This window comes from Oxalobacteraceae sp. CFBP 8761 (genome assembly GCA_014841595.1).
Lineage (GTDB): Bacteria > Pseudomonadota > Gammaproteobacteria > Burkholderiales > Burkholderiaceae_D > Telluria.
In genome coordinates this window covers 1,035,045-1,236,055 of record JACYUE010000002.1, presented here as the reverse complement: position 1 = coordinate 1,236,055, position 201,011 = coordinate 1,035,045, and the positions used below count along the sequence as shown (strand labels likewise).

Sequence of the window (201,011 nt, the reverse complement as noted above, 5' to 3'; positions counted from 1 at the left end):
CGCGCTCCGCCTCGGCATCCACGACAGGTTCCGGGGTGACTGGCATGTCGCTCACCGCCACTTCCTCGGGTGAGTCGACCGGCTCGACAACCGTTGGCGGCGAACCGGCGTCAACCTCGGGCAATGGCACCGCGACCGCAAACTCGGACTCCGGGTTCGCTTCAATGGCAATCACGGGCGTTGCCACGTCGCGCAGAACACGCTTGGGCACAATTGGCGCCGGCCGACGCGCACGTGGCTTCGGCGCCGCTGCAATCTGCGCAACCGGGGGTGGCGACGGTGGGGGTGGCAAATCGACCAGACGCAAACCGCGCGCAGGCGCCGGCGCTGGCGGGACAGCTGCGACGGGCAGCGCAGGCGGCGGCTGGACAGGTGTTGGGACTATTGACGTCGGCAAAGCAGCGACGGTTGGCGCCGGCACAGGCAAGGCCGCTGGCGCGAGCACAACGCTGAGCGGTCCGCCACCGCCGGCATCGCTGCCCGGCACGCCGAACTGCAGCGACAACAGCAAGGCATGTAGCAGCAACGAAATGGCAATGCCACCGACCAGGCGCCGGTTGCTGCGGGCGTGGCCGGCGCGGCGCGTGCTGGCGGTCGCAGGATGCATGGCGTCGTTGGGAGGTATTGTCAGGCTTGCATCTTAGCGTTAACGCGGCCGTATGGCGATCACGCCGCCTTGCCGGGCGTTCGAATATTGGACGTGCCCGGCATGCCGCCAACCAGCGCTGCCAGGCTGGTGCGTGCCTGCCACCATGGCGTGCCTTCCAGTGTCTGCATGCAGCTTGGGCATTCTTCAAGTGGATTGCAATCGTGGTCAAGCGCCACGTAATTCACGCCAACCACCGTCTTCCCTTGGTAGCTGTCCACGCGACCGGAACCCGCCTTGGCGCCAGGCCTGGCTGCACCGCCGGCTGAGGCAGATGCCGAGGTGGATGCAGATGCAGATGCAGCATCGATCCACTTGGCAAACGGCTCGGTGGCGACGCCATCGGCCACATACCAGCGGCGGCGGGTGGGATTCCAGCGGGCGCCGAGCGCCTTGGCGGCGTCCTTTTCGGCGTAGGGGACGGTCAGAAAAACCATGTGCGAAATGCTCCGGGATCGATATGCTTGCGGATGGCTATTCTACCGCGCCGGACTGGTCGCCGGACTGGGCCAGGACTGCCAACCAGCACGATACTCAAGGCTCCTTCTGGCGCCGGGCCCATGCCGCATCGCTGTCGCGCTGCTCGCGCCGATCCTTGCGCCATGTATACAACAGGTTGCCGATGGTGCTCAGCAAGGCGCTGAACATGCCGATCAGCGCGCCGATATCTGTCAGCGTCAAGTCGGTGGCCAGTCCGGCCAGGTTCGCGTCCATCAGACGCTGCAATGTTTCAATGATCATCGTGTCTCCCCTGTGCTTGCGGCGGTACCTGCACCGGCAAGCCCACGCCTACCCTGCGCCACATCAATGCGATGGATGAAAGTATAGGAAAACTATACCACAGCAGTAAAGAAAAGCTATACTTCAATGTATAGATTTCCTTTACCATACGCATATGGACCTACAAACAATGATTGCTAACTGGGTGAAAGAAGCGCGCACCGCCGCCGGCTTGTCGGGCACGGCACTGGGCGCCCGTCTTGCGCTCGAACTCGGTACCGACCGGGGCCATACCAAGGCCAATATCTCGCACTGGGAAAATGAAAAGCACAGCCCCAACCTGAAACAGTTGCTGGCGATCTCCCGCGTCACCGGCTGCCGCCTTCCGGCCGAGATCCTGGCGCCGCTGGGTGGTGGCCCGGCAAATAACAGCAGCGCCCTGCCCGGCCTGCCTGGACTAACCGGGTTACCCGACGCACTGCGCGTGGTGGCCGAAGGCGATGACGATGCCTTCGTGCCCATTCCGATGGTCAAGCTGCGCCTGTCAGCGGGCATCACCGGGTACCGGGCCGAGCCGGAAGCCCGCGACGGCGGCACACTCGGCATGCGCCGCACCTGGCTGGAGCGCAACCAGTACAGTCCGTCGCATCTGATTGCGATCTATGTCAAGGGCGAAAGCATGGAACCATCGCTGTACGCTGGCGACATCGTCGTCATCAACACGCTCGACACCAAGCCAGTCGCCGGCGCCGTGTTCGCGTTCAATTATGAAGGCGAAGCCGTCGTCAAGCGCCTGGCGCGCGAGGCAGCCCAGTGGTGGCTCACCTCCGACAACCCGGACCAGCGCACCTATCACCGCAAGCCATGCCAGGGCGATGAGTGCATCGTGATCGGCCGCGTCGTGCGCAAGGAAAGCGACCGCATCTGACACGCGCCGCCGGCTGTCACGCGAACACCTGCGGCGCCCGTTCCAGGATGCGCCGCAGCGCCGGATGGTGTACCCGGCGCTCGACCGTCACGGCATAGACCTGCTCGACAATGGCGTCGATCACACCCACCGGCGCCAGCCCGTACTGTTCGCACAGCGAGTCCGCGAGCACGGTCGGGGCTGCCATGAAGCCTGCACCCGCGCCGGCAAATGCTCCCAGCAGCGCCCCATCATCGAATTCGCCAACGACGATCGGGCGCAAGCCCTGCGCCTCGAGCCACGCCATCAACTGGCTGTGCAGGGCGGCACCCTGGCCCGGCATCAGGAACGGCGCACCTTTCAGGCGCTGTGGAAAATCGCCGGCCCAGCGCTGGCACACGTCGGGATGCGCCACGACCGTCACGGTGCTCGATCCGAGCAGATGACTGTGGCCGCGCACGGCGCCGCCAGGCGGCAAACCCTGGTCCGAGATCAACAGATCGAGTCGGTGCGCGCTGAGGTCTTCCATCAGGTCGCCAAAACGCCCTTCCCGACAAACCAGGTGCATGGCGAGCCCGGCATCACGGGCCGGCTGCAGCAGCCTGAATGCCATCGTCTTGGCGATCACGTCGCACAGGCCTACCCTCAGTGTCTCGGTCTCGGTGAACAGGCCACGCCGCACTGCCTGCTCCAGTTCATTACCGAGACTGAAGATCTGGTCCGTATAACGCAGCACGGTCTTGCCGGCTTCGGTCAGTACCAGCCCGCGCCCCTTCTTGCGTAGAAGTTCCTCGCCAAACTGGTCTTCCAGGAGCTGCAACTGCGTGCTGATTGCTTGCGCCGAGACGTGCAACTGCTCGGCCGCGCGCACGACGCTGCCCGCCGTGGCGACTGAGTGAAAGTACTGAAGGTGCTTGTAGTTCATTCGCCTTTACCACCAAAAATATTGAGAATTGCTAAAGATTATTCGATTTTACTTTAGCATTGCGCAACCGTATATTGGTGACTCAGTTCACATGAAGCGAGGAAGCAATGAGAAATTACCCAACCGACAGTCCCAAGGCCATGAGCCGCCTGCTGGCCCTGGCGATGATCGCCGACGGCCGCCTGGCGCCCCAGGAGCTCAAGACGCTGCACCGCAGCGGCGTACTCGAGGTGCTGGGCGTGAGCGAAGACACGTTTGACGATGCCGCCGGCGAGCTGACCCAGGATCTGCTGACCCACAGCACGAACCATGCTGCCGGCATGGTCGACATCGAACCGGCGACGATCGACGCGCTGCTGGACGAAGTGCAGGATCCGGCGCTGCGCGCGCTGGTGCTCAAGGGCATGCTCGAGATCGTGCGGGCCGACCAGATGATCGATCACCGCGAGCGTCGCCTGCTGCGCCGCGCGCTGGCGGCCTGGGGTGACGGCACCGAGCCGTTCCCGGCCGCGGCATGATGACCGCACCGCAGCGCGCTTACAAAGCGTAACCATGTCGGCGGATTGGCGGATATGGCCCAGCCTATAATCGGACATCCCAATACCCGAGGCCTGCCATGTCCGCCTACCCCACGCTGGATTTTCTGGATGACCTGACCCGGTCGGAAATGAACTGGGCCTGGCGCCTCGACCTCGATCCCGTGCGGGACCCCGAACTCGGCCAGTTCTACGGCCGCACCGCCCGCTACAGCACGACCGATCCGTATGCGGGCGAGGACGATATCTTCGTGTTCCACGCCACCGCTGGCATGGGTTACACGGTACAAAGCGGCAGCTACCACGATCCCTTCCAGCTGCGCATCTACGACGACGCCGGCAATGCGATTGCCGCCGACGACGGCAGTGGCGCCTACGGCTACGATTACGCAGCGTTCACGGCCGCCTATACCGGCTGGTACTACATCAATGCCTCATGGGATCAGGATTATTACGATACCTATGCCAGCGTGAACGTGTATGAGAGCCGCTTGCCCGCAACCACCCGGATCATCGGCACGGACGCGCACGACACCTTGTACGGCACGCGCACGAATGACATCGTCGATGGCGGCGCCGGCATCGATACCTTCGTGCTGGAAGGCCGACGCAACGAATACACCGTCAGCCTGCGCGATGGCGCGATTACCGTGACCGATCTGGTCGGCTACGACGGCACCGATATCCTGCGCAGCGTCGAGCGCCTGTCGTTCGACGATGGCGCCTTCATCTCGTATGAAACGCAGGGCTTTCCTGCCGAGGCTTACCGCCTGTACCAGGCTGCATTTGATCGCACGCCCGACGCGGGCGGCCTGGGGTATTGGATCGGGCAAATGGGCCAGGGCCAGTCATTGCGGTCAGTGGCGCAGGCATTCGTCGACTCGCCCGAATTCAAGAGCCAATACGGCGCCGCGCCCACGGACGCCGCCCTCGTTACGGCGCTCTACGCAAACGTGCTGGACCGGGCGCCGGACGCCGCCGGCTTCGCGCACTGGCTAGGCGCTCTGGAACGCAATGCGATTACCAAGGCCGACCTGGTCGTGCAATTTAGCGAAAGCGCGGAAAACCAGGCGCAGGTCGTCGGCTCGCTGCAGGCTGGGTATGAGTTCATTGTGACGTGATGGGGGAACGGGTCAAAAAACGTTACCCCGGCCTGCGGGCATTAAAAGCCAAACCTGCAGATCGGAAGACCGATTGCTCCGAAGGCTTTCTGTCCCATTCAATCAAAAGCCTGCAGTCGGCTGATTCGCCGTTGGTCAACTGGTTATGGCCGTAAAAGTGCGCGACTCTGCTAAACCACGACGGCGTCAACAAGCGCACCCCCGTCTTTCGAATACGACTGCTCTTGAATCACAGCACTGGCTTGAACCGCATGACGGGCGCATTGTTCAACGATATAACGGAGGAGCGGTAGACCCGCTTCGCTTAATTTTGGCTTGACGGCGGCATCAAGCATTGGACCTGCCATACTCGCTTCAGGAACAACGAATAGACGTTTGACCACCATCCATGTCGATTCAACAGCTAATGCCAGCTTTTCTCTCGAACTGGAGGTCAACATACGCGTGCTCTATCATAATACACCGCTAGTAATACACCACATGCTGATTGAAGTTGGGCCATACAGCGGCGCCACTTCCGCCTAGCCAGTACCGTCCCCGCGCGACTAGCACCAAGGCATTCTCGACGCCTAGCATTCCTTGATGGCCCCATGATCGGCGGCGCTTAACGTAAGTCATAGCTTCGCAGCTTACGTGACATACAACTTTATATTCTGGATTGGGTCAGCTTTGCCGTACAGGGATTTCTGGAGCAGAGGGGCGCCTGGTTTGCGCATTCAGAACGCGGCTGAGCGGATTCTCGACAACCACGTAGAAGATACAACCGGCCGCCAACGCCATACCTGTAAGAAAAATCCCGGTCAGGTCGTTTTCGTGCGCAGATGCTCCAATGAGTAAATGCTTCCAATGTGCAATTATTGCATGGACCAAGTAAATACTGTAGGAGGCGCTACCTAGGAACAACAATGGCCTCGTCAAATTTCTATTTTCAAATTCAGCGAATAAGAATACGAGCACGATGGCACCTGCAGGAAGGCCCAAACTCAAGACGCGGGGAAGTCCAAACTTCGAGAGGCCCAATGAAACTACGGTGAGCACCAGAGCAGCGCCAAACGCTGTCCAGAAAGAAAAAACTGCGTGCCCATATTTTCGCCACACGAAGTAGCACAAGCACCCTATCACGAAATTAAACAATAAGGTATCTCCTACTATGTACTGGAAATTCGACCACTGAAGACGCTCACCTTTTACGCCTAAAAGGTTAATGAGGGTTACCATTAGCACGATCATGATAATAACAGTGTAAATCGCGCGGTCTTTTGATCTTGACGAAAACATCGCTCCTGCAAACAACATATAAAATAAGAGTTCATAGGTCAGCGTCCAAGCCGGACCTACAAGCATTCGGTACTCCGACCCACCCGAGAATGATGGCGACAAGAGTAGATTCCCGATAATCATTAGGGTGTCTACAGGTGTCGTAACTTGATTAAGGTACTGAATCAAAAAGGGAGTCAATACCAGAAGGTATATCGGGTAGACCCGGAATACACGCTTCTTCAAGAATTCGACACTGTCGCTGGAGGAAATCGGATCTCTCAGCGAATAGCACATGATAAACCCACTGATAACGAAGAAAATATCTACGCCGAGCCCACCAATGCGACTAAATTTAAGGGCCGACGAAATCACTCCAACACTCCACAAATGCGTAACCACAACAAGCATCGCGGCGTAACCCCTGAGGATTTGTATTCCCTCCAATTTATTAGACGACATCTACCTACCCACCCATACGTTAGAAAAGATACAATTTTATTGTCGAAGTGTAAGCTAAATCGCAGCGGTGAGCGACAGACTTACGCCCGTTGTGTTGCTATTTCAGCCGCACCTGAACTATTTGGACCTGAATTCCCACCCAAGTAACGTAAAAGGGCAACAGTTCAACCACCCGTTCCTGCCACACGTCCTGGTCCGCTGCAGTTACTCGGTCGACTGCCGCGCATCGCCCGCTGGCGCGCGATTGAGGAAACTTTCGTTTGTGACTTTGACTGCGGCCTTGAAGTTGCCCATGCGTTACCATCAGGGGCGCAGTCAGCAGACAGAGCTTTCCCATTGCGCAGCTCCCTGGTGAGCGCCAGGACGAGCGGCGTCAGGGTGGATTAAATGTGGTGAACTCGGTGGCTGATGGACAAAACGCGCGGTGTCGCCCTGCACTGTGGCCGGCACCAGTGCCGACTGGCTGCGCATGATGTCTGTGAATGCGTGCCGCATCTCGTCGATCTCGGCTTCATGCGGCCAGCTGTTCATGAACCAGTCGGCAGCAACAAAGACCGCCATTGCCAGCGAAAGGCCAGCACGGCGACCTGAGAGCGAAGTCGGCGAGCGATGCCGAGTCCCTGGCGTACTCCCGCACCCTACTCGCACATGCGGACACGCAGCTCACTCGGCGCGTGTAGTACCGCCATCCTAGCGAGTGAAGTCGGGAAAACCGGGATTTGAATAGCGCAAGGCATATTGAATAGCGTACTGCACAAGTAACAGGCAGCAGGCGAATGCGGCAAGCGTTTGAAAGTATTGAGGAATCTGGCCCGCCCTGAGGGAATCGAACCCCCGACCCACAGCTTAGAAGGCTGTTGCTCTATCCGACTGAGCTAAGGGCGGTGCAAAACGATGAGACGGGAAAACAAAACAGGCCGTCGATGACGGCCTGTTCTGATGAATCTTGCTGGTCGGAGTACAAGGATTCGAACCTTGGACCCCCTGGTCCCAAACCAGGTGCGCTACCGGGCTGCGCTACACTCCGCCGTGGGCAACATTATATGCCAATCATTCGCGAAGCGCCAGCCCTTGTGGGTTCAATTCCAGCGCACCGCTCGCATTATTTATGCCGACAACGTGGCCGCAATCCGGCGTGCCAGGCTGTCGGCAAGTTCCGCTTCTTTCGCCTCGACCATAACCCGGATCAATGGCTCGGTGCCCGATGCGCGGATCAGCACACGACCGTTGTCGCCCAGCTCGCGCTCGACCGCTTCCTTTTCGGCGACCATCGCCGCATCGGCCGTCCAGTCAAAGCCCGGTGCGACTTTCTTGTTGATCAAGGTTTGCGGGAACAACGTCAGTTCGTTGCAGCATTCGGCCAGCGACTTGTTGCCGCGTACCAGCGCCGACAGCACCTGCAGGGCCGAGACGATGCCGTCGCCGGTGGTGTGCTTGTCCAGTGCCAGCAGATGGCCCGAACCCTCTCCGCCGAACAGCCAGCCACGCTCCCTCATGACTTCGAGCACATAGCGGTCGCCCACCTTGGCGCGCGCAAAGCCGATGCCCATTTCCTTGAACGCCACTTCGAGCGCCATATTCGTCATCAGGGTACCCACGGCGCCGGCCACGGGGCCGGTGCTCATGCGGTCGCGCACCATCACGTACAGCAGCTCGTCGCCGTTGTAGACGCGGCCGGTGGCGTCGACCATGATCAGGCGGTCGGCGTCGCCATCGAGCGCGATGCCCAGGTCGGCCTTGTTGGCGACGACGGCTTCCGACAGCGCCTGTGGCGCGGTGGCGCCAAAGCCGGCGTTGATATTGAAGCCGTCCGGCTGGGCACCGATGGAAATGACTTCGGCGCCCAGCTCATGGAACACGTGCGGAGCGATGTTGTAGGCGGCGCCGTGGGCGCTGTCGACGACGATCTTCAGGCCGCGCAGGTCGAGCTCGTTCGGGAACGTGCTCTTGCAGAATTCGATGTAGCGGCCCTGGGCGTCGCGCAGGCGCGATACGCGGCCCAGCTTGTCCGACGACACGCAGCCCATCGGCTGGTCAATGGCGTCTTCGATTTCCAGTTCCACCGCGTCTGGCAGCTTGGTGCCATGGCCGGAGAAGAACTTGATGCCGTTGTCCTGGAACGGGTTGTGCGACGCCGAGATCACGACGCCGGCCTGCAGGCGCAGTGCGCGCGTCAGGTAAGCGATGGCCGGGGTCGGCATCGGGCCAGCCAGCATCACGTCCACACCGGCCGCCGAGAAGCCCGACTCCAGCGCGGCCTCGAGCATATAGCCCGAGATACGCGTGTCTTTGCCGATCAGGACGACGGGCCGGCCGCTGCTAGATTTTTTGCCCTTTGCCAGCACGGTGCCGGCAGCGTAGCCAAGGCGCATGACGAAATCAGGGGTGATTGGTGCTGCGCCCACGAGGCCGCGAATGCCATCGGTGCCGAAATATTTCCGTGCCATCTAGTTCTCTTTTCTCTTATTAAAACGAATTTTTATGGATGCATGGCCGCGTGCCATACCTTCAGCGCATCGACCGTCTCCGCAACATCATGCACACGCACGATTCTAGCGCCCTGCGCTACCGCAGCCAATGCCGCGCCGACACTACCGGCGGTGCGCTGCTCAACCGGACGCCCGGTGACGGCGCCGATCATCGACTTGCGCGACATGCCGGCCAGCACCGGCAAGCCAAGTTCATCCCGGATGCGGCCCAGGCCGCGCAGCAACGCGTAGTTGTGCTCGACCGTCTTGCCAAAGCCAAAGCCCGGGTCGACACAGATACGGCTGCGCTCGATGCCGGCCGCAGTCATCGCGTCAATGCGTGCGCTCAGGAACGCAATCACGTCACCCACGACGTCATCATACCGGGGCGCCTGCTGCATCGTGGCTGGCGTGGCTTGCATGTGCATCACGCACAGGCCGCAGTCGCTGTCCTGCACCGCTTCCAGTGCGCCCGGCGTACGAAAGCCGTTGACGTCGTTGAGCATGTCGGCGCCGGCAATCAGCGCCTCGCGCATCACTTCAGGTTTGGTCGTATCGACCGACAGCGCGACGTCCAGCGTGCGCAGCGCGTACAGGGTCGGCATCACGCGGCGCAGTTCTTCATCGAGAGGCACGCCAGGGGAGCCAGGGCGGGTCGACTCGCCGCCGATGTCGATCATCGTGGCGCCATCGCGGATCATCGCCTCGGCGTGCGTCAGCGCGAATTCCAGGCCCTGATAGCGACCGCCGTCGGAAAAGGAATCCGGCGTGATGTTCAGAATGCCCATCACGACGGGCTCGAGGGACGCGGCGCCATCGAGCGCGAAGCTGAATTGGCCGCATTGCAATGTCTTGTTCATGGTGTCAGTAGTACGGGCGCTGCAGGCTGCTCAGTAAGTCAAAGCAGCAAGCGAACGCCATCATGAAAAAAGGCACCCTTGCGGGTGCCTTCGTGGGGTAGCGCGAGCGTCAGGCTGGTGCAGTGGCGTTTGGCGCCACACCACCAGGGCCGCTGTCACCTGGCGGCGTGCGCTTGGTCAGCACCGTCGTCGGCTTGCGTGGCTCCTGGCCCGCCATGATGTCGTTGATCTGGTCGGCATCGATGGTTTCCCAGTCGAGCAGCGCCTTCGTCATCATCTCGACCTTGTCGCGATTCTCTTCCAGCAGGCGACGCGCCAGGGCGTACTGCGTATCGAGGATCGCGCGGATCTCGGCATCGACCTTTTGCTGGGTCGCTTCCGAAATGGTCTTGGTAGCGCCGCCGAAGAAGCCTTCGTTCTCGCTGTCTTCGTAGACCATGACGCCCATGCTGTCGGACATGCCGAAGCGGGTCACCATCGAGCGCGCCAGCTTGGTTGCACGCGAGAAGTCATTCGACGCGCCGGTAGACATCTGACCGACAAAGATCTCTTCGGCAATACGACCACCGAACAGGATCGAGATTTCCTCGAGCATCTTGTCTTTATAGCCCGACAGTGCATCGTGCTCAGGCAGCTGCCAGGTCAGGCCGAGCGCATAACCACGCGGCATGATCGTGACCTTGTGCACCGGATCGGCCTTTGGCAACAGCTTGGCGATCACCGCGTGGCCCGACTCGTGATAGGCCGTGTTGCGGCGCTCTTCCTCGCGGATGACCATCGACTTGCGCTCCGGGCCCATGAAGATCTTGTCTTTCGCATCTTCAAAATCGATCATCTCGACCAAGCGCTTGCTGCGGCGGGCTGCGAACAGCGCCGCTTCATTGACCAGATTGGCCAGATCAGCGCCCGAGAAACCAGGCGTACCGCGGGCCAGGATGTCGGACTTGACGTCGGTGCCGATCGGCACTTTGCGCATGTGCACGTTCAGGATCTGTTCGCGGCCGCGGATATCCGGCAGGCCCACCATCACCTGGCGGTCGAAACGGCCCGGACGCAGCAGCGCTTTGTCCAGCACATCGGCGCGGTTGGTCGCAGCGATGACGATCACGCCCGATTGCGCTTCAAAGCCATCCATCTCGACCAGCAGCTGGTTCAGCGTTTGTTCACGTTCGTCGTTACCGCCGCCCATGCCGGCGCCGCGATGACGACCGACAGCGTCGATCTCGTCGATGAAGATGATGCATGGCGAATGCTTTTTGGCGTTCTCGAACATGTCGCGCACACGGCTTGCACCGACGCCGACGAACATCTCGACGAAGTCGGAACCCGAAATCGAGAAGAACGGCACTTTGGCTTCGCCAGCGATGGCGCGGGCCAGCAGCGTTTTACCGGTACCTGGAGGACCGACCATCAGCACGCCGCGCGGGATACGGCCGCCCAGTTTCTGGAACTTGGTTGGATCGCGCAGGAAGTCGACGATCTCGGAGACTTCTTCTTTCGCTTCATCGCAACCGGCGACGTCAGAGAAAGTCACGGTGTTGTTGGTTTCGTCGAGCATGCGTGCCTTCGACTTGCCGAAGGAGAACGCGCCGCCCTTGCCGCCGCCCTGCATTTGGCGCATAAAGAACACCCAGACGCCGATCAGCAGAAGCATCGGGAACCACGAAATGAAGACCTGTTGCAGGAACGAAGGCTCTTCTGGTGGCTTGACATCGAAGCGCACGCCGTACTCGCGCAGGTCACCGATCAGGCCACGGTCGAGACCGGTGGCGGTCGCGCGCACCTTGGTGTCATCAGCGCGGGTGGCGGTGATGTTGGTGCCCTCGATCAGCACTTCCTTGATGCGGCGCGACTTCACTTCATCGAGCAACTCGGAATAAGCGATGGTCTTGCTGCCGCCAGCGACGCTGTGGGTGTCAAACTGCTTGAACAGCATGAACAACAGCAGCGCGACGACCACCCAGATGGCGGATTTGGAAAACATATTATTCACGAGCACTCCTCCGATGCGTACGCATCTCTACCGATTTCAGTATTCTGATTTTACCCGCAATAGGCCAACGCTGCCACGCAACTCCAGCCGTAGTGTCGAAATACCATCGAATGACTGTCTTATTCATTCCCGACATCGCCAACTGCCCGAAACGCAGTCGCAATACAAGGGATCACGCGGCAGATGTGGTGGCCGCGCGGCTGAATTTCAAGGGGCGATCTGTCACCACACGCCAATTACGCACTCGGATTTTTCAGACCCCTGCCCAGCAGGAAAATCTCGGACGATTTATCGCGGCTGGCCTTGGGTTTGATTTGCTTCACTGTCGTAAACTCGAGGCGGAATTTCTCCAGAATCTGGGTAAAACCCATGTCCTTGAAACACTTCACCAGCAGCGCGCCACCCGGCTTCAGATGCGCCTGCGAGAATTCGATCGCCAGATCGATCAGATGTTCCATGCGGGCCGCGTCGGCGTGGCCGATACCCGACAGGTTCGGCGCCATGTCCGACAGCACCACGTCGACTTTGCGATCGGCCAGCACGACGTCGAGCTGCGTCAGCACCTCTTCTTCGCGGAAATCGCCCTGGATATATTGAACATCGGCGACCGGCTCCATTGGCAAAATATCCAGACCGATGATGGTGCCGTGGATGCCGCCGCCGTCCTTGCCGGCCAGCTTGCGCCGCGTGTACTGGGCCCAGCTGCCTGGCGTGCAGCCAAGGTCGACAACAACATTGCCCGACTTGATGAGTTTTTCAGCTTCGTCGATTTCTTTCAGTTTGTAGGCGGCACGGGCGCGGTAGCCCTCTTTTTGCGCGAGTTTGACATAGGGATCGTTAATATGGTCGTGTAACCAGTTTTTGTTTAATTTGTTCTTGGCCATTCGCGTAGAATACTGCTTTTATAGGTCCATCAAAAATTTATTATGCTTAAACTCACTCCGGCCGAGCGCAGTGCTCTGCGCGCAGAAGCCCACGGGCTCAATCCTGTTGTCATGATCGGCGCCGACGGCCTGACCGAATCCGTGATGAAGGAAGTCGCCAACAGCCTCGACTCGCACGGCCTGATCAAGGTGCGCGTGTTCGGTGACGACCGCGAAGCGCGCGTTGCCATGTACGACAAGATCAGCGCCGACCTCGACGCGGCCCAGGTCCAGCACATCGGCAAGCTGTTGGTGCTGTACCGTCCGAAGGTCGAGACGGCCAAGGAACGCAGCAGCAAGGCCGGCCCGGGTATGCGCGAAGTCACGATCGTCAAGGCCAGCGCCAGCGGCACCAAGAAGCCGAGCGTCACCAAGGTCATGCTCAAGGGTAACGAACGCGTCACGGCAGGCGGCAACATCAAGCGTGCCAAGCCGCGTCAGACCAGCTCCAAGAAGAGCTCGCTGAACAAGTAAAAAAAACCGGGGCAACCCGGTTTTTTTATATCGGTGGCGCGTACGGCGGGCTAAAAATCACCGCAGCTTGACGAGCAACCATGCCCCCAGCACGCTCTGGATCATGTGAAACACCTGCGACACGCCATGCATGACCGCAAACTGCGTCCAGTACGGCGACGCACGCACCCCGGCCTCACCGGCCAGCACGCGCAGATGTGCCATCCCGGGCTGCAAGCCCACGAAAATCACCAGCGCGCACGCCAGCATCGCGATCACGAGCCAGCCCAGAAAGCGCCGGCGCTGCGGGGCGAGGTCGGTCGAGCGCCACAGCAAGAGCGCCAGCACAACCGCACAGCCGATCGACAACCACGCCTGGCGCGTGAGCAGCACGGCGACCAGATCCCCGGCCTGCCCGCTGCCGAGCACCTTGAAGGCTGTTGGCGCGGCGATATAGCCCAGCGCCCACAGGCTGCCGGTCCACAGCGCCGCCACCAGCAGGCGCGCCGCCGGCAGGCGCCCCGCCCGGCCTGGTGCCTGACCTGCTGCGAGCCCCTGCGCGGCGCTGTCCATCAGATGTAGCGCACTTCCAGGATTTCGTATTCGCGCGGGCCGGACGGCGCCTGCACTTCAACGACGTCACCGGCGTATTTGCCGATCAGCGCGCGCGCGATGGGCGACGTGATCGAGACCTTGTTCATCTTGAGGTCGGCTTCGTCCATGCCGACGATCTGGTATGTGACCTTCTGGCTCGAATCGAGGTCTTCCAGGTCGACGGTGGCGGCGAACACCACGCGGCCTTCGGCGTCGAGCGTGGTCGGGTCGATCACCTGCGAGGTGCTCAGCTTGCTTTCCAGCTCGGCGATACGGCCTTCGACGAACGCCTGGCGCTCCTTGGCGGCGTCGTATTCGGCGTTCTCGGACAGGTCGCCATGCGAACGCGCTTCGGCGATCGCGTCGATCACGCTGCGGCGTTCCTTCGTCTTGAGCTGGTGCAGCTCTTCTTTCAGGAGTTCTGCGCCGAATTTGGTCAGTGGTGTGGTCATGGTTCTCTGCTTGGTTTGTTTGACGGGTCCGCCGGGGCGGATAGTACCAACGCGACAAGAAAGCGAAAACCACAGAGGCACGCGGCGCCAAGGCCGCGCGAGCTCTGTGGTTGACTGGACTTCCAGTGTGACGGGTACTGCGTCTGCTTAGTTTAAGGTTTTATGCAGACCTTGTAAATCATACACACGCAGTTCGTCGATATGCGGCATGCCTTCAATGGCCGCTTCGGCGCCGGCGATCGTCGTGTAGGTCACCACGTGGGCGGCCAGCGCCGACGTGCGGATCGCGCGCGAGTCGACGATGGCACTGCGCTTTTCTTCAACCGTGTTGACGACCATGACGATTTCGCGGTTCTTGATCATGTCGACGACGTGCGGACGGCCTTCCAGCACCTTGTTCACGGCGCGCACCGGAATCCCGGCGGCGGCGATCACGGCGGCCGTGCCCTTGGTTGCGACCAGGTCGAAGCCCAGCGCCACCAGGTCACGTGCCACGCTCGTTGCGCGTGGCTTGTCGGAGGACTTCACCGACAGGAACACGGTGCCCGAGCGCGGCAGCTTGATGCCGGCTGCCAGCTGCGACTTGACGAAGGCTTCGCCGAAGGTCATGCCAACGCCCATCACTTCGCCGGTCGATTTCATCTCCGGGCCCAGGATGGTGTCGACGCCCGGGAATTTCACGAATGGGAACACGACTTCCTTCACGCTGAAGAACGGCGGGATCACTTCCTGCGTGATGCCCTGCTGCGCCAGCGTCTGGCCAACCATGCAGCGCGCGGCGATCTTTGCCAGCTGCAGGCCGGTGGCTTTCGAGACGAACGGCACGGTGCGCGACGCACGCGGGTTCACTTCCAGCACAAAAACAGTATCAACCGTTTGACCGTTTTCTTCCTTCTGCTGGATCGCGAACTGCACGTTCATCAGGCCGACCACGTTCAGGGCCTTGGCCATCAGCGAGGTCTGGCGCTTGAGCTCATCGATCGTCGCTTGCGTCAGCGAATACGGTGGCAGCGAGCAGGCCGAGTCGCCCGAGTGCACGCCAGCCTGTTCGATGTGTTCCATCACGCCGCCGATGAAGGTGGCTTCGCCGTCCGAGATGCAGTCGACGTCGACTTCGATGGCGTCGTTCAGGAAGCGGTCGAGCAGCACCGGCGAATCGTGCGAGACCTTGACCGCTTCGCGCATGTAGCGCTCGAGGTCACGCTGCTCGTGGACGATTTCCATCGCGCGGCCACCCAGCACGTACGATGGACGCACGACCAGCGGATACCCGATTTCTTCGGCCAGCGCCAGCGCGTCGGCTTCGGTGCGGGCGGTGCGGTTTGGCGGCTGGCGCAGGCCCAGCTCTTGCAGCAGCTGCTGGAAGCGCTCGCGGTCTTCGGCGGCGTCGATCATGTCCGGCGAGGTGCCGATGATCGGCACGCCGTTGGCTTCCAGGTCGAGCGCCAGCTTCAACGGAGTCTGGCCGCCGTATTGCACGATGACACCGACCGGCTTTTCGAGCTCGACGATTTCCAGCACGTCTTCCAGCGTCAGCGATTCGAAGTACAGGCGATCCGACGTGTCGTAGTCGGTCGAAACCGTCTCTGGATTGCAGTTGACCATGATGGTCTCGTAGCCGTCTTCGCGCATTGCGAGGGCAGCGTGGACGCAGCAGTAGTCGAACTCGATGCCCTGGCCAATGCGGTTCGGACCGCCGCCCAGCACCATGATCTTCTTCTTATCGGTCGGGTTCGACTCGCACTCTTCGTCGTACGTCGAGTACATGTACGCGGTGTCGGTCGAGAACTCGGCCGCGCAGGTGTCGACGCGCTTGTAGACCGGACGGATATTCAGCGCATGACGGCGCGCGCGCACTTCTTCCGGCTTGACCTTCAGCAGGAAGGCCAGGCGACGGTCAGCAAAACCTTTTTGCTTGAGCTTGTACAGCAGCGGCTTGTCCAGGCTTTCCAGCGTCTGCGTCTCGAGCCACAGCTCGATGTCGACGATTTCCTTGATCTGCACGAGGAACCACGGATCGATCTTGGTCAGGTTGTGCACTTCTTCGAGCGTGAAGCCTTGGGCAAACGCATCGCCCACATACCAGATGCGGTCCGGACCAGGCTCGCCCAGCTCTTCTTCGATCTTTTCGCGGTCGCGCGTTTTTTCGTTCAGGCCATCGACGCCCACTTCGAGGCCGCGCAGCGCTTTCTGGAACGATTCCTGGAAGGTGCGGCCCATGGCCATCACTTCGCCCACCGATTTCATCTGCGTGGTCAGGTGCTTGTCGGCGGTCGGGAATTTCTCGAACGTGAAGCGCGGGATCTTGACGACGACATAGTCGATCGACGGTTCGAACGAGGCTGGCGTGGCGCCGCCCGTGATGTCGTTGCGCAGCTCGTCGAGCGTGTAGCCGACGGCCAACTTGGCCGCGACCTTGGCGATCGGGAAGCCGGTGGCTTTCGAGGCCAGTGCCGACGAACGCGAGACGCGCGGGTTCATCTCGATGACGATCATGCGGCCGTCTTTCGGGTTGATCGCGAACTGCACGTTCGAGCCGCCCGTGTCGACGCCGATTTCACGCAGCACGTCGATCGACGCGTTGCGCAGGATCTGGTATTCCTTGTCGGTCAGGGTCTGCGCCGGTGCGACGGTGATCGAGTCGCCCGTGTGCACGCCCATCGGATCGAGGTTCTCGATCGAGCAGATGATGATGCAGTTGTCGTTCTTGTCGCGCACGACTTCCATCTCGTACTCTTTCCAACCGAGCAGCGACTCTTCGATGAGCAGCTCCGAGGTTGGCGAGGCTTCCAGGCCGCGCTTGCAGATCGCTTCGAATTCTTCTTCGTTGTAAGCGATGCCGCCGCCGCTGCCACCCATCGTGAACGATGGACGGATGATGGTCGGGAAGCCCATCTCGCGCTGGACGACCCACGATTCTTCCATCGTGTGCGCCACGCCCGAGCGTGCCGAACCCAGGCCGATCTTGGTCATCGCGTTTTTGAACTTCAGGCGGTCTTCGGCCTTGTCGATCGCTTCCGGCGTCGCGCCGATCAGCTCGACATTGTATTTTTCGAGCACGCCGTGGCGGTGCAGGTCGAGCGCGCAATTCAGTGCGGTCTGGCCCCCCATCGTTGGCAGGATCGCGTCCGGACGCTCTTTCTCGATGATGCGCTCGACGACCTTCCAGGTGATCGGCTCGATGTACGTCACGTCCGCCGTTTCCGGGTCGGTCATGATCGTGGCCGGGTTCGAGTTCACCAGGATGACCTTGTAACCCTCTTCGCGCAGGGCCTTGCAGGCTTGCGCGCCGGAGTAGTCGAATTCGACGGCCTGGCCGATGACGATCGGACCAGCGCCGATGATCAGGATGCTTTTGATATCACTACGTTTTGGCATATTATTTTTTCTCCGCTGCTTGCATCAGGCCGATGAAGCGGTCAAACAGGTAGGCGACGTCGGTCGGCCCAGGCGAGGCTTCCGGGTGACCCTGGAAGCAGAACGCGGGTTTGTCGGTACGCTCGAAACCCTGCAGCGAGCCGTCGAACAGCGACACGTGCGTGACGCGGCAGTTTGCCGGCAAGGTGGTCGGATCGACCGCAAAGCCGTGGTTCTGCGATGTGATCAAGACCTTCTTGGAATCGAGGTCCTGCACCGGGTGATTCGCGCCGTGGTGGCCGAACTTCATCTTCATGGTCTTGGCGCCGGAGGCCAGCGCCATGATCTGGTGACCGAGGCAGATGCCGAAGGTCGGGATGCCTTTTTCGATCAGCTCGCGCGAGGCGGCGATGGCGTAGTCGCATGGTTCCGGGTCGCCCGGGCCATTGGCCAGGAAGATACCGTCCGGGTTCAGCGCCAGCGCGTCGGCGGCGGTGGACTGCGCCGGCAGCACGGTGACCTTGCAGCCGCGCTCGGCCAGCATGCGCAGGATATTGCGCTTGACGCCGTAGTCGAAGGCGACCACGTGGTACCGGGGATTGGTCTGCTTGCCGAAGCCTTCGCCCAGCTTCCATTCGGTTTCGGTGAACTCGTATGGCGCTTTCACCGAGACGACCTTGGCCAGGTCCATGCCAGCCAGGCCCGGGAACGAGCGCGCCAGTTCGAGCGCTTGCGCGGTCGATGGCTCGGCGCCTTGCGCAGCGGTGAGGATCGCGCCGGCCTGGGCGCCCTTCTCGCGCAGGATGCGGGTCAGCTTGCGGGTATCGATGCCGGCAATCGCGACGACGTTCTCTGCCTTCAGGTAGTCGCCGAGCGACTGGGTCGAGCGGAAGTTGGACGCCAGCAGCGGCAGGTCGCGAATGATGAGGCCAGCGGCGTGCACTTTCGATGCTTCCACGTCGGTCGTGTTGACGCCATAGTTACCGATGTGCGGGTAGGTCAGCGTGACGATCTGACGCGAATAGCTCGGGTCGGTAAGGATTTCCTGGTAGCCGGTCATGGCGGTGTTGAACACCACTTCGCCGGTCGTGTGACCGACGGCGCCGATGGAATAACCTTTGAAGATGGTCCCGTCAGCAAGGGCCAGAATGGCCGGAACAGAGGGGCCGGAAAAGAATGGCGGCAAGGGCAACTCCCGTAAAAGTTGCCGTAGCTGCGCCACGTCAGACCGACATCCAGCTAACCCCGCTGCACTGCTTGCGCCGGGTGTTGGAGGTCATGTTGAATGAGGGTTGGTGGGTATGCGCTACGGCGAAGTTTGAATTAGATAAACTTCCGAATTATAGCGCGTACAACGGCATTCGGCAATGCGGCGTTGCAGCAAATACGGGCGCCGAAGTTGCAAAAATCATGCGCCCGTACGCTCGATTTACTCCGCGCCCAAGGCGGCAATACCGGCTTTGGCGATCTGCACATCCTCGTTCGATTTCACGCCCGACACGCCGACCGCGCCGATCACGTGGCCATCGACGATGACGGGCACGCCGCCCTCGAGCATGCCTTCGAGCTTCGGCGCGCTGAGAAACGACATGCGCCCGCCATTGATCACGTCTTCATACACCTTGGACTCACGGCGGCCGAGCGCGGCCGTGTTGGCCTTGCTGGGCGCGATGTGCGACGAGATCGGCGGCGCGCCGTCCAGGCGCTGCTGCCACAGCAGGTGGCCGCCATCATCGACGATGGCGATCGACACGGCCCAGCCGTTGGCAAGGGCTTCGGCTTCGGCGGCAGCGCCGATCTGTTTGGCGTCCGCCAGGGTCAGGTAAGGTTTGGTGTTCATCGTGGGCTTTCTCAGGGAACTTGCTGTTTGAGTTTCAGTTTGGCCTTGATTTGCGGCATGACGGCGGCGGCGGCCTGCTCGCCCGCCAGGATGGCCAGGTTGCGGCCACCGAAATCGCTCGAGCCCATATTGCCCAGTGCCGGCGTGATGACGATGTCGGCATCCTTGAGCTCGAAGTGATTCAGGCGCTGGCCCATGATCGAGAAGGTCTGCATCAGCACGTCGAGCGAACTGGCCGTGGCTGCGCCCTCGGTCGCGCTCGAGATATTGACCGCGATAATGAAATCGGCGCCCATGTCGCGCACATAGCGCACCGGCACCGGCGCGACCAGGCCACCATCGACGTAGCTCTTGTTGCCGATGACGACTGGCTGGAACACGCTCGGCACGCTGGATGACGCGCGCACGGCCATCCCCGTATTGCCGCGGCTGAACAGGATCGGTTGGCCCGTTTTCAGGTCGGTGGCCACGGCGCCAAAGCGCAGTTTCAACTTCTCGATCGGCACGTTGTTGACGGCCTTGTTCACATAGCTCTGCAGCGCTTCACCCTTGAGCAGGCCCGTCGATTTGCTGAACAGCGGCAGCGCCCAGTCCGAGATGGTGGCCTCGTCCATGGTCATGGCCGTCTTTTGCAGCGCAAAGCCGTTCACGCCCGACGCATACAGCGCGCCGACGACCGAGCCGGCGCTGGTGCCGACGACGATTTCCGGGTAGATACCCTGGGCTTCGAGTGCCTTGATGACGCCGATATGGGCGAACCCGCGCGCGGCGCCGCCACCGAGGGCCAGGCCGATACGAATTTTCTTGGGAGGCAATGGCGCCGCCTTGGGGGCGGCAACGGGAGTGACGGGAGCCGGGGTCGGGGTGCTGCCGCAGGCGGCCAGCAACAGCGCGGCGCAGGCCACGAGGGAAGTACGTCGAGAGAGCATAGAAGAGGCCGATAAGAACGAGGCACGATTGTACATCGGCTGCTTCTTGACGGCATGCCTGGGCAGGCACGACGGCAAGCCGCTTCATCGCCCCGCTGGACGCGGTCGTAAAAATGTTTTGAAATGAGAATGATTCGCATTATAATTCTTGTCGGCATACTGCTCGTCTGATCCGACCAACAACCACAAAGCGCTCACCATGAACAAGATTCTGCTCTCCTCCCTCGTCGCCATGCTGGTCGCCGCGCCTGCTGCACAGGCCCACCAAATCTGGTTCGAGCAGGACGGCAAGGCGGTCAAGCTGCAGTTCGGCGAGTTTGCCCTGAACCAGCGTGAAACCACGCCGGGCCTGCTCGACAAGTTTGGCGCTCCGAGCGCGACGCTGCTGGGCGCCAAGGGCGAACGTACACTCAAGCTGGACAAGACGGCCAAGGGTTACCTGGTCAGCGGCACCACGCCGGCGGCGGGTGACGCGATCGTCGCCGAAGACAATGCCTACCCGAGCTGGGAAACAGATGAGAACGGCAAGAAGCTCAACCACATCTGGGTGCCGGCCGCACGCATGGCCACCAGCTTCGCTGCGCAGCAGCCGACACTGACGCTCGACCTCGTCCCGACGGGCAAGGCCGGCGAATTCAAGGTGTTCTACAAGGGCCAGCCGTTGCCAAAAGCAAAGGTCAATGCGATCGTCCAGAGCGGCTGGGCGAAAGAAGCGGAGTCGGATGACAGCGGCGTCGTCAGGTTCGACATGCCATGGAAAGGCCTGTATGTGCTGGAGACCGAGCACACCGACAAGACGGCGGGCGAGCGTGCCGGCCTGCAATACGCGACGTCGAGCTACACCACGTCGCTGAGCGTCGTGCAGCCAAAAGGCATCGCAGCCGTCGCGGCTGGTCCGGCCATGGCCCCGAGCGCCGATCACTGATCCGCCTGACCGTGTATCCAGTGACGCCATCCGTCGTCTGAAGAAAGGCCCGGCTTCATGACCACGACCACCTGGCGCTACCGTGGCGGCGTCACCGCCCGCGCGGTGGCCGCGATCGGCGGCGGCTACGTGCTCGCCGCGCTTGCCGGCGCACTGATTGCGCTGGCCCTGCCGCTGCCACGCGCCGATGCCGTCACCATCGCCACGCTGCTGGCGTTCGTCATCTATCCCTGCGTCATCCTGTGGGTCTTTGCCACGCGCAGCGCGCTGCACGCCTGCGTCGGGGTGGCTGTGATGTGCGCGAAGCTGTGGATGATTTTGTGGCTGGTCGGAGGAACGGCATGAAGGACGGCTTGCGGCAATCGATGGCATGGGTGCATACGTGGGCTGGCCTGCTCGTGTGCTGGCTGCTGCTTCTGGTGTTCATGGCTGGCACGGCGGCGTATTACCGACACGAGATCACGTTCTGGATGAAGCCCGAGCTGCACGCGGCAGCCGCTGCGCCGGCCACGCTCTCCCCGGCGCAGTCGGCGCAACTGGCCGTGCGCACGTTGCAGGAGCGCGCACCGGGCGCGACGCGCTGGACGATCGACCTTCCCGATGAGCGCAATCCGCTGATCCAGGCCGCCTGGCAGAATCCGCCGAAAAAAGACATGTCGCGCGCAGAGCGCCGCAATGCGCTGCGTGACCAGAACGTCACGCTCGACCCGACGACGGGCCTGCCAACGGCCAAACCGCGCGATACCCGTGGCGGGGACTTCCTGTACCGCCTGCACTTTGATCTGCACTACATGCCGGCGATCTGGGGTCGCTGGATCGTCGGCATCGGCGCGATGTTCATGCTGGTGGCGATTATCAGCGGCGTGATCACGCACAAGCGCATCTTCAAGGACTTCTTCACGTTCCGGCCAAAGAAGGGCCAGCGTTCGTGGCTGGACGCGCACAACGCGACCGCCGTGCTGGCGCTGCCGTTTCACCTGATGATTACCTACACGGGCATTGTCACGCTGATGTTCATTTACATGCCAGCGCCCACCAAGGCGCTGTACGGCGACGAGCAGAACACGATGTTCAGCGACGTATTCGGCAACTTCGAGCGCGGCAAGCCGGCGGACATCGCCGCGCCGCTGGCCGACATCGGGCCGATGCTGCAGCAGGCCGAGCGGGCATGGGGCGTGACGCCGTCGCGTGTGGCGATCAGCCATCCGAACGATGCGGTCGCGCGCGTGGAACTGTATCGGCCATCGGGCCAGCAGTTATCGAATCTCGAGCCGGCGATGACGTTCGATGGCGTCAGTGGCGCTCTGGTGTCGGCAACGCCGCCGTTGAGCACGGCGCTGGCCACGCGCGCCGCCATCTATGGCATGCACCTGGCGCACTTTGCCGATCCGCTGCTGCGCGCACTGTTCTTCGTGTGCGGCCTCGCCGGCAGCGCGATGGTCGCCACCGGCGCGCTGTTGTGGGGCGTGCGGGAGCGTCAGTCGTACGCCAAGATCGTGGCCAACGGCGGACGCGTCGGCTTCGGCGTGCGCCTGGTCGACGCACTGAACATCGGCGCCATTGCCGGCCTGCCGATCGCGTTTGCCGCCTTCTTCTGGGCCAACCGCCTGCTGCCAGTGGACATGGCGCAGCGCGCCAGCGCCGAAGCCAACTGGTTCTTCATCGCCTGGGGCGCCGCCGCCCTCCTTGCCCAGATCCGGCCGACACGCGCGATGTGGCGTTTCCAGCTAACGGTGGGCGCGGTGCTGTTGGCGGGCATCCCTGTGCTGAACGTGTTCACGACCAATTCACACCTGGGCGTGTCGCTGTTCGGCGGGCCGGGCCTGCGGCCAGTGGCGGCGTTCGACATCGTCGTCCTGGTGCTGGGCGCATTGCTGGGCTGGGCCGCCTGGTGGCTGGGGCACAAGGCCAAACAGAAAGCAGCGAAAAAACAGACGGCGGCTGACGCCGGATCAACCTCGACCATGGAGCCCGTATGAGCATGCTATTTCTCAGCAGCGTTTCCCTCGCCTTCAGCGCATTCGCCGCCAAAGGCATCGTGATGGACCGCCACTACGCCGACCTGCACGGCCGCGGCAAGGAGCCGGCGCCAGCGCTGAGAATGCGCATGCGCACACTGGCCTGGCTGGGCCTGGCACTCTCCTTTGCCGCCTGCATCGCCGCCCGCGGCTGGCACGTCGGCCCGGTGCTGTGGTGCGGCGTCCTGTCGGTCGCCGCCTGGACCGTCGCCGCCATGCTCCAATACGCCCCCCGCAAAGTCGCCCAAGGCGCCTGGATCGGCATCCCGTCCGCCGCCCTGACCACCGCCCTCCTCCTGCTGCACTAACAATCAGGAACAATTAGGGTCAGAGTCGAATTGTTGGCCAATTTCCCACTCGCACGACGACGTTTTAACGCCCCTCAATTTCCTAGCCTCAGCTTGCCCAAAAGACAATTAGGGTCAGAGTCGAATTGTTTGACAACTTTCGAAATTGCTCATTAATTCGACTCTGACCCTCATGTTTTTCGGGTCAAAAAAGCCGAAAAAAGTACCTCCATATATTGAGCGATTGCTTTGCTTGCTCGTGCCCATCGTTCTAGTCGAAATCAATTGTTCTTCTCACCAAAACGCCGAAAAAACAATGAGGGTCAGAGTCGAATTGTTTGACAACTTTCGAAGTTGCTCATTAATTCGACTCTGACCCTCATTGTCCCAAACAAACGTTTCCGTACAATTTGTGATCAACCGGACGATCTCCCCGGCATGTCACAAAGTTATCAAACAATTCGACTCTGACCCCAATTGGAAGGCAATTGCTTTTGGTGTTGGAGGGTTACGCTGGTAGCGAGGTGTTCGGGAGCGTGGCGGCGAAGGTGCTGCCTTTGCCGGGTTGCGAGGTGATCGTCAGCTTGCCGCCGTGGCGCAGCAGGACGTGCTTGACAATGGCCAGGCCCAGGCCCGTGCCCTGCGTTTCGCGCGAGCGGCTTTTGTCGACGCGGTAGAAACGCTCGGTCAGCCGCGGGATGTGTTCCGGGTCGATGCCGATGCCGCAGTCGGTTACCGCAAACGCCAGCGCGTCGGGGCCGCGTGACCAGGCCAGGCGGATCGTGCCGCCGTTGGGCGAGTAGCGCACGGCGTTCGACGCCAGATTGGCGAAGGCGCTGCGTAGCTCTTCCATGCTCCCCATCACGTCCGGGCCATCCACCGCCACCTCGATCGTGTGCCGGCCGCCCGACAGCGCGCGTGCTTCAGCGGCGATCGATTCGACCAGAATCTTGATATCCACCCGCTCGCGCTTGAGCGGAAATTCGTCCGACTCCAGCCGCGACAGGGTCAGCATGTCCTGGATCAGCCGCTGCATCCGCTGCGCCTGCTCGGTCATCAGGCTCAGGTGCGCCGTGCGCGTGGCCACGTCCAGGCCCGGATCGGCCATCGCGATTTCGAGGAAGCCCACGATCACCGTCAGCGGCGTGCGCAATTCGTGCGAAGCGTTGGCGATGAAGTCGCGCCGCATCGCTTCGATCCGTTCGGTGTCGGTCGCATCGTGCGTGACCAGGATCTGGCGCCGGTTCTCGAACGGGATGATGCGGCATTCGATCTTGCGGCCTCTGAACGCCAGCGTCAGCGGCTGCTCGTAGCGGCCCAGAATGATGTAGTCGATGAAGTCGGGATGGCGCACCAGATTGGTCACGCGCAGGCCCTTGTCGCGCTCCATCGTCAGGCCCAGATGGCGCTCGAGCGCCGGGTTGCACCACTCCAAAAACAGCACGTCGTCCATGATCGCGACGCCTTCCGGCAGCAGGTGCATCGCCTGGCGGAAGCGGGCCAGCCATTCCGTGAGTTCAGCCTGGTGCTTCTTGTCGTCGCGCCGCAGGTGGTACAGGCGCGCGAACGCTTCGGTCCAGGCGCCCCAGCCATCCGGCAGGCGCGTCTCTTGCGGATGCTCGAGCCATTCGCCCAGCTTCTGCAGATACGACAGCTGGACGATGATGGCCGTGACGGTGGCGGCCAGCGCCAGCGACAGCCCGGCCACCAGCCCCAGCCACCACCAGACGAGGCCCGCAAAGGCAAACAACAGCCCCAGGCGCAACAGCGCCGGGACCCAGAACAGCAATTTGGGATTCATCGCGTCCTTCGACACAGACTATTTTTCGGACAGCATGTAGCCAACGCTGCGCACCGTGCGGATCAGGCCATCGGCCGATTTCAGCGCCTTGCGCAGCCGCAGCACGTGCACGTCGACCGTGCGCTCTTCGATCACCGCATGGTCGCCCCACACCTTGTCGAGCAACTGGGCGCGCGAAAACACGCGCTCGCGGTGCGCCAGCAGGTACTTGAGCAGCTTGTATTCGGCATTACCGATGTCGATCTGCTGGTTATCGACCGTCACGGTGCAGCTGTTCGGATCGAGCGTCACGCTACCGGCGCGCAGCGGCGCCTCGGCCAGGTGCGGGCTCTTGCGGCGCAGCAGCGCGCGCGAACGGGCCAGCAGCTCGCGTGGCGAGAACGGCTTGGTGATGTAGTCGTCGGCGCCGCTGTTCAGGCCCGCCAGCTTGTCTTCTTCCATGCTCTTGGCGGTCAACATGATGACCGGCAGCTCCTGGAAGTCGCGGTCGGCGCGCAGGCGCGACAGCAGGCGCAGGCCGCTCTGGTCGGGCAGCATCCAGTCCAGCAGCAGCAGGTCGGGCTTGCCCCGGCTGATGCTGTCCCAGGCGCCGGCCGCCGTATCGGCCGTGCGGATTTCCCAGCCTGCTTCGCGCAGCGAATAAGTCACCAGCTCGACGATCGCCGGCTCGTCCTCGACCACGAGGACGGAGGTGGTGTCAGCCATGCTCACAGTACCGGCGGCTCGCCGAGCGTCGGCTTGCTGTGGCGGATGTCGCGGCCTTCGACCACGTAGATCACGTACTCGGCGATGTTCTTGGCATGGTCGCCGATACGCTCGATGGCCTTGGCCACCCACAGCGTGTCGAGCGCCGACGAAATCGTGCGCGGGTCTTCCATCATGAACGTGACCATCGTGCGCAGGATGACGCGGAACTCGTGGTCGACCACTTCGTCGCCCGCAATGATCTGCAGGGCCTGCTTGCCGTCCAGGCGCGCGAACGCGTCGAGCGAATCGTGCAGCAGTTCGGACGTCGCCTTGGCGATCGTGCGGATCATGTCGAAATGGGCAAAGCCCGTCGCGCCCCGCTCGTGCAGGCTTTTCGCCGTGCGCGCGACCTTGGTCGCTTCGTCGCCGATGCGCTCGAGGTCGGTGATCACCTTGATGGTGGCCATCACGGTGCGCAGGTCGTTCGCGGTCGGCTGGCGTTTCACGATCAGGTGGCTGCAGGCGTCGTCCAGCGCGACTTCAAGCTGGTTGACAGCCTGGTCTTCGGCCATCACGCGCTCGGCGCGCGCGATGTCGCCGATGCGGAAGCATTCCAGCGCTTCTTCGAACTGGGTTTCCACCATGCCGCCCATCAGCAAGACCTGGGAACGGATCCCTTCGAGTTCCTGGTCGTACTGCTTGGATGAATGCTCGCCTGTCATACAAACTCTCCGTCAATATTCTTGTGAAGCCGGACCAAGTGGGCCGGCCGATAAAGTCTCAGCCTGTTCGATCAACCGAAACGGCCGGTAATATAGTCTTGCGTTTCCTTGCGCGCCGGCTTCATGAAGATCTGGTCGGTCTCGCCGAATTCGACCAGCTCGCCGAGGTACATATAGGCGGTGTAGTCGGAGCAGCGCGCGGCCTGCTGCATATTGTGGGTCACGATCGTGATCGTGTAATCCTGTTTCAGTTCGCTGATCAGTTCTTCGATCTTGGCGGTCGAGATCGGATCCAGGGCCGAGGTCGGCTCATCGAGCAGCAGCACGTCGGGCTTGACCGCCACGCCGCGCGCGATGCACAGGCGCTGTTGCTGGCCGCCCGACAGCGACAGGCCGCTCTTGGACAGCTTGTCCTTGGCTTCTTCCCACAGCGCCGCCTTTTTCAGGGCCCACTCGACGCGCTCGTCCATCTCGCCTTTCGAGAGGTTTTCGTACAGGCGCACGCCGAACGCGATGTTGTCGTAGATCGACATCGGGAACGGGGTCGGCTTCTGGAACACCATGCCGACCTTGGCACGCAGCATGTTCACGTCAACGCCTGCGTCGAGGATATTGCCGCCGCGGTACATGATCTTGCCTTCGGCGCGCTGGCCCGGGTACAGGTCGTACATCCGGTTGAGGGTGCGCAGCAGCGTCGACTTGCCGCAGCCCGATGGGCCGATGAAGGCCGTCACCTGCTTGGCGTGGATGTCGAGGCTGACATTCTTCAGACTCTGCGTTTTACCGTAAAAGAAGTTCAGGCCTTCGATTTCGATCGTCTTGGCTTTGGCCGCAGCCGGGGTCGGAGTCGTATTGAGCATGGCTTGGTTCATCACTTTATCGTTTATCAGAGTGAATTAATTCGGGGTTTTTTGGCTGAACAGCGTACGCGACAGAATGTTCAGCAACAACACGGTCGTGGTCACCAGCAATGCACCGGCCCAGGCCAGCGAGCGCCAGTCGTCATACGGGCTCATGGCGTAGGTGTAGATCACCACCGGCAGGTTCGCCAGCGGCGCATTCATGTCATGGCTGTAGAACTGGTTGTTCAGCGCGGTGAACAGCAGCGGCGCGGTTTCACCCGTGACGCGGGCGACAGCCAGCAGCACGCCGGTCACGACGCCGGCCTTGACAGCGCGCAGGCGCACGGTCAGGGCGACCTTCCAGTGCGGCGCGCCCAGCGCGTAGGCCGCTTCGAGCAGGCTCGGCGGTACCAGGCGCAGCATATTGTCTGTGGTGCGCACGACGACCGGGATGGCGATCAGCGACAGCGCGATCGTACCGGCGTAGCCCGAAAAGTGCTGGACCTTGGCGACGTAGATCGCGTACACGAACAGGCCGATCACGATCGACGGGGCCGACAGCATGATGTCGGTCACGAAGCGCGTGACTTGCGCGAACTTGTTGTTCTCGCCGTATTCAGCCAGATAGATACCGGCCAGGATGCCGACCGGCGTGCTGATGAGCGTCGACAGGCCGACCATCATCACGCTGCCGAGAATGGCATTGCGCAAGCCGCCGCCAGGCGTGCCCGGGGCTGGCGTGTCAGCCGTGAACAGCGTGGCCGACAAGCCGCCCAGGCCGTTGTACAGCAGCGTGAACAGAATCCAGGCCAGGAAGGCCAGACCGATGCCCATCGCGCACACCGACAGCGTGATGCCAATGCGGTGCGCCAGCAGGCGACGGCGATACACCGGGTTCTTGGTAGCAGTGTTCATCTTATTTCGTACCTTCGTTACGGGACATACCGAGCAGCATGATCTTGGCCGCCGACAGCACGATGAACGTGATGCCAAACAGGATCAGTGCCAGCGCAAACAGCGACGACGAATGCAGCGTGCTGGCCGCTTCGGCAAATTCGTTGGCGAGCGTCGACGAAATCGAATTACCCGGCGAGAACAGCGAAGCCGACAGCGAGTGCGCGTTACCGATCACGAACGTCACGGCCATCGTCTCGCCGAGCGCGCGGCCCAGGCCCAGCATGACGCCACCCACCACACCGTTGCGGGTATATGGCAGCACGACCTTGCGCACCACTTCCCAGCGGGTGCAACCGAGGCCATACGCCGATTCCTTCAGCACGGTCGGCACGATCTCGAACACGTCGCGCATCACCGAGGCGATGAACGGGATGATCATGATTGCCAGAATCAGGCCGGCGGTCATGATGCCGATGCCCATCGTCGGGCCCTGGAAGATGACGCCGATGACCGGCAACTGGCCGATGGTTTCCTTCAGCAGCGGCTGCACGTGGTCGGCGAACATCGGCGCGAACACGAACAGGCCCCACATGCCGTAAATGATCGACGGCACGCCGGCGAGCAGTTCGACAGCGGTGCCCAGCGGGCGGCGCAGCCAGGCCGGGCAGATTTCGGTCAGGAACAGCGCGATGCCGAAGCTGATCGGAAACGCGACAGCCAATGCGATGATCGAGGTGGCCAGCGTGCCCCAGATGGCGATCATCGCGCCGAACTCGTCGTTGACCGGATCCCACTCGACGCGGGTGATGAAGCCCGGGCCAAACTGCGAGAACGCCGGCGCGGCGCCGATGGCCAGCGAGATGATGATCCCGATCAGCACCGCCAGGACCGTGGCAGCAAACAGCAGCGTGATTTTGTGGAAGAAGAAGTCCTGGATGCGCTGGTTGCGCATCGTCGTGCGCAGTGCAGCGTAACGGCGGGCGTCTTCGGCTGCTGCCTTTTCAGGCAGGTCCTGCACGGACAAGGATGGGTGGGCGCTCATATGTGTGGAAGACTCGCTATAAGACTCGTAATCAATATCGTTTTGTCAATATTGCTGGCATGCAGAAGGACCGGTCGGGCCGGTCCTTCGATGATGAAAACTAGTGGATTACCAGAGCGCCTTACCGGTGGTGTCTTTCAGATTGGTGCGCCAGGCGTCCTGCACCAGCTTGATGACTGGCGCAGGCATTGGCACGTAGTCGAGTTCAGCAGCCGAGGCGGCGCCGTTCTTGTATGACCAGTCGAAGAACTTCAGCACTTCCTTGCCCTTGGCCGCGTCCTGGGCCTTGTGCACGAGGATGTACGACGCGCCCGTGACTGGCCAGCTGTCCTTGCCTGGCTGGTCGGTCAGGATGACCGCAAAGCCCGGGGTACCCGACCAGTTGGCGCCGGCAGCGGCGGCCTTGAAGGCGTCGTCGCTTGGTTGCAGGAACACGCCATCCTTGTTCTGGAGCTGGGTGTGCGACATCTTGTTCTTCTTGGCGTAGGCCCACTCGACGTAGCCGATGCCGCCCTTAATGCGCTGCACGTTGGCGGCGACGCCTTCGTTGCCCTTGCCGCCCACGCCCACTGCCCACTTGACGGTGGTGCCGGCGCCGACCTTGGTCTTCCACTCCGGGCTCGACTTCGACAGGAAATCGGTCCACAGGAACGACGTGCCCGAGCTGTCGGCGCGGCGCACGACGGTGATCTCGGCGTCCGGCAATTTCACGCCAGGGTTCAGCGCGGCGATCTGCGGCGCATTCCACTTGACGATCTTGCCCATGTAGATGTCGGCGATGACGGCGCCGCTCAGTTTCATCTGGCCCGGGGCGATGCCCGCCAGATTGACGATCGGCACGACGCCGCCCATCACGGCCGGGAACTGGAACAGGCCGGCGGCGTTGAGTTCAGCGGCTGCCAGTGGCATGTCGGACGCGCCGAAGTCGACGGTCTTGGCCTTGATCTGCTTGATGCCGGCGCCGGAACCGACCGACTGGTAGTTCAGGCCATTGCCCGATGCTGCCTTGTACAGCTCGGCCCATTTGGCGTAGATCGGATAAGGGAACGTCGCGCCTGCGCCGGTGATGTTGGCGGCCTGTGCGGTTGCGGTGAATGCCGAAGCGGCAACGGCAATCGAAACGAAGAGATGCTTCATGCGCATATCTGATCCTCTGAAAATAGAACGACGGGACGATCCCGCTGACGATGAAGCGCAGTCTAGCGGGCGAATATGACAAGTTCATGACATATTCTGAAATGTGACACGAACATGACACGGCCGCAAGCATGGCATTGCCGGTGGGGACGCGGCGCGCGGCTGGGCGTGCACCAATATTTTTCCACCTTCGCCAGCCTTGTAAATACCGTGTCAGCTGCTAACCTGAAGTGTCGTCTTCACATGGAGGGAATGCCCAACGGCGTTGATGATTGTATGCTGGACATGATGGTCATGGGGATCCTGGGCGGGCTGGCGGCACTGGTCGCGTTCGAGATCTACCAGGAAGTACGTGGCAGTGCCAGGGAACTCGAAGACCGCTATCACGAATAGCGACAAACCCGCTCAGCGGGTCAGACAGCAAGCGGCGAGGCCTCAGGGCGCTCGCCGCTTGTCGCATGGCGCGTCGATGTCAGCATTACTGTCAGCGCAGGAAGCGCGCCAGCGCGGTCACGGCTGCCAGGTCAAGGCTCTGAAACTGAAACCCCACCTTGTACTCACCGCCGCTGAAAATGCAGTGCAGCGCTTTGGCACGCGTGTCGATCGTCGTGAAGCGACCGTCGATCATCAGGTCGAAACGCAGCTGGCTGGCGAGTCCGACCGGCATCGGGTCGGGGATGTTGACACTGATGCCGTTGGGGCTGACATCGACGCTCTTGCCGATGAATGGCGCCCGACCGTCAATGGCCAGCAAGACTTTGGTACGCAATACTTTGCGCGGGGACTGCCTCTGCTCTTGTAACACGTGTTTCCCATGATGCCTGAAAAGAGACAATATTATAGGAACATCCACAGGATCCGGCACGACATTGTTGCGCCGTGCCGGTTTGCCATGCGCCTAGTCGAGTTCGCGCAGTTTGTTGAACGCTTCTTCGATGCGTTCGACGGCGATGATCGTCATGCCCTCGATTTTCTGCTTCGGCGCATTCGCCTTCGGGATCACGGCAATCGAAAAGCCCAGCTTGGCCGCTTCGCGCAAGCGTTCCTGGCCACGCGGCGCCGGCCGGATTTCACCGGCCAGGCCCACTTCGCCGAATACCACGAGCCCGCGCGGCAACGGTTTGCTGCGCATCGATGAATTGATCGCCAGGAGCACGGCCAGGTCGGCCGCCGGCTCCGTGATCTTCACGCCACCCACTGCGTTGATGAACACGTCCTGGTCGAATGCGGCGATGCCGGCATGGCGGTGCAGCACCGCCAGCAGCATCGCCAGGCGGTTCTGCTCGAGACCAACCGACAGGCGGCGCGCATTGGGCAGGTGGCTCGTGTCGACCAGCGCCTGGATCTCGACCAGCAGCGGGCGCGTGCCTTCCTGCGTGACCATGACGCATGAACCCGGCACCGGCGTGTCGTGCTGCGACAGGAACAGCGCGGATGGATTCGACACGCCTTTCAGGCCTTTTTCGGTCATCGCGAACACACCCAGCTCGTTGACGGCGCCGAAGCGGTTCTTGATCGCCCGCACGAGGCGGAAGCTCGACTGCGTGTCGCCCTCGAAATACAGCACCGTGTCGACGATGTGTTCGAGCACGCGCGGGCCGGCCAGCGCGCCCTCTTTCGTCACGTGGCCGACCAGGATGATCGTCACGCCGGTCTGCTTGGCCACGCGCGTCAGCTGGGCCGCGCATTCGCGCACCTGGGCCACCGAACCGGGCGCGGACGTCAGGGCATCCGAATACACGGTCTGGATCGAATCGATCACCGCAACTTCGGGCTTGAGGTCGGCGATCGTACCGAGGATTTTCTCGAGCTGGATCTCGGCCTGCAGTTTCAGGTCTTGCGCGTCGACCGCGAGCCGGCGCGCACGCAGCGCGATCTGGGCGCCGGATTCTTCACCGCTGACATATAACGTGGAGCGGGTTTTTGACAGGCTGGCCAGCGCCTGCAGCAGCAGCGTGGATTTGCCGATGCCCGGGTCGCCGCCAATGAGCACGACGCCGCCGGCCACCAGGCCGCCGCCCAGCACGCGGTCGAATTCCTCGATGCCGGTGCCAAAACGCGGCACGTCGATCGCCTCGATATCGGCCAGCGACAGCACTGGTGCTGTCTGCGCCAGCGCGCGGTGCGGAGTTTGGGACATGCGGTTCACGCCGGGCGCCTCGACGACGGTTTCAACCATCGTGTTCCAGGCCTTGCAGTCGGCGCACTGGCCCATCCAGCGGGTGGCGATTGCGCCGCATTCGGAGCAGGTGTAATTGGTTTTTGCTTTTGCCATGTTCTCTATCGGTTATCCATCGGTGCCCAGGCGGCCTTCGGCGATGCGCACGCGCGGCGCGACGGCGCACATCAGCTCGTAGCCGATCGTGCCGGCGGCCTGCGCGACGTCGTCGATCGGCAGGCCATCGCCCCACAGCGTGACCTTGCTGCCGATGCGCGCATTGGGTACGGGTGAGAGGTCGACCGTCATCATGTCCATCGAGACGCGGCCGATCAGCCCCGTGCGCACGCCATCGACGATCACCGGCGTGCCATGCGGCGCGCTGCGCGGGTAGCCGTCCGCATAGCCACAGGCGACGACGCCGATCGTCATCGGGCCGTCGGCCACGAAGCGGCTGCCGTAGCCGACCGTGTCGCCACGCTCGATGTGCTGGATGCCGATGATTTCCGAGCGCAGCGTCATGGTCGGGCGCAGGCCGAAATCGCTGGCGCTGCGGCCACCCGGCGTGCCGCCGTACAGCATGATGCCGGGACGGACCCAGTCGTTGGACAGGTGCTCTGCAAGCTCAGCCTGATGCAGCACGCCGCCCGAATTGGACAGGCTGCGCTCGCCGGGCAGGTCGCCGGCGCCGGTCTGGAAGCGGCGCACCTGTTCGGCGATCGTCAGCAACGGATGTTCGAGCTCGTCAGCGTTGGCAAAGTGCGTCATGTGCGTGATGTTGCGCACGTCGGGGATCGCGCGCAGCCGTTTGTAGGCGGCCGCGTATTCGTCCGGGCGCAGGCCCAGGCGGTTCATCCCCGTGTTCATTTTCAGATAGACGTCGATCGGGCGGTAGAGCTGGGTGTATTCGAGCAGCTTGATCTGTTCGACCGAGTGCACGGCTGTGACGATATTGTGTTCGGCCAGCAGGGGCACGTCGGCTGCTTCGAAGAATCCCTCTAATAACAGGATCGGCTTGATCCAGCCGAGTTCGCGCAGGCGGATGGCGTTTTCGAGCTCGATCAGGGCCAGGCCGTCGGCCGTGGCGAAGCCGTGCATCGCGCGTTCCAGGCCGTGGCCGTAGGCATCGGCTTTGACGACCGCCCAGATCTTCGCCATAGGCGCGCAGGTGCGGGCCTGCGACAGATTGTGCTGCATCGAGTCGGGGTGGATGGTGGCAAAGAGTGGGCGCGGCATGGTCGGCGATCGGGATGAAACCGGTACGAAAAGTTGGAGTGGCTATTCTACCGGAGCAGGCCACCGGGCGTTGCCGGTGCAGCCACGGCGCATTGTACGGCTTCGCCACGCCAGCCATTCATGGTATAAAGCAACCCGGACCGAACTTTAGAATTTTAGAATGAACCGTGGTTTTTATACCATCATGGCGGCGCAGTTCTTCTCGTCGCTGGCAGATAACGCGCTCCTGTTTGTCGCGATCAGCCTGCTCGTCGCAATGGACGCCCCGGCATCGCTCACTCCGCTGCTGAAGCTGTCGTTCGTCCTGTTCTATGTGTTGCTGGCCGCCTTCGTCGGCGCCTTCGCCGACGCGCTCAACAAGGGCCGCGTGATGTTCATCGCGAACATCATCAAGGTGTTCGGCTGCGCGCTGATGTTCTTCACGGTGCACCCATTGATTTCGTACGCCGTCGTCGGCTTTGGCGCGGCTGTGTATTCGCCTGCCAAGTACGGCATCCTGACCGAATTGCTGCCGCCAGAAAAACTGGTGCCGGCCAATGGCTGGATCGAAGGCTTGACGGTGATGTCGATCATCCTCGGCACTGTGCTGGGCGGCACGCTGGTCAGCCCGCGCGGCTCGGGCTTTTTGCTCTCGTTCGACCTGCTGCCGAACCTGGGCATCGACACGCCGGCCGAGGCCGCAATGGCCGTCGTCGTCGCAATCTATATCCTGGCCGCCATCTTCAACCTGCGCATCCCAGACACCGGCGCGCGCTACGAGCACCAGGAACGCAATCCGATCAAGCTCATCACCGACTTCGCCAATTGCTCGGCCACGCTGTGGCGTGACAAGCTGGGCCAGATTTCGCTGGCCGTAACAACGCTGTTCTGGGGCGCCGGCGCCACGCTGCAATTCATCGTGCTCAAGTGGGCCGAAGCATCGCTCGGGCTGCCGCTGGACCAGGCGACGAACCTGATCGGCGTGGTTGCGATCGGCGTCGCACTGGGCGCCGCCATGGCCGCCCGCATGATCCCGCTGCGCAAGTCGCTCACGGTGATCCCGATGGGCATCATCATGGGCCTGGTGGTGACCAGCATGGTATTCGTAAAATCGGTCACGCTGGCCTACCCGCTGCTGGCCTTCATCGGCTTCCTGTCGGGCTTCTTCGTGGTCCCGATGAACGCGCTGCTGCAGCACCGCGGCCACGTCCTGATGAGCGCCGGCCACTCCATCGCGGTGCAGAACTTCAACGAGAACCTGTCGATCCTGACGATGCTCGCCGCTTACGCGGTCATGATCACGCTGAACCTCGACCTGAACATCATCATCGTCATCTTCGGCCTGTCCGTCGCCGGCATCATGCTGCTGATCCAACGCCGCCACCTGATGAACCAGCGCGAACACGACTCCCTCGGCCTGATCGGCGAAGGCAAACACTAAACTAGGGTCAGTGTCGAATTGTTTGACAACGTTTCGCCTGACCTCTTTCCGTGAAGATTGCCCTGCCCGGCATATGCCGCAGGCAATAGCTCACCACAGCCACTCTGTCCCTACTTTCTCCGCATTCGCGAGAAATTGCTCAATAATTCGACTCTGACCCTAATTGTTTGGCGGGCCTGATTTTGCCGGGCAATACGCCTTTGTCAGCGCATTCCGAACCGATTCAGTCACCGGCTGAATCTGATGCCGGCAGTCAAACCAAACGAATCCAGCAAGCAAAAAAATAATGGGGGTCAGAGTCGAATTGTTTGACAACTTTGGGGAATTGCCCATTAAATCTACTCTGACCCTAATTTGTTTGGTGGGCTCAACGGCGAGGTTCGAGGCAGGGTCGGGGGCTATTTATTGGGCAATTCGGGAAATTGCTCAATAAATCGACTCTGACCCTCATTGAGGATTAGGGGTGGGCGGTTTGGGCGCGGGTGCGCCAGTCGTTGGGGACGATGAAGCCGCGGTCCGCTTCTTCCAGTGCGTTGTCTTGTGGGCGGACGCGCGCGATCAGCGCTGGGGTGTTTGAGATGGCGAAGCGGTCGGTCAGTTCGGCTGCCAGTTGTGCGCGGGTCATTGTCCAAGTCGGTGAAGCGATGCGCAGTGGCGCCAGCCATTCGAGTTTTGGCAGGATCACGTAGATGTCGTCGGGCAGATTGTCCAGCTCGCTCAGTGCGCACCAGAAGCCGCGGCAATGGCCTTGGGTGATGCCTTGCATTGCCGGCCAGCTGCCGGCGGGGTAGAACAGCCAGCCTTTGACTAAAGCGCCGGCTTTGTCGACGGGACGTGGCAATTGCGCTTGCGCGGCCGGGTGCTGGCCCAGCGCGAGCTGGCGTTCGAAGATCTTGCGCATCTTCAGGCCCAGCGTGTCGGCCAGGTTCGGGCCGACCAATGTGTCGAGGCCCCCTGAGCCGCCTTCGCCCTGCAGATAGAATTTGGTGGCGAACTCGATGTGTTCCAGCGCATCCGGGCCATTTTCGAGCAGGAAGTCGAATTCGCCGACCGTGTCGTTGCGGTTGGCGCGGATTTGCAGGCCGTGCGCCACCAGCCGGCCCTGCTGCGCGAAGTAGAACGCCATCAGCTTTTCGGCGTACAGCCCCAGTCGCGTGTACGGTTTCTCGCCGAGCGCGGCGTTCAGGTCTGCTGGGTCGGCGTCCAACTGCGCCAGCCACGTGGCGACCTCGTCCGTAACCGGGCCCAGCGTGGCCACGCGCCCGGCCCATGCGGGTGCTGCGCCATCGAGCAGGTCGGGCGAATCAAGCAGCCAGGCCAACGCGCGCACCGGCGGCAGCGTCAGGTGCCGCCAGCGCGCGTGGAACGCGGCCTGATAACTAGGTGCGGGGTACAAGCGAACGCGCCCGGCACAGGTCAGCCCAGGCCAGCGCCTTGTCGGCGCCGCGCAGCAGCAATTCGCCTGGATGGAGGGTGGCGACCAGCGGCACTTCGCCCAGCGCATGCACCTGACCACGTACGCCGGCCAGCGGCTCGTTCAGCGCGCGGCCCAGCAGGCCGTTGGCGGCGACCTGCCCCATCGTCAGCACCGTCGTTGCGCCCGTCAGCGCCAGCTCGCGCTCCAGGAACGGCCGGCACGCCGTGATTTCGTCAAGCGTCGGCGCGCGCTCGCCGCCCCTGGCGTTGACCGGGCGGCACTTCACCAGCGGCGTGACATACGCATCGCGCTCGCGCGACAGGCCGACCGCGTGCAACATATTGTCCAGCAGCTTGCCCGGATCACCCGTCAGCGGCTGGCCCGCCTGCTCGTCGAGCGCGCTTGGCGTGCCGGCGGCGATCAGCCAGACCGCCTGGCGCGGCCCGCTGCCATACACGGGCTTGCGCCCTTCTCCGCATGCGCAGTCCTTGCAGCCGGCAATCGCCTGGCGCAAGCCCGCCCAGTCGAGCGTCGACACGTCGGGGGCGGCCGGGGCGGCGGTACTGCCGTCGTCCCACGCAGCGTCAGTGGCGACGGGCGGCGGATTGCGATACGGCGGCGCCGACAGCGGCGTCATCCCGCGCGCGAGCGGGGCAGGATCGGGGACCGGCACCGGTGCAGAAGCCGGAACAACCGCCGGCGCAGAAGCAGTTGCCACCGCCGGCGCAGTGTCGCCAGCGAAATCAACATCGCTGGCGACAACATCGTCACCAGCAGCATCCGCGGAAGGCGCAGCCGTCCGTAACTGCCACAACGGCCCGATCCCCATCTCGTTCAGGAACAGCGCATCGCGCCCGCTCACGGTCTTCATAAATCCAGCCTCATCACGATGGCATCTTCACGGCCCGCGGCGCCGGCCGGATAATAGCCCTTGCGGCGCCCGATATGGACATAGCCATGGCGCCGGTACACGTCCAGCGCGCGCTCGTTCGACGGCCGCACCTCGAGCAGGATCGACGTCATGCCCTGACTGCGCGCGCGCGCCGCGAGCACGGCCAGCAAGCGCCGGCCCAATCCCTGGCGCTGGCGACTCGCCGCCACGGCGACGTCGAGCAGGTGCGCTTCGTCCAGTGCGTACATCAACAGGTAGTAGCCTGCCAGCGCACCCGCGCCATCGCGCACGGTCCAGCAATCGTAGCCGCTGTTGAGCGAGTCGATGAAGTTCCCGCGACTCCAGGGAAACGGAAACACGCTCGCCTCCAGCGCGCACACCTCGCCCACATCGGCCGCCGTCATCGGCGCCAGTTGCAGGCCAAGATCTTGCAGGTCGCTCATGCGGCGGCCTTGGCGGCATTGATCACCAGGCGCTCGGCGGTGGTGAACGCGATCTTGTTGCGCAGGTAAATCGGCTGCGCCTGCGCCGCCGGCACGCCCTGCCCGGCCGCCAGCGCCCCAACGGCAAGGGGCGCCATCTCGCGCGCATGCGGCACGATGTCCGCCATGGCGCCGGCAGCAAATGCCTGTCCGGCGAACGCGTCGGCATACGCCTCGAAGCCGTTGCCGCATGCCTGCAGACCAGCAACCGCCAGCGGCGCCACGGCCTGCGGCGCGCTCAGCGTGGGCGCCACGACTTCGTACCATGCGCCATCGAAGCGGTACTGCGCCCAATAGACTTCGCCCATGCGCGCGTCGAGCACGGTCAATACTTCGGTCGTGCCGCAGCGCGCCCGGCAGCTTTCAGCCATCGCTGCCAGCGTCACCATCGGCAGCACCGGCAGATTGGCGCCGTACGCCAATCCCTGCGCGACGCCGCAGGCAGTGCGCACACCGGTAAACGAGCCGGGACCGGCCCCGAAGGCAATGGCGTCGCAGTCCGCCAGCGCAATGCCTGCTTCGCGCAGCAGTTCCTGCACCATCGGCAGGATCGATTGCGAGTGGCTGCGCACGCCAGCCGTGGCACGGGAAATGACGGCATCGTTGACCAGGAGCGCGCAAGACGCCAGCTCGGCCGAGGTTTCAATGGCAAGAATGGTAGGCATCCCGTATTTTAACCGCTTGGCCGGGCGCCATCCATGCCAGCCGGCCTTCACCCCCACATTGCAGCGCAACACGGAGTAAAATGCGCTCCATGCATAGCCTGACCCTCGATTCCTCGACCCTCAACGCCGCTGTCGCCGCCGTCCATGACGACGCCTGGACGGTCGCCTGTCTGTGCGCCGCCTGGTGCGGCACCTGCGCGACCTACCGCGCCACGTTCGAGAACCTGGCCGCGCGCCACCCGGACAAGCACTTCATCTGGATCGACATCGAAGACCAGGCCGCCCTGGTCGGCGACCTCGATGTCGACAACTTCCCGACGCTGCTGCTGCAGCGCGGCGACACCGTGGCGTTTTTCGGCACGATGGTGCCCGATGGTGGCGTGGCCGATCGGCTGATCCAGGCCCAGGCCGAAATCGCGCCGGCCGAACTGGCGCGCCTGGCCCAATCGAGCGCTGAGCGCCGCGAATGGCAGCGCGACTGCAATCTGCGGCTGCTGCTGGGCGGCGCGGACTAACCCTGCACGCCCCAGCGCGCCAGAATCTCGCCTGCCGCCACCGGCTTCCCATACAGATACCCCTGCGCCAGATTGCACCCGTGGCGCAGCAAAAAGGCCGCCTGATCCGCACGCTCGACACCTTCGGCAATCACCGACAGGTTCATGCTCTTGCCAAGCTGGATGATGGCAACCGCGATGGCCTCGTCGTCCGGTCCCTGCGAGATATCCTTGATGAAGCTGCGGTCGATCTTGAGCGTCTGCACCGGCAACTGCTTCAGGTACGCCAGCGATGAATAGCCGGTGCCGAAATCGTCGATCGCCAGCCCCACGCCGATCGCGTGCAGGTCTTTCACGTACTGCAGCGCATCACCCGTGTTCATGATGATCGACTCGGTCACTTCCAGCTGCAGCCGGTGCGGCGCGAGGCCGGTCGATTCCAGCACCTCGGTCACGATCGCCGCCATGCCGCCGCGCTCGAACTGGCGCACCGACAGGTTCACGGCGATCTTCGGCATGCTCAAGCCCTGCGCTTCCCACGCCACCATCTGGCGGCAGGCTTCCTGCAGCACCCACTGGCCAAGCTGGCCGATAAAACCGGTGTCTTCGGCCAGCGGGATGAACTGGCACGGGCCGATCTGACCCAGCTCGGCACTGTGCCAGCGCACCAGCGCTTCCACGCCGGTCAGGCGGCCAGTGTCCATCTCGACCTGCGGCTGGTACGCCAGATAGATCTCGTTCTTGTCGATCGCGCGGCGCAGCAGGCCTTCCATGCGCAGGCGTTCGACGCCGTCGCCGCTCATCGACGCCGCATAGAACTGGTAGCCGTTGCGCCCGCGCGCCTTGGCCTGGTACATCGCCACGTCGGCGTTGCGGATCAACATGTGCATGTCCTGCGCATCCTGCGGATACAGGCTGATACCGACGCTGCCCGTGACAAAGAGCTCGTAGCCGGACACCATGAACGGCTGCTCGAACATCGCGATCAGCTTGGCCGCCACGCGGGTCGCGCCGGCGACGCCGCCGATATCCTCGAGCAGCACGATGAATTCGTCACCACCCAGGCGCGCCAGCGTGTCGCCTTCGCGCAGGCACCGGGCCAGCGCGCTTGCGGCCTGCTTGAGCAGTTCGTCGCCGACGTGGTGCCCCAGTGTGTCGTTGACGTTCTTGAAGCGATCGAGGTCGATGAACAGCACCGCGAGCTGCTGGCCGTCGCGCTGCGCGCGCGTCATCGCGTGGCGCAGGCGGTCGTGGTACAGCAGGCGGTTGGGCAGCGTGGTCAGGGGATCGTGGTGTGCCAGGTGGTCGAGCTGGTTCTGCGATTCGCGCGCGCGGGTAATGTCGCTGAAGACCGACACGTAATGCGTGACCGCGCCAGCGTCGCCCCGCACCGCCGTGACGGTCAGTGACTCCAGATACGCTTCGCCATCCCGGCGCGTATCCCAGATCTCGCCGCGCCAGAAGCCCGTCTCGTCCAGCTCGCGCCACAGCTTGTGATAGAAGGCGTCGTCCTGGAGCCGGCCGCGCATCATGCTCGACTCGCGCCCCACCGCCTCTTCTTCGCTGTAACCGGTGATGCAGGTGAAAGCCGGGTTGATGGCGACGATCCGGCCCGTCACGTCCAGCACCATCACGCCATCGGCGATGTGTTCGAGCACCGTGGCCGACAGGCGCAGCTTTTCTTCGGCCAGCTTGCGTTCGGTGATGTCGGCGAACACCCAGATGCTGCCTTCGTCCGGGTACGCCGGGTCGAGCGCCGAGCCGCTCACCAGACACCAGAACAGGCTTCCGTCGCGATGGCGAAGCTGGTGTTCCTCGCCCAGGTCCATGCGCCGCGCCAGCAGCGGGTATTGCGTCATGGCGGTCTGCTCGTAATCCTCCCGCGTGGGGTACAGGATCTCGGTCGACTGGCCGACCATCTGGCCCTCGTCGTAGCCGAACAGCGTTTCGCCGCGCCGGTTGCTCGAAACGATGCGGCGCTGGCGCACGAACAGCACGCCGAACATCACGTTGTCGAGGATCGCGCCCTGTTCGGTGAGCAGGGCCTCGATGCGCATCTCGTTGTGCTTGCGCTCACTGATATCCGAGATGATGCCGTCGATCCGCACCGCGCCGTCCAGCGCAGCCGCGCCCGACAATCCCTGCGGCTGGCCGCTTTCCTGCACCCAGCGCTCCACGCCGTGGGCATCGATGATCCGGTATTCCATCTGATACGCGTCACCGACGCGCGCGGCGTGGCGCACCGTGTGGCTGTACCGGCGCCGGTCTTCCGGATGCACGATATCGCTCCAGTCGTCGGTCGTGGCGCGCATCAGGCGCTCTGCCGAGTGGCCGGTGATGTCTTCGATCGCATCGCTCACGAATTCGATGGCCCCGCCGGCGCGCACGCGAAACACGGCGCCGGGGACCTGGTTCACGATGCTGCGAAACTGTTCTTCACGCCGCGCGATGTCGGCGAACAGATCGCGAATGGCCAGGCGCATGCGCTCCATCTGCCGGCCCAGGCGCCCCAGTTCGTCGGCCGCCGACAGCGCGAGCGGCGTATCGAAGTCGGCGCGCGCCAGCCGGTCGGAAAACCGCATCAGGCTGCGCAGCGGCGAGAGCAACCGGCGCCGCAACAGCAGCGCGATCAGCAGCAGCGAAACGGCGACCTGCCCGACAACGACCAGCGCATAATTGCGCTGCTTGCGGCGCAGTTCCTGGCGGCTGAGGTAGTCGTCCATCTCGAGACGCACGGTGCCGATCGTCTCGCCGCGCATCACGACCGGCCGTTCGGCGCTAAGCACCTGGCCCAGCGGCCTCGCCGGCGAGCGTACCCGTAGCGCGACCTCGCCTTCCGGGCCATGCAGCTCGACCATGACGACGGCCGGGTCGCGCAGCATCGCATCGAGCAGCGGCCGCGCCGTTTCCGGATCCAGATTCCAGAGCGGCTCCTGCACGCCGAGCGCGAGGATCTCTGCATTGCGCTGCAGCGATTCGTCGAGCGCCGCGGCAACCGCCGCGCGCTCCTGGACCCCGATCAGAAGATAACTGCCCACGGCGGCCGGTCCCGCCAGTCCGACGAACACCACCAGTAACAAGGCGCGGTACAGCGAGCGGCCATACAGGCTGCCCAGACGCGACAGGATGGTGGGGGTAGTGGATGACGATGTGGACATGGACGTTGGCGCCGCCGGCGCTGGTTTTACTGATTTGATGTAAAAAACGCGATTATGCGCCGTCGCTTGCTAAGCGTCACTAGCTAACGGCCCATAACTACTGGTCGGCAACGCGCGACCAGACTTGCTATGATGGATTGTCATGAACGCGTTTCTAATCGAGGAGAATCTGATGAGTCATTCCCTGTACGCCGCTTCGGTGCCGGTGTTTCGCCAATTGCTCGACGCCCTGGCCGGCGTGCTCGAAAAAGCCGAGGCCCATGCGCTGGAGCGGCGCATCGAACCGGATGCCCTGTTACAGGCCCGCCTGTTCCCCGACATGTTCCCGCTGGCGCGCCAGATCCAGCTCGCCACCGATTTCGCCAAGGGCGCCGGGGCGCGCCTGGCCGGCATCGAATCGCCGCGCTACGAAGATGGCGAGCGCACCTTCACCGAACTGCAGCAGCGCATCACGCGTACGGTCGGCTTCCTGGACAGCCTGGAACAAGCCGACATCGACGCCGGTGCAACCCGCCCGATCACCCATGGCAGCGGCGAACGCGCACGCCATTTCGACACCGGCGCGGTCTACCTGACCCACTTCGCGATGCCGCAGTTTGGCTTCCACGTGACGACCGCGTACGCGATCCTGCGCCACAACGGTGTGCCGATCGGCAAGCGCGACTTTATCGGCAGCTATTAATAACGCTAACTAACAGCGGTCACTTGTTCCGGCGCGGGTAACCCTGCGCCAGGATGCGCTGCCAGACGAGCTCTTTGGCATCGGCGCTCATCGACACCCAGTGAGCAACCTCGGCCACAGTGCGGCCGCAGCCGCGGCAGACTTCGTCGAACGTGGTCGAGCATACCGCCACGCACGGCGTGTCCGGCCGACCGGCCGGGGTTCCGGGTGTTACCGGCGTCACCCGTGCGGGACTGGCCCCGCCCGCTTCACGCTGGTCCGACATGGAGTTTGTCCCAACCGTCGTGTCCCAGCTGTTCCATCGTCTCGATATTCTTTTCGAAGATATCTTCCGCCTGCGGGAAGGCTTCCACGGCGCGCTCGATGCTCTCTTCGCGCAGCAAGTGCAGGATCGGGTATGGCGCGCGGTTCGTGTAATTCGAGATATCGTTGATGTCGGTGTCGGCGAACTGATATAAAGGATGGAAGCTGGCCACCTGCAGCTCACCATCGAGCTGCATGTCCTCGAGCGCGGCATCGGCCACGTCCAGGAACTCGTTGTAATCCTCGAAATCACCCAGCACGAACGGGTGAATGATCAGCGTGGTGTCGATCTTGGCGGCATCGGTATCGGACAAGTGCTGCAGCTCGTCCATTAACGTTTCAAGCAATTGCTCGGGCGTGGTGGCGGTGGCAACGACATAGCGCACCTGCTCCTTGACATACACGGCCTTGGCAAACGGGCACAGATTCAGGCCGATCACCGCGCGTTCAAGCCAGTTGCGGGTCGCCCCGATGATGGCATCATCGTCGGCGTTGAGGTTGGGAGTGCTCATAGAAGACTTTCAATAGCAATGCAGACTGCAAAAGCGGGATTGTACGCACTCTTTGCGTGTGCTCATAGATCGGCCCAGCGCCACGGGTAACGTTTGCTGGACGCCGTCGTATGCGCAGTGGATAGCGGCGCCATATCCCGCTGCTGCTGACTAAAAATACCGGCGGTTCATTAATTTCGATGATCCTGATGGCATCTTCTGTTTTCATGATGTCAACGCGCGCGATTCTAGAGGGCATTTTTATTGTAACGAAGGCGTCATACATCTTGACTCGCTCGACAATCCCTTCGTACACTGCCTCCTGGTCCTCGGTCCGTTCGTTCCAGAACGCAACATTGGAAAGCTATGCACAACACGAAACGTCCTACCTTCGCACTGGCTGCATTGGCCTTCCTGGCCGCGTCACCCCTCAGTTTTGCCATGGACGCAGCCTCACTGCCTACCGTCCAGTCTGCCGCAGTCGGCAGCCGCACCACCGCAGCACCGTCGCAAGTCCAGACCAAACTCGATGAATACCGCGAAACCGACGTCTGGGGCCGCATTCGCAGCGGATACGCGATTCCCGATCTGAACAACGCGCTCGTCACCCGTCATACCCAGGCCTACGCCAATCATCCCGCCACGCTGTCCCGCATCTCCGGCCGCGCTTCCCCTTACCTGTACCACGTGGTGTCCGAGCTCGAAAAGCGCGGCATGCCGACCGAACTGGCGCTGCTGCCGGTGATCGAATCGGCCTTCAACCCGCAAGCCATGTCGAGCGCCAACGCCGCCGGCCTGTGGCAGTTCGTGCCGGGCACGGGCAAGGATTTCGACCTCAAGCAGAACATGTTCAAGGACGAGCGCCGTGGCGTCGTGGCCTCCACCGATGCAGCGCTGAGCTATCTGCAGCGCCTGTACACGATGTTCGGCGACTGGCCGCTGGCCCTGGCTGCGTACAACTGGGGCGAAGGCAATGTGCAGCGCGCCATCAAGAAAAACCAGGCCGAAGGCAAACCGACCGATTTCGAAAGCCTGGCCGACCTGATGCCGGCCGAAACGCGCAACTATGTGCCAAAGCTGCAGGCGGTCAAGAACGTGATCGCCAATCCGGGCAACTATGGCGTCGTGCTGCCAGCGATCGACAACCAGCCCTACTTCACCACGGTCGACAAGACCAGTGACATCGATCTGGCAGTCGCCGCCCAGCTGGCCGAAATGTCGCTCGACGAATTCAAGGCGCTCAATCCGCAGTTCAAGAAGCCGGTCATCATCGGCGGCGCCCAGACGCAGATCCTGCTGCCGAAAGAAAACGCCGAGAAGTTTCACCTGAACCTCGCGCAATGGGGCCATGCCCTGTCCACCTGGACCACGCACAAGATCACCGGTGCGCGCGTGAGCATTGCTTCGCTGGCTTCCAAGTTCGGCACCACGCCGGAAGTCATCCGCCAGGCGAATAACATCCCGGCGCAGTCGCTCCTGAAAGTGGGTTCGACGATCCTGGTGCCGAAAATCTCGACCTCGAGCCACAGCGACATCGCCGAGAACATCATCGACAATGCCGTCGTGGCGTTCGAAGCCGACCGTGGTATCGTCAAGCGCGCCACCAGCCGCTTCAAGACCAAGGCCGGCGTGAGCAAGGACAGCAAGCGCATTTCCCGCAATACGTCGTCCAAGCGCAAGCAGCGCTGATCTCTGGCCAGCATTCCCGCCATGGGGGTGCTGGCAGTCGTTTCGCACGCAGCCAGTTATACGATTTTCAAAGGGTCCGTGCACGAAGGCCGAAAAACCTGTATAGTTCGGTTTGTGCACTGCGACATCGCGCCCTGTTCTGAAAACATTCAGGTCAGGCAGCAGCAAGGCAGTCATCCAAGCAGCACCGCAAACCCCAGGCAGCTCATTAGAGCGCCTTTCTAAAGCCCTCCCGCCCTGTGTGTCGCTTTCAGACACCGTCCCGGCGCAAAGCTTTTGTGCCGAAATTTCTTTCATTCTGAGTCATTTCGTTTGTTGGTTCGCGTTGCATTTTTTCGTTCGCGCCATCCGTGCGAGCGTATTTGATTTATTCCGAAAGTACAGATCACATGAGTTTTGAAGCCCTAGGCCTCCACGCGTCCCTCGTCCAGGCTGTTGCCGATACCGGTTACACCACCCCTACGCCAGTCCAGGCGCAAGCCATTCCTGCCGCTATCGCCGGCCGTGACCTGCTGGTCTCGTCGCAAACCGGTTCGGGCAAGACTGCCGCCTTCATGCTGCCAGCACTGAACAAGCTGGCCAACGCCGAAGAAACGCCAGCCGGCAAGACCGCTGCACAAGAAGCACAGGCTGCCCGTGCCAAAGGCGAGCGCGTCCGTTTCAAGGCTGCTCAGCCAAAAATGCTGGTGCTGACCCCAACCCGCGAACTGGCCCTGCAAGTCTCGGCTGCAACCGAACAGTACACGGCCCACATGCGCCGCCTGCGCTGCGTCTCGATCCTGGGCGGCATGCCATACCCGAAACAGATGCAACTGCTGGCCAAGAACCCTGAAATCCTGGTTGCTACCCCAGGCCGTCTGATTGACCACATGGAGTCGGGCAAGATCGACTTCTCGCAGCTCGAGATCCTCGTGCTCGACGAAGCCGACCGCATGCTGGACATGGGCTTCATCGACGACATCGAGAAAATCGTTGCCGCGACCCCGTCGGCGCGTCAAACCATGCTGTTCTCGGCCACGCTGGATGGCGTCGTCGGCAACATGGCACGCCGCATCACGACCGATCCGATGACGATCCAGATCGCCAGCGCGACCAACCGCCACGAGAACATCTCGCAGCGCGTCCACTTCGTCGACGACCTGTCGCACAAGAATCGCCTGCTGGACCACCTGCTGCGCGACGAATCGATGGACCAGGCCGTGGTCTTCACCGCCACCAAGCGTGACGCCGACACGATCGCCGACCGCCTGAACATCGCCGGTTTCGCTGCTGCCGCATTGCATGGCGACATGCACCAGGGCGCGCGTAACCGCACGCTGGACAGCATGCGTCGTGGCAGCATCAAGGTGCTGGTTGCGACCGACGTCGCCGCACGCGGCATCGACGTGCCAAGCATCACGCACGTCGTCAACTACGACCTGCCGAAGTTCCCGGAAGACTACGTCCACCGCATCGGCCGTACCGGTCGTGCAGGCCGTAACGGTGTCGCCGTCTCGCTGGTGAACCACGCTGAAAGCATGAACGTGCGCCGCATCGAGCGCTTCACGCGCCAGCCGATCCCGGTCGCTGTCGTCGAAGGTTTCGAGCCAAAGCGCGCTGCAGCACCGGCCCGCGCCGGCTGGAAGCCAGGCGATGGCCGCAGCCCGTCGGCCAAGCCGGCATCGCGCGGTTTCTCGAAGCCATCCGGCGCGCGTGAAGGCTACGCCGATCGCGCTGCCAGCGGTTCCCGTGGCGCCCCGTCGGAAAGCCGTTACGCTGACCGTGGTCCGCGTGAAGCCGGTCCGGCACGCGCACCGGGCGCCGCACCACGTGCGCCAAGCGCGCCACGTGACGGCAACCGTTTCAGCGCCCCGCGTGAAGGCCAGCCGGCCCGTCGCGAAGGTGGCTACAAGGGTGCCCACCCACGTTCGGCCGACGGCGTACGTCGTTCGTTTGGTGAGTAATCACCCTGCGTGAATCAAGAAACGGCTGCTTCGGCAGCCGTTTTTTTATGTGCGCCACCTCCATTACTGGCACCCTGCCTGGCACGTCCACGCCACATGGTGGATAATCCAAGACGATCAACGATTACCGGACATCCCATGAGCACCAGCGACCAACCCATCAAACTCACCTCGTTCTCGCACGGCGGCGGCTGCGGCTGCAAGATCGCGCCCGGCGTGCTGGCCGAGATCCTGAAGTCGTCGCATGGCTTCCCCGTGCCGAAGGAACTGATGGTTGGCATCGAGACGGCCGACGATGCCGCGGTCTACAAGCTCAACGATGAACAGGCCCTGATCGCCACCACCGATTTCTTCATGCCGATCGTCGACGACCCGTTCGACTTCGGCCGCATCGCCGCCACCAATGCGATTTCGGACGTGTATGCGATGGGCGGCACGCCGATCATGGCGCTGGCGCTGGTCGGCATGCCGATCAACAAGCTGCCGCTCGACACGATCGGACAAATCCTGCGCGGCGGCGAGTCCATTTGCGCCGAAGCGGGCATTCCGATTGCCGGCGGCCACACGATCGATTCGGTCGAGCCGATCTATGGCTTGGTGGTACTGGGCCTCGTGCATCCGTCGAAAGTCAAACGCAATGCCGACGCCCGCGATGGCGATGTGCTCATCCTCGGAAAGCCGCTGGGCGTGGGCGTGCTCTCGGCTGCGCTCAAGAAAGACAAGCTGGGCGCCGACGGCTACGCGGCCATGATCGCCAACACGACCAAACTGAACAAACCCGGGCGCCTGCTGGCCGACATGCCGGGCGTGCACGCGCTGACCGACGTCACCGGCTTTGGCCTCCTCGGGCACCTGCTCGAACTGTCGCGCGGCGCGAAGCTGCATGCCACGCTGGACATGCCGAATATCCCGCTGCTGCCGGGCGTCCTGCAACTGGCGCAGGATGGCTACTTCACGGGCGCATCGGGCCGCAACTGGGAAGCGTATGGCAAGGACGTGCAGCTCGATGCGGCGATCCTGCCCGAGCAGCGCGCGCTGCTGACCGATCCGCAGACCTCGGGCGGCTTGCTGGTGGCCTGCGACCCTGCGGCTGCCGACGAGGTGCTGGCGCTGTTTGCACGCGAAGGCTTTGCCGACGCCGCGATCATCGGCCGCATGGCTGCCGGCACGCCCGGCGTGAGCGTCAAGCCATAACGGCAGGTATCAAACGAACAGCTTGTCGCGCGCCAGCGTACTGATCGCCACCGTCGCCGGATGACTCATCCGGCGCTCGGTGGTGATTGCATACACCTGCTCCACCACCCCATCGATCTGGCCCAGCGCCACTACCTGGTATTGCTGGCTCACCTGCGCCGCAATCACCGTCGGCACGAAGAACACCCCTGCCCCTGACTGGCCGAATGCATTCATCATCGCGCTGTCGTCGAATTCGCCGACGATGTGCGGATGGACCTCGGCCTGCTCCAGCCAGCGCAACAGGCGCTGGTGGATCGCAAAATCCTCTCCCGGCAACAGCATTGGCGCATTGTGCAGGCAGGCCGGAAACGGCTGATCGAACGTCGCCGCCAGCGCCTGCGTGCACAGCGCCGTCATCGGACTCTGGCCGAGCAAGTGGTTGTACGCCCGTACGCTGAAATGCCCGGGAATCGGCCGGTCGGCAATGACCAGGTCGAGCCGGTGCACGGCGAGGTCACCGATCAGGCTATCCAGCCGCCCTTCGCGGCAGATCAGCCGCACCGGTTCCTTCAGTCTCAACGCCGGCTCCACCAACTGGCAGGCAATGAGCTTCGACACCGAGTCGGCGCAGCCAATACGAAACGACATCGTGGCGAAGCTTTTGTCGCGCACCAGTTCGAGCAATTCGTCGCCAGTGCTGAAGATCGTTTCGGCATAGCTGACGATGCGGCGGCCCGTGTCAGTCAGCTCGAGGCTGCGGCCCGACTTGCGAAACAGCGCCACGCCCAATGCATCGGCGAATTCGGACAATTGCCCTGAGATCGAATGGGGCGTCAGGTTCAGCTGCGAGGCTGCCTTGGCGATGCTGCCGGTCTTGGCCACCATCCAGAAGTAACGCAGATGCTTGTAGTTCAGCGCAGACATTCACTCTCCAATACATCGTTAAATTCGATGTTATATGAAATTATATTCGATTTGTACGATGCTTCGTGCTCCCTTATAGTCAAGTCCTCACCACAAACTATAGGTGCCATACCAATGACACATCCTGTCCACCATTCCTGCGCACGGGCGCAGGACAACCGGCTGCACGAGCTGCGCCATGAAGGGAGCAACCAATGAACGGTCTGGAAACAATTGCAAGCCCCATGATGTGGGCTGGCTTCGTCGGCTTCGTGCTGGTGATGCTGGCGCTCGACCTGTTCGTCTTTGGCGGTAACAAGGCGCACAAGGTCAGCGTCAAGGAAGCGGGTATCTGGTCGCTGGTCTGGGTCAGCATGGCCCTGCTGTTCAATGCCGGCCTCTGGTGGTATCTGAAAGGCAGCGTCGGCTCGGAAATCGCTGACCAGAAAGCGCTGGAGTTCTTCTCCGGTTACCTGATCGAGAAAGCCCTGTCGGTCGATAACGTGTTCGTGTTCCTGCTGATCTTTACCGCATTCCAGGTGCCGCAGCAGTACCAGCGTCGCGTCCTGATCTACGGTGTGCTCGGTGCGATCATCATGCGCGCCATCATGATCAGCGCTGGTGCGTGGGTCGTGAGTGAATTCAGCTGGGTGCTGTACCTGTTCGGTGCGTTCCTGCTGTTCACCGGTATCCGCATGCTGGTGGCCGTCGATGCCGAACCGGACGTGGTCAACAACCCGATCCTGAAGTTCGCCCGCAGGCACCTGAAAGTGTCCGAAGGCGACCACGGCGAGAAGTTCTTCGTGCGAATCAACGGTGTGCGCTTTGTCACCCCGCTGTTCCTGGTGCTGATCCTGATCGAAGTGACCGACCTGGTGTTCGCGGTCGACTCGATTCCGGCGATCTTCGCGATCACGACCGATCCGTTCATCGTGTTCACGTCGAACATGTTTGCGATCCTGGGTCTGCGTGCACTGTACTTCCTGCTGGTGGACGTGGCTGACCGCTTCCACCTGCTCAAGTATGGCCTGGCGATGGTCCTGACCTTCATCGGTGTCAAGATGCTGATCATGCCGTGGTACCACGTGCCAGTGCAGGCTTCGCTGACCGTCGTGGCTGTGCTGATCGCCGGTAGCTGTATCGCCAGCGTGTTCATCACCAAGAAGGACGACAAATAAGCTAGTCGTCTGCACGTAGCGTCCCCAACGGCGCCAGGAGCACCCGGAACTTACCGGGCTGCGTCTGGCGCCGTTGTCATTGGGTCTTGCGCCGCATCGTCGGGCACCAGGCCAACCCGCTCGTACTCCGCGATCACCTGCGCGCCCAGGAGCAGCAGCGTGGCTGCAATCTCGAGCGAAAACATGACGACAATGGCCGTCGTCATCGAGCCATACACCAGGTTCACCTGCGACAGCGTCGAGAAATACCAGACCAGAATGTGGCGCGCCGCTTCCCACAGCAGCGCCGCCGTCACGCCACCGATGGCGGCGTGCCATATCGACAGCCGCCCCACCGGCATCACCAGGTAGATCGACGTGAGCACGAGAATCTCGCCGATCAGCCCCAGCAGATACAGCAGCGCACCCGACACGCCATTCAGCGACCATTCATAGTTGAACAGCCACACGCTTTCGCGCCCCATGACCTGCAGCGCGCCCGCCACGAGCGTGACGACCATGATCCCCACGCCGAGCGCCAGGATGTAGCAATACGGCAGCACGGCCGACACCAGGTAATGCCGGCGCCGGATCGCCACGCGGTGCACGAAAATCACGCTCATCGCGTTTTCCAGCACCGTGAAAGCAAGCGAACTGAAGAACAGCATCGTCACCGCCAGCACCCAGGTGATGAGTTGGCGGTCGTCCAGAAAGTGCGCCACCTCGGCCACGATCGGCGCCGACTGCCCCGGCACCAGCAGTTGCAGGTAGCGGCTGAGCGTTTCCAGCAACTCGGTTGGGTTGATGAAATGCGACAGCACCACCATCACCAGCATCAAAAACGGCACGATCGACAGCAGCGCGTAATAGGCCACGGCGCCCGCCAGCAGCAAGCCCTGGTTGGCGCGGAACCCCTTCAGGACTTGCAGCGTGAACTTGAGCGGATGATTCAGGATATAGACATTGGCGCGCTGATCTTTCAGGCGCGCCGTCCAGTCACGCCGACGACTCATCGGGCGAGGCGAATGCCGGAAAATTGCCAGCGCGCGCCTGTCGGGAAGAAGTTGCGGTAGCTGGGCCGGGCGTGACCGCCCGGCGTGGCGCACGACGAGCCGCGCAAGACATACTGGTTGATCATGAACTTGCCGTTGTATTCGCCGATGGCGCCCGGTGCCGGTGCGAAGCCGGGATACGGTGCATAGCTGCTGCTGGTCCATTGCCAGCAGGCGCCGAACATCTGTTGCAGGCCGGCGCCGCTGGCCGCGTCCGGATGATGGGCCGGGCCGCTGCCCAGGCACGCCTGGCGCGCGGCGAATTCCCATTCGAATTCGGTCGGCAGGCGCGCGCCCGACCAGCGCGCGAATGCATCCGCCTCGTACATCGAGACGTGCGTGACCGGCAACTCGGGGTCGAGCGGTTGCAGGCCGTGCAGCGTGAACTCGTGCCAGCCATCGGCCTCTTCTACCCAGTACAGCGGATGGGTGATCTCGCCACTGCTGACGCGGTCCCAGCCCTCGGCCAGCCAGAGTGCCGGATCGCGGTAACCGCCCGCCTCGATGAACGCGCGGTATTCGCCATTGGTGACCAGGCGCGAGGCCAGTGCAAACGGCGCGACATAGGTGCGGTGGCGCGGCAATTCGTTGTCGAAGCAAAAGCCCTTGCCGCCATAACCAGCTTCGGCCAGGCCGCCTTCGAAATCGAGCCAGGCCAGCGGCTCGGCCGGTGCGGACGGCGCCATGGCGTCCGTCGCATACGCCGGGTACAGCGGATTTTGCGCCAGCAAATGCTTGACGTCGGTGAGCATCAGTTCCTGGTGCTGCTGTTCGTGCTGCAGGCCCAGTTCGATCAGCGTGGCCAGCGTCTCGTCGATGCCCCCCGCCAGCAAATCGGCGATGCGGCGGTCGACGTTCGCGCGGTATTCCCGAACGACACCCATGCCCGGGCGCGTCAGGAGCCCGCGCTGGGCGCGCGGATGCTTGTTGCCCACGCCGTTGTAGTACGAATTGAAGAACACCCGGAACGCCGGATGAAACGGCGCGAAATTGGCTTCGCGCGGTTCGAGGATGAAGGTTTCAAAAAACCACGTCGTGTGCGCCAGATGCCATTTCATCGGGCTCGCGTCCGGCATCGACTGCGCGACGCAGTCTTCGTCGGACAAGCCCTCGGCCAGCTGCAGCGAACGGGTACGTACCTGCGCAAAAGCGCGTGGCAAGCTGTCATCGCGCATCATGTTCATGATGCGATCGCCTGGGCGTGAATGACGGCAAACCAGCGCTGCGGATCGGTCCAGACGCGCGTGGCCTCGAAACCCGACCGCTCGAGCAGCCCGATCGCGTCGGCCTGCTGGTATTTGTAGCTGTTCTCGGTGTGGATGCGTTCGCCCGCTTCGAAGCGGCGCTCGCCACCGCGCCAGTGCACGGTCTGCGCACTGCGCGCCTCCAGGTGCATCTCGATGCGGCCCATGGCTGCGTTGTAGGCGCCCCGGTGCTGCCAGCCCTTGATGTCGAAGTTGGCGTCGATCAGGCGGTTCACATGGCGCAGCAGGTTCAGGTTGAAGGCCGAGGTGACGCCCAGTGCGTCATCGTACGCAGCGTCGAGCGTGGCAGAATCCTTGGCCAGGTCGATGCCGATCAGCACGCCACCATCGTTGCCGCACTGCGCGCGCAGACGCGTCAGAAAACCCTGCGCTTCGTCCGGCGTGAAGTTGCCGATCGACGAGCCCGGATAAAAGAACAGGCGCCGGCCGGTATTGACCTGCGGCGGCAATTCGAAGCTCGATGAGAAATCCATCCCCAGCGCTTCCATCGCGATCTGGGGGAACCGCTGGCGCAGGCGCGCCAGGGCGTCTTGCACGAAGTCGGTGGAAATGTCGATCGCCACGTACTGCGCCGGCTGCAACAGCGGGAACAGCGCCGCTGCCTTGGCGCAGTTACCGGCGCCGAGATCGATCAGCGTCGCGCCAGTGCCTGCGGAACGGGCGATTTCAACGCCATAGCGCTCAAAGATCGACGCTTCGGTGCGCGTTGGGTAATACTCTGGCAATTCGCAGATCGCCTCGAACAATTTCGAGCCGAGCGCGTCATACAGGTATTTGGGGGAGATCCAGGCGGCTGGCGCCTGCAGGCCGGTGTGCAGTTCGTCGGCTTCGTGCGCGCTGTGACGGGGCGCCGCGACGTCTTCAGGTGTACAGGATGTCAGCATAGGGTTTATCATTCGTGCCGCCACGACGCACCATGCGAGATGGCCTGTGAGTTTTGCTTCGCGTAGTTCTGGTATTTCTTTATTTATTTCTCTGTGTATTGCTGTTTTAGCTATCATAGCGGATTCCCCGGATTCGCCTAGTCTGCCTCACGCCAAGCGTGCTGCCCCTCGGGTCAGCCTCGTTTCATTACTTTTTAGACAAGAGCCACCATGACCCTGTCCTTCCGCCGCAACGTTCTCAAAACCCTGTGCGCCGCCGCTGCCGGCACGCTGCTGATCGCGGGCGCCGCCCACGCACAGAGCAACGGTGTCCTGCGCGTCTCGGCCATTCCCGACGAATCGCCGACCGAACTGCAACGCAAGTTCAAGCCGCTGGGCGACTACCTGGCCAAGGCCACGGGTCTGAAGGTGGAGTTCACCCCGGTGACCGACTACGCTGCTTCGGTGGAAGGCCTCGTCAACCGCAAGATCGACATGGTCTGGTTCGGCGGCTTTACCTTTGTCCAGGCGAACGTGCGCAGCAAAGGCCAGGTCACCCCGCTGGTGCAGCGCGTGGAAGATGAAAAATTCCGCTCGGTCTTCATCACCACCGTACCGACCATCACCAAGCTGGAAGACCTGAAGGGCAAGACGCTGGCCTTCGGTTCGGAATCGTCGACCTCGGGCCACCTGATGCCGCGCTCGTTCCTGCTGCAAGCCAAGATCAATCCGGACACCGACCTGAAGCGCATCGCGTTCTCGGGCGCGCATGACGCCACCGTGGCTGCTGTTGCCGGCGGCAAGGTCGATGCGGGCGCGCTGAACATCTCGGTCTGGGAAAAACTGGTCGAGGCGAAAAAAATCGATCCGAAGCAGGTGCGCGTGTTCTACACGACGCCTGGCTACTTCGACTACAACTGGACCGTGCGCACCGACATGGACCCGGCGCTGAAGAAGAAAATCACCGACGCCTTCCTGGCGCTGGACGATTCGACCCCACAGGGCAAGGAAATCCTCGAACTGCAACGCGCTACCAAGTTCGTGACCACCAAGACCGCCAACTACGGCGCGATCGAAGCAGCGGCGAAAAACGCCGGCCTGCTGAAGTAATCGCACGATGGCGACCTTTCGCCTGCGCGGCGTGACCGTGCGCCACCTGACGGGCAGCCGCGCGGCTGCCCTGCACGCGCTCGACCTCACGATCGGCGCCGGTGAACAGGTCGCCCTGATCGGCCCGTCCGGGGCTGGCAAGACCACGCTGCTCGCCACGCTGGCCTGCGCCCACCAACCGGGCGCGGGTGCGCTGGAGATCCTGGGCCAGGAGCCTTGGAATCTGCCGCACGCCGCGCGCCACCGGCTGCGTGCGCGTTTGTTCCTGGCGCCGCAGACACCGCCGCTGCCGGCGCGCCAGCGCGTCGTCACGGCCGTGCTGGCGGCACGCTTGCCGCACTGGACGCTGTGGCAGGCCTTGAAGTCGCTCGTGCGTCCGAACGATCCCGATGCGGCGCACGCTGCGCTGTCGCGCTTTTCGCTGGGCGACAAGCTGTATGCCCGCGTCGACCGGTTATCCGGCGGCGAACGCCAGCGCTGCGGCCTGGCGCGCCTGCTGCTGTCCGATGCCCAAGCTTTGCTGGTCGATGAGCCGATCTCGGCGCTCGACCCGGCGCTCGCGCGCCACACGCTGGCCACGCTGCGCCAGGAAGCCGCCCAGCGCAACGCCACGCTGGTGTGCAGCCTGCACCAGGTGGATCTGGCGCGCGAACAGTTCGGTCGCCTGGTGGGCCTGCGCGACGGGCGCATCGTGTTCGACGCGCCGCGCGAGCAGGTCACCGACACCATGATCGCCGACCTGTACGCCAACGAAAACGTCGAGCCGCACGTGGCCCCGCCACACGACACGCCTGCACAAATCGCCGTCGGCGCCTGTTTCTAGGCATGACGAGCAAGACGGTGCTGCATCCCGATCCGGCCTGGCGCGCGCGCCTGATGGGCGCTGTCGTCTTCGTCCTGCTGCTGTACCCGCTGCTGGTCGCGGCCGAATTCAAACCATGGCTGCTGTTCGACGCGCAAAGCCTGCGCGCGGCCGGCGGCTTCCTGCGTGATTTCCTGACGCCCGAAACCGATCCTGCCTTTCTGGCGATGGTGCTGCGCGAAACCTGGCAGACCGTGGCAATCGCCACCGCGGGCCTGACACTGGCGCTGATCGTCGCCATTCCGGCCACCTTCGTCATCAGCGAGCGCTTGTCGATCTCGCGCCTGGGCACGGGCCGCATCCGTCCGCTGGCGGGCGTCGTGCGCCAGGTGCTGCGCTGGATCCTGATGGTGCTGCGCTCCGTGCCCGAGCTGGTGTGGGCGCTGCTGTTCGTGCGCATCGTGGGCCTGGGCCCGACGGCCGGGGTGCTGGCGATCGCGCTGTCCTATTCGGGCATGCTGGCCAAGGTGTATGCCGAAATCCTCGAATCGTCCGACGCGCATGCGACCGACGTCCTGCTGGCCAATGGTAGCGGGCGCCTGCCGGCCCTGCTGTATGGCGCCCTGCCCGATGCCAGCGCCGAACTCGTGTCGTACACCGTGTACCGCTGGGAGTGCGCGATTCGCGGCTCGGCCGTGATGGGCTTCGTCGGCGCCGGCGGCCTGGGCCAGCGGCTGGATGAATCGACCAAGATGATGGCCGGCGGCGAAGTGGCGACGATGCTCATCATGTTCGTGCTGCTGGTGGCCGGCGCCGACCTGGTCTCGAAACTGCTGCGCCGGAGGATCGGATGAAGGTGGATAACGCCCCGCGCAGCGCGATCCCCGCCCCGCCGCCACGCCAGGCCGGCACCTGGCTCATTCTCGGCGGCCTGCTGGCGCTGATCGTCGCCAGCTTTGCCTCGCTGCCGCTGCAGTGGAGCGCATTCTTCACACGCGAAGCGATCGATTCGGCGTCCGAATTCCTGGCCGGCTTCGCGCCGCCCGACACCGCCCCGGCGTTCCTGGCCAAGACCCTCGTCGCGTTCTGGGAGACCCTGGCCATGTCGGCCATCGGCACCATCCTGGCGGCGCTCGTCGCCATGCCGCTGGCGCTGGCCGGCGCCGGGCGCATGGGCCGCACAGCGCGCGCCGTGACGCGCCTGGTGCTCAATGTGCTGCGCTCGATCCCCGAACTGGTATGGGCGGCGGTGCTGCTGGTGCTGGCGGGCCTGGGGCCGCTGGCCGGCACGCTGGCGCTGGCCGCGCACACGGCCGGTGTGCTGGGGCGCCTGTTTGCCGATGCGCTGGAAAACATCGAACCGCACGCCGAGCAAAGCCTGCGCACGAACGGCGCGCGGCCGCTGGCAGCGTTTTTGTACGCGACGCTGCCCCAGGCGCTTCCGCAGATGCTGTCATACACGCTGTACCGCTGGGAAAACAATATCCGCGCGGCGGCAGTACTGGGTGTGGTGGGCGCCGGGGGCCTGGGCCAGATGCTCAAGTATCACCTGTCGCTGTTCCAGATGCCCAGCGCCGCCACGGTCGTGATTGCGATGCTGGTACTGGTGGCGCTGGTCGATGCCGCCAGTTATGCGCTGCGCCGCGCATTGACGCGTTAACCCTTACTTGCGGACACCTCACCCGATGCTCGAACTCGACCAGCTCACCAAATCGTATGGCGGCCGCACCGTGCTGGCCGAACTCTCGCACGTGTTCAAGGCCGGCGAATTCGTCGCCATCATGGGCGAATCGGGCGTCGGCAAGTCGACGCTGCTGAACCTGATCGCGGGCCTGGACACGCCCGATGGCGGCCGCGTGATCATCGACGGCACGCCGATCTCGAACCTGGACGACGACGCCGCCACGCGGCTGCGCCGCACCCGCATGGGCTTCATCTTCCAGGCCTTCCACGTTCTGCCGCACCTGACGCTGCGCCAGAACGTTGCCCTGCCGCTGCTACTGAACAAGGCGCCGCTCGAGCGCGCCGATGCGATGCTCGATGCGGTCGGGCTGCATGGGCGGGGCGGCGACTTTCCGCGCCAGCTGTCGGGCGGCGAGATGCAGCGCGTGGCGATCGCCCGTGCACTGGTGCACCGCCCGGCCCTGCTGCTGGCCGATGAACCGACCGGCAACCTCGACCCCGAAACTGCCGGCAGCATCCTGCAACTGCTGCGCGACGAGACGCGTGCACATGGCGCCGGCGCGATCATGGTCACCCACTCCCACGCCGCGGCCGCCATGGCCGACAAGGTCCTGCTGCTGACCCACGCCGGACTGAAATTAGCGTAAATTCCGAGAAGAAACGCTCGATTAACGCGAATTTAGTTAAATGACCCGAAACGTGCGCGACGCAATCGTAGTAATATCGCAACGACCTGCCGCAAACAGCTGTCAAAACAGGCAAGGATTATCCAGAACAACCGGTCTGTCCTGAATCATGTATTCATCAGGGAGAATCGACATGACCGTACGCCAGAAAAAACAGGAGTTACTCGAAGCGATGCAGCGAGCGCGCGAGCTTGAGCCGTCGAGCTTCGTGCCCAACAAGCTGCTCGACACACTGATCGAGCGCATGCAGTTGAAGAATGACGCGGAGCTGTGCCGCGTGCTCGAAGTGCAGCCTCCGATCATCAGCAAGATCCGCCATCGCAAGCTCAATGTCGGCGCGACGATTCTATTGCGCATGCACGAGAAGTCGAATATCCCGATCCGCGAGCTCAAGGAACTCAGCAGCGCCGCGGCGCTGCACTGACGGCGCGCGACGGCACCGAAGTCACTCCTGCGCCGGCGGTCGCCCTGTCTTGAGCTGCGGCAGCGCCGCCAGCACGCCTTGCAAGGTCGCCACGTCGAGCTGGCCCAGCAGGGCCACGCCAATGCGCAGCAGCTCGCTTTTCTTGACGTCGACACCGGCGCGCAGGCAGGCCTGCTTCACTTCCAGCAGCACCGCATACTCGTTTTCCGGCATCGTGAAGCTGTCGCGCACCAGTGCCGGACGCGCTTCCACAGCAGGCGCACGTTCGACGATCGGCACGACCGGTGACTTGGCGGCGGCGCGTGGCGCGGCGGGTTTACGGGCCGGGCTGCTGGCCAGCGCCTTGGCGGCCGATTTGACCACCGACTTCACACTGGTTTTTGCGGCGGGCCTGGCCGGCGCCGCTGGTGGCGCGACGGGCTTGGCGACTTTGGCAGTCTTGGCGACGGCCTTCACTGGCTTGGCAGCGCGCGTGGTTTTCGCTGCCGCAGGTGCGGCGCGGGATGCTGATTTGGCGGCAGGTGTGCGGGGCATGAGCCGCTCCTTCGTTGAGAAGGCAAACAATATAAACGATTTGCCAGTATGCTGTCGGACAGGAATGCAGGGTGGGTAAGGACATCCCGCCGGCAACCGAAGCCAATCCGGGTGACAATACAGGCTTCATAGAGCGAGGTTTCCGTTTTTCCGAAGTAAAGCTTCGGCAAACTCCTCTTTTGCAGGAGATACACCTGAATTATCCTGCCAAGGCGACGACTCTGCTGTAAACTTGTCGGCGCCGCGAGCTTCTTCTCGCTGGCCCCTGCGCACCCCAGTAATTTATGAACCCGACCCAGGCCAGTATGCGCACCAAGACTCAATGGATCCTGCCGGTGCTGTTTGCCACCGCGCTGGCCCTGCTGCTCCAGCACTTTCTCGGCTCGATCGCGTGGGCCGGCCTCCTGGCCGTGATCACGTGGCCGCTGCACCAGCGCATGCTGCACCGCGGCTGGCCGCCGCTGGCCAGCGCCACTTTCATGCTCGTGCTGCTGATCGTCAGCTTCGTGGGCCCGTCCGTCCTGCTGTTCCACACGCTCAGCAGCGAACTGGCCAGCCTGCAGCGTTTGCTCATCAGCTTCAACCAGACCGGCGTGCCGGTACCGGCCTGGCTGACCGGCCTGCCGCTGGTGGCCGAACCGGCTGTCACCTGGTGGCTCGAACACCTGGCGGTGCCGGGCGGCCTGAACGCACTCGTGCGCACGACTCTGGGCGACTTCATGCCGCACCTGACCGACACCGCGCGGGTCTGGGGCTCGACCATCCTGGCCAATGCGCTGTACCTGTTCCTGACGCTCCTGACGTTGTTCGTGCTGTACCTGCACGGCGCGGCCGTGATGCATTACATCGACGGCGCCGGCCAGCGCCTGGCGCCTGTCCAGTATGCCAAGCTGCGCCGCGTGCTGCCGCTGTCAGTACGCGGCACGGCGCTCGGCCTGGGCTCGATCGCCATCCTGGAAGGCATCGTGCTGGGCGTGGCTTACTGGATCGCCGGCGCGCCGGCCCCGGTGCTGCTGGGCGTGATCACGGGCTACCTGGCCCTGATCCCGGGCGGCGCGCCGCTGTCGTTCACGATGGTCTCGCTGCTGCTGTTCGGTCAGGGCAACTCGGCCGAGGCGCTGGGCCTGTTCACCTGGGGCGCGGTCGAGCTGTTCCTGGTCGATAAATTCATCCGTCCAAAACTGATCGGCAAGCGCGTGAACCTGCCATTCCTGGCAGTGCTGTTCGGCTTGCTGGGCGGCGTATCGACGCTGGGCGTCATCGGCCTCTTTGTCGGCCCGTTGATGATGGCGATCCTGTTCGGCTGGCTGCGTGACAGCACGCCGGTGACACCGTTGACCGTCGATCCGACAGCCGTTGATGCGTCAGGCGACGTCCATCGGATCGGCTAGCCTGCCAACGAATGCGTCGGCGCGCTGATGCAGGTCCCACAGCGCGCCCACGCGCAGGCCGGCAGCCACCGGCGTGACTGCCGCGATGTCCAGCTCTTCCATCAAGCCATACAGCAACGCCAGCCCGCCGGCCAGTTGCACGCCCTGGCGGGTAGCAATGAAGGCATCGCGCAAACCTGCGAGATCGGCCCGTGTCAGCGGCGTGTCCACATGACTGCCCCGGTGCGCGTGGCCAGCCAGCGCACGCACCGTCCCGCACGCCCCATACGCCATGCCCCAGCCGCGCGCGCCGAACCCCGCTTCGGCAAAGCGGCTGCGGCTCGAACGCACGGCGGCGTCGAAGCCCGCCGCGTCGATCTGCCCGTTCGCGAAAAACGTCAGGCTCTGGCGCACCGCCCCGAGCGCGAACGACTCGATGCGCCGGATCGCGGCGCCCTCCCCGACCACCAGCTCCGTCGAGATGCTGCCGATGTCGAGCACGAGCCGCGGTGCAGGGTCGGCTACCCCCAGCGTATTGGCCACGCCCAGATAGACCAGGCGCCCGGCTTCGTCGCCCGCGATGATGTCGACCGGGTGACCGAGCGCGCGCCCGGCCGCCGGCAGGAATACAGAGGCATTGCGCGCCATGCGCAGGGCCGCAGTAGCCACGACGCGCACGGCGTGCGGCCGCCAGGCGTCGAGCGCGCCCCGGAACTGCCCCAGGCAGGCCAGGGCACGGCGCAGCGCTGCGCTGTCGAGCATGCCGTCTTCGTCGAACGACGCTGACAGCTCGACCTTCTCGCACATGGTCGCGACGAGCTCGAGCCCGCCATCACCGAAACGGCCGATGTGCAGGCGAAAACTGTCCGAGCCAAGCTCGACAGCGGCATAGATGGGTGATTCGTGATCGATGGTCGGCATGGGGCATGAGCATAAGCGGCCACCGTGACGGGCGCGTTACATGACCCTGCGCAACGGGCCCGCGCGCTAGATATCGGCGACCGCTTCGCTGGCAGGCGCCACGCGATTGCGGCCGGCCCGCTTGGCGCGCTGCATGGCCTCGTCGGCGCGCTGGAACAGCGAGGTGGTGCTGTCTTCGGGCCGGATCGTCGTCACGCCAAAACTGGCCGTGAGCTTGATCATCGCCCGCTCGCTCTTGACCGGGGTCGTGTCGATGGCGGCGCGGATGCGTTCGGCCACAAGCACCGCTTCATCGAGGCTGGTGCGCGGCAGCAGGACGGCAAATTCGACGCCCACCACGCGCCCCAGCTGATCGCTGTCGCGCAACTGGCGCCGGCACAGCGCGACCATCTGGTGCAGCACGACGTCGCCGGCCGGATGGCCATAGCTGTCATTGACGCGCTTGAAGCCATCCAGATCGAACACGATCAGCGCCGTCGGCAGGCCGGGCCGGCGCGCCAGCGCCAGCCACGGCGCGAGCAGCTGGAAGAAACCACGCCGGTTCGGCGCGTCGGTCAGAGGATCGACCGTCTCGAGCCGTTCGAGCGTGTCCTGCAGGCGTTCGCGGGTCAAGAGCAGCACGCCGAAGGCATTGCCGAGCAGGAGCAGGTACAGGGCGCCACTGGAGAATTGGCTCAACAGGTCATTCGAGAGCCAGCCCCAGCCTCGTGGCAGCAGCAGCACCGACAAGCCGCGCGCCGCCACCACCAGCGCCAGCGCCGCCGTCGCCAGCGCCAGAAAGCGCTGCAGCAGGCTCGCATCACGCCAGCGCCAGGCGAGCGCCACTGCGCCGGACAGGTAGAACGCGCCCAGCAGGAGCGATGCGGCCACGCTGCGCAAGCCCTCTTCGTCGACCAGATAGCACAGGAAGAACACGAGGACGGCCACGCCGACCAGGATCAGGGTCGGTGTGCGCCAGGCCGGCCGGCGCGCTGCTTCCCACGAGGCGCCCGCTTCGATCGCCACGCCGGCAAACAGCAGCGCGTAGCCGCCAGGGATCGAGATGGGGGCCGGCACCACACCAGAGTCGCCCAGCGCCAGCAGCAGCCAGGCGCCGCCCTGAATCTGTTTCGACAGACTCCAGAACGTCATCGCAGGGGCGCGTACGGGACCGTGATTGAAAAAGGTCAGCAGCGCGCACAGGGTCAGGTTGCCCAGGGCGAGCACCAGCACCATCGTCGACGCATCCAGCATAGGCATGTTATTACTCATGTTCGGCGTTCCGGGTGCCGGCACCAGGCTGGCGGGCCGGAGTGCGGGGTGATTGATTCGCGCCTGGAGGCCGGCAGAAGGCGCACGGGCGGCTGGCGGCCAGCTTATCAGAAAGTGATGCCTTGCAACAAGCCAACCCTGCCACTCAGCCGGCGAAGCGGTTGAATACCTCGCGTACGGCCAGGCCACCACCGCCAATGAGCACGCTGAAATAGATGATGGTCACGACATTGCTGATGTGACCCAGCAGGATGCAGACGCCGTCGCGCTGCAGCAAGCCGATGGCGAGGAACAGGATCGCCACGGCCGGGAACGTGTTGCTGAACGGGATCAGGCCGAACGGCATCATCAGCAGCACCGCACCCAGGATCAGGGCCGCGTTGTTGAAGAACGCGACCGGACCGGCGGCCACCAGCCACTGGATGCGGTTGGGCTTGCTGACACGCTCGAGTTTCTTGAGCCACGACAGTGCCTTGCGCAGAAGTGGACGCAGCTTGCGCGTGCCGATGACACGGTGTTCGAGCTTCGATGGAATCCACAGATCGCGCCCGAACAGGCGGCTGACGCTGATGAGCAGGATCGCGGCGCCGAACACGGTGCTCACGCCCGGAATCGAAATCGGGATCAGGAACACCAGCGTGAGCAACGCCACCAGGATCAGGAGGCCGTCGTTGCCGACGCTACGGATCAGTTCACTGAGGGTGATGCCGGTGCGCGGCATTGAGCGGACCAGCGCGCGCAGACGCTGGGAAACGGGTGGTTCACTGTGCATGATGTGGTCGTGTGGTGCGTTCGGCTAGCCGAACAGGGTGGCTTACTGGCCGACGCAAATGATCCGGGTCTCGTACTCGGCTGCTTTGTCTTTCTTGGTCGTGGCCCAGGCGATGACTTCGTCCGCTTGCGCGATCGTCATGATCGTCGCTTTCTCCTTGTTCTTGATGAAGGAGACGCCCTCGAACTTGCCTTCCTTGCTGCGCATGACCTTCGCGAAGACGGGTGGTTTCTTGCCGTCGTCCGACCGTTTGTCCTGGCGGACGAGATAACGCTGCTCTGCTGGTTCCATAAAAATAATCCGTGCGTGATCGATCAAACCGCTATTTTACGGTGCGCGCATTGCGGACACGTGAAAAGTTCACCGCCCCACGACGCCGATCACTTGTACCAGCACGATCTTGAGCACCGTCATGGACGGAAAAATCATCGCGTAACCGATATCGGGGCGGTCCGTCGGCGCGATCCGGTTGGCAAACGCGAGGATGGCCGGATTGCCCGTGGTGCCGGCCACGATCCCGACCACGCTGTCGAACGGTAGGCGAAACACGAACAGGGCGATGACCATCGTGACGACGACCAGCGTGGCCGCAATCGCGCTGCCCAGCAGCAGGTACAGCAAGCCATCGTTGGCGATCGCGGCGGCAAACGTCGAGCCCGACGAGATACCCACGACCGCCAGGAACAGCGTCAGGCCAAAATTGCGCAAGACCAGGTTGGCCGGAATCGGCATCGCCCACTGGAACATCCCGCTGCGGCGGCGCCAGCCGAGCACCAGCGCGACGAGCAGCAGCCCCGCGAACCCGAACGAGAACTGCCCGATCAGCGGCAACGGCCAGACGATCGCGCCGAACGCCAGCCCCAGCGTCACGCCGACGCCGATGCCGATATAGCTTACCTCCCCCGTGCTGCGCACCGAGTCGCCGAACAGCTTGCGCAGCGCGGGGAAGCTGCTGCGCGGCGCGAGCACGCCGATGCGGTCACCCATTTCGAGCAGCCGCCCCGGGTTCAGGACCAGGTCGGCATCCCCACGCCGCAGGTGCAGAACGCGGGCATTGAGTCCAGTCGGCAGCGCCAGAGCGCTCAGTGGCAGGCCGGCCATGCTGGCACTGGAAATGAAGAAGCGGTCGTAGTCGAGGTCGCTCCGGTCGTGCAGCATGGCGCCCGGGTGCGCCGGGCCGAAGCGCGTGGCGACCTCGTGCAGCACGGTCTGGTCATTGCCGGCGACGAGCAAACGGTCGCCCGGTTCGATGCGCATCGCGCTGTCGGCCACCAGATTGTGCTCGCCGCGCCGCAGCGCAACGATCGCAACGCCGTCCGGCAAGCGCGCCGCAGCCTCAAACAGCGTCATGCCCAGCACGGAGAATTCAGCCACGTCGATTTCTTCCAGATGCAGCGCGGACGATGCCGGCGCCGGGCTGGCCGGCTTGAACACAGCGTTGTACAGGCCAAGCAGCAGGATCGGCACGGCCACGCCGACCGGGTACGCAACCGAATACCCGGTTGCGGCCGACGTGCCGAACACGGCCAGCGCCGCCTGCAGCGCCGCCGTGCTGGTGCCGGCGCCGGCAAAGGCGCCCAGCGCTTCAGGCAGCGCAAAGATCGGGAACAGCCACGCCACGCCAACCGCCAGCGCCAGCGCCGTGATGACGGCCAGCAGCGCCGCCAGATTGGCCTTGATGCCGTCAGGCGTCGTCAAGCCGCGAAAGAACTGGGCGCCATAGGCAATGCCGACGCCGTACAGGAACAGCAGAAGCCCCAGGTTGCCGAGCATGCCGGGCAAGACCAGGTCAGGCACGGCCGCGCCGACGGCCAGGCCGACGAACAGCACCGCGCCGGAGCCGAGCGACAAGCCCTTCACGCTGACCGCCCCCAGCAGGTAGCCCGCAGCGATGGTGAAGAACAGCGCAAACATCGGCTGGTGGCTGAAAAACGTGGTGATGGCGGTCATGGACGTTGCCTGGTTGCATATGTGTGATGCAGTCTACGGCATGGGGAGATGGTTGCCTGGTGTTAATGCGATATAAACCCAGGACGTCATGCCGATGATCGGCGCGGCGTTGAAGCATGGCCGCGTCGACAGGCTGGGTACAGACTTACGCTTGACGCTCGCCGCACTCGGTACAAAACTTTGTGCCTGGCTGCAGCGTCGTCGAGCAGGCGCGACAAGCAACCTGCTGGGCAGTCCGGTGGCCACACTCCGGGCAGAACTTCGCCCCATGGGTTTCGGCCCGGCATTGCGTACACACCAGCTGCATGTTCTGCGTGACGTCCAGGCGTCCACCGCGCGTCTGGCCCTCGGCATTTGCCTTTTCGGACGCGGCCGACACTTCGCCCTGGGCACGTGCCTGCGTGATCTTCACCTTCACATTGGGTGCGCAGTTGAAGCAAAGGCCGTTCGCGTTGTCGAAGCACTGGTTGCAGACGTAGTCGTGACAGTTTCCGCACCGGTTGAAGTGCGTCTTGCCAGCGGCCAGTGCCTCAGTAAAGGCTTCGTCGCGTGCCGAATGCCAGCCCGCCTGGGCCATGCTGTCGATCACGCTGCCTGCATTGCCGAGCAGGCCACCGAACATGCTTGCCCCCTTTTGCAGCCAGCCCGAAGCCTGGGCGCTGCGGTACGGTTTGAAGTGAGTGCGCCAGCGGTCACTGCAGCGCTCGCAGGAGAATTCGAACTGGAACCCTGCATCGACGCCTGTCGAGTTGCTCAGATCATGATAGTTGTTAGCAAACTGCATTTCGGACATAGGCTGCTATTCCCAGGGTTATAAAATGTAGAGTTTATCCGGGCTGAGGAAGCGCAATATCACGCAATCTCACACCAAGCGCTTCCGGACAATCGATTTGCTGGCTGCCTCATTAAAATATCGCCGCCTTTCGTGAAGCCGGCGAACCATCGCGTCGACACTATGCGTCGTTGTCGCAGAACCGGTCACGTCCTGCTGACTTCGCCTGATAGAGACGGCGATCAATCTGGTCGAGGAATGCCTTGGCGTCATCCTGGGCGCCTGGCACGACGGTACCGATACCCATGCTCACGGTAACCAGCTGGCCGACGCCGGAACGGGCGTGCAAAATCGCTTGCGCCGCCAGCAGCTCACGGCAGCGCTCAGCCTTGCTCCACGCCGCCTTCCGGTCCGTGCCAGGCAACAGCAGGACGAATTCCTCGCCACCGAGACGGGCGCACAGCTCGTCCGGATCGGATGCCGCTGCGTCGAACACTTGCGCCACGCGTCGCAGGCACTCGTCACCCTGCATGTGACCATAGTGATCGTTGTACTGCTTGAAGTGATCGATATCGATGATCACGAGAGACAGCGGGTGACCGCTTTCGCGCGCTTTTGCCCATGCCACGGGATAGAGGGTGTCGAACATGCGTCTGTTGGCAACACCCGTGAGGCTGTCGCGGTACGACAGAAGCTCGAGTTCGCGCTGCAATTGAACGATCTTGTCTTCGGCCTCTTTTCGCGCCGAGATGTCAAACATGAAGCCGACCAACGACTCCACACTGCCGTCAGGGCGACGCACGACGTGAACCACATCCCGGATCCAGACATGGTCGCCTTGATGCGTGATGGCGCGGTAGTCAGCCTCGTGATCAACGCCTTTTTGCGATTGCGCCACACAGAACTCGACCGTCCTCTGACGATCTTCCTCATGGATGCGATCGGCCCAGTCGTTCACGGTGAGCCAGCTTGCCTGGCTCCATCCCAGCAGTTCTTCGATCTGCGGCCCAATGTAGGTAAACCGCATCGTCGCCCAGTCTATTCGCCACGGAATTGCCTTGGTGGATTCCAAGAGCGTCCGGTACACGCCGGGATCTTCGCAAACAACGGACGGAGGAATTACAGGTGGCAGCGTCATGAACAAGTGGCCTGAAATGAATGGATATCCTTGAAAGTGGGCCCGTTTCTGACCCGCACGAGGCCCTCATGCCAGCATGATAGGTTGCCGTTATGAAAAAGTCACGTACTGTCAATACTGCGGGCTGCGGGACAGAAGCAACCCTTCAGCTGCCGATGACAGACGTCATGCTGGACTGTGAAGCAGGCTGACGGCGCTGCGCACGCATCACTGCCGGAATCGTACTCAAGGGTATGAACACGTGGATGAGAATCAACCACCACAGACTCTGTGTCCAGGCATATGCAATGGTGAAAAAGAATGCCGAGATGATCGAGCCGATAAGCTGCTTCGGATTTGCATAGCCATGCCCGATACCGTAAGCGAGCGCGGATGCGGCAATCGCCAATGGCAGGCCAATGACAGGCGACAGCACCAGCAGCAAGAACCCACGATAAAGCACCTCCCAGCCGCCCGTCACGATCAGCATACTCGCGGCGAATGCGAACGCTTCAGCCAGGTTACGCGGCCATATGGACGAAGACGCCAGCATCTTGCGTTCGTCCTCCGCACGCGCCTGCAGTGTTTTACGACGTTCGATCATGCTGCCGATCGCCCACAAGCCGCACATCAGCAGAACTGCACATCCCAGGCCCCACGTGCCGGCGCTCGACAGCGGCATGTCGAAGCCGAGCTGTTCCAACGTATACCCGGCCTGCGATGAACCGGCCCACAAGACGCCCAGCAAGGCGAGCGAATGCGCGCTTATCGAACAGTACTGGCGCAGTAGTGAACGCGGCGGCGTGCCACGCTTGGGACGCAGGCTGCGCCAGAGATTCCACGCCGGGAAAATGATAAGCAGGTAGGCTGCAAGTAGATGATTCAGCATATGTGAACAGGTCGAGGCGGGCTACGCGCCGTCCTACGGCTCCCTCAGCAGCTTGAACTGCCTCGCCTGCCGATGATACGTATCCACCGACTGCTTGACATACCGCGTGAGCGCATCCCCAGTCAGCGCGAACGGATACAACCCGGCCTGCGCCCGCATTTCCGCGAACGCGGGCGAGCTCTCGACGCCGTCGAAGGCCTTCACCCAGCGGCGGTAATCCGCTTCGCGCACATCCGGCCCCATCCAGACGCCGCGGATCACCGGCCAGACCACGTCATATCCCTGCTCGCGCGCCGTGCGCACGCCGGCCAGCGCACCCGGCAAACGCCCTTCGGACAGCACGGCCAGCACGCGCACATTGCCGGCTCTCGCCGCCAGCAGCGCCTCGGACGTGTCGCCCGACACCGCCTGCACATGCCCTGCCCCCATCGCGATGAATTGCTCGCCGCCGCCTTCGAGAGCGACAAAGCGCAGCTTGCGCGGGTCCACGCCCGCCATGCGCGCGAGCAGCGCCATCTTGATCCAGTCCTGGCTGCCGACCGTGCCGGACATGCCGATCAGGACCTGCTTCGGATTGCGCTTGATCGCGCCCAGCAGGTCGGACAGTGTCTTGTAAGGGGAATCGGCGCGCACGGCGACCATGCCGTAGTCGGCACCGAAAGCTGCGACCCAGCGCACGTCGTCGACGTCGGCCTTGCCGAATTTGCCCAGCGCGAGATTCAGGACCGAACCGCCCGAAAACGTGACGAGCGTATCGGCTTCGCTGCGGCGCTGCGAGACGACCGAATGCCAGGCCACGGCGCCGACGCCGCCCGGCAGGTAGCTGAGCATGAGTTCAGGCGCGCCCGGTTGATCGTGCAGGGCTTTTTGCGCCAGCTTGCAGGTGAGATCCATGCCGCCGCCGGGTTTCGACGGAATCAGGCATTCAGCGGCGCCGGCGTGCGGCAGGCCGCCGAGCGCCAGCATGGTCAACAGGAGAACGTGCGAGGTTTTCATGGCACCCATGATACCGCCGCACGGTGTAGCAGGGAATCAGAAGCGGTGCTGCATGCCCGCGGTGATGCCGCTCTGGGTCGATCCGAACCCCGGATCGTCGCGCGAGAGGCCAATCAGCTGGCCGTTGTCCGCCTTCGCGTGCGCCAGCGACAAATACAGGTCCGTGCGCTTGGACAGCGCCAGCATGGCGCGTGCGACGAACATCGTCGGGTCAGCGTCCAGGTTGGCAGGCAGGTTCTTCGTGTTGATGTGATAGACCGCGCCCGTCAGCGTGACCGCGTCGATCGTGCGCGTGATGCCGCCCCAGTAGGTGTCGCCGCGCAGGTCGGCCAGGTTGGTCCGGCCCTGCGCCAGCTTGTAGCCACGCTTGCCGGCCGTGTAGCGCCACGGGCCGCTGCGGTAGTCGACCGCCACGTGGTACGCCGTCGTTTCGTCCAATCCATTCGTGGCGGTGCCCTCGATCGGCGTGCCGTCGATCCGCTCCCACGACGCCATCACGCCCAGGCCGTCGCCGAACCACGAGCCGCCCAGCGCCAGCTTGCGCCCTTCGCGCGAGCTGCCCGACCGTTCGCCCAGGCCGACCGTGGCGCCGTACGTGAAGCCGCCCGTGCGCCCCGTGTACTTGATCAGGTTATCGAACTGGGTCGTCATGCCGTAGCGCGATGGCCTGGTGGCGCTGCCGCCCGTGGCCCACGAATAGTTCGGCGCAAAGCCCAGCGGATCGAACTTGATCACCAGTTCGTACACGGTGGTAAACGAGCGGCCGATGACGATCCGGCCCAGGTCGTTCTCCAGTCCCACGTAGGCCTGGCGCTTGAAGATCGCGCCATCGCTGGCGCCCGTGTCGAGCAGGATGCCGCCTTCGAGATTGAAGACGGCTTTCAGGCCGCCGCCCAGGTCTTCGCTGCCGCGAAAACCCCAGCGCGACGTGTTCTTGCCGCCCGAGATGACGCGCACTGCGTTGCCGCCGTCTTCGCCGGCATGGTTGACGAATTCCGCGCCGGCGTCGATCAAGCCATAGACCTGGACGTTGCTCTGGGCGAGGACGGGTGCGGAAAGGGACAGCGCTGCCAGGACGGCAAGCGCGAGGGCCGATTGTTTCATGTGTCTCCGAACGTTGTTATGGTGATGTCTTGCAGCTGATGCGCTGCTTGTGGGCCGACTATAGGGGCGCGCGCCTTTCAGTTCGCTTTCAGTGACGCTTTTCCGAAAAGCCGCTTTGCGTTTACACTGGCGCGATGAGAATCCTGCTCGTTGAAGACCATGTCGAACTGTCCCACTGGGTGTCCAAGGCCCTGCGCGACGCCAAGCTGACCGTCGAATGCGCCGCCACCGGCGCCGATGCCGACGCCCTGCTCCACACCCAGGACTACGCCCTGGTGATCCTGGACCTGACGCTGCCCAAGATGGACGGCCTGGACGTGCTGCGCCGGCTGCGCGCGCGCGGCGGCGCGCGGGGCGGCACGCCGGTGCTGATCCTGACCGCGCGCGGCGGCCTCGAAGACCGCGTGCAGGGCCTGAACCTGGGCGCCGACGACTACCTGCCCAAGCCGTTCGAGCTGGCCGAACTCGAAGCCCGCGTCAAAGCGCTGCTGCGGCGCCGCAGCGGCAACGAAGCGCTAGTGCACGAATGCGGGGGCCTGCGCTTCGACACCGTGTCGCGCATGTTTACCATTTGCGGCGAAGCGCTCGCACTGACGCCGCGCGAGCACGCCGTGCTCGAAGCGCTGATTGCACGCCCGGGCCGCGCGCTGTCGAAAGAAAAGCTGTTCGACGAAGTGTTCGCGCTGGCCGACGACGTCAACCTCGACGCCATCGAGCTGTACATCCACCGCATCCGCAAGAAGCTCGAAAAGTTTCCGGATGCCCGCGCGATGATCGTCACGCTGCGGGGCATCGGCTATCTGATGCAGCAACGGCCCGATTGAGCCGCAGCACGCGATGACCCTGCGCGCCTCCCTGCTCCAGATCACCGCTGGCCGGCCACTGGGCAGCCTGCGCGGACAACTGCTGCGCTGGCTGATCCTGCCGCTCGTGCTGCTGGTCGCGCTCAATGCGGTGTCGCTGTACCGTGATGCCCTGGAGGCGGCCGATGTCGCCTACGACCGCTCGCTGCTGTCGTCCACCCGCGCGCTGGCCGAGCGGGTCTCGGTCCAGGATGGCAAGGTCGTCGCCAACGTGCCCTACGTGGCGCTCGACAGCTTTGAGACCGATACGCTGGGCCGCATCTATTACAAGGTCACGGGTCTGCACGGCGAGACGGTATCGGGCTACGACGACCTGCCGCCGGTGCCAAAGAACGTGCCGCGCACCGACCTGTATCCGGCGCTGGTGCGGTTCTACCACGCCACCTACAACGGGGAGCGGGTGCGCATCGCGGCGCTGCTGCAACCGGTCTATGACGATTCAATGCGCGGCATCGCGCTGATCCAGGTCGGCGAGACGCTCGACGCGCGCCAGGCCCTGTCGCGCGACATCCTCCTGAGCACCCTGCTGCGCCAGGCCCTGCTCGTGCTGGCGGTGGCGGCGATGGTGTGGTTCGCCGTGCGCCTGGTGCTGCGACCCCTGATGCTTCTTAAAAACGAGGTCGAAACGCGCGCGCTGTCCGACCTGTCGAATATCGACCCGGCGCTCGTGCACAAGGAAGTGCGGCCGCTGGTGGCGGCCATGAACGGCGCGATGGCGCGCACGCAGGACCTGATCGCCAGCCAGCGCCGCTTCATCGCTGACGCCTCGCACCAGTTGCGCACCCCGCTGGCGGTGCTCAAGACGCAGGCCGAACTGGCCCTGCGCGAAAACGATCCGGCCGCGATGCGCGCGATCGTCGGCTCGATTGCCGGCACTACCGACGGCGCGATCCACCTGGCCAACCGCCTGCTGACGCTCGCCCGCATCGAGCATGGCAGCGGCAGCACGCCAGACGCGCCGGTCTCGCTGGCAGAGGTGGCGCGCCAGGTCGGACTGGAACTGGCGCTGCCGGCCGTACAGAAAGGGATCGACCTGGCGCTCGAAGCCGATGCCGACGACCTCACAACGGTGCCCGGCCAGGGGTTGCTGCTGCACGAAATGGTGTCGAACCTGGTGGACAATGCGATCCGCTACACGCCGGCCGGCGGCAGCGTGCTGCTGCAGGTCGGGCGCGAAGGCGACCAGGTATCGCTCGCTGTCAGCGACAGCGGACCGGGTATCGCAGCGGCCGACATGGACAAGGTGTTCATGCCGTTTTACCGCGCCCAGGCGACCCTCGAAGCCAATCCGGGCGGCACCGGGCTGGGACTGGCCATCGTGCGCGATATCGCCAACCTGCATGGCGCCGGCATCACGCTGGGCCCATCCGGCGATGGGCCTGGCTTGAGCGTGCGCGTGATATTCCCCGCACCAGCGATCGTTGAAGCGTCAAGTGCACTGAAAGCCAATTGAAAGGCACGCACGCCTATAGTTGGTGCAAACAGCAGCACACCAACGACAACGATCGGAGACAACATGCACAACCCTGCCCCCGCGCACGCCGCCCTGGCCGCGCTTTCCCCCGTTTAAACCGCGCCTGAAAAAAAACGGCGCGCGATCGACCGTGCATCGGCCTGCATGAAGCAGCCGTGCACCACCACACCACGCGCCACCTGCACCAACCCCACGGGCCCCAGCGGCCCACACACCGCGTGCGGCAAGCGCACCGGCAAGGAGAATGATGATGATGTTGACCATCCTGGCGTATTCCATGGTCGTCGTGTTCATGTACCTGATCATGACCAAGCGCCTGCCCGCGCTCGTGGCCCTGATCGTGGTGCCCATCGGCTTCGGCGTGATCGGCGGCTTCGGCCCGCAACTTGGCCCGATGATGCTCGACGGGATCCGCAACCTGGCACCCACCGGCGTCATGCTGATGTTCGCCATCCTGTACTTCGGCATCATGATCGATTCGGGCCTGTTCGATCCGGTCGTGCGCCTCATCCTGAAGCTCGTCGGCGGTGACCCGTTCAAGATCGTCGTCGGCACTGCCGTGCTGGCGATGTTCATCTCGCTCGACGGCGATGGCGCCACGACCTACATGATCACCGTTGCTGCCATGCTGCCGCTGTACGTGCGGCTCGGCATGAGCCGCCTGGTGCTCGCCTGCGTCATCATGCTGGCCGGTGGCGTCTTCAACATCCTGCCATGGGGTGGCCCGACGGCGCGCGCCGCCACCGCCCTCGGCGTGGACGTCAGCGACATCTTCGTGCCGATGATCCTGCCGATGGCTGTCACCTCCCTCTGGGTCGTGTTCGTGGCCTGCGTGCTGGGCATGAAGGAGCGCAAGCGCCTTGGCATCATGACGTTGCCGACGCAGGCTGAAAAAGCGGAACAAGCTGCCAAAGCGGCGCAGAACGTCGCCGTGCTGCAGCCGGCCGTGGCCGCCGCCGAAATGAATGGCACCACCGGCCACTGGAGCCCGAGCGCCGCTGCATCGGCCTACGATGGCAATGTGCACCAGCTGGCGGGCGGCCGGGTCGAATCGACGGTGAGGCCGTCGGCGGAACCGGCGCTGGCCACCGGTGGTGGTGGTGGCCATGGCGGTGGCGATGACAACGACGTCTCGAACGCCGCGATCAAGCGTCCAAAGCTCATCTGGGTGAACCTGGTGATGACCACCCTGTTGATGGGGTTCCTGATCAAGGGCGTGCTGCCACTGCCGGTGCTGTTCATGATCTTCTTCGCCGTCGCGATCATGATCAACTACCCGGGCCTCGAAGAGCAGAAAGAGCGCATTGCGCATCATGCCGCGAACGTGGTCCCGGTGGTGTCGCTGATCTTCGCAGCCGGTATCTTCGTCGGCATCCTGCAGGGCACCAAGATGGTCGATGCCATTGCGCTGTCCGTCATCGCCGGCGTGCCCGACTGGATGGGTCCGTACCTGGCGGTCGTCACGGGCCTGCTCAGCATCCCGTTCACGTTCTTCATCTCGAACGACGCGTTCTACTTCGGCATCGTGCCGGTGCTGGCCAAGGCGGCCGAAGTGTATGGCATCACGGCGGCAGAAATCGGCCGCGCCTCGGTGATCGGCCAGCCGGTTCACCTGCTCAGCCCACTGGTCGCATCGACCTATCTGCTGGTTGGCATGTGCAAGGTGGAGTTTGGCGACCACCAGCGCTTCACGCTGATCTGGTCGATCTCGGCCGCACTCGTCATGCTGGTGGCGGCACTGGTGTTCGGCGTCGTCCCGCTGATGGGCAGCGCTGCATAATCCGGCGGGGCGCGGCGGCATATACTTGCCAGATGCCCGCGCCCCAACATCTTCCTGAACCACCTGCCGCCGCTGCGCCCCTGGTCGTGAGCGACGGCAAGCACCGCACCCTCGCATTCACACCTGGCGATGTGCAAAGCGAGATGCTGCTGGCACGGCCCGACGCCCTCGTCCTCGATTACACCCGCGCCATGATGTGCTTTACGCTGTTCGCGCCGCGCCCGCGCCACATCGTGATGGTGGGCCTGGGCGGCGGCTCGCTAGCCAAGTTCTGCTACCGCCACTTTCCCCAGGCCCGCATCACGGTGCTCGAGATCCGCGCCGACGTGATCGCGCTGCGCGACCTGTTCTGCCTGCCGCCAGATGATGAACGCCTGCGGGTCCTGCATTGCGACGCGGCCGACTACCTGGCGCGCACGCCCGGGGATGCCGATGTGCTGCTGGTGGATGGCTTCGACCGGGGTGGCTTGCCGCCGGCGCTGGCCAGCCGCGCGTTCTACGCAGCCTGCCGCCGTGCGCTGCGTCCCGGCGGTGTGCTGGTGGCCAATATCTTCACCTACGACCCCGACTATGTGTCTTTCTTACAACGGTTGCAGCATGCCTTTGATGGGCGCGTGATCTGGTTCCGGGAGATCGCCGGCAACAACCGGATCCTGTTTGCCGTGCGCCCCGCGACCCCGCCTTTACGCGGAGAACGCCTGTTGGTACGCCTTGCACGGGGCGGCCGGGACTGCAGCGGCATCGGTTTCGGCTGGGTCAACCGGCTGCTCGCGCGCGGCATGGTGGCCTGGCTGGCGCGGCGCCGCGGCTAGGACGGTTTTACCCACGGCGTGCACTTTGTCCCTCACAATACGATAAGTTTGCGGTGCCAGCCCCTTGTATGACACACTGGCGCGCATTCATGCTCGCCGGCAAGAACCGTCGTCGCGTGCGCCCCTGACTCATTTGTACGGATTGACCTGGACCTTTCAATAACATGCCGCGCCGACTGCCTCGTTCACTGACTCTCGCGGCAGCCCTCACGCTCGGGGGCGGCATGGCCGCTTCGTTCGGCCTGTTCATCGGTGTCAGCCACCTCGAATACGACAATATGGCGCTCGCGTTCGGCCAGCGCGCCGACCAGCGCGTGGCGGCGGTGCATCAGGGCATGGGCCAGGCGTTCGAAGTTCTGGCCGTCACCAACCAGCTGTTTTCCAGGGGCGAGCCCGTGAGCCGCGAGCGGTTCGCCGACTTCACGTCCGCCCTGCTCGAGCGCCACCGCTTCATCCAGGCGTTCAATTTCCACCGCGTCGTGCCGGGCAGTGAACGCGCCGTGATCGAGGCCGAGCTGCAGCGCGTACGTCCCGGTACGATCCTGACCGAGATGACAGCCAGCGGCCTGGCGCCGGCGCCGCTGCGCACCGGCTACCACGTCATCGAATACGTCGAACCGATGGCCGGCAACGAAGCGGCCTTCGGCCTGAACCTGTCCCACAACGCCGCCGTCATGGGCGCGCTCGAACTGGCGCGCAGCACGGGCCAGCCAGCCGCCAGCGGCGTGTTCGCGCTGGCCCAGGCGCCGGCGAGCAAGGCCAGCTTCGACCTGGTGCAGCCGGTGTTCGACAAGCAGGGCGTCATGCGTGGCAACACCGCCGTCGTCGTCCGGGGCCAGGAACTCGTGCGCGAATCGCTTGCCGCCGCCGGCCTGCTGGGTGGTGGCGACATCTTCGTGTCGGTGTATGCAAGCGACCATGCCGACCCTGCCGCCCTGCTGTTCTCGAACGGCCCCACGTCGAGCGCATCGCGCCACGAATTTGCCGGCTGGTTGCGTCCCGACCATGGCCTGCACAGCACCGTGCTGCACGCGGGCGGGCGGCCCTGGCGCGTCGAGGTCGCTGCGGCGCCGCGGCCGTTTCTGGCTGACCACCTTGCCTCGCTGTCGCTGCTGTGCGGGGGCATCCTTGTCACGCTGATGGGCGCCGCCTTCGTGCAGTCGGCCGGCGAGCGGGCGCGCAAGGTGCAGCAACTGGTGCGCCAGCGCACGTCGGAACTGCGCCGCAGCAACCGCCAGCTGATCGACGACATGGTCGCGCGCGAGCGCGCCGAAAAAGCGCTGCTGCACAGCGAGCAGCGTTTCCGCCAGCTGGTGTCGATGTCGTCGGACTGGTACTGGGAGCAGGACGCCGAGCTGCGCTTCACGATGATCACCGGCGGCTTCACCGAAAAATCGGGCGTCGCCGTGCAGGGCCTGATCGGCAAGACGCGCTGGGAATACGTGCCGGGCCTCCTCGACAGCGAAAGCGGCCGCACCCACCTGGCCAAGATGCAGGCGCGCGAGGCGTTCAACAATCTTGAATACCAGGTGCTCGACGACAATGGCAACGCGCGCTGGTTCTGCGTCAATGGCGAACCGGTGTTCGACGACGCGGGCGTGCTCACCGGCTACCGCGGTACCGGCAGCGACATCACCGAGCGCAAGCTGACCGAGCAGCGCGTGCACCACGTGGCCCAGCACGACGTGCTCACCGGCCTGCCCAACCGTTCGCTGCTGCAGGACCGCCTGAGCCAGTCGATCGCGTTTGCCAGCCGCAGCGACCGGCCGGTGTGGGTCATGCTGATCGACCTGGACCGCTTCAAGTTCGTCAACGACAGCATGGGCCACAAGGCCGGCGACGTGCTGCTGGTAACGGTGGCGGCGCGCCTGCGCGCGGCGCTGCGCGATGCCGATACCGTGGCGCGCCTGTCGGGCGACGAATTTGTCGTGATCCTCAACGAGCATGCCGACGAGCCGCTCTCGCCTGCCGTCGTGCAGCGGATCATGGACGCCGTCGCCCAGCCGGTCATGCTCGGCAACAAGGAGTTCTTCGTGACCTGCTCGGTCGGCGTGGCCGTGTTCCCGACCGAAGGCACGCTGAGCGAAAACCTGATCGAGCACGCTGACATCGCCATGTACCGCGCCAAGAAGCTGGGGCGCAACAACTTCCAGTTCTTCACGCCGAGCATGAACGACGAGGCGATGGAACGGGTGCGTATCGAAGGCGCGCTGCGCAATGCGCTCGAACGCGACGAATTCGTGCTGCATTACCAGCCGCAGGTGGACATGAAGACGGGTCAGATCGTCGGCATGGAAGCGCTGATCCGCTGGAACCATCCCGAACTGGGCATGGTGCCGCCGGGGCGCTTTGTCGGCGTGGCCGAAGAGACCGGGCTGATCGTGCCGATCGGCGCCTGGGTCATGCGCACCGCCTGTGCCCAGAACAAGGCCTGGCAGGTTGCCGGCTACCCGCGCCTGCGGGTGGCAGTGAACCTGTCGGCCCGCCAGTTCGGCGCGGCCAACTTGATGGCCAGCCTGGAAGCGACGCTGCAGGAGACGGGGCTCGATGCGGCCTGCCTGGAGATCGAGCTGACCGAAAGCCTGTTCATGAGCGACGTCACGCCGGCGGTGGAGTTGCTGCACCGGATGAAGGCGCTCGGGATCAATCTGTCCATCGACGACTTCGGCACCGGGTATTCGAGCTTCTCGTACCTGTCGCGCTTCCCGATCGACGTGCTCAAGATCGACCGCTCCTTTGTGGCCGACATCACGCACGACGCCAATGACGCGGCCATCGTCACGTCGATCATCGCGCTGGCCCACAATCTGAAGCTGGCCGTGATCGCCGAAGGCGTCGAGACACTGGCGCAGCTCGATTACCTGCGCAGCCACGGCTGCGACGAAATGCAGGGCTACTACTTCAGCAAGCCGGTGCCGGCCGACCAGTTCGAAGCGCTGCTGGCCGAAGGCCGCTGCCTGCCGGCGCCAACGCCATCGCCAGCGCCCGAGACGTTACCCGCCTAGCGTACTGTCAGTTGCAGGCCCGCCACGCGTGGCGGTACGAAGCCGTGTCATTACATGGCCGGTAAAACATTTATATAGCTAAATAAACATTATTGGTCGTACAATCATCGGGCCAATGGCACAACCCCGAAACCTGGACACCACAATGAACATGAATGACATGCCCGACATGGCCATGACACCGAATACGACCACAACGCGCCACCAGCGCGTCGATGGCCGCACGTCCGATCTGGTCAACCAGGCGATCGCATCGATTCCGACCCTCGGCCTGCAGCGCGCAGCGGAATTTCTCGCGACGATGAACGTACCGGCCGAAGTTGCGGTGCGGGCGCTGGTGTATCCCAGCCGCCGCCGCGCGCACTAGACAGCCGCAATGCTGCAGCCCGGCTGCAGCTGCGGAATCAGAAAATAGCTGAGAGTTAATACAGCGGCCGTCCGCGATGGACGGCCGGCGCGGTCAGCGGCGCTCTTCGCTCAGGGCGATATCGGCCAGCGATTCGCGGCCCTTGTCGCTCAGGCCATGACCGCCGCCTTCGAGCGGCACGATATGCGACTTGCGGTTCAGGAAGCGCAGCACGTCTTCGTCGAGTGCCACCTGCGGATCTGCCGCGAGCGCGCGCAGGCCCGTCACGCAGCGGCGCAGGAACAGCACTTCTTCACCCTTGTCGGTCAGCGTAAGCCGCTTGTCACGACCATAGGACATCAGCTTGATGCCACACAGGCGCTTCGAATTGCGCCCGACACAGGCGCTGGCCATCTCTTGTTTACCGCCGCGCCGCACCATGTCGAGTGCGTCGTATTCGTCCGTCGTGAGCTTTTCGTTTTTCATTACCGCGTTTCGTTGACCAAAGGGCGCATGGTACGCGTCGCAGCGCGCCGGGGCAACCTTCAGCGCAGCGAACGCAGAATCAGCCAACCGAGCCCGGCGCTGGCCAGTACGCCCAGCACGAGCGCCAGCTGCACGTTACGTGAGCCCAGCAGCGAGCTGCGGCCCAGATAAATCTTGTTGTACAACGTCGAGCCCATGATCTCCTCCTGTTTTTGATGTCATCGATATTATAGAAACCGCATTGTTGCGGTTCTGTGACAGGAAGCACACGTGCTCTGTCGACGGACGAAAAAGCAACAGTTTTCACGACGGTCTGGCGCGCGACATGACAGCACCGGGGCTGTTAGGATCGTACAACATTGATAACGCTATTGGAGCCCAGCATGAATGACACGCCAAACAACGTCGATCCCGAAAACAAGGATCGTGCCATCTTCGATGAAGCCGACATTGGCAGCGGCGAACGCTCGCCGGGTCAGCACGACACCGAACAGATGATTCGCGAGATCCCGGGACTGCCGCCGGCAGGCAGCGATGACAAGCAAGAAGACAAGGAAGGTCAGCGCCAGAAACCCGGCGCCTGATCAGCTCATGTTGGTTTAGTGAGCCCGGATCGGTGGTTCGGGCATGCTCGGCTCTTCGACCGGGGCATTGACGGGATCGGGCACGTCGTCCGGCACCGGTGGCTGTGGCGGCGGCGCCAGTGGATCGTTCGGCGCATCCGGATCGGGCGTCGTGTGCGCATGCAGAATGACCGGTTCGCGCGAGGCGTCGTTGGCATGGAGTTGGTTCATGGTCGCCTTTCGGTAAGTGATGGAGTCAGGGGCAGACTAGCATGGCTGTCACCCCGGGGCCGTACGATTGCCCCGCAATGGCCGCTCGCCGTTGCCGCATGCTGCTGCAGCGTGGCGACTCGGCTATAGTGATGTTTTCACCACGTTCACCGCCCCGCCATGCGCTTTTCCAGCCTGCTGTTTGCCCTCGCGCTTGGCGCCGCCTCGAGCGCCCACGCCGCCCCGATGAAACTCGACGACTACCTGGCCCTGCGCGGCCCTGCCCCGACCACCAAGCTCGCCTATGGCCCCGCGCCGTCGCAATACGCGGAACTGTTCGTGCCGCCCGGCGCCGGCCCGTTCCCCGTGGCGGTGCTCGTGCACGGTGGCTGCTGGAACAGCAAGTTCGGCGGCATCACGCAATTTCGCAATATGGCCGGCGCGCTGGCCGCTCGCGGCATCGCGGTCTGGAACGTCGAATACCGTCGCATCGATGAACCGGGTGGTGGCTACCCTGGCATGTACCTCGACATGCATGCCGCGCTCGACCTGCTGGCAGCGCATGCGCCCGCGCACAAGCTCGACCTCGAACGCATCGTCGCCGTCGGCCACTCGGCTGGCGGCCAGCTGGTGCAATGGATCGCGGGCCGCGCGCGTATCCCGGCCGGCAGCCCGCTGCACCATGCCAATCCACTCAAGATCGACCGTATCGTGAGTCTTGGCGGCCTGGCCGACCTGCGACACGAAGCGGCGCTGATCAAGTCGAGCTGCGACCGCGATCTCGCACAACTGGCCGGCACCCCGAGCGCTGCGCGGCCCGACGTATTGGTCGATACCAATGCCGCCGACCTGATGCCCAATGGCAGCCGCACCTGGCTCGTGACGGGGGCGCTCGACACGATTTCGCCGCCGCGCGTGGCGCACGACTACGCAGCGCGCGCAGCCAAGCTGGGGGATGTGGCAGACGTGGTGATCCTGCCCGAGGCCAGCCATTACGATGAGGTGGCAACGAGTTCGCCGGCGTGGCCGACGGTGCTGAAAGTGATCGAGGGAGCGCTGGGCTTGAGTACAGAAACGCCGTAGGACAGGCGGTGCGCGTCGCCGGGAGGCGACGCGGTAATGCAGGGTCAGGCTGAGCTCATTGCGTGTGCTTTACTGCTGGTTTACTGCGGTCTTTACTGCTGGCGCGACTTTTCTTCTTTCTTGACCTTCTTGGCTTCCTTCTTTTCCTTCATGGTCTTGGCCGGTTCTTTCTTGGTCGTCTTCTTTGCATCCTGACTTTTGCTCATGGTGATACTCCATTCATGGTGGTTGCTGCGGATGTCATGAGAACGTGCCGGACAGCGCGTCGGGCATCATGCGGATAGTACCACCATGCTAATCCCGCCCGGTAGGGACGCGCCGCGCCAGCGGGACGTCCAGCACCAGATCGTCGCGCGCCAGCGCCACGCAGGGCAGGATGTCGCCGTCTCGCCGCTCCTCAGCCGACAGGCCGGGCCACTCGACCGTGTACGCCACCTTGCCGGCGCGCAGGCGGCACAGGCAAGTGCGGCAGGTTCCATTGCGACATGAGCTGGGCAGCTCGATGCCGGCGGCCTCGAGCGCATGCAGCAAGGTCGTGGACGCGCCAACGGCGACAGGGGCGCCCAGTGGCATGACGGTAACAGTGTAAACAGGCTGATCCATAGTGCAATTGTAGCCTCAATGAAACAGTTGACCTGTTGTGAGTACGCTGACGCACAGACCCGGACGATGCATTTCACTACTCTACAGTTTTCCAGAAGCAAACCCGGAGACCGCATGAACAAGATAACCGCCCTGACCCTGATCGCCGCCCTTGGAGGCACGCTGACCCATGCCATCGCGCAACAGCCTGCCCCGCTGCCACCAGCCGCCCAACCGGCGACGACAGCCCAGAACACGACGATGTCGACGGCGGTAACCGCTGCGCCCGGCGCCGTGCAAGACCCGGCGATCGCCGAGCAGGCAGAATTCGAAAAACTGCTGCGCGCCCAGGTGCTGCTGGAGCGCGCCTATCTGTCTCCAGGCGAACTGGACGGTGCCTATGGCTCGAACATGCGCCAGGCCCTGAACACGTTCCAGGCCGTGCGCAAGCTGCCGGTCACCGGCAAGCTCGATGATGCGACCTGGAATGCCCTCGCCACCGACACGACGCCCACCCTGGCCGAGTACGCGCTGATCGCCGAAGACGTCGAAGGCCCGTTCCAGCCAGTACCGGACACGATGATGGAAAAGGCCAAGCTGGCCCAGCTGGGTTACGCCAACGTGCTCGAAGGCCTGGGCGAAAAATTCCACGCCAGCCCGGAACTGCTGCAGCGCCTGAATCCAGGCAAGACCTTTGCCCGCGCGGGCGAACGCATCATGGTGCCGAACGTGAGTGGCAAGGAGCCACTGGCCCAGGCCACCAAGGTCGTCGTGCGCGATGGCGCCAAGACGCTGCAACTGTTTGATGCGTCGGGCCGCCTGCTGGCCCAGTATCCGGCCTCGACCGGCAGCAGCCGTGATCCGCTGCCGATCGGTACCTGGAAGATCGAGGGCGTGCACGCCAATCCGGTCTACAACTACAACCCCAAACTGTTCTGGGACGCCAAGCCGGGCGACAAGGCAACCCCGGTCAAGCCGGGCCCGAACAACCCGGTCGGCGTGATGTGGATCGACCTGTCCAAGCCGCACTACGGCATCCACGGCACGCCAGTGCCGGGCCACGTGGGCAAGACCGAATCGCACGGCTGCATCCGCCTGACCAACTGGAGCGCCGCCGAAGTGGGCGCTGCCGTGTCGGCTGGCACCGAAGTGATCCTGCAAAAATAACGAGCGCCCCAGGCACACACGCGGCGCCCGTGGCGCCGCATGGAGAACAAGATGAAATGGTTGATCACGTTTGTCCTTGGCGTGCTGGTCGGCGCCGCGATCCTGTTCGTGGCATTGCAGGACGTGCCTGAAAAGCCGGCGTCCGACGTTGCCGCCACGATGCCGGCAGCACCCGGCATTCCGGCCTCGCAGATCGAGGGCCAGCTGCCGCCGGCGCCGGTCGTGGTGCCGAACCTGGAAGATGCCGATCTGCCACTGCGCCCGACGCCTGACGCCACTGCCGCAGCAGGTGCTGCTACCCCGACAACGATGCCGGGCAAGCTGCTGGTGCCGGTGCAAGGCATCAAGTCGGCCCAGCTAACCGATACCTTCTACCAGCCGCGCGGTGAACAGCGCCAGCACGAGGCGCTCGACATCATGGCCCCGACCGGCACGCCCGTCGTCGCCGTGGCCGACGGCAAGGTCGCCAAGCTGTTTCACAGCAAGCCGGGCGGCCTGACGGTGTACCAGTTCGATCCAACCGAACAGTTCGCTTATTACTACGCCCACCTGGACCGCTACGCCGACGGCATCGCCGAAGGCATGGAAGTCAAGCGCGGCACGTTGATCGGTTATGTCGGCGTGACCGGCAATTCCGATCCGAACGCACCGCACCTGCACTTCGCCGTCGTCGCCCTGACGCCGGAGAAGCAGTGGTGGAAAGGCACGCCGCTCAATCCGTTTCCACTGATGAGCGATCAGTAATGACTGCAGTGAGCACTGCGGCGGCCGGCCCGGCACCGGGCCCGGTCGCCAGTTCGTCGATGTCGGCCCCGACATTGATTGCCGCATAGGCGCGCGTGACCGCGACGACTTCGCGGCTTCCCGTCCCGTACAACTCCCCCGCCGACTCGATCATCTTCGCCCGCGCATCGGCGTAATTGGTGCTGGCCGTGAACTTGGTCGTGTTCGCACGGAACCAGATCCGGAATGCCTTGTCGATGCCAATGCCCGTCATCGCCACCGGGCGCCGCTTCAGGTATTCGCTCCACGCGTCATTCGTCTTGTCGACCGCTGAACCGCGCGCCAGGAAATAGAACATCCGGTTATTCGGGCCGCTGCTGTAGTGCACGTCCAGCCGCTTGAGGCTTGTACTCCAGGCGTCGCGACTATTGCCATCCTTGCTTGGCTTGATCATCCAGCGCAGCGGCTTGCCGTCGCGGGCGATCTCGCTGCCCAGCATCCAGTCGTTGCCCAGCTCGGGCACGACCTCCCCCTTCCCGCCGGCACGTGCATACGCTTCGACGACTTCGCCTGCGATGTCCGAACTCGATTCGTTCAGCCCGCCTGATTCGCCCGTGTAGACCAGGTTCGATGTGGCTGCCGTGATGCCGTGCCCCATTTCATGACCGACCACGTCGATCGCCGCCAGGTTCGTGAAGAACGTGCCATCGCCGATGAACATGCAGTGGCAGGTGTCGCTGTAGTAGGCGTTGTCGTAGCCGCGGTTGACATGCACGGCGATGTGCGAGGCCGTATCCTGGCCGTCGAGCGCGCGCCAGCCCAGCACGTTCAGGTGCAGGTCATAGGTATTCATCAGGCCCCACATGGCGTTGACGGCCGCGGTCTGGCCATTGGCGCCTGTCGTGCTGCCGCCCTCGACGAACTGCTTGCCGTCGCCCCAGGTGTTGCTGCTGTTGGTGTAGACGCGCCCGCTGGTGGTGGCGTGGTTCGCGTTGGTGATTGCCATCGCGCCGAACGTGCCGCCCTTGCCGCGCTGGGGGTCGAGCAGTTGGTACACGTTGCCATCGAATGACGTACTGAGCGGCACGTTACCGCTGTACTGGCTGCGACCGACGCCTTCCACCGTTTGCAGCGCGTTCCAGCGATCGATGACGTTGCCCGTGCGCGCATCGACGATGACGTCATAGAAGATCGGCTGCTCGCCGCTGCGCATGCGCACGCGCACGTGCCAGGCGAGCGCGTAGCGGTCGACTGTTTCGACCAGGTCGAGCGCATTGAGTTCATTATCGGGCTTGGCCACGGCGCCAGGTGCGCGCTCGTCGCGCATCACGGGATAGATCACGAGTTCGGCAGTAGGAAGCTTGACATTGACGGCGCGGGACGGACTGCCCTTGATGGCGGCGGTGATGGCCGCCTTGCGCTTGATGACCGGCGTGGTGTCGAAGCCGGTGGTGACGGGACTCAGCGCACCCGCCGCGCCGCGCCCAAGCTGCAGGCGGCGGGGCGAGGCGCTTTCGGACACGATCTGCCGGCGCGCATCGAGCACCACCACCGATTCGGAGCCGAAGATGCGCACGCCCTTGTACAGGTGCGCCGCCCGAACCACGTGCGTGCCCTGCACGCCGGGGTGCTGCGCGACGACGCGGTAGCCGTGATCGGCATCAAGGCCGATCGCCGGCCGGCGCGCGGTCAGCTGGGTGATGACCTGCGTCTGCGCCTGCGAGTCCAACTTCAGTGGCGCGCTCATCATCGGCGCGCCGTGGACGCCGGGCGCCAGCGCGATGGCGGCACCCAGCAGAACTGCCCTGAACAACGGTTGAGGAATCATCTCGGCTCCATCCGGTATGCCGGGCCAGGTGGCGCCGGTCATCGACCATGATGGACGTGCAAATAAACGAGTATTTGCTTGAGAACAATGTCTCCTACCTACAGCGCTTCATCAGATACACCGCCGTGCCAACAACGGCCACACCCAGCGCAACCTTCTTCGCCAGACCCGCCTTGTTGTGCTGGAACTCGGCCTTGATGCCCATCTCGGCCAGCACGTTCGGAATCTTGCCGCTGGCAAGATCCTCGCCGATGCCCTCGACCATGTTCACGCGGTCGGCCAGCAGCAACAGCACCCAGTGGCGCACGTCGTTCTCGGTCAGCTTGAAGGCCTGGCGCCGGATCATGCCGGACAGCCCGGATGGCGGCTGGACCGTGCCGAACAGCGGCGTGCGGCCAGGCCGCTCGGTGGAGACGAGCACCTCGACGCGCTCTTCCTGCGGTGCAGGATCCCCGTCAGGAATATTGATGAAGCGCGGCGGCGTGCGTTCCATCGGCACGCCGGGTCGGTCCTTGCGGTCGAGGTCGGCGCCCCAGCCCTGGATGTGCGCCAGTTGCGCGCGGGTAGGCCGGCGTGGCGCGATCGCGCCGTGGACGTGGCCGACGTGGCCATCGTTGTCATGTTCGCCTGGTGCGTGGTCGCCGTCATGCTGGTCGTTGGCGCTCACGATGTCGTTACGTGTCTGCATAATGTGTCCTCGTGGTGATCTGCATGTCGGTTACGCTGCGATGCTGGCCTTGACGGCGCGTACTTCGTTCGCACGCGGCGGAATCAGGATCGTCTTGATGCAGTTATCGAGCTTGCTCGAGAAGATGTGATACGCATCCGATACTTCTTCCAGCGGCACGCGGTGCGTGATGATGGCTTTCGGATCGATGCGGCCGGCACGGATGTGCTCGATCAAGCGCGGCAGATGGCGGCGCACGCTGGCCTGGTTCATGCGCAGTGTCAGCCCCTTGTTCAGCGCATTGCCGATCGGGACCGCATTGAAAGTCGGTCCATACACGCCGACGATCGACACATTGCCGCCCTTGCGCACCGAGTTGATGCACCAGTGAAGTACGGTCGCGGCGCCAGCCTGCATCATCGTGTAGACGCCCGTGATCGTCTGCATCGTGTTGCCCGCCGCTTCGCAGCCGACCGCGTCGATGCAGACGTCGGCGCCCATCCAGTCGGTCATTTTCTTGATGTGCAGCGCCATGTCGCGCACTTCCTTGAAGTTGACCACTTCGCACTGCGCGTAGTTCTTGACGAATTCGAGGCGGTATTCGATCTCGTCGACGACGATCACGCGGCCCGCGCCCATCAACCAGGCCGATTTGGCGGCAAAGATGCCGACCGGCCCGGCGCCAAACACGACGACCGTGTCGCCTTCCTTGATGTCGCCCATTTCGGCCGCCTGGTAGCCGGTAGGCAGCGCGTCGGTAAGCAGCACGGCGTCATCGTCATGGATGTCTTCCGGGATGATCATCGGGCCGACGTCGGCCATCGGTACGCGCACGTACTCGGCCTGGCCACCATCATAGCCACCGGCCGTGTGCGAGTAACCGTAGATCGCCCCTACTGCAGTCGATTGCGCATTCGTATTGTTGCAATTGCCGTATAACTCATGCTGGCAAAAGAAGCAGGAGCCACAAAAGACGTTGAACGGCACCAGCACCTTGTCGCCCACCTTGAGCTTGTGGACATCCGACCCGATTTCTTCGACGATGCCGATGAATTCGTGGCCAAAGGTGTGGCCCACGCGGGTATCGGGCACGAGGCCGTGGTACAGGTGCAGGTCGGAACCGCAGATGCAGGCGCGGGTGACGCGCACGATGGCGTCACCGGGGTGTTCGATCACCGGCTCGGGCTTCTGGTCGGCGCGGACACGGTAGGGCCCGCGGTAGTTCATGGCAAGCATAAGCACTCCTTGGCAAGTTCTATAAGGTGATGTCGGCGCGCCTTGAATAGCGTGCTGATCCGACACCAACTTATGTCAAGTTACCAAGAATTACCATACGCGCACGGTAACGAACACGCATTTTTACGCACTTACCCCAAATTAACGTCCGCCTTTATACCCCACAGGAAACTTTCTCACGCCTTTTATAGATTTTTGGCATCAAAAGTATTGCATGAAGCCACTTCACCACTCTCCAGGCCACGTTCGAACCAGCGAACGCGCTGCGCCGACGTGCCGTGTGTGAACGAGTCTGGCACCACCACGCCGCGTGACTGCTTTTGCAGCGCATCGTCGCCGATGGCGCTCGCGGCGTTCAGGGCAGCTTCGACATCGCCCTGCTCCAGGATCTTCGCACGCTGATCGGTGCGCTTGGCCCAGACACCGGCGAAGCAGTCAGCTTGCAGTTCGAGCTTGACCGACAGGATATTGCCCTGCTTTTCCGACGCGTTCTGCTGAGCCGCATTTACCTTGTCGGACATTCCGAGCAGGTTTTGGACGTGGTGGCCGACCTCGTGCGCGATCACGTACGCCTGCGCAAATTCGCCGCCAGCGTTGAAGCGCTGCTGCATCGTGCGGAAGAAATCGAGGTCGATGTACACCGATGCATCGGCCGGGCAGTAGAACGGCCCGGTCGCACTCTGGCCGACACCGCAGGAGGTGTTGGTGCGGCCGTCGAACAGCACGAGCTTGGCCGGCTGGTATTGCGCATTCTGTTCGGTGAAGATCTGGGTCCATGCATCTTCGGTGTAGGCCAGCGTGGTGCGCACGAACTTGCTTTCGCGATCGTCGGCAGGCGCCGCGCGCGGTTGCGACGATTGCTGCACCTGCGGCGCGCCGCCACCCGACAGCAGGCTCAGGATCGTGGCCGGCGAGACGCCCAAAAAGTAGGAACCCACCAGTGCGATGACGATGGTGCCGATGCCGATCGAGCGCCCGCCAATGCCGAAGCCACCACCACCTCCCCCGCCACTGTCGCCCCGACGGTCTTCGACATTGCTGCTTTCACGGTCACCATCCCAACGCATACCTTCTCCCGGTCGTCCAGTTGTTGATTCAGCGGCTGTTGCGCTTGAGGTTGGAAGTATCGGCGCGCTCGCGCGCGTCCTTGCCGCGCAGGTCGTCGACGGGCGCCAGGCCCGCACGCTGCTCGTCGTTCAGTGCGCGCTCGCGGCGCTCGCGGGCGATTTCGCGGTCCATGCGGCCGCGCGGGACGTCGTCCATGTCAAAGCTTTTCATTGTGCGTGTTCTCTCTCGTGGTCGTTGTCGTTTGACTATGTTGATGAGTATGGTTGGTCGCCGTCATCCGGTATGTTCGAGTGATCACATAATGCATCAAATTCCATTGGCATACGACCCGGTTCGTGCGCGCGGCGCCGCGCGATTCATGCGATGCTTGCGCCATGACATCTACCCAAGCCACTGCCCTGCTCACCCTTGGCACGACCCTGCGCCAGGCCGGTTACCGCTTCATGACGGTCACGCCGTCGACCCACCGGCGCATCAACGGTAGGCCCGGCAACGAACAGGCGCGTGACCTGCGCGACGTGTTCGGCTGGAGCCGGCCGTTTGCCCCCGCCGTATTGCCGCCCGGCATGCTCGAAATGATGGCGGATGCCGGCGTGCTGGCTGGCGAAGGCGACGCGCTGCGCTCGACCGTGCGCGCCTCGACGCTGGACGATCTGCTGCTGTTTCATTCCGCCTTTCCGACGCAGGACGACGATGCGGTGTTCTTCGGGCCGGACACCTACCGCTTCATCGGCGCCATGCGGCGTGCATTCGCGTCGGCCGACCCCGCGCCAATGCGCGCGATCGATGTCGGCTGCGGCAGTGGTGCCGGCGCGCTGACGATCGCGCGTGCCTTCCCGGCTGCCGACGTGATCGGCGCCGATGTCAACACGGTCGCGCTGGCGCTGTCCCGGGTGAACGCACAGCTGAACGACGCGACGAGGTTCACGGCCTGCGAGAGCGATCTGTTCAATGGTGTGGCGGGCGAGGTCGACCTGATCGTGTCGAATCCACCTTTCGTTCTCGATCCGGACGCTCGCCGCTACCGCCACGGCGGCGGCGAACGTGGCGCCGAGCTGTCGCGCCGCATCGTTGAAGAAGGCCTGCCGCGCCTGCGCTCCGGCGGGCGGCTGCTGCTGTACACGGGCGTGGCGATCACGGGGGACAGTGACCATTTCCTTGAGAGCCTGCGCGCACGGCTCGATGCAGAATGCGCATCGTGGTCGTACGAAGAGCTCGATCCCGACATCTTCGGCGGGCAGCTTGGCGAGCCGGGCTATGAAGAAGTCGAGCGCATTGCCGCAGTGTGGCTGCAGGCGCGCAAGCGCTAAAGGCCGTCAGCCCGGATTGTTCCTGCGCCGCCGCCAGAAGCGGTCGAGAATCGGTTTGACGCTCAGGCCATGGGCCAGGATCGACAGCATGATCACGGCAATCGTGATCTGGCTGAGTTGGCTTGCCAGGCCGGACGGCAAATCGTGGTTGATCGCATACATCAGGTAATACAGCGAGCCGATGCCGCGCACGCCGAACCAGGCGATCATCGACGTCACGCGCGGCGAGCGCCCGCAGCCCAGGAGTCCCAGGTAGACACTCAGCGGCCGCGCCACCACGAACAGGAACAGCGCCGTCAACACCGTCTGCCAGGTCCACGTCTGGATCGTCAGCATGCCGCCCAGCAGCAGCACCAGCGTCAGTTCGGACAGGCGCTCGATGTGCTCCTTGAACACCAGCGATTCCGAGCTGACCGACAGCGGCGCCTGGGCTTCCCCTGCCGGGCCGGCAGGTGGCTCGTCCGGCACGAGCAGACCCTGGCGATCCTTGTGCGCGCCCGATGCCGTCAGTTCGGTATGGCGCAGCGCCACGCCTGCGGCGAACACGGCGAGGAATCCCCACGCCATGCACTCGACCGTCACCGCATACACGACGGCGATCAGGCCCAGACCGACCAGGTCGTCCAGCACCTCGTGCTTGGGTTCCCTTCCCCGCAGCATCCAACCCAGGCGCCCGACCGCATAGCCGCCCATGGCACCGATCAGGATCGCCCCGAACGTGGCCCAGATGACTTCCACCGCAAACCAGTGCAGGCCGAAGTCGCCAAGCTCATGCACGCCCAGCAAGCCAAGACCCAGCATCACGAACGGAAACGCGGAGCCATCGTTCATCCCCGCTTCGCAGGTCAGCGTGAAGCGCAATTCGTCGCGGTCGTCGGGATGGCGGACCTGGACATCGGTGGCTAGCACCGGATCGGTCGGGGCCAGGATGGCGCCCAGCAGGATGCCAGCCCCGATCGGCAGCCCAAGAACGTAGTACGCGAAGGCAGCCACGAGCGCGACACTGATCGTCATCGACACCCACGCGAGCCGCAGCGCCGGCACCCAGCGCGGCCAGCGAACCGGCACAGGCATCTTGACGCCGGCCGAAAACAACGACACCAGCACGGCGATCTCGGTGAGCGTTTCCAGCAAATGGGATTGGCCGATGGGATCGAACGAAAACACATGAAAGCCCGCCGGCCCGAGGACGAGTCCGACGCCCAGATAGATGATCGCAGACGTGACGGGCAACCGCGCCAACGTGGACGCCGCAAGCCCGCGCGCCAGCATCAGCATGCCGATCAGGAAAAACCAGTGAGTTGTCGACATGGGATAGCCAGCAAATTGAATCGGGCGATTGTACGGACAATGTCTGTACAGGCCCGTTGTGTAGCCGGCAGGAATGATTGGTGCCCGATATGCGCCAGAACGAAAAGCGAGGAAAAGCGAGGGTCGAAAAGCGAGGGTCAGGTCTGGCATTCGGACACGACCTCGACAGTCGAGTAGTCGGAACTAGCTGGCCCCGCACCATGCCGGTACTGGTTACCACAAGAAAGCGGGGGTCAAGAAAGCGGGGGTCAGGTCTGACATTCGGACACGACCTCAGCCTTACCCGCTTTCAATGCGGTCCTACCAGTATTAGCACAGCCCAGTGCCAGCCAGTTTCGACTACCCGAGCGTTGAGATCGTGTCCGAATGTCAAGTTTTGACTACTCGATTGTTGAGCTCGTGTCCGAATGTCAGACCTGACCCCGGCTTTTCGTTGAGCTCGTGTCCGAATGTCAGACCTGACCCCGGCTGTTTGTGACCCCGGCTGTGTGGCCCCGGCTGTGCCGTACGAATGAAAAAAGCCACCTTGCGGTGGCTTTTTTTTGCTACTTGGCGGAGAGGGTGGGATTCGAACCCACGGTACGCTCGCGCGTACGCCTGATTTCGAGTCAGGTACATTCGACCACTCTGCCACCTCTCCAGATTCGGTCGTCTCGCATCGCTGCGAGAGGCCGCATTATACCGGCAGGCTGGCGAACCTTGCAAGTGATGAGCCGCAACTTTTTTCAATGGCGACGAGGTGGCGTGCTGGTTTGCTCATGCGCGAATGGCCAAGGCGGTGATTGCTAGGCCGTCGAGGCTGAAATCGAAGATGATGCGCGCGGGGCTGCCGGGGAAGTTTCCCGTGACCTCGGCCTGGACGATACAACCGGGCGGTGTCACTTCGCACGATACCGGATGCGCTGTCGCGCCGTAGCGGGCGCTGGTTGCGCGCTTCCATGCGCCGATCGCGTCGCGTCCACGATATACATGCCCCTCGTCGCGCACCTCGGCATCCTGGCTGAAGCACACTGCCACCGCATCGGCATCGTGTGCATTCGCGTGCAGGAAGTAGTCGCTGACCAGGGCGGGCATGGGGATTGTCATGATGTCTCCTGAAGATAAATGTGAGTCCATATCGTGCCAGCCTTGATTACCTCGCGATACCCACAGTTAGCCGATAGACTATCAACTCCAAGTTAATGATCGTCGTGATGAAAACCACCTCCCTGGACGCCATCCGCATCTTTCTCGCCGTTGCCGAGATGAAGAGTTTTACAGCCGCCGCCATCCGCATCGGGGTGACACCTGCCGCCGCCAGCAAGGCCGTGAAACTGCTCGAAGCGCAGCACGGCGTCATTCTCCTGACCCGCAACACGCGCCGTGTCATGCTCACTGAGACGGGCAGCGCGCTGTATGCCGACCTGCTGGCCGCGACCTGCCAGATTGACGATGCCTTTTCGAGCCTGGCGCGCTTTCGGGACCGCCCGGCCGGCACCTTGCGGCTGACTGTCCCGCGCGCATTGGGTGCGCTGGTGCTCAAGACGCTGGCACCGCAGTTCCGACGCGCGCATCCCGACGTGGCGCTCGATATCTCGCTCGACGACGGCGAGGTCGATTTGCTGGAACGGGGGTACGATGCAGGCATCCGTCTTGGCCAGTCGGTCGCGCAAGGCATGGTCGCGGTGCGCCTGACGCCTGAGCTGCGCTGGTCGGTCGTCGGCGCCCCTGCCTACTTCGCCGATGCCGGCCGGCCGCGCATACCGGAAGACCTCGTGCGCCACGCGACGATCCGCTACCGCTTCCACACCTCGACAATGCTGGCGCGCTGGCAGTTCACGCGCGATGGCGCCGCATTCCACGTCGAGACCGGACACACGCTCGTCGTCAACGACACGGGCCTGATCGCCGACTTTGCCCGCTCCGGCATGGGCCTGGCCTATTTGCCCGACATCGAGATCTCACACGACCTCGCCAATGGCCAGCTCGAACGTGTTCTTGCACCGTTCGTGCCAAACACGTCAGGCCTCTACCTGTACTTCGCCGCAAAAGCCCAGGGCCAGCCGAAGCTGCGCGCCTTCATCGACATGGCCACCGCGCTGCGCGACGCCGTCCCCTGATCGTCCGCGGGGCATTCAATGCCACGTTTACACGGCATTGACGGGCGCACCCACCTCTTTTGCCCCATTTTTATGGGCGCGTCGCTACGCTGAGCAGATCGATTTTTTTCAGAAACGCACCCATGATCATCGCCATCGTCAATCAACACAGCAGCCCGGAGCGCACGGTGGTGGCGCGCAACCTGGCGGTGCTGCGCGCGCAAAGCGGCCGCCGCGTGTGCCTGATGACCACTGCCGGGAATGGCGACAGCGACTGGTCCGAGGAACGCAGCGATGCCGGTGTGCAGCCATGGATTGAAACGCATCAGGTGGGCAGCCGTGCGGTCAAGACGCGCCTGGCCGCACTGCGACCGCTGTTCGACGACATCCTGATCGACGCCGGCACGCGCGATACCGACGGCTGCCGCTGCGTGCTGGCCGAGAGCCGGCTGGTGGTGGTGCCGGTGCGGGGCGGCGCGCTCGAGCTCGACCTGCAATACCGCCTGCTGGCGCGTCTGCATGGGGCGCGCACGTTCAATCCCGCCATGCGGGTGCTGTTCGTCGCGGTCAGCGGCGGTGGCGGCCCGGACGTCAGCGAGCGCGCCGCCGTTCTCGCGCACGTGGCGCGGGTCGACGATGCCACGCTGGCCGAGACGGTCCTGCATGCGCCGGCCGCGCGCGACTACGGGCCCGGTCGTTGCGTGTCGGACGCTATTACCTGCGATCCCGATGCGGCCGCCGAACTGCGCGCGCTGTACGACGAGGTGTACCCGCCCGCGGCGCCGCTGGCATTCGCAGTGCAGGCGCAGATGCGTCACCAGGGCTTGTAAACACGCCGGATGTCACCCGAGCGGGGGCAGCGTGCGTGCATTGCTGTGCGTCGAGCGCGACGCCGCGCCGCCACGCTCAAGCGATATCGAGGCGCTCGTGCGGCGCGAACTCGTGATAGATGTCGGGCTGGTGGGTCGGGATGTACACGCTCAGGCGCTTACCGCGATGGAAGACGCCACGCAGGCTGTTGCAGGCCGCCCAGGCGTGCTCGTACGAGTCGGCGATGTGCAGCACGGCCCAGGGGCTGTCAGGCGAACCTTCGCGGATCATGTCCACCTGCGTGATGTGAAAATACGGGGTGAAGCTGTCGATGATGGCGCTTTCGCTGGCATCGGCGTGCAGGCCCGACAGGATGACTTTCATGGGTGTTCTCCAGATTCAGGCAATGGTGGATCGAGCAGTTCACGCAGGTCATACGTATGGCGCGCGATCATCAGTTCTTCGTTGGCGGGCACCAGCCAGACGGCGACCGGGCTTGATGCCAGGCTGATACAGACCGGGCCAGCGGGCGGCGCGGCGTTGGCGGCAGAATCGAGTTCGACCCCGAGCCAGGCCGCATCACGGCATACCGCAGCGCGCAGCCGCGCGCTGTTCTCGCCGATACCACCCGAGAACACCAGCGCGTCCAGTCCGCCCAGGCTGGCTACCAGCGAACCGAGTTCGCGGCCGATCCGGTACGTCAGCAAGTCGATCGCCAGTTGCGCGCGCGGGTCACTGCTCGCCTCCAGCACGCGCATGTCGGACGACACGCCCGACACGCCCAGCAAGCCCGATTCGTTGTACATCATGCGCTGCACGCTCTCCACCGTCATGCCCAGCTCCTCGATCAGGTAGATGACCACGCCCGGATCGAGCGCGCCGCAGCGCGTGCCCATCGGCAGGCCGTCGACCGCCGTGAAGCCCATCGTGCTGGCCATGCTGCGCCCGCCCTGCATCGCGCACATGCTGGCGCCGTTGCCCAGGTGCGCGGCGACCACGCGCGCGCCGGCCAGCGCCGGATCGCACTGCGGCAGCGTGGCCGCGATGTATTCGTAGGACAGCCCGTGGAACCCGTAGCGGCGGATGCCCAGGCTGGTGATCACCTCTGGCAGCGCGAACGCCTGCGCCAGCGCTGGCTGCGCCGTATGGAACGCGGTGTCGAAGCAGCCAACCTGCAGCAGCCCGGGTCGCAGCGCCATCAAGGCGCGCACCGGCGCCAGATTATGCGGCAGATGCAGCGGCGCCAGTGGAATCAGGCCGGCCAGCCGATCGAGTACGGCGTCGTCCAGCTGCACCGGTCCGCTGAAGTCGACCCCGCCGTGCACGATGCGGTGACCGACCGCGCACACGCGGTAGCCATCCAGGTGGCCCTCGGCGAAATCGATCAGGTATTCCATCCCGGCCTGGTGGTCGAGCGGCGTCGTCCAGGCGTGTTCACCGACCGTGTGACCGGCGGCGTCGCGGGCGATGAAACGCGCAGCGCCCCGATACAGCCCATCGATCTTGCCCGTGAAGAGCGGCGCCAGATCAGGCAGCGCATGCAGCGAAAACTTGATGCTCGACGAGCCGGCATTGATGACCGCGATGCAGTCCTGCGTCGCCATCAGCGCCCCGCCACGCTGGCATTGGCGCTGGCGCTGGCCAGCTGATGCCGCGCCAGCAGCACGGCGACGGCGCACGACGCGAGGCGCGCAGCGACCGAATCGGCGCGGCTGGTCAGAATCAAGGGCACGCGCGCGCCGAGGACGATGCCGGCCGCTGCTGCCCCGGCCATGAAGGTCAGGCTCTTGGCCAGCATGTTGCCGGCTTCCAGATCGGGCGCGACGAGCACATTGGCGCGCCCGGCCACGGGCGAGTCAAGCCCCTTGACGGCGGCGGCCTGCGGGTCGATCGCATTGTCCATCGCCAGCGGGCCATCCAGGATCGCGCCGGTGATCTGGCCGCGGTCGGCCATCTTGCACAGCGCCGCTGCGTCGATCGTCGATGGCATCTTGTCGCTCACGGTTTCCACTGCTGCCAGGATCGCCACGCGCACGCCCTCGAAGCGCAGCACGTGCGCCAGGTCGATCGCGTTCTGCACGATGTCGCGTTTTTCGGCCAGCGTCGGGATGATGTTGATGGCGGCATCGGTGATGATGAGCGGTTCGCTGCGCCCCGGCACGTCCATCACGAAGCAGTGGCTCAGGCGCCGCGCCGTGCGCAGGCCGGTCGTGGCGGCGACCACGGCGCCCATCAGTTCATCCGTGTGCAGGCTGCCTTTCATCAATGCAGCGGCCTTCCCTTCGCGCACCAGTTCGACGGCGCGCGCGGCCGAGGCGTGGCTGTGCGCCGTGTCGACCAGGCGCAGCGCGCCGATGTCCAGGCCAGCGGCATCGGCCGCGGCGTGAATGCGCGCCGCCGGCCCCACCAGAATCGGCGTGATCAGGCCGATACGGGCCGCGTCGAGCGCCGCTTCGAGTGCGTAGCGGTCGCACGGGTGCGCCACCGCCACCGTCACCGGGCCATTGGCGCGGCCGGCCTCGATCAGGCGGTCATAGTATGGATGTGCGGTCGCAACTACTGTCATCAATCTCTCCTTGAACGTGGGTACCTCACCAGTACCCGAGCAACTTCCACCACAGGCCGCCGACGACGGCAAACACCACCAGCTCGAACAGGCACATGATGAAGCCGACCTTCCACCACAGCCCCATCGTGACATACCCGCTGCCGAAGATGATCGGCGAGGTGCCGGTGGCGTAGTGGGTCAGCGTCATCATGATGCCAGACGCCGCCGTCATCATCAGCAGGAACAGTACGAGGTACTGGCCCGGCACCAGCGCGGCGCCCACCGACAGGAACGCGAACATCATCGCGCTGATGTGGGCCGTGGTGCTGGCAAACAGGTAGTGCGAGAACACGAAGGCCAGCACCAGCACGCTCGCTGCGGCGCCCCACCCCATGCCGCTGGCGACGATCGCGTCGCGCATGCCGTTCGAGGCCCAGGCGATCACGCCCATCTTGTTGAGTTGCTCGGCCAGCATGACGAGCGCGCCGAACCAGATCAAGGTATCCCACGCGCTTTTCTCGGACAGGATATCGTCCCAGTCGAGCGTGCCCGTGATGATCAGGATGAACAGGCCGACAAAGGCGACCACGGTCGGGTCGAGCGTGAACGCGCTGCCAAACAGCATCGCCGGCACGTTCGCCCACAGCACCAGCAGCAGGCCGAACGTCCCGAGCATCACGCGTTCACTGGCCGACAACGGCCCCATGCGTGCGAGCTCGCCCCGCGCGAAACCGATCGCATCGGGCGTCTGCTTGAGTTCCGGCGGCGCCAGCAGGTAGATAATCAGGGGCATCAGGAACAGGCACACGAGGCCTGGCAGCACCATGCACAACGCCCACGTGGTCCAGCTCAGCTGAAATGTCTGGCCGCTGGCGCGCGCGACGAAGTCCACCACCAGCGGATTGGGCGCGGTGGCGGTGACGAACATCGTCGAGGTGATCGGGTTGGCGTGGTAGTTGACCAGTGCCAGGTACGTGCCCACCTTGCCCTCGGTGCCCTTGGCCGGGTCGGAATCGAACGACGCGGCGATCGATTTCATGATCGGGTGGACGATGCCGCCACCGCGCGCGGTATTACTGGGCGTGAACGGCGCCAGCACCAGCTCGCAAACGGCCAGCCCGTAGCCGATGCCGATCGTGCGCTTGCCGAGCAGCGCGATGAAGTTCAGCCCGATGCGGTTGCCCAGGCCCGTCTTCTTCAGGCCGCGCGAGATCAGCACGGCAACGACGATCAGCCAGATCAGTGGGCTGGAAAAGCTGCCCAGCGCGTCGGCCATCGCGCCCTTCGACGACCCGGACGTCACCTGCGACAACGCCACGATCACGATCGCCATCAGCGCCATGACGCCGATGGGCATGACTTTCAGGATGATGGCAACGATGGTGGTGAGAAAGATCGCCACCAGCGTCCATGCGCCAGAGGTCAAGCCTGCGGGATGCGGAATGGCCAGCAGCGTGAGCAGTACGGCAGTGGTGACCAGAGCAGGAATCAGGCGAAACGGCACGGCCTGATTGAAATAACGAAACGCAGCCTGCAAGCGCAACAGCATGAACTTCCTTCTACTTAACCGACCAGAAACGAAAAGTATTGACTACTGGTCTGGATAGTAACAGGAATATATTGCACCGCATCAATCATCGAGCGGTTTGGTCGGGTATTCACGCAGGCCGTGGTGTAGGGCCCGGCGTGTCTTATGATGGATCTTTACATGGAGTCGCACCCGACGATGACCGCTATCCGCCGCGCAAGCCCGCTTGACGCCGCCCGCCTCTGCGCCATCTACAACCACTACGTCGACGGCACGACCATCTCGTTCGAGGAAGCGCCGGTGACTGCCGACGACATGGCCGCACGCATCGCCGACGTCATCGACGGCGGCATGCCCTGGCTGGTGCTGACGGATGGTGACGCCATCCTCGGCTATGCCTACGCTACCAAATGGCGCGCCCGGCCCGCCTACCGCCATGCGGTCGAGAGCACGATCTATCTCGATGCTGCCCTGGCAGGCCAGGGCCATGGCATGCGCCTGTACGCCCAGCTGCTGGACGCGTTGCGCGCACGCGGCCTGCACACGGTCATTGCCGGCATCGCGCAGCCGAACGCGCGCAGTGTCCGCCTGCACGAGCGCCTGGGTTTTGCCAAGGTCGCGCACTTTGCAGAAGTGGGCTTCAAGCTCGGGATGTGGCTCGATGTCGGCTACTGGCAGATGCGCCTGACGCCAGCCTAGATTTCATCGGCGGGCTCGACCGGCCGCCGCGCGTAGCGGCCCGCAATCACTGCGCAGACGATCAATTGAATCTGGTGGAACAGCATCAGCGGCAGCACCACCATGCTGATGCTGGCGGCAGGAATCAGCACGTGGGCCAGCGGGATGCCGGTGGCCAGGCTTTTCTTCGAGCCGCAAAACACGATGGTGATTTCGTCGGGCTTCGAAAACCCGAAGCGCCGTGCCAGCCACGTCACCACCAGCATGACGACCGCCAGCAGGACGATGCAGACCAGGATCAGATTGCCCAGCATGGCGGGCGGCACGCGTGACCACAACCCTTCCACCACCGCCGCGCTGAACGCGGAAAACACCACCAGCAGGATCGAGCCCTGGTCCACGCCCCTGACCAGGCTCTTGTGGCGATCGACCCAGCCACCGATCCAGCGCCGGGCGATCTGGCCGGCAACGAATGGCAGCAACAGCTGGTAGACGATCATCAGGACCGAATCGAGCGACGCGCCGGCGCCGGACGAGGCCGGCATCGCCACGCTCACCAGCAACGGCGTAAGGAAGATGCCGAGCAGGCTCGACACCGACGCGCTGCAGACCGCGGCCGGCACATTGCCCCGCGCCGCAGCCGTGAAGGCGATCGACGACTGCACGGTCGAGGGCAGCAGGCACAGGAACAGGATGCCGAGATACAGTTCGGGCGTGAGCAGCAGCAGGATGCCGGGCTTGAACAGCAGCGCCAGCACGGGGAACAGCGCAAAGGTGCACAGCAGCACCAGCAGATGCAGGCGCCAGTGGGTCGCACCGGCAATGATCGCAGCGCGCGACAGTTTGGCGCCATGCAGGAAGAACAGCACGCCGATCATCACCATCGTGACGACCTTCAGCACGGCGGCGACGTCGCCCTGCGCCGGGAAGATGCTGGCGGCGGCCACGACGGCCAGCAGCATCAGGGTCATTCGGTCCGGCAGAAATCGGGATGCAAGTCGTGCGAGCATGGGGAAGTCCTGGCAGCGTTCGGGAATGAAAAAAGCCACCTTGCGGTGGCTTGTTCCATGCTACTTGGCGGAGAGGGTGGGATTCGAACCCACGGTACGCTCGCGCGTACGCCTGATTTCGAGTCAGGTACATTCGACCACTCTGCCACCTCTCCTGATTCGGTCGATTCTTGCTGTGAGCTGCAAGAGACCGCCATTATAGCGGATTGATCGGGAAATGGAAGGGAGAAAATGCGCGGTGGCTGATTTCCCCTTCCATCATCCATTTCAAGCCGCCGGGGTCAAGCGCTCCAGCCCACCCATGTACGGGCGCAGCACCTCGGGCACGATCACGCTGCCATCGGCCTGCTGGTAGTTTTCGAGCACGGCCACCAGCGTGCGGCCCACGGCCAGACCCGAGCCATTGAGCGTGTGCACGAGCTCAGGCTTGCCCTGGGCATTGCGGAAGCGGGCCTGCATGCGGCGCGACTGGAACGCTTCGCAGTTCGACAGCGACGAAATCTCGCGGTACGTGTTCTGCGCCGGCAGCCAGACTTCGATGTCGAAGGTCTTGGCGGCCGAGAAGCCCATGTCGCCCGTGCACAGCAGCATGACACGGTACGGCAGGCCGAGCGAAGTCAGGATGAACTCGGCATGGCCGACCATCTCGTCCAGCACCGCGTATGACTGCTCCGGATGCACCACCTGGACCAGCTCGACCTTGTCGAACTGGTGCTGGCGGATCATGCCGCGCGTGTCGCGGCCATAGCTGCCGGCTTCGGAACGGAAGCATGGCGTATGCGCCGTCATCTTCAGCGGCAGTGCATCCAGCGCGAGGATCTCATCGCGCACGACGTTGGTGAGCGACACTTCGGACGTCGGGATCAGGTAGAAGGTCTCGCCCTCGCCTTCGACGCCGCCCTTTTTCACCGAGAACAGGTCGGCTTCGAATTTCGGCAGCTGGCCGGTGCCGCGCAGCGAATCGGCATTGACCATGTACGGGGTGTAGCACTCGGTGTAGCCATGCTGTCCGGTGTGCGTGTCGAGCATGAACTGCGCCAGCGCGCGGTGCAGGCGCGCCATGCCACCCTTCATCATCGAGAAGCGCGAACCGGTGATCTTGGTGGCGGTTTCGAAGTCCAGGCCCAGGCGCTCGCCGATGTCGACGTGGTCGCGCACGGCGAAGTCGAATGCCGGCACATCGCCCACCTTGCGCACTTCGACGTTGCCGCTTTCATCCAGGCCCTGCGGGGCGCTCTCGTGCGGCAGGTTCGGCACGGCCGCCATGAACTGCGCCATGCTTTCCTGCACCTTCGCCAGCGCCGCTTCATTGGCCTTGAGCTCGTCGGCCAGGCCCGCCACTTCCGCCATCACGGCCGTCGTGTCTTCGCCTTTGCCCTTGAGCATGCCGATCTGCTTGGACAGCGCATTGCGCTTGCCCTGCAGTTCTTCGGTGCGCGTCTGAATGGCCTTGCGTTCGGCCTCCAGTGCACTGAAGGCGGACACATCGAGCTGGTACTTGCGGGTCGCCAGGCGGGCGGCAGCGGTGTCGATGTCTTTGCGGAGAAGTTGGATGTCAATCATGTCGGGTTGGACCAGGCTGTGTGTATCGAAACCACAATTGTACCAAGCCGACTGGCATTCTTTGCGAGATTTGGCAGTGACATTGCCGGGCCCTCGCCTGCCCACCGGTCGGCGGCGAGTTACAGCGTGGCGGCCAGGCGCGGCGCGCTCACGACGACGGTCTGGATGCTGGCCATGTCGAGCGCCGGCGCGGTCGCTGCAGCGATCGTGATCGGCCGTTCGTCTGCGGTGACGTAGCTGCCAACCAGGCCCAGTGCAACAACGGCCAGGAACAGGGCTTCGAAGTTTTTGCGGATGTTCATGATGGCTCCTCGGTGGTGGTTTCAGGGTTCGTAGACTTGCTGCGGTATGGTGGTACTGTAGCCACCGATCCCCTGAACCACCATCGACTTGCGACGAAGCGCATGAACTGCGGCGCAGAATGCGCCGCCATGCGACCGACGGCAACGCTGCCCGTCAGTCAGCAGCGGCGCCCCACAGGCTTGGGCCAGAATGCGTTCAGCGCGAGCTTGGCGCCATACAGCACGATGAGCGTGCCGGCCAGATCGCCGGTGAACATGACGACGAAGCCTTTCCACAGATTCTGGCCGCCCATCAGCGCAAACCAGGCATGGTGCATGGCAGGACTCATGACGGAGAACAGCAGCGCGAAGCAGAACAACCGCTGGCCGCTCATGCCGCGCAGCGATGCACCGATCCCTGATGCCAGCAACGCGCGGTACGCAAGATACGGCGCCAGCGACGACAGGATGCCGCCAGCGAACGAGCGCAGCGGATCGTCCGGAAAAAAGTGGAAGAAGCAGATGTACCAAGATGCCAGCAACAGGCCAAATGCACCGGCCTCGGCGAACAGCAAGACGCTCAGCAGGCGTACCCCGGCAGGCAGGTAGATGATGTTGATGCCGGGCACGAACTCAAGGCGCGTAAACAGCATTTCGTTCAGCATAATGGTGGCCAGGAACAGGGTCGCCGTGCACGCCACCATGGCGAATTTAAGCTGCAAATGACGCATGGATGAGAGGCTTTGGTTACAATGCAACGATTACGGAAGGACGCCGGATTATAAACAAGCGGATGTTATCCGACACGCAACAATTTGCTGAGCGTGGCAGCACTGCAACAAGCATTGCCCGAACAGGGCATGGGAACTCGATGAGTCAAGAAAAACCGCCGACACGGCCGGCCGACATTTACCTGCGCTTCCTGAATCTGGTCGACGCACTGCGCACGCTGCCCACTCTGGGGCCGCTGGACGCGCGCGAAGAGCGCGTGCTGGCCGTGGTCGCCCGTGCATTGCAGGCTCACCAGCGCCTCTCCGTGCGCGACCTGATGGCGCAGGAACACCTCGGTGCGCCCGCGACCATCCATGCGCGGGTCACGGCGATGCGCAAGAAAGGCTGGCTCACGCTCACCGACACCGAAGACACCCGGCGCAAGCAGGTTGACCTCACGCCGGCAGCGCTGGCGTACTTCGATGAATTGTCAGGCCTGCTGGTGAAGGCCGCAGAAGGCCGCTAGCGGCGGGCCTCGTCGTCCAGCCCGCGCAGCCACGCCATTTTTTCGGCGATCTTGGTTTCGATCCCGCGCGGCACCGGCTGGTACCAGCCTGGTTCGGGCATGTCGTAGGGCAGATAGGTCTCGCCCGCCGCATACGCATGCGGCTCGTCGTGGGCATACCGGTAATCGTGGCCGTAGCCCAGTTCTTTCATGAGCTTGGTCGGCGCATTGCGCAGATGGACCGGTACTTCGCGCGACTTGTCCTTGCGCACGAACGCCATCGCCGCATTGAAGGCGTTGTAGCCAGCATTGCTCTTGGCGGCAATCGCCAGATAGATCACTGCCTGACCCAGTGCCAGCTCCCCTTCCGGCGAGCCGAGCCGCTCGTAGGTGGCGGCAGCATCGTTGGCCAGCTGGATTGCACGCGGATCTGCGATGCCGATGTCTTCCCAGGCCATGCGCACGATGCGGCGCGACAGATACTTGGCGTCGGCCCCGCCGTCGAGCATGCGACACAGCCAGTACAGCGCAGCGTCCGGGTGCGAGCCGCGTACCGACTTGTGCAGCGCCGATATCTGGTCATAAAAATTGTCGCCGCCCTTGTCGAAGCGGCGCACGTTCAGCGTCAGCGCATTCTCGACGAAGTCGGCCGTGATGTGCGTGATGCCAGCCGTGTCGCTGGACGTCTTTGTTTGCTCGAGCAGGTTCAGGAAGCGGCGCGCGTCGCCGTCGGCGTAGCCGATCAGCGTGTCGATGGCAACCTCGTCGAATTCGAGATGCTGCAGCACCGATTCTTTCGCGCGCGCGAGCAACTGGCGCAGCTCGTCATCGGTCAACGCCTTGAGCGTGTACACCTGCGAGCGCGACAGCAGCGCCGAATTCACCTCGAACGACGGATTCTCGGTTGTTGCGCCGATCAGCGTGACCAGCCCGCTTTCGACGAACGGCAGCAAGGCATCCTGCTGCGATTTGTTGAAACGGTGGATTTCGTCGATGAACAGGATCGTGTGCTTGCCGCGCGCCAGATACTGCTCGGCCTGGTCGATGGACGCGCGGATATCCTTCACGCCCGACAGCACCGCCGACAGCGCGATGAATTCGCAGTCGAACGCATACGCGGTCAGGCGCGCCAGCGTGGTCTTGCCCACGCCCGGCGGGCCCCACAGGATCATCGAATGGGGCTTGCCCGACTTGAAGACCAGGTTCAGCGGCTTGCCGGGGCCCAGCAGATGGCTCTGCCCCACCACCTCGTCGATGGTGCGCGGGCGCAGGGCTTCGGCCAGCGGCGCCGCCGGTTCGGTCTTGAACAGGTCATCCACGGCGCTCTCCGTACGGCTTACTGGTTGACGACGTCGGCGCCCTTGGGCGTCTCGAACTTGAATTGCTGCGCGCCCAGGGCCGGGTTGCGCTGGAAGTTCGTGAAGGTCAGGCGCGAGGTCTGGCCAAACGTGTCTTTCAATTCCATCGCCAGCGGCACACCGCCCTTCAGACCGATGCTGATCTGCTCGAATGACGTGTCCTTGGCTTTCGGTACGGCGTTGAGCCACTCCATGCCGTCGCGCTCGCCCGCTTCGCTGAGCGTGAAGTTTTCTTCCAGCTTGTTGCTGCCAAACAGGATTGCGGCCGGGGATGAGCCCAGCGCGTTACCGAGTTTGCGCACGGTGACCTGGTTCAGGTCCTTGTCGTAGATATACAGCTGGTCGCCATCGGCTTGCAGGACTTGCTCGTACGGCTTCTGGTAGGTCCAGATGAATTTGCCGGGACGGGCAAAGACGAAGCTGCCGCTCGATGCAGGGCTGGCCTTGCCGCTTTTCGATTTGCCCAGCTGTTGCTGGGTGAATTCGCCCTTGGCCGACTTGGTGCTGGCGACGAAGGATTTGAATTGGTCCAGAGCGGCGGCGCTGGCGATGGTCGAGAACGCGAAGGCGCTCGTGGCCAGGAGTGCGGCGATGGTGAATTTGGTTGCTTGCATGCGGAGGTCCTGTTCTTGTTTTTTGGTCTGCCTGGGCAGGTTGAACGCGTGGATGGCGGAGCCGCCTCGCCGGCCGCGTCCACCCTACAGCGGAGAAAGCTTGCAGTCGGCGCTACGCTTATTCCGCGCTGGCCGCCGGCACCAGGATGTCGCGGTTGCCGTTCGACTGCATCGGCGAAACGACGCCGCTGTTTTCCATCTGTTCCAGCAGGCGTGCGGCGCGGTTGTAGCCGATGCGCAGATGACGCTGGACCAGCGAGATCGATGCGCGGCGGTTCTTGAGCACCACCTGCACCGCCTGATCGTACAGCGCGTCGGCCTCGCCGCCGCCCTCGCCTGGCGCAGCCCCGTCTGCGGCGCCGCCTTCTTCCAGCGTGCCACCTTCGAGGATGCCTTCAATATAGTTCGGCTCGCCAAGCGATTGCAGATGTTTTACAACTCGATGCACTTCCTCGTCGGACACGAACGCGCCGTGCACGCGCACCGGCAGGCCGGTACCTGGTGGCATGTACAGCATGTCGCCCATGCCCAGCAGCGCCTCGGCGCCCATCTGGTCGAGAATCGTGCGCGAGTCGATCTTCGACGACACCTGGAAAGCAATGCGGGTCGGGATGTTCGCCTTGATCAGGCCCGTGATGACGTCGACCGATGGACGCTGCGTCGCCAGGATCAGGTGAATGCCGGCCGCGCGCGCCTTTTGCGCGATACGGGCGATCAGCTCTTCGACCTTTTTACCGACGACCATCATCAGGTCGGCCAGCTCGTCGATGATGATGACGATGGTCGGCAGCTTCTCGAGCGGCTCCGGATTGTCCGGCATGATCGAGAACGGATTCGGGATGTGCTCTTCGCGCTTGGTCGCCTCGAGGATCTTGTTGTTATAGCCAGCCAGATTACGCACGCCCAGCTTGCTCATCAGCTTGTAGCGGCGCTCCATCTCGTTGACGGCCCAGTTCAGCGCGTGGCCGGCCTGGCGCATGTCGGTCACGACCGGCGCGAGCAGGTGCGGAATGCCTTCATACACCGACATTTCCAGCATCTTCGGGTCGATCAGGATCAGGCGCACGTCGGCCGGATCGGATTTATACAGCAGCGACAGGATGGTGGCGTTGATGCCGACCGACTTGCCGGAACCCGTCGTACCCGCCACCAGCAGGTGCGGCATCTTGGCCAGGTCGGCCACCACCGGCTTGCCGGCGATGTCCTTGCCCAGCGCCACGGTCAGGCTCGACGCACTGTCGCCATACACCTTGGAGCCGACGATCTCGGACAGGCGCACGATCTGGCGTTTCGGGTTTGGCAGCTCGAGCGCCATGTAATTCTTGCCAGGGATCGTTTCCACGACGCGGATCGACGTCAGCGACAGCGAACGCGCCAGGTCGCGCGCCAGGTTGACGATCTGGCTGCCCTTCACGCCGGTGGCCGGTTCGATCTCGTAGCGCGTGACGACCGGCCCCGGATAGGCGGCCACGACCTTGGCGTCGACGCCGAAGTCGGACAGTTTCTTTTCGATGAGACGGCTGGTGAATTCGAGCGTCTCGACGCTGACCGTTTCGGTCACCGGAGGCGCTTCATCGAGCAGCGCCAGCGGCGGCAGGTCGGTATCGCCCCGGTGATCGGAGAACAATGGCGTCTGGCGTTCTTTTTCGGCGCGTTCAGACTTGGGCACGCTGACCATCTGCGGCTCGATCTTGATCGGCTGCAGCACCGGCTGCGCGCCTGGCGCACCAGTCGACGCGCCGCCGGAGGCCGACGCTGCCGTCGACTTCGCCATGGAGACAGGCGCTGGCGCCATGTCGAGCGACGGCTCGGCCTTAACGACCGGAATCGGCTCGTTCGAATGCTTTTCGGTGAACCTGGCGCGGCCGTGGTCGACGACCTCGTCGCGCTTGACGGCTGCCACTTCGCCCTGCTTGCGGTCTTCGATGTCTTCCATGCGCAGGCGGAACCAGTCGAACGCGTCGTCGAACACGCCGCCGATGCGCTCGGCCACGGCCAGCCACGAGACCTGGAAGAACAGCGAGAAGCCCAGGCCGAACAGCAGCAACAGCAGCAAGGTGGCGCCGGTGGCGCCGAACGTGACCTGGCTTGCGTGCCCGATCAGTTGCCCCAGCACGCCACCAGGGGCACGTGGCAGTTCGACATCCCACGACCACATGCGCAGGTATTCCAGGCCGACGCTGCCGGCGAACATCAGTGCGAAGCCAATCCAGCGGACGTAGATTTCACCATGGTGCACGGGCTCGGCGGCCGCGGCCGTACCGAGCTTGTCGGTCAGGCGCCGCCAGCCGCGCCAGACCTGGCGCAGGAAGATGACGCTCCACCACCAGGCCGAAAAGCCGAAGATGAACAGCAGCAGGTCGGACAGCCAGGCACCGGCAGCACCGCCCAGATTGTCGATGCGGGGCACCGAATTGGCGTGCGACCAGCCGGGATCCCCCTTGCTGTAGCTGAGCAGGATCAGGACGAAATAAAGGAACGCGACGGCGCCGGCGATCCAGCGCGCTTCGGACAGCAGGCGCGACAGGCGGCCTGGCAGCGGCGCGCGGGCCGTTTGCTTGGTGCGGGTATATCCGGAGGTGGCGGCTGGACTATTCTTGCTCATTGCAGGCACTGCGTGGTAACTACGAATCGACGATCCGGTCATTCTAAGCGATATACGGTCACACTGGCCCCACGATTCATGCCCGCGCGCCGCATCGTCTATAATCTGCCCTCTTTCGCACACCCCGACCGGCGCCCGCGTGGGCCTTGATTCTTCTCAAGGTGCCCCCAATTGCCGTGTGTCTATTAACAATCATTGAAGCGCCGCCATGACTACAACTAAACACGCCAAAGTCCTCATTCTCGGTTCCGGTCCTGCCGGCTACAGCGCCGCTGTGTACGCCGCGCGCGCCAACCTCAAGCCGATGCTGGTGACGGGCGTCGAGCAAGGCGGCCAGCTGATGACCACCACCGATGTCGAGAACTGGCCGGGCGATCCGCTGGGCGTGCAGGGTCCGGAGCTGATGCAGCGCCTGCTGCAGCACGCCGAGCGCTTCAATACCGAAATCGTGTTCGACCAGATCCACACGACCTACATGAACGAAAAGCCGATCCGCCTGGTGGGCGACAGCTTCACCTTCACCTGCGACGCCCTGATCATCGCCACCGGCGCCTCGGCCCAGTACCTGGGCCTGCCATCGGAGCAGGCGTTCATGGGCAAGGGCGTGTCGGCCTGCGCCACCTGCGACGGCTTCTTCTACCGTAACCAGGAAGTCGCGGTCATCGGCGGCGGCAATACCGCTGTCGAAGAAGCGCTGTACCTGACCGGCATCGCCTCGAAGGTCACGCTCATCCACCGCCGCGACCGCTTCCGCGCCGAGCCGATCCTGGTCGACCGCCTGATGCACAAGGTCTCCGAAGGCAAGATCGTGCTGGAATATAACCAGACGCTCGACGAAGTCCTGGGCGACAACAGCGGCGTGACGGGCCTGCGCCTGAAATCGACCCAGACGGGTGACTTCAAGGACCTGACCGTGCATGGCCTGTTCGTGGCCATTGGTCACAAGCCGAACACGGGCATCTTCGAAGGCCAGCTCGAGATGCACAGCGGCGGCTATCTGGTGACCAAGTCGGGCCTCGAAGGCATGGCCACCGCCACCAGCGTGCCGGGTGTGTTTGCTGCAGGCGACGTGCAGGATCATATCTATCGTCAGGCGATCACCAGCTCGGGCACCGGCTGCATGGCCGCGCTCGACGCACAGCGCTACCTCGAAGCGCTGGAAGACGATCCACAGTAAATCCTCACCAGGGACCGCATTCGATGGCAGGCATGAAAGACTTCGCTGAGCTCAAGGGCTTGCGCGACCAGCTCAAGGAAAACGAGCGCGTGCGCGCCATCGAACAGGCCGAGCGTGAACAACGCGAACGCCTGGCGCGCGAACGGGCAGTGGAATTTCGCAGCTCGATGCAGGGCGTGCGCAAGCTGCCCGAATCCGATCGCTACGTGCACCGCCCGGTGTACGTGGCCCCGAACCGCCCGATCCAGCGCGGCCCCGTACTCTCTGCCGAAGAAGAAACCGAAGCGGTCCTGCGCGAATCGCTGTCGGACCAGTTCGACGTCGAAGGCATGCTCGACGAAGACCCGGCCCTGAGCTACTCGCGCGACGGCGTCGGCCCCGATGTGGTGCGCAAATTGCGCAAACGCCACTGGCCGATCCAGGACGAACTCGACCTGCATGGCCTGAACCGCGACGCTGCGCGCGACGCCCTCACCGACTTTTTGCACCGCGCCAACCGGCGCGGCGTGCGCTGCGTGCGCATCATCCACGGCATCGGTTACGGCTCACCGGGTGGCGAACCCGTGCTGCGCGGGATCGTGCACAGCTGGCTGGTGCAAAAGAACGAGGTGATTGCCTTTTGCGCGGCCGGCCGGTCCGACGGCGGCCACGGCGCGCTGATCGCCCTGCTGCGCGCTGCACTACTGGAATAACACGCGTCTGTATGGGTAATGCAACATGGTTGTGTAACAATTGCAATGTTCGTGTTTGCAGTTTCCACGCCTTTTGCCGGTTGATTGTAGAATTCCTCTCGGCCGGTCTTTTGCCGGTCATTCGACTAGGGGTGGTGTGATTTGAAGGCAATGCAAGCGGTCATCATGGAGCATGGGCAGCAGGTCGATTTGTCGTCCTGCGCCGACGAGCCGATCCATATCCCCGGCTCGATCCAGCCCCACGGCGCAATCCTGTTCTTTACCGAAGATGCACGTCTGGCCGGCTGGAGCGAAAACGCACCCGCCATGCTGGGTGTCGTCCCGCAACTGGGCCTGGCCCTGGGGGACCTGGCCCTGCCGGTGGCTGCCTTCGACGCCATTTCCGACTGTATCGACACCCTGAACGATGACGACGCCGGCCCGATCGTGGCCGGCCTGTCCATCGGCGCGGCCGAATATGATTGCGTCGTGCACGCCGCCCATGGGCGCGTCACCGCCGAATTCGAACTGCGCGAAGCCTCGACCGAAGAAGTGTCGCAGTTCGCCGTCAAGGCGCACAGCTCGATCGACCGCCTGCGCCGCCAGAAAACCATCGAAGGGCTGCTCAGCGTCGCCGTGGCCCAGGTGCGCGATTTCACCGGGTTCGATCGCGTGATGGCCTACCGTTTCCGCGCCGACGACAGTGGCGACGTGGTGGCCGAAAGCCGCCGCGACGATCTGGTCCCGTACATTGGCCAGCGCTACCCGGCCGGCGACATCCCGGCCCAGGCGCGCCGGCTGTACACGCTCAACACGCTGCGCATGATCGGCGACATGGACTACCAGGCCGTGCCGCTGTGCGGTGCGCCGGGCGCCCCGCCGCTGGACATGAGTTTCGCGGTGCTGCGCAGCGTCTCCCCGGTGCACATCGAGTACCTGAAGAACATGCACGTGATGGCGTCGATGAGCGTGTCCATCGTCATCAACGGCCGCCTGTGGGGCCTGATCGCCTGCCACCACATGTCGAAGAAGCTGGTGCCGTATGCCGTGCGCCTGGCGGCCGACGTGCTGGCACAGGTGATGGCGTCGACCATCCTCAGCATCGAAGCGCGCGCCGACGCCACGCTGGCCGAGCAGTCGGCCCGCGTGCGCACGAGCATCGTCGAATCGCTGCTGCTCGACGACGACCCGATCGACACGCTGGGCGAACATGGCGAGTCACTGATGGCGGCTGCCGGGGCCCAGGCAATGATCGTCGCCCAGCACGGCAAGGTCGTCGTGCATGGCGAATTCGCGCCCGAACTGGCCAAGGCCGTCATTGCGTCGCTGCCGGACAACCAGCACGATTTGCTGGTGCGCGAAGGCAAGCACGAATGGCCGGAGGCGCTACAGGCACAATTGGGGAAGTGGGTCGGCATGCTGGCCCTGCCCTTCGATCCGATGGGCCAGGGCTGGTGCGTGCTGCTGCGCGTCGAGCAGATCGAAACCGTGGCCTGGGGCGGCCGTCCCGAAAAAATTGCCATCTTCGGCCCGCTGGGCGAACGCCTGACGCCACGCGGCTCATTCGATGCCTGGCATGAAACGGTGCGCGGTCGCGCGCACCCGTGGGAACCCACCGTGCTGGGCAATGCCCGCCTGACACTGGCCGAGCTGGTACGCGCCATGAACTCGCACCGCTCGCAGACGGAGGCAACCCGCGCGCAGCTGCTGGCGATGCTGGGGCACGACCTGCGCGATCCGCTGCACTCGATCAATATGGCCGGCATGGTGCTGGAGCGCACCGGCAACGGTGGCGGCAATGGCCAGCCGACGCTGGGCAAGCGCATCCAGTCGTCGACCAACCGCATGCAGCGCATGATCAGCCAGGTGCTGGACATGAGCCGCATCGACAGCGGCATGGGCCTGGGCGTCTCGCTGGTGCCGGTCGATCTGAAGGAATTGCTGATCGACCTGATGGACGAGGCGCGCATGGCGTATCCGTCGATCCCGCTCGACCTGATCTGCGACGACGAGGCCACCGTCAAGGCCGACAGTGGCCGGCTGGGCCAGGTGTTATCCAATCTGATGAGCAATGCGCGCCACCACGGCGAGCCCGGCACGCCAGTGACCGTGTGCCTGCGCGCCAACGAGCGTGATGCATCGGTCGAGGTCGCCAACGCCGGCCAGGCAATCGCGCCCGAAACCGTGGCCACGCTGTTCAATCCGTTCAAGCGCGCGTCGATGAACAACCCGCGCAACCGCACCGGCATGGGCCTGGGCCTGTACATCGCGCAGCAGATCGTGCGCGAGCACCAGGGTGAACTGGCCTACCGGTATGCGGATGGGCGGGTGATCTTTACGCTGCGGCTGCCACTGCTGGCGCGGTAAGCCCCGGGGCGATCGGCACATCGGTCACGTCGTTGGGCGGGTAGTTGAAGTAGCCCCGGCCCACCCAGTCGTTGTCGGTCACGAAGAACGCGCTGAACGGAATCTCGACCGTGCCGATCGCGGGCGGTTTGAGCGTCGTGATGATGGTGCCCTTGAGCGCCAGTGACATCGTCGCCGGGCCGAACCCCATTGCGCGCACCTGGCCGGTGATGTTCGACACCGCCAGTTCGCCGTACGGGGGCGCCAGGGCCTGGCTGATCTCGCCCTTGCCCTGCACGGTGCCATCGGCCTGGTCGATCATCAGCACCATCTTCAGGGTCGGGGCGCCGGGCATGCCGCAGTTGCCGGCGGTCAAGGTGACCACTCTCACAGACTCGAACGTATTCGCCATCATCTACTCCTTCATCTGGGTTGGCTTGCAGGGATTGTCCAGCGCTCGCGCCGCGCGGACCTCACCACTGTAAGCACGCCCGGCCGCAATGACCTTCCGGTTTTCTTCCCTCTCCCAGGCCGGGCGACGCCCATGGCGCAGGGTGCGCATAATTCTCTTATGCAAGCGCTGAGCCCGTGGTAATCTCACAACACCATTCCCTGACCTCTGCTGCATGACGCTCATCAAGTTCATCGAAATCATGGCGATCCTGGTCGGCGCATTTTCCGGCTTCATCGAGGCACGGCGCAAGCGCATGGACCTGGTCGGGGTATTCACTGTGGCGTTCATTACCGCATTCGGCGGCGGCACGCTGCGCGACATCCTGCTCGACAAGCGCCCGCTGTTCTGGGTAACGCACCAGGAATATGCGATCGCGATCTTCGTGCTGGCGCTGGTTGCCTCTCCCCTCATCCGCACGCTGCGTCAGATCGTGTCGGAACGCCTGATCGTGATTGCCGATGCCGTGGGCCTGGGCCTGTTCTCGATCGCGGGCGTATCGGCCGCGCTGGCGGCGGACATGCCGATCTTCATCGCCTCGATGATGGGCGTCATTACCGGGATTTTCGGGGGTGTGCTGCGCGATATCGTCTGTAACGAAGTGCCGATGGTGTTTCGGGACGGCAAACCGTATGCGATCTGCGCCTTCATCGGCAACTGGCTGTTCCTGCTCATGGGCAAGTACGGCGTGCCGCACGATTTTGCGCTGTGGTCGAGCTGCCTGTTCATCAGCGGCCTGCGGCTGCTGACGTGGAAGTTCGATATGCGGATGGGGCGGTAACGACGCACCGCCCCGGCGGGGTCAGATATGCTTGCTTAGACGGCGTCCGGGCCGGTTTCGCCGGTACGGATCCGGATGACCTGCTCGATGTTCTGCACAAAGATCTTGCCGTCACCGATCTTGCCGGTGCGTGCTGCCTTGATGATGGCGTCGACGACGCTATCGGCCATCGGATCGTCCACCACCACTTCGATCTTCACTTTCGGCAGGAAATCCACGACGTATTCGGCGCCGCGATACAGCTCGGTATGCCCTTTCTGACGGCCAAAGCCCTTCACTTCAGTCACGGTCAGGCCGGTAACATTGACCTCGGCCAGCGCTTCACGCACTTCGTCGAGCTTGAACGGTTTGATCACGCAGGTAATCTGTTTCATGGTGGTAGTCCTTTCGATGAGTCGGGGATATTCGCCAGGTCGTCGAGCCAGACGGTGGCCTCGGAATCGGACGGTGCGCGCCAGTCGCCGCGTGGCGAGAGGGAGCCGCCATTACCGACCTTCGGTCCGTTCGGTACGCACGAGCGTTTGAACTGGCTGGTCTTGAAGAAGCGGAACAAAAAGATCGACAGGTTGCGCTTGATGGCGTCCAGGTCGTATTGGTTGCGCGTGCCGGTCTCGTCCGGCCAGCGCCCCGCGGCGCTGTCGTGCCACGCGGAATACGCCATGAACGCGACCTTGCTCGGCTTGAAGCCATAGCGCAGCGTGTAGAACAGGTTGAAGTCTTGCAACTCGTACGGGCCGATACGCTCCTGCGTGCTTTGTGCGGGCTTTGCATCGGTGCCGTGACTGACTGCACCGCCGGGCACCAGCTCGGGGCTGATCTCGGTATCGAGAATGTCGATCAGCACCTGCGACCGGCCCTCGGCCACCACGGTCCCCGTCTCGGCCACCCAGCGCACCAGGTACGAGATCAGCGTCTTGGGCACGCTGGCGTTGACGTTGTAGTGCGACATATGGTCGCCCACGCCGTAGGTGCACCAGCCCAGCGCCAGCTCGGACAAATCGCCCGTGCCGATCACGATCCCGTTGTGGAAGTTCGCCAGCCGGAACAGGTGGTTGGTGCGCTCGCCCGCCTGCACGTTCTCGAACGTGATGTCGTAGTCAGGCGTGCCTTCGCTGTACGGGTGCCCAAGGTCTTTGAGCATCTGGATGCAGCTCGGGCGGATGTCGATCTCTTGCGCGCTGCAGCCCACGGCGGCCATCAGGTCGCGCGCCTGCCTGAGCGTGCGCTCGCTGGTGGCAAAGCCCGGCATCGTGTAGGCCAGGATGTTCGTGCGCGGCAGCTTCAGGCGGTCCATGACTTTTGCGCAGACGAGCAGCGCATGGGTCGAGTCCAGGCCACCAGAGACGCCAATGACGACCTTCTGGATGCCGCTCGAGGCCAGGCGCTGGATCAGGGCCTGCACCTGGATGTTGTAGACCTCGGTGCAGCGCTCGTCGCGCCGGGCGCGGTCGGCCGGCACGTACGGGAAGCGCTCGATGCCACGCGCCAGCGGCATCGTGTGCTCCAAGGGCAGCGCGAGGTCGAAGCGCACGATGCGAAACGCCGCGACTTCAGCCGCATGGCGCCGGGCCGACTGTGCGAAGGTGGTGGCCTTCATGCGCTCGGTCGACAGGCGCTCGAGGTCGACGTCGGCGAAGATGATGTGCGATTCGTCGGAAAAACGTTCGGATTCGGCCAGCAGTTCGCCCTTTTCGTAGATCAGCGACTGGCCATCCCACGCCATGTCGGTGGTCGACTCGCCCCGCCCGGCCGACGTGTACAGGTAAGCGGCCATGCAGCGCGCCGATTGCTGGCCAACCAGCTGGTGGCGGTAGCCGCTCTTGCCGACGACAACGTTCGATGCCGACAGGTTGACCAGCACCGTGGCGCCGGCCAGTGCCGCGAACGACGACGGCGGCACCGGCACCCAGACGTCTTCGCAGATTTCGAGGTGAAAGCGCAGCAGCGGCAGGTTGGCGACCTCGAACAGCAGGTTCACGCCGAACGGCACGGTCTGGCCAAACAGGTCGATCACGTCGACCGGCGCGCAATCGGCGGGCGTGAACTGCCGGGATTCGTAAAACTCGCCATAATTAGGCAAATAACTTTTCGGCACCACGCCCAGCACGCGCCCGTTGGCGATGGCGACGGCGCAGTTGAACAGCATGTGGTTCACCCGCAGCGGCATGCCGATGACGATGGCCAGCGGCAGGCTGCGCGAGGCATCGAGGATGGTGTGCAGGCCGCCCAGGCAGGCGTCGAGCAGCGCGCGCTGGTGGAACAGGTCGTCGCAGGTATAGGCAGACAGGCCCAGCTCGGGAAACGCGACGAGCGCCGCGCCTTCGCTTGCCGCCTGCTGCGCCAGCTTGATCGTCTGTTCGACGTTGTAGGCCGGGTCGGCCACACGGATGCGCGGGATGGCGACGGCAACGCGTGCAAAATGGTGCGAATAGAGATTGAAGAATCGGCTGTTCATGAATGGGTCTCTCGCAGTGCCGACGCGGCGAATCGCTGCCCGTCGCCACTTACTTCGTAGGATTGGAAGCAATGTTGAAAGCAATGACAGATTATCGCACGCATATCGTCTCGAGCCTGTCCGAAGTCGGGCAGGCGCCATGGGATGCGCTGGTCCAGGCCCAGGCGGCGCCAACGCCGTTTCTCTCGTACGCGTTCCTGCACGCGCTGCACGCGTCGGGCAGCGCGGCGCCCGAAAGCGGCTGGCAGCCGCAGTTCCTGCTGCTGTACGACGCCGCCGACGTGCTGGCGGCCGCCCTGCCCCTGTACGTCAAGGGCCACTCGTATGGCGAGTACGTGTTCGACTGGGCCTGGGCCGATGCCTACGCGCGCAATGGCCTCGACTATTACCCGAAGCTGCTGTCGGCGATCCCGTTCACGCCGGTGGCCGGCTCCCGCCTGCTGGCGGTCGACGCCGCTGCGCGCGCCGCGCTGATCGACGTGCTGACGGCCACGCAGTCGGCCACCGAAGTCTCGTCGACCCACATCCTGTTCCCGCCCGAGGACGAAGCGCAGGCGCTGCGCGAGGCCGGCTTCCTGCTGCGCAGCGGCGTGCAGTTTCACTGGCTGAACCGGGGCTATGCGAGCTTCGACGAGTTTCTGGCCACGCTCGAGCCAAAAAAGCGCAAGAACATCCGCGCCGAGCGGCGCAAGGTGGTCGATGCCGGCGTCACGATGCGGCGCGTGCGCGGGGCGGATGCCACGCGCGAGGACTGGGTGCTGTTCAACCGCTGCTACCGCAACACGTACAAAGACCACCACTCGACGCCCTACCTGAACCTGGACTTTTTCCTGCGCATCGGTGCGACGATGCCGGACAATATCCTCCTGGTGATTGCCGAACTGGAAGGCCGCGCGGTCGCCGCATCGCTCGTCATCCACAATGCCGACACGCTGTACGGCCGCTACTGGGGCGCGCTCGAACACGTGCCGTGCCTGCATTTCGAGGCTGCGTATTACCAGCCACTGGAATTCTGCATCGAACAGGGCATCGCCACGTTCGAGGGCGGCGCGCAGGGCGAACACAAGATGGCGCGCGGCTTCCTGCCAACCAAGACCTGGTCGGCGCACTGGCTGGCGCATCCGTCGTTTGCCAATGCCGTGGAAAATTTCCTGCAACGTGAGGCGGGCGGTATCGACGATTATCTCGACGAGTTGAACGAGCGCAGTCCGTTCCGGCAGCGCGCCGGCTAGCTTGTCCGGGACTGCATATGCGTGTCGGGTATTCTGGCCTGAATAAAGCCGTGCGCGGGGCAAACCGCCTATAGTTGGTGCCTGATCAATGTTCACTTGCGAGGACCGCGTATGGCAACCCCTTCATCCACCATCGTGATCGATGGCGTCGACGTCAACGTCACCGCCGGCGCCGACAGCTTCGGCAACCCCACGCGTACCGTGGTCGTGCCGATGATCACGGCCACGCGCCAGGACGCGAACGGCAACGCGCTGGCCGATATTCCGGTCACAACGACTGAGGACGGCGAGCCTGCTTTGACGGTCAGTCTGCCAACCGGGTACGGCATGCGGATGACGGCACTGACGTACCAGCAGCCGCTCAAGAACGGACCGGCGCTGTTGCAGCCGCAGATCGACGCGCATGTACCGGCGGCCAGCCGGGCGACGATGACCGATGTCATCGCCGCGCAGTGGGAAGGCATGCCCGATTCGGGCGGATTTCTGCTGTCGACGGTTACGCCGACAATGGCAGCCGAAAACTCAACACGCTCGGTCATGCAGGTATCGAACAGCGACGGACAATTTTATACGGCGGTGCTCATCGACACCAATGGCCTCGGTGACGCGCCGCAAATCGCCCTCTCGGGCTTCAACCTCACGCTCATCACCGGGGGCGGCACCTTCAATCAGGTGATCGGCAGAGCCAACATCATCGCCGACGGCGCCAGCCAGACCATTATTCTCGACGGTGGCCAGGACCGGGTCAGCACCGGCGGCGGCAATGACCGGATCATCATCGGCGAGAGCATCCAGGACACGATCGGACACGCCTCGTTCTATCAGATCGACGGTGGCGAGGGCTATGACACGCTGCAGCTCAAACGTGACAGCCGGGCCGATTATTCGTTTTATGCTTACGACACGATGGACGGTCATGCCGTATTAAGCCTGACCCCCGGCAATCTTCGGAACATAAGCTATCAGGCAAACAACATCGAAGCCTTCCTTCTAGGTGAAGCTGTTGCTGACACCACGGTGCGCGGCAGCGTCACGCGGTTGTACGAGACGCTGCTGGAACGCGCGCCCGATGCCGGCAGCCTCGATTACTGGATGCGCACGCTGGCCGGCGCCGCCTCGCTCGAGGATGTGACGCAATCGATCCTGGCGTCGTCCGAGCTGGCCGGCGACGTCCCGCAGGCAAATGGCGCTTACGTCACCTGGCTGTACGATCAGATCCTGGGCCGCGCGACCGACGCCGATGGCCTGGCCTACTGGACGGCGACCCTGGCCAGCGGCGATATCAGCCGCGCCGGCCTGGCGCTGGCGCTCGTCGATTCGGACGAAAAATTGACGCATGTTGCGTCGACCGAGATCGCGTTTGGCGCCACCGACATTGCCGTACTCATCCGCATGTACGACGCGCTGTATGACCGCAAACCGGATCTGGCGGGCCTGAATTACTGGATCGACCGCTCGGAAGAAGGCATGACGCTGGCTGATATCGCCGACAGCTTTGTCGATGCCGCCGAGTCGACCGACCGGCTGGATGATCCGGCGTTCATCGCGCAGCTGTACCGAACGGCGCTCGAGCGCGACGCCACAGCGACCGAACTGGCGGATTGGACCGGGCTGCTCGCGCAAGGGTATGTCGATCGGGGCGACCTGCTGCTGGCGCTGGCGGAATCCAGCGAAATGGTGGCACTGGTCGGGACGATGAGCACGACGTTCGAGCTGGCCTGACACACGACGGCGGGCGGCCTCCGCGAAAAAAAAGGCTGGTTCGCCAAATGGCGCCAGCCTTCTTTTGCTACCGCCACGCGGTGGCGGTGTGTACTTCTCAGTTCCAGCCGCCGGCGTTCAGGCGATAGTCGACCTTCGCTGGCTTGATGGCTTCTGCCCGCTTGCGCAGGGCATATTTGGCGCGGCTGCCGGCAGCGGCGACCAGTGCGTGGACAATCTTTTTCACGTAGAGCTCCTTCGATTGCATCGCCCAGATGGGCAACGCCTATGATTTCAGTTGGTGTACCACTGTTATATAGGCGACTCAGCGTTTTTTCCAATTCTGAGTTGCAATATCAGACATCAGCTTTATGAATGTCAGTCGAGCTGTCTCTGCAGCCAGGCGCCTATCCCGTCAAGCGTGCGGAATTCGGTGACTGAACGGCAGGCGATGTTCGGGTTGCGTGACTGCAACATTTTCGACAGCGCGGCGCCCGGCCCCAATTCGAGCGCCACGGTGACGCCGGCCTCAGTGATCGCATCCATGCATTCGCGCCAGCGGATCGGCTCGGCAATCTGACGCGGCAGTTCTGCCAGCGCCTTGCGCGCGTCGAATACCGGTTCCGCCGAGATGCCGGACAGGACCGGGAACGCGGGCGCGCGCCAGTGCGCATCAGCCAGCAAGGCAGCGAACGGTGCGACTGCGCCTGCCAGCAACGGCGTATGCGATGCGACCGCGACCGGCAGCACGGTAGCGTGGCCACCGGCGGCAATCGCGGCGCTGGCCAACGCGTCACGCTGCGCGGCCGGACCGCCTGCCACCAGCGCATCGTCGCCAGTCACGATGGCCGGATAAAACCCCGCGGCCGCCAGCAACGCATCAACCGTCCCGGACGGCATGCCGGACAGCGCCACCATGCCCTGCGCCGCGCCATCGACCACGCAAGCGTCCATCAGGCGCGCCCGCTCGATGGCCAGCTTGACCACGTCCTCCGGTGCCAGCGCTCCGGCGACGCCATAGGCCGACAACTCACCGATGCTGTAGCCGGCCACCAGCGCCGGCGTCGCGATCGTGGCCTGCAACGCGCGCCACATGGCCAGCGTGGCAGCGACGATGGCCGGTTGCGCGATGCGATTCGTGAAGCGCTCTTCACCAAGGCCGGCGTGCAGCGTCGCACCCAGTGCGGGATCGGCGCTCCATTCCTCGAGCAGCCGGCTGGCGGCGGGGTCAAGGCGCGCCATGTCGAACATCGCCGGATGCTGCGCGCCCTGCCCCGGGCACAGGATGGCCAGGCGCCCCGCCATCAGCGCGTCGTTACCGCGTGCACGAGGCACACGGCGCCCAGCAGATCGGCCGCGCCGCCCGGCGACAGGCGCGCTGCCACGAAGGTGCGGTGGCTGGCCAGCGCACGCGCTTCCCAGTCCGGCGCAGCCGTAGCACCGCGCGCGATGAAGGCGCGCGCCTGGCGCCGCACCGTCAAGGCGCCTTCGACGCCGCCGCGATGGTAGACATTGGTGTCGCTGATATGCGCCATCAGCGCGAACAGTGCGTCGATGCGGGCTTCACGCATGCCGCGCCCCGCTGCCAATGCACGGCGCAGCGCCGGCAGGCCGACGTCGAACACCGACGGAAAACCAAGCGCGCCTTCTTCACGCGCACCGCTGGCTGCGTAGCGCAGCACGGCGCGGGCGCCGTGCGAAACCGGCTCGCCGTTGATGACGCTGTGCACACCCAGCGCCTGGCCCCAGCAGGCGCGCAGCAGCTCGCCGATGCGCGCCTGGGTCAAGGCTTCACCACGCGCCTGGCAGCGGCCGATGGCTGCGCACAGCATGCCCAGGCAAAAGATCGCGCCACGGTGCGTGTTGATGCCGCCGGTCGCGCGCAGCATCCGTGCTTCGGCATCGATCCCCAGCTGCTTCAAGACGTGGAACGGCGCATCCAGCATGCCGGCGCGGGTGATATCGCCAAAGTAGCGCCGCAGTGCAAACAGGCTGCGCACAAAAGTGGCGGCCGTCATGTCGGTATGGCTGCCGTTGTCGATCTTCGAGACCAGGCCCGGCTTTGGGTACAGCACCAGTTCCGCATACAGGCTGCGCACCGCCACGCGCGCGGTGCGCTGGCAAAAGGCGCGCGCGCCGGCGTCGCTCGGCTCAGGCCAACCAAGCGCACGCACTGTCTGCACGCGGTTCAGATCATCCATGTTCTTCCTCCAGCGTGGCCATCAATGCTTCGGGCAGCACCAGCGCAATGCGGTCCAGCCCTTTCGTCAGCACGCGCGTGCCCGGCGCACCGGCAAACGCCGCGCGCAATTCCTTCCACGCGACCGCGCGGCCATCGGGAAACACCACTTCGCCATCGAGCGGCAGGATGCCCGCATGCCACGACAGCAGATCGAGCCCGATCATCAGCTGGCGCCGCGTCTGCGGCTGCAGCAGCACGTCGATATCGGACAGCGGCGTCAGATAATACTGGCCCGTGAGCGCGGCCAGCGCCACCGAGCCATACACCGAGAGGCTCACGCCGGCATCGGCCGCCTGGCGTTCGAGCACTTCCAGGCCCTCGCGCCACTGCGCCGGCACGGCGTCGAGCGCGCCAACGAGCGGCAAGGCGCGCGTGCGCCGGCCGATATCGGACATCTCCACCGCGCAGCCGAATTTGAGTTTGCCGCCGTCTTCAGGCCGTGGCGGCAACGGGAAACCGATCGCCACTTCGCCCGGCAGCATGCCCGCCTCGGTGCGCCGCACGACGGCCGGCCAGCCGCCGTCACGCCAGCGGTCCAGCGCAGACAGCGCGGCCTGCGGCGCGCCCGAGCGCACGCGCTGCCAGCCGCGGCTCGTCAGCCAGACCAGGTCATGCCGGGCGAACATCGCTGCCCACCCTGACCGCCTGCGCCACCGGGTGCGCCATCAGGCGCCCTCCCCGCGCCAGGCCCAGCGCCATGCGCCCATCCTCGACCTTGGCATTGGCCAGCGCGCGCACCAGTTCACCGGCCAGATCGCCATCCCAGATGCCGTGCAGGCCACCCATGCGCAGGTAGTTTTCCGGACCTGGTGCGAACACGGGATTGTCCTTGGCCAGTTCGGTCAGGCGTTCCTCGGGCACCTTCGTGATGCGCGCCATCGCCGGCAGACCCATCACGCGGATGGTTGCCTCGGGCAGCGCGTAACAGGCGCTGGCAATCAGGCCACTGGTAATGAACCCACCCGACAGCGCCTGGTCGTACACGAGGCCGATCACGGTGTGACCTTCGCGCCGCGCCAGGTCGACGCATTTGCCCAGATGGGCCATGTAGCTGTTGATGCCCAACATCTCGTCGCGATGGCGCAGGCGCTGGCCTTGCGTGTCAACGAGGATCAGGATCGGGCGCCCCGGATGCTCGCGCACCGTACGCAGGATCGCCTGCGCCTGGGCCAGCGCGATCTCGATGCCGATCGGCGTGTGGTCGGTGGTGCCGATGACGGCCACCGGCTTGCCGTCGACCTGCGCGCTGCCACTTAAAAAATTGTCGGCTTCGGTGATGGTATGCCCGCCGGGGAAAAGTTGTGCTGCTACCGTCTGCCAATCCATCATCGTTCTCCCAGCGTGGGCGTGGCGCGGTGCTGCGCCGCCAGTGTGAGGAAAGCATCGGGTTCCAGCATCGGCACCCGCGCCGGCTCTGGCATGCCCAGTCCCTTCCAGATATCCATCGGTTCGGTGAGGCCCTGCGTGTCTTGCAGGCGCCGTTCGAGCATCGCCTGCTCGGCCAGCAGGCCGTCGAGCGTCAACGGTGCGCCACCCGCCGGGATGTCCGCGATGGCTCCGAGCGCCGCAGCGCGCAGCGCCTCGGTGTCGTCTTCCACCAGCACCTGGCAGTCGCCCAGCAGGTAGCGGTGCTTGCCGCCCGTCGTACGCCAGACCAGCGCGCGGTCGCGCGAATCGAATTCTTCCACGCCGTTGGCGGTCTCGATGACTTCGGGGCCCGACATCGCCAGGCGCCCTTCTTCGGACATGATGACGGTATTGGCGCAGCGCGCCGCGATGCCCATGCCGCCGAAGCAGCCATTGGCGCCACCGACCACCGCGATCACGGGGATGCCGGCTGCGCGCACGTCGAGCATCGCGCGCATGACTTCCGACACGGCGATCAGGCCCGCATTGGCTTCATGCAGTCGCACGCCGCCCGATTCGAGCAGCAGCACCACGGCATGCGCCCGCTCGTCGATCGCGCGCTGCAGCATGCCCACCAGCTTGGCGCCGTGGACTTCGCCCACCGCGCCGCCCATGAAGCCGCCTTCCTGCGCCGCGCCGAACACCACCTGGCCACCGAGCTTGCCGCGCCCGACCACCACGCCATCGTCGAACGACACCGCCGCATCGAGCTGCGCCAGGTGCGGACTGACGATGCGCATGGATGGCGGCAGGAATTCTTCGAAACTGCCGGCATCGAACATGGCCGGAATGCGCTGGCGCGCCGTGAGTTCCTGGTAGCTGCTCATGGCGCGCCTCCGGGAAGAGCGGCGATCGACTCGACCGCCTGATCCAGGCGCAGGCTGACGACCGCCGGCGTGGCGCCCATGTCGTTGACGCTCACGCGTGCATCGGCCAAACTCCAGCGCGCGTGAAAATCGGCCATGACGGCCTGCCAGGTGGCGCCGAAACCGACGGCCACCGTGCGTACTTCGATCTCGCACGCGCCCTTCAGGTGCGCCGGTTCGATCAATATCTCGAGATTGCCCGAGCCGACCACGCCCACCAGTTGCGGCATGCCGCTCAATGGGCGCTGCCCGCCTTCGAAACGATAGTTCAGCGTTTCCATGATGTTGTTCCTTACCAGTTCCTGAAGCGCTTCGGCGGGTCGTACAACCCGCCCGATGCGCGCACCAGGCCCTTCATGTTCTTGGCGGCCAGCAGGTCGCGGGTCGCCATGCGTTTGTCGATGCCGAGATCTTCCGGCCGGCGAATGATGCCCCGGTCGCGCAGGTTCTCGACCATGCGCTTGTCGCGCGCCATGCCCACCGGCGTGTAGCCGGCCACGCCGCGGATCGCCTGTTCGCGCTCTTCGTCCGTGCGGCACAGCAGCAGGTTGGCGATGCCTTCCTCGGTCAGGATGTGGCTGACGTCGTCACCATAAATCATCACCGGCGGAATCGCCATACCGGCCTGCTCGGCCAGCTGCCAGGCGTCGAGCTTCTCGACGAAAGCGGGCGCCATGTGCTCGCGGAAGGTCTCGACCATCTGCACCACCAGCTTCTGTCCGCGCGGGATCATGTTGCGGCCTGCGCGCGCCTCTTCGCCGGCTTTCAGCCACGCCTTGCTCGGATGGCGCCGGCCACGCGCATCGGCGCCCATGTTCGGTGCGCCGCCAAAGCCCGCGATGCGCCCCAGCGTGGCGGTCGACGAATTGCCCTGCAAGTCAATCTGCAGCGTCGAGCCAATGAACAGGTCGCACGCGTAGTGCCCGGCCGCCTGGCAGAAGGCGCGGTTGCTGCGCATCGAGCCGTCCGGCCCGACGAAGAACACGTCGGGGCGCGCGCGGATATAGTTTTCCATGCCCAGCTCGGAGCCGAACGAGTGCACCGATTCGACGAAGCCCGCTTCGATCGCGGGGATCAGGGCCGGGTGTGGATTTAATGCCCAGTGACGGGCAATCTTGCCTTTCAGGCCCAGGCTCGCGGCGTAGGTTGGCAGCAGCAGCTCGATGGCGGCGGTGTCGAAACCGATGCCGTGGTTCAGGCGCTCGATCTCGTACTCGGCATAGATGCCCTTGATGGCCATCATCGCCATCAACACCTGGATCTCCGAGATCAGGGCCGGATCACGCGTGAACAACGGCTCGATGTAGTACGGCGTGGGCGACTGCACGACGTAGCCGACCCAGTCGCCGGGAATGTCGATGCGGGGCAGCTTGTCGACGATCTGGTTCACCTGCGCGATCACGATGCCGCTCTTGAAGGCCGTCGCTTCGGCAATCGCCGGCGTGTCTTCGGTATTCGGGCCGGTGTACAGATTGCCTTCGCGGTCGGCCATTTCGGCGGCCACCAGCGCCACGCGCGGCGTCAGGTCGATGAAGTAGCGGGCGAACAGCTCGAGGTAGGTGTGGATCGCACCGATATTGAGCTTGCCCGACTGCGCCAGCTTGGCCAGGCGGCCGGCCTGCGGCCCCGAGAACGAGAAATCGAGTTTCGACGCGATCCCCTTCTCGAACACGTCCAGGTGTTCCGGCAGCGACAGCACCGACAGCAGCATGTGCAGGTCATGCACGCGCGCCGTATCGACGCGCGTCAGGGCCTTGCCGAGAAAGTCGGCCTGCTTCTGGTTGTTGCCTTCGAGGCAGACGCGGTCGCCCGGTTCGAGCACCGCGTGCAGCAGCTCGACGATGTGCGAGGCCTGGACGACCTTGCCGTCGAGCGCACCGCCGAGGGCGGCGCCGGCGCGGGCCAGGCGCTCGCTGCGGTTACGTTGCTGGCCGGTCCAGCGGCCTTCAGCATGATTCATGATAGTTCCTAAAATTTGCGTGGCCTTACAACACCACGAACAGCAGCCACACGACGATCGGTGCCACCAGCGTCACGATACCGCCATAGATCATCAGCTGGCGCAGGAATACGTCGCGGTCGATGCCCTGGGCACTGGCCAGCACGAGTGCGCCATTGGTCGAGAACGGGCTGACGTCGACGATGGTCGAGGCGACAGCCATGGCAGCGATGAAGCCGATGGCGTCGACACCGGTGCCGGACGCCAGGAACGGCACGGCCAGCGGAATGAGCGAACCCAGCACCGCAGTCGACGAGGCAAAGGCCGAGACGATGGCGCCGACAAACAGCAGCAGCAAGGCCACCATCAGCGGCGAGGTCAGGCTGGCGACGCTGTCGCCGACCCAGGTGATGGTGCCCATCTTCTGCAGAACACCGACATACGTGCTCACGCCGACGATCAGCATGATCTCGGGCCACGACACCTGGCCGATCGCGCGCTTTTGCACTTGCGGCGACAGAATTGAAATCAACAGGCCGATGGTGAGGGCAACGAAGCCGATATCGAGCTTGTACAGCAGCGTGAGCACGGCCAGCGCGATCAGGCCGACGACGGTGAACATCTGGTGGAAGGTCGGCCCGGCATGCAGGTCGATGTCGCCGGTGCCCAGGCCCGAACCGGGGCCGCCGTTGCCGACGGCGCCGACAGCGGCAGTCGAACGCTGCGCGGTGAGGCGCTCTTCGCTGCCGGTTTCATTCTCGGCATCGCCATAGATCTGCGGACCCTGCGCTGCGACCGCCACCGGTGGCGTGAACGGCGTCATCGGACGCACGCCAGCGCCGGACTTCGGCATTTCCTGGCGCATCAGCTTGGCGCCGCCGAACACGAAGAACAGAATGATCGACACGGCCAGATTCACGCCCAGGCTGGTGAAGGCAGTGGTCAGCGGTGAAATCGGCAAGCCGGCTTCCATGACGACCTTGTTGGTAATGCCGCCATAGATGCTGATCGGCGAGAAGCCGCCGCCCTGCGCGCCGTGGATGACCAGCAGGCCCATCATCAGGGGATTGATCTTGTACTTGGCAGCGAAGCCCAGCGCAATCGGGGCGATGATCGCCACTGCGGCCGGACTGACGGCGCCAACCGAGGTCAGGAGCGCGGTGACCGCGAACATGACCCACGGAATAGCGGCGATGCGCCCACCGACGGCGCGCACGGCCAGTCTGACGAGCCAGTCGATCGTGCCATTGTTCTGGGCCTGCGCGAACAGGAAGGTGATGCCGACCAGGGTCAGGAACAGCTCGGCCGGGTAGCCGGCCATGATGGCCTTGGTCTCCATGCTGAAGACGATGGTGCCGACCAGGAATGCGCCGACAAACGCGATGACGCCCATATTGATGGGCATGGCGGTGGCGACGATGAACATGAGCGCCAGAACGCAGATTGCAATGACATGAGAGGACACAGGGTGGCTCCTACGAGGTGCGAAGGCCGGTTCCACCCGGCGCGTCGCTGGTGATACGTCTCCAATGCATGGCCTGTCGCCATCGCCTCCTCGGACCGTGGTCTCGGGAGCTTTGCGGGGCCGGCCATGCTCTTTTGTTATGCAGGTTGTGCGGCCAAGGTAAACCCGATCGCTTTCGAGATCAATTACGCTGGGGTACTAACGTTTACTGTCAGCGGAAGTGTTACATTCCTGTCTTGGCAGAATTGAGAACACTGAACCGGAGAACAAGTTGACAACGAGTGCGACACCGACATCCAACAAGGCACCGAGCGTGTTCGACACGGTCGCCCGCTGCGTGCTGGTCACCGGCGCCACGGGCTTCGTCGGCCAGCACCTGGTGCGCGCGCTGCTGAAAGACGGTCACGACGTGATCGCGCTGACCCGCGACGTGGCGCGCGCTGCCACGCTGTTCGGTGGCCGGGTGCGCGCCATCGCCGCGATGGATGATCTGCCACTTGACCACCAGGTCGACATCGTCGTCAACCTGGCCGGCGCCCGGATCCTCGGCCAGCGCTGGACCGACGCGCGCAAGGCCGCGCTGCGCCAGAGCCGCGTCGCATTGACGGAGAAAGTGGTCGACTGGATTGGCCGCGCCAGTCACAAGCCGCGGCTGCTGCTGTCGGCATCGGCGATCGGCTACTACGGCATCCAGCGCATTGGCGACGACGCCAAGCTCGACGAAGCAGCGCCGCCGCAGCCGATGTTCATGTCGGACCTGTGCCGCGAGTGGGAAGCCGCTGCCGCCGGCGCCGTGCGCCATGGCGTGCAGGTCGAGTGCATGCGCTTCGGCCTGGTGCTGGGCGAGCAAGGCGCGCTGCCGATGATGCTGCTGCCGATCCGGCTGGGCATCGGCGGCCGGCTGGGCAGCGGCCGCCAGTGGCTGTCATGGATTCACATCGACGATCTGGTCGGGGGCATCGCACATCGCTGGAAGCAGGCGCTCAGCGATGCGTCTGCGCCGACGTTCGGTGCAACCAATTTCACCGCGCCAATCGCCGTGTCGCAACTGGAATTCAGCCAGGCAGCCGCGCGCGTCTGGAAACGTCCATGCGTGATCCCGACGCCCGGCTGGCCGATGCGCCTGGCGCTGGGCGAGCAGGCTGATTTGCTGCTCGAAGGCCAGCGCGTGGTGCCGCTGCGGTTCGCCCGTGAAGGGTTCGAGTTCGCCTATCCGGCGCTGGAAGCCGCGCTGCGCAGCCTGAAGTAACGGCGGCGCCAGGGGCCTCGGGGCCTGTCGGTCAGGTCCGGATTCCGGTATCATTCGGCATGCTCAGTTTTCCTTTTCAACCGTTTATTATTGGCGTCGCGGGCGGTAGCGGCAGTGGCAAGTCCACGGTGTCCAGGCAAGTGCTGTCCACGTTCGGCACCGAGATGGTCTCGGTCGTGATGCAGGATGATTATTACTGCGACCAGACGCATCTCAGCCCCGAAGTACGCACCCAGCAGAATTACGATCATCCGCAGGCGTTCGAGTGGTCGCTGCTGGTGCAGCACGTCCAGGCACTGCGCCGGGGCGAGTCGATCGACATGCCCGAGTACGACTTCACGCTGCACAACCGCTCCGACCGCACCATCCGGGTCAAACCGGCCCCGGTCATCGTCATCGAAGGCCTGTTTGCCCTGTATGACCCGGCCCTGTGCGACATGATGTCGCTGAAGATCTTCGTCGACACCGCATCCGACATCCGCTTCATCCGCCGCATGCAGCGCGACATCACGGAGCGCGGCCGCTCGGTGGAAAGCGTCATCAGCCAGTACCTGGACACCGTGCGCCCGATGCACAAGCAGTTCATCGAGCCGACCAAGCGCAATGCCGACGTCATCATCCCGCACGGTGCGAACAATCCGGCGGTCGACATGATCACCACCAAGGTCGCCAGCGTCATCAACCAGCTCAAGCGCCCGTAAAGCTGGCCGGGCGCTGATCCGCACTGGCATCGGCGCCAACCTGGTCAGCCCGCCGGCGTGCGGTGCTTCAGCATCCGGCACACCGCCGCCAGCGCCAGCAGGTTCGGATCCCGCTCACGCACCCGCAGGAAGCTCAGGCCGATCGTCTGGCGCATCAGGTAATCGCTCTTGAGCGGAATCAGCTGGACCTTGTCGCCGAACGCATGGCGCACGCGGCCCGGCAGCAGCGTGTAGCCGATCCCCGCCCCCACCAGGTTCATCAGTGAGAAAATATCGCCCACGCGCGTGACGATCGTCGGTGCATATCCGGCGATGCGGAATGCTTCCTGGAACCCGCTGAAGGTCACGAAACCATCCTTCAGGCAGACGAATTTCTCGTCTGCACAGGCGCGCAGATCGACTTCGGCCATCCCCGCATAGGGCGAGCCGGCCGGCGCCGCAAAGAACACCTCGTCCTCGAACAGCGCGATCGATTCGATATCCGGATCGGGTTCGGGCACCGCCATCAGCGCCGCATCGATCGCATTCTGCTTGAGTTTGTGCAGCAGATCGGCATTCGAGCCCAGCACCAGTTCGGTTTCCAGTTCCTGCTTGCGCAGCTTGATGCCGATGATGACATCGGGGATGGTGCCGGTCGTCAGCGAATACAGCGAGCCGATTTTCAAGTGATCGGCTGAATAACCGGCGGCCGAGCGCGTCGCTGCAATGCCGTCCGCCATCAGCCGCACCACGTCGCGGCTCACGTCCGCCAGCACCTGCGCGGCATCGTTGGGAATCAGGTTGCGGCCCTGCAGACTGAACAGCTGACAACTCATTCCATCTTCCAGCGAATGCAGCGCGCGATGCACGCTGACGGCGCTGATGTCGAGCATGCGCGCGGCGGCGTTCAGGTTGCCGCCTTCCATGTACGCCAGCAGGATCTCGAGTTTGCGGAAGGTGATGTCGTCGCTGATCTGGCTGCGCATGGGGGCCCTCGTGAAATGGATACATGACGAGGATACATCAACCGCCCGCGTGAGTCGTCAATCGCCAGGCACCGGCACAGCTTGGTGATGCAACGCGCATGGGTTCGACCATCTGTTGCAACGCCGCCATTCGAACTGCGTATTCATGGGAGCGCTTGTTGGTGCGCAAGGTGACGCATGGTGCGCTCGGGCACATTCCCCCTTTGAGCGACACATCCACCGTGGCGACGAACAATAAGGAGACATCCATGCGTCCGATCAGAAAGATGAAGCTGCTGCATCCGTCCACGTGCGCCCTGCTGGCCGCGTGCAGCGGCGCCATCGGCGCCGTCCATGCCCAGGAAGCGACGGCCGCCCCGGCTGCGGCGACTACCGACGACAATATCTCGCGGGTGGTGGTCACCGCGCGCCGGCGCGAAGAATCGCTGCAGGATGTGCCGGTGTCGGTCACCGCATTTTCGGCCGACCAGCTCTCCAAGCAGGCGCTCCCCGACGTGACTGCCCTTGCGCTGTCGCTGCCCAACACGACGCTCAAGGCATCGCGCGCCACCAACAGCACGCTCACGGCGTTCATCCGCGGCGTCGGTCAGGCCGATCCGCTGGCCGGTTTCGAGTCGGGCGTGGGCATCTATGTCGACGACATTTATTTGGCCCGGCCGCAGGCCGCCGTGGCCGACATCTATGACGTCGAGCGCATCGAGGTGCTGCGCGGCCCGCAGGGCACGCTGTACGGCCGCAACACGATCGGCGGCGCGCTCAAGTACGTCACCCGCAAGCTTGGCCCCCAGCGCGACGTGCGCGTGCGCGCCACGCTTGGCGACTACGGACAGCGAGACGGCGTGCTCACGGCCAGCGCGCCGCTGACCGACACGGCGCGCATCGGCGGTACGTTCGCGCGCTTTACGCGCGACGGCTTTGGCGACAACCTGACCACCGGCAAGGGGAACTACGACAAGGACGTCACCGCCGGCCGGGTCTCAATTGAACTCGTGCCGAACCAGGACCTGTTCGTCCGCCTTGCCGGCGACTTCACGCAGGACGATGCCAACCCCAAGAACGGCCATCGCCTGCTCGTCGGACGCACGAGCGGCGCGCCCATCCTGAACGACGTGTTCGACACGCGCGGCAATCTCACGAAAGTGCTGGGCCGCGACCAAGAAGTGCGCTCGTACGGCGGCTCGGTCACGGTCGAGTACACCGTCGACAGTGCGTGGCGCCTGAAATCGATCACGGCCGCGCGCCGCGACAAGTCATGGGCGCCGATCGACTTCGACGCCCTGCCCGTCGTGGACATGGAAGTGCCGGCGCTGTACACCAACCGCCAGTTCAGCCAGGAGCTGCAGGCGACCTACAGCGGCGCGCGCCTGCAGGGCGTGGCCGGCGTGTACTACATGGACGCCAACGCCTTCAACCAGTTCGACACCATCCTGGCCGGGGCGGTGCCCACGTCGACCTTCACGCTGGGCGACATCGATACGAAGGCCTGGGCCGCCTACTTTGACGGCAGCTACACGCTCGCCGAGGGCCTGAGCCTGTCGCTGGGCGGACGCTACACGGTCGACCAGCGCGAAGCCGACGTGCTGCGCCAGATTTATTTTGGCCTGGCCGGCTCGCCCCGGATGGGCAATCCGAACGCCATCCTGTTTCGCACCGATACCGATTTGCGCGGCGGCCTGCTCGAGCGCAAGGACAAGAAATTCACGCCGCGCGTGGCACTGAGCTGGAAGATGAACGATGCCCACAACCTGTACGCGTCGTACTCCGAAGGCTTCAAGGGTGGCGGGTTCGATCCGCGCCTGAACGTGGTCGGCACGCGGCTCCCGATTGCCACCGCGCGCGCCGGCTATGCGCCGGAAACGATCGAGACAACTGAACTTGGTCTCAAGTCGGCCTTCAATGGCGGGCGCATCACGACCAACCTGGCCGTGTTCCACAGCGATTATCAGGACGTGCAGATCCCGGGCTCGATCGCCATCGACACCAACGGCGACGGGCGCGACGACAGCTTCGCCGGCGTGACAACCAATGCCGGCAAGGCACGCATCAAGGGCGTCGAACTCGAGGCGGTCGCCAATATCACGCCCAACTTCATGGTGGCCGGGATGTACAGCTACATCGACGCCAGCTACCGGGAATACATCGTGGCCAATGTCAATGTGGCCGGCCAGCGCACGTTCCAGAACACGCCGAAGAATTCGGCCAACTTGCGCGCCAATTACGACATCCCGCTTCCGGTCATGGGCCACAACGGACGCGTCTCGCTGATCGGCAGCTATGCATACAAGGGCGCCACCAGCCAGTTCGAAACCGCATCGATCCTCGACCAGGACTCGTACAGGATCTGGGACGCGAGCATCGTCTGGACCCGCGCGGATGGCAAGGTACGCGCCGGCCTGCATGGCAAGAACCTGGGCGACGAACACTATAAAACGGCCGGCTACCTGTTCCCGACGCTGGGCAACGAAGGCACGCTGACCGCCTTCTACGGCAATCCACGCACGGTGTCGGCAACGCTTGAACTGCGCTTCTGAACCGCGGCCACGCCTGACAAAACATCACGAGGAGACCGCATGCACCATTCGATCAGATCCTTCGCCCTGCCCCTGCTGGCTGCTTTCGCAATGGGCGCCGCGCCCCATGCAAAAGCACAGGGCAAGGACTTTAAAGTTGCCCTCATCGCCGGCAAGACGGGCGCACTGGAAACCTATGCGCGCGAGACCGAGAGCGGCTTCATGCTGGGCCTCGAGTACCTGACCAGGGGCAGGATGACCATCAATGGCCGCGCCATCAAGGTCATCGTCAAGGACGACCAGAGCAAACCCGATCTGGGGCGTACGCTGCTGGCCGAAGCGTATGGCGACGACCGCGTCGACATTGCGGTCGGCACCACCTCGTCCGCCTCGGCGCTGGCCATGCTGCCAGTGGCGAAGGAATACAAAAAGGTCTTGATCATCGAACCGGCCGTGGCCGATGCGATCACGGGCGACAAGTGGAACAAGTACATCTTTCGCACGGCGCGCAGTTCGATGCAGGATGCGCTGGCCGCCGCCAGCACGCTCAAAAGCGGCAGCGTGGGCTTGCTGACCCAGGATTATGCGTTCGGGCGCGATGCGATCAAGGCCGGCAAGGAAGCGTTGATCGCCACCGGCAGCAAGGCCAGCGTCGTCCACGAAGAATACGCGCCGCTCGCGACGACCGACTTCACCGCATCGGCGCAGCGCCTGTTCGATGCCCTGAAAGACAAGCCGCAGCCGCGCGTGCTGGCCATCGTCTGGGCCGGCCCGAGTCCGATGAACAAGATCGCCGCCATGAAACCCGAACGCTACGGCATCGCGCTGGCCCCGGGCGGCAATATCCTGCCCGTGATGCAGACCTGGAAGGCCCATGCCGGCACCGAGGGCACGATCTATTACTACTACGGTTTTCCGAGAAATCCGATGAACGACTGGCTGGTGGCGCAGCACATGAAGCGCTACAAGACCCCGCCCGACATGTTCACGGCCGGTGGCATGGCCGCCGCCAGCGCGGTCGTGGCGGCGCTGAGCAAGGTGCCGGACGGCGATGGCGACAAGATGGTCGCCGCGATGGAAGGCATGCGCTTCGGGACGCCAAAAGGCGCCATGGTCTTTCGCAAGGACGACCACCAGGCGATCCAGCCGATGTACCACTTCCGCATCAAGAAGGACCAGAAGAACGACTGGGATCTGCTCGAACTGGTGCGCGACATCCCGGCCGACGAGATGCCGCTGCCGGTGCGGAACAAACGCTGACATGGCTGACATGGCTGCCGCCAGCGCACGCGCTGCGCCGTCCCTGTCCACGCGCGGGCTGACGATCCGCTTCGGCGGGCACGTTGCCGTCAACGCCGTCACGGCCGACTTTTATCCGGGCACGCTCACCGTCATCGTCGGGCCCAACGGCGCCGGCAAGACCACGTGGTTCAACCTGATCTCGGGCCAGTTGCGCGCCAGCGCCGGCAGCGTGCACCTGCATGGCCGCGACATTACGCGTCTGGGCGCTGCGCGCCGCACGCGTCTTGGCATCGGCCGCGCCTTCCAGCTCACCAACCTGTTCCCGTTGCTGTCAGTGATCGAGAACGTGCGCCTGGCGGTCCAGAGCCGCGCCGGCATTGGCCTGGACTTCCTGTCGGTCTGGTCAAGCCACCGGGATCTTATCGAACGCGCCGACTATTACCTCGAGCGCGTGGCGCTGGCGGCGCGGCGCGACATGCTGGTGGGCGCGCTGTCGCACGGCGACCAGCGCAAGCTCGAAGTCGCGATCCTGCTGGCGCTGCAGCCGTCCGTGATGATGTTTGACGAACCCACTGCGGGCATGAGCGCCGACGACGTGCCGGTCGTGCTCGACCTGATCCGCGAAGTCAAGGCCGACGCTGCCCGCACCGTGCTGCTGGTCGAGCACAAGATGGACGTCGTGCGCCAGCTGGCCGACCGCATCGTCGTGCTGCACAACGGCGCGCTGGTGGCCGATGGCGAACCGTTTGAGGTCATGGCATCCGCCATCGTTCAGGAGGCTTATCTTGGAACGTCCGACACCGAACATGCTCGCGCCTGATCCGGCGACGCGCCAGCCGCTGCTGCGCCTAGCCGGCGTGCACACGCACATCGGTCAGTACCACATCCTGCACGGTGTCGACCTGCAGGTGGCGCGCGGCGAACTGGCCGTCCTGCTGGGGCGCAATGGGGCCGGCAAGACGACGACGCTACGTACGATCATGGGTCTGTGGCGCGCCAGCAGCGGCAGCATCCACTTCGATGGCAGCGACATCACCCGGCTGGCCACATCGGACATCGCGCGCGCCGGCATTGCGTACGTGCCCGAAAACATGGCCGTGTTTTCCGACCTGACGGTGCGCGAGAACCTGGTGCTGGCCGCGCGCGACGGCCCGCTCGACACCGCGCGCGTCGACTGGCTCTGCGGCTTCTTCCCGGCGCTGCGCACGTTCTGGCACCGCCCGGCCGGCAACCTGTCCGGTGGCCAGAAACAGATGGTGGCCATTGCGCGCGCCATCGTCGAACCGCGCAAGCTGCTGCTGGTCGATGAGCCGACCAAGGGCCTGGCGCCCGCCATCGTGCACAGCCTGATGGCGGCGTTTCGCGAGCTGAAAGCGCAAGGCGCGACGATCCTGCTGGTCGAGCAGAGCGTGCACGTCGTGCGCGCGCTGGGCGACACGGCCAGTGTGATGGATGGCGGCCGCGTGGTGCATGCCGGCCCGATGGCCGTGCTGGCGGGCGACGCCGCGCTGCAACAGCGCCTGCTCGGCCTGTCCCTCGACATCCAACCCTAGGAACGCCCATGTCCCTCGCTCCCGCTGTCCCGTCGACCGACGCCCAGCTGCCGGCCACCCGCCGCGACATTGCGCCACTGCTGCTGGTGCCGGCGCTGATCCTGGCCATGCTGCCGCTGGTGGGCAGCTGGTCGACCTGGGTCACCCTCACCGTCGCGGGCCTCGCGATGGGCATGATGATCTTCATCATGGCCAGTGGCCTGACCCTCGTATTCGGGCTGATGAACGTGATCAATTTTGGCCACGGCGCGTTCATCGCGGTCGGCGCGTTTTCCGCCACGCTCGTGCTGCTGCCGCTGCGCAGCTGGCTCGAGATGGATTCCCTGCCCGTCAATCTGGCCGTGCTGGCGCTGGCGATTGTCGTCGCCATGCTCGTCACGGCGCTGCTGGGCTGGGCCTTCGAGCGGCTGCTCATCCAGCCCGTCTATGGAAGGCATCTCAAGCAGATCCTGGTGACGATGGGCGGCATGATCGTGGCCGAGCAGCTGATCCACGTTGTCTGGGGCGCCGCGACGATCGCCGTGCCGCTGCCCACGGCCCTGCGCGGCGCGTTGCTGCTGGGCGACGCGGCCATCGACAAGTACCGCCTAGTGGCGGTTGCGGTCGGCCTGGTGGTGTTTGCCGCGATGTACCTGATCCTGAACCGCACGAAGGTCGGCCTGCTGGTGCGCGCCGGCGTTGAACATGGCGAGATGGTCGAAGCGCTCGGCTACCGCATCCGGCGCCTGTTCGTGCTGGTGTTCGCGGCCGGCGCGGGTCTGGCCGGCCTGGGCGGCGTGATGTGGGGCCTGTACAAGGAAACGCTGACGGCGGCGATGGGCGGCGAGATCATGGTGATGCTGTTCATCGTCATCATCATCGGCGGCCTGGGGTCGGTCGGTGGCTGCTTCATCGGCGCGCTGCTGATCGCCCTGGTGGCCAACTACACCGGCTTCCTGGCGCCCGGGATCGCGCTGGTGTCGGGCATCGTCCTGATGATCTCGGTCCTGCTGTGGCGGCCTGCCGGGCTGTATCCAACGGGGCTGGGCTGACCATGCTGCGGCAACTGTTATCGGGCGATCTGCCACGCAGCCGCAGCCTGACGGCGCTGCTGGTCGTGATCGTGCTCGGGCTCGCGCTGGCGCCGTTCCTGACCTCCGGTGCACGGCCGCTCAATACGGCGGCCACGATCTGCGTCTATATCGTGCTGGTGGCTTCCTACGACCTGCTGCTGGGTTATACGGGCATCGTGTCGTTCGCCCACACGATGTTCTATGGAATCGGCGCGTATGGCGTCGGGCTGGCGCTGGCGCGCGTCGATGACCCCACCTGGGGCGTCGCCATGACGGGGCTCGGCCTGGCGCTGCTGCTTGCGCTGGCCCTGGCGCTGGTGGTGGGGCTGTTCGCGCTGCGTGTGCAAGCCATCTTCTACGCGATGATCACGCTTGCCGTGGCCTCGTCGTTTGCCGTGCTGGCCTCGCAACTGTCCGATTTCACCGGCGGCGAGGATGGCGTCACGTTCAGCGTGCCGCACGTGCTTTCTCCTGCCTATCGGCTGGTCGAGCACGAGGTATTCGGCCGCTATCTCGATGGCCGGCTGCTGACCTATTACGTCGTGTTCTTCGGCTGCCTGCTGCTGTTTCTGTTCCTGCTGCGGCTGGTCAATTCGCCGTTCGGGCGGGTGCTGCAGGCGATCCGCGAAAACGCGTTTCGCGCCGAAGCCCTTGGCTACCGCACGATGGTGTACCGGATCTGGGCCAATGTCCTGGCGGCGCTGACGGCAAGCCTGGCCGGCGCCCTGATGGCGCTGTGGCTGCGCTACGTCGGCCCGAAAACGTCGCTCGGCTTCGAGGTCATGACCGATATTTTGCTGATCGTCGTGATCGGCGGCATGGGCACAATGTATGGGGCGGTCGTGGGCGCGACGCTGTTCATCCTGGCCCAGAACTATCTGAAAGACTGGATGGCGCACGGCGCTGCCGCGCTGGACGGCGTACCGGTACTGGCCGCCGCCCTGCACCCGGATCGCTGGATGCTGTGGCTGGGGCTGCTGTTCATCCTGTCGATTTACTGGTTCCCGGTTGGGATCGTTGGCAAGCTGCGGCTGCGGGCGTGGCTGGCGGCGCGCTCTCTGCGCTAAGAACATTCAATTCTCAAACATCCGTCGTATGCGACGTCGGGTTGAACGCGTGGACGGGAAACCCGTCCACCCTACGACCTCGGCGACTTTTTTTGGTTCCCCTTCCCCTTTTGCGTGGCGCCGGGCACGTGACCCGACAGCCCCAACGCACCGCAATACCGCAGCGCGCGCCGTTTCTATGATGAAGCCTCGATCCACGACGCGACGGCTTATCATGCAGCGACTCAATTACATGCTCGCCACACCAGAGAGCCCGGCCGCCTGTGCCCCTCACCCCACCCAGGCAGCCGGAACCGAGGTACTCAGCGAAGATTTCGGCAACCTGGCCGACTCGCCCGGCTGGGCCCGCGTCAACCGCAGCATCCAGCCCGGTGCGCCGTGGTGCCAGGGCAATCCCGACATCTTTCCCGCCCAGGCCGGCGTGCCGGACGCGTACGCCGCCGCGAGCTGCCTCAGCGCCGCCCACGGCATTGGCCGCGTCGACAACTGGCTGATCACGCCCACGCTGACGCTCAGCGGCTTGACGACATTGTCGTTCGTCATCAGCCGCGAACGGGTCGACGGCTTCGACGACCTTCTCGAAGTGCGCTTCGGCCGCGACAGCGGGACCGCCGCAGCGTCCTTCGACACGCTGCTGGCCAGCATCGGCGGCGCCGCCGACTTCCCCGCACAATGGCAGCCATGGCACCTCGACCTGACGGTGGACGGCGCAGGCCGCTTCGCGTTTCGCTACCTCGGCGACGCCGCAAGATTGAGCCATGTCGGGCTCGACGCGGTGCGCGTGGTCACGCGCCTGCCGGAACCCACCAGCCGGCTGTTGCTGGCCGAGGGCCTGGGCGTGCTCGGCCTGCTGCGCCGTCACGAGCGCCACTGACGTAAAAAAGCCGGCAACCCTCACGGGCCGCCGGCTTTCAACTACTGCCTGCGCGCTGGCTTATGCCTGGGCGCCCTTGTTGTACGCTGCCACGCCGGCAACGATCTCGGCTTTGGCTTCATCGATACCCGCCCAGCCTTCGATCTTGACCCATTTGCCGGCTTCCAGATCCTTGTAGTGCTCGAAGAAGTGCTGGATCTGCTTCAGGCGCAGCTCTTCCACGTCGTCCAGCGACTGGATTTTCTTGTACATCGGCAGCACTTTTTCGATCGGCACTGCGATGACCTTGGCGTCGCCGCCGCCGTCATCGGTCATCTTCAGCACGCCCAGCGCGCGGCAACGGACCACGACGCCTGGTGGCAGCGGGAACGGGGTGATGACCAGCACGTCGCATGGGTCGCCGTCGTCGGCGATGGTTTGCGGCACGTAGCCGTAGTTGCACGGGTAGTGCATGGCCGTACCCATGAAACGATCGACGAAGATCGCGCCCGTGTCCTTGTCGACTTCATACTTGACCGGATCGGAGTTCATCGGGATTTCAATGATGACGTTGAAGTCGTTCGGCACGTCTTTGCCGGCTGGGACGTTGTTCAGGCTCATGATGGGATCCTTGGTTGCTAAAGAGTCAAAATTAGTCCGCCATTATAGCGAAAGGCACGCGTTACAACACAGTCGCCAGTGCGCACTGCCGGTAATGCTTGGCGGCCAGCTCGTCCTGCCCCAGTGCTTCATGCATCTGGGCCAGTTTCAGATGCGCTTCGCGCACCATCGCCGCTTCGGTCGCGTCCGACAAGGCTTGCTCAAGATAGCGCTGAGCCTTGCCCCACAGCTTCTGTTTCAGGCACAGCGTGCCAAGTGTGAGCGCCAGTTCGGCGTCCTGCGGCCGTTCACGGCGCCACGTTTCGCACGCTTCGATCTGGGCCAGCAGCGATGGCGAGCCGGCCGGGCTGGCCGCGTCGCGGTAGGCGCGCACGACGCGCTCGTCCCAGTTGGCCTTGAGCGACTCTTCGGCAATCGCGCGCGCTTCGTCGTGCAGGCCGCGCGCATTGAAGGCGCCGGCGGCGCGCGCCGCGACGTACGGCACCGTGCGGTCTTGCGGGGGCACCGTGGCCCAGGTCCAGCGGATGGATTCGGCGTCGTGGTCTTCCCCGCCCAGCAGCGCTTCGTAGGCCATTTCGCGAAGGCGCCGCGCCAGCGCCGGATGCAGTGCGTTGCGCTTGTCGAGGATGCGCACCAGGCGCAGCACCTCGGGCCAGTTGCGCGCCTGCTGGTTGGCCTTCATTGCCCACTGCAGCGCGTGGATGTGGCGCTGGCCGCTGGCATTGAGTTCGGCCACCGCTTCGAGCGCCGCCTCGGGGCGGTGATCGTCGACCAGCAGTTCGGTCAGCGTCATCAGGCGCGCCGTCTTGAGCGTGGTGTCATGCGAGATGCCGGCCAGCCAGGCGTCGCGCCGTGCCGGCTCGCGCATGCGGTGCGCTGCGCGCGCGCCGATCAGCGCTGCCAGGCCCGTGTTCTCGGGCAGGTCGGCAGCGCGCATCGCCGCTTTTTCGGCGTGGCCGAAGCGACCTTCGAACAGCGCCTTGAGCGCGTCGCGCAAGCCCTTGTTGCCATCGCGCTCGCGGCGGCGCTGGCGGTATGCCGCCACCCGCTGCGGCATGCGCGCCGTCGCGTAGAAGGTGCGCACCAGCACGTACAGCGTGGCGAACAGCAGCATCAGCACGACGACGAACAGGTTGAGCGACATGTCGATCCGGTGCGGTGGATAGAACAGCACCACATTGCCCGGATTGAAGCGCGCCGTCACCGCGATGCCGATGGCTGCGGCCATCAGCGTAACCAGCCAGATGAGTAAGCGCATGGTTATTGCTTCGCTTTGTAGTTGCGCACCGCGCCCAGACTCTCGGCCAGCGTCGGCAATTCGATCGTCAGGTCATTGGCCTGCACCTGGCGCAATGCCGCCTGGGCCGATTGCGTCGTGCGGGCGCGCGTGTCGAAGTACTTGGCCAGCATGGTCTGGGCCGTGGTCAGGTCGTCGCGGAACGTGGCTTCGTTACGCGACAACAGGGCCAGGCGCGCATTGAGCAGGCGCAGCTTGAGGTTTTCGCGGACAAAGAACGACTCGCTCGGCGACAGCATCAGCGCCTCGGGGTCGTCGACGCTGCGCACGCGGATCAGCTGGCGCACGTCGTCCCACATCTCCTGGCTCCACATGCTCCAGGTCTGCAGCAGGCGCTGGCCCACGCCCAGCGACTCGGGCGGGACGGCCGGTGCGGCGCTCTTGGCTGGCGCGGCCGCGGCCTCGAGCCGGCGCGTCGTGCGCACCGGCGCCACTGGCAGCAGCGGCTTTTCGTCAGCCAGCATCGGCAGCGTCTCGACCTGAGCGATCACATTGTCCAGGCGCAGCGCGACACCGGCCAGATCGACGGCCGGCAGGGCCTTGAGCTTGTCGATGTCGGCCGCGATCGCGCGGCGGATGGTCAAAAATTGCGGCGCGTTCGAGCTCGAGACGGCGCGGTCGGCGTTCTGCAGCGCGATCAGGGCGCCCTGCACATTGCCGGCCAGTTGCAGCTGCTGGCTTGCAGTGGCGAGCACCTGCTCAATTTCGGACAACGCCCACTCGTCGCGGTTCTGCGACAGGTCCTTGTAGAGCTGCTCGAGCGCGACCTGCTGGCTCTGCGCTTCGCTCTGGCGGCTTTCCAGCACGCCGACCTTGATCTGCAGCTCCTTCGACTGGTCGGCCACGTCGCGCGCAAGCGCCGCCGTCTCGGCATTGACCGCATTGCCCTTCTGCAGGCTGCGCGCCATGTCCTGGCGCAGCGAATTGATGCGGCTGTGCGACGAGACGGTCTGCACGGCCAGCATTGCGGCCAGTGCGATGACGGCCAGCGGCAACGGCTGCGCCACGCGGTCGAACAGGCCGCGCGCGGCCGGACCGCTCACGCGCGGCGCAACAGGCGGCACCTGCGCCTCCTCCGGCTTGGCAAGGCTGGGAGCGGGCACGCTGGCCTGAGGCTGGTCTGGGTTGTTCGGCAATTCGTTCATTCTTGTGATTGTAACGCTGCTAGTAGGCGTGCATCGCCGGAACCGGTGAGGCGCACGTGTTCCAGGCCCAGATCGCGGGCCGTCTGTGCAATCCGCGCATGGGGCACGATCAGGCGCTGTTGCATCAATCGCGCCATCAGCGCATTGTCGTCGATGGTTTGCACCAGCCCGGCCAGGCCACGCAGGGCTTCCGAGCTCGTGATTATCCAGTCGTTTGGCTGTGCCAGCAAGGCGCGCAATCGTGTGGCCAGTTCCGCCGTCAATACCGGCGTCGCACGGCGATACGCGGTCACCGGTTCGACCCGGGCGCCGGCGGCGCGCAAGGCGTCGGCCAGCAACTCGCGGCCACCGTCGCCGCGCACGATCAGCACACGTTTGCCGGCGTACGCCGCCAGGTCAAGGCGCTGCAGCAAATGCTCGGAATCGCTGTGTGCACTGTCGGCCGGGCTGAAAATCGTGAACGTGTCACCCGTCACGCCGTGGCGCGCCAGCGCGGCGCGGCTGCCATCGCCGACGATCGCCACCGGCACGGCCACGGGCCAGGCGTCGATGTGCGCGAACGCAGCATCGATGGCATTCGGAGACACGAACGCGACCAGCGCAAACCGGTCGAGTTCAGCCAGCGCCGCGCGCAGCGGCGCGGCATCCTCGACCGGGCTGATCTCGAGCAGCGGCAAGAGCACGGCCGTCCGGCCACTGGAGGCGACCGCCTGCGCCAGCGCATCGGCCTGCGCGCGCGGGCGCGTGACGACGACGACGCGCGCCGTCTCAGGCAGGTCAGTCATCCTGGTTTGCCGCGGCATCGAGACGGCACGCCGCCAGGATCGCATTCGCATCCTGCTGGGCCAGCAACTCGGACACCTGCTCGCCCAGATACTCGGGCTGCTCGACCGGACCGCTCACTTCGGCGTGTGCGCTGCGCTTGCCGTCGGGCGTGGCAACCATCGCGCGCAGGCGCAGTTGGCCGCCCTGCACGGTGGCGAACGCCGCCAGCGGGATCTGGCAGCTGCCGCCAAAGATGCGCGAGACCTTGCGCTCGGCCAGCACGGCGCTGGCCGTGTCGTCGTGGTTCAGCGGCGCCAGCACGGCGCGCAGGTCGACGCCGTCGCTGCGCGCGCTGCTCAGGATCTCGATCGCCATCGCGCCCTGCCCGGCCGCCGGCAAACTCATTTCGGGTTCGAGCAAAGCGCGGATGCGCTGCGGCAGGCCGAGGCGCTTGAGGCCCGCAGCGGCCAGGATGATGGCGGCATATTCGCCGCGATCGAGTTTGCCCAGGCGCGTATCGAGGTTACCGCGCAGCGGCAGGATGACCAGGTGCGGATAGCGCGCCGCAATCAGCGACTGGCGGCGCAGGCTGCTGGTGCCGACAATGGCGCCGGCCGGCAGCGCATCGAGGCTGGCGTAATCGTTGGACACGAACGCGTCGCGCGGGTCTTCGCGTTCGAGCACCGCGGTCAGTTCGAAGCCTTCGGGCAGCTCCATCGGCACGTCCTTGAGCGAGTGCACGGCCAGGTCGGCGCGGCCTTCGGCCATCGCGACTTCGAGTTCCTTGACGAACAGGCCCTTGCCGCCAACGGCCGACAGCGTGCGGTCGAGAATCTGGTCGCCGCGTGTCGTCATGCCGAGAATCTCGACGCGGCACTGTGGATATAATGCGACGAGCCGGTCGCGTACGTGCTCCGCCTGCCACATGGCCAGGCGGCTCTCGCGGGATGCGATAATGAGTTTTGACGGCGCTGACGCCGAAGTACCCTGCGAAGTTCCCTGCGAAGTACTTTGCTGTATAGCTGCTAACACACGAATTCTTTCACTGTCATTGGGCCGATCCGGCCGATGCCGGTAACCGCTCCCTGCATAAGATCACAAATTTTATCATGGGGGCCTCTTGCAGACCGTGGCCAACCGCCCTCGCACAACGCTTACTTGTGGTCGATATGAACAATCCTGCTCTCCCTGACGTAACCGCCGGCGCCGACAAGGACGCGCCGCTCAAAGAAGACATCCGCCTGCTTGGCCGCCTGCTGGGCGACGTATTGCGCGACCAGGAAGGCGCCGACGTCTTCGACCTCGTCGAAACCATCCGCCAGACCGCCGTGCGCTTCAGGCGCGACGACGACCCGGACGCCAGCAAAGAACTCACGACGATGCTGCACGGGCTCACGCGCGACCAGACCATTTCGGTCGTGCGCGCGTTCTCATACTTCTCGCACCTGGCCAATATCGCGGAAGACCAGCACCACAACCGCCGCCGCCGTGCGCACCTGCTGGGTGGCTCGGCGCCGCGTGCCGGCAGCATCAGCTACGCGCTGGACAAGCTCGCTGGCGCCGGCATCGGCCGCGACGAAGTGCAGGCGTTCTTCAACGAGGCGCTGATTTCGCCCGTACTGACGGCGCACCCGACCGAGGTGCAGCGCAAGAGTATCCTGGACGCCGAACACGATATCGCCCGCCTGCTGGCCGAGCGCGACACGCCGCTCACGCCGCGCGAGCGCCAGCGCAACGAGCAGATGCTCCATGCGCGCATCGCCACGCTGTGGCAGACGCGCATGCTGCGCTACTCCAAACTGACGGTGGCCGACGAAATCGACAACGCCCTGTCCTACTACCGCATCACCTTCCTGCGCGAACTGCCGGCGCTATATGACGACATCGAGTTTGAAATCGCCGAACAATACGGCCCTGACGACGGCGCGCAGGATACTGCGCCCAAGCCGCACGCATCGTACCTGCAGATGGGCAGCTGGATCGGCGGCGATCGTGACGGCAACCCGAATGTCAACGCCGACACGATGCGCCACGCGCTGACGCGCCAGTCGACGACCATCCTCGATTTCTATCTCGACGAAGTCCATGCGCTGGGCGCCGAACTGTCGGCTTCCACGCTGCTGGTGGACGTCACGCCGGCGCTGGAACTGCTGGCCCAGAACTCGCCCGACGCCTCGCCGCACCGCAGCGACGAGCCTTACCGGCGCGCGCTGATCGGCATCTATGCGCGCCTGGCCGCCACCGCGCGCGAGCTGGGCGTGGGCCACATCCTGCGCAAGGAAGTCGGCCACGCCGCGCCCTACCTCGACCCCGAACTGTTTGCGGCCGACCTGGAAACGCTGGCCGACTCGCTGCGCCAGAACCACGGCGCGATGCTGACCATGCCACGCCTGGCCGGCTTGCTGCGCGCGGCGCGCATCTTCGGCTTCCACCTGGCCTCGCTCGACATGCGCCAGAGCTCGGACATCCACGAGCGCGTACTGGCCGAACTGCTGGCCCGCGCCGGCGTCGAGGCTGACTACGCTGCGCTCGACGAAGACGCCAAGGTCGCGCTGCTGCTGCGCGAACTCGACAGCGCCCGGCCATTGATCTCGCCATGGGACACCTACGGCGAAGAGACGACGTCCGAGCTGGCGATCCTGCGCTGCGCGCGCGAGATCCGCCTGCGCTACGGCCCGCGCGCGATCCGCAACTACATCATCTCGCACACCGAGACGGTGTCCGACCTGCTCGAAGTGCTGCTGCTGCAAAAAGAGACCGGGCTGCTGCGCGCCAGCAGCACGACCGGCGAAGTGATGGTGATTCCGCTGTTCGAAACCATCCCGGACCTGCAGCGCGCGGCCGGCATCATGGATGCCTGGATGGCGCTGCCGTTCGTGGCCAACGTGATCGCCAAGCAGGGCCACCTGCAGGAAGTCATGCTGGGCTACTCCGACTCGAACAAGGACGGTGGCTTCCTCACATCGAACTGGGAGCTGTACCAGGCCGAGCTGAAACTGGTCGAGGTATTCGCGCAGCAGAAGGTCAAGCTGCGCCTGTTCCACGGCCGCGGCGGCACGGTCGGCCGTGGCGGTGGACCGAGCTACGACGCGATCCGCGCCCAGCCGCCGGGCACTGTCAATGGCCAGATCCGCCTGACCGAACAGGGCGAGATCATCGCGTCCAAGTTCTCGAATGCCGAAATCGGCCGGCGCAATCTGGAGCTGCTGGTGTCGGCCACGCTGGAAGCGAGCCTGACGCCCAACACCGCCAGCGAAGCGCAGACCGGCCGCCTGCACCGCTTCGAGTCGGTGATGGCCGAGCTGTCGAATCGCGCCTACAAGGCCTACCGCGACCTGGTCTACGACACGCCCGGCTTTACCGACTACTTCTTTGCGGCCACGCCGATCGCCGAGATCGCGGAGCTGAACCTCGGTTCGCGCCCTGCGTCGCGCAAGTCGACCCGCCGCATCGAAGACCTGCGCGCGATTCCGTGGGGCTTCTCGTGGGGCCAGTGCCGCCTGCTGCTGCCGGGCTGGTTCGGCTTTGCGTCGGCGGTCCATGGCTGGCTCGGTGAAGGCGAGCGCGAGGCGAAACTGGCCGAGCTGCGCACGATGTTCCAGGAGTGGCCGTTCTTTGCCACGCTGCTGTCGAACATGGACATGGTGCTGGCCAAGACCGATCTGCCGATCGCCCGGCGCTATGCGGAGCTGGTGGCCGACGTGGAGCTGCGCGAGCGGATCTTCAAGCGCATCACGGCCGAACACGCACTCACGCTGACCATCCTGGAAGACATCACCGGCACGGGCGAACGCCTGCAGGGCAATCCGCTGCTGGCGCGTTCGATCCAGAACCGGTTCGCCTACCTGGACCCGTTGAACCACCTTCAGGTGGAGCTGATCGGCCGGCACCGGGCACTGGCGCTCGATCCGGCAAGCCAGGTCGATGCGCGCGTGCACCGGGGCATCCACCTGTCGATCAACGGCGTGGCGGCCGGCCTACGCAACACGGGCTAACGGTTCACGCGAGTTGCAACACGCCGGTCTGCCGGCGCCGTTCCACCGGCGCCAGCTGTACCGGCGCCGCCTGCCCCAGCTTGAAATTCCCGACCAGCACACTGAGGTTGACCGTCTGCTCCTGCATCGAGGCCGCCGCCGCGGCGGCCTGCTCGACGAGCGCGGCATTCTGCTGCGTGACAGCGTCGATTTCCCCGATCGCACTGTTGACCTGGGCGATGCCCATCTCCTGCTGATGACTGGCAGTGGCAATCTCGGCCACGATCTCGGTGACGCGCCGCACGCTGGCCACGATCTCGTCCATCGTGCCGCCGGCCGCCGCAACGAGGGAGATCCCGTTGTCGGCGTGCCGTACCGACTCGTCGATGAGCACCTTGATTTCGCCAGCCGCCGCATTGGCGCGCTGGGCCAGGTTGCGTACCTCGGACGCAACCACGGCAAAACCGCGTCCCTGCTCGCCGGCGCGTGCCGCCTCCACCGCCGCATTGAGCGCAAGGATATTGGTTTGGAACGCGATCGATTCGATCGTGCCGGTGATGTCGACGATGCGGCGCGACGACGTATGGATCGCGCCCATCGTGTCGACCACGCGCGCCACCGCTTCGCCGCCCTTGACGGCCACCTGGGACGCCGATGCCGTCAGCGTGTTGGCCTGTAAGGCGTTGTCGGCATTCTGCTTGACCGTCGCCGCCAGTTCTTCGATCGACGCCGCCGTTTCTTCGAGTGCGCCGGCCTGCTGTTCGGTGCGGCGTGACAGGTCCAGGTTGCCGCTGGCGATTTCACCGGACGCCGTTTCGATGGCGTCGGTACTGCCGCGCACCTGGCTGACCACCCCGTGCAGATTGGCGCGCATGCGCTGCAGCGCCACCTTCAGGCGCCCGGTTTCTGTCCGGTCGTCGGCGTTGCAGTCGAGCGTAGCGCCCAGGTCGCCGTCGGCGATGCGGCCGGCGAACGCCACCGCTTCCTCGAGCGGGCGCCGGATGGCGCGCGCAGACAACTGGCCCACCACAACCATCAGCATCACGGAGATCAGGGAGGCGAGCAGGAGCAGGCGTTCGGAGCGCACGACCAGTGCGTGGCCGCCAACGCGCGTGGCCTCGGCGCTGGCCCCGATGGTGTCGCTCAGCTCGCCCATGCTCGTTTCGAGCTTGCGGAAATGCCCCATGAAGTCCGCCTGCGCCTGGCGCGCCGCAACCGGGTCGGTGAACGCCAGGTCGATCATCCGCGCCACACTCTTGAGGTAAGCGTCGACGTCGGCGCGCACGGCGGGAATGGCGCTTTGCAGGGCTGCGTCGGCATCCTCCTTGGCCAGCGTGTCAATCAACCCGGCCAGTGTCGCAGCGTGCTGCGCATGATCGCGCCGGACCTCGGCCTGCTTGCCTGCGTCATCCGGCCCGGCGATCAGCGCGGCCAGTACGTCGGCGCGAAGCGCGTCGTGTGCCATGTCGGCCTGGAGTTGTTGCTTCAGCGCGTTGCCGTTGACGGTGATCTCGTTCATCGCCGTTTCCAGCGACAACATCGCGCCGTAGCCGATGCTGGCCACCACGGCAGCCAGAAAGACCGCTGCCAGGTTCGATAGAAACAGCCGGTGCCGGATGGTCAGATTCATGGTGATATCTCCCTACAGTTTGAACGATAGCCCGACCGTGAGCGCGGCATCGGGGGTGCGCCGGTTCAGGCCCAGCGCGAGCATGGTGTCGAGCTGGCAGCGGTCCGACAGCAGCCACGCCATGCCCGTGTCGAAGGTGGCCACGGTGCCGCCGTTGGCGCTGCGGGCAATCTGCGGCGCTGCCACTTCGACGAATGCGCGCCAGGTCGGCGTCAACTCCTTGCCAAGCACCACCCCGAGGATGCCATAGCCGTAGCGCTTGCCGTCATCGGTGCGCTCGCGTCCGATGCCGGGCATCACGCCCAGCGACAGGTCGCCCGGCAATTCCCATTCAGCTGCCACGCGCAGCGACGGGCGCGCACCCTGGCCGCGCCAGGCCCGCGAACCGCTGTCCAGGTCGGCATGCACCAGCACACCGACTGACGGACGGCCCGGCGCCTCGTCCTGCACATGCCACTTCACGCCGAGCGCGGTGTCAGCGTAGCCGGCTGATGTGCCCTCGCCGCCGGCATGCTGGACCGTACGGCCGTCGGTCTCGAGCCGCAGTTCGAGCACGTCGCCCACGCCATAGCGCAGCAGCGTGGGCATGCTGTAGGTCCGCGCGCGCACGCCATCGGTCTTGTCCCGCTCGGCCAGCACGCTGGTCTCGATCTGGAACCTGCCGCGGCCGACCACATTGCTGGACTCGACGAAATCGGGACGGTCGGTGACGATGCCGTCATCGTCGCCAGCGACGGCGGACAGTGGCGCCAGCAGCGCAATGCTGGCGAGACAGGTTTTGGCAAGGCGTGGGTATTGGATGGAAGGCATATTGCGGTCTTTCAAGGAAGGAAATCAAGGCCTGGAATGCAGGTCAAGTATTGCAAAAATCGGGAGGCGCAGAACATATGTCCGAATTTATTTCTGCTGTTCAATAAAACGTGTGTATTGACAACCACGGTTTACTTGAGAGAGTGACAAAGAATCGTGTCCGGGGCAGGTCGATGATTTATTCTGGAAGGTGGCGCGCGCATGGCCTCGACTGCCGCTGACAGGCCAGCGCAAAAAAAGCCGCCCGGTGCGAACCGGGCGGCTTTTTCACGTCGAGACGACCGACGCCGTGTGACGAATTACTGATTGTGCAAGAAAGTCTTGAGCTTGTCCGAGCGCGATGGCTGGCGCAGCTTGCTCATCGCCTTGGCTTCGATCTGGCGAATCCGCTCGCGGGTCACGTCGAACTGCTTGCCCACTTCTTCCAGCGTGTGGTCGTTCGACATCTCCACGCCGTAACGCATGCGCAGCACCTTCGCTTCGCGCGGCGTCAGCGAATCGAGCACTTCCTTGATCACGTTGCGCATCGAAGCGTGCAGTGCGGCGTCCAGCGGGGCCAGCGTGGCGTTGTCTTCGATGAAGTCGCCCAGCTGCGAATCGCCGTCCTCGCCCATCGGCGTTTCCATCGAAATCGGCTCTTTCGCGATCTTCATGATCTCGCGAACCTTGTTCTCTGGCATTTCCATCTTCAGGGCCAGCGTCGGCAGATCCGGCTCGCTGCCCGTTTCCTGCATGATCTGGCGCGAGATGCGGTTCATCTTGTTGATCGTCTCGATCATGTGCACCGGGACGCGGATCGTGCGGGCCATGTCGGCGATCGAACGCGTGATTGCCTGGCGGATCCACCACGTCGCATACGTCGAGAACTTGTAGCCGCGACGGTATTCGAACTTGTCGACCGCTTTCAGCAGGCCGATATTGCCTTCCTGGATCAGATCCAGGAACTGCAGGCCGCGGTTGATGTATTTCTTGGCAATCGAGATCACCAGGCGCAGGTTGGCCACGGTCATTTCGCGCTTGGCCTGGCGTGCACGCTTTTCGCCCGCTGCCATCTGCTTGTTGATCTTGCGCAGGTCGGCCAGTGGCAGCGCCACGCGCGCCTGCAGGTCGATCATGCGCTGTTGCAGTTCCTTGATCGCCGGCAGGTTACGGCTCAGCACTGCGCTGTACGGATACGCGCAGTCGACTTCGCGGTCGCCCCATTGCAGATCGGTTTCATTGCCCGGGAAGACCTTGATGAAGTGGGCGCGCGGCATGCCGCAGCGGTTCACGCAGATGTCCAGCACGGCGCGCTCGATCGAACGCACTTCGTCCATCTGGCCACGCAGCGTGTCGCACAGCTTCTCGACGACCTTGGCGGTAAAGCGGATGCCCAGCAGCTCGTACGAGATGACGGCTTGCGCGTCTTCGTACGCCGGCGAACCGTAGCCCTTGTTCTTGAATGCGTGGCCCATCAGGTCGAACTGCTGCTCGATCAGCGCGAATTTCTCGAGCGCGCTTTTCTTCAGTTGCGCGAGCTGCTCTGGCGAGTAGCCGGCAGCGGCGCCGCTGTTGACGTCGCCCTCTTCTTCTTCGACTTCTTCCTCTTCTTCTTCGTCGTCCTCTTCGCTGATCGCAGCGGCGTGGGCGACCGAGGCAGCAGGCGCCGGCGTGTCGTTCATGTCGACGAAGCCATCGACCACGTCGTCGATCTTCAGTTCATCGTTGGCGATCTTGTGCGACAGCGCGATGATTTCCGAGATCGTGGTCGGGCAGGCCGAGATCGCCTGGACCATGTCCTTCAGGCCCTGCTCGATGCGCTTGGCGATTTCGATTTCGCCTTCGCGCGTCAGCAGCGACACGGCGCCCATTTCACGCATGTACATGCGCACCGGGTCGGTCGTACGGCCGAAGTCCGAATCGGCGGTCGACAGCGCGGTTGCGGCGGCCGCTTCCACTTCGTCTTCACTCGTCGGCGTCACGGCCTGGTCCGACAACAGCATCATTTCAGCTTCCGGCGCGCGCTCGTAGACGGCGATGCCCATGTCGTTGAAGGTCGCGATGATGCCTTCGATCGCTTCCGGATCGATGATGTTTTCCGGCAAATGGTCGTTGATCTCGGCGTGGGTCAGGAAGCCCCGCTCCTTGCCCATGTTGATCAGGTTCTTCAGCTGCTGGCGACGGCGCTCGAGTTCGGTTTCCGAGAAGCCTTCTTCCTTCAGCAGCGCGATGCCCTTGGCCTTGCGCTCACGCACTTTCGATGCGGCCTTCATTTCGGCGCGCTCGACGGCGTTCAGCGCCGCGACTTCGTCGTTCTCCGGCACGAATTCGCTTGGCTTGCGGCCACGGCGGCCAGGCACTTTCACCTGCGGCAGCAGGTAGCCCGACGTGTCAATCGCCGCCAGCGCGGCAGCGTCGGTGGTCTTGCTGACGGTGCCGACGGCATTGGTCTGGGCGACTGGCACCGAGGCTGGGCTGGCGTCGACACGACGCGCGGTGCGGGTGCGCACGACTTTCGGCGCTTCTTCGGCCACCGGGGCAGGCTCGGCAACGGCGGCGGCCACGGCTTCGGCTGGTTCAGCTTCGGCAGCAACGTCGCTTTCCGGCTCGGCGTTTTTCAATGCCGCGAGACGGCCGCGCTTGCGCACGATGACCGGTGGCGCGGCTGGCTTGGCCTGCGTTGGCATGTAGTCGTCAGCGGGATCGTGCGCGTCAAGCGCGGTGTCGGCGGCAGTCGCGGCAGGCGCAGGCTCGCTGACCTCGACCGGCGCGGCAGCTTCCACTGGTGCGGCGGCCACTGGCTCGACTGCTGCGGGTGCGGCTTCAGCGACGGCTGGGGTGGCAACCGGCTCGGCTGCGGGGCCACCGGCGGCCAGGATCGCGTCGGCCTGGGCTTTGAGCGTCGCCAGGCGCGAACGGGTCTTGACCACCGTGACCTTGGCCGCCGCTTCCGTTTCGAGGAAGTAGGAAGTGGCGGTTTTAGGCACTGCCAGCGGAGCCGATGCTTTGGCAGGGGCTTTTTTCGCTGTCAGTGTCAATGTCTTGGCGGTGTTTTTCATAGCTTAAAACTCTCCAGTCGAGGCGAGTAGCGCGCCTGCGAAGTCAATAATCCAGCGGGCCCCGCGTACGGGACCTGGGAATGGGGAACGGAAGTGGCCCTACCTTAGGGCGGACATGCCAGACTTCAAGCTCGACCTGCCCTTCGGTGCGCGCGCCGGCGTAATATCGGGGCTGCGGGCAGGTGGCGTTGGTCGCTGTTCAAAATCGTGCTGTGCATGTCGGAACGAAAAAAAGCCCGCTAACACGGGCTTGCATCTATTTTTCTAGAAGAATAGGAGATGGGGCCATTACGCCCCAATGCAAGTTTTGGTAATCATCGCTTGATCCGGTGAAGGATCTGCACGCGTCACCGGGTGCATCGCCCCGGCATGATGACCTTCTTGCTGGTCTGCGCCGGCGCAAGCCGGACTCAAGGCAAGAGGCGGATCATACACGATTTCGCGTTTTAATGCTTCATCGCAGTGCGTCTTTCTCAACATTTATTAGTGGAACTAGTACAATGCGGCTTTTAGCGCCGTGCTATCCTTCGCAATCCTGTTCTTACCATGAAGTCAATGAATACCAATACCCCTGCAGAGTCCGTCGACACCACCGCCGCGCCAGCCACCCCGGATGCGCAGCAGCCAACGCAGTCGCCAGCCGAGCCGGCAGCGCCAGCAGCCCCGGCTGCGGCCCCGGCCACGGCCCCGGCATCAGGCCAGTCGGCGCGCTCGCTGCTCAAGCAACTCCAGCAGGAGTATCCCGCCTTCCGTGACTGCCTGCCACTGTCGATCGGTATCGACAAGCAGTTGCAGGCACGCATGCCGGGCCTGGACAAGAAAACGATGCGCGCCGCCCTCGGCATCCACACCGGCTCGATGCGCTACCTGCGCGCGATGGAAAAAGCCAAGGTCCGCTTTGACCTCGACGGCACCGCCGGCGCCGAAGTGCCTGAAGCGCACCGCCTGCACGCAAAAGAGCAGTTGCAGCAGCGCTTCAAGAAAGAAGCCGACCGCAAGAAGGCCGAGCGCGACGCCGCCCTCGAAGAAGAAAACAACCGCAAGCGCCAGGAAAAGCTGCAGGCGCTGGCGTCCAAGTTCTCGAAGACTTGAATTCGGGCGACGCCTTGAAGGATGCGGCAGCAGATGGCATGCAAGCCGGCTCGCGAGCCGACCTGCAACCTGAGCTGCCTGCCTACATTGGCATCGACCCGGCCCATGTGCGGCTGGTACGGTCCGACGCCGACGCGCAGCAGGCGCTCGCGGCGCTGCTTGCGGCCGACGTCATCGGCTTCGACACCGAATCCAAGCCAACGTTCGCCAAGGGCGAAGTCTCGACCGGGCCGCACCTGGTGCAATTGGCCACCGACGAGTTTGCCTTTCTGTTCCAGACCGCCACGCCCGCTGGCAACGCCCTCGCCTTCACCGTGCTGGAGCCCGTGCTGGCCTCCGGCAGCATCCTCAAGGTGGGTTTTGGCCTGGGTGACGACGTCAAGCGGCTGAAGTCCAAGTTCGGCATCGAACTGCGCAACGTGCTCGATCTGTCGACGGCGCTGCGCCGGCGCGGTGAGAAGAATCCGCTGGGCGCCAGGAGCGCCGTGGAGCGATTCTTCGGTCAGCGCCTGCAAAAATCCAAGCGCATCACGACCACCAACTGGTCGCTGCCGCACCTGTCCGACAAGCAGCTGCAATACGCGGCCGACGATGCGCATGCGGCGCTGCGGATCTACCGGCGCTGGAAAACGGAAACGCCGGCAGTCTGAATCCCGCGCGGCGTTCAGGATTCGCGCTATCATCGTCAGCGTCCATGCTGCCGGTGAATCCATGATGTCTCGCTGCTTCCGTTGGCCCGCTGCTGCGCTTTTCTGCACGCTGACATTCGTCGCCGACGCCGCGCCACAACCCGTTCCCGACACCCTCACCCAGCGCCTGCTCGCCTGCGCCACCTGCCACGCGCGCGTCGATGCGCGCGGCAACCCCGTCAACGACAGCTTCTATCCGCGCATCGGCGGCAAGCCGGCCGGCTACCTGTACCACCAGCTGCGCAATTTCCAGGACGGCCGGCGCCACTATCCCGTGATGACCTACCTCACCGAGTACCTGCCCGACGCCTACCTGCGCGAGATTGCCGCGCATTTTGCGGCGCAGGCACCGACCGTGCTGCCGCCCACGCCGATGAACCTGCCTCCCGCGCAGCGTGAACGGGGCTATCAGCTCGTGCACGATGGTGACCAGACCCGCGGCATCCCGGCCTGCATCGCCTGCCACGGCGTGCGCCTGACCGGCGTGCAGCCCGCGACCCCGGGCCTGCTTGGCCTGCCACGCGATTACATCAACGCGCAGTTCGGCGCCTGGCGCAACGGCGTGCGGCGCGCCCATGCGCCCGATTGCATGGGCCAGGTGGCGGCGCGCCTGTCGCCCGACGATGTCGCCGCCGTCTCGGGCTGGCTGGCGGCGCAGCCAATGCCGGCCGACCCACGGCCGGCCGATGCCGTCGCCCGGCCGCTGCCGCTCCTCTGTGGCAGCGCGCCATGACGAAGACCGTCCGCATCGTCCTGCTGGCGGTGGTCGCCGCCGTCGGCATCGCGCTCGCACTGGCATGGCCACGCGCCGACTTCGTGCCGGCCAGCTCGCCCGCCGCCTGGGCATCCACGCCCGCCAACATCGCGCGCGGCGCGTATCTGGCGCGCGCCGGCGACTGCATCGCCTGCCACACGGCACGTGGTGGCGTAGCGTATGCGGGCGGGCGGGCGCTCGATACGCCATTCGGACGCTTTTATGGCCCGAACCTCACACCCGACCGCGACACCGGCATCGGCGCCTGGAGCGCCGACGACTTCTGGAACGCGCTGCACAATGGCATCGCACCAAGCGGCCGCCTGCTGTATCCGGCCTTCCCGTACACGAACTACACGAAGGTCACGCGCGCGGATGCGGATGCCCTGTTTGCGTACTTTCGCAGCCTGCCGCCGCAGCGCCAGGCAAACCGGCCGCATGATGTCCGCTTCCCGTACGACCAGCAGGCGTTGCTGGCTGGCTGGCGCCTGCTGTACTTCCGGCCTGCCGAATATGCCGCGCAACCGGCGCGCAGCGCCAGCTGGAACCGGGGCGCGTACCTGGTCGAAGGCCTGGGTCATTGTAGCGCCTGCCACAGCACCCGCAACAGCCTGGGCGCGGCAGATGGCGCGCTGGCTGGCGGCATGATCCCGACCCTCGGCTGGTACGCGCCGTCGCTGACCGCCAACCACGAGGCGGGCCTGGGTGACTGGCGTGACGTGGATGTCGTGGCGTTGCTGGGGACCGGCATCTCGCCGCGCGGCGCGGCGACCGGGCCGATGGCCGAAGTGGTGGCGCGCAGCCTGCAGTACCTGACACCTGAAGATCTGGGCGCGATGGCGGGCTACCTGAAGTCGCTCGCCGCCACGCCCGTGAGTGCGCAGCCCGCGCCGGCATTGCTGCCTGCCGCTGAACAGGTGCTGGCCGAAGGTGGCCGGATCTATGCGGCGCAGTGCGCGGCGTGTCATGGCGACGACGGCAAGGGACGCATGCCGGCCTACCCGCCACTGGCCGGCAACCGCGCCGTATTGATGACGCCGGCCGTGAACGCCATCCGGATGACGGTCAACGGCGGCTTCCCGCCCGGCACGCGCGGCAATCCACGGCCGTACGGGATGCCGCCGTTCGGGCATGAACTCGATGATGCGCAGGTGGCGGCGGTGCTGACCTGGATCCGGGTCAGCTGGGGCAATGCTGGCGCGCCGGTGACGGCGACCGAGGTCAATCGCTATCGGGCGGTGTCGCTCGACTGACCCGCCAGGGACTTACACCATGTCGGCAAACGCCACCCGATCGGTGGTGGCGTTGCGCGCATCTTCCAGACGCACCTTGTGCGACGTCAGCAAGCCTTCGAGCGACGCATTCATCGTGTGGCAACCAGCATCGATGCCGCGATTCATGTGCGCGCGGATACTGCCCAGGTCCCCTGCTTCGAGCATGCGCACGACGGCCGGACTCGGGGTCAGGCATTCGGTGGCGAGGTGATAGCGGTTGCCCTCCACCGATGGGAGCAGCGCCTGGCACAGCACACCGCGCAGCGCGTGGGCCAGCGCTTGCGCCTGCGCGTCCGTGTTGCCCAGCAGGCGCAGCATCTTTTGCAGGCCCAGCTCGGTCGAGCGCGCATGCAGCGACGCCAGCACCAGCGGGCCGGATTCGGCCAGCGCCAGCGCCTCCTGCGCCGTCTGGGCGTCGCGGATCTCGCCGATGACGATCACGTCCGGCCGCTCGCGCAGCGCATCGAGGGCGCCCAGATAGTAGCTGTCGACATCGCCGTCCTCGCCCACTTCGCGCTGCGTGATGATGCAGCGGCGTTGCGGGATCAGCGTTTCGACCGGGTCTTCAATGGTGATGATATGGCCCGAGCGGTGGCGGTTGATCTCGTCGAGGATCGATGCGATCGTCGTCGACTTGCCCTGGCACGTATCGCCAATGATCAGGACCAGGCCGCTGGTCAGGCTCGCGAATTCGCGCTCGTCGTCCCACAGGCCCAGGTCGGCCAGCGGGATCGGCTCTTTCGGGAAGCGGCGGATCACGCAGCCGATCCGCTTGCCGCCCTGGAAGCGGAAGCAGTTGGCGCGGATGCGCGCCGTGTGCAGGTCAATGGAACGGTCGAACGCGCGCGAGGCGATGCGCTGCGGCCAGTTCGGCTCGATCACGTCGAAGAATTCTTCCAGCTCTTCCTTCGTGATCGGCGAATCGGTCACCGCCACCAGGCCCTTCGGCTGGCGCAGCATCAAGGGGCTGTTCTGGTGGATGATGATGTCGGAAAACACCAGCTTCGAGTTCAGCAGATGCAGGATCTGCTGGACCAGCGTTTCGAATACCGGGTGGTCTTCGTTCTCGATATACGACAGGGTGGGAATCTGCGAGGACTGGTGATGTTCCATCTGGCCGATGCTGGTAAAAGATCAAGTGTCGACCATTATAGAACCTGAATATTGCAGAAAAGAAAAAAATCTTCAGCGTGACATACTAGCAACAATACGCTCGCCGAACACCGTGATTGTCACGCCGACCACCACCACTAGCGCACCAGCAATGCGCACGCCGGACACCTTGCGTGTCGCCATATTGATCAGACCGAAATGGTCGATCGCCATCGAGCTGAGCAGCTGACCGGCGATCACCAGCACGATCAGGCTGAGCAGCCCAATGCGCGGCGCCAGGAACACGGTCCCGAACACGAACGCCGCGCCGAGAAAGCCACCCAGGAATTTCCAGGCGGGCTGCGACGGCAAGGCCACCAGCGTCGCACCCAGGCCGCCGACGCCGCTCTTGGCCAGTGCCACCGCCAGCAGCACCGCTGTGCCACAGCTGAACGACACCAGCGCTGCCATCATCGAATTGGCCCCGATCGAATGGGCCAGCTGGCTGTTGATCGCTGCCTGCACCGACATGGCCATGCCCACACAGAAGGCCATCGCCAATAAAATCACGTTCATCGCACTACTCCGTAGCAAAAAGCGCACTATCTTAGTGCATCTTGCGTGGGCGTGTTGGATCGTCGGAGCGCGCGGCTTAATCCGCACAGTTGCATTTCACACCACGCCGCGCGCAGTCTGTCGCAAACGGCTCGGCAGCACGGGGCCGTCCTGCCAGGATGTACACCATTCCCACCGCCTTTCAAGGAGCCCCACCATGTCGCGTCACGCCTGTTCCATCCCTGCCCTGCGTACCCTGATGCTCGCCGCTGTCCTCGCCTGCAGCATGGCGCCCCCTGCGGCCATGGCCTGGCCATTCGGCAGCGAACAGGTCGAAGGCAATGGCAACGTCACGCGCCAGGCGCGCAAGGTCGAGTCGTTCAATGGCATCGCGCTGGGTCTGCCGGGCCGGCTGGAACTGCGTACTGGCAACGTTGGCAACGTCGACAGCGTCACGGTCGAGACCGATGACAATCTGCAGGCGCTGATCGAGACGCGCGTCGAAGACGGCGTGCTGCGCATCCGTCCCGCCAAGCGCAACCTGAACCTGCGCACCCGCAACCTCAAGATCGTCGTGACGGCGCGCCAGATCGAGCGCCTGTCGCTGGGCGGCTCGGGCACCATCGATGCGGATGTCCTGCGCGGCAAGCGCCTGGACCTGGACGTCGGCGGCTCGGGCAAGATCCAGATCGCGCGTCTCGAGGCAGACACGGTCTCCGCCAGCGTGGCCGGCAGCGGCGACCTGCGCGCCGATGGCGGCGCGGTACGCGAACTGTCGGTATCGATCGGCGGTTCAGGCGATGTCGACCTGGGCAAGATCGCCGCCGATTCGGCGCGCGTGAGCATCGCCGGATCGGGCGACGCAACGGTGTGGGCAAAGAATGACCTGCGCGCGAGCATCGCCGGGTCGGGCGATGTCGGCTATTACGGCGATCCGAAGGTGAGCCGCAGCGTGGCGGGCTCGGGAGAAGTACGGCGCATCGGCAACGCGCCGCGCTGATGGTGCAGGCGCCGCTGCGCTCATCGACTCAGCGGCTCAGCGGCTCAGTGGCCGGCGTGGCCCGCGTGCGCACCGTGCGCATCCTGCGCTGCCGGCTTGCCGCTGTGCGTCAGCGGCATGACCGGCAGCGTTACTTTCACTTCCTGGCGCTTGGCGGCGGCGTCCTGCACCACCAGGGTCAGATCGACGTTCTCGCCCTCTTTCAGCTGGCGCTTCAGGTCCAGCAGCATCACGTGGTAGCCACCCGAGGCCAGCACGACCGGCTTGCCGGCCGGCAGATCGATGCTCTTCACCTGACGCATGCGCATCACCTGGCCTTCCATTGCCATCTCGTGGATCTCGGCGCGGCCGGCCACCGGCGTGCGCACTTCGAGCAGGCGCGCAGGCGTGGCCGATTGCAGCTGCATGAAGGCGCCCGTGCTTTTCTGGGCCGGCACGGTGGCGCGTACCCAGGGTTCGGTCACGGTGACCTGGGCCAGCGCGGAGACGGAAAACAGGCCCGCGGCAAGCGCGGCGATCAGGTGACGGGTCATGGCAATCCTTGGCTAGTTGAAGTCAGTGAAAAATACAATCTTACACTGTGCCGCGCAAGGCTTCACGCTCGACCAGCACGGTGTCGGTGCCGTCGGTCAGCCACACCTGGCCATCCTGGATCGTGCACTGCAGCGCCATCGAGCGTGACGCCATTTTCTCGAGCTGGGCGCTGATCTCGGCCGGGATGTTGATCACGCTGACGTTTTTTGCGCGCTCGATCTTGTTGGCGATGCCCTTGAACCAGATGCTGCTCGTCGCACTGTAGCTGTAGACGATCACTTTCTCGGCGCGGCCGGCTGCTTTCAGCAGGCGCTTTTCGTCGGGCTGGCCCACTTCGATCCACAGGTCGATGGCGCCGGTAAGGTCCTTGAGCCACAGGGCCGGCTCGTCGACGTCGAACAGGTCTTTCGTGAACGCCAGCCCCGGATCGGCGTGCAGCGCGTAGGCCAGCACGCGGATCATCACGCGTTCGTCGGTCTCGGACGGATGCCGGGCGATCGTCAGGCTGTGTTCCTGGTAATAGTTGCGGTCCATGTCGGCAATCGACAGGTCAGCCTTGTAGATGGTCGCTTTGATAGCCATTGGTGCGGTGCTTTGAACGGATTGATCGGTAGAGGAACCCGCTATTGTCGCATGCGCAGCGCGCGCCGGGCGACGGCGCGGTATAGACTTCCTGCCAGAGATCATCCAACCTAGCCAAGGAGACCCGCATGACCGACACCTTTCCACCCAATCAGCAATTCCTGCTCGCTGCCCGCCCGGTCGGGCTGCCGCAGGCCCACGACTGGCAACTGCACGAACAGGCGGTGCCGGCGCCCGCTGAGGGCGAGATCGTGGTCAAGGTGCTGTACCTGTCGCTCGACCCGGCCATGCGTGGCTGGATGAACGAAGGCAAATCGTATATCCGGCCGGTTGCCATCGGCGAAGTCATGCGCGCCGGCGGACTGGGCGTCGTGGTGGCGTCACGCTCGCCCCGCTTCGCCGTGGGCGACCATGTCGCCGGCGGCACCGGCGTACAGCGCTACTGGTCCGGCCCCGCCGATGACAAGAACGCCGGATTCGTCAAAATCGATCCGCGCATCGGCAACCTTACCGCATGGCTGAACCTGCTCGGCATGCCGGGCATGACGGCGTACTTCGGCCTGCGCGACGTGGGCCAGGCCAAGGCGGGCGACACGGTCGTGGTTTCTGGCGCGGCCGGCGCCGTCGGCATGACCGTGGGCCAGGTCGCCAAGCGCATGGGGTGCCGCGTGGTCGGCATTGCGGGCGGCGCCGAGAAATGCCGCTTCGTCGTCGAGCAACTGGGTTTTGATGCCTGCATCGACTACAAGGCGGGCGGCCTGCACGCGGCGCTCAAGCAGCATTGCCCGCAGGGCGTGGACGTCTATTTCGACAATGTCGGCGGCGATATCCTCGACGCCGTCCTCACGCGCATCAACATGAAGGCGCGGATCGTGATCTGCGGGGCGATCTCGCAGTACAACGCCACGGTGCCCGTCAAGGGACCGGCGAACTACCTGGCGTTGCTGGTGAACCGCGCGCGGATGGAAGGCATGGTGGTGTTCGACTACGCCCCGCGCTACCACGAGGCGGTGGCCGAACTGGGGGCGTGGCTGGCGGCCGGCGAGATCACCAGTCACGAGCACGTGGTCGACGGCTTCGAGCAATTCCCGCAGGCGCTCCTGATGCTGTTTGAAGGGCGCAATCTGGGCAAGCTGGTATTGAAGGTGGCCGACGCCTAGTCGCACCATCCCTGTCTCTGCCTGTCCCTGGTGTGAAATCGGCGGAACTAACGCTCACCACGTTTCTCTAAACACGAGAGCGCATCCTGTGTGCGCTCGTGGCATCGGGCACGACCTCTTCCACTGACAGCCCCACGGGCACAAGGAGATCGACATGGCGACGAGCAAAGAGAACGGCAGCAAAGAGAGGGCCACCGGCAGTGCCCAGAAAAACGGGCAACCGGCCAAGCGCGGTTTCGCGGCGATGGACCAGAACCAGCAGCGTGAAATCGCCAGCAAGGGCGGCCAGGCAGCGCATCAAAAAGGGACGGCGCACGAATTCGATTCCGAAGAAGCGCGCCGCGCCGGCCAGAAAGGCGGCGAGGCCGTCAGCCGCAACCGCGCGCACATGGCCGACATCGGCCGCAAGGGTGGCGAAAGCCGGCAATCGGCGCAGCGCGCGGCGGCAGCGGCCATGGCCGACAAAGGCAATCGCCAGAGCAGCAAGGACACCTAGCCCTGGCAGCGTCGTTCCCCGCCGGTGCGGGAACGACGCTTTTGTCTGGCGTCGCCCATATTCGCAACCTGGGCCACTTGTGCCAGCTCTGGTTACCCGCCAGGCACGGCGCCACCCCCTGTGGTACATTGCCCGGCTTATGCATACCCTGAAATACCTGACCGCCTATCCCGAGCAACTGCGCACGCAGGTCAGCGGCCTCATCGCGCAAGACCGTCTTGGCGACACGCTGCGCCAGCGCTATCCGGCACCACACGGCATCCGCACCGACCGCGCCCTGTACGACTACGTCCAGGACCTGAAGGACGAGTACCTGCGCCAGGCTGCGCCGGTCTCGAAGGTCGCCTTCGACAGCAAGATCCAGGTGGTCCAGCATGCACTGGGCCTTCACACGGCCATCTCGCGCGTCCAGGGCGGGCGCCTCAAGGCCAAGTATGAGATTCGCATCGCCAGCCTGTTTCGCGATGCGCCGCTGCCATTTTTGCGCATGATCGCCGTGCACGAACTGGCGCACCTGAAAGAAAAAGAACACGACAAGGCGTTTTACAAGCTGTGCTGCTGGATGGAACCTGCCTATCACCAGCTGGAATTCGACGTCCGGTTGTACCTGACCTGGCTCGATCTGGCGGGCGCACGCTTGTGGAGTGCCGAACCAGCACCAGTTCCGCGTTGATGTTACCATTCGCAACTGTCGTTGCACATGCGCAACAAAATCTTTGCTATTCGTCTGTCCTGTTGAGCGCCGCTCGACTTTGCGCGTACGCTTCGCTAGAGTCCTCGGATTCCAGTCGGGTGTTACCCGACACCGTACAGGCCCATGGCGCCAACATCACACCACATGCTTTCGCTCTATTTTCCCGGTACGCTATTGCCTGCCGTATTTGCCACTTGCGTGCTCGTCTGTACGCCGCTCCAGGCACAGGCGCAGGCACAAGAAGACGCACAGGCCGCCGACCCGGCGCCTGACACGGCCGCAGCTCCCATGTGGAAGCTGTCCGGCTTCGGCACGCTCGGCGTCGTCCATTCGAACAGCCGCGAGGCCGATTTCAGCTCGTCGATCCTGCGCGCCAGCGGCGCCGGTGTGTCCGGTTCGTGGAGCCCGGATGTCGATAGCCGCCTCGGCGCCCAGCTCGACGTCAGCCAGGGCGCCTGGTCGGGCGTGCTGCAGGTAATCAGCGAGCAGCGCCTGAATGGCAGCTACCATCCGCGCATCGAATGGGCCAATATCAAGTACCAGATGACGCCCGACCTCGCCGTGCGCGTCGGCCGTATCGCACTGCCCGTCTTTCTCGGCGCTGAATCGCGCAAGGTTGGCTACACCATTCCGTGGGTGCGCACGCCGGTCGAAGTCTATGGCGCATTGCCGATTTCAAGCAGCGACGGGGTCGACGCGACCTGGCGCTGGAATGCGGGCGCCGTGCGTCACGCAACGCAGGTGTTTTCTGGCAGCACCGACCAGGACCTGGGCTTCGGTCTGCAAATCGACGCCGAAAACATCCTGGGCCTGTCGCACAGCATCGACTATGGCCCCCTGACCGTGCGCCTGTCGGCGGCGCGCGCCCGCCTGAACACCGACATCGCCGCCGACCTGTTCGCTGGCTTGCGCATGTTCGGCCCCCGCGGCCAGATGCTGGCCGAGCGCTACGCCATCGTCGACAAGCGCGTCTCGATGATCAGCGCCGGCGCGAGCTACGACCCTGGGGCCTGGTTCGTCACCGCCGAAACGGGACGCACCCGCACCGACTCGCTGCTCGGTGGCGGCACGTCAGTCTATGTCGGCGCCGGCTGGCGCCAGGGCGCATTCACGCCCTACGTCGGCTACGCGCAGATCCGCGCCGACGTGGCGACGTCCGACCCCGGCCTGTCACTGGAAGGCCTGCCCCCGCCGGTCGCCGCCGGCGCCGCCCAGATCAACGGCGCGCTGAACACGCTGCTGGCGACGATTCCGATCCAGACCACCTGGAGCACCGGCGTGCGCTGGGACGTCGCCGCCGACATCGCCCTCAAGCTGCAGTTCGAGAGCGTGCGGCCGCGCGGCGGCTCGCGCGGCACCCTGATCAATTCCACGCCTGCGTTTCGTTCGGATCGCACGACTAACGTGACCAGCATTGCGCTGGACTTTGTCTTTTGACGCCGATGAAAACACGCCTCGGTACTTATTCCCGCCACATGCTGGCCCTGTGCACGCTGTGCTTCGTCGCCACGAGCGCGTCGGCCGAACTGGTCGTCATCGTCTCGAGCCGCAACCCGAACCCGGTGCTCAACGCCGAACAGGTCAGCGCCATCTTCCTCGGCCAGACGGGCCGCTTCCCGGATGGCGCAGCCGCCGTCGCCATCGACCAGGGGCTGGGCGCGGCGCAGCGCGACCTGTTCTATCGCCAGCTCACCGGCAAGACCCCGGCGCTGCTCAAGGCCCACTGGTCCAAGATGGTGTTCACCGGCCGCGGCCAGCCGCCGCGCGAAGCCGCAAGCGACGCCGCCGTGCGCCGCATGGTGGCTGACAACCCGTCGATGATCGGCTATATCGAGCGCGCTGCGCTCGACCCGTCCGTACGCCCGGTGCTGGTGCTGCAGTGAGCACGCCATGAACATGATCGCGCGTTCCAGCGGGGCGTCGCTCACAAGCGACGGCGAGCCGGCGGCAGGCGCGCGGCGCACGCGCGGCCTGCTCGCACGCTGGCTTGGTCTGGCGCTCGAAACACACATCTCGCTGCCCCTGTTCGCGCTGGCGCTGCTGGGCGCAATGTGGTTCGGGACCCTGCACGTCATCGAATCGGAGCGCCGCGCCGCCGTCGCGGCCACGCGCGATGCAACTCAGGAACTGCTCGACACCTATGAAGCGCAACTGGCGCGCAGCCTGAGCGCGATCGACCAGACCCTGCGCGTGCTGAAGTACGCGGTCGAACAGAATGGCCCGACCGGCGCCCTGCCCGCGCTCGAAGCCAAGGGCCTGCTGCCGCCCGGCCTCGTGTTCCAGGTCGAGATCAGCGACGCCAGCGGACACATCGTCGCCAGCAATCCCGCGTCGAAGAAGCATGACCTGGCACGCACCGCGTGGTTCGAATTTCATCGCCAGACCCGCGACGACGTGCCGTTCGTCAGCCTGACCAGCCTGAGCGAAGCCTCAAGGGAACCGACCGTCCACTTTTCGCGCCGCATCAACGATGCGGCCGGGCGCTTCTCCGGCGTGGCCGTCGTCGCGCTCGACCCGGCCTATTTCACCAGCGGCTATGAGCGCTCGCGCCAGGGCGATCGTGGCCTGCTCGGCATGGCGGGCACCGACGGCGTGCTGCGCGCGTTGCGCGTGGGCGAAACGGTGTCGTGGGGCCAGCGCTTCGTGTCGGGCGCAAACGGCGGCGTGGCGGCCGGCACGAGCGCGCACGGCGCACCCGTGCTCGAGTCCGAGGCCCGCACCGTCGCCAGCCGTCCGATGAACAGCTTCCCGCTAGTCGCGGTGGCCGGCCTGTCCGAAGCCGAACAGATGGCCGATTTCTATCAGGGCCGGCGCGCCTGGCTGCTTGGCGCAGGCGCGGCCAGTGCGCTCTTGATTGCCGTCGTGATCCTGGTCAGCGCGTGGTCATGGCAGCTGGCCAAGGCGCGCCGGCGCGAACGGCTGGCGCAGGAAACCTACGCCGCCGCATCCGAAGCCAGTCCCGACGCCTTCTTCGTGCTGCGCACCGTATTCGGTCCGCGCGGCGACGTGCGTGATTTCGTGGTTGCCACCACCAACAGCCGCGCCGAGCGCTTCACCAGCCTGACCAAGCAGCAGATGGCAGCCAAGCCGATCTCGGGCCTGCTGCCACCGTCGATCAGTCAATCCGTCTTCGACGACCTGTCGGCGGTGGCGCGCGACGGCATTGCGCGCGAAACGGAGTGGCAGGCGCAGACCCTGCCCCAGCCTGGTGTCTGGCTGCACCGCCAGGCGGTGGCGGTAGAGGATGGCGTCGTCGTGATCGTGCGCGACATCACCGAGCGCAAGATGGGCGAGCAGCGCATCCGCCATCTGGCGCACCACGACGACCTGACCGGCCTGCCCAACCGCAGCCTGCTGCGCGAGCGCCTGGGCCAGGCGATCGTCACTGCCGCCGAAGCGGGCCGCGCGGTCGGCCTGGCCTTCATCGACCTCGATGGCTTCAAGCTGGTCAACGACACGCTGGGCCACAACGCCGGCGACGAACTGCTCAAGGTGGTCGGCGCGCGCATGCATCGCTGCCTGCGGAGCGACGATACGCTGGCGCGCTTTGGCGGCGACGAATTCGTGATCCTGCTGCCGGACCTCGCGGGCGACCCGATGGCGATCGCGCCGCTGCTCGAGCGGGTGCGTGAAGCCGTCACCGAGCCGGTGCTGGTCGAGGGCCAGGAAGTGCAGGTCAGCTGCAGCGTCGGCGTGACGTTCTACCCGCGCGACGGCGCCAGCGCCAACGCCCTCATGATGCACGCCGACGTGGCCATGTACCGCGCCAAGGAACTGGGCAGCAACAACGTCCAGTACTACGTCAGCGAAATGAACGAGAGCGTCGACGAAAAGCTCGTGCTGCTCGAAGGCCTGCGCGCGGCGATCGACACCTGCGCCGAAGACTATCCGGGCCCGTGCCAGTTCCAGCTGTTGTACCAGCCCAAGGTCGACCTGCGCACGAATTGCCTGTTCGGCGTCGAGGCGCTGATCCGCTGGCACCACCCCGAGCAGGGCCTGGTCTCGCCGCTGCGTTTCATCGGCCTGGCCGAAGAGAGTGGCCTGATCGTGCAGATCGGCGACTGGGTGCTGCGTACCGCCTGCGCCCAGGCCCAGGCCTGGCGCACGGCTGGCCTGCCCCCGGTCAGCGTGTCGGTGAATGTCTCGGCGCGCCAGTTCGAAGACAAGCGCCTCGTCGAACGCGTTGCCGAGGCGCTGCGCGCCAGCGGCCTGCCGGCCGACGGCCTCGAAGTCGAGGTCACCGAAAGCCTGATCATGCGCGACCTGGGCCGCTCGGTCGACAAGATGCGCGAGCTCGAAGCAATGGGCGTTGCACTGTCGATCGACGATTTCGGCACCGGCTACTCGAGCCTGTCGGCGCTCAAGTCGTTCCCGATCAGCCGCCTCAAGATCGACAAATCATTCGTCGCCGACCTGGCCGACTCGCCCGACGACCAGGCGATCGCGATGGCCGTCATTTCGCTTGGCCACAAGCTCGATCTGCGCGTGATTGCCGAAGGCGTCGAGACCGAGCAGCAGCGCGACTTCCTGCGCGCCAACGACTGCGACGAAATGCAGGGTTACCTGTTCAGCCGGCCGCTCCCGGCAAGCGACATCGCACGCCTGCTCGCAGGCAGCGCAGGAGACGCGCATGACCCCTGCGCCAAGTAGTACCGATAGCACCGATAGCACCGCTGCGCCGGCTTATCCGGCGCTCATGCTGCGCCGCATGCGCAACTACTGGATCGCCACTGCCATGCTGTATGTGGCGACCATGGGCCTGCTGGCGGCGCAGGTCGGGGCCGGCTACACACCGCGCGGCCCCGCGCTGGTGCTGAGCATCATCGCCGCATGCGGCACGCTCGCGTTCTACGCCCTGATCCATTTCAGCACGCGACTGAAGATCGCGCCCGACATGCTGGCCGCGCTGCAATCTCTGTTCGCGATCGGCTGCGTCATTGCGGGCTATGCGATCGCTGGCCCGCTGCGCGCCTCACTCCTGAGCATGCTGGTGGTGGCCATCGCCTTCTGCACGTTCGCCATGCACCCGCGGCGCGCACTGCTGCTGGCCGGTGCCGCGCTGGCCGGCATGGCCGGCATCATGTGGTATTTGCAGGCAATCGATCCCCTGGGCCACCCGCCCGCCGTCGAAGCGATGAGCTTCGGCTACCTGGCCGCGGCATTGCTGGCGACCACGCTGCTGGCCAGCGAAATGACCAAGCTGCGCCGGCGCATGAAGGCCAGCAGGCAGGAGCTGCTGGCCGCCCTCGACACCATCCGTACGCTTGCCACCGTCGACGAATTGACGTCGCTGGCCAACCGCCGCCACATGAACGAGTTGCTGGGCGCCGAAGAACGCCGCTCGGCGTCCTTTGCCAGCTGCGTGGCGCTGCTCGACCTCGACCTGTTCAAGGAAGTAAACGACCAGTATGGGCACGCCGTGGGCGACGCCGTGCTGCGCGGCTTTGCCGGCGCAGCGCATGGCGCGCTGCGCGAGCGCGACACGCTGGCACGCTGGGGCGGCGAAGAATTTCTGCTGCTGCTGCCGGACGCCACGCCGCAGGCAGCGCGCCAGGTACTGGAACGCATCGTCACGCGCGTGCATGCGCTGCAAATCGACGGCGTGACGCTGGCGCGGCGGATCAGCTTTTCGGCCGGCCTGGCCGAACGGCGCGATGGCGAACCATTCATGGAAGCGATCAGCCGCGCCGACAAGGCGCTGTACCGGGCCAAGGCGGCGGGACGCGACCGGATCGAAGTCGCCTAGTTTTTCAGCGCTAGCCTTTTAATTCGTCGGCCGCCGCCGCTGGCAGGCTCGACTCCAGCACGACGGGCACCACCGCGCGCAAGCGCTGGATCAGCACGTCGGGATCGCTGTCGGCGATCATCAGGTCTTCGTGCTCGGGCCGCACGAACCCTTCGGCTACCTGGTGGCCCACGAAGGTACGCAGGCCGTCGTAGAAACCGTTCACGTTCAACAGGCCGATCGGCTTGGCGTGGATGCCCAGCTGGGCCCAGGTCACCATCTCGAACAGCTCTTCGAGCGTGCCCATCCCGCCCGGCATGGCGATAAAACCTTCGGACAGGTCGGCCATCATCGCTTTGCGCTCGTGCATGTCCTTGACGACGAACAGGCGCGTGAGGCCAGCGTGGCCCACTTCGCGTTCGACCAGGGCGCGGGGGATGACGCCGGTGGCTTCGCCGCCCAGGCGCAGCACTTCATCGGCGATCACGCCCATCAGGCCGACCTTGCCGCCGCCATAGACAAGGCTGATATTGTGGTCGACCATGGCGCGCGCCAGCAGGCGCGCGGCATCGGCGTGGGCAGGGTTGACGCCACGTGCGGCGCCGCAGTAGACAGCAAGGGTTTTCATCGTGTGCATTTTCAAAGGAAGTCGGCGCCGGGTCTGGCGTCGGCCGACAGTTTTTTCAGATAGTCGTCAGACAGCTTCTCGAACAGGACGCGCGTTTCGCCATTCAGGTAGGGCCCGACCATCGACAGCACCTGGTAGCAGCCGCGCGCGAGCGCATCGGCAATCGCCTGCTGCTCGCTGTACTTGCGCGGGTTACGCACGTATTCGAACGACAGCCAGTAGGTTGCCACGACCACCATATTGGTTGCCATGGCGCCGATCTGCTGGTCGGACGCGTCGAGCGAGCCTTCGCTGCGCAAGTCTTCGCACAGCTGGCGCGCGACCTTGATCTTGTGCGCGTGGATCGCCTTGAAGTGCAGTTCGAGCTTGCGGTTGCGCGACAGCAAATCGTTCAGGTCGCGGTAGAAGAAGCGGTAGCGCCAGATCAGCTTGAACATGTGGTGCAGGTACAGCCACACGTCTTCCATGTTCGAGCGGCGCCCGGCCGGCACCGTCAGGATGCGCTCGATCTCCGCCTCGAACTGGACGAAGATCGAATTGACGATGTCGTCCTTGTTACGGAAATGGTAGTACAGATTGCCGGGCGAGATATTCATCTCCTCGGCAATGACGGTGGTCGTGATGTTGGGCTCGCCGAACTCGTTGAACAGCCTGAGCGAGAGCTCCAGGATGCGTTCACGGGTCCGGCGCGGTGCTTTTTGTTGCATGTAGGCCGCTGTTCGTGTTTGTTCCCGCAAGGATATCATCGAACGGTCGTTCTATCGAGCAATCTGCCGGTTGACCGGGCCGGAACTGCTTACCCAGTTCGGCGCGAACTCTGCAAGCGGAACGCTTCGTCGAGCTGCTCGCGCAGCGCCCGTGCGCCAAGCGGCTTGATGTAATGGCCGTCGGCCACGCCGCTCTTGATGGCGGCTTCGATGTCGGTCAGGTCGGGCTGACCCGACAGCATCAGGCGTACCGTCTTCGGATAGCGCACTGCCGCCTCGGCCAGCACTTCGGTACCGCGCATGCCGGGCATGGCCTGGTCGCACAGGATCACTTCGACCGGCTCATGCGACAGCACCTGGAGCGCTTCTTCGCCCGAGCAGGCGCTGAGCACCCGGTACGGCTGGCCGATCAGCATGTCGTTGAGCACCCCGAGCATGAAGCGGTCGTCGTCGACCAGCAGCAGCGTGCGTGCATCGGCGGCCGGTGTGGTGGCGGCCTCGGTTGACGCGGTTGCCGGCGTTGACTGGATTTGAGCCGGGGCCGGCGGCGTGGCGATTGCCGGCACCGGCGCAGACGCCGGCGTGGGGGTCAGAAAAGCTTCGAGCTCCGCGACGAAGCTTTCGGGTTCGATCGGCTTGCTGATATAACCATCGAAGCCGGCGGCCAGCACTTTTTCACGGTCGCCCGTCATTGCCAGCGCGGTCACGGCCAGGATCGGCACGCCGGCCAGCGCCGGGTCGCCTTTGAGCTCGGCGAGCACGGCAAACCCGTCCATCCCGGGCAGATTCACGTCGCAGGCGATCAGGTCGGGGCGCTCGCTGCGCGCAGCGGCCACGCCGCGGGGGCCATCGGCCGCGCTCAATGGCGCGTGGCCATAGGCGCTGAGCAGGAACGACATCAGTTCGATGTTCGCCGGGTTGTCTTCGATGATCAGGATGCGCGCCACTGGGTGCTCCAAAGGATGCGTTATTGATATCACTGTACCACGCGCGGGCGCGGGGTGGATTCACGCAGCGCCGTGTAAAACAGGTGGCAGCGGACAGGCCGTTGGCACGCGTCCGATCTCGTCCATGACAAGCGCCAGCACGCGCCGGTTGCGGCCCAGCGCCACGTGACCGACACCGCCGATGTCGATGTTGCGCGCGCCAGTCAGGTACCCCGACGTCTGGGGCGCCACGATATTGTCGTGATGCGTGTAGATCGACGTGATGCGCCCGCGCGTGGCAGCATCTTCGTGCGCGGCAAGCTCGCTCAGCCACGCGCAGGCGGGGCCGTCGGTGCCCGCCCGCCGCATCTGCGCCGCGTTGATGCCGATCCCGAACGCAGCAAGGCATGTGCCGTGATGCGGCGTGCCGAGGGTGATGACGCGCGCCGCCTGCGCACTGCCATGCCGGCGCAGCCAGGCGCGCGCGGCCAGGCCACCCATGCTGTGGCCGACGATGATGACCTGCTGCGCACCGGCCGCGCGCCGCAACCTGGTTGCGCCCTCTTCGATCGGATCGGCAAAGCCGTCGATGTCGCCGGTGAGCGGCTCCAGGTCGAGTGTGGCATGGCTGATGCCCGCCGCGTCCAGCCGCGCCGCCAGGTGCATCCAATAGCCGCTGTTGCAACCATAACCGTGCAGCAGCAGGACGGGCGGCGTGCTGCTGCCAGGATGGATGCGCGTGCGGGGCCGCGCGCGCGGCATGTGCCAGGAACTGGCCAGCATGCTGGCGCCAAACTCTTCGCCGAACATCCGCAACGCGGGGGCCACCCCGATCCGGTGTTCGGGCGGCGTCGGGCTGGCAGCGCGCCGGCTCATCACAAAATTGTTCGCGTTGATCGCCAGGCGCACGAGGATCACGCTCCCTAGGCCGATGGCAACGGCTTGCCACGGCCCGGCGCCGGCCCGGGCGGCGGCCGCGCCGATGGCGCAGGCGACCAGCACCTGCACGAGCAGGACGAGGCGCAGCAGCTGGCGCGAACTCATGCCGGCACCTTGTCTGAACGGCTGGCGCGGTATGAGCGCGAAGCAATGCGGTGGGTGTCCATGACGCGAGTATAGGCTGGCTGCAGCGACAGCATCAACGGGGTGGCGCGTCCTTCAGGATCGCGCGGGCGATGCCGCGCAGGATGTTGACTTCTTCAAGCTCCAGACCACCGCGCGCGAACATGCGCTTGATGCGCGGCATGAGCTTTTTCGGGTTGTCGGCATTCAAAAAGCCGATGGCGACCAGGGCCTGTTCGAGGTGCGCATACATGCCGTCGATCTGCGTCACGCTGGCAGCGTCGCCCTGGAAGCCGACGCCACGGGTAGCGGGCGCGCCGCTGACAGAGGCCATGCGCGCCTCATAGGCCAGCACCTGGGCCGCCTGCGACAGGTTCAGCGAGGAATAGTCGGGATTGGCCGGGATGTTGATCAGCACATTGCAGCGCTCGACGATGTCGTTCGGCAGCCCCACGCGCTCGTTGCCGAACACGATGGCGGCGCGCAGCTCGGGCGCCGCGCCGGCATGTTCGGCGAACGCGCGCGGGGTCCAGACAGGGGGCGAGAATTCGCGCAATCTGGCCGATACGGCGGCGGCGAAGTTGCAGCCGTCAAGGGCCGCGCCGATATCGGGCACGACCCGTGCGTTGTTCAGCACATCCCCCGCGCCACTGGCAAAGGCAACCGCTTCCGGATCGTTGACGAAGTCGGCACACTTCGGCGTGACCAGCACCAGATCGGTAAAGCCCATCGTTTTCATCGCACGCGCGACCGAACCGATGTTGCCGGCGCGGCTCGTTTCGACGAGGACGAAACGCAAACGGCCGAACAGTGGCGGCGGGCTGAAAGAAGAAGTGTCGGTTTGGGTCGGGTTCATTTACAATAGCGACCATCGCGTGGTGCGGACGGTTTTACGGTAGCAGGGGCAAGCCCCGGATTGTAACGGGTTCCAGCGCCACCCTGCTCTTTAATCACTCTTCAATAGCTGATCGTTCACGGCGCCCCATCGGTGCGTGAGTGGGCGTTCGCGTTCTTACGGAAAAGCCTCCATGCACCCAATGCTCAACACGGCCATCAAGGCCGCCCGCCGCGCCGCCACCGTCATCAACCGTGCGTCCTTCGACATCGACCGCATCGTCGTTTCGGAAAAGCAACACAACGATTTCGTCACCGACGTCGACCAGGCGGCGGAGCATGAAATCGTCGAAACGCTGCTCAAGGCGTATCCGGGCCATGCCATTCTGGCCGAGGAAAGCGGTGCATCAGCCAATCTGAATGACGAGAGTGAAAACGTGTGGATCATCGACCCGATCGATGGCACCACCAACTTCCTGCACGGCTATCCCAACTATTGCATCTCGATTGCGCTCAAGCAGCGCGGCGTGATCACGAACGGCCTGGTCTACGACCCGGTCCGCAACGACCTGTTCACCGCCACCAAGGGCGGCGGCGCCTACCTCAACGACAAGCGTATCCGCGTGCGCAGCACCGAGCGGATCGGCCGCGCCCTGCTGTCGTCGGGCCACGGTCCGGATCCACGCGCGCTGGCTGAATACCTGCGCATGTACGAAGTCGTCGCCTCGCGCAGCCATGGCGTGCGCAGCGGCGGTTCGGCAGCACTGGAACTGGCCAACGTGGCCGCTGGCCGCATCGACGGCTTCTTTGAAAAAAACCTGAAGATCTGGGACATCGCGGCTGGCGCCCTGCTGGTGACGGAAGCTGGCGGCATCGTCGGCGAATTCAGCGGCGAGTCCGATTACCTGATCAAGGGTGACGTGATCGCCGCCGGTCCGAAGGTTTTCGGCGCGCTTGTCCCGCTGTTGTCGCCTTTCGCGTAAAATACACGTTGTAACAGTCAGGCCACTCGCAGGCAGTGCTTGCCAGTGGCCTGTGCTTTTGTACAAAACGTTACAGAGTTCTGCGTCAAATACTTTCTACAGTGAAATACACTTCACTATAATCCCTGCTAGCCGCCTGTGCGGCAGCGTCCGGGCGCCCGCTAGCTTGCGCGCCTGCATCGATCAATCCGATTCCAGGACTGCCGCCATGCATGGCGACGGGCCGCTTTTTTACTGAAAAAATCTATGTCATTTTCTTCACTTGGTCTCTCTGACGCGATCGTGCGCGCGGTAACCGAACAAGGCTATACCGCCCCGACCCCGATCCAGAGCCAGGCCATTCCAACCGTGCTGAACGGCGGCGATCTGCTCGCCGGCGCCCAGACCGGCACCGGCAAGACGGCTGGCTTCACGCTGCCGATCCTGCATCGCCTGTCGAACGACACGATCGGCGCAGCGCAGAAAAACAAGACCTCGCCACGCGTGATCCGCGCGCTGGTGCTGACCCCGACCCGCGAACTCGCGGCCCAGGTCGAGGAAAGCGTGCGCCTGTATGGCACGTACACGAACCTGAATTCGGCCGTGATCTTTGGCGGCGTCGGCATCAATCCACAGATCAAGCTGCTCAAGCATGGCGTCGACATCCTCGTCGCCACGCCGGGCCGCCTGCTGGATCACGCTGGCCAGGGCACCGTTGACCTGTCGAAGGTCGAAATCCTGATCCTGGACGAAGCCGACCGCATGCTGGACATGGGCTTCATCCACGACATCCGCAAAGTGCTGGCACTGCTGCCGGCCAAGCGCCAGAACCTGCTGTTCTCGGCCACGTTCTCGGAAGAGATCAAGACGCTGGCCGATCGCCTGCTGAACAACCCGCAGATGATCGAAGTGGCGCGCCGCAACTCGACCGTCGAAGTCATCGCACAGAAGATCCACCCGGTCGACCGCGACAAGAAGCACCCGCTGCTATCGCACCTGATCAAGGCGAACAACTGGACGCAGGTGCTGGTCTTCACGCGCACCAAGCACGGCGCCAACAAGCTGGTCGAGCAGCTGGGCAAGGACAGCATCGGCGCGATGGCGATCCACGGCAACAAGAGCCAGTCGGCGCGTACCAAGGCGCTGGCCGAGTTCAAGGACGGCAGCCTGCAAGTGCTGGTCGCCACCGACATCGCCGCGCGCGGCATCGACATCGACCAGTTGCCACACGTGGTGAATTACGACCTGCCAAACATCCCGGAAGACTACGTCCACCGCATCGGCCGTACGGGCCGTGCCGGCGCGACGGGTGAAGCGGTGTCGCTGGTCTGCGTTGACGAACACCAGATGTTGAAAGACATCGAGAAGCTGATCAAGCAAACGCTGCCGCGTGAAGTCATCGAGGGCTTCGAGCCGGACATGAACGCCAAGCCACAACCAATCCAGCTGCGCAGCGGCGCCCCAGGCCACACCGGCCGCGGCGGTCGTCCGGGCGGTGGCAACGGCGGCGGCCGTGGCAATGGCGGTGGTGGTGGTAACGGCGGCGGCGGCAACAAGCCCCGCGCCCCCGGCGGCGCCCCCGCAGCCGCAAAACGCAGCGGCCCGAGCCCCGCCTCAGCAGTACGCCGCGACCGCTAACCCAATCAGGGTCAGAGTCGAATTATCGAGAAACTTTGTCACACCACTCGCTCATTCGATGTCACCCAAAGGTTAATATCGCCAGAGCTCTTACTCAACAATGAGGGTCAGAGTCGAATTGTTTGACAACTTTAAAAGTTGTCATTTAATTCGACTCTGACCCTCATTTTTTTTGTTGCCGCTGATTCCCAAAATTGCGAAAACTTCGGCGATCAATGTTCGCTAGAAAATTGATTGCTCAGCTCGCGCCTTTTTATTTCCACCTAGATGTTTTTGGCGTTGTATTTAATGAGGGTCAGCGTCGAATTATTGAGTAACATCGTGGAATCAATTCACCAGAAGATTCTTGCATTACCAATTTCCTCAATTTCAATTACTTAACAATTAGGGTCAGAGTCGAATTGTTTGATAACTTTTAAAGTTGTCAGTTAATTCGACTCTGACCCTCATTTTTATTTTGGTGGGGTTAACGGGTGGATATTGAGGTATCACAAAGTTGTGTGGCAGGTGGGTGGGAAGAATGGGATTTTGGGAGCGGGAGGTGGTATGACGCGCAGGGCGCTGGTGCTGGTGGGGCTGCTGGTGGCCGGGTGTGCTTCTACGGGACACGTCAGCTTGGGTGAGGTGCGGGAATTTGCGGATGCGTCGGCCAGGCTCGGCGGATATGCAGAATTGTCGCGGCGGTATCGGGACACCTATGAGCGCGAGTTGCCGTATCTGTCGCCGCAGGCCGAGCGCGTGGCGCGCGATACCGATGCCCGGCGACGGGCGGTGTTCGATGACTTTGTGGCGATTCAGAAGACACTCGTCCTGTACATGCAAACGCTGAGTTTGCTGGCAGGCGATGGCCGGTACGAGTTGTCCGGGCGCGTCGATGATCTGGGAAGCGGCCTCAAGGCGATGACCGATTCGGGCTTGAAGCAGCGACATGTGGCGGCCTATACGGGGATGACCCGACTGCTGACACGGGTGATCGCATCCCGCTACCAGAACCGCAGCGTTGACACGATGGTGCGCGATGGGAATGCCGATGTGCAGACGCTGATCGACGCCATGATTGTCCTCACGCGCATCTATGAAAAGGCCCATGAGAACGAGCAGAAGACCGTGCTGGGCCTTTTCAATGCCGAAATCCCGATGGCCAACCGCAATGCCGATCGCATGCTGGTAACGCTGGCCAAGGTGCATCTGCAAAACAAAACAGCCGAGTACAGGCTGATCGACCGCCGTTACAAGCTGGCACAGCAGGGTTTGACCAAGGTGGCTCTGGGCCACCAGAAAATGCGCGAGAACATGGATAAGCTCAGCAGCGAAGAGACGCGCCGCATGCTGGCGGGCTATGTTCACGACCTGAATCTGATCCGCGACGCTCTCAGCGGCGAATAATGGGGAATATCATGGCGACATTTTCACACAGCAATCCCGCCCCGGCAGCCGACGCCGAGATCACGCCAACATCGACCGATCTGCTCCAGCCGGCGGGATCGGCCCTGCCAAACCAACCATCGACGCCCGACACATTCGTCACCACGGTGGCGCCTGGTACGCCACCCGCGGCGCAGCATGCTGCCGCAACCGGGCCCGATGCGGACGGCGTCGCTCGGGCCAATGCGCTATCGAACATGGAACACGTCGTTGACCTGGCCGACAGTGTGGTCTGTATCGCCGATGACCTGCACGAACGTATTCTGCAGGAGATTGCAAGTTACAACGGTCGCACCATGCCGGATGCGCAGAAGGCCCTGCTGCGCGCGTTGACAGACGATGAGCTCTTGCTGCGCCAGTATGCCCATGCGCTGTACGCCAACGCCACCACGTTCGTCATCCACGATCTGGCCCAGCCACAACATCGGCTAATGGCCCTGACGGCAGAGGCGGCAGAAAAAATCCGCCGCATCGGTGTCATTGGCGAAGTTACCGGGCTCGTAGGCGGGATTCTGTTATTGGTCGGCAGCATCGCCAGGGGCCAGTTTTCGCAAGTGGGCGCTGCGCTGGAGAAAATACAGCTTCACAACGCCGCACTCAAGACGCTCAAACCGGGTTCGCCGACAAAAACCTGAATCCTGCCGGGTGCAGATACGCAAGCGGCGTCAGCCGAACCCCACTGACCCGCTCAGGCAATCACGTCCGGCAGACTCGACGGATCGAAATCGGCCCAGTCACCAGCCACGATATTGCCCTGCGCACGCTCGATATGATGTGCGCCGAGTCCACGCAGCAAGTCAACGGCGCGGGCTTCCAGCGCGGGATCGGTGAACGCGACCGCCACCAGCATGCCGGCCGTGCGCGGCGCTACTGCGTTTTCGCCGCCCTCCTCGGGTTCGCCCCGGTCTTTCATCTTCGAGAAGCTGAACAGCGAACCGATATGCCCGCCCACGAGCCCGCCAACGATCGGTCCAATCGGCCCGGTGATCGGCGACGTGGCCGCACCGACTGCCACGCCAACCGCACCGCCCGTCGCCATGCCCTGGACGACGCCTTCGGGCGTGTCCTTCGCACCGGGCGACTGCAAATTGTCGCCGCCAATGGGCGTCATATCGTGCTGACCCGGCTGGCTCAGGTAAAAGCCGCTGATGCGATCTGCTTCAAAACCAGCGTCAACCAGTGCGCTGCGCGCGCGGTCGACGTCGTCCTGAAGCTGGAAACGTCCTGCAATGATCATAGACATGGGCAAGTTCTCCTGGATAGAGAGACCAGCATGCGCTCGCGGCAGTGCCCCATCTGTACGGCGACGCACGCACCCTGTCACAGGCGATCGCTATCGATCTGACGGCTTCAGCGTTCAGCGCCACTGCCCATAGACCACGCCATACTGCGGCGGTTCCTCCACCGGGGCAGGCGGTGTGCTTTGCCATTGACGTGGATCGATCCTGTAATACTTGAGAAATTCATCGTACAACGCGGGATGGCGCGCGGCGAGCTGGTGCGGTTGCTCGAAGAAGCTTTCCGTGGCGACGGCGAAAAATTCAGCCGGATTGGTGGCGCCGTAATGGTCGAGCACACCCTGCTTGCCCCACATGGCATCGTGCCGCAAGTTCGCGTAATCGCGCGACAGCACTTCGGACCAACTACGGTAACGCTCGCTACTGCCCAGATACGGCGCACCATTGGTGTTGCCGGACTCGCTGTCGAGCTGATGCGCAAACTCGTGCAACACGACGTTGTGGCCAGACGCATCCAGAGTATCACCGCGCCGCACATGATCCCACGACAGGATGACGCGCCCATCGCCCCACGATTCACCCAGCAAGTCCTGCCGCTCTTCGGTCACCACGCCGGATGCGTCGATCTGCTTGCGCGGCGCCAGGAATGCTCCCGGGTAGACCAGCACCATCTCGAGCGTCGGATAACTGACCGGTTTTGCATCGCCGCCGACACGACCCAGCAGCAGCAAGCACGCCTGGCCTGCAATGGTCACGCGCATCTCGTCGGTCAACTCGAGACCGGCGCAGCCGACGAACTTTTTTTCATGCAGAAAATGCTGGACCATCCGCGCCAGTTGTTGGCGCTGCAGATCGTCCATGCGACTGTATTGCATGACATTACGGGCGAGGATCGCCACATGCTCTTCCGGCAGCGGCCGGGATATCGCGCGGCGCAAGCGCCATTTGGGCACCAGCCAGGCGGCCAGGATAACGGCGCCCAGCACCCCGACAGCAAGCGTTTCCATCATCAGGTCCGTTTGGCGAGCCAGGCCTGCACGTCGTCAGCGCCGCCGATCAATTCACCACCAACGAAAATTTGTGGCCACGTCATCCGGCCGCTGATGCCGCGCAAGACGATCGAATTGATCTTCTGGTCTTCGGAAATGTCGGTGAAATGGATGTCCTGTTCCTGCAATGCTTGCCGTGCGCGCGCGCAATGCGGGCAACCGGGCCGCGAAAACATGACCACCGGCTCTGGCACCTGGGCCTGTGGCGCAACGTAGTCAAGCATCGTGTCGGCGTCCGACACCTCGAACGGATCACCTTCCTTGTCAGCCTCGATGAAAATCTTGTCGATCACGCCGTCGCGCACGAGCATCGAATAGCGCCACGAGCGGCTGCCGAAACCGAGGTCGCGCTTGTCGACCAGCATGCCCATGCCGGTCGTAAAGTCACCATTGCCGTCCGGGATAACCGTGATGTTGGCGGCGTCCTGCCCTGCTTTCCACTGATTCATGACGAAGGCGTCATTGACCGAAATACAGAGCACCTCATCGACACCATGCGAGCGCAGCACGGGCGCCAGCTCGTTATAGCGCGGCAGATGGGTCGAGGAACAGGTTGGCGTAAATGCGCCGGGCAGCGAAAAGACCACCACGGTGCGGCCCTTGAACAATTCATCGGACGTCACATCGCGCCACTGATCGTCGGGGCGCGCCTTGAACGTCACCTTGGGTACGGGTTTGCCTTCCAGCGATTCGGCACTCGGTAACATCGATACTCCTATCTGGTTGATTGTGCATCGCGCAAATACAGCGACATGGCACGTCAGTTGAGGACTATTGATTTGTTTTCAACACACACCATGCAAAAAACGCGGCCCAAAAAACAAAACCGCGCAAAGTGCGCGGCAAAGGACGACAGCGTTCGTCAGGACCGTGGCCAGTGCGGGTCTCGACCGCACCAGCCCGGGGGGCGCAACTGCGGCGCCTTACTTGACTGCAGGTTGGCCTGGTGGCGGGCCGAACAGTGCTGCTACGAGTGGATCGCGTGCCACAGGGCTGCGATTGACGCGGATGGCATAGTGGGTGTCATCGGCCAGGATGTGGAAGTGACGACCGCTGCCAGCCATGTTCTGCTCGCGCAGGCCCGGACGCTCCTTGCGTGGGGCGACGCCTTCGCGCTTTGGCTGGCAGATCGCTGCCAGGAACGCCTTGACGCGGTCTGGGTCTGGCGAAATCTGGTACACGGCCTTGCCCAGATAGGTAGCGGTGCCTTCGATGTAGCGGGCCAACTCGATCACGCCGGCTTCGCGCAGATCGCGGATATACTTGCGGGCGCCGGACGGCGAAAACTTGAGGAACCAGGCGATCTCATCGGCCAGCATTTCATGGCTCGAGAGTTCGTTGATCAGCTTTTGCATGTTTTCAATGCGGCGCTGGGTGGCAGACGTCGAACGCACGCGCTCGATCGGGGCCAAAGAAATCGGTGCGCGCTCGGTTGGCTGTGGTGGGACGCGTTCAATCAGCGCCGAATTGCCGGAGGTGTGCACTGCGCCGGTCTCGCTATGTACCGCGTTGTGCTGTGTCGTTGCATGCATATTGATTAGCTCCAATAGAGAGTGAGACTGTGTGGTCCGGGTCGCTGTGTGTCGTGTGACACCCTGACAACATCTCGGTTCCGCTTAACTAGCCTCAAGATTGCCTGCATCAGACACCATGGTCTGTGCGCCATCCAACATTCGACAAGATTCCTGAAAGCACCATGGTGCAGGGCACAAAAACATGTTGTTTTGGCGCCGCTGGTGGAATTCTTGGCAATCTTGTAAACTCTCTAAGACATGACAACGCTGCCGCATCATGTCATCTGCACAAGCAACACTATACCTGCATGACTGCAACATGACATTCTGCAGTGCGCACCCTCCTCATCCGCAACATGACAGCGTCGTTACAGTTAGTTTCACCTTAGAAATGTGCGAATTTGATCACTGTTGTAAAATCGCACAGCGTTTTTGCATTAGGTGCGGTAGCGCACCGAGGATTCGGAACTGGCACTGTTAAGCTTTATCCAACTTAGCTGCTGACGCATGCTTTGTCATCAATTTTAACCAACGGGAGTTACCTGTGAACAACACCAAGAAAATCGCCCTGGCTGCAGCACTGCTGTGCGCATCCGGCGCCACCCTCGCGCAAGAGATCAACCCATCGTGGTATATCCAGCCTAGCGTGAACCACGTTAAGCCAGATGCAGACTTCGGCGTTGATGACCGCGACACGGGTGGCGGCCTGAAGTTCGGTAAGGCGGTCAGTCAGAACTGGGACATCCAGGTCGGCGCCAGCCAGACCCGTTTCGAACAGGGTCGCAGCGAATACCGCCAGACCCTGCTCGGCGCAGACGCTCTGCTGATGCTGAGCCGTGAGCGTTTCCGTCCATTCATCCTGTTCGGTCTGGGTGTTGAGCGTGACAAGGTCAACAATCCACTGCGTAACGTCGAGAAAAACTCGCCGTACGGCACCGTTGGTATCGGTTTCCAGGCAAGCCTGACCCCGCAATGGTCGCTGCAAGCTGACCTGCGCACCGTGCGTGGCTTCCTGCGTGATGACGAACTGTTCGGCTTCAAGCGCAGCAACAACAAAATGCTGACCGTCGGCGTGAACTACGCGTTCAACCCACCACCAGCAGCACCAATGCCAGCACCGGCACCAGTGGTCGAAGCACCAGCTCCAGCACCTGAGCCAGTCGCACCGCCACCACCACCAGCACCACGCTTCCAGAAAGTCACCCTCGAAGCGACCAAGATGTTCGCCTTCGACAAGGCTGTCGTGATCACCCCAGCACCTAAGCTGGACGAAATCGCTGCTGCCCTGCAAGCTGACACCAGCGTCACCAACGTCGAAATCACCGGCTACACCGACCGTCTGGGTTCGGAGTCGTACAACCAGAAGCTGTCGGAGCGTCGCGCCATGGCCGTGCGTGAGTATCTGATCGGCAAAGGCATCGACGGTAACCGTCTGCGCGCTATCGGCAAGGGCGAAGCTAACCCAGTCGTCGAGTGCAACCAGAAAGGCCGCGCTCAGCTGATCGCTTGCCTGGAACCTAACCGTCGCGTCGAAGTCGACCAGATCACGGTTGAAGTCCCAGTCCAGCGTTAATACCTGAAGCTGTCACCGCCGCATGTCGGTGGTGACCATGCGAGATCGAGGGGGCTTCGGCCCCCTTTTCTTTTGGAGAAGCGGTTATGGCAGTGAATAAATGGTTCCCGTACACGCACCAAATCTACCAGGTACTGCGCGCTGCAGTCATGGATTGGATCGATCACCGGGCGTCCAGCAAAGGGGCTGCGCTGGCGTTCTATACGTTGTTTTCGCTGGCACCAATCCTGGTGCTCGTGATTGCCGTTGCCGGTTTTTTCTACGGTGCGGAAGCGGCTCAAGGGCAATTGCTCAATGAATTGCGCGGTCTTGTCGGTGTCCAGGGCGCCGATACCATCCAGGCCATCCTGGCCGGTGCGCAAAACAAGGAAACGGGCATGTTTGCCACAATCGTGGCCACATTGCTGCTGATCGTCGGTGCGACGACCGTGTTTTCAGAACTCAAGGACAGCCTGGATGAAATCTGGAACCTGCCGGCGCCACCGAATGGCGGCATATGGAACCTGATCCGCACCCGCCTGCTGTCATTTGGCGTGATTCTGGTGCTGGGTTTCCTGCTGATGGTCTCACTGGTGATCAGCGCCGCCACAACGGTGGCTGAGAAATTTATCAGCGGTATGTGGCAAGACGCCGCGATCGTCATTGGCTGGATTGCTTCGGGCCTGGGCTTCCTGGTCATCGCCACCCTGTTCGGCGTGATCTACAAGCTGCTCCCTCGCGTCAAACTGTCGTGGCAAGACGTGGCCATCGGCGCGCTTGGCACGGCGGCAATGTTCACGCTGGGGAAGTTCGGGATTGGCCTGTACATCGGCAACAGCGGTACCACCGACAGCTTCGGCGCCGCCGGTTCGCTGATCGCCTTGCTGCTGTGGGTTTATTACTCAGCGCAGATCTTTTTCCTGGGCGCAGAATTCGCGCGCCAGTATGCGTTGCAGATGGGTAGCTTGCGTAACAAGCCAAAGTCGGTAACGGGCGTGGACCCGAAACCGAAGGCGGAATAACGTTGTACCCTGGAGGTCGGCGGCCTGGCTGCCGACCTTATTCTCCCAGCAGTTCCGATACGACTTCCATCCCCTCGACGCGCTCGGCCACGACCTTGAGCACCATCACGAGCGGCACCCCCAGCAGCAAGCCCCAGACACCCCAGAGCCAGCCCCAGAACAGCAGGCTGACGAAGACCGCCGCCGGATTCATGCGCGCGATCTTGCCGGTCATCCAGGTTGCTACGACCATGCCGACCAGTGTCGCGATGCCAAGCGATGCGCCCGCCACCAGCGTGACCATGCCCACGGTTTCAAACTGCAGGAACGCGGCCATGCCAGTGGCGACCGTAATCACGAGCGGCCCAAAATACGGCATCAGGTGCGCCACGCCGGCAAACGCCGCCCACGCGCCGGCGTTTTCCAGACCGATCGCGCGCAGCGTGCCCCACATCAGCAGCGCCAGCAGGACGTTGGTCACCAGCAGCATGAACATATAGCTTTGGATCGACGTATTGATGTCGTCCAGGATATGGACCGTGACTTTCTTGCGCGACAGCGAAGGCCCCGTCAGCTTGACGAGCTTGCGCTTGAACGTGTCGCCCGCCAGCAGCAGGAAGAACACGAGAAAGATCACCATCGTGGCCTGCGACATGAACGCCGCCAGGCTCATCGAGCCGGCCAGCACCCAGTCCATGACGCGAATTGGCGAGCTCGACGACGCATCACCGGCATTCTGGCGCCGCTGCTGCGTGACGCGACGGGCGTCCGAGCCGACATTGCTGGCGGCGCGCTCGATCTCGGCGGCGGCCGCCTGCATCTGCTGCAGCGTCGAACGTTCGCCTGTCGTATTCGACAGGATGCGCGTGACTTTCGATGTCAGCGTCGGCAGATCGTCGATGATATTGAAGAATTCACCCTGCAGCCGGTACACGGTGCCAGCCATCGCGCCCACGATCACGACGGTGACCAGTGTGGCGCCGACGATGCGGCGGATATGCCAGCGCTCGAGCCAGCGTACGACAGGATTGAGGGTATACGCGATCAGAATGCCGAGCAAAAGCGGCACGAAGAATTTTTGCGCCCATTGGAGCGCGAAGACAAAAGCGATGGTAGCGAGGACGCCGAGCGCGAGGCCGCGGGCGTTGACGTGCAGTGGTACGCGTAGCGCACCGATGTGAAGGGCGAGATCGTCGCCGGTGGAACGCACCTCGGGATGGAGGGCGTCACCGTTGCTGCTTGGGGGCAAAGCCCCCGGGGCGGCAGTATCAGGCGGGGTTGCCGGCATGGCCGGATCAGATTGAGCTAGCTGCATATGTGTGCCTGAACAAAAGACCGGGCCGCCCCGGCGATCCGACTATTATTTCACGCGGATGTCGTTCTTGACTGCGGTGACGCCTTTGACGCCACGTGCGATCTCGACAGCGCGCTGTGCGTCGCGTGCATCAGCAACGAAGCCCGACAGCTGAACGTCGCCCTTGAACGTTTCGACGTTGACTTCACGTGCTTTCACGTTAGGGTCGTTGATCAGGGCAGCCTTGACCTTGGTGGTGATCACTGCGTCGTCGACGTATTCGCCGGTGCTGGCTTGCTTGTTGGTCGACGAGCAACCGACAGCGGTGATGGCGACGGTAGCGAAGATGGCAGCGGAGATGATGCTTTTAGCGATTTTCATGATGGCTCCTAATAATGATCATGTTTAAAACTTACCCTTGCGGGCGGATTGCGCGGCGCCGGCAAGCCGGCCCGCAGGTTTATTTGCCGTACGCCGTCCGGGCGGTGCTCACGCACCCGTCCTTGACGGCGCCGGCGAAGGCATCGCACTTCTGCAGTGCGACGCGATATTCAGCTTCGATCTTGACGTCATTGGCATCCAGACGCGCTTCGATCGCCTTGCGGTCGGCCCGGGCATCAGCCTGGAGCGCAACCAGTGTCGCCTTGGCCTGGGCCAGGCAGACTTCGCGGTCGTTACCCACCAATGCGCCACAGCGCGTCTTGTCGCGTTCATGAAACGCGGTCGCGATGCGCATGCGTGCCTGGGTATAGGCCGCGAGCGTGTTCTTGTGGGCTGCCGTCGCCTCTTCTTCGATCCGGACCCGTGCCGCACGGGCATCGGCAACGCAGATTTCGTGCGGCACACCGGCCACGGTGTCACACCTGGCCTTGGCCGCATCGTACCCAGCTTCGGCAGTGTCCATCGCGTATTGATAAGCGGCCTTCGCATCCTGGCCTGCGCCTTGCGCCAGAGCCGGAGTAGTCCAGGCCATGGCAACAGCGAGCAGGAACATCACATGCGGAGTCTTCATTATTTTTGTTCACCATTTGTCAACACTGGCGCCATCTTTACATGCAGTACACTGGCCTTCTGTACGCTGGCGAACACAAGACGCAGAGTAATGGGCTGTGTCACGCAAACAACGCTCATTGCCGGACATATTCACCGCCCCGTGGCCAGATGTCGGACCTGTTGGCAAAACAAGATGGGTGCGGCAACGCACAGACCCCCTTCTCCAGCGTGTCTATTCTGAGTAAAACCTTTTGTCAGGAGAACAATATGAATGCAAACCGTAAACTTATCGCTATCGTCCTCGCTACCGGCGCCCTGCTCACCGGTTGCGCCAGCAACAGCCAGCAGCCATTCGGCGGCGGCTACAACAATGCCAGCAGCAGTGCCTCGGCCGGCTACGGCGTGATCGATTCGATCCAGGTTGCGCAAGGTGAAAACCGCACCAGCGGCGCTGGCGCCATCCTGGGCGGCGTGGTGGGTGCACTGGCCGGCAATCAGATCGGTAGCGGCAGTGGCCGTACTGCAGCCACCGTGGCTGCCGGTGTTGCCGGCGCTGCGCTGGGTAACAACGTCGAAAAAAACCGCAATGCACAGGGTCCTGAGCAATACCAGATCAATGTCCGCATGGACAACGGCGAATACCGCGCCGTGATGCAGGACAGCGTCTACGATCTGCGTGTGGGCAACCGCGTTCGCATCGTTGACGGCCGCGTGTACCGTTACTGATCTACAGATCGACCCGGCACCACCGGAGCAGGAGCGGAGATCGGGCATACGCCCGCTTCCGCTTCTGCTTCTGCTTCCGCTTCGTCAGAACGACCATCTTCCGCACCGCTTCTGGAGACCATCATGGCCCACGTCATTCGCTCCGCCACCACTTGCCTGCTTGCGCTCGCAACTTCCCTCACCTGCCTGACTGCTGCCGCGCAATCGACGCCGGCCACGGGTGGCGACGCCAATGTCAGTCAGGTCGCCGCCCGTCAGCAAGCCCAGGAAATTGCCAATGGCGATCCAGCGCGCTGGTACCGCAACGATTCCGAGCAGCAGACGCTGCGCAAGGAACTGCGCGCGGCATTGCAGGAAGCGCAGAACGCTTGCAAGCAACAGCCTGCCGCCGATCGCAAGGCCTGTGTGGCAGAAGCACGTGCAACGTTCCAGCGTGATTCCGCGCTGCTGGCCAAGGCGCCATCGAACTGACGCAGAAGTCAGCCAGCGCCTGCTGGTCTCAGCGCTTTTTCTTGCGCGACGGTAGCGGATACACATCCGCCACCAGCGTACTCTCCCCGATCTGCCGGCTCGGCGACGCCGAATCGTGCACCACCAGCAAACCCTCATCGGCCCCATCGCGACTGGCGAACAGCGCGATGCCTTCCGGGTGATCCACGCCCTGCCCGAACGGCAGGTTCAGCACGTGCTCCAGTGCCTCGGCAGAGACGACCGTTTCGCCGTCCGGCTCGGCGCCACCGACCCACCGGAACAGCGTCACGGGGCCGTCCAGATCCATCGTCGGCCCGGCCAGGATCAGCAGATCCCTGCCCTGCTTGCACAGGTCGCGAATGCCCAGTCCGCCCAGGTCGAGGAAATGCTTGCGGTACAGGTTGCCATCCGCGTCGAGCGGCGCCAGGCGCAGCGAACCCGGTGTCTCATCGTCGACTGGGGCCACTTCGATAATGGTGGCCCAGCCCCGTAGCACCGGCCCGCGCAGGCCCAGCAGCACATGCTTGCCCGCCAGCGCGATGCCCTCGATATCGAAGCCGTTGTCCTTGCCGGGAATGGCCAGAAACGGGCCGATGTGCTCGTCCTGCCTGAGCTGCGCCGTCAGTTCGTTGCCATGCGCATCGCCGCGCAGCAGCGCGGCAGTGCGGCGCTTGCCCTTGTGCTCGACTTCCTTGAGCAAGGTAGGCACGCCATCCTGTTCGCCCATTGGAATACGGCCCAGCAGATAGCGGTTACCGTCAGCACTGACCGTCGCCAGGCGCTTGTGCGTGCGCTTGTTGCCATCGAGCGGGTCGGGCTTTTTGCGCCGCAGGCTGTGCGAGCCCGTGACCCACATATACTTGCCGTCGCAGGCCAGGCCTTCGACATCGGCTTCATTGATGCGGCCTTTCTCGATGTCGAATGCCGGCAGCGGCAGGTCGAAGAAATCGTGCAGCGCAAATTGATGGTGCTCACGCGCAAAGCTGCTCTGGCCGCGGCTGTCTTCTTCCACCAGTGTCAAACGCTCGATGCTGACGGACTCATCGTTTGCCAGCCACAGCGTCTTGCCCATGCGCAGCGCCACCGACAGGCCATTGCGCAACTCCTTGTCGGGACTAAGGTCATCGCGTTCGGGATGGAATTCGAGCAGGACAATATTTGAGGGATGCATGCGATTCTCGTGGTGAAGGGATGGGTGCAGCATACTGGATGGGCAAGCAGGCAGGACAAAAAAAGACGGCGTCCAACTTGCGATTGGAACGCCGTTCAAGCCCCACCATAGCCGGTACAGCGTACTACCCTGTAGCGTCATTCGTGATCGTTACATCGTGTGCCGACGCTCGAAGGCGCCAGCACCGGTTCATACGCATACTCATGCTTCCTTGGCTTCCTTGGCTGCCTTGGCCTTGCGGGTGCGCCGGCGGTTCAGGTACCAGCCCAGGATGCCCACGCCGACTGCAGCGCCCGCTGCCTGCTTGCCCATACGACGCTGGCGCACGAAGTTTACAGCGGTCATGGCATACGGCAGCAGCATCGACACATTGGTGCCGGTCGGCTTGAGCAGCGCGTCGGCCCTGGTGCGCAGCGCCACGGTCGTGTGGTCAAAGGCCGAGCGCAGCATGACCTCAGGCTTGATGCCATGCTGGATGCTGGCCTTGGCATGGGCCACGCCAGCGCGGAAGAACTCGCCTTCACGCAGCAGTTCCTGCTTGCGCTTTGCCGGGTCCAGGCTGTGTTGGTGACCGGCCAACCCGGTCGTCTCGTCGTGTTTGTGCATGTTGGCCTCTTTGGGTGCGCCGCTCACAGCAGCATCTCGCGATCGTTTTTCAGTTCTTTCATCGTGGCAGGGAAGCCAAGCTTGTTCTGCTTGATCAGCGCCATGCCCTTGGCCACGAGAATGGCCGTGATCAGTGCAAACACGGCGAACATGATCAACAGGATGGTCCAGCCCATCGATTCCCATGCCAGCGCAACGATGGTCATTGCACCGAAGGCGATGGCAAACCAGACCGCCAGCGCGGCCACGGCAAAGATGGCCACCAGCTCGATGACGTGATTGCGGATGTCGGCCAACTCCAGCGCGGCGAGTTCGACGCGCGAGACGGCCAGACCGAACAGGCTCTTGAAGAGACTGGAAATGCCGGCGAATACGCCGGGGTTATGCACGACTGCTTCTTCTTTATCCACGTAGCCCCCAACCTTAATGTTTGCGGCTAAGTAGCACGCCGATGAGCACGCCGACACCTGCCGCTACTGCCACGATGCGCCACGGATTGTCCTTGACGTAGACATCAGCGGTATGAACCAGTTCCTTGCCCTTGACCACGGCCTGGGTCGGGACCAGGCTGGCGCCGCCCAGGACGGTGTCAAGCAGCGCCATGCCGCGCTCGCGCAGCTCTTCGGCTTTCTCGCCGGTGAGCGATGCGGCGGCGGTCAGCATCGACTGTGCGTCACGTACCAGGGCCTTCATGTCGGACTGGGTGGCATAGGTGCTGCCGCTGATCGGGTGCATGCTGCCGTTGCTGTTGCGGGAAGTGTCTAGCATGTTCTACTCCTGTCACTAATCAATCATTGAAACTGACCCGCCGCGCGGGGCGGGTCACCGTCAGGCTCAGGCCATCAGGTCGCGCATGTCGTCGGCGTGTTCTTCTTCGACGGCCATGATTTCCACCAGCATGTTGCGGGTGGTTGGATCCTTGTCGCCGATCGCCACGATCATCTGGCGATACGATTCGATCGCCACACGTTCGGCGATCAGGTCGGCGCGGACCATGTCCTGCGCGTTCTCCGACGCATCGTATTCGGCGTGGCTGCGGGCAGCGAAGGTGGCCGGGTTGAAATCTGGCGAACCGTTCAGTTGCACGATGCGTTCGGCGATGCGGTCGGCATGTTCCTGCTCTTGCTGCGCGTGCTCGAGGAACTCGGCCTTGATCTGGCCGGTGCCCGGACCGCTGACGGTGTAGTAATGGCGCTTGTAGCGCATGACGCACAGCAGTTCGGTGGCCAGTGCATCGTTCAGCATTGCGATGACCGCTTCACGGTCGGCCTGATAGCCCTCGGTGACGGCGCCGTCGTCGAGGTTGGCGGCTGCCTTGCGGATTGCGGAGACATCAAAGCCGTGGCCGAGGTTGTTGGTTTGTTCCATTGTCATTCCTTAATTCAAAGTCGGTTCAAAAAATATGTTCAACGCGCTGCTGCGCGTGGCGGAATGGCTGCGCCTTCGTTCGACAGAACGATTTCGACGCGACGATTCTGCTGACGGCTTGCTGCGCTGTCATTCGATGCAACAGGGAAGGCTTCGCCGTAGGCGCGCATCGCAATGCGCTCGCGTGGCACGCCCTGGCCGGCCAGTGCGGTCGCGACAGCGGCGGCGCGGCGTTCGGACAGTTGCTGGTTGTGGCTCTCGCTGCCGGTGCTGTCGGTGAAACCTTCGATCAGCACGGTGCGGTTCGGGTTCTGGGCCATGACGTCGGCCAGTTTGCGCAGCGTCGAAACGCCATTCGCATTCAGCACGGCCTGGTCGGTCGCAAACAGGACGTCGCCGATCGTGACGACAAAGCCGCGTTCGGTTTTCACGGCCTGCAGGTCGACCAGCAGCGCTTCGAGCTTGGCAGCGCGTTCGGCCATCGCAGCCGTTTCAGCCTGCGCTGCCTGTGCCTGCATCTGGGCTTGCTGTGCCTGACCCTGGGCCTGCTGGGCAGCAGCCTGGGCGGCTTCAGCCTCGCGCTTGGCGCGATCGGCTTCGGCGGTGCGGGCATCCAGGCGGACCATGTCGCGCTGACGCGTTGCGTCGGCGATATTTGCTTCGGCGGCCTTGCCCTTGGCAACTTCTTGCGCCGTGGCGATGCGCTGCTTGGCGACATAGGCCAGACGGTCGATGTCGCTCAGGCTTTCGCGGCGGGCAGCAGCCTGGTTGGCCTGGTCGAGGGCTTCGCTGGCTTGCTTGAATTCGAGCGGTGCGTAGGTCGAGACCTGCGAATTATTGTTGGCGCTGACAAAGTCGGCGCGTGCCTGGTCGAGCGTCGGCGTGGTCATCGGTGCACTGGCGCAGGCAGCGGCCAGCACGGCGGCGGCCAGGATCGATACGGCGGATTTGCGGTTTTTCATGTTGTTATTCCTTTTATTTTCCATATGCGCCGGATCGTCGGCGCGAACTCCTGTCTGCATCAGACAGGAAGCAGTGCAATTGATTGCTGAGTTTTTTTGACCTTAGTTGGTGTTGGCGCGATCAACTTCTTCGCGCAGCACGCGCAAGTCTTCATTCAGGCGGGTCGATGCAGCAGTCGCCTTGCTCGATACGGCCTTGCTCTGGGCCAGTTTGGCGTCGGCCTGGGCCTGGACTGCCAGTTCGCGTGCCAGCTTGTAGTCGCGCGCGGCCAGGGCCTGGTTGGCCTTGCCCATCTTTTCGCGTGCCGCCGTGATTTCCGCTGGCGCCAGGTCAGCTGCACCTGCCGACACGGCGTTCTCGATCGCGTTGCGCGAGACTGCCACGTCCGCCGTCGCAGGCGCCTTGTCAGGACTTGCGCAGGCCGTCAGTGCCAGCAGAGCGGCAACGCAGCCAAGGCGGGCAAACCCGGTCATCGATTGATGTTTATTCATTACATTTTCTCCTCGGAAGTGGTGTAGATAACGTTATAAACCTGTTATGGAATACGCTCAGTTCGGTGACGCACATTGCCTGCAGCGATGCGCACCCGCTCTGCATATGGCGCTTATCGCCGGCACTGGGTGCGCCATCGCACGTTGACACAGACCCGCGTAGGCTACCCTCGCCGCACGCATCACATCCACTACTGATAAAGGACTTTCATGGCCGAGCCAACGCCGCTGGCGGCGCAGCGCCCACCGGGGCCGCGCCGCAGCAAGAAGAAGATCGGCCTCTGGGTCCTTGCCGTGCTGATCGCCCTGCCCGTCATCGCCATCATCGTCATCGCGACCTTCGACTGGAACCGCGCGCGGCCGTGGATCAACAACAAGGTAAGCGACGCCATCGACCGCCCGTTTGCCATCCATGGCGACCTGACTGTCTCGTGGGAGCGCCCTGCCGCGCGGATGGCGCCGGCCGAGCGCACGTGGCGCGACCACATCCCGTGGCCCTACCTTGTCGCGCGCAACACCACGATTGGCAACCCGGCCGGCATGGCAGCCGGGAACATGGCCAGCGTCGGTCAGTTTTCCTTCTCGCTCGATCCGCTCGCGCTGCTGGACAAGCGCATCGGCATCCCGCTGCTGCGCTTCGACGCGCCCCGCGTCGACCTGCTGCGCCTTGACGCGGCCACGAACAACTGGACCTTCCAGCGCAACGAGCAACCGTCGCGCTGGAATCTCGATCTCGAACGCGTCGTGCTGACGGACGGCGTCATTCACGTCAAGGATGCGGTCACCAAAGCCGATGTCACGGCCCGGGTGCGCACGCTCGAGCGCGATCCAATCTATGGCGCGGCCTTCACGCTCGATGGCACGTATAACGGGGCCAAGGTAGACGGCGGGGGCAAGCTCGGCTCGGTGTTTTCGCTGAAGGACGAGACCGCGCCCTACCCGATCCAGGGCGAATTCAAATCGGGCAAGACGCGCATCGCCATTACCGGCACCGTTACCAATCCGGCCCGGCTTGCCGCGCTGGACGTGCAACTCGAACTGGCCGGCGCCAGCATGGCGCGCCTGTATCAATTTACCGGCGTGCTGCTGCCGGAAACGCCGGCGTTTTCCACGTCGGGCCGCCTGACCGGGCGCCTGGCCAAGGGTGCCAGCCGCTGGGTCTACGACGGCTTTGCCGGCAAGGTTGGCACGAGCGACATCGGCGGGCGCCTCGAGTACGCCACCGGTGGTGCGCGTCCGGTGTTGTCGGGCAATGTACGTTCGCGCCAGCTCGTGTTTGCCGATCTGGCGCCCCTCGTCGGCGCCGATTCGAACGCCAGCAAGGCAGCGCGCGGCGTCGAGACGAAACAGCCGACCGGAAAGGTGTTGCCAGTGGAAGAATTCCACACCGAGCGCTGGACAGCGCTGGATGCCGACGTGCGCTTTGCGGCGGACAATATCGTGCGTGACAAGGCGCTGCCGATCAGCAAGCTCAACAGTCACATCAAGATGGACAACGGCGTGCTCCGGCTCGATCCCCTTGAGTTCGGCATGGCCGGCGGTACCGTGCGCACCACCATTCGCCTCGATGGCAGCGGGCGCAGCGGCAAGAACGCCATCAAGGCGATGGCAGACGTACGGGCCCGCAAGATCGGCATCAAGCAGTTGTTCCCGAAAATCGAACAGATGCAGGCGACGGCCGGGCAGATCAATGCGGACGCCAAGCTGTCGGCCACCGGCAACTCGGTCGCATCGCTGCTGGCCACATCCAATGGCGAACTCAAGGCGCTCGTCAGCGAAGGCACGGTGAGCAAGATGCTGCTGGAAATGGCTGGCTTGAATGTGGCGAACATCGTGGTCACCAAGCTGTTCGGCGACAAGCAGGTCGAGCTTAACTGCGTGGCGGCCGACTTCGCCATTCAGGACGGTATCGCGCGAACGCGCAGCTTCATCGTCGACACCGAGGAAGCCATCATCACCGTTGACGGCGCCATCAATCTGGCGGGCGAGCAGATGGAACTGCGTATCCGGCCCGAAACCAAGGCGCTGCGCATCTTTTCGCTGCGCGCGCCACTGTATGTGCGCGGCCCGTTCAGCAAGCCGGATGTGGCCATCGATAAGGGCGTGCTGGCAATGAAGGCAGGCGGCGCCGCAGCACTGGCCGTGGTGGCCGCGCCACTGGCCGCCCTGCTCCCCTTGATCAATACGGGGCCGGGCGAAGACAGCGATTGCGCACGCCTGCTGTCCCAGGCGCGGCAAGCACCCAGTGCCCCGCCACCGGGCCGACGCCAGCGTCGTTGAAATAGCCTGACGGATACAACCTGTAACAACCTGGCACGGGCTCTGTGTGTTGCCGAACAGATCAATTTGGCAATCCTGACTATGATCAGTGCCAGGTCATCAAGAAAAGAAACACCCGCATGAACGGATCGAGCATCAAGCGTGTTGGCAGCATCCCCGTTTTACTGGTCGCAGTGGCCTGTGGAGCACTGACGGGATGCACGTCCGGATTACCCGGTTTCGGCAAGGTCGAAGCTGTCCAGGACGATGTCATTACTGCCGGGGTGCACAGCGCCATCAGGCGCGATCCCGACCTGAAGGTGTCCGATCTGGATGTCAATACGTACCAAGGCATTGTCCGGTTGCAGGGATTCGTCTCTTCGGCCGACAGCGTCGCCGCAGCGGCTTCAGCCGCGCGAACCGTCAACGGCGTGAAATCGGTCAGGAATGACCTGCGCCTGAAATAACCCCATCAAAGGAGAACTTCATGAAACTCATCAAAAACCTGGTAGTGACGGCAACCCTGGCGACCGCCGCTTTCGGTATGGTCGGCTGCTCGAACATGTCGAAGCAAGACCGTAACACCGCAGTCGGCGCTGGCGCCGGTGCTGTTCTCGGTGGCGTCCTGACCGGCGGCAGCGCAATCGGCACCGTTGGCGGCGCAGCTGTCGGCGGCGTGGTCGGCAACCAAGTCAAGACCACCAACTGATTCCCGTCGCTGGCAACCATGCCAGCGACAGTTCAGTGAATGCAAAACGCCCGGCTTGCCGGGCGTTTTGCATTGGGACGATGCGCTTTCGCGCTGAAAATTCAGACGGTATCGGTAGCCGGCGCAGCCCCGGCTTCACGCACGATCTGGTAGCAGGTACATGCCGCTGCCGCGAGGCGTTCCGGGTCGAGGATCTCGATATTGCCCCGGCTGTAGTTGATCAGGCCCTGCTGCTGCAACGCGCTGGCCGCCTTGGTCACGCCCACCCGGCGCACACCCAATGCATGCGCGAGAAACTCGTGCGTCAGATGGAATTTATCCGACTGCAGACGGTCGCGCGTGACGAGGAGTGACCGGGCCAGCCGCGCCTCGAGCACGTGAAAGCGGCTGCACACGGCGATCTGGATCGCCTGCGCCAGCAAGGAGTCGGTGTAGCGATACAGTACCCGCTGCAATGCAGGATTGCGCGAGACTTCAAGGCGAAAGCGGCCGCCTTCCATCCGGCTCGCGCTACCCGCGCGCTGCACGACGGCGCGCACCTGCGTGATGTCGTGGCCCAGCGCGGTGGTAGCGCCAAGCATCCCTTCACGCCCGACCTGGCCGACCTCGAGCGTCATGCGCCCTTCGGCCACGCCCAGCAGTGACACCAGGCAATCGTGGGGGAAATAGATATGAAGAATGGGATCACCCGCTTCGCACAGGACCTGGCCAGCTTCTACCCTGACCTCGTCGAGCTGCGGCAGCATCTGGGCGAGATCTTGCGGAGGAAGCGCTGCGAGTAACAAATTACTGTTGGGCTCGAAGACAGGCGGGTGGACGGCAGAATTCATTATTTCCTCACAGGTTGGTACGTGGGCCAGCCGGGACCGCTACGACCAGTTACATTTGCACACAATGTGATGGAGCCTAAACGCACCGGGTGCGCAGGTATGTACGGTGACGCACGGAAGCATTAGTTGTTCCTGAGGACAATCATTGAACATCCGGCTTAATGCCTATACGAAAGGAACAAAAGATGACAACCCCTCCAACCATGCCGGTCAAGAACCGCACCCACCCGCTGCTGCTGCTGGCCGCCGCCGCTGTCGTGCTGTTCTCGCTGGTCGGCACCGCCGCCATCATGGGCTGGCTGCCGTCGTCGGTCGGCGGCACGGCCAATCGTCAGCTGACCGAGGCCGATCGCCTGGCACTCGCGTCGACCCTGCCACAAGGTGCGCCGCAAGCTGGCTACGCCTACCCTGCCGACGCCCAGGCGCCGGCGCAAGCCTATGCGCCTGCGCCGGCTCCCGTACCTGCACCGGCACCTGTAAAACAAGCTGCGCCTGTGACGCAGATCAAGGAAAGCGAGCCGACCCAGTTGGCAGCAAAGAGCAACTGGTGCGAAAACTGCGGCAACGTGGAATCGGTACGCGCGATCAAGCAACGTGCCGAAGGCAGTGGTCTGGGCGCAGCCGGTGGCGCCGTCCTCGGCGGCTTGCTGGGTAACCAGATCGGTGGCGGCAATGGCAAGACGCTGGCCACCGCGGCTGGCGCCATCGGCGGCGCCGTGGTCGGCAACCAGGTCGAGGGCAATGTGAAGGCAACGACCAGCTATGAAATCCGGGTTCGCCTGGACGACGGCACGCTGCGTACCTTCCGCCAGACCAGCCAGCCACAATGGGGCAGCGGTGACCGCGTGCGCATCGTCAAGGGCCGTCTGCGCTCGGTGGCATAACCAAGAATCAGCTTTTTTGCAGCAACACCATTGGCCGGGATCGCGCAAGCATCCCGGCCAATTTTTTTCCTAATTGCAATGTGTGCCATCGCACGGAATTATTGATGAGCTAAGGCGACAATTGTTCCCATGCTGAATCGATTGGCGAACAGCATCAATCAGGGAGACCCACATGACCACCTTGACCTGGATCGGCATCATTATTTGGGGAATCGTACTCACTTTGTTCGGCCTGCTGTCGGCCAGCCCGGCGCCTGCTGCGCAAGAACTGGTGCAGGCCCACGATGTCGTCTTCCTGATCGCTGGTGGCCTGTTGACGTGCCTGATCGGCTTTACCGGCCTGATCGGGATGATGGGCTGGATCCCAGGCGTGCAAAAACAAAAAAGTTGCGTTTAATGTACGCCATCGTACGGTAGTCGCTCTCAGGAAACAACATACTGGTCTCACAGCGCAACCGGCGCACCCCTTCTAGGAGATTCATCATGCTGTACACAATTGCTGTTGTCCTCGTTATTCTCTGGCTGCTCGGCTTGGTGACCTCGTACACCATCGGCGGTTTCATCCACATCCTGCTCGTCGTCGCCGTCATCATGATCCTGGTTCGCCTGATCAGCGGCCGCGGTATATAGCATTTTTATGGCAAGTCTCTGCTTGTCGTAAAATCCAATCCGTTTCGCGGTCGCGCCTTTTGATGGTGTGACAGCGAAACGGATTTCTTACTTTTAAGGAGTTCCACCATGAACAAAAACTTCATCAAAACCACCGCAGCAGTTGCCATCGTCGTCATGACGGCCACCGGTTGCGCAGACATGACCGGCACCCAGCGCGGTACCGCAACCGGCGCCGGCATCGGCGCAGGCCTGGGCGGCCTGATCGGCGGCACGACCAGCGGCGGTGGCGGCGGCCGTGTGGCTGGCGGCGCAGCGATTGGCGCAGCAGCCGGCGCCGTGATCGGCAATATCTGGTCCAAGCGCATGGAACAGCAAAAACAAGCCATGGAACAAGCGACCCAGGGCACCGGCGTGCAAGTCACCCAGACCTCGGATAACCGCCTGAAGCTGGAAATCCCGAGCGACATCTCGTTCGACACGGGCCGCTCGGACATCAAGGGCAACTTCCAGCCAGTGCTGCAGCGCTTCGCTTCGACGCTGCAAGAAAACCCGAACACCAATGTCGTGATCATCGGCCACACCGACAGCACCGGCAGCGACAGCATCAACCAGCCATTGTCGGTCGATCGCGCATCGCGCACCCGTGACTACCTCGCAGGCCGCGGCGTGAACCCGAACCGCATCACCATCGAAGGCCGCGGTTCGCGCGAGCCAATCGCCTCGAACAACGACAACGCAGGCAAGGCGCGCAACCGTCGCGTCGAGATCTATGTCGCGGAACCAGCACGCGGCTAATCGCCACGTGCGGTAGCAATGCAAAAGGCCGGCAATTGCCGGCCTTTGTTATTGGCACAGACCAGGACCGGTTACGCGGCCTGCGTGAATGCCAGATACAGCTCGCGCGCCTGAGTCGCCACCGGCCCGGCTTCCAGCACGTGGTCTTCATAGCGGGTGCATGGCGTGACCTTGCCATAGTTACCGGTGCTGAAGATTTCACGCGCCGTGCGCAGTTCGGCCTCTTCGACCGTGCGTTCTTCGACCTCGATGCCCACACCGGCCAGCAGCGCCATCACGCGCGCACGCGTAATGCCTGCGAGGAAGGTACCGTTCAAGCGGGGCGTGACCACCTTGCCGTCGGCTGTGACCAGAAACAGGTTCGAGGCGCCAAATTCGGCGACATGGCCTTCGCCGTCCAGCATGATCGCCTGCTCAAAGCCGCGCGCCTTCACTTCGCGCATGGCGCGGGTCGAGTTGGCGTACAGGGCCGACGCCTTGGCGTCCGTCGGCGCCATGCTCGGCTGGGGACGCCGCATCGTCGACAGGCCTGCCGAAAAGCCGACGAACGGCGGCAGCGGCGCATCGAACAGGGTCAGCGCGAACTGGCTTTTCTCGGCCACCGGAATCAGGAAGCCTTCCGTCCCAAACACGAGCGGGCGCACATACAGCTCGGCATCCGGCGCAAACCTGGCGACGCCTTCGCGCACCAGCGCCTCCATCTCGTCCACGCTCAGGGGGCAGGCCAGGCCCAGCTTGTCGGCGGAGCTGATGACGCGCTCGAGGTGCGGCCGCAGATCGGGCAGCTTGCCGGCAAGCGAACGCGCGCCGTCGAAGACGGACGAACCCAGCCACAGGCTGTGGTCCATCGCGCCATACAAGGGCACATTGCCCTCGGCCCATTGGCCGTTGAAATACGTGAGGTACATGGTTTCCTTCGTCACTGCAACATTGCAAATTCAGTCCAGTGTAGCGGGATTGCCCTGCCCTCGTCCAGCCATCACCATTGCCAGTTCGGGCATTAAAAGTGCCATGCAGACATTTCCAGGACGTTATTGTTCGTTGCCACACCATCCATGCTGGGCGCCTCGCGTACACTGAGGCTTTCCAGTATCAATTTTTTTCATGCTTGCTACGCTCGAACGAATCGACCCCAACAGTGACAACATCGACCTGCTGGTCGAGTTGGTGTGCCATCTGCGCCCGCGCCAGCGCTGGGTATGGCAAACCGTGGACGATCCGGCCCAGTCCGTGCGCACGCTGACCCAGCTCCTCAAGGGCAATCCCGACCAGGCCTGGGCCCTGCGCCGCTACATCACCACGCTGCTTGAAAAGCGCCGCCACACCAGTCTGTACAGCGACATCGGCATCCTGTCGAACGATGGTTTTGTCACCGAGCTGAAAAGCCGTATCACGTACCGTTTCCTGCCGCCTGCACTGGAAGACCTGTACCTGTCCGATGCACTTGATCAGGTGCTGTACCGCCAGGACGATTACGCGTGGATCCGCGCGGTGCCCGATACCGACTGGATGGCGCTGTTCCATGTGATCGAAAGCGCGCCGGTCCCGGCCGATGCGAATCCCGGCCGCGCGCGCGTGGTCACGCTCAAGGGCCTGCTCGATGCGATCCGCACGCTATCGTGCCGCGTCTGCGCGCTGGGCCTGGAGCCGCGCCTGGTGCACAGCTACAGCCAGATCGAGAACTTCGATTCACCGTTCCTGATGCAGAACATCGAGGTCAACCGGTACCTCGACGAATACGCGCGCTACCTGAACGGCGACATCCCGCGTCCGGACGACGCACGCCACCTGCTCGTGATGCTCGACCAGTGCGAAGACGTGGTGCTCAAGATCCGGCGCCTGGCGCTGAGCAGCGGCACCAGCATCGCCCTGACCTACCTGCTGGTCGCGCTGCAGCAAAGTATCGACCGTCTGCAAAAGCTGCTGTTCCTGGTGGACGTGCCCGACGTGGCCACGAACGCCGGCACGGCTGACGCGCAAGCCGCCACCCAGGGCGTGCTGACCGCCATGGCAGCCGGGACCCCGCAGCTTGCCGGCGTGGCCGCATCGGCCGTCACGCCCCCCCCCCAAGGCAATCTCGCCGTCGTGACGGACACCGACCCGCCGCCGCCCGTTTTGACTGCGCGCGAGCGCGCCGTGATCGAGCTGGCCGAAGAACTCATCGAAGCGCACAACACCAAGTACCAGGTGACGAACCTGGTGCGCGACAACGTCGACCTTCTGGCGCGCAATGTCACCGAAAACGCCAGCCGCACCGGCGAGCACTACATCGCCGAAGACCGCAAGGGCTTGCGCAAGATGCTGTGGTCGTCGTCCGGCGCCGGCTTCATCGTCGGCTTCATGGCGCTGCTCAAGATTCTGCTGGGCTACCTGCACTCGCCGCCGCTGGTCCAGGCCTTTTTGTTCAGCATGAATTACTCGTTCGGCTTCGTGCTGATCCACATGCTGCACTTTACCGTCGCAACCAAGCAGCCGGCCATGACGGCCCAGCGCATCGCGGCCTCGCTGCACCGCTCGGCGACCGGGCGCGGCCTCGACGTCGACCGGCTCGCTGAGCTCGTCAATAAAGTGTTCCGCACCCAGATGGTGGCGGTGCTTGGCAACGTGCTGGTCGCGTTTCCGGTGGCCTGGGCCATCGCCGAGGGCGTGCGCTGGTACCGGGGCGAGCATCTGGTCGACCCGATCAAGGCGCTGCACCTGCTCAACGAGATCGATCCCGTCAACAGCCCGGCCCTGTTCTATGCAGCGGTGGCGGGTGTCTGGCTGTTCGTGGCCGGCCTGGTATCGGGCTACTACGACAACAAGGCCCTGTACACCCGCATGGGCCAGCGTGTCCAGCAATTGCGCGGCCTGCGCACGCTGCTGGGTCCGGCACGGCTGGCGCGCCTGGGCGCGTATGTCGAGAACAACCTCGGTGGCCTGATGGGTAACTTCTTCTTCGGTATTTTGCTCGGCACCACGGGCACGGTCGGCTTCCTCCTGGGCCTGCCGATCGACATTCGTCACATCACATTCTCGGCCGCCAACTTCGCGACCGCGCTGGTGGCGCTCGACTACCAGATGACCGTGCCGCAGCTCATCAACGCGACGGCCGGTGTGCTGCTGATCGGCACGGTCAACCTCTTGGTCAGCTTCGGCCTGGCGTTGTGGGTTGCGCTGCGCGCACGCAAGATTCGCTTCAAGCGCGGCATCCTGCTGGTGCAGGCACTGGGCCGCCGCTTTGCGTATTCGCCGGTGGAATTTTTCCTCGGCCCCAAGCACCGCCAACTGGCGCCCCCTGATGCAGAACCCGTACGAGGATCAAAATGATCAAACAGCGCTTCGCCGCCTGGTGTGCCATCGCCGCTCTCGCCTGCGCGGTCACGGCCTGCAAGTCACTGCCCGATGCCAGCACCATGACCGGAGGGCCTGACCAGTCGACGCCGACGGTCACGACGCAGCATGGCGAACTCAAGCAGAAACAGGCGGCAGCGCTGCTCAAGCGGCGCTGGGCCCGCGCGTCGACCGACCTCAAGGCGCTGGCGGTGCTGGAAGAACAGGCCACCGGGGTGCCGATGATTGCCGGTAATGCGGTCACACTGCTGTTCGACGGCCCGGCGACAATGCGCGCGATGATGGAAGCGGCGCGCGGGGCCAAAAAATCGATCAACCTGGAAACCTATATCTTTGACCATGACGAGATTGGGGCGCAGTTTGCCGAAATCCTGATGCAGAAACGCAGCGAAGGCGTGGTGGTCAATATCATGGTCGACGGGGTCGGCACGCTGTCGACACCGAAGGAATTTTTCGACCGGCTGCGCCAGGCGGGCGTGAACGTGCTGGTCTTCAATCCGGTGGACCCGACCAAGCGCCCTGGCAAATGGGCGCTGAACAACCGCGACCACCGCAAGATCATGATCGTCGACGGCCTCGTGGCCTTTACCGGCGGCATCAACATCAGCAGCACCTACGCCAACAGCTCGCTGTTCCGTTCCAAGAAGCGTCCGGACGACGTGAGCCACGACAAGGTTGGCTGGCGCGATACGCACATCAAGATCCAGGGGCCCGCCGTGGGCGCGCTGCAGTGGGCATTCATCGACAACTGGGTGCACCAGGATGCCGGCGAATTGCCGCAGATCGATTACTTTCCGCAACTGGCGCCAGCGGGCGACAAGGTGGTGCGGGTGCTGGCCACGTCGCCAGAGCATGATTCGGCCATCTACAAGTCGCTCGTCGTCGCCATTGGCGAATCGAAGAAATCGATCCATTTGACGGCTGCGTACTTCGTGCCGGACCGCCAGATCGTCGACGGCCTGATCGCTGCGGCCAAGCGTGGCGTGGACGTGCAGCTCGTGCTGCCGGGCGTGTCCGACCACGGCTTCATCCGGCATGCGGGCGAATCGTTCTACGAAGAGCTGCTCGCGGGCGGCGTGCGCATCCACCAGTTACAGGTCGCCGTCCTGCATGCCAAGACCACGGTGATCGATGGCATGTGGTCATCCATCGGCTCAGCCAATATCGACCGCCGCAGTTTCATCCACAACTACGAGGTCAATGTGGTCGTGCTGGATCCGGCCTTCGGGCGCGAGATGGAGGCGGCGTTCAAGGAAGACGTCGTGCATTCGAAGGAAATCAAGCTCGACGCCTGGAAGCGGCGGCCATGGTCGGACCGCCTGCGCGAAGCGATGGCGCGCCTGACCGAATACTGGATCTGATCGCGCCTGGCGGGGCCTCAGAGCCCCGCTGCCAGCATGCCGTCGGTGTGCGGCGACCAGACGCTGCCGGCCTGCATGAACTTTTCGGTGTTGACCACTTCAAACTTGCCGCCCACCGCGTCCCAGCCGTAGCGGTCGATGTCGACCCGCTGCGCGTCCACCCGCACCACATTGAATGAATTGACTTCGCCGCGCCCGCGCGTCGAGGTCGCCGTGCCGGCCTGGATCACCAGCGCCGCATAGGCATCGATCTGGTAGCGCGCCGCCGTGCTGCCGGCGTGGCTGGCGTGCATGTGTCCGGCCATCAGGATATCGACACCGGTTTCGGCAAACACTTCCATCGCCAGCGGCGCGCGCACGACCAGGTCGCGTTTTTCGAAGTGATCGGGCAAGTCGAACGGGTGGTGCGTGACGACGATACGCGTGACATCGGGGCTCAGGCCGCTCAGGCGCTCGCGCAGCGCAGCGATCTGCTCGTGGCTGACGCGCCCGTCCTTGATAGTCAGCGAACGGGCCGTGTTGACACCCACGACGGCGATCTCGTCATCGATGAAGACCGGCTCGAGATCGTCGGTGATATAGCGGCGATAGCGCGACAGCGGCCGGGCAAAACGGCGCAGCACGTTATACAGCGAAATATCATGGTTGCCCGGCACGACGATCTGCGGCCCGGGCAGCGAATCGAGAAACGCGCGCGCCTCTTCGAATTCTTCCACCTTGGCACGCTGGGTCAGGTCGCCCGAAATGACGACGACGTCGGCCGCGATGCTGTGCACGAGCTCGCGCAACGGGCCCAGCAGGGCCTGGTCGACGCGACCGAAGTGCAGGTCGGACAGGTGAACGAGAGTGCGCATCGAAAAATTCCTTACATGTCTTGGGGTGAGGCCGCACCGGACTGGCGCTGTTCACGGGCCCTGCGGCGGCGATTGAGGGTGGCGGTGCCGCTGATGCAGATCGCGAGCCAGCCGCAGCCCTCCGTCAGTGCGGCGAGGATGTCGGTGAGATAGTGCGCGCCGAGATACATGCGCGAAAACGCCACGGCGCCAATCATCAGGGCTGCCAGCACGAACGGCAGCACCCTGCCCGGCCATGTCTGGGCGCGGCGCGCGAAATAGCAGGCCAGCACGCCATACAGGACGGTGGCGGCCATCGTGTGCCCGCTGGGAAAACTGTAGGTGGTCAGCGTGACGATCGGCTCGTCGAAGTGCGGCCGGGCACGCTCGAACGTGTGCTTGAGCGCGACGTTGAGCAGCATTCCACCCGGCACGCTGGCGATGACTGCCATCGTCCAGTAACGGTGACCACTGCGATACAGCCACAGCGCCG

197 protein-coding genes, 4 tRNA genes and 2 pseudogenes (1 of these 203 only partly in view) are annotated in these 201,011 nt (G+C 64.0%); 82 read left to right on the top strand and 121 right to left on the bottom strand.

Annotated features, from left to right (window positions below):
- From IFU00_17905 to IFU00_17895, 3 genes are all read right to left on the bottom strand, one after another.
- The coding region (locus tag IFU00_17905; GenBank protein ID MBD8544158.1) for a hypothetical protein at positions 1–607 on the bottom strand (607 nt) is incomplete at its 3' end.
- A gap of 59 nt (positions 608–666) precedes the next feature.
- Positions 667–1,083, bottom strand: coding sequence for a hypothetical protein (locus tag IFU00_17900; GenBank protein ID MBD8544157.1), 417 nt, complete (start codon positions 1,081–1,083; stop codon positions 667–669).
- 97 nt (positions 1,084–1,180) lie between these two features.
- The gene (locus IFU00_17895; protein ID MBD8544156.1) at positions 1,181–1,387 is read right to left on the bottom strand and encodes a hypothetical protein; all 207 of its coding nucleotides are present in this window, start codon (positions 1,385–1,387) and stop codon (positions 1,181–1,183) included.
- 169 nt (positions 1,388–1,556) lie between these two features.
- Between IFU00_17895 and IFU00_17890 the strand changes: the two genes are divergently transcribed.
- Positions 1,557–2,294 (top strand): LexA family transcriptional regulator, encoded by a 738-nt coding sequence (locus IFU00_17890; GenBank protein MBD8544155.1) that lies wholly within the window; start codon positions 1,557–1,559, stop codon positions 2,292–2,294.
- Positions 2,295–2,310: 16 nt separating this feature from the next.
- Here the strand turns inward: IFU00_17890 and IFU00_17885 are convergent, their stop codons facing one another.
- Positions 2,311–3,198 (bottom strand): LysR family transcriptional regulator, encoded by an 888-nt coding sequence (locus IFU00_17885; GenBank protein MBD8544154.1) that lies wholly within the window; start codon positions 3,196–3,198, stop codon positions 2,311–2,313.
- A 107-nt stretch (positions 3,199–3,305) separates the two neighbouring features.
- On the opposite strand from IFU00_17885, the gene IFU00_17880 reads away from it, so the two are divergent.
- Positions 3,306–3,716, top strand: a complete 411-nt coding sequence (locus IFU00_17880) for a TerB family tellurite resistance protein (GenBank protein MBD8544153.1) — start codon at positions 3,306–3,308, stop codon at positions 3,714–3,716.
- Positions 3,717–3,814: 98 nt separating this feature from the next.
- The gene (locus IFU00_17875) at positions 3,815–4,855 is read left to right on the top strand and encodes a DUF4214 domain-containing protein (protein MBD8544152.1); all 1,041 of its coding nucleotides are present in this window, start codon (positions 3,815–3,817) and stop codon (positions 4,853–4,855) included.
- A gap of 170 nt (positions 4,856–5,025) precedes the next feature.
- Here IFU00_17875 and IFU00_17870 read toward each other — a convergent pair whose 3' ends face one another.
- The 8 genes from IFU00_17870 to IFU00_17835 form a co-directional block, all read right to left on the bottom strand.
- Complete coding sequence (locus IFU00_17870) at positions 5,026–5,295, bottom strand: hypothetical protein (GenBank protein MBD8544151.1); 270 nt, start codon at positions 5,293–5,295, stop codon at positions 5,026–5,028.
- Between the two features lie 223 nt (positions 5,296–5,518).
- Entirely contained in the window at positions 5,519–6,574 is a 1,056-nt protein-coding gene (locus IFU00_17865; protein MBD8544150.1) for an acyltransferase, read from the bottom strand.
- Positions 6,575–7,382: 808 nt separating this feature from the next.
- Positions 7,383–7,459: transfer RNA gene (locus IFU00_17860), tRNA-Arg, on the bottom strand.
- A 65-nt stretch (positions 7,460–7,524) separates the two neighbouring features.
- Positions 7,525–7,601 (bottom strand) — tRNA-Pro (locus tag IFU00_17855).
- A gap of 79 nt (positions 7,602–7,680) precedes the next feature.
- A complete protein-coding gene (gene glmM, locus IFU00_17850) occupies positions 7,681–9,021 on the bottom strand; it encodes a phosphoglucosamine mutase (GenBank protein MBD8544149.1) in 1,341 nt (446 codons plus the stop codon).
- 32 nt (positions 9,022–9,053) lie between these two features.
- Positions 9,054–9,902, bottom strand: a complete 849-nt coding sequence (folP, locus tag IFU00_17845; GenBank protein MBD8544148.1) for a dihydropteroate synthase — start codon at positions 9,900–9,902, stop codon at positions 9,054–9,056.
- Positions 9,903–10,011: 109 nt separating this feature from the next.
- Positions 10,012–11,886: an ATP-dependent zinc metalloprotease FtsH gene (gene ftsH, locus IFU00_17840; protein MBD8544147.1), complete on the bottom strand. Its 1,875-nt coding sequence runs from the start codon at positions 11,884–11,886 to the stop codon at positions 10,012–10,014.
- A gap of 245 nt (positions 11,887–12,131) precedes the next feature.
- Positions 12,132–12,779, bottom strand: a complete 648-nt coding sequence (locus IFU00_17835) for an RlmE family RNA methyltransferase (protein ID MBD8544146.1) — start codon at positions 12,777–12,779, stop codon at positions 12,132–12,134.
- Between the two features lie 42 nt (positions 12,780–12,821).
- Between IFU00_17835 and yhbY the strand changes: the two genes are divergently transcribed.
- Positions 12,822–13,292, top strand: coding sequence for a ribosome assembly RNA-binding protein YhbY (yhbY, locus tag IFU00_17830; protein MBD8544145.1), 471 nt, complete (start codon positions 12,822–12,824; stop codon positions 13,290–13,292).
- A gap of 57 nt (positions 13,293–13,349) precedes the next feature.
- On the opposite strand, the gene IFU00_17825 is transcribed toward yhbY, so the two are convergent.
- From IFU00_17825 to IFU00_17800, 6 genes are all read right to left on the bottom strand, one after another.
- Positions 13,350–13,844, bottom strand: a complete 495-nt coding sequence (locus IFU00_17825; protein ID MBD8544144.1) for a DUF4149 domain-containing protein — start codon at positions 13,842–13,844, stop codon at positions 13,350–13,352.
- Positions 13,844–14,317 carry a transcription elongation factor GreA gene (gene greA / locus IFU00_17820; protein ID MBD8544143.1) on the bottom strand — a complete coding sequence of 158 codons (474 nt, stop codon included), beginning with the start codon at positions 14,315–14,317 and terminating at the stop codon, positions 13,844–13,846. The genes IFU00_17825 and greA overlap by 1 nt, the downstream gene beginning before the upstream one ends.
- Positions 14,318–14,464: 147 nt before the next feature.
- Positions 14,465–17,695 (bottom strand): carbamoyl-phosphate synthase large subunit, encoded by a 3,231-nt coding sequence (gene carB, locus IFU00_17815; GenBank protein MBD8544142.1) that lies wholly within the window; start codon positions 17,693–17,695, stop codon positions 14,465–14,467.
- Position 17,696: 1 nt separating this feature from the next.
- Positions 17,697–18,860 carry a glutamine-hydrolyzing carbamoyl-phosphate synthase small subunit gene (carA, locus tag IFU00_17810; GenBank protein ID MBD8544141.1) on the bottom strand — a complete coding sequence of 388 codons (1,164 nt, stop codon included), beginning with the start codon at positions 18,858–18,860 and terminating at the stop codon, positions 17,697–17,699.
- 243 nt (positions 18,861–19,103) lie between these two features.
- Positions 19,104–19,514: a heme-binding protein gene (locus IFU00_17805; protein ID MBD8544140.1), complete on the bottom strand. Its 411-nt coding sequence runs from the start codon at positions 19,512–19,514 to the stop codon at positions 19,104–19,106.
- Between the two features lie 11 nt (positions 19,515–19,525).
- Complete coding sequence (locus tag IFU00_17800) at positions 19,526–20,443, bottom strand: patatin-like phospholipase family protein (GenBank protein MBD8544139.1); 918 nt, start codon at positions 20,441–20,443, stop codon at positions 19,526–19,528.
- A 199-nt stretch (positions 20,444–20,642) separates the two neighbouring features.
- Between IFU00_17800 and IFU00_17795 the strand changes: the two genes are divergently transcribed.
- Genes IFU00_17795 through IFU00_17780 form a run of 4 tightly spaced genes read left to right on the top strand, consistent with a single transcriptional unit; the run spans position 20,643 to position 23,694 of the window.
- On the top strand, positions 20,643–21,368 hold the full coding sequence (locus IFU00_17795) for a DUF4198 domain-containing protein (protein MBD8544138.1): 726 nt from the start codon (positions 20,643–20,645) through the stop codon (positions 21,366–21,368).
- Positions 21,369–21,425: 57 nt separating this feature from the next.
- Complete coding sequence (locus tag IFU00_17790; protein ID MBD8544137.1) at positions 21,426–21,713, top strand: iron transporter; 288 nt, start codon at positions 21,426–21,428, stop codon at positions 21,711–21,713.
- On the top strand, positions 21,710–23,347 hold the full coding sequence (locus tag IFU00_17785; protein MBD8544136.1) for a PepSY domain-containing protein: 1,638 nt from the start codon (positions 21,710–21,712) through the stop codon (positions 23,345–23,347). Before IFU00_17790 ends, IFU00_17785 begins: the two co-directional genes overlap by 4 nt.
- Positions 23,344–23,694, top strand: a complete 351-nt coding sequence (locus IFU00_17780) for a DUF3325 domain-containing protein (GenBank protein ID MBD8544135.1) — start codon at positions 23,344–23,346, stop codon at positions 23,692–23,694. The genes IFU00_17785 and IFU00_17780 overlap by 4 nt, the downstream gene beginning before the upstream one ends.
- Positions 23,695–24,181: 487 nt before the next feature.
- Here IFU00_17780 and phoR read toward each other — a convergent pair whose 3' ends face one another.
- The 10 genes from phoR to alr form a co-directional block, all read right to left on the bottom strand.
- Entirely contained in the window at positions 24,182–25,474 is a 1,293-nt protein-coding gene (phoR, locus tag IFU00_17775) for a phosphate regulon sensor histidine kinase PhoR (GenBank protein ID MBD8544134.1), read from the bottom strand.
- An 18-nt stretch (positions 25,475–25,492) separates the two neighbouring features.
- The gene (locus IFU00_17770; GenBank protein ID MBD8544133.1) at positions 25,493–26,179 is read right to left on the bottom strand and encodes a response regulator; all 687 of its coding nucleotides are present in this window, start codon (positions 26,177–26,179) and stop codon (positions 25,493–25,495) included.
- A 2-nt stretch (positions 26,180–26,181) separates the two neighbouring features.
- Positions 26,182–26,883, bottom strand: coding sequence for a phosphate signaling complex protein PhoU (phoU, locus tag IFU00_17765; GenBank protein MBD8544132.1), 702 nt, complete (start codon positions 26,881–26,883; stop codon positions 26,182–26,184).
- Between the two features lie 71 nt (positions 26,884–26,954).
- Positions 26,955–27,743 (bottom strand): phosphate ABC transporter ATP-binding protein PstB, encoded by a 789-nt coding sequence (gene pstB / locus IFU00_17760; GenBank protein MBD8544131.1) that lies wholly within the window; start codon positions 27,741–27,743, stop codon positions 26,955–26,957.
- A gap of 36 nt (positions 27,744–27,779) precedes the next feature.
- On the bottom strand, positions 27,780–28,640 hold the full coding sequence (pstA, locus tag IFU00_17755; GenBank protein ID MBD8544130.1) for a phosphate ABC transporter permease PstA: 861 nt from the start codon (positions 28,638–28,640) through the stop codon (positions 27,780–27,782).
- A gap of 1 nt (position 28,641) precedes the next feature.
- Entirely contained in the window at positions 28,642–29,664 is a 1,023-nt protein-coding gene (pstC, locus tag IFU00_17750) for a phosphate ABC transporter permease subunit PstC (protein MBD8544129.1), read from the bottom strand.
- Between the two features lie 108 nt (positions 29,665–29,772).
- A complete protein-coding gene (gene pstS, locus IFU00_17745; protein ID MBD8544128.1) occupies positions 29,773–30,807 on the bottom strand; it encodes a phosphate ABC transporter substrate-binding protein PstS in 1,035 nt (344 codons plus the stop codon).
- A 478-nt stretch (positions 30,808–31,285) separates the two neighbouring features.
- A complete protein-coding gene (locus IFU00_17740) occupies positions 31,286–31,606 on the bottom strand; it encodes a PilZ domain-containing protein (GenBank protein ID MBD8544127.1) in 321 nt (106 codons plus the stop codon).
- Between the two features lie 93 nt (positions 31,607–31,699).
- Positions 31,700–33,076, bottom strand: a complete 1,377-nt coding sequence (gene radA / locus IFU00_17735) for a DNA repair protein RadA (GenBank protein ID MBD8544126.1) — start codon at positions 33,074–33,076, stop codon at positions 31,700–31,702.
- Between the two features lie 12 nt (positions 33,077–33,088).
- The gene (gene alr, locus IFU00_17730; protein ID MBD8544125.1) at positions 33,089–34,195 is read right to left on the bottom strand and encodes an alanine racemase; all 1,107 of its coding nucleotides are present in this window, start codon (positions 34,193–34,195) and stop codon (positions 33,089–33,091) included.
- Positions 34,196–34,355: 160 nt separating this feature from the next.
- On the opposite strand from alr, the gene lplT reads away from it, so the two are divergent.
- On the top strand, positions 34,356–35,615 hold the full coding sequence (gene lplT, locus IFU00_17725; GenBank protein ID MBD8544124.1) for a lysophospholipid transporter LplT: 1,260 nt from the start codon (positions 34,356–34,358) through the stop codon (positions 35,613–35,615).
- Between the two features lie 457 nt (positions 35,616–36,072).
- On the opposite strand, the gene IFU00_17720 is transcribed toward lplT, so the two are convergent.
- The 4 genes and pseudogenes from IFU00_17720 to tsaB all read right to left on the bottom strand — a co-directional run bounded on the left by IFU00_17720 (position 36,073) and on the right by tsaB (position 39,071).
- Entirely contained in the window at positions 36,073–37,119 is a 1,047-nt protein-coding gene (locus tag IFU00_17720; GenBank protein ID MBD8544123.1) for a DUF1853 family protein, read from the bottom strand.
- Positions 37,013–37,903, bottom strand: a pseudogene (locus IFU00_17715) (uracil-DNA glycosylase). Before IFU00_17715 ends, IFU00_17720 begins: the two are co-directional and overlap by 107 nt.
- Complete coding sequence (gene rimI / locus IFU00_17710) at positions 37,900–38,367, bottom strand: ribosomal protein S18-alanine N-acetyltransferase (protein ID MBD8544122.1); 468 nt, start codon at positions 38,365–38,367, stop codon at positions 37,900–37,902. The pseudogene IFU00_17715 and the gene rimI overlap by 4 nt, the downstream one beginning before the upstream one ends.
- Complete coding sequence (gene tsaB / locus IFU00_17705; protein MBD8544121.1) at positions 38,364–39,071, bottom strand: tRNA (adenosine(37)-N6)-threonylcarbamoyltransferase complex dimerization subunit type 1 TsaB; 708 nt, start codon at positions 39,069–39,071, stop codon at positions 38,364–38,366. The genes rimI and tsaB overlap by 4 nt, the downstream gene beginning before the upstream one ends.
- A gap of 89 nt (positions 39,072–39,160) precedes the next feature.
- Here tsaB and IFU00_17700 point away from each other — a divergent pair, with 89 nt between their 5' ends.
- Complete coding sequence (locus IFU00_17700) at positions 39,161–39,586, top strand: thioredoxin family protein (protein MBD8544120.1); 426 nt, start codon at positions 39,161–39,163, stop codon at positions 39,584–39,586.
- On the opposite strand, the gene IFU00_17695 is transcribed toward IFU00_17700, so the two are convergent.
- Positions 39,583–42,723 carry an EAL domain-containing protein gene (locus tag IFU00_17695; protein ID MBD8544119.1) on the bottom strand — a complete coding sequence of 1,047 codons (3,141 nt, stop codon included), beginning with the start codon at positions 42,721–42,723 and terminating at the stop codon, positions 39,583–39,585. The genes IFU00_17700 and IFU00_17695 overlap by 4 nt on opposite strands.
- A 172-nt stretch (positions 42,724–42,895) precedes the next feature.
- Between IFU00_17695 and IFU00_17690 the strand changes: the two genes are divergently transcribed.
- Entirely contained in the window at positions 42,896–43,405 is a 510-nt protein-coding gene (locus tag IFU00_17690) for a DUF1993 domain-containing protein (protein MBD8544118.1), read from the top strand.
- 19 nt (positions 43,406–43,424) lie between these two features.
- On the opposite strand, the gene IFU00_17685 is transcribed toward IFU00_17690, so the two are convergent.
- On the bottom strand, positions 43,425–43,628 hold the full coding sequence (locus IFU00_17685) for a DUF1289 domain-containing protein (GenBank protein ID MBD8544117.1): 204 nt from the start codon (positions 43,626–43,628) through the stop codon (positions 43,425–43,427).
- Between the two features lie 25 nt (positions 43,629–43,653).
- Entirely contained in the window at positions 43,654–44,220 is a 567-nt protein-coding gene (locus IFU00_17680; protein ID MBD8544116.1) for a DUF1415 domain-containing protein, read from the bottom strand.
- A gap of 345 nt (positions 44,221–44,565) precedes the next feature.
- Here IFU00_17680 and IFU00_17675 point away from each other — a divergent pair, with 345 nt between their 5' ends.
- The 3 genes from IFU00_17675 to selD all read left to right on the top strand — a co-directional run bounded on the left by IFU00_17675 (position 44,566) and on the right by selD (position 49,025).
- Complete coding sequence (locus tag IFU00_17675) at positions 44,566–45,888, top strand: transglycosylase SLT domain-containing protein (protein MBD8544115.1); 1,323 nt, start codon at positions 44,566–44,568, stop codon at positions 45,886–45,888.
- 389 nt (positions 45,889–46,277) lie between these two features.
- On the top strand, positions 46,278–47,831 hold the full coding sequence (locus IFU00_17670) for a DEAD/DEAH box helicase (GenBank protein MBD8544114.1): 1,554 nt from the start codon (positions 46,278–46,280) through the stop codon (positions 47,829–47,831).
- A 138-nt stretch (positions 47,832–47,969) separates the two neighbouring features.
- Entirely contained in the window at positions 47,970–49,025 is a 1,056-nt protein-coding gene (gene selD, locus IFU00_17665; GenBank protein MBD8544113.1) for a selenide, water dikinase SelD, read from the top strand.
- A gap of 9 nt (positions 49,026–49,034) precedes the next feature.
- On the opposite strand, the gene nhaR is transcribed toward selD, so the two are convergent.
- Positions 49,035–49,931 carry a transcriptional activator NhaR gene (nhaR, locus tag IFU00_17660; protein ID MBD8544112.1) on the bottom strand — a complete coding sequence of 299 codons (897 nt, stop codon included), beginning with the start codon at positions 49,929–49,931 and terminating at the stop codon, positions 49,035–49,037.
- Positions 49,932–50,134: 203 nt separating this feature from the next.
- On the opposite strand from nhaR, the gene IFU00_17655 reads away from it, so the two are divergent.
- The gene (locus IFU00_17655) at positions 50,135–51,088 is read left to right on the top strand and encodes a TerC family protein (protein MBD8544111.1); all 954 of its coding nucleotides are present in this window, start codon (positions 50,135–50,137) and stop codon (positions 51,086–51,088) included.
- A gap of 50 nt (positions 51,089–51,138) precedes the next feature.
- Here IFU00_17655 and IFU00_17650 read toward each other — a convergent pair whose 3' ends face one another.
- The 3 genes from IFU00_17650 to egtD are packed head-to-tail and all read right to left on the bottom strand — an operon-like array spanning position 51,139 to position 54,280.
- Positions 51,139–52,080 (bottom strand): YihY/virulence factor BrkB family protein, encoded by a 942-nt coding sequence (locus tag IFU00_17650; protein ID MBD8544110.1) that lies wholly within the window; start codon positions 52,078–52,080, stop codon positions 51,139–51,141.
- On the bottom strand, positions 52,077–53,303 hold the full coding sequence (locus IFU00_17645; protein MBD8544109.1) for an ergothioneine biosynthesis protein EgtB: 1,227 nt from the start codon (positions 53,301–53,303) through the stop codon (positions 52,077–52,079). The genes IFU00_17650 and IFU00_17645 overlap by 4 nt, the downstream gene beginning before the upstream one ends.
- The gene (egtD, locus tag IFU00_17640; protein MBD8544108.1) at positions 53,300–54,280 is read right to left on the bottom strand and encodes an L-histidine N(alpha)-methyltransferase; all 981 of its coding nucleotides are present in this window, start codon (positions 54,278–54,280) and stop codon (positions 53,300–53,302) included. Before egtD ends, IFU00_17645 begins: the two co-directional genes overlap by 4 nt.
- Positions 54,281–54,478: 198 nt before the next feature.
- Here egtD and IFU00_17635 point away from each other — a divergent pair, with 198 nt between their 5' ends.
- The 6 genes from IFU00_17635 (at position 54,479) to IFU00_17610 (ending at position 58,952) form a co-directional block, all read left to right on the top strand.
- Positions 54,479–55,357 carry a putative selenate ABC transporter substrate-binding protein gene (locus tag IFU00_17635; protein ID MBD8544107.1) on the top strand — a complete coding sequence of 293 codons (879 nt, stop codon included), beginning with the start codon at positions 54,479–54,481 and terminating at the stop codon, positions 55,355–55,357.
- 7 nt (positions 55,358–55,364) lie between these two features.
- A complete protein-coding gene (locus IFU00_17630) occupies positions 55,365–56,180 on the top strand; it encodes an ATP-binding cassette domain-containing protein (protein ID MBD8544106.1) in 816 nt (271 codons plus the stop codon).
- 2 nt (positions 56,181–56,182) lie between these two features.
- Positions 56,183–57,013: an ABC transporter permease gene (locus IFU00_17625; GenBank protein ID MBD8544105.1), complete on the top strand. Its 831-nt coding sequence runs from the start codon at positions 56,183–56,185 to the stop codon at positions 57,011–57,013.
- Complete coding sequence (gene phnE / locus IFU00_17620; protein MBD8544104.1) at positions 57,010–57,819, top strand: phosphonate ABC transporter, permease protein PhnE; 810 nt, start codon at positions 57,010–57,012, stop codon at positions 57,817–57,819. The genes IFU00_17625 and phnE overlap by 4 nt, the downstream gene beginning before the upstream one ends.
- Positions 57,820–57,844: 25 nt before the next feature.
- Positions 57,845–58,489: an ABC transporter ATP-binding protein gene (locus IFU00_17615; GenBank protein MBD8544103.1), complete on the top strand. Its 645-nt coding sequence runs from the start codon at positions 57,845–57,847 to the stop codon at positions 58,487–58,489.
- A 172-nt stretch (positions 58,490–58,661) separates the two neighbouring features.
- The gene (locus tag IFU00_17610; GenBank protein MBD8544102.1) at positions 58,662–58,952 is read left to right on the top strand and encodes a hypothetical protein; all 291 of its coding nucleotides are present in this window, start codon (positions 58,662–58,664) and stop codon (positions 58,950–58,952) included.
- A gap of 21 nt (positions 58,953–58,973) precedes the next feature.
- On the opposite strand, the gene IFU00_17605 is transcribed toward IFU00_17610, so the two are convergent.
- Complete coding sequence (locus IFU00_17605) at positions 58,974–59,408, bottom strand: hypothetical protein (protein MBD8544101.1); 435 nt, start codon at positions 59,406–59,408, stop codon at positions 58,974–58,976.
- 383 nt (positions 59,409–59,791) lie between these two features.
- Between IFU00_17605 and IFU00_17600 the strand changes: the two are divergent.
- Positions 59,792–60,802, top strand: a pseudogene (locus IFU00_17600) (AI-2E family transporter).
- 48 nt (positions 60,803–60,850) lie between these two features.
- On the opposite strand, the gene IFU00_17595 reads toward IFU00_17600, so the two are convergent.
- The 10 genes from IFU00_17595 to IFU00_17550 all read right to left on the bottom strand — a co-directional run bounded on the left by IFU00_17595 (position 60,851) and on the right by IFU00_17550 (position 70,628).
- Positions 60,851–61,777, bottom strand: a complete 927-nt coding sequence (locus IFU00_17595; GenBank protein MBD8544100.1) for a hypothetical protein — start codon at positions 61,775–61,777, stop codon at positions 60,851–60,853.
- Between the two features lie 66 nt (positions 61,778–61,843).
- The gene (locus IFU00_17590; GenBank protein MBD8544099.1) at positions 61,844–63,016 is read right to left on the bottom strand and encodes a GGDEF domain-containing protein; all 1,173 of its coding nucleotides are present in this window, start codon (positions 63,014–63,016) and stop codon (positions 61,844–61,846) included.
- Between the two features lie 157 nt (positions 63,017–63,173).
- A complete protein-coding gene (locus IFU00_17585) occupies positions 63,174–63,800 on the bottom strand; it encodes an exopolysaccharide biosynthesis protein (GenBank protein ID MBD8544098.1) in 627 nt (208 codons plus the stop codon).
- Between the two features lie 42 nt (positions 63,801–63,842).
- A complete protein-coding gene (locus tag IFU00_17580; protein ID MBD8544097.1) occupies positions 63,843–64,091 on the bottom strand; it encodes a hypothetical protein in 249 nt (82 codons plus the stop codon).
- 69 nt (positions 64,092–64,160) lie between these two features.
- On the bottom strand, positions 64,161–65,750 hold the full coding sequence (locus tag IFU00_17575; GenBank protein ID MBD8544096.1) for a YidE/YbjL duplication: 1,590 nt from the start codon (positions 65,748–65,750) through the stop codon (positions 64,161–64,163).
- A 145-nt stretch (positions 65,751–65,895) separates the two neighbouring features.
- On the bottom strand, positions 65,896–66,543 hold the full coding sequence (locus IFU00_17570) for a zinc ribbon domain-containing protein (protein ID MBD8544095.1): 648 nt from the start codon (positions 66,541–66,543) through the stop codon (positions 65,896–65,898).
- Positions 66,544–66,703: 160 nt separating this feature from the next.
- Positions 66,704–67,660, bottom strand: a complete 957-nt coding sequence (locus IFU00_17565) for a sensor domain-containing diguanylate cyclase (GenBank protein ID MBD8544094.1) — start codon at positions 67,658–67,660, stop codon at positions 66,704–66,706.
- 145 nt (positions 67,661–67,805) lie between these two features.
- Positions 67,806–68,528, bottom strand: a complete 723-nt coding sequence (locus tag IFU00_17560; GenBank protein MBD8544093.1) for a CPBP family intramembrane metalloprotease — start codon at positions 68,526–68,528, stop codon at positions 67,806–67,808.
- 33 nt (positions 68,529–68,561) lie between these two features.
- A complete protein-coding gene (locus IFU00_17555; GenBank protein ID MBD8544092.1) occupies positions 68,562–69,524 on the bottom strand; it encodes a tripartite tricarboxylate transporter substrate binding protein in 963 nt (320 codons plus the stop codon).
- 36 nt (positions 69,525–69,560) lie between these two features.
- The gene (locus tag IFU00_17550; GenBank protein MBD8544091.1) at positions 69,561–70,628 is read right to left on the bottom strand and encodes a porin; all 1,068 of its coding nucleotides are present in this window, start codon (positions 70,626–70,628) and stop codon (positions 69,561–69,563) included.
- Positions 70,629–70,762: 134 nt separating this feature from the next.
- On the opposite strand from IFU00_17550, the gene IFU00_17545 reads away from it, so the two are divergent.
- The 6 genes from IFU00_17545 to IFU00_17520 all read left to right on the top strand — a co-directional run bounded on the left by IFU00_17545 (position 70,763) and on the right by IFU00_17520 (position 78,929).
- Complete coding sequence (locus IFU00_17545) at positions 70,763–71,452, top strand: response regulator (protein ID MBD8544090.1); 690 nt, start codon at positions 70,763–70,765, stop codon at positions 71,450–71,452.
- A 13-nt stretch (positions 71,453–71,465) separates the two neighbouring features.
- Complete coding sequence (locus IFU00_17540) at positions 71,466–72,944, top strand: sensor histidine kinase N-terminal domain-containing protein (GenBank protein MBD8544089.1); 1,479 nt, start codon at positions 71,466–71,468, stop codon at positions 72,942–72,944.
- A 274-nt stretch (positions 72,945–73,218) separates the two neighbouring features.
- Positions 73,219–74,745 (top strand): citrate:proton symporter, encoded by a 1,527-nt coding sequence (locus IFU00_17535; protein ID MBD8544088.1) that lies wholly within the window; start codon positions 73,219–73,221, stop codon positions 74,743–74,745.
- Between the two features lie 32 nt (positions 74,746–74,777).
- Complete coding sequence (locus IFU00_17530; protein ID MBD8544087.1) at positions 74,778–75,557, top strand: fused MFS/spermidine synthase; 780 nt, start codon at positions 74,778–74,780, stop codon at positions 75,555–75,557.
- 164 nt (positions 75,558–75,721) lie between these two features.
- Positions 75,722–78,562, top strand: coding sequence for an EAL domain-containing protein (locus IFU00_17525; GenBank protein ID MBD8544086.1), 2,841 nt, complete (start codon positions 75,722–75,724; stop codon positions 78,560–78,562).
- A gap of 151 nt (positions 78,563–78,713) precedes the next feature.
- Positions 78,714–78,929: a hypothetical protein gene (locus IFU00_17520; GenBank protein MBD8544085.1), complete on the top strand. Its 216-nt coding sequence runs from the start codon at positions 78,714–78,716 to the stop codon at positions 78,927–78,929.
- A gap of 93 nt (positions 78,930–79,022) precedes the next feature.
- On the opposite strand, the gene IFU00_17515 is transcribed toward IFU00_17520, so the two are convergent.
- A complete protein-coding gene (locus IFU00_17515) occupies positions 79,023–79,394 on the bottom strand; it encodes a hypothetical protein (GenBank protein MBD8544084.1) in 372 nt (123 codons plus the stop codon).
- A 59-nt stretch (positions 79,395–79,453) separates the two neighbouring features.
- Positions 79,454–79,591, bottom strand: coding sequence for a hypothetical protein (locus IFU00_17510; GenBank protein ID MBD8544083.1), 138 nt, complete (start codon positions 79,589–79,591; stop codon positions 79,454–79,456).
- Between the two features lie 186 nt (positions 79,592–79,777).
- On the opposite strand from IFU00_17510, the gene IFU00_17505 reads away from it, so the two are divergent.
- Positions 79,778–79,978, top strand: coding sequence for a hypothetical protein (locus IFU00_17505; GenBank protein MBD8544082.1), 201 nt, complete (start codon positions 79,778–79,780; stop codon positions 79,976–79,978).
- A gap of 15 nt (positions 79,979–79,993) precedes the next feature.
- Here the strand turns inward: IFU00_17505 and IFU00_17500 are convergent, their stop codons facing one another.
- Complete coding sequence (locus IFU00_17500; protein ID MBD8544081.1) at positions 79,994–80,188, bottom strand: hypothetical protein; 195 nt, start codon at positions 80,186–80,188, stop codon at positions 79,994–79,996.
- Positions 80,189–80,347: 159 nt separating this feature from the next.
- On the opposite strand from IFU00_17500, the gene IFU00_17495 reads away from it, so the two are divergent.
- Positions 80,348–81,250, top strand: a complete 903-nt coding sequence (locus tag IFU00_17495; GenBank protein MBD8544080.1) for an alpha/beta hydrolase — start codon at positions 80,348–80,350, stop codon at positions 81,248–81,250.
- A 294-nt stretch (positions 81,251–81,544) separates the two neighbouring features.
- Here the strand turns inward: IFU00_17495 and IFU00_17490 are convergent, their stop codons facing one another.
- Entirely contained in the window at positions 81,545–81,853 is a 309-nt protein-coding gene (locus IFU00_17490; GenBank protein MBD8544079.1) for a 2Fe-2S iron-sulfur cluster binding domain-containing protein, read from the bottom strand.
- A 114-nt stretch (positions 81,854–81,967) separates the two neighbouring features.
- Between IFU00_17490 and IFU00_17485 the strand changes: the two genes are divergently transcribed.
- Together IFU00_17485 and IFU00_17480 are read left to right on the top strand one after the other, a co-directional pair.
- Positions 81,968–82,999 carry a murein L,D-transpeptidase gene (locus IFU00_17485; protein MBD8544078.1) on the top strand — a complete coding sequence of 344 codons (1,032 nt, stop codon included), beginning with the start codon at positions 81,968–81,970 and terminating at the stop codon, positions 82,997–82,999.
- 51 nt (positions 83,000–83,050) lie between these two features.
- On the top strand, positions 83,051–83,743 hold the full coding sequence (locus IFU00_17480) for a M23 family metallopeptidase (protein MBD8544077.1): 693 nt from the start codon (positions 83,051–83,053) through the stop codon (positions 83,741–83,743).
- Here IFU00_17480 and IFU00_17475 read toward each other — a convergent pair.
- The 5 genes from IFU00_17475 to IFU00_17455 form a co-directional block, all read right to left on the bottom strand.
- The gene (locus IFU00_17475; protein MBD8544076.1) at positions 83,712–85,550 is read right to left on the bottom strand and encodes a M4 family metallopeptidase; all 1,839 of its coding nucleotides are present in this window, start codon (positions 85,548–85,550) and stop codon (positions 83,712–83,714) included. The two genes, IFU00_17480 and IFU00_17475, sit on opposite strands and share 32 nt — an antisense overlap.
- 94 nt (positions 85,551–85,644) lie before the next feature.
- On the bottom strand, positions 85,645–86,238 hold the full coding sequence (locus tag IFU00_17470; protein MBD8544075.1) for a hypothetical protein: 594 nt from the start codon (positions 86,236–86,238) through the stop codon (positions 85,645–85,647).
- 30 nt (positions 86,239–86,268) lie between these two features.
- Positions 86,269–87,453, bottom strand: a complete 1,185-nt coding sequence (locus tag IFU00_17465; protein MBD8544074.1) for a glutathione-dependent formaldehyde dehydrogenase — start codon at positions 87,451–87,453, stop codon at positions 86,269–86,271.
- A 185-nt stretch (positions 87,454–87,638) separates the two neighbouring features.
- Entirely contained in the window at positions 87,639–88,520 is an 882-nt protein-coding gene (locus IFU00_17460) for a neutral zinc metallopeptidase (protein ID MBD8544073.1), read from the bottom strand.
- Between the two features lie 28 nt (positions 88,521–88,548).
- A complete protein-coding gene (locus IFU00_17455) occupies positions 88,549–88,731 on the bottom strand; it encodes a hypothetical protein (protein ID MBD8544072.1) in 183 nt (60 codons plus the stop codon).
- A 164-nt stretch (positions 88,732–88,895) separates the two neighbouring features.
- Between IFU00_17455 and IFU00_17450 the strand changes: the two genes are divergently transcribed.
- The gene (locus tag IFU00_17450) at positions 88,896–89,831 is read left to right on the top strand and encodes a class I SAM-dependent methyltransferase (protein MBD8544071.1); all 936 of its coding nucleotides are present in this window, start codon (positions 88,896–88,898) and stop codon (positions 89,829–89,831) included.
- A 6-nt stretch (positions 89,832–89,837) separates the two neighbouring features.
- Here IFU00_17450 and IFU00_17445 read toward each other — a convergent pair whose 3' ends face one another.
- The 3 genes from IFU00_17445 to IFU00_17435 form a co-directional block, all read right to left on the bottom strand.
- Entirely contained in the window at positions 89,838–91,142 is a 1,305-nt protein-coding gene (locus IFU00_17445; protein MBD8544070.1) for a sodium:proton antiporter, read from the bottom strand.
- A gap of 550 nt (positions 91,143–91,692) precedes the next feature.
- A tRNA-Ser gene (locus IFU00_17440) sits at positions 91,693–91,782 on the bottom strand.
- Between the two features lie 116 nt (positions 91,783–91,898).
- Positions 91,899–92,228, bottom strand: coding sequence for a nuclear transport factor 2 family protein (locus tag IFU00_17435; protein MBD8544069.1), 330 nt, complete (start codon positions 92,226–92,228; stop codon positions 91,899–91,901).
- Positions 92,229–92,335: 107 nt separating this feature from the next.
- Between IFU00_17435 and IFU00_17430 the strand changes: the two genes are divergently transcribed.
- Together IFU00_17430 and IFU00_17425 are read left to right on the top strand one after the other, a co-directional pair.
- Positions 92,336–93,241, top strand: coding sequence for a LysR family transcriptional regulator (locus IFU00_17430; protein ID MBD8544068.1), 906 nt, complete (start codon positions 92,336–92,338; stop codon positions 93,239–93,241).
- A gap of 122 nt (positions 93,242–93,363) precedes the next feature.
- On the top strand, positions 93,364–94,050 hold the full coding sequence (locus tag IFU00_17425) for a hypothetical protein (protein ID MBD8544067.1): 687 nt from the start codon (positions 93,364–93,366) through the stop codon (positions 94,048–94,050).
- Positions 94,051–94,126: 76 nt separating this feature from the next.
- Here IFU00_17425 and IFU00_17420 read toward each other — a convergent pair whose 3' ends face one another.
- From IFU00_17420 to IFU00_17405, 4 genes are read right to left on the bottom strand one after another with little or no spacing between them, the layout of a single operon-like run.
- The gene (locus IFU00_17420) at positions 94,127–94,414 is read right to left on the bottom strand and encodes an RNA-binding protein (GenBank protein ID MBD8544066.1); all 288 of its coding nucleotides are present in this window, start codon (positions 94,412–94,414) and stop codon (positions 94,127–94,129) included.
- Positions 94,411–95,634: an acetate/propionate family kinase gene (locus IFU00_17415; protein MBD8544065.1), complete on the bottom strand. Its 1,224-nt coding sequence runs from the start codon at positions 95,632–95,634 to the stop codon at positions 94,411–94,413. The genes IFU00_17420 and IFU00_17415 overlap by 4 nt, the downstream gene beginning before the upstream one ends.
- A complete protein-coding gene (locus IFU00_17410; protein ID MBD8544064.1) occupies positions 95,634–96,596 on the bottom strand; it encodes a phosphate acetyltransferase in 963 nt (320 codons plus the stop codon). The genes IFU00_17415 and IFU00_17410 overlap by 1 nt, the downstream gene beginning before the upstream one ends.
- Positions 96,597–96,621: 25 nt before the next feature.
- Complete coding sequence (locus IFU00_17405; protein MBD8544063.1) at positions 96,622–98,127, bottom strand: DASS family sodium-coupled anion symporter; 1,506 nt, start codon at positions 98,125–98,127, stop codon at positions 96,622–96,624.
- Between the two features lie 177 nt (positions 98,128–98,304).
- Here IFU00_17405 and IFU00_17400 point away from each other — a divergent pair, with 177 nt between their 5' ends.
- Positions 98,305–98,805 carry an N-acetyltransferase gene (locus tag IFU00_17400; protein ID MBD8544062.1) on the top strand — a complete coding sequence of 167 codons (501 nt, stop codon included), beginning with the start codon at positions 98,305–98,307 and terminating at the stop codon, positions 98,803–98,805.
- On the opposite strand, the gene IFU00_17395 is transcribed toward IFU00_17400, so the two are convergent.
- The 5 genes from IFU00_17395 to IFU00_17375 form a co-directional block, all read right to left on the bottom strand.
- Positions 98,802–99,794: a bile acid:sodium symporter gene (locus tag IFU00_17395; protein ID MBD8544061.1), complete on the bottom strand. Its 993-nt coding sequence runs from the start codon at positions 99,792–99,794 to the stop codon at positions 98,802–98,804. The genes IFU00_17400 and IFU00_17395 overlap by 4 nt on opposite strands.
- A 65-nt stretch (positions 99,795–99,859) precedes the next feature.
- A tRNA-Ser gene (locus IFU00_17390) sits at positions 99,860–99,949 on the bottom strand.
- Between the two features lie 112 nt (positions 99,950–100,061).
- The gene (serS, locus tag IFU00_17385; GenBank protein ID MBD8544060.1) at positions 100,062–101,357 is read right to left on the bottom strand and encodes a serine--tRNA ligase; all 1,296 of its coding nucleotides are present in this window, start codon (positions 101,355–101,357) and stop codon (positions 100,062–100,064) included.
- Between the two features lie 119 nt (positions 101,358–101,476).
- The gene (locus IFU00_17380; GenBank protein ID MBD8544059.1) at positions 101,477–101,659 is read right to left on the bottom strand and encodes a hypothetical protein; all 183 of its coding nucleotides are present in this window, start codon (positions 101,657–101,659) and stop codon (positions 101,477–101,479) included.
- A gap of 158 nt (positions 101,660–101,817) precedes the next feature.
- Positions 101,818–102,369 carry a hypothetical protein gene (locus IFU00_17375; protein ID MBD8544058.1) on the bottom strand — a complete coding sequence of 184 codons (552 nt, stop codon included), beginning with the start codon at positions 102,367–102,369 and terminating at the stop codon, positions 101,818–101,820.
- 140 nt (positions 102,370–102,509) lie between these two features.
- On the opposite strand from IFU00_17375, the gene IFU00_17370 reads away from it, so the two are divergent.
- Entirely contained in the window at positions 102,510–102,875 is a 366-nt protein-coding gene (locus IFU00_17370) for a winged helix-turn-helix domain-containing protein (GenBank protein ID MBD8544057.1), read from the top strand.
- Here IFU00_17370 and IFU00_17365 read toward each other — a convergent pair.
- The 3 genes from IFU00_17365 to IFU00_17355 form a co-directional block, all read right to left on the bottom strand.
- Positions 102,872–104,173 carry a replication-associated recombination protein A gene (locus tag IFU00_17365; GenBank protein MBD8544056.1) on the bottom strand — a complete coding sequence of 434 codons (1,302 nt, stop codon included), beginning with the start codon at positions 104,171–104,173 and terminating at the stop codon, positions 102,872–102,874. The two genes, IFU00_17370 and IFU00_17365, sit on opposite strands and share 4 nt — an antisense overlap.
- A 17-nt stretch (positions 104,174–104,190) precedes the next feature.
- Positions 104,191–104,826, bottom strand: coding sequence for an outer membrane lipoprotein chaperone LolA (lolA, locus tag IFU00_17360; protein MBD8544055.1), 636 nt, complete (start codon positions 104,824–104,826; stop codon positions 104,191–104,193).
- Positions 104,827–104,944: 118 nt separating this feature from the next.
- A complete protein-coding gene (locus IFU00_17355) occupies positions 104,945–107,431 on the bottom strand; it encodes a DNA translocase FtsK 4TM domain-containing protein (protein MBD8544054.1) in 2,487 nt (828 codons plus the stop codon).
- Positions 107,432–107,639: 208 nt separating this feature from the next.
- On the opposite strand from IFU00_17355, the gene trxB reads away from it, so the two are divergent.
- From trxB to IFU00_17340, 3 genes are all read left to right on the top strand, one after another.
- Positions 107,640–108,608, top strand: coding sequence for a thioredoxin-disulfide reductase (gene trxB / locus IFU00_17350; protein MBD8544053.1), 969 nt, complete (start codon positions 107,640–107,642; stop codon positions 108,606–108,608).
- Between the two features lie 23 nt (positions 108,609–108,631).
- Positions 108,632–109,300 carry a Smr/MutS family protein gene (locus tag IFU00_17345; GenBank protein MBD8544052.1) on the top strand — a complete coding sequence of 223 codons (669 nt, stop codon included), beginning with the start codon at positions 108,632–108,634 and terminating at the stop codon, positions 109,298–109,300.
- Positions 109,301–109,465: 165 nt separating this feature from the next.
- Positions 109,466–111,646, top strand: coding sequence for a GAF domain-containing protein (locus tag IFU00_17340; protein ID MBD8544051.1), 2,181 nt, complete (start codon positions 109,466–109,468; stop codon positions 111,644–111,646).
- On the opposite strand, the gene IFU00_17335 is transcribed toward IFU00_17340, so the two are convergent.
- Positions 111,615–112,010, bottom strand: a complete 396-nt coding sequence (locus IFU00_17335; GenBank protein ID MBD8544050.1) for a DUF1842 domain-containing protein — start codon at positions 112,008–112,010, stop codon at positions 111,615–111,617. The two genes, IFU00_17340 and IFU00_17335, sit on opposite strands and share 32 nt — an antisense overlap.
- A gap of 241 nt (positions 112,011–112,251) precedes the next feature.
- On the opposite strand from IFU00_17335, the gene IFU00_17330 reads away from it, so the two are divergent.
- A complete protein-coding gene (locus IFU00_17330) occupies positions 112,252–112,857 on the top strand; it encodes a trimeric intracellular cation channel family protein (protein ID MBD8544049.1) in 606 nt (201 codons plus the stop codon).
- A gap of 35 nt (positions 112,858–112,892) precedes the next feature.
- On the opposite strand, the gene IFU00_17325 is transcribed toward IFU00_17330, so the two are convergent.
- Together IFU00_17325 and IFU00_17320 are read right to left on the bottom strand one after the other, a co-directional pair.
- The gene (locus tag IFU00_17325; protein ID MBD8544048.1) at positions 112,893–113,231 is read right to left on the bottom strand and encodes a P-II family nitrogen regulator; all 339 of its coding nucleotides are present in this window, start codon (positions 113,229–113,231) and stop codon (positions 112,893–112,895) included.
- Complete coding sequence (locus IFU00_17320) at positions 113,228–115,312, bottom strand: NAD(+) synthase (protein MBD8544047.1); 2,085 nt, start codon at positions 115,310–115,312, stop codon at positions 113,228–113,230. Before IFU00_17320 ends, IFU00_17325 begins: the two co-directional genes overlap by 4 nt.
- Before the next feature lie 71 nt (positions 115,313–115,383).
- On the opposite strand from IFU00_17320, the gene IFU00_17315 reads away from it, so the two are divergent.
- Both IFU00_17315 and IFU00_17310 read left to right on the top strand, forming a co-directional pair.
- The gene (locus tag IFU00_17315; protein MBD8544046.1) at positions 115,384–116,544 is read left to right on the top strand and encodes an N-acetyltransferase; all 1,161 of its coding nucleotides are present in this window, start codon (positions 115,384–115,386) and stop codon (positions 116,542–116,544) included.
- Positions 116,545–116,655: 111 nt separating this feature from the next.
- Positions 116,656–118,266 (top strand): DUF4214 domain-containing protein, encoded by a 1,611-nt coding sequence (locus IFU00_17310; GenBank protein ID MBD8544045.1) that lies wholly within the window; start codon positions 116,656–116,658, stop codon positions 118,264–118,266.
- Positions 118,267–118,623: 357 nt separating this feature from the next.
- Here IFU00_17310 and IFU00_17305 read toward each other — a convergent pair whose 3' ends face one another.
- The 8 genes from IFU00_17305 to IFU00_17270 are packed head-to-tail and all read right to left on the bottom strand — an operon-like array spanning position 118,624 to position 126,164.
- The gene (locus tag IFU00_17305) at positions 118,624–119,550 is read right to left on the bottom strand and encodes an acyltransferase domain-containing protein (GenBank protein MBD8544044.1); all 927 of its coding nucleotides are present in this window, start codon (positions 119,548–119,550) and stop codon (positions 118,624–118,626) included.
- Positions 119,550–120,446: a triphosphoribosyl-dephospho-CoA synthase MdcB gene (gene mdcB / locus IFU00_17300; protein ID MBD8544043.1), complete on the bottom strand. Its 897-nt coding sequence runs from the start codon at positions 120,444–120,446 to the stop codon at positions 119,550–119,552. The genes IFU00_17305 and mdcB overlap by 1 nt, the downstream gene beginning before the upstream one ends.
- Positions 120,439–121,113: a malonate decarboxylase holo-[acyl-carrier-protein] synthase gene (gene mdcG / locus IFU00_17295; GenBank protein MBD8544042.1), complete on the bottom strand. Its 675-nt coding sequence runs from the start codon at positions 121,111–121,113 to the stop codon at positions 120,439–120,441. Before mdcG ends, mdcB begins: the two co-directional genes overlap by 8 nt.
- Positions 121,097–121,813 (bottom strand): biotin-independent malonate decarboxylase subunit gamma, encoded by a 717-nt coding sequence (gene mdcE, locus IFU00_17290; protein MBD8544041.1) that lies wholly within the window; start codon positions 121,811–121,813, stop codon positions 121,097–121,099. The genes mdcG and mdcE overlap by 17 nt, the downstream gene beginning before the upstream one ends.
- The gene (locus tag IFU00_17285; protein MBD8544040.1) at positions 121,813–122,721 is read right to left on the bottom strand and encodes a biotin-independent malonate decarboxylase subunit beta; all 909 of its coding nucleotides are present in this window, start codon (positions 122,719–122,721) and stop codon (positions 121,813–121,815) included. The genes mdcE and IFU00_17285 overlap by 1 nt, the downstream gene beginning before the upstream one ends.
- Positions 122,718–123,041, bottom strand: coding sequence for a malonate decarboxylase acyl carrier protein (locus IFU00_17280; GenBank protein MBD8544039.1), 324 nt, complete (start codon positions 123,039–123,041; stop codon positions 122,718–122,720). Before IFU00_17280 ends, IFU00_17285 begins: the two co-directional genes overlap by 4 nt.
- Before the next feature lie 11 nt (positions 123,042–123,052).
- The gene (gene mdcA / locus IFU00_17275) at positions 123,053–124,720 is read right to left on the bottom strand and encodes a malonate decarboxylase subunit alpha (protein ID MBD8544038.1); all 1,668 of its coding nucleotides are present in this window, start codon (positions 124,718–124,720) and stop codon (positions 123,053–123,055) included.
- A gap of 25 nt (positions 124,721–124,745) precedes the next feature.
- Complete coding sequence (locus IFU00_17270) at positions 124,746–126,164, bottom strand: hypothetical protein (GenBank protein ID MBD8544037.1); 1,419 nt, start codon at positions 126,162–126,164, stop codon at positions 124,746–124,748.
- A gap of 208 nt (positions 126,165–126,372) precedes the next feature.
- On the opposite strand from IFU00_17270, the gene IFU00_17265 reads away from it, so the two are divergent.
- Both IFU00_17265 and udk read left to right on the top strand, forming a co-directional pair.
- Positions 126,373–127,413, top strand: coding sequence for a TIGR01777 family protein (locus IFU00_17265; GenBank protein ID MBD8544036.1), 1,041 nt, complete (start codon positions 126,373–126,375; stop codon positions 127,411–127,413).
- Positions 127,414–127,472: 59 nt separating this feature from the next.
- Complete coding sequence (gene udk / locus IFU00_17260) at positions 127,473–128,114, top strand: uridine kinase (GenBank protein ID MBD8544035.1); 642 nt, start codon at positions 127,473–127,475, stop codon at positions 128,112–128,114.
- 44 nt (positions 128,115–128,158) lie between these two features.
- Here udk and IFU00_17255 read toward each other — a convergent pair whose 3' ends face one another.
- A complete protein-coding gene (locus IFU00_17255) occupies positions 128,159–129,079 on the bottom strand; it encodes a LysR family transcriptional regulator (GenBank protein ID MBD8544034.1) in 921 nt (306 codons plus the stop codon).
- A gap of 248 nt (positions 129,080–129,327) precedes the next feature.
- On the opposite strand from IFU00_17255, the gene IFU00_17250 reads away from it, so the two are divergent.
- The 7 genes from IFU00_17250 to IFU00_17220 all read left to right on the top strand — a co-directional run bounded on the left by IFU00_17250 (position 129,328) and on the right by IFU00_17220 (position 137,377).
- A complete protein-coding gene (locus IFU00_17250) occupies positions 129,328–131,610 on the top strand; it encodes a TonB-dependent receptor (protein ID MBD8544033.1) in 2,283 nt (760 codons plus the stop codon).
- 39 nt (positions 131,611–131,649) lie between these two features.
- Positions 131,650–132,849 carry a substrate-binding domain-containing protein gene (locus IFU00_17245; protein MBD8544032.1) on the top strand — a complete coding sequence of 400 codons (1,200 nt, stop codon included), beginning with the start codon at positions 131,650–131,652 and terminating at the stop codon, positions 132,847–132,849.
- 10 nt (positions 132,850–132,859) lie between these two features.
- Positions 132,860–133,651: an ABC transporter ATP-binding protein gene (locus IFU00_17240; GenBank protein ID MBD8544031.1), complete on the top strand. Its 792-nt coding sequence runs from the start codon at positions 132,860–132,862 to the stop codon at positions 133,649–133,651.
- Positions 133,638–134,384: an ABC transporter ATP-binding protein gene (locus IFU00_17235; GenBank protein ID MBD8544030.1), complete on the top strand. Its 747-nt coding sequence runs from the start codon at positions 133,638–133,640 to the stop codon at positions 134,382–134,384. The genes IFU00_17240 and IFU00_17235 overlap by 14 nt, the downstream gene beginning before the upstream one ends.
- A gap of 8 nt (positions 134,385–134,392) precedes the next feature.
- Positions 134,393–135,415 (top strand): branched-chain amino acid ABC transporter permease, encoded by a 1,023-nt coding sequence (locus IFU00_17230; protein MBD8544029.1) that lies wholly within the window; start codon positions 134,393–134,395, stop codon positions 135,413–135,415.
- 2 nt (positions 135,416–135,417) lie between these two features.
- Positions 135,418–136,503: a branched-chain amino acid ABC transporter permease gene (locus IFU00_17225; GenBank protein MBD8544028.1), complete on the top strand. Its 1,086-nt coding sequence runs from the start codon at positions 135,418–135,420 to the stop codon at positions 136,501–136,503.
- A gap of 214 nt (positions 136,504–136,717) precedes the next feature.
- Entirely contained in the window at positions 136,718–137,377 is a 660-nt protein-coding gene (locus IFU00_17220) for a choice-of-anchor J domain-containing protein (protein ID MBD8544027.1), read from the top strand.
- Between the two features lie 60 nt (positions 137,378–137,437).
- Here the strand turns inward: IFU00_17220 and ppa are convergent, their stop codons facing one another.
- From ppa to hemC, 5 genes are all read right to left on the bottom strand, one after another.
- On the bottom strand, positions 137,438–137,977 hold the full coding sequence (gene ppa / locus IFU00_17215) for an inorganic diphosphatase (protein ID MBD8544026.1): 540 nt from the start codon (positions 137,975–137,977) through the stop codon (positions 137,438–137,440).
- Between the two features lie 61 nt (positions 137,978–138,038).
- Positions 138,039–139,235 (bottom strand): heme biosynthesis protein HemY, encoded by a 1,197-nt coding sequence (locus tag IFU00_17210; GenBank protein MBD8544025.1) that lies wholly within the window; start codon positions 139,233–139,235, stop codon positions 138,039–138,041.
- Positions 139,236–139,237: 2 nt separating this feature from the next.
- The gene (locus IFU00_17205) at positions 139,238–140,419 is read right to left on the bottom strand and encodes a uroporphyrinogen-III C-methyltransferase (protein ID MBD8544024.1); all 1,182 of its coding nucleotides are present in this window, start codon (positions 140,417–140,419) and stop codon (positions 139,238–139,240) included.
- Positions 140,416–141,204 carry a uroporphyrinogen-III synthase gene (locus tag IFU00_17200; GenBank protein ID MBD8544023.1) on the bottom strand — a complete coding sequence of 263 codons (789 nt, stop codon included), beginning with the start codon at positions 141,202–141,204 and terminating at the stop codon, positions 140,416–140,418. Before IFU00_17200 ends, IFU00_17205 begins: the two co-directional genes overlap by 4 nt.
- Positions 141,197–142,204, bottom strand: a complete 1,008-nt coding sequence (gene hemC, locus IFU00_17195; protein MBD8544022.1) for a hydroxymethylbilane synthase — start codon at positions 142,202–142,204, stop codon at positions 141,197–141,199. Before hemC ends, IFU00_17200 begins: the two co-directional genes overlap by 8 nt.
- Positions 142,205–142,353: 149 nt before the next feature.
- On the opposite strand from hemC, the gene ppc reads away from it, so the two are divergent.
- Positions 142,354–145,179, top strand: coding sequence for a phosphoenolpyruvate carboxylase (gene ppc / locus IFU00_17190; protein MBD8544021.1), 2,826 nt, complete (start codon positions 142,354–142,356; stop codon positions 145,177–145,179).
- Positions 145,180–145,183: 4 nt separating this feature from the next.
- Here the strand turns inward: ppc and IFU00_17185 are convergent, their stop codons facing one another.
- From IFU00_17185 to rpoD, 3 genes are all read right to left on the bottom strand, one after another.
- Positions 145,184–146,788, bottom strand: a complete 1,605-nt coding sequence (locus IFU00_17185; GenBank protein ID MBD8544020.1) for a methyl-accepting chemotaxis protein — start codon at positions 146,786–146,788, stop codon at positions 145,184–145,186.
- A 12-nt stretch (positions 146,789–146,800) separates the two neighbouring features.
- Positions 146,801–147,598 (bottom strand): transporter, encoded by a 798-nt coding sequence (locus IFU00_17180; protein MBD8544019.1) that lies wholly within the window; start codon positions 147,596–147,598, stop codon positions 146,801–146,803.
- Positions 147,599–147,897: 299 nt separating this feature from the next.
- Positions 147,898–150,636, bottom strand: a complete 2,739-nt coding sequence (gene rpoD / locus IFU00_17175; protein ID MBD8544018.1) for an RNA polymerase sigma factor RpoD — start codon at positions 150,634–150,636, stop codon at positions 147,898–147,900.
- Between the two features lie 555 nt (positions 150,637–151,191).
- Between rpoD and IFU00_17170 the strand changes: the two genes are divergently transcribed.
- The 4 genes from IFU00_17170 (at position 151,192) to IFU00_17155 (ending at position 154,424) form a co-directional block, all read left to right on the top strand.
- Positions 151,192–151,728 (top strand): ProQ/FinO family protein, encoded by a 537-nt coding sequence (locus tag IFU00_17170; protein ID MBD8544017.1) that lies wholly within the window; start codon positions 151,192–151,194, stop codon positions 151,726–151,728.
- Positions 151,729–151,766: 38 nt separating this feature from the next.
- On the top strand, positions 151,767–152,378 hold the full coding sequence (locus IFU00_17165) for a 3'-5' exonuclease domain-containing protein 2 (GenBank protein MBD8544016.1): 612 nt from the start codon (positions 151,767–151,769) through the stop codon (positions 152,376–152,378).
- 61 nt (positions 152,379–152,439) lie between these two features.
- Positions 152,440–153,150: a c-type cytochrome gene (locus tag IFU00_17160; protein ID MBD8544015.1), complete on the top strand. Its 711-nt coding sequence runs from the start codon at positions 152,440–152,442 to the stop codon at positions 153,148–153,150.
- On the top strand, positions 153,147–154,424 hold the full coding sequence (locus IFU00_17155; GenBank protein ID MBD8544014.1) for a cytochrome c: 1,278 nt from the start codon (positions 153,147–153,149) through the stop codon (positions 154,422–154,424). The genes IFU00_17160 and IFU00_17155 overlap by 4 nt, the downstream gene beginning before the upstream one ends.
- Before the next feature lie 12 nt (positions 154,425–154,436).
- Here IFU00_17155 and tadA read toward each other — a convergent pair whose 3' ends face one another.
- Entirely contained in the window at positions 154,437–155,558 is a 1,122-nt protein-coding gene (gene tadA / locus IFU00_17150) for a Flp pilus assembly complex ATPase component TadA (protein ID MBD8544013.1), read from the bottom strand.
- A 72-nt stretch (positions 155,559–155,630) separates the two neighbouring features.
- A complete protein-coding gene (locus IFU00_17145; GenBank protein MBD8544012.1) occupies positions 155,631–156,113 on the bottom strand; it encodes a DMT family transporter in 483 nt (160 codons plus the stop codon).
- Positions 156,114–156,351: 238 nt separating this feature from the next.
- Here IFU00_17145 and IFU00_17140 point away from each other — a divergent pair, with 238 nt between their 5' ends.
- The gene (locus tag IFU00_17140) at positions 156,352–157,092 is read left to right on the top strand and encodes a DUF2807 domain-containing protein (GenBank protein MBD8544011.1); all 741 of its coding nucleotides are present in this window, start codon (positions 156,352–156,354) and stop codon (positions 157,090–157,092) included.
- Positions 157,093–157,136: 44 nt separating this feature from the next.
- Here the strand turns inward: IFU00_17140 and IFU00_17135 are convergent, their stop codons facing one another.
- Complete coding sequence (locus tag IFU00_17135) at positions 157,137–157,625, bottom strand: copper chaperone PCu(A)C (GenBank protein MBD8544010.1); 489 nt, start codon at positions 157,623–157,625, stop codon at positions 157,137–157,139.
- A gap of 40 nt (positions 157,626–157,665) precedes the next feature.
- Positions 157,666–158,208 carry a YaeQ family protein gene (locus tag IFU00_17130; GenBank protein ID MBD8544009.1) on the bottom strand — a complete coding sequence of 181 codons (543 nt, stop codon included), beginning with the start codon at positions 158,206–158,208 and terminating at the stop codon, positions 157,666–157,668.
- A gap of 128 nt (positions 158,209–158,336) precedes the next feature.
- Here IFU00_17130 and IFU00_17125 point away from each other — a divergent pair, with 128 nt between their 5' ends.
- From IFU00_17125 to IFU00_17095, 7 genes are all read left to right on the top strand, one after another.
- Entirely contained in the window at positions 158,337–159,368 is a 1,032-nt protein-coding gene (locus IFU00_17125) for an NADP-dependent oxidoreductase (protein ID MBD8544008.1), read from the top strand.
- A 154-nt stretch (positions 159,369–159,522) separates the two neighbouring features.
- Complete coding sequence (locus IFU00_17120) at positions 159,523–159,864, top strand: hypothetical protein (protein ID MBD8544007.1); 342 nt, start codon at positions 159,523–159,525, stop codon at positions 159,862–159,864.
- Between the two features lie 139 nt (positions 159,865–160,003).
- Positions 160,004–160,537 (top strand): M48 family metallopeptidase, encoded by a 534-nt coding sequence (locus IFU00_17115; GenBank protein MBD8544006.1) that lies wholly within the window; start codon positions 160,004–160,006, stop codon positions 160,535–160,537.
- A 165-nt stretch (positions 160,538–160,702) separates the two neighbouring features.
- On the top strand, positions 160,703–161,995 hold the full coding sequence (locus IFU00_17110; GenBank protein MBD8544005.1) for a hypothetical protein: 1,293 nt from the start codon (positions 160,703–160,705) through the stop codon (positions 161,993–161,995).
- A 5-nt stretch (positions 161,996–162,000) separates the two neighbouring features.
- The gene (locus tag IFU00_17105; protein MBD8544004.1) at positions 162,001–162,441 is read left to right on the top strand and encodes a phosphate ABC transporter substrate-binding protein; all 441 of its coding nucleotides are present in this window, start codon (positions 162,001–162,003) and stop codon (positions 162,439–162,441) included.
- A 7-nt stretch (positions 162,442–162,448) separates the two neighbouring features.
- Positions 162,449–165,208: an EAL domain-containing protein gene (locus IFU00_17100; protein ID MBD8544003.1), complete on the top strand. Its 2,760-nt coding sequence runs from the start codon at positions 162,449–162,451 to the stop codon at positions 165,206–165,208.
- A gap of 46 nt (positions 165,209–165,254) precedes the next feature.
- Positions 165,255–166,304, top strand: coding sequence for a GGDEF domain-containing protein (locus tag IFU00_17095; protein ID MBD8544002.1), 1,050 nt, complete (start codon positions 165,255–165,257; stop codon positions 166,302–166,304).
- A gap of 10 nt (positions 166,305–166,314) precedes the next feature.
- On the opposite strand, the gene IFU00_17090 is transcribed toward IFU00_17095, so the two are convergent.
- The 5 genes from IFU00_17090 to IFU00_17070 all read right to left on the bottom strand — a co-directional run bounded on the left by IFU00_17090 (position 166,315) and on the right by IFU00_17070 (position 170,462).
- Positions 166,315–166,911, bottom strand: a complete 597-nt coding sequence (locus IFU00_17090) for a TIGR00730 family Rossman fold protein (protein MBD8544001.1) — start codon at positions 166,909–166,911, stop codon at positions 166,315–166,317.
- A gap of 11 nt (positions 166,912–166,922) precedes the next feature.
- The gene (locus tag IFU00_17085; GenBank protein MBD8544000.1) at positions 166,923–167,618 is read right to left on the bottom strand and encodes a TetR/AcrR family transcriptional regulator; all 696 of its coding nucleotides are present in this window, start codon (positions 167,616–167,618) and stop codon (positions 166,923–166,925) included.
- A gap of 89 nt (positions 167,619–167,707) precedes the next feature.
- Positions 167,708–168,565 carry a response regulator gene (locus tag IFU00_17080; GenBank protein MBD8543999.1) on the bottom strand — a complete coding sequence of 286 codons (858 nt, stop codon included), beginning with the start codon at positions 168,563–168,565 and terminating at the stop codon, positions 167,708–167,710.
- A gap of 60 nt (positions 168,566–168,625) precedes the next feature.
- Positions 168,626–169,588, bottom strand: coding sequence for an alpha/beta fold hydrolase (locus IFU00_17075; GenBank protein ID MBD8543998.1), 963 nt, complete (start codon positions 169,586–169,588; stop codon positions 168,626–168,628).
- A gap of 94 nt (positions 169,589–169,682) precedes the next feature.
- Positions 169,683–170,462 carry an RNA methyltransferase gene (locus IFU00_17070; GenBank protein ID MBD8543997.1) on the bottom strand — a complete coding sequence of 260 codons (780 nt, stop codon included), beginning with the start codon at positions 170,460–170,462 and terminating at the stop codon, positions 169,683–169,685.
- Positions 170,463–170,643: 181 nt separating this feature from the next.
- On the opposite strand from IFU00_17070, the gene IFU00_17065 reads away from it, so the two are divergent.
- The 4 genes from IFU00_17065 (at position 170,644) to IFU00_17050 (ending at position 175,100) form a co-directional block, all read left to right on the top strand.
- Positions 170,644–171,423, top strand: coding sequence for an inositol monophosphatase (locus IFU00_17065; protein MBD8543996.1), 780 nt, complete (start codon positions 170,644–170,646; stop codon positions 171,421–171,423).
- 246 nt (positions 171,424–171,669) lie between these two features.
- Positions 171,670–173,040 (top strand): DEAD/DEAH box helicase, encoded by a 1,371-nt coding sequence (locus tag IFU00_17060; GenBank protein MBD8543995.1) that lies wholly within the window; start codon positions 171,670–171,672, stop codon positions 173,038–173,040.
- A gap of 546 nt (positions 173,041–173,586) precedes the next feature.
- Entirely contained in the window at positions 173,587–174,426 is an 840-nt protein-coding gene (locus tag IFU00_17055) for a hypothetical protein (protein MBD8543994.1), read from the top strand.
- A gap of 236 nt (positions 174,427–174,662) precedes the next feature.
- Complete coding sequence (locus tag IFU00_17050; GenBank protein ID MBD8543993.1) at positions 174,663–175,100, top strand: hypothetical protein; 438 nt, start codon at positions 174,663–174,665, stop codon at positions 175,098–175,100.
- Between the two features lie 53 nt (positions 175,101–175,153).
- Here IFU00_17050 and IFU00_17045 read toward each other — a convergent pair whose 3' ends face one another.
- The 4 genes from IFU00_17045 to IFU00_17030 form a co-directional block, all read right to left on the bottom strand.
- On the bottom strand, positions 175,154–175,708 hold the full coding sequence (locus IFU00_17045; GenBank protein ID MBD8543992.1) for a hypothetical protein: 555 nt from the start codon (positions 175,706–175,708) through the stop codon (positions 175,154–175,156).
- A gap of 114 nt (positions 175,709–175,822) precedes the next feature.
- Positions 175,823–176,710, bottom strand: a complete 888-nt coding sequence (locus IFU00_17040) for a zinc-dependent peptidase (protein MBD8543991.1) — start codon at positions 176,708–176,710, stop codon at positions 175,823–175,825.
- Positions 176,711–176,712: 2 nt separating this feature from the next.
- A complete protein-coding gene (locus tag IFU00_17035; GenBank protein MBD8543990.1) occupies positions 176,713–177,459 on the bottom strand; it encodes a glutathione peroxidase in 747 nt (248 codons plus the stop codon).
- A 216-nt stretch (positions 177,460–177,675) separates the two neighbouring features.
- Entirely contained in the window at positions 177,676–178,284 is a 609-nt protein-coding gene (locus tag IFU00_17030; protein MBD8543989.1) for a winged helix-turn-helix transcriptional regulator, read from the bottom strand.
- Positions 178,285–178,810: 526 nt separating this feature from the next.
- Here IFU00_17030 and IFU00_17025 point away from each other — a divergent pair.
- Both IFU00_17025 and IFU00_17020 read left to right on the top strand, forming a co-directional pair.
- Entirely contained in the window at positions 178,811–179,839 is a 1,029-nt protein-coding gene (locus tag IFU00_17025; protein MBD8543988.1) for an OmpA family protein, read from the top strand.
- A gap of 86 nt (positions 179,840–179,925) precedes the next feature.
- Positions 179,926–180,840 (top strand): YihY/virulence factor BrkB family protein, encoded by a 915-nt coding sequence (locus tag IFU00_17020; GenBank protein ID MBD8543987.1) that lies wholly within the window; start codon positions 179,926–179,928, stop codon positions 180,838–180,840.
- 37 nt (positions 180,841–180,877) lie between these two features.
- Here IFU00_17020 and IFU00_17015 read toward each other — a convergent pair whose 3' ends face one another.
- The 3 genes from IFU00_17015 to IFU00_17005 form a co-directional block, all read right to left on the bottom strand.
- On the bottom strand, positions 180,878–182,134 hold the full coding sequence (locus IFU00_17015) for an AI-2E family transporter (GenBank protein MBD8543986.1): 1,257 nt from the start codon (positions 182,132–182,134) through the stop codon (positions 180,878–180,880).
- A 45-nt stretch (positions 182,135–182,179) separates the two neighbouring features.
- Positions 182,180–182,494: a BON domain-containing protein gene (locus IFU00_17010; protein ID MBD8543985.1), complete on the bottom strand. Its 315-nt coding sequence runs from the start codon at positions 182,492–182,494 to the stop codon at positions 182,180–182,182.
- Positions 182,495–182,573: 79 nt separating this feature from the next.
- Positions 182,574–183,125 carry a hypothetical protein gene (locus tag IFU00_17005; GenBank protein ID MBD8543984.1) on the bottom strand — a complete coding sequence of 184 codons (552 nt, stop codon included), beginning with the start codon at positions 183,123–183,125 and terminating at the stop codon, positions 182,574–182,576.
- Positions 183,126–183,373: 248 nt separating this feature from the next.
- Between IFU00_17005 and IFU00_17000 the strand changes: the two genes are divergently transcribed.
- Together IFU00_17000 and IFU00_16995 are read left to right on the top strand one after the other, a co-directional pair.
- Entirely contained in the window at positions 183,374–183,832 is a 459-nt protein-coding gene (locus IFU00_17000) for a glycine zipper 2TM domain-containing protein (GenBank protein ID MBD8543983.1), read from the top strand.
- Between the two features lie 123 nt (positions 183,833–183,955).
- On the top strand, positions 183,956–184,303 hold the full coding sequence (locus tag IFU00_16995; GenBank protein MBD8543982.1) for a hypothetical protein: 348 nt from the start codon (positions 183,956–183,958) through the stop codon (positions 184,301–184,303).
- A 28-nt stretch (positions 184,304–184,331) separates the two neighbouring features.
- Here the strand turns inward: IFU00_16995 and IFU00_16990 are convergent, their stop codons facing one another.
- The 7 genes from IFU00_16990 to IFU00_16960 all read right to left on the bottom strand — a co-directional run bounded on the left by IFU00_16990 (position 184,332) and on the right by IFU00_16960 (position 188,902).
- On the bottom strand, positions 184,332–185,474 hold the full coding sequence (locus tag IFU00_16990) for a DUF3616 domain-containing protein (GenBank protein ID MBD8543981.1): 1,143 nt from the start codon (positions 185,472–185,474) through the stop codon (positions 184,332–184,334).
- Between the two features lie 201 nt (positions 185,475–185,675).
- The gene (locus IFU00_16985) at positions 185,676–186,080 is read right to left on the bottom strand and encodes a hypothetical protein (GenBank protein MBD8543980.1); all 405 of its coding nucleotides are present in this window, start codon (positions 186,078–186,080) and stop codon (positions 185,676–185,678) included.
- Between the two features lie 23 nt (positions 186,081–186,103).
- Positions 186,104–186,490 (bottom strand): phage holin family protein, encoded by a 387-nt coding sequence (locus IFU00_16980; GenBank protein MBD8543979.1) that lies wholly within the window; start codon positions 186,488–186,490, stop codon positions 186,104–186,106.
- 13 nt (positions 186,491–186,503) lie between these two features.
- Positions 186,504–186,848 (bottom strand): DUF883 domain-containing protein, encoded by a 345-nt coding sequence (locus IFU00_16975; protein MBD8543978.1) that lies wholly within the window; start codon positions 186,846–186,848, stop codon positions 186,504–186,506.
- A 66-nt stretch (positions 186,849–186,914) separates the two neighbouring features.
- Positions 186,915–187,448 carry a ferritin-like domain-containing protein gene (locus tag IFU00_16970; protein ID MBD8543977.1) on the bottom strand — a complete coding sequence of 178 codons (534 nt, stop codon included), beginning with the start codon at positions 187,446–187,448 and terminating at the stop codon, positions 186,915–186,917.
- A gap of 38 nt (positions 187,449–187,486) precedes the next feature.
- Entirely contained in the window at positions 187,487–188,410 is a 924-nt protein-coding gene (locus IFU00_16965) for a DUF4398 and OmpA-like domain-containing protein (protein MBD8543976.1), read from the bottom strand.
- A gap of 102 nt (positions 188,411–188,512) precedes the next feature.
- Complete coding sequence (locus tag IFU00_16960) at positions 188,513–188,902, bottom strand: DUF4398 domain-containing protein (protein MBD8543975.1); 390 nt, start codon at positions 188,900–188,902, stop codon at positions 188,513–188,515.
- 210 nt (positions 188,903–189,112) lie between these two features.
- Here IFU00_16960 and IFU00_16955 point away from each other — a divergent pair, with 210 nt between their 5' ends.
- The 3 genes from IFU00_16955 to IFU00_16945 all read left to right on the top strand — a co-directional run bounded on the left by IFU00_16955 (position 189,113) and on the right by IFU00_16945 (position 191,870).
- Positions 189,113–191,182, top strand: coding sequence for an AsmA family protein (locus IFU00_16955; protein MBD8543974.1), 2,070 nt, complete (start codon positions 189,113–189,115; stop codon positions 191,180–191,182).
- 119 nt (positions 191,183–191,301) lie between these two features.
- Entirely contained in the window at positions 191,302–191,628 is a 327-nt protein-coding gene (locus IFU00_16950) for a BON domain-containing protein (GenBank protein MBD8543973.1), read from the top strand.
- Between the two features lie 20 nt (positions 191,629–191,648).
- Entirely contained in the window at positions 191,649–191,870 is a 222-nt protein-coding gene (locus IFU00_16945; protein ID MBD8543972.1) for a glycine zipper 2TM domain-containing protein, read from the top strand.
- Between the two features lie 101 nt (positions 191,871–191,971).
- On the opposite strand, the gene IFU00_16940 is transcribed toward IFU00_16945, so the two are convergent.
- Positions 191,972–192,700 (bottom strand): Crp/Fnr family transcriptional regulator, encoded by a 729-nt coding sequence (locus IFU00_16940; protein ID MBD8543971.1) that lies wholly within the window; start codon positions 192,698–192,700, stop codon positions 191,972–191,974.
- 185 nt (positions 192,701–192,885) lie between these two features.
- Here IFU00_16940 and IFU00_16935 point away from each other — a divergent pair, with 185 nt between their 5' ends.
- The 4 genes from IFU00_16935 (at position 192,886) to IFU00_16920 (ending at position 194,991) form a co-directional block, all read left to right on the top strand.
- On the top strand, positions 192,886–193,584 hold the full coding sequence (locus IFU00_16935; GenBank protein MBD8543970.1) for a glycine zipper 2TM domain-containing protein: 699 nt from the start codon (positions 192,886–192,888) through the stop codon (positions 193,582–193,584).
- Between the two features lie 172 nt (positions 193,585–193,756).
- Entirely contained in the window at positions 193,757–193,981 is a 225-nt protein-coding gene (locus IFU00_16930; GenBank protein ID MBD8543969.1) for a hypothetical protein, read from the top strand.
- An 86-nt stretch (positions 193,982–194,067) separates the two neighbouring features.
- Positions 194,068–194,214 (top strand): lmo0937 family membrane protein, encoded by a 147-nt coding sequence (locus tag IFU00_16925; protein ID MBD8543968.1) that lies wholly within the window; start codon positions 194,068–194,070, stop codon positions 194,212–194,214.
- Positions 194,215–194,322: 108 nt separating this feature from the next.
- Positions 194,323–194,991, top strand: a complete 669-nt coding sequence (locus IFU00_16920; protein ID MBD8543967.1) for an OmpA family protein — start codon at positions 194,323–194,325, stop codon at positions 194,989–194,991.
- 71 nt (positions 194,992–195,062) lie between these two features.
- On the opposite strand, the gene IFU00_16915 is transcribed toward IFU00_16920, so the two are convergent.
- Positions 195,063–195,899 carry a branched-chain amino acid aminotransferase gene (locus IFU00_16915; protein MBD8543966.1) on the bottom strand — a complete coding sequence of 279 codons (837 nt, stop codon included), beginning with the start codon at positions 195,897–195,899 and terminating at the stop codon, positions 195,063–195,065.
- Positions 195,900–196,095: 196 nt separating this feature from the next.
- On the opposite strand from IFU00_16915, the gene IFU00_16910 reads away from it, so the two are divergent.
- Both IFU00_16910 and cls read left to right on the top strand, forming a co-directional pair.
- Positions 196,096–198,300, top strand: coding sequence for a site-specific recombinase (locus IFU00_16910; GenBank protein ID MBD8543965.1), 2,205 nt, complete (start codon positions 196,096–196,098; stop codon positions 198,298–198,300).
- The gene (cls, locus tag IFU00_16905) at positions 198,297–199,685 is read left to right on the top strand and encodes a cardiolipin synthase (GenBank protein MBD8543964.1); all 1,389 of its coding nucleotides are present in this window, start codon (positions 198,297–198,299) and stop codon (positions 199,683–199,685) included. The genes IFU00_16910 and cls overlap by 4 nt, the downstream gene beginning before the upstream one ends.
- 17 nt (positions 199,686–199,702) lie before the next feature.
- On the opposite strand, the gene IFU00_16900 is transcribed toward cls, so the two are convergent.
- Both IFU00_16900 and IFU00_16895 read right to left on the bottom strand, forming a co-directional pair.
- Positions 199,703–200,539 (bottom strand): metallophosphoesterase, encoded by an 837-nt coding sequence (locus IFU00_16900; GenBank protein MBD8543963.1) that lies wholly within the window; start codon positions 200,537–200,539, stop codon positions 199,703–199,705.
- A gap of 11 nt (positions 200,540–200,550) precedes the next feature.
- On the bottom strand, positions 200,551–201,011 hold the 3' portion of the coding sequence (locus IFU00_16895) for a phosphatase PAP2 family protein (protein MBD8543962.1). 289 nt of this gene lie beyond the right edge of the window; the window shows 461 of its 750 coding nt (coding positions 290–750); its start codon lies off the right edge, out of view; the stop codon is at positions 200,551–200,553.

Bases quoted from the DNA above. Each gene is read 5' to 3' on its own strand.
- IFU00_17430 (MBD8544068.1), top strand. From the start codon at position 92,336: ATGAAAACCACCTCCCTGGACGCCATCCGCATCTTTCTCGCCGTTGCC.
- IFU00_17520 (MBD8544085.1), top strand. From the start codon at position 78,714: ATGAATGACATGCCCGACATGGCCATGACACCGAATACGACCACAACG.
- IFU00_17010 (MBD8543985.1), bottom strand. From the start codon at position 182,494: ATGAAAATCGCTAAAAGCATCATCTCCGCTGCCATCTTCGCTACCGTC.
- IFU00_17030 (MBD8543989.1), bottom strand. From the start codon at position 178,284: ATGCATGCAACGACACAGCACAACGCGGTACATAGCGAGACCGGCGCA.
- phnE (MBD8544104.1), top strand. From the start codon at position 57,010: ATGAAGGTGGATAACGCCCCGCGCAGCGCGATCCCCGCCCCGCCGCCA.
- IFU00_17405 (MBD8544063.1), bottom strand. From the start codon at position 98,127: ATGCTGTTGCGCTTGCAGGCTGCGTTTCGTTATTTCAATCAGGCCGTG.
- IFU00_17530 (MBD8544087.1), top strand. From the start codon at position 74,778: ATGCCCGCGCCCCAACATCTTCCTGAACCACCTGCCGCCGCTGCGCCC.
- selD (MBD8544113.1), top strand. From the start codon at position 47,970: ATGAGCACCAGCGACCAACCCATCAAACTCACCTCGTTCTCGCACGGC.
- IFU00_17885 (MBD8544154.1), bottom strand. From the start codon at position 3,198: ATGAACTACAAGCACCTTCAGTACTTTCACTCAGTCGCCACGGCGGGC.
- IFU00_17040 (MBD8543991.1), bottom strand. From the start codon at position 176,710: ATGGAAACGCTTGCTGTCGGGGTGCTGGGCGCCGTTATCCTGGCCGCC.
- IFU00_17180 (MBD8544019.1), bottom strand. From the start codon at position 147,598: ATGCCTTCCATCCAATACCCACGCCTTGCCAAAACCTGTCTCGCCAGC.
- IFU00_17585 (MBD8544098.1), bottom strand. From the start codon at position 63,800: ATGCACAGTGAACCACCCGTTTCCCAGCGTCTGCGCGCGCTGGTCCGC.
- IFU00_17145 (MBD8544012.1), bottom strand. From the start codon at position 156,113: ATGAACGTGATTTTATTGGCGATGGCCTTCTGTGTGGGCATGGCCATG.
- IFU00_17465 (MBD8544074.1), bottom strand. From the start codon at position 87,453: ATGCTTGCCATGAACTACCGCGGGCCCTACCGTGTCCGCGCCGACCAG.
- IFU00_17770 (MBD8544133.1), bottom strand. From the start codon at position 26,179: ATGGCTGACACCACCTCCGTCCTCGTGGTCGAGGACGAGCCGGCGATC.
- IFU00_17610 (MBD8544102.1), top strand. From the start codon at position 58,662: ATGACCGTACGCCAGAAAAAACAGGAGTTACTCGAAGCGATGCAGCGA.
- IFU00_16975 (MBD8543978.1), bottom strand. From the start codon at position 186,848: ATGCTAGACACTTCCCGCAACAGCAACGGCAGCATGCACCCGATCAGC.
- IFU00_17890 (MBD8544155.1), top strand. From the start codon at position 1,557: ATGATTGCTAACTGGGTGAAAGAAGCGCGCACCGCCGCCGGCTTGTCG.
- IFU00_17550 (MBD8544091.1), bottom strand. From the start codon at position 70,628: ATGAAACAATCGGCCCTCGCGCTTGCCGTCCTGGCAGCGCTGTCCCTT.
- IFU00_17690 (MBD8544118.1), top strand. From the start codon at position 42,896: ATGAGTCATTCCCTGTACGCCGCTTCGGTGCCGGTGTTTCGCCAATTG.
- IFU00_17515 (MBD8544084.1), bottom strand. From the start codon at position 79,394: ATGAAAAACGAAAAGCTCACGACGGACGAATACGACGCACTCGACATG.
- pstA (MBD8544130.1), bottom strand. From the start codon at position 28,640: ATGAACACTGCTACCAAGAACCCGGTGTATCGCCGTCGCCTGCTGGCG.
- IFU00_16935 (MBD8543970.1), top strand. From the start codon at position 192,886: ATGACAACCCCTCCAACCATGCCGGTCAAGAACCGCACCCACCCGCTG.
- IFU00_17130 (MBD8544009.1), bottom strand. From the start codon at position 158,208: ATGGCTATCAAAGCGACCATCTACAAGGCTGACCTGTCGATTGCCGAC.
- trxB (MBD8544053.1), top strand. From the start codon at position 107,640: ATGACTACAACTAAACACGCCAAAGTCCTCATTCTCGGTTCCGGTCCT.
- ftsH (MBD8544147.1), bottom strand. From the start codon at position 11,886: ATGTTTTCCAAATCCGCCATCTGGGTGGTCGTCGCGCTGCTGTTGTTC.
- IFU00_17065 (MBD8543996.1), top strand. From the start codon at position 170,644: ATGCTCAACACGGCCATCAAGGCCGCCCGCCGCGCCGCCACCGTCATC.
- IFU00_17135 (MBD8544010.1), bottom strand. From the start codon at position 157,625: ATGACCCGTCACCTGATCGCCGCGCTTGCCGCGGGCCTGTTTTCCGTC.
- IFU00_16985 (MBD8543980.1), bottom strand. From the start codon at position 186,080: ATGCACAAACACGACGAGACGACCGGGTTGGCCGGTCACCAACACAGC.
- IFU00_17420 (MBD8544066.1), bottom strand. From the start codon at position 94,414: ATGAAAGTCATCCTGTCGGGCCTGCACGCCGATGCCAGCGAAAGCGCC.
- mdcG (MBD8544042.1), bottom strand. From the start codon at position 121,113: ATGTTCGCCCGGCATGACCTGGTCTGGCTGACGAGCCGCGGCTGGCAG.
- IFU00_17575 (MBD8544096.1), bottom strand. From the start codon at position 65,750: ATGACCGCCATCACCACGTTTTTCAGCCACCAGCCGATGTTTGCGCTG.
- rimI (MBD8544122.1), bottom strand. From the start codon at position 38,367: ATGAGCGACCTGCAAGATCTTGGCCTGCAACTGGCGCCGATGACGGCG.
- folP (MBD8544148.1), bottom strand. From the start codon at position 9,902: ATGAACAAGACATTGCAATGCGGCCAATTCAGCTTCGCGCTCGATGGC.
- IFU00_17230 (MBD8544029.1), top strand. From the start codon at position 134,393: ATGTCCCTCGCTCCCGCTGTCCCGTCGACCGACGCCCAGCTGCCGGCC.
- IFU00_17790 (MBD8544137.1), top strand. From the start codon at position 21,426: ATGACCACGACCACCTGGCGCTACCGTGGCGGCGTCACCGCCCGCGCG.
- IFU00_17140 (MBD8544011.1), top strand. From the start codon at position 156,352: ATGCTCGCCGCTGTCCTCGCCTGCAGCATGGCGCCCCCTGCGGCCATG.
- IFU00_17805 (MBD8544140.1), bottom strand. From the start codon at position 19,514: ATGAACACCAAACCTTACCTGACCCTGGCGGACGCCAAACAGATCGGC.
- IFU00_17220 (MBD8544027.1), top strand. From the start codon at position 136,718: ATGCAGCGACTCAATTACATGCTCGCCACACCAGAGAGCCCGGCCGCC.
- IFU00_17485 (MBD8544078.1), top strand. From the start codon at position 81,968: ATGAACAAGATAACCGCCCTGACCCTGATCGCCGCCCTTGGAGGCACG.
- phoR (MBD8544134.1), bottom strand. From the start codon at position 25,474: ATGAATCCCAAATTGCTGTTCTGGGTCCCGGCGCTGTTGCGCCTGGGG.
- radA (MBD8544126.1), bottom strand. From the start codon at position 33,076: ATGGCAAAAGCAAAAACCAATTACACCTGCTCCGAATGCGGCGCAATC.
- IFU00_17400 (MBD8544062.1), top strand. From the start codon at position 98,305: ATGACCGCTATCCGCCGCGCAAGCCCGCTTGACGCCGCCCGCCTCTGC.
- IFU00_17825 (MBD8544144.1), bottom strand. From the start codon at position 13,844: ATGGACAGCGCCGCGCAGGGGCTCGCAGCAGGTCAGGCACCAGGCCGG.
- rpoD (MBD8544018.1), bottom strand. From the start codon at position 150,636: ATGAAAAACACCGCCAAGACATTGACACTGACAGCGAAAAAAGCCCCT.
- IFU00_17285 (MBD8544040.1), bottom strand. From the start codon at position 122,721: ATGAGCAGCTACCAGGAACTCACGGCGCGCCAGCGCATTCCGGCCATG.
- IFU00_17650 (MBD8544110.1), bottom strand. From the start codon at position 52,080: ATGAGTCGTCGGCGTGACTGGACGGCGCGCCTGAAAGATCAGCGCGCC.
- IFU00_16940 (MBD8543971.1), bottom strand. From the start codon at position 192,700: ATGAATTCTGCCGTCCACCCGCCTGTCTTCGAGCCCAACAGTAATTTG.
- greA (MBD8544143.1), bottom strand. From the start codon at position 14,317: ATGACCACACCACTGACCAAATTCGGCGCAGAACTCCTGAAAGAAGAG.
- IFU00_17695 (MBD8544119.1), bottom strand. From the start codon at position 42,723: ATGTCCACATCGTCATCCACTACCCCCACCATCCTGTCGCGTCTGGGC.
- IFU00_17625 (MBD8544105.1), top strand. From the start codon at position 56,183: ATGACGAGCAAGACGGTGCTGCATCCCGATCCGGCCTGGCGCGCGCGC.
- IFU00_17210 (MBD8544025.1), bottom strand. From the start codon at position 139,235: ATGCGCTTACTCATCTGGCTGGTTACGCTGATGGCCGCAGCCATCGGC.
- IFU00_17050 (MBD8543993.1), top strand. From the start codon at position 174,663: ATGGAACACGTCGTTGACCTGGCCGACAGTGTGGTCTGTATCGCCGAT.
- IFU00_17200 (MBD8544023.1), bottom strand. From the start codon at position 141,204: ATGACTGACCTGCCTGAGACGGCGCGCGTCGTCGTCGTCACGCGCCCG.
- IFU00_17370 (MBD8544057.1), top strand. From the start codon at position 102,510: ATGAGTCAAGAAAAACCGCCGACACGGCCGGCCGACATTTACCTGCGC.
- udk (MBD8544035.1), top strand. From the start codon at position 127,473: ATGCTCAGTTTTCCTTTTCAACCGTTTATTATTGGCGTCGCGGGCGGT.
- IFU00_16945 (MBD8543972.1), top strand. From the start codon at position 191,649: ATGAAACTCATCAAAAACCTGGTAGTGACGGCAACCCTGGCGACCGCC.
- IFU00_17545 (MBD8544090.1), top strand. From the start codon at position 70,763: ATGAGAATCCTGCTCGTTGAAGACCATGTCGAACTGTCCCACTGGGTG.
- mdcB (MBD8544043.1), bottom strand. From the start codon at position 120,446: ATGGATGATCTGAACCGCGTGCAGACAGTGCGTGCGCTTGGTTGGCCT.
- IFU00_17000 (MBD8543983.1), top strand. From the start codon at position 183,374: ATGAATGCAAACCGTAAACTTATCGCTATCGTCCTCGCTACCGGCGCC.
- IFU00_17780 (MBD8544135.1), top strand. From the start codon at position 23,344: ATGAGCATGCTATTTCTCAGCAGCGTTTCCCTCGCCTTCAGCGCATTC.
- IFU00_16950 (MBD8543973.1), top strand. From the start codon at position 191,302: ATGAACGGATCGAGCATCAAGCGTGTTGGCAGCATCCCCGTTTTACTG.
- lplT (MBD8544124.1), top strand. From the start codon at position 34,356: ATGAACCGTGGTTTTTATACCATCATGGCGGCGCAGTTCTTCTCGTCG.
- IFU00_16925 (MBD8543968.1), top strand. From the start codon at position 194,068: ATGCTGTACACAATTGCTGTTGTCCTCGTTATTCTCTGGCTGCTCGGC.
- IFU00_17160 (MBD8544015.1), top strand. From the start codon at position 152,440: ATGATGTCTCGCTGCTTCCGTTGGCCCGCTGCTGCGCTTTTCTGCACG.
- IFU00_17060 (MBD8543995.1), top strand. From the start codon at position 171,670: ATGTCATTTTCTTCACTTGGTCTCTCTGACGCGATCGTGCGCGCGGTA.
- IFU00_17035 (MBD8543990.1), bottom strand. From the start codon at position 177,459: ATGTTACCGAGTGCCGAATCGCTGGAAGGCAAACCCGTACCCAAGGTG.
- IFU00_17535 (MBD8544088.1), top strand. From the start codon at position 73,219: ATGTTGACCATCCTGGCGTATTCCATGGTCGTCGTGTTCATGTACCTG.
- IFU00_17045 (MBD8543992.1), bottom strand. From the start codon at position 175,708: ATGTCTATGATCATTGCAGGACGTTTCCAGCTTCAGGACGACGTCGAC.
- IFU00_17645 (MBD8544109.1), bottom strand. From the start codon at position 53,303: ATGAACATGATGCGCGATGACAGCTTGCCACGCGCTTTTGCGCAGGTA.
- IFU00_17155 (MBD8544014.1), top strand. From the start codon at position 153,147: ATGACGAAGACCGTCCGCATCGTCCTGCTGGCGGTGGTCGCCGCCGTC.
- egtD (MBD8544108.1), bottom strand. From the start codon at position 54,280: ATGATAAACCCTATGCTGACATCCTGTACACCTGAAGACGTCGCGGCG.
- IFU00_17455 (MBD8544072.1), bottom strand. From the start codon at position 88,731: ATGAAAAGCTTTGACATGGACGACGTCCCGCGCGGCCGCATGGACCGC.
- IFU00_17315 (MBD8544046.1), top strand. From the start codon at position 115,384: ATGTTGAAAGCAATGACAGATTATCGCACGCATATCGTCTCGAGCCTG.
- IFU00_17510 (MBD8544083.1), bottom strand. From the start codon at position 79,591: ATGGGCTCGACGTTGTACAACAAGATTTATCTGGGCCGCAGCTCGCTG.
- IFU00_17630 (MBD8544106.1), top strand. From the start codon at position 55,365: ATGGCGACCTTTCGCCTGCGCGGCGTGACCGTGCGCCACCTGACGGGC.
- IFU00_16910 (MBD8543965.1), top strand. From the start codon at position 196,096: ATGCTTGCTACGCTCGAACGAATCGACCCCAACAGTGACAACATCGAC.
- IFU00_17280 (MBD8544039.1), bottom strand. From the start codon at position 123,041: ATGGAAACGCTGAACTATCGTTTCGAAGGCGGGCAGCGCCCATTGAGC.
- IFU00_17675 (MBD8544115.1), top strand. From the start codon at position 44,566: ATGCACAACACGAAACGTCCTACCTTCGCACTGGCTGCATTGGCCTTC.
- serS (MBD8544060.1), bottom strand. From the start codon at position 101,357: ATGATTGACATCCAACTTCTCCGCAAAGACATCGACACCGCTGCCGCC.
- IFU00_16965 (MBD8543976.1), bottom strand. From the start codon at position 188,410: ATGAAAAACCGCAAATCCGCCGTATCGATCCTGGCCGCCGCCGTGCTG.
- IFU00_17595 (MBD8544100.1), bottom strand. From the start codon at position 61,777: ATGCCGACCATCGATCACGAATCACCCATCTATGCCGCTGTCGAGCTT.
- IFU00_17395 (MBD8544061.1), bottom strand. From the start codon at position 99,794: ATGCTCGCACGACTTGCATCCCGATTTCTGCCGGACCGAATGACCCTG.
- IFU00_17425 (MBD8544067.1), top strand. From the start codon at position 93,364: ATGATCATCGCCATCGTCAATCAACACAGCAGCCCGGAGCGCACGGTG.
- IFU00_17345 (MBD8544052.1), top strand. From the start codon at position 108,632: ATGGCAGGCATGAAAGACTTCGCTGAGCTCAAGGGCTTGCGCGACCAG.
- IFU00_17205 (MBD8544024.1), bottom strand. From the start codon at position 140,419: ATGAACGAATTGCCGAACAACCCAGACCAGCCTCAGGCCAGCGTGCCC.
- IFU00_17255 (MBD8544034.1), bottom strand. From the start codon at position 129,079: ATGCGCAGCCAGATCAGCGACGACATCACCTTCCGCAAACTCGAGATC.
- IFU00_17380 (MBD8544059.1), bottom strand. From the start codon at position 101,659: ATGAACATCCGCAAAAACTTCGAAGCCCTGTTCCTGGCCGTTGTTGCA.
- IFU00_17670 (MBD8544114.1), top strand. From the start codon at position 46,278: ATGAGTTTTGAAGCCCTAGGCCTCCACGCGTCCCTCGTCCAGGCTGTT.
- IFU00_17460 (MBD8544073.1), bottom strand. From the start codon at position 88,520: ATGCGTTGGGATGGTGACCGTGAAAGCAGCAATGTCGAAGACCGTCGG.
- IFU00_16920 (MBD8543967.1), top strand. From the start codon at position 194,323: ATGAACAAAAACTTCATCAAAACCACCGCAGCAGTTGCCATCGTCGTC.
- pstB (MBD8544131.1), bottom strand. From the start codon at position 27,743: ATGCTCAATACGACTCCGACCCCGGCTGCGGCCAAAGCCAAGACGATC.
- IFU00_17090 (MBD8544001.1), bottom strand. From the start codon at position 166,911: ATGAAAACCCTTGCTGTCTACTGCGGCGCCGCACGTGGCGTCAACCCT.
- IFU00_17565 (MBD8544094.1), bottom strand. From the start codon at position 67,660: ATGACGCTGCCACCTGTAATTCCTCCGTCCGTTGTTTGCGAAGATCCC.
- IFU00_17875 (MBD8544152.1), top strand. From the start codon at position 3,815: ATGTCCGCCTACCCCACGCTGGATTTTCTGGATGACCTGACCCGGTCG.
- IFU00_17170 (MBD8544017.1), top strand. From the start codon at position 151,192: ATGAATACCAATACCCCTGCAGAGTCCGTCGACACCACCGCCGCGCCA.
- IFU00_17100 (MBD8544003.1), top strand. From the start codon at position 162,449: ATGAACATGATCGCGCGTTCCAGCGGGGCGTCGCTCACAAGCGACGGC.
- nhaR (MBD8544112.1), bottom strand. From the start codon at position 49,931: ATGTCTGCGCTGAACTACAAGCATCTGCGTTACTTCTGGATGGTGGCC.
- IFU00_17245 (MBD8544032.1), top strand. From the start codon at position 131,650: ATGCACCATTCGATCAGATCCTTCGCCCTGCCCCTGCTGGCTGCTTTC.
- ppc (MBD8544021.1), top strand. From the start codon at position 142,354: ATGAACAATCCTGCTCTCCCTGACGTAACCGCCGGCGCCGACAAGGAC.
- IFU00_17165 (MBD8544016.1), top strand. From the start codon at position 151,767: ATGCAAGCCGGCTCGCGAGCCGACCTGCAACCTGAGCTGCCTGCCTAC.
- IFU00_17555 (MBD8544092.1), bottom strand. From the start codon at position 69,524: ATGAAAACCTCGCACGTTCTCCTGTTGACCATGCTGGCGCTCGGCGGC.
- IFU00_17470 (MBD8544075.1), bottom strand. From the start codon at position 86,238: ATGCAGACACGTAACGACATCGTGAGCGCCAACGACCAGCATGACGGC.
- IFU00_17185 (MBD8544020.1), bottom strand. From the start codon at position 146,788: ATGAATCTGACCATCCGGCACCGGCTGTTTCTATCGAACCTGGCAGCG.
- tsaB (MBD8544121.1), bottom strand. From the start codon at position 39,071: ATGCCTACCATTCTTGCCATTGAAACCTCGGCCGAGCTGGCGTCTTGC.
- IFU00_17015 (MBD8543986.1), bottom strand. From the start codon at position 182,134: ATGCAGCTAGCTCAATCTGATCCGGCCATGCCGGCAACCCCGCCTGAT.
- IFU00_17570 (MBD8544095.1), bottom strand. From the start codon at position 66,543: ATGTCCGAAATGCAGTTTGCTAACAACTATCATGATCTGAGCAACTCG.
- IFU00_17835 (MBD8544146.1), bottom strand. From the start codon at position 12,779: ATGGCCAAGAACAAATTAAACAAAAACTGGTTACACGACCATATTAAC.
- IFU00_16960 (MBD8543975.1), bottom strand. From the start codon at position 188,902: ATGAATAAACATCAATCGATGACCGGGTTTGCCCGCCTTGGCTGCGTT.
- IFU00_17865 (MBD8544150.1), bottom strand. From the start codon at position 6,574: ATGTCGTCTAATAAATTGGAGGGAATACAAATCCTCAGGGGTTACGCC.
- IFU00_17330 (MBD8544049.1), top strand. From the start codon at position 112,252: ATGACGCTCATCAAGTTCATCGAAATCATGGCGATCCTGGTCGGCGCA.
- IFU00_17415 (MBD8544065.1), bottom strand. From the start codon at position 95,634: ATGGCGACGCAGGACTGCATCGCGGTCATCAATGCCGGCTCGTCGAGC.
- IFU00_17560 (MBD8544093.1), bottom strand. From the start codon at position 68,528: ATGCTGAATCATCTACTTGCAGCCTACCTGCTTATCATTTTCCCGGCG.
- IFU00_17120 (MBD8544007.1), top strand. From the start codon at position 159,523: ATGGCGACGAGCAAAGAGAACGGCAGCAAAGAGAGGGCCACCGGCAGT.
- IFU00_17310 (MBD8544045.1), top strand. From the start codon at position 116,656: ATGGCAACCCCTTCATCCACCATCGTGATCGATGGCGTCGACGTCAAC.
- IFU00_17800 (MBD8544139.1), bottom strand. From the start codon at position 20,443: ATGCTCTCTCGACGTACTTCCCTCGTGGCCTGCGCCGCGCTGTTGCTG.
- IFU00_17250 (MBD8544033.1), top strand. From the start codon at position 129,328: ATGCGTCCGATCAGAAAGATGAAGCTGCTGCATCCGTCCACGTGCGCC.
- IFU00_16930 (MBD8543969.1), top strand. From the start codon at position 193,757: ATGACCACCTTGACCTGGATCGGCATCATTATTTGGGGAATCGTACTC.
- ppa (MBD8544026.1), bottom strand. From the start codon at position 137,977: ATGAGCCTGAACAACGTCCCAGCCGGCAAAGACGTGCCGAACGACTTC.
- IFU00_17680 (MBD8544116.1), bottom strand. From the start codon at position 44,220: ATGAGCACTCCCAACCTCAACGCCGACGATGATGCCATCATCGGGGCG.
- IFU00_17450 (MBD8544071.1), top strand. From the start codon at position 88,896: ATGACATCTACCCAAGCCACTGCCCTGCTCACCCTTGGCACGACCCTG.
- IFU00_17020 (MBD8543987.1), top strand. From the start codon at position 179,926: ATGGCAGTGAATAAATGGTTCCCGTACACGCACCAAATCTACCAGGTA.
- IFU00_17105 (MBD8544004.1), top strand. From the start codon at position 162,001: ATGAAAACACGCCTCGGTACTTATTCCCGCCACATGCTGGCCCTGTGC.
- IFU00_16970 (MBD8543977.1), bottom strand. From the start codon at position 187,448: ATGGAACAAACCAACAACCTCGGCCACGGCTTTGATGTCTCCGCAATC.
- IFU00_17795 (MBD8544138.1), top strand. From the start codon at position 20,643: ATGAACAAGATTCTGCTCTCCTCCCTCGTCGCCATGCTGGTCGCCGCG.
- lolA (MBD8544055.1), bottom strand. From the start codon at position 104,826: ATGCAAGCAACCAAATTCACCATCGCCGCACTCCTGGCCACGAGCGCC.
- IFU00_17495 (MBD8544080.1), top strand. From the start codon at position 80,348: ATGCGCTTTTCCAGCCTGCTGTTTGCCCTCGCGCTTGGCGCCGCCTCG.
- IFU00_17005 (MBD8543984.1), bottom strand. From the start codon at position 183,125: ATGAAGACTCCGCATGTGATGTTCCTGCTCGCTGTTGCCATGGCCTGG.
- IFU00_17410 (MBD8544064.1), bottom strand. From the start codon at position 96,596: ATGACAGTAGTTGCGACCGCACATCCATACTATGACCGCCTGATCGAG.
- IFU00_16955 (MBD8543974.1), top strand. From the start codon at position 189,113: ATGGCCGAGCCAACGCCGCTGGCGGCGCAGCGCCCACCGGGGCCGCGC.
- alr (MBD8544125.1), bottom strand. From the start codon at position 34,195: ATGCCGCGCCCACTCTTTGCCACCATCCACCCCGACTCGATGCAGCAC.
- IFU00_17500 (MBD8544081.1), bottom strand. From the start codon at position 80,188: ATGAACCAACTCCATGCCAACGACGCCTCGCGCGAACCGGTCATTCTG.
- cls (MBD8543964.1), top strand. From the start codon at position 198,297: ATGATCAAACAGCGCTTCGCCGCCTGGTGTGCCATCGCCGCTCTCGCC.
- mdcE (MBD8544041.1), bottom strand. From the start codon at position 121,813: ATGGATTGGCAGACGGTAGCAGCACAACTTTTCCCCGGCGGGCATACC.
- IFU00_17505 (MBD8544082.1), top strand. From the start codon at position 79,778: ATGAATGACACGCCAAACAACGTCGATCCCGAAAACAAGGATCGTGCC.
- mdcA (MBD8544038.1), bottom strand. From the start codon at position 124,720: ATGAATCATGCTGAAGGCCGCTGGACCGGCCAGCAACGTAACCGCAGC.
- pstC (MBD8544129.1), bottom strand. From the start codon at position 29,664: ATGAGCGCCCACCCATCCTTGTCCGTGCAGGACCTGCCTGAAAAGGCA.
- IFU00_17320 (MBD8544047.1), bottom strand. From the start codon at position 115,312: ATGAACAGCCGATTCTTCAATCTCTATTCGCACCATTTTGCACGCGTT.
- phoU (MBD8544132.1), bottom strand. From the start codon at position 26,883: ATGACAGGCGAGCATTCATCCAAGCAGTACGACCAGGAACTCGAAGGG.
- IFU00_17615 (MBD8544103.1), top strand. From the start codon at position 57,845: ATGCTCGAACTCGACCAGCTCACCAAATCGTATGGCGGCCGCACCGTG.
- IFU00_17880 (MBD8544153.1), top strand. From the start codon at position 3,306: ATGAGAAATTACCCAACCGACAGTCCCAAGGCCATGAGCCGCCTGCTG.
- IFU00_17785 (MBD8544136.1), top strand. From the start codon at position 21,710: ATGAAGGACGGCTTGCGGCAATCGATGGCATGGGTGCATACGTGGGCT.
- IFU00_17525 (MBD8544086.1), top strand. From the start codon at position 75,722: ATGCCGCGCCGACTGCCTCGTTCACTGACTCTCGCGGCAGCCCTCACG.
- carB (MBD8544142.1), bottom strand. From the start codon at position 17,695: ATGCCAAAACGTAGTGATATCAAAAGCATCCTGATCATCGGCGCTGGT.
- IFU00_17720 (MBD8544123.1), bottom strand. From the start codon at position 37,119: ATGCGCTGGGCGAAGTGCCGCTGGTCGCCACCCTCCATCCAGGCGAAT.
- IFU00_17590 (MBD8544099.1), bottom strand. From the start codon at position 63,016: ATGCCTATGCTGGATGCGTCGACGATGGTGCTGGTGCTCGCCCTGGGC.
- IFU00_17240 (MBD8544031.1), top strand. From the start codon at position 132,860: ATGGCTGCCGCCAGCGCACGCGCTGCGCCGTCCCTGTCCACGCGCGGG.
- IFU00_17055 (MBD8543994.1), top strand. From the start codon at position 173,587: ATGACGCGCAGGGCGCTGGTGCTGGTGGGGCTGCTGGTGGCCGGGTGT.
- IFU00_17870 (MBD8544151.1), bottom strand. From the start codon at position 5,295: ATGTTGACCTCCAGTTCGAGAGAAAAGCTGGCATTAGCTGTTGAATCG.
- tadA (MBD8544013.1), bottom strand. From the start codon at position 155,558: ATGGAACATCACCAGTCCTCGCAGATTCCCACCCTGTCGTATATCGAG.
- IFU00_17115 (MBD8544006.1), top strand. From the start codon at position 160,004: ATGCATACCCTGAAATACCTGACCGCCTATCCCGAGCAACTGCGCACG.
- IFU00_16995 (MBD8543982.1), top strand. From the start codon at position 183,956: ATGGCCCACGTCATTCGCTCCGCCACCACTTGCCTGCTTGCGCTCGCA.
- IFU00_17580 (MBD8544097.1), bottom strand. From the start codon at position 64,091: ATGGAACCAGCAGAGCAGCGTTATCTCGTCCGCCAGGACAAACGGTCG.
- IFU00_17095 (MBD8544002.1), top strand. From the start codon at position 165,255: ATGCTGCGCCGCATGCGCAACTACTGGATCGCCACTGCCATGCTGTAT.
- IFU00_17490 (MBD8544079.1), bottom strand. From the start codon at position 81,853: ATGGATCAGCCTGTTTACACTGTTACCGTCATGCCACTGGGCGCCCCT.
- IFU00_17700 (MBD8544120.1), top strand. From the start codon at position 39,161: ATGCATAGCCTGACCCTCGATTCCTCGACCCTCAACGCCGCTGTCGCC.
- IFU00_17325 (MBD8544048.1), bottom strand. From the start codon at position 113,231: ATGAAACAGATTACCTGCGTGATCAAACCGTTCAAGCTCGACGAAGTG.
- IFU00_17070 (MBD8543997.1), bottom strand. From the start codon at position 170,462: ATGAACCCGACCCAAACCGACACTTCTTCTTTCAGCCCGCCGCCACTG.
- IFU00_17475 (MBD8544076.1), bottom strand. From the start codon at position 85,550: ATGATTCCTCAACCGTTGTTCAGGGCAGTTCTGCTGGGTGCCGCCATC.
- IFU00_17435 (MBD8544069.1), bottom strand. From the start codon at position 92,228: ATGACAATCCCCATGCCCGCCCTGGTCAGCGACTACTTCCTGCACGCG.
- IFU00_17235 (MBD8544030.1), top strand. From the start codon at position 133,638: ATGCTCGCGCCTGATCCGGCGACGCGCCAGCCGCTGCTGCGCCTAGCC.
- IFU00_16915 (MBD8543966.1), bottom strand. From the start codon at position 195,899: ATGTACCTCACGTATTTCAACGGCCAATGGGCCGAGGGCAATGTGCCC.
- IFU00_17375 (MBD8544058.1), bottom strand. From the start codon at position 102,369: ATGCGTCATTTGCAGCTTAAATTCGCCATGGTGGCGTGCACGGCGACC.
- IFU00_17225 (MBD8544028.1), top strand. From the start codon at position 135,418: ATGCTGCGGCAACTGTTATCGGGCGATCTGCCACGCAGCCGCAGCCTG.
- IFU00_17305 (MBD8544044.1), bottom strand. From the start codon at position 119,550: ATGGCGGGGCGCCTGGCCATCCTGTGCCCGGGGCAGGGCGCGCAGCAT.
- IFU00_17355 (MBD8544054.1), bottom strand. From the start codon at position 107,431: ATGAGCAAGAATAGTCCAGCCGCCACCTCCGGATATACCCGCACCAAG.
- IFU00_17900 (MBD8544157.1), bottom strand. From the start codon at position 1,083: ATGGTTTTTCTGACCGTCCCCTACGCCGAAAAGGACGCCGCCAAGGCG.
- IFU00_17110 (MBD8544005.1), top strand. From the start codon at position 160,703: ATGCTTTCGCTCTATTTTCCCGGTACGCTATTGCCTGCCGTATTTGCC.
- pstS (MBD8544128.1), bottom strand. From the start codon at position 30,807: ATGCGCATGAAGCATCTCTTCGTTTCGATTGCCGTTGCCGCTTCGGCA.
- IFU00_17445 (MBD8544070.1), bottom strand. From the start codon at position 91,142: ATGTCGACAACTCACTGGTTTTTCCTGATCGGCATGCTGATGCTGGCG.
- IFU00_17085 (MBD8544000.1), bottom strand. From the start codon at position 167,618: ATGCAACAAAAAGCACCGCGCCGGACCCGTGAACGCATCCTGGAGCTC.
- IFU00_17340 (MBD8544051.1), top strand. From the start codon at position 109,466: ATGGAGCATGGGCAGCAGGTCGATTTGTCGTCCTGCGCCGACGAGCCG.
- IFU00_17075 (MBD8543998.1), bottom strand. From the start codon at position 169,588: ATGAGTTCGCGCCAGCTGCTGCGCCTCGTCCTGCTCGTGCAGGTGCTG.
- IFU00_17895 (MBD8544156.1), bottom strand. From the start codon at position 1,387: ATGATCATTGAAACATTGCAGCGTCTGATGGACGCGAACCTGGCCGGA.
- IFU00_16900 (MBD8543963.1), bottom strand. From the start codon at position 200,539: ATGCGCACTCTCGTTCACCTGTCCGACCTGCACTTCGGTCGCGTCGAC.
- yhbY (MBD8544145.1), top strand. From the start codon at position 12,822: ATGCTTAAACTCACTCCGGCCGAGCGCAGTGCTCTGCGCGCAGAAGCC.
- IFU00_17540 (MBD8544089.1), top strand. From the start codon at position 71,466: ATGACCCTGCGCGCCTCCCTGCTCCAGATCACCGCTGGCCGGCCACTG.
- glmM (MBD8544149.1), bottom strand. From the start codon at position 9,021: ATGGCACGGAAATATTTCGGCACCGATGGCATTCGCGGCCTCGTGGGC.
- IFU00_16990 (MBD8543981.1), bottom strand. From the start codon at position 185,474: ATGCATCCCTCAAATATTGTCCTGCTCGAATTCCATCCCGAACGCGAT.
- IFU00_17480 (MBD8544077.1), top strand. From the start codon at position 83,051: ATGAAATGGTTGATCACGTTTGTCCTTGGCGTGCTGGTCGGCGCCGCG.
- IFU00_17635 (MBD8544107.1), top strand. From the start codon at position 54,479: ATGACCCTGTCCTTCCGCCGCAACGTTCTCAAAACCCTGTGCGCCGCC.
- IFU00_17125 (MBD8544008.1), top strand. From the start codon at position 158,337: ATGACCGACACCTTTCCACCCAATCAGCAATTCCTGCTCGCTGCCCGC.